The sequence below is a fragment of the Paenibacillus glacialis genome (assembly GCF_001637205.1).
Taxonomy (GTDB): Bacteria; Bacillota; Bacilli; order Paenibacillales; family Paenibacillaceae; genus Paenibacillus_AQ; species Paenibacillus_AQ glacialis.
In genome coordinates this window covers 115,343-346,028 of record NZ_LVJH01000070.1, presented here as the reverse complement: position 1 = coordinate 346,028, position 230,686 = coordinate 115,343, and the positions used below count along the sequence as shown (strand labels likewise).

Annotated in this window: 213 protein-coding genes, 3 tRNA genes, 1 other RNA gene, 4 pseudogenes, 2 CRISPR repeat arrays and 3 other annotated features (2 of these 226 cut by a window edge); of the genes and pseudogenes, 200 read left to right on the top strand and 21 right to left on the bottom strand. The window is 40.9% G+C overall.

What is annotated here, in order from left to right; genetic code table 11:
* The 11 genes from PGLA_RS24330 to PGLA_RS24290 form a co-directional block, all read left to right on the top strand.
* Positions 1–663, top strand: partial view of a potassium channel family protein gene (locus PGLA_RS24330; protein WP_342671708.1) — the 3' portion only. Its footprint begins 321 nt before the window's first position; 663 of the gene's 984 nt are visible here — the last part of the coding sequence; its start codon lies off the left edge, out of view; its stop codon occupies positions 661–663.
* A 534-nt stretch (positions 664–1,197) separates the two neighbouring features.
* Positions 1,198–2,607: direct repeats of the CRISPR family, unit length 32 nt; unit sequence GTCGCACTCTATGTGAGTGCGTGGATTGAAAT.
* 627 nt (positions 2,608–3,234) lie between these two features.
* Entirely contained in the window at positions 3,235–3,408 is a 174-nt protein-coding gene (locus tag PGLA_RS28270; protein ID WP_161487993.1) for a hypothetical protein, read from the top strand.
* Between the two features lie 117 nt (positions 3,409–3,525).
* Positions 3,526–5,961 (top strand): CRISPR-associated helicase/endonuclease Cas3, encoded by a 2,436-nt coding sequence (locus PGLA_RS24325; protein WP_068537779.1) that lies wholly within the window; start codon positions 3,526–3,528, stop codon positions 5,959–5,961.
* Between the two features lie 15 nt (positions 5,962–5,976).
* The gene (gene cas5c, locus PGLA_RS24320; protein WP_068537778.1) at positions 5,977–6,705 is read left to right on the top strand and encodes a type I-C CRISPR-associated protein Cas5c; all 729 of its coding nucleotides are present in this window, start codon (positions 5,977–5,979) and stop codon (positions 6,703–6,705) included.
* On the top strand, positions 6,702–8,705 hold the full coding sequence (gene cas8c / locus PGLA_RS24315) for a type I-C CRISPR-associated protein Cas8c/Csd1 (RefSeq protein ID WP_068537777.1): 2,004 nt from the start codon (positions 6,702–6,704) through the stop codon (positions 8,703–8,705). Before cas5c ends, cas8c begins: the two co-directional genes overlap by 4 nt.
* Complete coding sequence (gene cas7c, locus PGLA_RS24310) at positions 8,686–9,564, top strand: type I-C CRISPR-associated protein Cas7/Csd2 (protein ID WP_068537776.1); 879 nt, start codon at positions 8,686–8,688, stop codon at positions 9,562–9,564. Before cas8c ends, cas7c begins: the two co-directional genes overlap by 20 nt.
* Positions 9,551–10,210: a CRISPR-associated protein Cas4 gene (cas4, locus tag PGLA_RS24305; protein WP_068537775.1), complete on the top strand. Its 660-nt coding sequence runs from the start codon at positions 9,551–9,553 to the stop codon at positions 10,208–10,210. Before cas7c ends, cas4 begins: the two co-directional genes overlap by 14 nt.
* On the top strand, positions 10,207–11,238 hold the full coding sequence (cas1c, locus tag PGLA_RS24300; protein ID WP_068537774.1) for a type I-C CRISPR-associated endonuclease Cas1c: 1,032 nt from the start codon (positions 10,207–10,209) through the stop codon (positions 11,236–11,238). The genes cas4 and cas1c overlap by 4 nt, the downstream gene beginning before the upstream one ends.
* Before the next feature lie 10 nt (positions 11,239–11,248).
* Positions 11,249–11,539 carry a CRISPR-associated endonuclease Cas2 gene (gene cas2 / locus PGLA_RS24295; RefSeq protein ID WP_068537773.1) on the top strand — a complete coding sequence of 97 codons (291 nt, stop codon included), beginning with the start codon at positions 11,249–11,251 and terminating at the stop codon, positions 11,537–11,539.
* Between the two features lie 188 nt (positions 11,540–11,727).
* Positions 11,728–14,666: direct repeats of the CRISPR family, unit length 32 nt; unit sequence GTCGCACTCTGTACGAGTGCGTGGATTGAAAT.
* A gap of 49 nt (positions 14,667–14,715) precedes the next feature.
* Complete coding sequence (locus PGLA_RS29900; protein ID WP_425415418.1) at positions 14,716–14,994, top strand: hypothetical protein; 279 nt, start codon at positions 14,716–14,718, stop codon at positions 14,992–14,994.
* A 20-nt stretch (positions 14,995–15,014) separates the two neighbouring features.
* A complete protein-coding gene (locus tag PGLA_RS24290) occupies positions 15,015–15,548 on the top strand; it encodes a DUF3841 domain-containing protein (RefSeq protein WP_068537772.1) in 534 nt (177 codons plus the stop codon).
* A 664-nt stretch (positions 15,549–16,212) separates the two neighbouring features.
* Here PGLA_RS24290 and sstT read toward each other — a convergent pair.
* Positions 16,213–17,442 (bottom strand): serine/threonine transporter SstT, encoded by a 1,230-nt coding sequence (gene sstT, locus PGLA_RS24285; RefSeq protein ID WP_068537771.1) that lies wholly within the window; start codon positions 17,440–17,442, stop codon positions 16,213–16,215.
* Between the two features lie 431 nt (positions 17,443–17,873).
* Here sstT and PGLA_RS24280 point away from each other — a divergent pair.
* From PGLA_RS24280 to PGLA_RS24255, 6 genes and pseudogenes are all read left to right on the top strand, one after another.
* A pseudogene (locus PGLA_RS24280) lies at positions 17,874–18,071 on the top strand (RNA polymerase subunit sigma-70); the annotation flags it as partial.
* Positions 18,072–18,697: 626 nt separating this feature from the next.
* The gene (locus PGLA_RS24275) at positions 18,698–18,964 is read left to right on the top strand and encodes a CD3324 family protein (protein WP_068537769.1); all 267 of its coding nucleotides are present in this window, start codon (positions 18,698–18,700) and stop codon (positions 18,962–18,964) included.
* 155 nt (positions 18,965–19,119) lie between these two features.
* On the top strand, positions 19,120–20,166 hold the full coding sequence (locus PGLA_RS24270; RefSeq protein WP_068537768.1) for a phosphotransferase enzyme family protein: 1,047 nt from the start codon (positions 19,120–19,122) through the stop codon (positions 20,164–20,166).
* 80 nt (positions 20,167–20,246) lie between these two features.
* On the top strand, positions 20,247–20,792 hold the full coding sequence (locus PGLA_RS24265; protein ID WP_068537767.1) for a GNAT family N-acetyltransferase: 546 nt from the start codon (positions 20,247–20,249) through the stop codon (positions 20,790–20,792).
* A 1,403-nt stretch (positions 20,793–22,195) separates the two neighbouring features.
* Complete coding sequence (locus tag PGLA_RS24260) at positions 22,196–22,558, top strand: hypothetical protein (RefSeq protein WP_068537766.1); 363 nt, start codon at positions 22,196–22,198, stop codon at positions 22,556–22,558.
* A gap of 86 nt (positions 22,559–22,644) precedes the next feature.
* Entirely contained in the window at positions 22,645–23,790 is a 1,146-nt protein-coding gene (locus PGLA_RS24255) for a hypothetical protein (RefSeq protein ID WP_068537765.1), read from the top strand.
* Positions 23,791–24,059: 269 nt separating this feature from the next.
* On the opposite strand, the pseudogene PGLA_RS27720 reads toward PGLA_RS24255, so the two are convergent.
* Both PGLA_RS27720 and PGLA_RS29895 read right to left on the bottom strand, forming a co-directional pair.
* Positions 24,060–24,208, bottom strand: a pseudogene (locus tag PGLA_RS27720) (IS5/IS1182 family transposase); the annotation flags it as partial.
* A 235-nt stretch (positions 24,209–24,443) separates the two neighbouring features.
* Positions 24,444–24,587, bottom strand: a pseudogene (locus tag PGLA_RS29895) (IS4 family transposase); the annotation flags it as partial.
* 1,191 nt (positions 24,588–25,778) lie between these two features.
* Between PGLA_RS29895 and PGLA_RS24240 the strand changes: the two are divergent.
* Both PGLA_RS24240 and sigK read left to right on the top strand, forming a co-directional pair.
* On the top strand, positions 25,779–29,477 hold the full coding sequence (locus PGLA_RS24240; protein ID WP_068537762.1) for a cadherin-like beta sandwich domain-containing protein: 3,699 nt from the start codon (positions 25,779–25,781) through the stop codon (positions 29,475–29,477).
* Positions 29,478–29,886: 409 nt separating this feature from the next.
* Positions 29,887–30,588, top strand: a complete 702-nt coding sequence (sigK, locus tag PGLA_RS24235; protein WP_068537761.1) for an RNA polymerase sporulation sigma factor SigK — start codon at positions 29,887–29,889, stop codon at positions 30,586–30,588.
* A gap of 236 nt (positions 30,589–30,824) precedes the next feature.
* Here sigK and PGLA_RS24230 read toward each other — a convergent pair whose 3' ends face one another.
* Positions 30,825–31,898: a M42 family metallopeptidase gene (locus PGLA_RS24230; RefSeq protein WP_068537760.1), complete on the bottom strand. Its 1,074-nt coding sequence runs from the start codon at positions 31,896–31,898 to the stop codon at positions 30,825–30,827.
* Between the two features lie 541 nt (positions 31,899–32,439).
* Between PGLA_RS24230 and PGLA_RS24225 the strand changes: the two genes are divergently transcribed.
* The 13 genes from PGLA_RS24225 to PGLA_RS24165 all read left to right on the top strand — a co-directional run bounded on the left by PGLA_RS24225 (position 32,440) and on the right by PGLA_RS24165 (position 43,933).
* A complete protein-coding gene (locus tag PGLA_RS24225; protein WP_068537759.1) occupies positions 32,440–33,408 on the top strand; it encodes an AAA family ATPase in 969 nt (322 codons plus the stop codon).
* Entirely contained in the window at positions 33,405–34,649 is a 1,245-nt protein-coding gene (locus PGLA_RS24220) for a DUF58 domain-containing protein (RefSeq protein WP_245700291.1), read from the top strand. The genes PGLA_RS24225 and PGLA_RS24220 overlap by 4 nt, the downstream gene beginning before the upstream one ends.
* The gene (locus tag PGLA_RS24215; RefSeq protein WP_068537758.1) at positions 34,646–36,847 is read left to right on the top strand and encodes a DUF4129 domain-containing transglutaminase family protein; all 2,202 of its coding nucleotides are present in this window, start codon (positions 34,646–34,648) and stop codon (positions 36,845–36,847) included. The genes PGLA_RS24220 and PGLA_RS24215 overlap by 4 nt, the downstream gene beginning before the upstream one ends.
* Positions 36,848–36,949: 102 nt before the next feature.
* Positions 36,950–37,477: a YqeG family HAD IIIA-type phosphatase gene (locus PGLA_RS24210; RefSeq protein WP_068537757.1), complete on the top strand. Its 528-nt coding sequence runs from the start codon at positions 36,950–36,952 to the stop codon at positions 37,475–37,477.
* Positions 37,474–38,601, top strand: a complete 1,128-nt coding sequence (gene yqeH, locus PGLA_RS24205) for a ribosome biogenesis GTPase YqeH (RefSeq protein WP_068537756.1) — start codon at positions 37,474–37,476, stop codon at positions 38,599–38,601. The genes PGLA_RS24210 and yqeH overlap by 4 nt, the downstream gene beginning before the upstream one ends.
* A 32-nt stretch (positions 38,602–38,633) precedes the next feature.
* Entirely contained in the window at positions 38,634–39,500 is an 867-nt protein-coding gene (aroE, locus tag PGLA_RS24200) for a shikimate dehydrogenase (RefSeq protein ID WP_068537755.1), read from the top strand.
* Positions 39,501–39,549: 49 nt separating this feature from the next.
* A complete protein-coding gene (yhbY, locus tag PGLA_RS24195) occupies positions 39,550–39,840 on the top strand; it encodes a ribosome assembly RNA-binding protein YhbY (RefSeq protein ID WP_068537754.1) in 291 nt (96 codons plus the stop codon).
* A 16-nt stretch (positions 39,841–39,856) separates the two neighbouring features.
* Positions 39,857–40,447 carry a nicotinate-nucleotide adenylyltransferase gene (locus tag PGLA_RS24190; protein WP_068537753.1) on the top strand — a complete coding sequence of 197 codons (591 nt, stop codon included), beginning with the start codon at positions 39,857–39,859 and terminating at the stop codon, positions 40,445–40,447.
* Positions 40,431–41,009, top strand: coding sequence for a bis(5'-nucleosyl)-tetraphosphatase (symmetrical) YqeK (gene yqeK / locus PGLA_RS24185; RefSeq protein ID WP_068537752.1), 579 nt, complete (start codon positions 40,431–40,433; stop codon positions 41,007–41,009). The genes PGLA_RS24190 and yqeK overlap by 17 nt, the downstream gene beginning before the upstream one ends.
* Positions 41,006–41,362 carry a ribosome silencing factor gene (gene rsfS / locus PGLA_RS24180; protein ID WP_068537751.1) on the top strand — a complete coding sequence of 119 codons (357 nt, stop codon included), beginning with the start codon at positions 41,006–41,008 and terminating at the stop codon, positions 41,360–41,362. Before yqeK ends, rsfS begins: the two co-directional genes overlap by 4 nt.
* Positions 41,359–42,267, top strand: coding sequence for a CvfB family protein (locus tag PGLA_RS24175; protein WP_068537750.1), 909 nt, complete (start codon positions 41,359–41,361; stop codon positions 42,265–42,267). The genes rsfS and PGLA_RS24175 overlap by 4 nt, the downstream gene beginning before the upstream one ends.
* 45 nt (positions 42,268–42,312) lie before the next feature.
* On the top strand, positions 42,313–43,083 hold the full coding sequence (locus tag PGLA_RS24170; protein ID WP_068537749.1) for a class I SAM-dependent DNA methyltransferase: 771 nt from the start codon (positions 42,313–42,315) through the stop codon (positions 43,081–43,083).
* Between the two features lie 130 nt (positions 43,084–43,213).
* Positions 43,214–43,933 carry a 3-ketoacyl-ACP reductase gene (locus PGLA_RS24165; RefSeq protein WP_068537748.1) on the top strand — a complete coding sequence of 240 codons (720 nt, stop codon included), beginning with the start codon at positions 43,214–43,216 and terminating at the stop codon, positions 43,931–43,933.
* A gap of 107 nt (positions 43,934–44,040) precedes the next feature.
* Here PGLA_RS24165 and PGLA_RS24160 read toward each other — a convergent pair whose 3' ends face one another.
* A complete protein-coding gene (locus tag PGLA_RS24160; protein WP_068537747.1) occupies positions 44,041–44,199 on the bottom strand; it encodes an asparagine synthase in 159 nt (52 codons plus the stop codon).
* A 171-nt stretch (positions 44,200–44,370) separates the two neighbouring features.
* Positions 44,371–44,637: a binding site (T-box leader), on the top strand.
* An 88-nt stretch (positions 44,638–44,725) separates the two neighbouring features.
* On the opposite strand from PGLA_RS24160, the gene leuS reads away from it, so the two are divergent.
* The gene (leuS, locus tag PGLA_RS24155; protein ID WP_068537746.1) at positions 44,726–47,167 is read left to right on the top strand and encodes a leucine--tRNA ligase; all 2,442 of its coding nucleotides are present in this window, start codon (positions 44,726–44,728) and stop codon (positions 47,165–47,167) included.
* Here the strand turns inward: leuS and comER are convergent.
* Complete coding sequence (gene comER, locus PGLA_RS24150; protein WP_068537745.1) at positions 47,160–47,987, bottom strand: late competence protein ComER; 828 nt, start codon at positions 47,985–47,987, stop codon at positions 47,160–47,162. The genes leuS and comER overlap by 8 nt on opposite strands.
* A 186-nt stretch (positions 47,988–48,173) precedes the next feature.
* On the opposite strand from comER, the gene PGLA_RS24145 reads away from it, so the two are divergent.
* The 6 genes from PGLA_RS24145 to holA all read left to right on the top strand — a co-directional run bounded on the left by PGLA_RS24145 (position 48,174) and on the right by holA (position 55,254).
* Complete coding sequence (locus tag PGLA_RS24145) at positions 48,174–48,698, top strand: ComEA family DNA-binding protein (RefSeq protein WP_068537744.1); 525 nt, start codon at positions 48,174–48,176, stop codon at positions 48,696–48,698.
* A 46-nt stretch (positions 48,699–48,744) separates the two neighbouring features.
* Positions 48,745–49,260, top strand: coding sequence for a deoxycytidylate deaminase (locus PGLA_RS24140; RefSeq protein ID WP_068537743.1), 516 nt, complete (start codon positions 48,745–48,747; stop codon positions 49,258–49,260).
* 123 nt (positions 49,261–49,383) lie between these two features.
* Positions 49,384–51,921, top strand: coding sequence for a DNA internalization-related competence protein ComEC/Rec2 (locus tag PGLA_RS24135; protein ID WP_245700289.1), 2,538 nt, complete (start codon positions 49,384–49,386; stop codon positions 51,919–51,921).
* A 251-nt stretch (positions 51,922–52,172) separates the two neighbouring features.
* Positions 52,173–52,721 (top strand): RNA polymerase sigma factor, encoded by a 549-nt coding sequence (locus tag PGLA_RS24130; RefSeq protein WP_068537742.1) that lies wholly within the window; start codon positions 52,173–52,175, stop codon positions 52,719–52,721.
* A complete protein-coding gene (locus PGLA_RS24125) occupies positions 52,718–53,929 on the top strand; it encodes an anti-sigma factor family protein (RefSeq protein WP_068537741.1) in 1,212 nt (403 codons plus the stop codon). The genes PGLA_RS24130 and PGLA_RS24125 overlap by 4 nt, the downstream gene beginning before the upstream one ends.
* Before the next feature lie 305 nt (positions 53,930–54,234).
* Positions 54,235–55,254: a DNA polymerase III subunit delta gene (holA, locus tag PGLA_RS24120; protein ID WP_068537740.1), complete on the top strand. Its 1,020-nt coding sequence runs from the start codon at positions 54,235–54,237 to the stop codon at positions 55,252–55,254.
* 75 nt (positions 55,255–55,329) lie between these two features.
* Here holA and rpsT read toward each other — a convergent pair whose 3' ends face one another.
* Positions 55,330–55,602, bottom strand: coding sequence for a 30S ribosomal protein S20 (gene rpsT / locus PGLA_RS24115; protein ID WP_068537739.1), 273 nt, complete (start codon positions 55,600–55,602; stop codon positions 55,330–55,332).
* A 159-nt stretch (positions 55,603–55,761) separates the two neighbouring features.
* Here rpsT and gpr point away from each other — a divergent pair, with 159 nt between their 5' ends.
* From gpr to PGLA_RS24030, 17 genes are all read left to right on the top strand, one after another.
* Positions 55,762–56,763 carry a GPR endopeptidase gene (gene gpr / locus PGLA_RS24110; protein WP_068537738.1) on the top strand — a complete coding sequence of 334 codons (1,002 nt, stop codon included), beginning with the start codon at positions 55,762–55,764 and terminating at the stop codon, positions 56,761–56,763.
* A gap of 125 nt (positions 56,764–56,888) precedes the next feature.
* Positions 56,889–58,148: a stage II sporulation protein P gene (locus tag PGLA_RS24105; protein ID WP_068537737.1), complete on the top strand. Its 1,260-nt coding sequence runs from the start codon at positions 56,889–56,891 to the stop codon at positions 58,146–58,148.
* 35 nt (positions 58,149–58,183) lie between these two features.
* Positions 58,184–58,615, top strand: a complete 432-nt coding sequence (locus PGLA_RS24100) for a hypothetical protein (RefSeq protein ID WP_068537736.1) — start codon at positions 58,184–58,186, stop codon at positions 58,613–58,615.
* Between the two features lie 110 nt (positions 58,616–58,725).
* On the top strand, positions 58,726–60,540 hold the full coding sequence (gene lepA / locus PGLA_RS24095; RefSeq protein WP_068537735.1) for a translation elongation factor 4: 1,815 nt from the start codon (positions 58,726–58,728) through the stop codon (positions 60,538–60,540).
* Positions 60,541–60,666: 126 nt separating this feature from the next.
* Positions 60,667–61,863 carry a radical SAM family heme chaperone HemW gene (hemW, locus tag PGLA_RS24090; RefSeq protein WP_068537734.1) on the top strand — a complete coding sequence of 399 codons (1,197 nt, stop codon included), beginning with the start codon at positions 60,667–60,669 and terminating at the stop codon, positions 61,861–61,863.
* 73 nt (positions 61,864–61,936) lie between these two features.
* The gene (locus tag PGLA_RS24085) at positions 61,937–62,398 is read left to right on the top strand and encodes an N-acetyltransferase (RefSeq protein ID WP_068537733.1); all 462 of its coding nucleotides are present in this window, start codon (positions 61,937–61,939) and stop codon (positions 62,396–62,398) included.
* 108 nt (positions 62,399–62,506) lie between these two features.
* Positions 62,507–63,538, top strand: a complete 1,032-nt coding sequence (gene hrcA / locus PGLA_RS24080) for a heat-inducible transcriptional repressor HrcA (protein WP_068537732.1) — start codon at positions 62,507–62,509, stop codon at positions 63,536–63,538.
* A gap of 14 nt (positions 63,539–63,552) precedes the next feature.
* Positions 63,553–65,106 (top strand): TCP-1/cpn60 chaperonin family protein, encoded by a 1,554-nt coding sequence (locus PGLA_RS24075; protein WP_068537731.1) that lies wholly within the window; start codon positions 63,553–63,555, stop codon positions 65,104–65,106.
* Between the two features lie 87 nt (positions 65,107–65,193).
* The gene (grpE, locus tag PGLA_RS24070; RefSeq protein ID WP_068537730.1) at positions 65,194–65,757 is read left to right on the top strand and encodes a nucleotide exchange factor GrpE; all 564 of its coding nucleotides are present in this window, start codon (positions 65,194–65,196) and stop codon (positions 65,755–65,757) included.
* A gap of 75 nt (positions 65,758–65,832) precedes the next feature.
* A complete protein-coding gene (gene dnaK, locus PGLA_RS24065; protein ID WP_068537729.1) occupies positions 65,833–67,671 on the top strand; it encodes a molecular chaperone DnaK in 1,839 nt (612 codons plus the stop codon).
* A gap of 140 nt (positions 67,672–67,811) precedes the next feature.
* Positions 67,812–68,927, top strand: coding sequence for a molecular chaperone DnaJ (gene dnaJ / locus PGLA_RS24060; protein ID WP_068537728.1), 1,116 nt, complete (start codon positions 67,812–67,814; stop codon positions 68,925–68,927).
* A 167-nt stretch (positions 68,928–69,094) separates the two neighbouring features.
* On the top strand, positions 69,095–69,376 hold the full coding sequence (locus PGLA_RS24055) for a hypothetical protein (protein WP_068537727.1): 282 nt from the start codon (positions 69,095–69,097) through the stop codon (positions 69,374–69,376).
* A 30-nt stretch (positions 69,377–69,406) separates the two neighbouring features.
* On the top strand, positions 69,407–69,598 hold the full coding sequence (locus PGLA_RS24050) for a YfhD family protein (RefSeq protein ID WP_068537969.1): 192 nt from the start codon (positions 69,407–69,409) through the stop codon (positions 69,596–69,598).
* Positions 69,599–69,769: 171 nt separating this feature from the next.
* Positions 69,770–70,741, top strand: a complete 972-nt coding sequence (prmA, locus tag PGLA_RS24045; protein ID WP_068537726.1) for a 50S ribosomal protein L11 methyltransferase — start codon at positions 69,770–69,772, stop codon at positions 70,739–70,741.
* 2 nt (positions 70,742–70,743) lie between these two features.
* Positions 70,744–71,427, top strand: coding sequence for a site-2 protease family protein (locus PGLA_RS24040; protein WP_068537725.1), 684 nt, complete (start codon positions 70,744–70,746; stop codon positions 71,425–71,427).
* 29 nt (positions 71,428–71,456) lie between these two features.
* Positions 71,457–72,221 carry an RsmE family RNA methyltransferase gene (locus PGLA_RS24035; protein ID WP_068537724.1) on the top strand — a complete coding sequence of 255 codons (765 nt, stop codon included), beginning with the start codon at positions 71,457–71,459 and terminating at the stop codon, positions 72,219–72,221.
* A gap of 136 nt (positions 72,222–72,357) precedes the next feature.
* A complete protein-coding gene (locus PGLA_RS24030) occupies positions 72,358–72,789 on the top strand; it encodes an NUDIX hydrolase (RefSeq protein WP_068537723.1) in 432 nt (143 codons plus the stop codon).
* Positions 72,790–72,874: 85 nt separating this feature from the next.
* Here the strand turns inward: PGLA_RS24030 and PGLA_RS24025 are convergent, their stop codons facing one another.
* Positions 72,875–73,849, bottom strand: coding sequence for a Na/Pi cotransporter family protein (locus tag PGLA_RS24025; RefSeq protein ID WP_068537722.1), 975 nt, complete (start codon positions 73,847–73,849; stop codon positions 72,875–72,877).
* A gap of 134 nt (positions 73,850–73,983) precedes the next feature.
* Here PGLA_RS24025 and PGLA_RS24020 point away from each other — a divergent pair, with 134 nt between their 5' ends.
* Complete coding sequence (locus PGLA_RS24020; protein WP_068537721.1) at positions 73,984–75,357, top strand: class I SAM-dependent rRNA methyltransferase; 1,374 nt, start codon at positions 73,984–73,986, stop codon at positions 75,355–75,357.
* 737 nt (positions 75,358–76,094) lie between these two features.
* Here PGLA_RS24020 and PGLA_RS29265 read toward each other — a convergent pair.
* On the bottom strand, positions 76,095–76,457 hold the full coding sequence (locus PGLA_RS29265; RefSeq protein WP_068537719.1) for a peptidase dimerization domain-containing protein: 363 nt from the start codon (positions 76,455–76,457) through the stop codon (positions 76,095–76,097).
* A 559-nt stretch (positions 76,458–77,016) separates the two neighbouring features.
* Between PGLA_RS29265 and PGLA_RS24005 the strand changes: the two genes are divergently transcribed.
* The 41 genes from PGLA_RS24005 (at position 77,017) to PGLA_RS23810 (ending at position 124,287) form a co-directional block, all read left to right on the top strand.
* Positions 77,017–77,190, top strand: coding sequence for a lysine biosynthesis protein LysW (locus tag PGLA_RS24005; protein ID WP_068537718.1), 174 nt, complete (start codon positions 77,017–77,019; stop codon positions 77,188–77,190).
* Positions 77,191–77,202: 12 nt separating this feature from the next.
* Positions 77,203–78,096: an ATP-grasp domain-containing protein gene (locus tag PGLA_RS24000; protein WP_068537717.1), complete on the top strand. Its 894-nt coding sequence runs from the start codon at positions 77,203–77,205 to the stop codon at positions 78,094–78,096.
* Between the two features lie 13 nt (positions 78,097–78,109).
* On the top strand, positions 78,110–78,766 hold the full coding sequence (locus tag PGLA_RS23995) for a degT/DnrJ/EryC1/StrS aminotransferase (RefSeq protein ID WP_068537716.1): 657 nt from the start codon (positions 78,110–78,112) through the stop codon (positions 78,764–78,766).
* Positions 78,756–80,078: a DegT/DnrJ/EryC1/StrS aminotransferase family protein gene (locus PGLA_RS23990; protein ID WP_068537715.1), complete on the top strand. Its 1,323-nt coding sequence runs from the start codon at positions 78,756–78,758 to the stop codon at positions 80,076–80,078. The genes PGLA_RS23995 and PGLA_RS23990 overlap by 11 nt, the downstream gene beginning before the upstream one ends.
* Positions 80,075–81,136 (top strand): N-acetyl-gamma-glutamyl-phosphate reductase, encoded by a 1,062-nt coding sequence (argC, locus tag PGLA_RS23985; RefSeq protein ID WP_068537714.1) that lies wholly within the window; start codon positions 80,075–80,077, stop codon positions 81,134–81,136. Before PGLA_RS23990 ends, argC begins: the two co-directional genes overlap by 4 nt.
* Positions 81,136–82,977, top strand: a complete 1,842-nt coding sequence (locus PGLA_RS23980; protein ID WP_068537713.1) for a M20/M25/M40 family metallo-hydrolase — start codon at positions 81,136–81,138, stop codon at positions 82,975–82,977. The genes argC and PGLA_RS23980 overlap by 1 nt, the downstream gene beginning before the upstream one ends.
* Positions 82,970–83,785, top strand: coding sequence for a 1-deoxy-D-xylulose-5-phosphate synthase N-terminal domain-containing protein (locus tag PGLA_RS23975; RefSeq protein WP_245700288.1), 816 nt, complete (start codon positions 82,970–82,972; stop codon positions 83,783–83,785). Before PGLA_RS23980 ends, PGLA_RS23975 begins: the two co-directional genes overlap by 8 nt.
* Positions 83,782–84,711 carry a transketolase family protein gene (locus PGLA_RS23970; protein WP_068537712.1) on the top strand — a complete coding sequence of 310 codons (930 nt, stop codon included), beginning with the start codon at positions 83,782–83,784 and terminating at the stop codon, positions 84,709–84,711. Before PGLA_RS23975 ends, PGLA_RS23970 begins: the two co-directional genes overlap by 4 nt.
* Complete coding sequence (locus PGLA_RS23965; protein WP_068537711.1) at positions 84,701–85,918, top strand: MFS transporter; 1,218 nt, start codon at positions 84,701–84,703, stop codon at positions 85,916–85,918. The genes PGLA_RS23970 and PGLA_RS23965 overlap by 11 nt, the downstream gene beginning before the upstream one ends.
* Positions 85,919–85,935: 17 nt before the next feature.
* The gene (locus tag PGLA_RS23960; RefSeq protein WP_068537710.1) at positions 85,936–87,174 is read left to right on the top strand and encodes an ATP-grasp domain-containing protein; all 1,239 of its coding nucleotides are present in this window, start codon (positions 85,936–85,938) and stop codon (positions 87,172–87,174) included.
* A gap of 14 nt (positions 87,175–87,188) precedes the next feature.
* The gene (locus PGLA_RS23955; RefSeq protein WP_068537709.1) at positions 87,189–87,731 is read left to right on the top strand and encodes a flavodoxin family protein; all 543 of its coding nucleotides are present in this window, start codon (positions 87,189–87,191) and stop codon (positions 87,729–87,731) included.
* Between the two features lie 477 nt (positions 87,732–88,208).
* On the top strand, positions 88,209–91,733 hold the full coding sequence (gene addB / locus PGLA_RS23950; RefSeq protein WP_068537708.1) for a helicase-exonuclease AddAB subunit AddB: 3,525 nt from the start codon (positions 88,209–88,211) through the stop codon (positions 91,731–91,733).
* 5 nt (positions 91,734–91,738) lie between these two features.
* Positions 91,739–95,779, top strand: a complete 4,041-nt coding sequence (gene addA / locus PGLA_RS23945) for a helicase-exonuclease AddAB subunit AddA (RefSeq protein ID WP_068537967.1) — start codon at positions 91,739–91,741, stop codon at positions 95,777–95,779.
* Between the two features lie 43 nt (positions 95,780–95,822).
* Complete coding sequence (locus PGLA_RS23940) at positions 95,823–97,004, top strand: exonuclease SbcCD subunit D (RefSeq protein WP_068537707.1); 1,182 nt, start codon at positions 95,823–95,825, stop codon at positions 97,002–97,004.
* A complete protein-coding gene (locus PGLA_RS23935) occupies positions 97,001–100,423 on the top strand; it encodes an AAA family ATPase (protein WP_068537706.1) in 3,423 nt (1,140 codons plus the stop codon). Before PGLA_RS23940 ends, PGLA_RS23935 begins: the two co-directional genes overlap by 4 nt.
* Before the next feature lie 285 nt (positions 100,424–100,708).
* Complete coding sequence (locus PGLA_RS23930; RefSeq protein ID WP_245700286.1) at positions 100,709–101,149, top strand: hypothetical protein; 441 nt, start codon at positions 100,709–100,711, stop codon at positions 101,147–101,149.
* A 250-nt stretch (positions 101,150–101,399) separates the two neighbouring features.
* Complete coding sequence (locus PGLA_RS23925) at positions 101,400–101,759, top strand: histidine triad nucleotide-binding protein (protein ID WP_068537704.1); 360 nt, start codon at positions 101,400–101,402, stop codon at positions 101,757–101,759.
* A 141-nt stretch (positions 101,760–101,900) separates the two neighbouring features.
* Positions 101,901–102,074, top strand: coding sequence for a 30S ribosomal protein S21 (gene rpsU / locus PGLA_RS23920; RefSeq protein ID WP_036657994.1), 174 nt, complete (start codon positions 101,901–101,903; stop codon positions 102,072–102,074).
* Between the two features lie 15 nt (positions 102,075–102,089).
* The gene (locus PGLA_RS23915; RefSeq protein ID WP_068537703.1) at positions 102,090–102,533 is read left to right on the top strand and encodes a GatB/YqeY domain-containing protein; all 444 of its coding nucleotides are present in this window, start codon (positions 102,090–102,092) and stop codon (positions 102,531–102,533) included.
* 147 nt (positions 102,534–102,680) lie between these two features.
* On the top strand, positions 102,681–104,057 hold the full coding sequence (locus PGLA_RS23910) for an NfeD family protein (protein ID WP_068537702.1): 1,377 nt from the start codon (positions 102,681–102,683) through the stop codon (positions 104,055–104,057).
* Between the two features lie 25 nt (positions 104,058–104,082).
* A complete protein-coding gene (gene floA / locus PGLA_RS23905) occupies positions 104,083–105,096 on the top strand; it encodes a flotillin-like protein FloA (RefSeq protein WP_425415417.1) in 1,014 nt (337 codons plus the stop codon).
* A gap of 22 nt (positions 105,097–105,118) precedes the next feature.
* Positions 105,119–105,583, top strand: coding sequence for a hypothetical protein (locus PGLA_RS23900; protein WP_068537700.1), 465 nt, complete (start codon positions 105,119–105,121; stop codon positions 105,581–105,583).
* Between the two features lie 323 nt (positions 105,584–105,906).
* Positions 105,907–106,200, top strand: a complete 294-nt coding sequence (gene yqfC / locus PGLA_RS23895) for a sporulation protein YqfC (protein ID WP_068537699.1) — start codon at positions 105,907–105,909, stop codon at positions 106,198–106,200.
* Positions 106,197–107,390: a sporulation protein YqfD gene (gene yqfD / locus PGLA_RS23890; RefSeq protein WP_068537698.1), complete on the top strand. Its 1,194-nt coding sequence runs from the start codon at positions 106,197–106,199 to the stop codon at positions 107,388–107,390. The genes yqfC and yqfD overlap by 4 nt, the downstream gene beginning before the upstream one ends.
* A gap of 6 nt (positions 107,391–107,396) precedes the next feature.
* Positions 107,397–108,368 (top strand): PhoH family protein, encoded by a 972-nt coding sequence (locus PGLA_RS23885; RefSeq protein WP_068537697.1) that lies wholly within the window; start codon positions 107,397–107,399, stop codon positions 108,366–108,368.
* Between the two features lie 14 nt (positions 108,369–108,382).
* Positions 108,383–110,626: an HD family phosphohydrolase gene (locus tag PGLA_RS23880; RefSeq protein WP_068537696.1), complete on the top strand. Its 2,244-nt coding sequence runs from the start codon at positions 108,383–108,385 to the stop codon at positions 110,624–110,626.
* Positions 110,627–110,648: 22 nt separating this feature from the next.
* Positions 110,649–111,146 (top strand): rRNA maturation RNase YbeY, encoded by a 498-nt coding sequence (gene ybeY, locus PGLA_RS23875; protein WP_068537695.1) that lies wholly within the window; start codon positions 110,649–110,651, stop codon positions 111,144–111,146.
* Positions 111,146–111,514: a diacylglycerol kinase family protein gene (locus PGLA_RS23870; protein WP_068537694.1), complete on the top strand. Its 369-nt coding sequence runs from the start codon at positions 111,146–111,148 to the stop codon at positions 111,512–111,514. Before ybeY ends, PGLA_RS23870 begins: the two co-directional genes overlap by 1 nt.
* 232 nt (positions 111,515–111,746) lie before the next feature.
* On the top strand, positions 111,747–112,160 hold the full coding sequence (locus PGLA_RS23865; RefSeq protein ID WP_068537693.1) for a cytidine deaminase: 414 nt from the start codon (positions 111,747–111,749) through the stop codon (positions 112,158–112,160).
* Between the two features lie 74 nt (positions 112,161–112,234).
* On the top strand, positions 112,235–113,131 hold the full coding sequence (gene era / locus PGLA_RS23860) for a GTPase Era (RefSeq protein WP_068537692.1): 897 nt from the start codon (positions 112,235–112,237) through the stop codon (positions 113,129–113,131).
* A gap of 104 nt (positions 113,132–113,235) precedes the next feature.
* Positions 113,236–113,385 carry a YqzL family protein gene (locus PGLA_RS27205; RefSeq protein ID WP_084411466.1) on the top strand — a complete coding sequence of 50 codons (150 nt, stop codon included), beginning with the start codon at positions 113,236–113,238 and terminating at the stop codon, positions 113,383–113,385.
* A 33-nt stretch (positions 113,386–113,418) separates the two neighbouring features.
* Complete coding sequence (recO, locus tag PGLA_RS23855; protein WP_068537691.1) at positions 113,419–114,174, top strand: DNA repair protein RecO; 756 nt, start codon at positions 113,419–113,421, stop codon at positions 114,172–114,174.
* Between the two features lie 47 nt (positions 114,175–114,221).
* Positions 114,222–114,415: a binding site (T-box leader), on the top strand.
* A gap of 95 nt (positions 114,416–114,510) precedes the next feature.
* Positions 114,511–115,389, top strand: coding sequence for a glycine--tRNA ligase subunit alpha (gene glyQ, locus PGLA_RS23850; protein ID WP_068537690.1), 879 nt, complete (start codon positions 114,511–114,513; stop codon positions 115,387–115,389).
* A gap of 1 nt (position 115,390) precedes the next feature.
* Complete coding sequence (glyS, locus tag PGLA_RS23845; RefSeq protein ID WP_068537689.1) at positions 115,391–117,466, top strand: glycine--tRNA ligase subunit beta; 2,076 nt, start codon at positions 115,391–115,393, stop codon at positions 117,464–117,466.
* 174 nt (positions 117,467–117,640) lie between these two features.
* The gene (locus tag PGLA_RS23840; protein WP_068537688.1) at positions 117,641–118,105 is read left to right on the top strand and encodes a YaiI/YqxD family protein; all 465 of its coding nucleotides are present in this window, start codon (positions 117,641–117,643) and stop codon (positions 118,103–118,105) included.
* A 42-nt stretch (positions 118,106–118,147) separates the two neighbouring features.
* Positions 118,148–119,968, top strand: coding sequence for a DNA primase (gene dnaG, locus PGLA_RS23835; protein WP_068537687.1), 1,821 nt, complete (start codon positions 118,148–118,150; stop codon positions 119,966–119,968).
* Positions 119,969–120,014: 46 nt separating this feature from the next.
* Positions 120,015–121,151, top strand: coding sequence for an RNA polymerase sigma factor RpoD (rpoD, locus tag PGLA_RS23830; protein ID WP_068537686.1), 1,137 nt, complete (start codon positions 120,015–120,017; stop codon positions 121,149–121,151).
* A 280-nt stretch (positions 121,152–121,431) separates the two neighbouring features.
* Entirely contained in the window at positions 121,432–122,205 is a 774-nt protein-coding gene (locus PGLA_RS23825; RefSeq protein ID WP_068537685.1) for a tRNA (adenine(22)-N(1))-methyltransferase, read from the top strand.
* Positions 122,181–123,296, top strand: coding sequence for a Nif3-like dinuclear metal center hexameric protein (locus tag PGLA_RS23820; protein WP_068537684.1), 1,116 nt, complete (start codon positions 122,181–122,183; stop codon positions 123,294–123,296). The genes PGLA_RS23825 and PGLA_RS23820 overlap by 25 nt, the downstream gene beginning before the upstream one ends.
* A 94-nt stretch (positions 123,297–123,390) precedes the next feature.
* Positions 123,391–123,802, top strand: an RNA gene (gene rnpB, locus PGLA_RS23815) — RNase P RNA component class A.
* A 206-nt stretch (positions 123,803–124,008) separates the two neighbouring features.
* Positions 124,009–124,287 carry a hypothetical protein gene (locus PGLA_RS23810; protein ID WP_068537683.1) on the top strand — a complete coding sequence of 93 codons (279 nt, stop codon included), beginning with the start codon at positions 124,009–124,011 and terminating at the stop codon, positions 124,285–124,287.
* A 71-nt stretch (positions 124,288–124,358) separates the two neighbouring features.
* On the opposite strand, the gene PGLA_RS23805 is transcribed toward PGLA_RS23810, so the two are convergent.
* Entirely contained in the window at positions 124,359–126,254 is a 1,896-nt protein-coding gene (locus PGLA_RS23805; protein ID WP_068537682.1) for a S8 family peptidase, read from the bottom strand.
* Between the two features lie 230 nt (positions 126,255–126,484).
* Between PGLA_RS23805 and PGLA_RS23800 the strand changes: the two genes are divergently transcribed.
* From PGLA_RS23800 to thiI, 6 genes are all read left to right on the top strand, one after another.
* Entirely contained in the window at positions 126,485–126,994 is a 510-nt protein-coding gene (locus tag PGLA_RS23800; RefSeq protein ID WP_068537681.1) for a YpuI family protein, read from the top strand.
* A 120-nt stretch (positions 126,995–127,114) separates the two neighbouring features.
* Positions 127,115–127,429: a DUF1540 domain-containing protein gene (locus tag PGLA_RS23795; protein ID WP_342671707.1), complete on the top strand. Its 315-nt coding sequence runs from the start codon at positions 127,115–127,117 to the stop codon at positions 127,427–127,429.
* A gap of 43 nt (positions 127,430–127,472) precedes the next feature.
* Entirely contained in the window at positions 127,473–127,886 is a 414-nt protein-coding gene (locus PGLA_RS23790) for a hypothetical protein (protein WP_068537680.1), read from the top strand.
* A gap of 166 nt (positions 127,887–128,052) precedes the next feature.
* Positions 128,053–128,763, top strand: coding sequence for a lytic transglycosylase domain-containing protein (locus PGLA_RS23785; protein WP_068537965.1), 711 nt, complete (start codon positions 128,053–128,055; stop codon positions 128,761–128,763).
* 132 nt (positions 128,764–128,895) lie between these two features.
* Positions 128,896–130,056 carry a cysteine desulfurase family protein gene (locus tag PGLA_RS23780; protein WP_068537679.1) on the top strand — a complete coding sequence of 387 codons (1,161 nt, stop codon included), beginning with the start codon at positions 128,896–128,898 and terminating at the stop codon, positions 130,054–130,056.
* Positions 130,056–131,282: a tRNA uracil 4-sulfurtransferase ThiI gene (thiI, locus tag PGLA_RS23775; RefSeq protein ID WP_068537964.1), complete on the top strand. Its 1,227-nt coding sequence runs from the start codon at positions 130,056–130,058 to the stop codon at positions 131,280–131,282. Before PGLA_RS23780 ends, thiI begins: the two co-directional genes overlap by 1 nt.
* 135 nt (positions 131,283–131,417) lie before the next feature.
* Here the strand turns inward: thiI and PGLA_RS23770 are convergent, their stop codons facing one another.
* Positions 131,418–132,110 carry a TerC family protein gene (locus PGLA_RS23770; RefSeq protein WP_068537678.1) on the bottom strand — a complete coding sequence of 231 codons (693 nt, stop codon included), beginning with the start codon at positions 132,108–132,110 and terminating at the stop codon, positions 131,418–131,420.
* A 128-nt stretch (positions 132,111–132,238) separates the two neighbouring features.
* Here PGLA_RS23770 and PGLA_RS23765 point away from each other — a divergent pair, with 128 nt between their 5' ends.
* The 6 genes from PGLA_RS23765 (at position 132,239) to PGLA_RS23740 (ending at position 137,604) form a co-directional block, all read left to right on the top strand.
* Positions 132,239–132,904, top strand: coding sequence for a TerC family protein (locus PGLA_RS23765; RefSeq protein WP_068537677.1), 666 nt, complete (start codon positions 132,239–132,241; stop codon positions 132,902–132,904).
* Between the two features lie 181 nt (positions 132,905–133,085).
* Positions 133,086–133,583 (top strand): hypothetical protein, encoded by a 498-nt coding sequence (locus PGLA_RS23760; RefSeq protein WP_068537676.1) that lies wholly within the window; start codon positions 133,086–133,088, stop codon positions 133,581–133,583.
* Positions 133,584–133,753: 170 nt separating this feature from the next.
* The gene (gene typA, locus PGLA_RS23755) at positions 133,754–135,589 is read left to right on the top strand and encodes a translational GTPase TypA (protein ID WP_068537675.1); all 1,836 of its coding nucleotides are present in this window, start codon (positions 133,754–133,756) and stop codon (positions 135,587–135,589) included.
* 41 nt (positions 135,590–135,630) lie between these two features.
* Complete coding sequence (locus PGLA_RS23750) at positions 135,631–135,921, top strand: YlaH-like family protein (protein ID WP_068537674.1); 291 nt, start codon at positions 135,631–135,633, stop codon at positions 135,919–135,921.
* 68 nt (positions 135,922–135,989) lie between these two features.
* Positions 135,990–137,075 (top strand): LCP family protein, encoded by a 1,086-nt coding sequence (locus PGLA_RS23745; protein WP_068537673.1) that lies wholly within the window; start codon positions 135,990–135,992, stop codon positions 137,073–137,075.
* Between the two features lie 76 nt (positions 137,076–137,151).
* The gene (locus tag PGLA_RS23740) at positions 137,152–137,604 is read left to right on the top strand and encodes a pyridoxamine 5'-phosphate oxidase family protein (RefSeq protein ID WP_068537672.1); all 453 of its coding nucleotides are present in this window, start codon (positions 137,152–137,154) and stop codon (positions 137,602–137,604) included.
* Between the two features lie 24 nt (positions 137,605–137,628).
* Here the strand turns inward: PGLA_RS23740 and PGLA_RS23735 are convergent, their stop codons facing one another.
* Positions 137,629–138,147 (bottom strand): YhcN/YlaJ family sporulation lipoprotein, encoded by a 519-nt coding sequence (locus PGLA_RS23735; protein WP_342671711.1) that lies wholly within the window; start codon positions 138,145–138,147, stop codon positions 137,629–137,631.
* A gap of 146 nt (positions 138,148–138,293) precedes the next feature.
* Between PGLA_RS23735 and PGLA_RS23730 the strand changes: the two genes are divergently transcribed.
* Together PGLA_RS23730 and PGLA_RS23725 are read left to right on the top strand one after the other, a co-directional pair.
* Complete coding sequence (locus tag PGLA_RS23730) at positions 138,294–139,625, top strand: PhoH family protein (protein ID WP_068537670.1); 1,332 nt, start codon at positions 138,294–138,296, stop codon at positions 139,623–139,625.
* A gap of 248 nt (positions 139,626–139,873) precedes the next feature.
* Entirely contained in the window at positions 139,874–141,121 is a 1,248-nt protein-coding gene (locus PGLA_RS23725) for an extracellular solute-binding protein (RefSeq protein WP_068537669.1), read from the top strand.
* A 19-nt stretch (positions 141,122–141,140) separates the two neighbouring features.
* Here PGLA_RS23725 and PGLA_RS23720 read toward each other — a convergent pair whose 3' ends face one another.
* Together PGLA_RS23720 and PGLA_RS23715 are read right to left on the bottom strand one after the other, a co-directional pair.
* Positions 141,141–142,238 (bottom strand): coiled-coil domain-containing protein, encoded by a 1,098-nt coding sequence (locus PGLA_RS23720; protein ID WP_245700285.1) that lies wholly within the window; start codon positions 142,236–142,238, stop codon positions 141,141–141,143.
* A gap of 177 nt (positions 142,239–142,415) precedes the next feature.
* Positions 142,416–142,652, bottom strand: coding sequence for a DUF2626 family protein (locus PGLA_RS23715; RefSeq protein ID WP_068537668.1), 237 nt, complete (start codon positions 142,650–142,652; stop codon positions 142,416–142,418).
* Between the two features lie 335 nt (positions 142,653–142,987).
* Between PGLA_RS23715 and PGLA_RS23710 the strand changes: the two genes are divergently transcribed.
* From PGLA_RS23710 to PGLA_RS23525, 38 genes are all read left to right on the top strand, one after another.
* Positions 142,988–143,638 carry an RsfA family transcriptional regulator gene (locus PGLA_RS23710; RefSeq protein ID WP_068537667.1) on the top strand — a complete coding sequence of 217 codons (651 nt, stop codon included), beginning with the start codon at positions 142,988–142,990 and terminating at the stop codon, positions 143,636–143,638.
* A 105-nt stretch (positions 143,639–143,743) separates the two neighbouring features.
* Positions 143,744–144,844 (top strand): ketopantoate reductase family protein, encoded by a 1,101-nt coding sequence (locus PGLA_RS23705; protein WP_211269618.1) that lies wholly within the window; start codon positions 143,744–143,746, stop codon positions 144,842–144,844.
* Positions 144,845–144,848: 4 nt separating this feature from the next.
* A complete protein-coding gene (locus tag PGLA_RS23700; RefSeq protein WP_068537666.1) occupies positions 144,849–145,235 on the top strand; it encodes a DUF3397 domain-containing protein in 387 nt (128 codons plus the stop codon).
* A gap of 157 nt (positions 145,236–145,392) precedes the next feature.
* Positions 145,393–147,060, top strand: a complete 1,668-nt coding sequence (locus PGLA_RS23695) for a peptide ABC transporter substrate-binding protein (RefSeq protein WP_068537665.1) — start codon at positions 145,393–145,395, stop codon at positions 147,058–147,060.
* Positions 147,061–147,253: 193 nt separating this feature from the next.
* Positions 147,254–148,186: an ABC transporter permease gene (locus tag PGLA_RS23690; RefSeq protein ID WP_068537664.1), complete on the top strand. Its 933-nt coding sequence runs from the start codon at positions 147,254–147,256 to the stop codon at positions 148,184–148,186.
* Positions 148,187–148,189: 3 nt separating this feature from the next.
* Positions 148,190–149,140, top strand: coding sequence for an ABC transporter permease (locus PGLA_RS23685; RefSeq protein WP_068537663.1), 951 nt, complete (start codon positions 148,190–148,192; stop codon positions 149,138–149,140).
* 11 nt (positions 149,141–149,151) lie between these two features.
* Positions 149,152–150,147, top strand: coding sequence for an ABC transporter ATP-binding protein (locus PGLA_RS23680; protein WP_068537662.1), 996 nt, complete (start codon positions 149,152–149,154; stop codon positions 150,145–150,147).
* A complete protein-coding gene (locus tag PGLA_RS23675) occupies positions 150,144–151,079 on the top strand; it encodes an ABC transporter ATP-binding protein (protein WP_068537661.1) in 936 nt (311 codons plus the stop codon). Before PGLA_RS23680 ends, PGLA_RS23675 begins: the two co-directional genes overlap by 4 nt.
* A gap of 281 nt (positions 151,080–151,360) precedes the next feature.
* Entirely contained in the window at positions 151,361–152,995 is a 1,635-nt protein-coding gene (bshC, locus tag PGLA_RS23670) for a bacillithiol biosynthesis cysteine-adding enzyme BshC (protein WP_068537660.1), read from the top strand.
* Between the two features lie 23 nt (positions 152,996–153,018).
* A complete protein-coding gene (locus PGLA_RS23665) occupies positions 153,019–154,287 on the top strand; it encodes an adenosylhomocysteinase (RefSeq protein ID WP_068537659.1) in 1,269 nt (422 codons plus the stop codon).
* Positions 154,288–154,476: 189 nt separating this feature from the next.
* A complete protein-coding gene (gene mraZ, locus PGLA_RS23660; RefSeq protein WP_068537658.1) occupies positions 154,477–154,914 on the top strand; it encodes a division/cell wall cluster transcriptional repressor MraZ in 438 nt (145 codons plus the stop codon).
* Positions 154,915–154,933: 19 nt separating this feature from the next.
* Positions 154,934–155,884, top strand: coding sequence for a 16S rRNA (cytosine(1402)-N(4))-methyltransferase RsmH (rsmH, locus tag PGLA_RS23655; protein ID WP_068537657.1), 951 nt, complete (start codon positions 154,934–154,936; stop codon positions 155,882–155,884).
* Between the two features lie 52 nt (positions 155,885–155,936).
* The gene (locus tag PGLA_RS23650) at positions 155,937–156,362 is read left to right on the top strand and encodes a hypothetical protein (RefSeq protein ID WP_068537656.1); all 426 of its coding nucleotides are present in this window, start codon (positions 155,937–155,939) and stop codon (positions 156,360–156,362) included.
* A 19-nt stretch (positions 156,363–156,381) separates the two neighbouring features.
* On the top strand, positions 156,382–158,631 hold the full coding sequence (locus tag PGLA_RS23645) for a penicillin-binding transpeptidase domain-containing protein (RefSeq protein ID WP_068537655.1): 2,250 nt from the start codon (positions 156,382–156,384) through the stop codon (positions 158,629–158,631).
* A gap of 90 nt (positions 158,632–158,721) precedes the next feature.
* Positions 158,722–160,677, top strand: coding sequence for a stage V sporulation protein D (locus PGLA_RS23640; protein ID WP_068537654.1), 1,956 nt, complete (start codon positions 158,722–158,724; stop codon positions 160,675–160,677).
* Positions 160,678–160,731: 54 nt separating this feature from the next.
* Positions 160,732–162,216, top strand: coding sequence for a UDP-N-acetylmuramoyl-L-alanyl-D-glutamate--2,6-diaminopimelate ligase (locus tag PGLA_RS23635; protein ID WP_068537653.1), 1,485 nt, complete (start codon positions 160,732–160,734; stop codon positions 162,214–162,216).
* Between the two features lie 2 nt (positions 162,217–162,218).
* A complete protein-coding gene (locus PGLA_RS23630) occupies positions 162,219–163,610 on the top strand; it encodes a UDP-N-acetylmuramoyl-tripeptide--D-alanyl-D-alanine ligase (RefSeq protein WP_342671710.1) in 1,392 nt (463 codons plus the stop codon).
* A 29-nt stretch (positions 163,611–163,639) separates the two neighbouring features.
* On the top strand, positions 163,640–164,605 hold the full coding sequence (mraY, locus tag PGLA_RS23625) for a phospho-N-acetylmuramoyl-pentapeptide-transferase (RefSeq protein ID WP_068537651.1): 966 nt from the start codon (positions 163,640–163,642) through the stop codon (positions 164,603–164,605).
* 2 nt (positions 164,606–164,607) lie between these two features.
* Complete coding sequence (gene murD, locus PGLA_RS23620; RefSeq protein ID WP_068537650.1) at positions 164,608–166,029, top strand: UDP-N-acetylmuramoyl-L-alanine--D-glutamate ligase; 1,422 nt, start codon at positions 164,608–164,610, stop codon at positions 166,027–166,029.
* A gap of 52 nt (positions 166,030–166,081) precedes the next feature.
* Complete coding sequence (gene spoVE, locus PGLA_RS23615) at positions 166,082–167,179, top strand: stage V sporulation protein E (RefSeq protein ID WP_068537649.1); 1,098 nt, start codon at positions 166,082–166,084, stop codon at positions 167,177–167,179.
* Positions 167,169–167,312, top strand: coding sequence for a hypothetical protein (locus PGLA_RS28265; RefSeq protein WP_161487991.1), 144 nt, complete (start codon positions 167,169–167,171; stop codon positions 167,310–167,312). Before spoVE ends, PGLA_RS28265 begins: the two co-directional genes overlap by 11 nt.
* Before the next feature lie 164 nt (positions 167,313–167,476).
* Positions 167,477–168,382 (top strand): UDP-N-acetylmuramate dehydrogenase, encoded by a 906-nt coding sequence (murB, locus tag PGLA_RS23610; RefSeq protein ID WP_068537648.1) that lies wholly within the window; start codon positions 167,477–167,479, stop codon positions 168,380–168,382.
* A 16-nt stretch (positions 168,383–168,398) separates the two neighbouring features.
* The gene (murA, locus tag PGLA_RS23605; protein WP_068537647.1) at positions 168,399–169,682 is read left to right on the top strand and encodes a UDP-N-acetylglucosamine 1-carboxyvinyltransferase; all 1,284 of its coding nucleotides are present in this window, start codon (positions 168,399–168,401) and stop codon (positions 169,680–169,682) included.
* Between the two features lie 59 nt (positions 169,683–169,741).
* Positions 169,742–170,515, top strand: coding sequence for a cell division protein FtsQ/DivIB (locus PGLA_RS23600; protein ID WP_068537646.1), 774 nt, complete (start codon positions 169,742–169,744; stop codon positions 170,513–170,515).
* 193 nt (positions 170,516–170,708) lie between these two features.
* Entirely contained in the window at positions 170,709–171,977 is a 1,269-nt protein-coding gene (gene ftsA / locus PGLA_RS23595) for a cell division protein FtsA (protein ID WP_068537645.1), read from the top strand.
* Positions 171,978–172,035: 58 nt separating this feature from the next.
* The gene (gene ftsZ, locus PGLA_RS23590) at positions 172,036–173,151 is read left to right on the top strand and encodes a cell division protein FtsZ (protein WP_068537644.1); all 1,116 of its coding nucleotides are present in this window, start codon (positions 172,036–172,038) and stop codon (positions 173,149–173,151) included.
* A 281-nt stretch (positions 173,152–173,432) separates the two neighbouring features.
* On the top strand, positions 173,433–174,410 hold the full coding sequence (gene spoIIGA, locus PGLA_RS23585; RefSeq protein ID WP_068537643.1) for a sigma-E processing peptidase SpoIIGA: 978 nt from the start codon (positions 173,433–173,435) through the stop codon (positions 174,408–174,410).
* Between the two features lie 188 nt (positions 174,411–174,598).
* Positions 174,599–175,321 (top strand): RNA polymerase sporulation sigma factor SigE, encoded by a 723-nt coding sequence (gene sigE, locus PGLA_RS23580; RefSeq protein ID WP_068537961.1) that lies wholly within the window; start codon positions 174,599–174,601, stop codon positions 175,319–175,321.
* Between the two features lie 170 nt (positions 175,322–175,491).
* Entirely contained in the window at positions 175,492–176,274 is a 783-nt protein-coding gene (sigG, locus tag PGLA_RS23575) for an RNA polymerase sporulation sigma factor SigG (protein WP_068537642.1), read from the top strand.
* A 237-nt stretch (positions 176,275–176,511) separates the two neighbouring features.
* Positions 176,512–176,850 (top strand): YlmC/YmxH family sporulation protein, encoded by a 339-nt coding sequence (locus tag PGLA_RS23570; RefSeq protein ID WP_068537641.1) that lies wholly within the window; start codon positions 176,512–176,514, stop codon positions 176,848–176,850.
* Between the two features lie 158 nt (positions 176,851–177,008).
* The gene (gene pgeF / locus PGLA_RS23565) at positions 177,009–177,803 is read left to right on the top strand and encodes a peptidoglycan editing factor PgeF (protein WP_245700335.1); all 795 of its coding nucleotides are present in this window, start codon (positions 177,009–177,011) and stop codon (positions 177,801–177,803) included.
* 10 nt (positions 177,804–177,813) lie between these two features.
* On the top strand, positions 177,814–178,503 hold the full coding sequence (locus PGLA_RS23560) for a YggS family pyridoxal phosphate-dependent enzyme (RefSeq protein ID WP_068537639.1): 690 nt from the start codon (positions 177,814–177,816) through the stop codon (positions 178,501–178,503).
* A gap of 2 nt (positions 178,504–178,505) precedes the next feature.
* A complete protein-coding gene (locus PGLA_RS23555) occupies positions 178,506–178,949 on the top strand; it encodes a cell division protein SepF (protein ID WP_068537638.1) in 444 nt (147 codons plus the stop codon).
* Between the two features lie 34 nt (positions 178,950–178,983).
* Positions 178,984–179,226: a YggT family protein gene (locus tag PGLA_RS23550; protein WP_145939667.1), complete on the top strand. Its 243-nt coding sequence runs from the start codon at positions 178,984–178,986 to the stop codon at positions 179,224–179,226.
* Between the two features lie 8 nt (positions 179,227–179,234).
* Positions 179,235–180,017, top strand: a complete 783-nt coding sequence (locus PGLA_RS23545; protein WP_068537636.1) for a YlmH family RNA-binding protein — start codon at positions 179,235–179,237, stop codon at positions 180,015–180,017.
* A gap of 100 nt (positions 180,018–180,117) precedes the next feature.
* A complete protein-coding gene (locus tag PGLA_RS23540; protein ID WP_068537635.1) occupies positions 180,118–180,603 on the top strand; it encodes a DivIVA domain-containing protein in 486 nt (161 codons plus the stop codon).
* Positions 180,604–180,666: 63 nt separating this feature from the next.
* Positions 180,667–180,936: a binding site (T-box leader), on the top strand.
* A gap of 861 nt (positions 180,937–181,797) precedes the next feature.
* Positions 181,798–184,887: an isoleucine--tRNA ligase gene (gene ileS / locus PGLA_RS23530; protein ID WP_068537633.1), complete on the top strand. Its 3,090-nt coding sequence runs from the start codon at positions 181,798–181,800 to the stop codon at positions 184,885–184,887.
* Between the two features lie 138 nt (positions 184,888–185,025).
* Positions 185,026–185,349, top strand: a complete 324-nt coding sequence (locus PGLA_RS23525; protein ID WP_245700284.1) for a DUF5665 domain-containing protein — start codon at positions 185,026–185,028, stop codon at positions 185,347–185,349.
* 44 nt (positions 185,350–185,393) lie between these two features.
* Here the strand turns inward: PGLA_RS23525 and PGLA_RS23520 are convergent, their stop codons facing one another.
* Complete coding sequence (locus PGLA_RS23520) at positions 185,394–186,122, bottom strand: TraR/DksA C4-type zinc finger protein (protein ID WP_068537632.1); 729 nt, start codon at positions 186,120–186,122, stop codon at positions 185,394–185,396.
* 238 nt (positions 186,123–186,360) lie between these two features.
* Between PGLA_RS23520 and lspA the strand changes: the two genes are divergently transcribed.
* From lspA to PGLA_RS23460, 13 genes are all read left to right on the top strand, one after another.
* On the top strand, positions 186,361–186,852 hold the full coding sequence (gene lspA, locus PGLA_RS23515) for a signal peptidase II (protein ID WP_068537631.1): 492 nt from the start codon (positions 186,361–186,363) through the stop codon (positions 186,850–186,852).
* Positions 186,849–187,808 (top strand): RluA family pseudouridine synthase, encoded by a 960-nt coding sequence (locus PGLA_RS23510; protein WP_068537630.1) that lies wholly within the window; start codon positions 186,849–186,851, stop codon positions 187,806–187,808. Before lspA ends, PGLA_RS23510 begins: the two co-directional genes overlap by 4 nt.
* A 95-nt stretch (positions 187,809–187,903) precedes the next feature.
* Complete coding sequence (locus PGLA_RS23505; protein WP_068537629.1) at positions 187,904–189,157, top strand: LL-diaminopimelate aminotransferase; 1,254 nt, start codon at positions 187,904–187,906, stop codon at positions 189,155–189,157.
* A gap of 307 nt (positions 189,158–189,464) precedes the next feature.
* Entirely contained in the window at positions 189,465–190,049 is a 585-nt protein-coding gene (gene pyrR / locus PGLA_RS23500; protein ID WP_068537628.1) for a bifunctional pyr operon transcriptional regulator/uracil phosphoribosyltransferase PyrR, read from the top strand.
* Positions 190,046–190,957, top strand: a complete 912-nt coding sequence (locus PGLA_RS23495; RefSeq protein WP_068537627.1) for an aspartate carbamoyltransferase catalytic subunit — start codon at positions 190,046–190,048, stop codon at positions 190,955–190,957. Before pyrR ends, PGLA_RS23495 begins: the two co-directional genes overlap by 4 nt.
* Positions 190,958–191,061: 104 nt before the next feature.
* Positions 191,062–192,351, top strand: a complete 1,290-nt coding sequence (locus PGLA_RS23490) for a dihydroorotase (RefSeq protein WP_211269617.1) — start codon at positions 191,062–191,064, stop codon at positions 192,349–192,351.
* Positions 192,352–192,448: 97 nt separating this feature from the next.
* The gene (carA, locus tag PGLA_RS23485) at positions 192,449–193,588 is read left to right on the top strand and encodes a glutamine-hydrolyzing carbamoyl-phosphate synthase small subunit (RefSeq protein ID WP_068537626.1); all 1,140 of its coding nucleotides are present in this window, start codon (positions 192,449–192,451) and stop codon (positions 193,586–193,588) included.
* Positions 193,581–196,799, top strand: coding sequence for a carbamoyl-phosphate synthase large subunit (gene carB / locus PGLA_RS23480; RefSeq protein WP_068537625.1), 3,219 nt, complete (start codon positions 193,581–193,583; stop codon positions 196,797–196,799). The genes carA and carB overlap by 8 nt, the downstream gene beginning before the upstream one ends.
* Positions 196,800–196,817: 18 nt before the next feature.
* A complete protein-coding gene (gene pyrF, locus PGLA_RS23475) occupies positions 196,818–197,558 on the top strand; it encodes an orotidine-5'-phosphate decarboxylase (protein ID WP_068537624.1) in 741 nt (246 codons plus the stop codon).
* On the top strand, positions 197,551–198,192 hold the full coding sequence (pyrE, locus tag PGLA_RS23470) for an orotate phosphoribosyltransferase (RefSeq protein ID WP_068537623.1): 642 nt from the start codon (positions 197,551–197,553) through the stop codon (positions 198,190–198,192). The genes pyrF and pyrE overlap by 8 nt, the downstream gene beginning before the upstream one ends.
* Positions 198,193–198,350: 158 nt before the next feature.
* Entirely contained in the window at positions 198,351–198,515 is a 165-nt protein-coding gene (locus PGLA_RS28445) for a hypothetical protein (protein ID WP_169810209.1), read from the top strand.
* A gap of 73 nt (positions 198,516–198,588) precedes the next feature.
* Positions 198,589–198,665: transfer RNA gene (locus tag PGLA_RS23465), tRNA-Met, on the top strand.
* 41 nt (positions 198,666–198,706) lie between these two features.
* Positions 198,707–198,780: transfer RNA gene (locus tag PGLA_RS23460), tRNA-Ile, on the top strand.
* Positions 198,781–198,964: 184 nt separating this feature from the next.
* On the opposite strand, the gene PGLA_RS23455 is transcribed toward PGLA_RS23460, so the two are convergent.
* Positions 198,965–199,732 (bottom strand): hypothetical protein, encoded by a 768-nt coding sequence (locus PGLA_RS23455; RefSeq protein WP_068537622.1) that lies wholly within the window; start codon positions 199,730–199,732, stop codon positions 198,965–198,967.
* 206 nt (positions 199,733–199,938) lie between these two features.
* Here PGLA_RS23455 and PGLA_RS23450 point away from each other — a divergent pair, with 206 nt between their 5' ends.
* The 11 genes from PGLA_RS23450 to PGLA_RS29890 all read left to right on the top strand — a co-directional run bounded on the left by PGLA_RS23450 (position 199,939) and on the right by PGLA_RS29890 (position 209,131).
* Entirely contained in the window at positions 199,939–200,958 is a 1,020-nt protein-coding gene (locus PGLA_RS23450; RefSeq protein ID WP_068537621.1) for a LacI family DNA-binding transcriptional regulator, read from the top strand.
* A 167-nt stretch (positions 200,959–201,125) separates the two neighbouring features.
* A complete protein-coding gene (locus PGLA_RS23445; protein ID WP_068537958.1) occupies positions 201,126–202,049 on the top strand; it encodes an ABC transporter permease in 924 nt (307 codons plus the stop codon).
* A 15-nt stretch (positions 202,050–202,064) separates the two neighbouring features.
* Positions 202,065–202,952 (top strand): carbohydrate ABC transporter permease, encoded by an 888-nt coding sequence (locus tag PGLA_RS23440; RefSeq protein WP_084411461.1) that lies wholly within the window; start codon positions 202,065–202,067, stop codon positions 202,950–202,952.
* 198 nt (positions 202,953–203,150) lie between these two features.
* Positions 203,151–204,791, top strand: a complete 1,641-nt coding sequence (locus PGLA_RS23435) for a type 2 periplasmic-binding domain-containing protein (protein ID WP_068537620.1) — start codon at positions 203,151–203,153, stop codon at positions 204,789–204,791.
* Between the two features lie 108 nt (positions 204,792–204,899).
* Positions 204,900–206,270 (top strand): glycoside hydrolase family 30 protein, encoded by a 1,371-nt coding sequence (locus PGLA_RS23430; protein ID WP_068537619.1) that lies wholly within the window; start codon positions 204,900–204,902, stop codon positions 206,268–206,270.
* A gap of 195 nt (positions 206,271–206,465) precedes the next feature.
* A tRNA-Leu gene (locus PGLA_RS23425) sits at positions 206,466–206,551 on the top strand.
* A 94-nt stretch (positions 206,552–206,645) separates the two neighbouring features.
* Entirely contained in the window at positions 206,646–207,314 is a 669-nt protein-coding gene (gene ung, locus PGLA_RS23420) for a uracil-DNA glycosylase (protein WP_068537618.1), read from the top strand.
* A 317-nt stretch (positions 207,315–207,631) separates the two neighbouring features.
* On the top strand, positions 207,632–208,027 hold the full coding sequence (locus PGLA_RS23415; RefSeq protein ID WP_145939666.1) for a NucA/NucB deoxyribonuclease domain-containing protein: 396 nt from the start codon (positions 207,632–207,634) through the stop codon (positions 208,025–208,027).
* A gap of 97 nt (positions 208,028–208,124) precedes the next feature.
* Entirely contained in the window at positions 208,125–208,220 is a 96-nt protein-coding gene (locus PGLA_RS27200) for a sporulation protein YjcZ (protein ID WP_084411459.1), read from the top strand.
* Between the two features lie 407 nt (positions 208,221–208,627).
* Positions 208,628–208,735 (top strand): YjcZ family sporulation protein, encoded by a 108-nt coding sequence (locus tag PGLA_RS28680; RefSeq protein ID WP_211269616.1) that lies wholly within the window; start codon positions 208,628–208,630, stop codon positions 208,733–208,735.
* Positions 208,736–208,948: 213 nt separating this feature from the next.
* On the top strand, positions 208,949–209,131 hold the full coding sequence (locus PGLA_RS29890; RefSeq protein ID WP_068537617.1) for a hypothetical protein: 183 nt from the start codon (positions 208,949–208,951) through the stop codon (positions 209,129–209,131).
* A gap of 538 nt (positions 209,132–209,669) precedes the next feature.
* On the opposite strand, the gene PGLA_RS27195 is transcribed toward PGLA_RS29890, so the two are convergent.
* A complete protein-coding gene (locus PGLA_RS27195) occupies positions 209,670–209,846 on the bottom strand; it encodes a YjfB family protein (protein ID WP_084411457.1) in 177 nt (58 codons plus the stop codon).
* Positions 209,847–210,172: 326 nt separating this feature from the next.
* Between PGLA_RS27195 and PGLA_RS23405 the strand changes: the two genes are divergently transcribed.
* Positions 210,173–211,105 carry a stalk domain-containing protein gene (locus tag PGLA_RS23405; RefSeq protein ID WP_068537616.1) on the top strand — a complete coding sequence of 311 codons (933 nt, stop codon included), beginning with the start codon at positions 210,173–210,175 and terminating at the stop codon, positions 211,103–211,105.
* A 517-nt stretch (positions 211,106–211,622) separates the two neighbouring features.
* Here PGLA_RS23405 and PGLA_RS29490 read toward each other — a convergent pair.
* On the bottom strand, positions 211,623–211,754 hold the full coding sequence (locus PGLA_RS29490; RefSeq protein WP_281197454.1) for a hypothetical protein: 132 nt from the start codon (positions 211,752–211,754) through the stop codon (positions 211,623–211,625).
* 518 nt (positions 211,755–212,272) lie between these two features.
* On the opposite strand from PGLA_RS29490, the gene PGLA_RS23400 reads away from it, so the two are divergent.
* From PGLA_RS23400 to PGLA_RS23375, 9 genes are all read left to right on the top strand, one after another.
* The gene (locus PGLA_RS23400) at positions 212,273–213,190 is read left to right on the top strand and encodes a DUF7916 family protein (protein WP_068537615.1); all 918 of its coding nucleotides are present in this window, start codon (positions 212,273–212,275) and stop codon (positions 213,188–213,190) included.
* A 249-nt stretch (positions 213,191–213,439) separates the two neighbouring features.
* Positions 213,440–213,619 (top strand): hypothetical protein, encoded by a 180-nt coding sequence (locus tag PGLA_RS23395; RefSeq protein ID WP_068537614.1) that lies wholly within the window; start codon positions 213,440–213,442, stop codon positions 213,617–213,619.
* A gap of 564 nt (positions 213,620–214,183) precedes the next feature.
* Complete coding sequence (locus PGLA_RS23390) at positions 214,184–215,338, top strand: hypothetical protein (protein WP_068537613.1); 1,155 nt, start codon at positions 214,184–214,186, stop codon at positions 215,336–215,338.
* Positions 215,339–215,508: 170 nt separating this feature from the next.
* Positions 215,509–215,631 (top strand): hypothetical protein, encoded by a 123-nt coding sequence (locus PGLA_RS29485; protein ID WP_281197468.1) that lies wholly within the window; start codon positions 215,509–215,511, stop codon positions 215,629–215,631.
* Positions 215,576–215,905: a helix-turn-helix domain-containing protein gene (locus PGLA_RS29260; protein WP_245700332.1), complete on the top strand. Its 330-nt coding sequence runs from the start codon at positions 215,576–215,578 to the stop codon at positions 215,903–215,905. The genes PGLA_RS29485 and PGLA_RS29260 overlap by 56 nt, the downstream gene beginning before the upstream one ends.
* Entirely contained in the window at positions 215,902–216,222 is a 321-nt protein-coding gene (locus tag PGLA_RS27700; protein WP_161487990.1) for an IS3 family transposase, read from the top strand. The genes PGLA_RS29260 and PGLA_RS27700 overlap by 4 nt, the downstream gene beginning before the upstream one ends.
* Before the next feature lie 275 nt (positions 216,223–216,497).
* Entirely contained in the window at positions 216,498–216,593 is a 96-nt protein-coding gene (locus tag PGLA_RS29885) for an IS3 family transposase (RefSeq protein ID WP_145939664.1), read from the top strand.
* Positions 216,594–217,005: 412 nt separating this feature from the next.
* Positions 217,006–217,119 (top strand): sporulation protein YjcZ, encoded by a 114-nt coding sequence (locus PGLA_RS27690; protein ID WP_145939656.1) that lies wholly within the window; start codon positions 217,006–217,008, stop codon positions 217,117–217,119.
* Positions 217,120–217,692: 573 nt separating this feature from the next.
* Positions 217,693–218,034 (top strand): hypothetical protein, encoded by a 342-nt coding sequence (locus PGLA_RS23375; RefSeq protein ID WP_161487989.1) that lies wholly within the window; start codon positions 217,693–217,695, stop codon positions 218,032–218,034.
* Between the two features lie 338 nt (positions 218,035–218,372).
* On the opposite strand, the gene PGLA_RS23370 is transcribed toward PGLA_RS23375, so the two are convergent.
* The gene (locus PGLA_RS23370) at positions 218,373–219,617 is read right to left on the bottom strand and encodes a tyrosine-type recombinase/integrase (protein ID WP_068537611.1); all 1,245 of its coding nucleotides are present in this window, start codon (positions 219,615–219,617) and stop codon (positions 218,373–218,375) included.
* Positions 219,618–219,689: 72 nt separating this feature from the next.
* On the opposite strand from PGLA_RS23370, the pseudogene PGLA_RS23365 reads away from it, so the two are divergent.
* The 4 genes and pseudogenes from PGLA_RS23365 to PGLA_RS29255 all read left to right on the top strand — a co-directional run.
* Positions 219,690–220,586 (top strand): annotated as a pseudogene (locus PGLA_RS23365) (helicase-related protein); the annotation flags it as partial.
* A gap of 4 nt (positions 220,587–220,590) precedes the next feature.
* On the top strand, positions 220,591–220,839 hold the full coding sequence (locus PGLA_RS23360) for a DUF3310 domain-containing protein (RefSeq protein ID WP_068537610.1): 249 nt from the start codon (positions 220,591–220,593) through the stop codon (positions 220,837–220,839).
* Complete coding sequence (locus tag PGLA_RS29480) at positions 220,817–220,939, top strand: hypothetical protein (RefSeq protein WP_281197453.1); 123 nt, start codon at positions 220,817–220,819, stop codon at positions 220,937–220,939. Before PGLA_RS23360 ends, PGLA_RS29480 begins: the two co-directional genes overlap by 23 nt.
* Before the next feature lie 144 nt (positions 220,940–221,083).
* A complete protein-coding gene (locus PGLA_RS29255) occupies positions 221,084–221,329 on the top strand; it encodes an HTH domain-containing protein (protein ID WP_245700283.1) in 246 nt (81 codons plus the stop codon).
* A 158-nt stretch (positions 221,330–221,487) separates the two neighbouring features.
* Here the strand turns inward: PGLA_RS29255 and PGLA_RS23350 are convergent, their stop codons facing one another.
* Entirely contained in the window at positions 221,488–222,120 is a 633-nt protein-coding gene (locus PGLA_RS23350; RefSeq protein WP_068537609.1) for a hypothetical protein, read from the bottom strand.
* 358 nt (positions 222,121–222,478) lie between these two features.
* On the opposite strand from PGLA_RS23350, the gene PGLA_RS23345 reads away from it, so the two are divergent.
* From PGLA_RS23345 to PGLA_RS23315, 10 genes are all read left to right on the top strand, one after another.
* Entirely contained in the window at positions 222,479–223,318 is an 840-nt protein-coding gene (locus PGLA_RS23345) for a hypothetical protein (RefSeq protein ID WP_068537608.1), read from the top strand.
* Positions 223,319–223,378: 60 nt separating this feature from the next.
* Positions 223,379–223,531 carry a hypothetical protein gene (locus PGLA_RS28260; RefSeq protein ID WP_161487988.1) on the top strand — a complete coding sequence of 51 codons (153 nt, stop codon included), beginning with the start codon at positions 223,379–223,381 and terminating at the stop codon, positions 223,529–223,531.
* Positions 223,532–223,845: 314 nt separating this feature from the next.
* Positions 223,846–224,007, top strand: a complete 162-nt coding sequence (locus PGLA_RS29880; RefSeq protein WP_425415416.1) for an XkdQ/YqbQ family protein — start codon at positions 223,846–223,848, stop codon at positions 224,005–224,007.
* Positions 224,004–224,345: a DUF2577 domain-containing protein gene (locus tag PGLA_RS23340; protein ID WP_342671706.1), complete on the top strand. Its 342-nt coding sequence runs from the start codon at positions 224,004–224,006 to the stop codon at positions 224,343–224,345. The genes PGLA_RS29880 and PGLA_RS23340 overlap by 4 nt, the downstream gene beginning before the upstream one ends.
* Positions 224,342–224,755 (top strand): DUF2634 domain-containing protein, encoded by a 414-nt coding sequence (locus tag PGLA_RS23335; protein ID WP_068537606.1) that lies wholly within the window; start codon positions 224,342–224,344, stop codon positions 224,753–224,755. The genes PGLA_RS23340 and PGLA_RS23335 overlap by 4 nt, the downstream gene beginning before the upstream one ends.
* Positions 224,748–225,224, top strand: a complete 477-nt coding sequence (locus PGLA_RS29630) for a baseplate J/gp47 family protein (RefSeq protein ID WP_342671705.1) — start codon at positions 224,748–224,750, stop codon at positions 225,222–225,224. Before PGLA_RS23335 ends, PGLA_RS29630 begins: the two co-directional genes overlap by 8 nt.
* The gene (locus tag PGLA_RS29625; protein ID WP_342671709.1) at positions 225,164–225,805 is read left to right on the top strand and encodes a baseplate J/gp47 family protein; all 642 of its coding nucleotides are present in this window, start codon (positions 225,164–225,166) and stop codon (positions 225,803–225,805) included. The genes PGLA_RS29630 and PGLA_RS29625 overlap by 61 nt, the downstream gene beginning before the upstream one ends.
* On the top strand, positions 225,802–226,356 hold the full coding sequence (locus PGLA_RS23325) for a putative phage tail protein (protein ID WP_068537605.1): 555 nt from the start codon (positions 225,802–225,804) through the stop codon (positions 226,354–226,356). The genes PGLA_RS29625 and PGLA_RS23325 overlap by 4 nt, the downstream gene beginning before the upstream one ends.
* Positions 226,349–227,260, top strand: a complete 912-nt coding sequence (locus tag PGLA_RS28675) for a tail fiber protein (protein ID WP_068537604.1) — start codon at positions 226,349–226,351, stop codon at positions 227,258–227,260. Before PGLA_RS23325 ends, PGLA_RS28675 begins: the two co-directional genes overlap by 8 nt.
* A 103-nt stretch (positions 227,261–227,363) precedes the next feature.
* Positions 227,364–228,416 (top strand): hypothetical protein, encoded by a 1,053-nt coding sequence (locus PGLA_RS23315; RefSeq protein WP_068537603.1) that lies wholly within the window; start codon positions 227,364–227,366, stop codon positions 228,414–228,416.
* 58 nt (positions 228,417–228,474) lie between these two features.
* Here PGLA_RS23315 and PGLA_RS23310 read toward each other — a convergent pair whose 3' ends face one another.
* Complete coding sequence (locus tag PGLA_RS23310; protein ID WP_281197461.1) at positions 228,475–229,545, bottom strand: acyltransferase family protein; 1,071 nt, start codon at positions 229,543–229,545, stop codon at positions 228,475–228,477.
* Between the two features lie 232 nt (positions 229,546–229,777).
* On the opposite strand from PGLA_RS23310, the gene PGLA_RS23305 reads away from it, so the two are divergent.
* Both PGLA_RS23305 and PGLA_RS29475 read left to right on the top strand, forming a co-directional pair.
* Entirely contained in the window at positions 229,778–230,194 is a 417-nt protein-coding gene (locus PGLA_RS23305; protein WP_211269615.1) for a phage holin family protein, read from the top strand.
* Positions 230,181–230,686 carry the 5' portion of a M23 family metallopeptidase gene (locus tag PGLA_RS29475; RefSeq protein ID WP_068537601.1) on the top strand. It continues 100 nt past the right edge of the window, so 506 of the gene's 606 nt are visible here — the first part of the coding sequence; it begins with the start codon at positions 230,181–230,183; its stop codon lies beyond the right edge, outside the window. The genes PGLA_RS23305 and PGLA_RS29475 overlap by 14 nt, the downstream gene beginning before the upstream one ends.

Genomic DNA, 230,686 nt, shown 5'->3' with positions numbered 1-230,686 from the left:
ATACTAATTAATTGGAGTAAGAAAGCACAGGCAGCCGTGGATGAGATTCTATGTTATTCACCGAAGTGTCATATCATCATCATTGATGAGATGGGAAACCATCCGTTGGAGCATATGGAACAGGTTCATTTTATAAGCGGCGATCCATCCAGTGATGAGATTCTTCTTAAGGCTAATATTACGGGGGCTAAGGCTGCGATTGTGTTCGGTGACACACGCATTGATGAAGCGTCGCTGATCGACGGTAAATCGCTACTGATCGCCTCTAGTATTGAGCGCATTGCAGCACAAGTACATACGACTGTAGAAATTATGCAGGAGAAGAACATTCAGAACTTTCGGTACGTTCATGTGAACGAATTCGTGCTGTCACATGATGCTATCTCAAGATTAGCCGTACGATCTGCGCTGCAGGAGGGGAATTCTGAGGTTATTACGCAACTGCTGAGTCGTCAGTATGGTGATGATATTTATGAAATCCCGCTTAATCGTATGTGGAAGACGTATGGAGAGGCTTTTCAGGACCTGCTTCGTCAGGGAGCTACGCTATTGTCCGACCGCAGTGACCTTAGCATCAACCGTAAGCTTGACCAGCCAATCCCTGAGGGTGCAAGGTTGTATATTGTATCGGATGAAGAGACATATAAGCGGATTAAGGGATAGGGTGTTGGGGATTTGATAAATCTGGGTTTATCATCTTTTGTAATATGTACTCAAGTTACCTGACGATGTAACCAGAGGTCTATCACTTATATCTGTGTCTTTGAACTGCTGACACTCATTATACGGTTTGTCCTAAAAACGACTTCAGGATTTAAAACGGGTTACGGGTATGCGAATTGATGATAGCATTTCTTTATAACCCAATTTATCTACGATTCGATTCACATCTTCTTCGTTAAGACGTGTTCGAATCAGGCTTGTAAACGTTTTGTTTTAAAAAAATCACAATTTAAATTACCTTATTTTGGTTGATTCGCAGGTGTGATATACTAGGAAACAATGATAAACATAAGGTGAAATATTTAGTGCGAACCGGAAGCGCACATGAAATCCCTAGGAGGTTCGCACCTAAAAAATTTGGAAAATATCTATAGTTTGGTAAATATTTGCTTTATAAGCGAAGAAAGAAGTGTAGATTTATATATTTTCACTATAAAACCGTTGAAAATTCACTTTTCACATTACTTTTTCGCAGTCGCACTCTATGTGAGTGCGTGGATTGAAATTTCAGAACGATAACCAGACGTGATGCGGATCTCGTCGCACTCTATGTGAGTGCGTGGATTGAAATCCCTGACTCTTGATAGTTGTAGCTCGGTGTTTCGTCGCACTCTATGTGAGTGCGTGGATTGAAATTTCGTCGGTTAACGATAACGAACATGCGCGTTTGGTCGCACTCTATGTGAGTGCGTGGATTGAAATTCTAAGCGACAAATAAATAAAAAAAACTATGATCGTCGCACTCTATGTGAGTGCGTGGATTGAAATTCCACTTGCTGTACTATAAATAAGTGGGTTTCTTGTCGCACTCTATGTGAGTGCGTGGATTGAAATCTCGCTCTCTCAGGCGGAACGTATCAGCTCGCTCCGTCGCACTCTATGTGAGTGCGTGGATTGAAATATTTCCCGGCAAATCCGGGGCGAAAGATGGATCAGTCGCACTCTATGTGAGTGCGTGGATTGAAATTTGGGAAAGGCTTTTGCATGAACTGCTTAACCAAGGTCGCACTCTATGTGAGTGCGTGGATTGAAATTTCTTATTATTGTTTATATATCGATGCTGTTGTTGTCGCACTCTATGTGAGTGCGTGGATTGAAATCACATTGGAATGCTATTCAACAACGCGATAGATTGTCGCACTCTATGTGAGTGCGTGGATTGAAATTTAACGGAGTCACCTACGAATCCTGCGGTTGCCGTCGCACTCTATGTGAGTGCGTGGATTGAAATTTTCAGCAAGAGATAAAGCAGAAAAGTAAGCAAGTCGCACTCTATGTGAGTGCGTGGATTGAAATTATTTTGAAGACTTACTATAGAGGGGTGCGTTTGTCGCACTCTATGTGAGTGCGTGGATTGAAATTGTGCTTGCATTGCATCATTCATTAGCTCTTGCCGTCGCACTCTATGTGAGTGCGTGGATTGAAATGTGTATCTTTTCCCCTCTTTTTCACGAACATATTGTCGCACTCTATGTGAGTGCGTGGATTGAAATTATTTTGAAGACTTACTATAGAGGGGTGCGTTTGTCGCACTCTATGTGAGTGCGTGGATTGAAATTGTGCTTGCATTGCATCATTCATTAGCTCTTGCCGTCGCACTCTATGTGAGTGCGTGGATTGAAATTGATAATTCCAAGTTGTGCGGTTTTTGTAGAAAAGTCGCACTCTATGTGAGTGCGTGGATTGAAATTTGATTTAGAAACCACAACCAATATTGAAGCGGGTCGCACTCTATGTGAGTGCGTGGATTGAAATTTTTCAACACTCGAAACATTAGCCATTTATTCGGTCGCACTCTATGTGAGTGCGTGGATTGAAATTATCATTTTTTATGTAAATGAAGTTGGAATAAGTCGCACTCTACGTGAGTGCGTGGATTGAAATTCAAGGTTCGGCATTGATGGAGCAAATGTTAGCGTCGCACTCTACGTGAGAGTTCGTGGATTGAAATCAACCAAGGTGCAAGGAATGGTCGATGATGTTAAAGTCGCACTCTGTATGAGTGCCTGAATTGAAATATTAATGATACAATGTATTATGTCTCACAACTTTTGTCGCACTCCTTGCGAGTGCGTGGATTGAAAATATGTACTATTTAAATATGAAGAGAAAAAAGGTTTTCTTTTACTTTTTAAGTAAAAGAGGACCTTTTTTGATGTTATAAATAGATTTATTTCCCAATTCAACCAGTATATAGTATATATAATGGCTTAATAAAATATTTAAATAGAACATAGAAATAAATATTTGTTTAGATCAAAACAGGTCGTTCCTCCATCGTTTGCAAATACACGAACGTTGGCCAACTTCTTAATACTCTTAGCAAGTTCAGAATTCGCTAAACTGAGCATGAAGTTCAAGGGAATAAACGCTGGGCCGTCTAAACTATTATGCGTAAGCTCTTGTAGTCATAGAGGTAATCCTTTAAACAAACAGATACTAGAACTATTATAAATCAGTGGACATGTAATGGGAGAATGTTACAATTATATTGGAAGGTTGTGTCGATCCATGAAAGCTAAGCAAGTCAGACAGAATGTAACTCAAAATATTAGGGTAGGTAATGAACAGATTTCTGCCGTAGAGGTCAAGAAATTCAAATCCAGAATTAAAGAACTTGAAGAGGAAAATTGTGCCTTAATAAAAGTTGTGACCATAATCGCCAAAGACCTGAAGACCAATTAAGATAAAAAACAAAAAAATCCGGATCGATCTATCACGAATAAGATGTTGTTTATGGAGTGCTTAAAATTAGGAAGTAACTGCTGCGTTTGTGTCGACAATGGATAAGGAGATGTATTCATGATTGCACATATGAGAAAGACGGATTATAAAGAACAAACGGTACAAGAACATTTAGAATCGGTCTCAGCTATTGCGAAGGAATTCGGCAAGAAGGTGAACGTTCAATCCATGGCGGAGCTTGCTGGTTATTTACATGACATGGGAAAGAATACGAAAGCGTTCAGTACATATATTGAAAATGCTGTGAAAAAGCTAGGAGCACCTTCTGTAAAAATTGATCATTCGTCGGCAGGGGCGAAGTATTTATATGAACGATATTATATTGATTCTCCCAAAAAGCTAAGCGAGAGTATATCCAATATTGTGATCGAAATGGTAGGGATGGTTATTCTCTCACATCATTCGGGATTGCAGAACTTTTTGCAGACGGATGGGAGTCAATCTGATTTCTTTAGAAGGGTATGTAGGGAAGACCTCCCTCATTACGAGGAAGTATGCACAACATTCTTAAGCGTTCCAGGCAATCAAGCGAGGGTTGAAGAACTCTATCAGGCTTCATTGAAGGAAATGAAAACCTATCTATTGCAACTTCAACAACTATCGAAGCAATGGCAGCGGAAAAGTCACATCTCTAAGCTTGTCTATCATAGTATATTGATGAAGTATATCTTTAGTTGTCTTATTGATGCGGATCGTACAGATTCTCGTCGGTTTGATGAAGAGGATAGATCGGATTTATATCCATCGAATCAGTTGTTTTTTAAAGAGAGTTATGATCATTTGATAGATCAATTACAAGAATGGGCAGCAGGTCCAGAAGCGTCACATCCGATCAACCAACTACGTGTAGCAATGTCAGAACAATGTGACCGTTTAGCAGAAGAACCTTCATCGATTCGTCAATTATCGATTCCAACAGGTGGTGGGAAGACGTTTGCAAGCTTGCGATATGCGTTGAAGCACGCGCATTTAGAAGCTAAGGACCGGATCATCTATGTCGTCCCATACACAACAATATTAGAACAAAATGCGGATGCCGTTCGGAAGATTATTAAGAACAAAGATATGGTCTTGGAACATCATGCGAATGTCATTGATGATGCGGCAGGTGATGACGAACTAGATTATTATCAAAAGCCTTCACTAAAACAAATACAATTAGCACGAGATAATTGGGATCACCCGATTATTTTTACGACGATGGTACAATTTTTAGATACATTCTATGGTAAGGGAACTCGCAAAGCGCGCAGGTTACATAATCTAACGAATGCGATTGTCATCTTTGACGAAGTGCAATCTGTACCTATCAAGCATATCCCTTTATTTAATAGCGCTGTGAACTTTCTACATTACTTTGGTAAGAGCAGTATTATCCTGTGCACAGCAACGCAGCCATCGCTTACGGAAACAGCATATCCACTACTGATGAATGCAGATGCTGAAATGGTGAGGGATTTACCCAATGTTGTGAAAGCGTTTCAACGAGTATCAATCAAAAGTAAAGTATCCAAGCAAGGTTGGAATGCAAACGAAATTAGCAACTTTGCGTTAGATGAATTAGAAGATAAGCAATCATTACTTATTATTTTAAATACGAAAAAGGCAGTTCTAAATGTGTATCATGAGTTGGAGAAATCATCAGGATACAGCGTATATCATTTAAGTACATCGATGTGTCCGCAGCATCGTAAGGATATTCTAAAAGAAGTAAAGAAGAAGCTTAAGTCAGGCGATGAGAAAGTGATCTGCGTAAGTACGCAACTCATTGAGGCAGGGGTAGATATTAGTTTTGAATGTGTGATCCGCTCATTGGCGGGATTAGATTCAATCGCCCAAGCGGCAGGTCGGTGTAACCGCAATGGTGAATACGCCAAAGGAACGGTATATATTATACGTGCGCAAGATGAAGCGTTATCGAGATTACCTGAAATTGCACTTGGTCAAAAGGTGACCGAAGAAGATGTCCTAACTCGAAGTGAATTAGCTGAAGATCTGCTTAGTCCGGCAGCGATTCAGACTTATTTTGACTTCTATTTAACGAAGGCAGCGCGAGAAATCCGAATGTCAGATTCCAAGCTTAATATTCCTTTAATTGAATTGATTGATCATAGTCAGAAGTATTCCGACGCTGTACCACAGGGATGCCGGAAGACGTCAGTGCGATCGATGTATAAGACGCTTGAATCTCGTTTCGAAGTGATTGAAGCCCCGACGACAGGGATATTAGTTCCATATCATGATGAAGGCCGGAAATTAATAGCAGACTTGAATGAGGAGATCCGTGATTACGATCAATTGAATCTGTTATTAAAAAAGGCTCAGTTATATAGTGTCAATGTGTATAGTCATACGCTACGTCAGTTAGTTAAAGAGGATTTGATATTTCCACTTCATACGAAAGGGGTATATGCACTTCAGGATGGCGGCTATCACAAAGAATTCGGTCTGTCCCTTACTGGAGAAGGAGAACAGTGTCAATCTATCTATTGAAGGAGGTGAGAAAACATGCGAAATAGTATTGATTTTATTGTCCATGGTAAATACGCTCTATTTACAGATCCTGTTACCAAAATTGGCGGCGAAAAGTTCACATATCAAATTCCAACATATCAAGCGCTGAAAGGGATTGTTGAATCCATATACTGGAAGCCTACTATAATTTGGTATATAGATGAAGTCAGAGTCATGAATGCAATACAAACGGAAGTGAAGGGCTTACGGCCGACGAAACATCATGAATCATCCAATGAGCTAGCTTATTATACTTATTTACGCAACCCATCCTATCAAGTTCGCGCTCACTTTGAGTTCAATGAGCATCGTCCTGACCTTGAACATGATCGCAATGAGAATAAACATCATAACGTCGCGAAGCGTTCAGTTGAGCGTGGGGGACGGCGGGATATTTATCTTGGAAGTCGAGAGTGCCAAGGTTATGTTGAAGCTTGTGAATTCCAAAGCGGTAAGAGTGACTACGATGAATATGGGGAGATTAATTTCGGCTCCATGTTCCATGGATTTAACTACCCGGATGAGACTGGAAGAAATGAATTAGAAGCACGGATCTGTATTCCTGTGATGAAGAACGGTATTATCCAATTCGATAGACCCGAAGATTGTCTTACTGTGCGTTCCATTAAAGAGCAGGAGCTAAAAGCATTCATGCTAGGTACGAATCTGAAGTCTGTGGAGGAAGAGTATTCCGAAATGTTCCAAGGGGAGGTGAATAAATGAGCTGGATGAAGCGCTTGTATGATGTGTACGACAATAATGTTAAGCAAGTGGGAGAGTTTAAATCACGGGGCGAAGGCCAACGTTTCACTTTACTGCCAATCTCTCATGTGACTCAAAGTGCACAAATTGAAGTGACATTAGATCGTGATGGTAACTTTTTCCAAGCAGAGGTTGTACCAAAAGAGGAAGCACGAACTATTGTACCAGCAACGCTAAATTCTGCTAATCGTGCTGGAGCGAAGGTAGCGGGACACTTTATACATGATAAATTGTTTTATGTAGCAGCAGATTATATGAAGTATGGTGGGGCACAGAAACGTGCAGATAATTACCCACAATATATCGGCCAGATGGAAGATTGGGCAACGAGCGAATTCAGTCATCCCAAGGTTGAACTAATATACAACTACGTTAAGAAAGGCAATGTTATCCGCGATCTTGTGGAATCGAAGGTGTTATTTGTAGATGAGAATGGCAAGTTAATCGAAAAATGGACAAGCAGCAATGCTACGAAATATGGGATAGAGAAACCCGATATTTATAAAGTCGTAACTGGGGATAGCAGCGAGTCACTTGTACGCTTTAATCTGTTAAGAGAACATTCGACTGATCTTCCTGTATGGGAAGATAAAGAACTCTTTCAAATATTTCAGAACTACCTTGCTCATACAATGGACGGAACTGCGGCCAAAGGTCTCTGTTATATTAGCGGTGAGATTGCAACATTAGCAGAACAGCATGGATCACGCCTGCGTAATGCGGGTGATATGTCCAAGTTAATCTCTTCTAATGATGACAAAGGATTTACATATCGCGGCCGTTTCGACAAACCTAGTCAAGCTGTGCAGATCGGATATGATGTATCACAAAAAGCGCATAGTGCATTAAGATGGCTCATTCAACGGCAGGGATACCGCGCGGATACGCGAAATTTTGTTACATTTGGAGTTAAAAATCCTGCGGTAGTTCAACCTTTCCAGGGGACATTGGATATATTAAAGAATTCGAATGAATCAGACGCATTAGACGAATTGGAGCTCGAACTGGAACGTGAACTGTCATCTAACGATGAGACTGAAAGAGACTATACGAATCTTGTCATTGCAGAACAAGTGCAACAAGCATTCCAAGGAATGAAACACAACTTTTTAATCGAAGGCGTTGACCATATCATTGTAATGGCTGTTGATGCTGCGACAACTGGAAGATTGGCTATCGTCTATTACCAAGAGCTGGATAGTGCGTTATTTCTAGATGAATTATCTCATTGGCATCGTACGTGCAAGTGGTATCAGATTTATTATGATGCGGATAACAAAAAAGTAGTAGATTACGTCGGAACACCTTCAACTTATCATATTGTTGAGTCAGTCTACGGTGACAGAGCAGATCCTAGAATAAAAAAGGAATTGTTTACGCGTTTACTACCTTGCATCGTTGACCATGCGGCGATACCAAAAGATATCGTAAGAGCGATTTTTAACCGAGTGAAGAATCCGCTGAGCTTTAAGGATGACTTATTAAGCCGGACAGGTGAATGGCAAAGAACATTGAATATTGCTTGTGCATTGATCCGCAAACAATATGAAAAGGAGGAAATCAATATGACGTTAGAAATTGACAATCCGTCGCGCGACTATTTATTCGGAAGATTGCTTGGTGTGGCCGAAGTGTTAGAACGTAAAGAACTTAACCGTCGAGGTGAAAAACGGGCAACCAATGCGACGCGCTATTTTAACGCATTCTCACAGCGTCCTGCTCGCACATGGATGACGATTCGTAAACAACTTCATCCTTATCAAGTCCGTCGAGGAGAGAATATATCATATTATAATAAGTTGATTCGAGAGATTGAAGACCGTATCTCAGTTGAATATATGAATAATGAAGCGTTAGGTCCGTTGTTCTTACTCGGATACAGTAGCCAAGTGAAGGATATGGGTAATTACACAAATAAAGAACAGAAAGAGGAGAATATTGATGACAACAATTCAGAATAAAATTGACTTCGCTATTGTATTTACAGTGGATAAAGCTAATCCCAACGGAGATCCATTGAATGGTAATCGTCCGCGTCAAGATTATGATGGACATGGAGAGGTATCCGATGTCGCGATTAAGAGGAAACTCCGCAATCGTTTACAAGATGCAGGGGAAGCTATCTTAGTACAGTCAGATGAACGTCGTGCGGATGGATATCGTAGTATTTATGACCGTGTGTCAGGCAATGAAGATGTAGCGCCGTATTTTGCGAAGAATAATAAAGCAGCGAATAAAGAGGAATTAGTTGAAATGTTTGCTAGTAAGGCATGGTATGATGTCCGCGCATTCGGACAAGTGTTTGCTTTTAAAGGAACGGATGTTTCAGTAGGAGTACGAGGACCTGTTTCTATTCATGCAGCAACAAGTGTTAGTCCTGTTGAAATTACGAGTATGCAAATTACTAAGAGTGTTAACTCTACGACGAATGAGAAGGACCCAAGTAAGAAGACATCTGACACCATGGGGATGAAGCATCGTGTTGATTTCGGAGTATATCTTTTCTGCGGTAGTATCAATCCACAATTAGCTGAGAGAACGGGATTCTCAGATGAGGATAGCGAGAAGTTGAAACAAGCATTTATTACATTGTTCGCAAATGATTCTTCATCAGCAAGACCAGACGGTAGTATGGAGGTAAATAAAGTGTTCTGGTGGGAACACAATTCGAAATTAGGTCAATTTTCATCGGCCAAAGTACATCGTTCAATTAAAATAAAGTTAAATGATGGCGATAAAATTCCAAATTCGATAGATGACTATACGATCACAGTTGAGAATCTAGAGGGTTTACCTGTGAAAGAATATGACGGACTATGATGCATCTGAGTTTCTCTTATTGTCAGGGATTCAGCATTTCCAGTTTTGCGAAAGACAATGGGCACTAATCCATATTGAACAAGAATGGGAAGAGAATGTTCTAACGGTTGAAGGGAGCCATCTACATGAGAAAGCGGATGACCCTTTTATTAGAGAAAAGCGAAAAGATGTATTATACGTGCGCGGGCTACCCGTGCACTCTTCTAAATTGGGACTTACAGGGATTTGTGATGTCGTTGAATTTCATAGAGACCCCAATGGCGTACCTTTACAAAATGAAGAAGGATCATACTTGCCAGTACCTGTTGAATATAAAAGAGGTCGACCGAAAAAAGATCAATCAGACATTTCGCAGCTCGTGGCGCAGGCGATATGTTTAGAAGATATGCTTTATTGCACGGTCCCTCGAGGGGAACTCTTTTATCATGAAACTCGGCGCCGGGTAGAAGTAGAAATAACAGAAGATTTGAAAAATGATGTGAGAAGAACAGCTCAACGTATGCACGAATATTATCAAAGACGGCATACACCTCGTGTGAAAACAGGAGAACACTGCCAAAGTTGTTCATTACGTCATATTTGTTTACCAGAGTTACTAACCAAAGAATCTGTCGCACGTTATATGAAAAGGATGTTGGCAGAATGAAAAGGCTGTTAAATACGATATATATTACAACACCAGATGCTTACCTTGCTTTGAAAGGTGAGAACATTGCTATCATGAAAGATGATGAAACGCTTGGACGAGTACCACTACATAATTTGGAAGCCATTTGTACATTTGGACATCAAGGGGCTAGTCCTGCTCTTATGGCTGCTTGTGTAGAGAAGAATATCGCAATCGTATTTCTAACGAGTAGTGGTAGATTTCGTGCAAGAGTCATTGGACCGTCTAACGGAAATGTCGTGTTAAGGAAAACACAATATAGAATTTCAGATAATGAAGAGAAGAGTGCACATATTGCCAGGCATTTTCTAGTTGGAAAGTTGTACAATGCGAAATGGACTTTGGAGCGAATGACAAGAGATCATGCTCTACGAATTGATGTTGAGAAATTCAAAAGCGTGTCTGCGCATTTGACAGAGTCAATGAAACAACTAATGACTATTGAGGATTTGGAAGTGTTGCGAGGGATAGAAGGGAATGCTGCAAGTGCTTATTTTTCTTTAATGGACGATATGATTCTGCAACAGAAGAAAGATTTTTTCTTCAAAGGTAGAAATCGAAGACCCCCATTGGATAACGTGAATGCATTATTGTCATTTGCCTATTCATTACTATCTTCTGAGGTTGGAGCCGCATTGGAAGGCGTTGGATTAGACGCTTATGTTGGTTTTCTACATCGAGACCGTCCAGGTAGAATGTCACTTGCACTTGATATGATGGAAGAATTGAGAAGTGTTTATGCAGACAGATTCGTTCTATCATTAATTAATTTGAAGCAAGTACAAGCATCTGATTTCCTTAAGAAAGAAAGTGGTGCCGTACTTATGACGGACGATGCACGTAAAAAAATATTACAACTGTGGAAAGAGAAAAAGGAAGAGAAGATTACACACCCATTTTTAAAGGAAAAAATATCTTGGGGACTTGTCCCGCACGCACAAGCACTACTTTTAGCTCGATTTATTAGAGGAGATATTGATGCATACCCACCATTTCTGTGGAAGTAGGTGAACGGTAATTCTAGTATTGATTACGTATGATGTCAGCACGATGTCCGATGGTGGAACAAGAAGACTGAGGGTAGTCGCAAAAAAATGTGAAGACTTTGGTGTACGCGTACAAAATTCAGTCTTTGAATGTATTGTTGACTCAGCACAATTAAAAAAGTTAGAAATAGAATTAGCAGAATTAATTAATCCAGCTGTCGATAGTTTAAGGTTTTATGTACTGGGTAACAACCATAAACATAAGGTCAAACATATCGGCGCCAAGTCGAGTTTAGACGTTGAAGGGCCCCTAATTTTCTAGTGCGAACCCGAAGCACACATGAATTCCCTGGGAGGTTCGCACCAGAAAAGACTAAATAATAGCCTTTATTTGGATATTATTGGATTTACAAGCGAGGAAAAAAGGATGGATACGGATGGATACGGATGGATACGTTGATTTTCACTATAAAAACGGTGAAAATCTACTTTTTTCATTACTTTTTCGCTGTCGCACTCTGTACGAGTGCGTGGATTGAAATTACTGATCCAAAGATAGTCATTACGTATACAGTCGTCGCACTCTGTACGAGTGCGTGGATTGAAATTCGTCTTCCGCTAACTCCGCAACAACCTCTCCGGTCGCACTCTGTACGAGTGCGTGGATTGAAATAATTATATCTACGTTGGCTAATGCTGTTATCGCAAGTCGCACTCTGTACGAGTGCGTGGATTGAAATCGGATCAATGCGTGGGCGTGGCAAACTTTCACCTGTCGCACTCTGTACGAGTGCGTGGATTGAAATAGCAATTAACATGCTAATGCCCCTTTGCCATTTTTGTCGCACTCTGTACGAGTGCGTGGATTGAAATCGATCATCTGCGCTCCTGCATAGGTTTACTTGACGTCGCACTCTGTACGAGTGCGTGGATTGAAATACAAGCAACGCCATTACCGTCTCGATCTAGCTTGTCGCACTCTGTACGAGTGCGTGGATTGAAATAAAGACATGGACCCAGAAAACCCGCATGAGCTTACAGTCGCACTCTGTACGAGTGCGTGGATTGAAATGAATCCGTCATGGACGAATCCGCCTGTATCATCGTCGCACTCTGTACGAGTGCGTGGATTGAAATGTATTACGAAGTATTCGATTAGCCTGGTTACGGGTCGCACTCTGTACGAGTGCGTGGATTGAAATCATTTACCCATGCTCGATACGTAGCAACTACGCGTCGCACTCTGTACGAGTGCGTGGATTGAAATCTCTAACTCAACATCAGGATACAACATTTTCATCGTCGCACTCTGTACGAGTGCGTGGATTGAAATATTTCCATGCGTTTGAGCCCTCAGAGTAGGTACAATGTCGCACTCTGTACGAGTGCGTGGATTGAAATTAATTCTCCCTTTCCTAAACACTCTAATTCATCTGTCGCACTCTGTACGAGTGCGTGGATTGAAATTCCAATTGTTACAAGCGATGATTTGAATAATCGTGGTCGCACTCTGTACGAGTGCGTGGATTGAAATTGTACCTGTTCAAGCGTCAACGCCATATTTATTGTCGCACTCTGTACGAGTGCGTGGATTGAAATTGTAAACCCCCATTTCAGCAGTTCGACGCTCTAGTCGCACTCTGTACGAGTGCGTGGATTGAAATTTGATCTTTAAACTTATAAGCAGTAACACCCAATGTCGCACTCTGTACGAGTGCGTGGATTGAAATTCTGTTAACAGCATCAAAAGCATCCAAAGGTACACGTCGCACTCTGTACGAGTGCGTGGATTGAAATATTAGTGCTTCAGGTGTTAATTCTTCGTTTGGAGTCGCACTCTGTACGAGTGCGTGGATTGAAATATCAGATAACAGATAAATAACATTTCGATATAAGTCGCACTCTGTACGAGTGCGTGGATTGAAATAACTTCCACTCTCAGTAACTCAGTTGCCAATATGTCGCACTCTGTACGAGTGCGTGGATTGAAATCATGGTGCCGTTATCCCCCTTGCGACTGCATAAGTCGCACTCTGTACGAGTGCGTGGATTGAAATTTCAAACGGTCAATGAACTCATCCCACGTTAAGTGTCGCACTCTGTACGAGTGCGTGGATTGAAATGTATATTCCGTGGTAACTTCCGCCTGTCCATCGTGTCGCACTCTGTACGAGTGCGTGGATTGAAATCGTTAACAACTGTTCCTTTGTTCTGTCCGGTAGTGGTCGCACTCTGTACGAGTGCGTGGATTGAAATAAGATCGCAGCAAAGGCGGATGTGTACGGACGCGGTCGCACTCTGTACGAGTGCGTGGATTGAAATCTAGTAAAATTTCCTTATTAAACATCGGGTACCGGTCGCACTCTGTACGAGTGCGTGGATTGAAATAATATAGTTTCAATTGCTTTTTCAAAGGGTTTCGTCGCACTCTGTACGAGTGCGTGGATTGAAATTGAATATGGAGCAATCACCGAATATTTAGTTTCCAGTCGCACTCTGTACGAGTGCGTGGATTGAAATCAGTTATATCAGGTCAAAAATTACCTATCCTTGTGTCGCACTCTGTACGAGTGCGTGGATTGAAATCGGCAAATCCACAAGGAAATCAAAGACCGTTGGCGTCGCACTCTGTACGAGTGCGTGGATTGAAATACTTGTGTTAATCGGATTAGAAGTTGTGAAACCTTCGTCGCACTCTGTACGAGTGCGTGGATTGAAATTATTATGCTGCTTATAAACCATATGAAGGTCCTAAGTCGCACTCTGTACGAGTGCGTGGATTGAAATTGATTTAATATTTCCGTATAGTATCAGTTCTCCGTCGCACTCTGTACGAGTGCGTGGATTGAAATTTTCCATGGATGTTTACAGATGACAGCAGTATGAGTCGCACTCTGTACGAGTGCGTGGATTGAAATACTCATCGCTTGTACACTCTGTAACTGTGTCATGGTCGCACTCTGTACGAGTGCGTGGATTGAAATCTACAATTGGTGCTATGGGAGAGATGAGAGTTAGAGTCGCACTCTGTACGAGTGCGTGGATTGAAATCCCTCAAATGCTAAAGCAGTCGGATAATCAAATTTGTCGCACTCTGTACGAGTGCGTGGATTGAAATCATAAGCGCGTTCAACACTACTCTCAATAATTCGTCGCACTCTGTACGAGTGCGTGGATTGAAATTTTAGACGATTGTTATTATGAAACTGAAAAGACTGTCGCACTCTGTACGAGTGCGTGGATTGAAATACATAGTGAGTTAATACTTCTTGTTCACGTGGCGGTCGCACTCTGTACGAGTGCGTGGATTGAAATCGTAGGTGCTCTATCTGCTTTCGGTGGTGGCGGAGTCGCACTCTGTACGAGTGCGTGGATTGAAATTTCCGGAGGCTCGTATTCCATCATAGGGAGATCGTCGTCGCACTCTGTACGAGTGCGTGGATTGAAATCAAAAGTTCAGGAAACAGTTGAAGATATAGAATCGTCGCACTCTGTCGAGTGCGTGGATTGAAATACATAGATGAGATTGAGTTCACCGGATCGTTTGCGTCGCACTCTGTACGAGTGCGTGGATTGAAATTTCAAGATGACCATGAATTGAAGGATCTTAAAGCGTCGCACTCTGTACGAGTGCGTGGATTGAAATATGAATGGAGCCCTCAGGTAACTTTACTGAGTCTGTCGCACTCTATACGAGTGCGTGGACCGAAATGCTTACGAAATGTGGAACGAGGTTATATGAAGAATTTGTTTGAACTAACGTTTAAGAAAATCTGAGTTGGGTTAGGGGTACACAAATGGGGATATATTGGTCACTACAGACAGAAGAGGTATGGGATCAAGCAAAAGAACTTGGGTTTTTAATTGGTCAAGAAGAATATGCGATGTATCCTAATGAGTACTTATGGATGATAGATCAAATGAAAAAGCGCATAGATGGCTACGAGGGTGAACACCCCATTTGGTTATGGATTAAGAAACCTGATATGCGTTCGACAAGTCATTTTCCAAGTCATACAAATTGTGTGAGATTGACTTTTGAACTTAATAACAAGCATGTCTTAGTTTCAGATTTTGAATCTTGGCATATGGTTCTTAATGATTCATTTTATGCTAATAATGAAAAGGAATATGATGACTTTCATTCAGGACTTTTAAATATTACAAAAGAAGAGAGCTGGAAAAGGATTTTTGATCTCAGTCGTTTACGGGATGTTGAGTGGGATGGAAAAGGTGATTGGTTGCAAGGTGTAACAGGAAAGATTGATATATGTAAAGTGAATAAGGTTGAATATTTTGTGAGTCGAAAACAGGCAGAATATATGTTGTGAAACGGTGAGGTTGATCCTATCCCGTTCAATTTAGAAAAATCATAACAGATGTATTTCATTCTTTTAAGTTTCTTCTTCGGAAAGGCCTTTATATTTCCCGTACATGCACAGATAGGCATCCGCCCTCATAGAATAAAATTACCGTTAACGCATGTGAACACGAACCGACGTCAGGATGATGCTCGGTTTGTTTGTATTGGGAGGGGGACGAGCATCGAAAAATATGAGCAGGAGGACGGTTTCTACCCCGAGGTTTATTTGACAGCGGCTCTGTAATGGGTATAAGGAGAGTATCGGCTAAGACTGCCACGGGTGCACTGCAAAACCAGGAGAATGATACTGTAGAAAGGAAATGGGTATATATTCTTGTTCTCCGACAAACATAGATGTCAGAGGACAAGAACATAGAGATGTGTGTAACAGATTTCTGAGAAAGAAAATGAATGCGGTTATATATCATGAATGTCTTAGGGAATGAACAGTACTGCTGGATTCCCTAAGGCTTTAGTGTACTTTTCAATAAGCTTCTCTATATAAGATGTTCAAATAGTTTGCCTAATCGGTCAATGCTTGCAGACTAAAATAAACATACAGAAATTTTCAGAGCTACCGGAAGCATAAGGCAAACAGGAAGTGGATTATCCTGCATTTTATCAATATTTTTCTAGATATTAATCATAAATTCCTTGCCTTCCTTACGTTTTTTTGAATATTCAGCTGTTGCTGTAAAAAGTAAGTCAGAGGATGAATTAAGAGCTGTTTCAAACGAGTCCTGCAAAACACCGATTATGAATCCAACACCAACGACCTGAATAGCAATTTCATTCGGAATGCCGAATATACTGCATGCTAGAGGAATCAGTAAGAGCGACCCGCCGGCAACACCTGAGGCGCCTGCAGCAGCTACAGCGGATAGGATGCTAAGAATAAGTGCCGTACCAAAATCCACTTCAATGCCAACCGTATGAACAGCAGCGAGAGTCAAGACAGAAATCGTAACCGCTGCACCCGCCATATTAATCGTAGCACCTAATGGGATGGACACCGAATACGTATCCTTATCCAGCCCCAGTTTTTCACATATTCTCATGTTGACTGGAATGTTTGCAGCTGAGCTACGTGTGAAGAATGCGGTAATCCCACTTTCCTTCAGGCAATAAAAAACAAGTGGGTAAGGATTTCTGCGAATATTTATATATACGATCAATGGATTAATAACAAGCGCCATAAATAGCATACATCCAACAAGAACAAGAAGCAGTTTACCATAAGTGAGCAAGGATGAAAGTCCATTTGCTGTAATGGTATCAAAAACTAGTCCCATGATGCCTAATGGTGCCAAGCTAATTACCCATTTGACGATTTGTGAAACGGCATCTGAAAAATTAGAAAGCATATCTTTTGTGCTATCATTGGCATTTCTTAAAACAATGCCCAGAAGGATAGCCCATGTTAGGATACCGATATAGTTGGCATTCATTAGGGCATTTACTGGGTTGTCGACAACCTGAAATAGCACAGTCTTAAGTACTTCTACAATCCCTTCAGGTGGAGTTAGGTCGTTGACACCCGTCACAAGTGACAAGCTTACCGGAAATATAAAACTTGCAATAACGGCTATTAGCCCCGCTAAAAATGTACTTAAACCATACAGAGCAAGAATCGTTTTCATATTCGTTTGGTGGCCTTTTTTATGTTTGGAGATGGCTGACATCACTAAGAGTAAGACCAATACAGGCGCAACCGCCTTTAATGAGGATACAAACAAGGAACCGAAAATGGTGATCCCTGTTGCATTAGGAATTGATAAAGCCAAGACTATACCAGCTATAATACCCACAAGTATTCGTTGTACCAGGCTGACTTGGTTCCACTTGAGTATGAATGTTTTCAATTATTTTCCTCCGGTTTCAATATGGAAATATAACTAAGCCCAGCCACTATACTTTATTGAGGCAAGTTAATATTTAGAGTTAGTTTATCACGAATATTGTCGGTTGTGTACGATTGTAAAAGGATGGTAGTCTTATTTCGCACTGGAGATAAGAATTGTGTTGTCGACGATTGTTCAACAACTCATGTATTGTATAAGTAACAGTTCCCATCCGCACCTCCTTACAATGTGTCCCAAGATGGGGCTTTTTTATTTGGCTTCAGCTCCGTGTTCTTTCAGGGATTCCTTTCCTTTTGAATTTCTCCAAGATTACTTTCAGTGCTGGGAAGGCCTTTATATTTCCCGTACATGCACAGATAGGCATCCGCCCTCATAGAATAAAAATGACCGTTAACGTAGTAGGTTGTTGTATTCAGTAGGAGGTGTCATCTTTGTCTGGACTGATCAGTATGATTGCTTTATTTATCAAGGAACTCTCGCTTCTGGTATCTTACGTCAAGAACAATGCATTTCCTCAGCCGCTATCCGAGAAAGATGAGAGCAAGTACTTAAAGTTGATGGCCGAAGGAGACGGCTACGCGCGAAATATGCTTATTGAACATAACCTGCGACTCGTGGCGCATATCGTCAACACATTGTGAACACGAACCGATGTCATGAATAGGTGAGGTTTGTGCGGTAAGGATGGGACGAGCAATCGAGCCATCTGTAGATTTCTGATCCATTCAAATCTTTCTCCCGTAAATATATAGGAGTATCTACTGTGAAATTGCTATAGCATCTTCCATAAATAATTTGGTTGAGATGAATCCTACTGTTGGGTTTATAACCTATATAGTGAAGATTAATCGGGGTGAAGCGTATCACAAATAGTGGTAAAGCAGAGAGTGGAAGTAATGGTGAACTTAAAAAATGAATAGTTATGTAATATAAAACCAACAGGAAAAGCTAAGTTAGGTGTTGTAAATATTTATAGATCTGAGTATCGTACAAGCTAGCTAAACAGTAATTTCTCTACTGTGAAGGATATCCGATACCCAGATCGATGTTATATTGTATGAAACAATATTTACGAGGAGGGCCAATATGACAAAGTTTAAGATAAGCTCTATGCAAAGTCTACACTATAAACAACGGCGGTTGTTTGTATAGAGCTAGCAATAAGTTACCGCCTTAATTACTTGCATAGCGATATTGTTTATACTATAGACTTTGCTACCTTAAGATTTTCACTAATTTAAGGAGTAGAGCTATCATGAAATATGTAAACGCTGATATTATTTTTCCAGAAGAATTAGTAAAGGAAATACAGAAGTATATACATGGTGGAATGGTATATATCCCTAAGGCTGAAGGATTACGTAAGAAATGGGGCGAAAATTCAGGTAACAGAAAATATTACAGCCATAGAAACGATGAGATTCGTCATGAATTTTCTGTGGGTGCAACTATTGATCAACTATCAGATCAATTCTATCTTTCTTGCGATAGTATCAAAAAAATCGTTTATTCAAAAAAATAGATTATGGAAAGTCACATTGGAATAAATTCTGATGTGACTTTTTTATGCAATATATAATTTCTAGTTGTTTATTATATATTTCTAGAATCTTGCTACTAGTATAATTATTTGTATAACCGGTTTTTGGTTCGATATTAGTGTTTAGGGGGTAAAGTATGAATGAATTTTTTCGAAATGATACGGATGAAAATAGGCAGTCTTTGCTAGTTAGAGCGAGGAAAGTCGCTTTATCGGCATTACAACAGTATGACTTGGAATGGGAACGCATTCAATTTATCCAACTATCGGACACGATAACGTATAAAATTGAGACAAGAACGGCGGAATGTTATTTGCTTCGTATTCATTCCGATCGATTGAGTAAAGAGGAAATCCGTTCAGAACTCGCTTTTCTCCGAGCACTAAATAAGTCGGATGATCTAAATGTACCAGAAGGGTTGGCAAACTGTAATGGCTCCTATGTATTGGAGATCAATACTGAAGAGGGATATCGACGCCCCTATGTCACGATGATGAGGTGGATAGAAGGAGGGCATGCAAGCGGGGAATTTACGGACAGCTGTGCATATAATATGGGCGCAATGATGGGGAAACTCCATGAAGTAGCTGCATGTTTCGTGCCACCTTCTGATTTTGTTCGACCCATATGGGGAGCAGCCAGTTTTAGACGTGCGATGGCTAAGTTGGAACGGTATTATGCACGGTTTTTATCGAGTGAGACATGGAAGGTGTATCAGGCTGCAGCTGAGAAGATTTTATCCGAGCTCGCTACAATGCATCCGAACGCCCATAACTACGGACTCATTCATGCGGATTTACATACTGGCAACATCGTATTTAAAGATGATCAGCACAATCCGATAGATTTCGGAAGGTGTGGTTCCGGCTATTTTCTCTACGATATGGCTGGCACGCTATTAGAGCTTTATCCTAAGCATCGATGGATGTTTATCAAAGGCTATGAGAGTGTAAGAAAGCTGGAAACGGACTATGTTCGGTATTTGGAATGTTTCTTTGTCATGTTCATGATCGAGAATTACTGCCATCATGCTTCTGATCCAAGAGAAACATCCAGTTTAATCGATGAACAACAGTACGCCCTAGCGTATATAAGGGAATATTTAAATGATACCCCATTTCTATTCGATGTAATCGAACCTGTGGAAATTGATACATCAACTATAATAGATATGAGGAATTAATATCGGGATTTTCATAGGAGATAGATTACTACAAAGTAATAATTTTTCGCAGAATCAAACTTATAGAGGAGCTGCCTATTATGACAATTGAAGTAAGATTAACTAATAAAAATGAAGCTTACATTATTAAAAATATGTACCCACTATACCTTTACGACTTGTCGGGACACTATGGACTTATTCCAGGACACATCCCAAACAACCATGGAATATTTGAGGATAGTGATAGTTACAAAACATTACAAGATCAATACGATGTCCAAAACATATGGTGGGAGAAACAAAAATATCTTTTTCCGTATCTAATCTTAGTAGATGACATACCTGCAGGCTTTGCACTTATTGCTACTCCACCTCATTGCTCGCAAGGCATTGACTTTTTTGTGAATGACTTTTTTCTCATGCAGCCGTTCAGAGGTAACGGGGTTGCAGAATATGCTATAACGAGAGTGTTCGAGAGGTTTACAGGTAAATGGGAACTATTTACGAACCCCTCAGAGAGAAATGCGATTGGACAAAAGTTTTGGCGCAAGACAGTATCTAATTATACAAAAGGAAATTATGAGGAAGTGCTCGGATTAACAATCGATGGTAATAAGTTGATATTCAGATTCTCTAATACTTGAGCTTTAGCAATGAGTACGAGAGGAGAAACGTACCATAAATAGTGGAAAAGCGGAGTGTGGAGCTGGTAGTGAGTTTGAATGAAATAGATAGATAATAGAGGTTATAAGATGGAAAGAATAGAAAAGTTCCGGGGAATAATCATTATGAGATAGATCTATTTAACAGCAATCTACATGTATTTGCTAATCCGGACAATTATCAATCGTTTGATTCGAGACCCTTTGAGATGCCAATAACAACTTAAGAATTCCACGTAATCTATATATGAGTTATAAGTCAGATGCGCATGTTGGCATTGGAACCTGTATCGGTACAACTACGGTGTGGATAAAGAACTTGGATTTTTAATTGGTCAAGAAAAGTATGCGATGTATCCTAATGAGTACTTATGGATGATAGATAAAATGAAAAAGCGATTATGTAACTATAAGGGTGAATATCCCATTGGTTCTTAATGATCATTTAATGCGGATAATGAAAAGGAATATGATGAATTCCACTCAGGACTTCTAAATGTTACAAAAGAAGAGAGTTGGAAAAGGATTTTCAATTTCAGCCGTTCGCGTGATGTTGATTGGAGCGGAGATGGTGATTGGTTGCAAGGTGTAACAGATAAGATTGATATACGTAAAGTGAAAAGGTTGTAAGTCGAAAACAGGCAAGTTATATGCTATGAAATGTGATTTTATAATGAATATTGAAAGTGAGCAGAGAAAAAATGAGAACGGATATGGAAGAGATAAGGAAAGAAGTTGTACGAATGAGGATTCAAGAAGGACAATACATAATCCTAAAACAAAACCGCAATTATTATTTAACAATATGTATTTTTTTCCTTTTTAAATTTCCCTCCGATCAACACTATTAAGTCCATAATAGTATGAACTCTTTTTCCGCTGTATACCGTAATAGGGTAATACCATAACTGACTATTCAGTGACAACTTTTTTCTTTATCCCGTACATACACAGATAGGCGCACACCTACATAGAATAAAATGACCGTTAAAGTAGTAGGTTGTTGTATTCAGTAGGAGGTGTCATCTTTATCTGGACTGATCAGTATGATTGCTTTATTTATCAAGGAACTTCTTCCCGGAAGAACTTGCCTAGCGATCGGGTTACAACTCGATAGACATATTATAATTAATGAAAATGAACTTGCAAAGCTGGTTTTGATTCCTTTTGGTAGTTGATCGAGTACTGTTGTTACTTTATCATAGAGAAGGAACCACTTCTATGTGGCAGTGTAGACTTCGATACTTTCACTTTACCAGACGAAGAGGTGTTTTTTTTATTTTCGTCAAGCAAACAATTCAAATGCTCTCAAACCTAAGTGGAGAGTGCAGTTAATCTGATTTTGAAGCTGCGAAAGTTGAATTATAATAAATGAGGTGGAGTATATGAATCTAATTAAAATTCTGGTTTTATCGGTGCTTATTATGACAATCGGCTGCTCAAGTACGAGTAAGCAAGACGTGTTTGATTATTTATCTTCCGACTCTAGCGATAGGTACAGAATCCACTTATTTTATGAAGAAACGACTCAATTAGATAATAAGCTACTTGTATATTGGAATTCAAAGCAAGAGCTATTGGAACTCATCCAAGGCATTCAGCTATTCGATGTTGAGGTTAAGAAAAACAAGGAAATGGCGAACGCGATGGAACTCGACGACTTTCCTTGTTTTATAATTTTGAATGACAAAGAGGTTGTTTTGAAAACAAAAGACCTAGTGGATATTGAGCATTTCTTCAAAAACTAGCCCCGTAGTCCTATGTCAATAATTTAAAAATATGTTTATAATTGGAAATAAGAGATCTCTTAAAATTTCTTTTTCCGGAGGTTATTATGAAGAAGTGTTACTTATTTGGTTTAATTCTTACATTGATGATATCGACATTTTCTTTATCTCACGTTGCGAATGCCTCTTCAGAACTGCCTAAACAGCTCGATTTTACAAATGTATACGAGTTTGAAGCAAGCACTTACGGTTCGTTAGCCGCGTATGACAACGTTAGTTTTTCGTTTGAAGAGTCTCAAAAAACTACGCTCAAAGTGAATTCAAGCACCCTTGCCATTAATGAGAATCTTGAATATGTATTAAAGAAAAGCAAAGACGAAGCCGTTACTCTGGTAAGAGGATCAAAGATGATCGATGACAAAACCTTGTTGTCCTTCAACATGGTCTTCGACGACATTTCGAATGCCAATGGCAATATAACGATTACTAAAGAAGTAATCGATCCGGTAACAAAGCAGAAGGATTACGTGGAAAAAAATATTCGTTTCGTAAACGGCGTTGATTCCGCTCAAGAAATCGTCGCCAATATCTCGGAGAATAGAAATAGTATATCCGATAACAATATCGCTCCGATGGCTTCCATCGACTATCCTACGAATATCAACTATAAATATGGAAATAAGTTTTATGCTGGCTATTTCATGAATCAAAGCCACATCGTTGGCAATGGCGGTTCCAATCCTATGCAAATTAAAATAAAGCCAGTTGGAGGAGCATATTCATATACCGATGCTACAGGAGCTACGGGAAGCTTAAAGGGAGATATTTCTGGTGTCACAAAGATAAATTTCCGTTTTGAGCGAACTTCAGGAGTAGGCGTACTGACTTACCCGATATTAAAAGAAAGCCCTTCGAGGACCTTTGATATTGACCTAACGTATTCGTTCCCAGGCGGAATAGGGATCGGTAAAACTTTGCAGATTCCTGTTAGCGGCTCTAATTCAGCAACGGATGGAAACCTGGCAAGATGGGACCTTAACGACATATACTTAGATATGGAGAAAAACGGAAGCTCGGTTGATGCATTTTATCTATATGGGGAAACAAGAGGCAACGGAAGCGGACAAGTTACGGTTTCTCAAGGCGCGTCTGTTACTTTAGGAGCCGTTTATGTTTTCGGAAATAAGCCGGCAGCCATCGTAAACATTAAGGAAGACATCCCCTTTACGAATAAAACGATTACGGTGAAATAGTATGACCAGCAGCACAACGCTATAAGAAGCGCCCTTAGAATCGACATTGGAAGTGGCATAAATCGAATCGGAAGGATGAAAAGTGCCTCATCCAGTGCTCTCATATTGTCGAAAAACCCCGTCTTTTCAAGAGAAGCCATTGAAGAACTAACGCATTTCTCGGGGCAACTAAAATAGGACGAAACAAGAGACGACTCTTACCCCATAATTGGAAAAATGGGGTAAGAGTCGTCTATTCGCTACCTAAACAAGCCTATACCACTGGCTTTTTACTTCATCAGCTTCAATATTTTCTTCATGTTAACAGCAAAGATCGCCATCGCGCCCTGTAACGCCATTCCAACAAGACCCGAGGATGACGCTACTTCATACCATGTCTGTGTTTGAACTCGCTGTTCTTCGCTTCAATCTTGAACCTTCATTTTTCCTTCAACCAGTATTGGTAAAGTTAATGCATCTCTAATTTTCAATGTTATCCTTCAGTTTTCTCCTCAATGATGATATAAGTCGTTTGGTTATATCCCCTAAGCACACAGAATTAACGATTCTGACGCTCCCGCGTGGGCTACATCCATCTCTAAGTTTACACACAATAATTATCACCTTTCCTTATGATATTCAAGTCTTTTTTCTTGAATTATAAATATTATCACTCAACTTTCGCAGCGTAAATCTTTAAACAAACCCCTGAAATAGCTGGATAAACCAGAGATCCAATCCTGTAGTTGACAATAAACAGACGCTTTGTTCTTTTTCGTCTTTGCTTTGGCCATTTCGAGAAATAAAACCATAAGTTCGGTGGAAAGTAGAAATATAAATAGTAATGCGTCACGTTCAAGGTGATCAGTATTATATGTGACCAACGTGTGTAAGAAACGAAGTACTTCATGACGAGATAAGATTCTCCTCGGTTTTTTAGTCGGTTTGTAATCACTTAGCACGAATTGTATCTCTCTAGTTACGTTTTTGAAATTATGATTTATATATATAGGAAAAACTTGAGCAATGCATGTGTATTTGTAGATAACCAAGAATATCCTCGATCCATATTTTTAAATAGATAATAGTCTAGTACTTTATAATCTAGGGGTTTATATGCAATAATCTCTTCTGTTATTGGATGAATCACTTTATATATTTTCGATAAATCAACATTATCAGTGGAACACCCTAATTCATATGATAAAAAATCTTTGAATTCTATTAAAGCTTTTACATAAGATATCCTAGTTCAAGTTTAATTCTAATGAGTCCTCAACAAATATTAAAGGTAATAATGGATGAAAATCAACTAAATATTAAATTTACTAATCGTATAACTCTAGAGGATACACACATGGTCTCAGGATTCAAGAAATTGTGCGATATTCTGCTCCCATTAAAAACAGAAAGTAATTTGATAAGGATTTTACCTTACGTGTTGTTCTCAGTTAATCATATCGATTTATATGAATTTAAACAGATTAATTTCAGGTATTTAAGAGAGATAAAATATGAGGATTATTCTAATGAGACTTGCAGGATATTGCTTTGTCTTTACGATCATATAATCAATAATAACAATCCTCAAATAGAAGAAATGATAATTTCTCGTTACTTGGAAAGAGGCTTATGAAATCGTAGTAACAAATTGAATTTAACTTTAGCTAAAAAAATTCTTATCCACATAACATAGGATGACATAAATTTCGCTCTATAGTGATACGGAGAACCGTATCACAAATAGGGCGAAAAAATCGGTGTCAGGGAGAAGCTATAGGATAAAGACAAGGATCATTGACCAATTTTCATCGTCAGTACCTCCTGCCACTGTTCAAATAAAGGAATGACTAAAAGTAAACAACGGGGCTGCTGTAAGTGGTCTGGTTGTTTGCTGTTTTTTTGACATTTTTTTGCACTATTCTAACATATTCCATATTACCTATGTTAATATATGTACGATGTGTAAACTGGGAAATAAATAATCATTTGGGGGGGGGACAAGGAGAATGGCAAAGATGAATAAGAAAGTAACGACGATCCTACTAGTGATGCTAGTAGTGCTAAGTGGACTACCTGGATTGTTCGCGACAGATGAAGGTAAGGCATATGCGGCAGTGAGCTTTGCTGGAGGAACGGGACTTGAAGGTGATCCCTTTCGGATTGCAACCGCAGGCCAGCTCAATGAGGTCAGAAATGATATGGCAAGCGGCACCTATTATATACTGACTAATGATATTGATTTAAGTAGCTATAGAAGTAACGACGAAGGGAAAGGTTGGACTCCGATCGGAGTCGTCAACAATTCCTTTAAGGGAACCTTTAATGGGAATGGAAAGACGATTAGTAACTTGTATATTAATAGACCTACTGCAGATTATCAGGCATTATTTGGATTTATAGAGAGAACAGCATCGATAAGTGACGTGAATCTAATTAATGTAAATGTTACAGGAGGATCCTATACAGCTAGTCTAGTCGGTCAGAATCTAGGAGGTACTGTGAACGAAGTTTCCGCTTCTGGTGAAGTTTATGGTATTTCATATATCGGAGGATTGGTTGGTGTAAACGACTCTGGTAAGATTGAAAATAGTAACACTAATGTCATAGTAACCGGCACTGGAAATACTATAGGCGGTTTGATTGGGCATGCTTATCAGAAAGGGACAGTTAATAATAACTACGCTGTCGGTATTGTAACAGGGAAATTGCAAGTAGGTGGTCTGATCGGAGCAGGTTATAATAATGTTTCAATAAATAAAAACTACGCTGTCGGCGATGTGTCCGGGGATAGGTATATAGGCGGTCTGATCGGTCAATCTGGGAGTAATACTTCATTAGCTAGAAACTATGCTACAGGCAACGTGACTGGGAAAAATCAGGTAGGAGGATTAATTGGAAATAGTACTGATGGTACTCCAACTGATAATAGTGATGATGAAGTTGTTACAAACAGTTTCGCACTAGGAAATGTTACTGGTGACAGCTTTGTAGGTGGCTTGATCGGATTCAATGATAAAACAGTGAGTAATATGAATTATGCGACAGGTAAAGTAACTGGCAACATGTTTATAGGTGGATTGATTGGTTATATATCGGGTGGCTTAACCACAAGCAATGGTTTCTACAATAAGGAGACAACAGGTCAATCTGATACTGGTAAGGGCGATTCAAAAACAACCATAGAGATGCAGCGAGTAGGAACATATACGAACTGGACCTTTACCGAGCCGAGTGTTTGGACGATAGATTCCGCTCATAATAATGGCTATCCTTACTTGAGTGGATTGCCTATCCCTGAGAATATGGTCTATTCGGGAAATGGAAGTACGGGTGGAACACCTCCAATCGGTAAACTTTATACGCAAAATCAAGTCATAATTGTAGACGATAAACCAGGAGATTTAGTCAAGACAGGTTACACTTTTACTGGATGGAATACGAAAGCAGACGGTAGTGGTAATCCGTATCTACCAGGACAATCATATACGATAAGTGCGGACACAACATTCTATGCGCAGTGGTTGGGTAACCCTCCTGCCCTAACAGCAGATACGACGAACAATGATAATAGAAGTCCGATTGAGATCATGTTCACGGATGATGGAACATGGGGCGCTGCGATCACGGAAGTAAAGAATGCGGGTATCTCAGTGTCGGGAGCAACTTACACCGTCAGCAATGGGAAGATCACGATCAATGCTGGCTTTCTGGCAGTAGGTACCCATACGATCACAGTAATGGCACAAGGCTATGAAACTGCATCGGTACAACAGACGATTGTACCAAGCTCGAGCTTGAGCGGCTTGAGTGTAAGTAGTGGTGCGCTGAATCAGGTATTTGCTGAGACAACAACAAGCTATACGCAGAGTGTAGCGAACAATGTTACGAGCCTTACGGTCACGCCAACCGTGGCAGATCCAATGGCAACCGTGGAAGTATCTGCTAATGGAGTGACAGGCACGGACATTCAGCTCAACGTAGGGGCGAATACCATTACAGTGACTGTAACGGCGTCGAATGGCTCGACGAAAGTATACACAATCATTGTCACAAGAATTAGCAATAATGCGCTGCTTGCTAGCTTGACTGTAGATCAAGGCACGTTATCACCGACATTTACGTCAGAGAATCCGACTTATACGGTGGATCTGCCGAACATAGCTTCAAGTCTCAATCTTAACGTAACTATAATGGACACAAATCAAACCATTTCGGTGGTGGGAGCCGATCAAATCTCTGTAACTAACAGTGTGTATGTCTTTAGTGCAACTAATTTGATAGTAGGGCCTAACCCTATTGAGTTGGTGGTAATCGCGGAAGATGGGACACGCAATCCGTACCATATTACTGTGAATCGTGCAGCAAACAGTAACGCTGACTTGGGCAGCTTGACGGTATCGAGCGGTACGTTAAGTCCCGCATTTGAATCCGGGATCGTGTCTTACACTTCTAGTGTGGACAATAGTGTATCTAGTCTAATTGTCACGGCTAGTACGCATGACAGTAACGCCACGATGACTGTAAATGGAAAATCTGTAGTTAGTGGTCAAGCGAGTGGAGCTATTAGTCTGAATGTAGGAAATAACCCGATTACTATCGTAGTCACAGCACAGAATGGTACATCGAAGACGTATACTGTAACGGTGACGCGAGCAGCAAATTCAAGTACTCCATCTACTGGCGGCGGTGGTACTGGCGGTGGCAGTGGTTCATCAACACCTACGGATAGCAAATTAAAGCTTCCAGCAGGTAAATCAGGCAAGGTTAGCTTGGGAGATGAAGTTACGGTTTCTATTCCAGAAGGTGCGACAGACAAAGAGCTGATTCTAACGATAAGCAAATGGTTAGATACGCAAAATCTTGTAACGAATAAACAAGTTCTAGCAACTTCGATCTACGAGATTCTGAAGAACTTCCCGGAAAACTTCAAAAAACCGGTTACGCTGACCTTCAAGTTCGATCAAGCAAACGTGAAGAAAGATCAGAGACCAGCGGTATTCTATTATGATGAAGTGAAGAAGGTATGGGTAGAAGTCACGGGCGGTAGGATCAATGGAAATCGGATTAGCGTAGAGGTCGATCACTTCAAGAAGTATGCGGTATTTGTGGTAGATTCAACAGATGTTGTACTCGTACCTGAAAAACCAACGGAGCCCGACACAGAAGTTAAATTTAGCGATATCGCGGGACATTGGGCACAGGCAAGTATTAAGCAAGCCGTAAACAGCGGTATTGTCAAAGGTTATGCCAATGGCACATTTAAGCCGAACAATACGGTCACTCGCGCAGAATTCGCAGTTATGCTGATGAATGCATTGAAGCCGCAAGGTAATGGAGCGGAGCTTACTTTCACGGATAAAGCGGAGATTGGAACATGGGCGCAGAAAGCAGTCGCGCAAGGGGTACAAGTAGGTATTATTAACGGTTATTCGAACGGCACCTTCGGTCCGAATGCAGAAGTCACACGCGCTGAGATGGCAGTGATGATCGCGATTGCCTTGGGTCAATCTGTCGGAACTAATGCCTCAACTGGTTTCGCAGATGACAAGGACATACCGGCTTGGGCGAAAGGCAGTATTGCTTACGTGAAGCAAGCAGGTATTGTGAACGGAAAAGGCGATAATAGGTTCGTCCCTCAAGACTCTGCAACAAGAGCTGAGGCGGTAACGGTTCTGCTGAATATGTTGGCACAAAAGAACAAGTAAAAGGACGCATTAAAGGATTACAGATACAGCCCCATTGATTGGGGCTCTTCTGTTTGCGTTCTAGCAAATGTATGCTCTCTTTAGTTTCTCGACAAAAATAAATAAATCTTGCATCGCTCAAATTCTCGGAGGCTTTACACAACAGGGGTTTGGGCTTTTTCGTGCGAGTTTCTATTGTTATTCTTTTATTGGTCTCTTTATAATTTCAAGACTCCCTTATCAAGTTCGGACCTTCAAAGTCTCATATCATGAGATTCATCATCCAAAGGATTCAGCTTTTAGAACCGTATTACAAGTGAGGTGTAAGATACATATTTACCCTGTACATGCACAGATAGGCTTACGCCCTCATAGAATAAAAATGACCGTTAACGTAGTAGGTTGTTGTATTCAGTAGGAGGTGTCATCTTTGTCTGGACTGATCAGTATGATTGCTTTATTTATCAAGGAACTCACGCTTCTGGTATCTTACGTCAAGAACAATGCATTTCCCCAACCTCTATCCGAGAAAGATGAGAGCAAGTACTTAAAGTTAATGGCCGAAGGAGACGGCTACGCGCGAAATATGCTTATTGAACATAACCTGCGACTCGTGGCGCATATCGTCAAGAAGTTTGACAACACAGGTGAAGATCTCGAAGATCTGATCTCCATTGGTACGATTGGCCTAATCAAAGCCATTGAAAGTTTTCAAACGGGTAAAGGAACGAAATTAGCAACATTTGCGGCTCGATGTATAGAAAACGAAATTCTGATGCATCTTCGTTCTCTCAAAAAAACACGTAAAGACGTATCTCTCCACGATCCGATTGGTACGGATAAAGAAGGAAACGAAATAACTTTGATTGATATTCTAGGTAGTGAAGCAGACGACGTGGCAGACCTGGTTCAACTGAAGATTGAGAAGAGTAAAATCTATCGTAACCTGGATATATTGGACCCACGCGAACAGGAAGTCATTAAAGGTCGATTCGGACTGGAGCATGGCGGAGAGGAACGCACACAACGGGAGATTGCGAAGGAACTTGGGATTAGTCGCAGTTATGTGTCACGTATTGAGAAGCGAGCATTGATGAAGCTGTATCATGAGTTTTATAAGGCGAAACGATAAATAAACTTACGATGCCATGCCGTTTGGGTGGAAATGCGAAGCGGATTTTTTTGCAGGGTTAGGAAGACACAGATAAAGAAGGTAATGAAATTAAGCTGATGGATATGAAGTGAGTCGAATCATAGGGTGTAATGTAAAAGCCTGCTTAAATATTTATCAAAAAACCGCCGAAAGCTCTCAGCTCTCGGCGGTTAACACTATCTATATGCTCTTGTTCGCTTAATTTAATCCAGCTCTTAACTCCGTTCAATAATCGTATTCAACGTCGTACGATCCATACCCTTCACTAAAGTGATCAGCAGTTCCTTAGCCGCTTCATAATCATCTGTATGTATGATGGAAGACGATGTATGGATGTAGCGGGAACAGATTCCAATCACGGTAGAAGGAACACCGATGCCACTAAGATGGACTTGGCCAGCATCTGTGCCACCTGGTGAGACAAAATATTGGTATTTAATCTTATGCGTATCTGCTGTATCTTGCACATATTCCACAAGTCCACGATGGGTAAGCATAGAAGGGTCGAATATACGTAACAGCGCACCATTTCCGATATGTCCGAAGGATTGTTTGTCACCTGTCATATCATTGGCTGCACTGGCATCTAGAGCAAAGAAAATGTCAGGTTGGATGAGGTTCGCTGACGTGCGAGCGCCACGTAAACCCAACTCTTCTTGTACCGTTGCACCGATGTACAAGGTATTCGGAAGTTTCTCTTTGTGTAGTGCTTCTAAACATTCAATGGCGAGACCCACACCATAGCGGTTATCCCATGCTTTAGCCATGATTTTCTTACGATTGGCAAGCGGTGTGAAATCACAGATAGGAACGATCTGTTGCCCAATATGAATACCGAAGGATTCTGCCTCTGCTTGATCATCTGCACCAATATCAAGATACATCGATTTGATATCAACGGGTTTACTACGTAGTGCTTCATCTAGAAGATGGGGTGGAGTGGAACCAACTACTCCGATAATAGGACCGTTGTCTGTCATAATCTGAAGACGTTGTGAAAGTACAGCCTGGCTCCACCAACCCCCAAGTGGTTGGAAACGAATCATACCAGCAGGTGTAATGCCAGTTACCATAAACCCAACCTCGTCAAAGTGTCCTGCTACCATCACTTTAGGGCCGTTCTCGTCTCCGCGAAGAACACCAAAGAGACTTCCAAGTCGATCTTGCACAAATTCTTCCGTATATGACGACATGGCATCTTTGACCCATGCCCGCAATTCTCGTTCAAATCCTGATGCAGCTGGAAACTCTGTAAGGGTGCGGAACAAATCCATCGTCTTTTGATTCATTGAAGGCAAACTCCTTTTCGTGGATGGTTATGACGGAATATTAAGCCTGACATACGACTTCATGAATTCCTCATAACAACTCATAGTGTATTTTTCATCGTATTAAGTATGAACTTTGTCTTATAGATTGTCTATAAGAGAAACGACATGCACATATATAGGTAGAAAAGAATAACATGTGAATGGGTGAATGTTCCGTAATGGCAAAAGAAAGGGGCACATATCATGAATTTGACGTTGAAAAAACGTATTGTGATTTATGTGTTGTTTATCTTGTTGATCATCATATTGCTGTATCTCTTTTAATTTTGAACTAACATAAGGAGTTGTCTTGTGAACGTCTTCGTGTTCTTTGAAGACGTTCATTTGTTTATTTGTATTTGTAGCTATTCAGTTCATCTCCGTCTATTAAGATCGATTGTTATTTATTTCAAATTGTATGAAAATTAACGTCCAATTTAGGGAGTATGCCCAATATACTTAGAACTATTCATCATGTACAATGTAATAAATGTAAATAAACAGGAGGATTTGATAACTAATGCCCATTCGTAAAGAGTCCACCCAAATCATATCAGCTCTTCGTTCTAATCTGGAATCATGCATATTAGGTAAGTCTTTAGAGATACAACTGCTGCTAACGTCGCTTTTTGCTGGTGGTCATGTTCTTATTGAAGATGTACCAGGTACAGGTAAGACGCAGCTGGTTAAGGCGCTTGCGAAGTCTATTAGTGGAGATTATCGTCGTATTCAATGTAATCCTGATATTCTACCAAGTGATATTACAGGAGTATCTATATTTCACCCACGTGATCAACAATTTTATTTCCGCCCGGGTCCTGTGATGACCAATATATTGCTAGTTGATGAAATTAATCGCGCAACGACCAAATCTCAATCAGCACTACTTGAAGTGATGGAAGAAAGGAATGTTACGGTAGATGGAGAAACACATGATCTACCCCACCCCTTTATGTTGATTGCTACCCAGAACCCGATTGATTTTGAAGGTACGTATAGTCTACCAGAAGCTCAACTTGATCGATTTATGATGAAGATTAATCTCGGATACCCAGATGCTTCTACAGAGAAGCAATTGTTGCTGGATCATCAGGTAGGGCAACCCGTGGATCGATTGGAACCTGTTACCCATATGGAGGACATTGCTACAATTCAGAAAGAGATTCGAAATGTACATATAAATGAAGTTGTTGTTGATTATATGCTTGAATTAATTCGAAGAACCCGTGAGCATCAGGCGGTACTATTAGGTGCTAGCCCGCGAGCATCTTTATCTTGTATGATGGCGTGCAAAGCATATGCGTTTCTACAAGGCAGAGATTACGTACTTCCCGATGATGTTAAGAATCTGGCTCCTTATATCTTATCTCACCGGATCTTGCTCAGATCAGAATCACGTCTTGAAAGCGTTCACGTGGAATCTATTCTAGAGAGCATCATCCGAGACGTCAATGTACCGGTTACGATGATGATGGGCGATAAAAGATGAGTTCTATCCTGAAATCCATTGGAAGGGGACTACGTAGACCTAGAGTTCGAGGAGTTCTTGCTGTATGGGGAATCAGTCTACTGTATTTATTATTTCAAGGTGGAAAGACATCCTCCATGCTGTTCGCCATGAGTAGCGCACTCATGGTTTACTTACTCCTAGTTGGATACAGTGGGGTAAGCAGAGCAGTGGGTAAGCGGCAACTTACATTGATTAATGAACGATTTGATTTGCTGCATGCCGGTGAGCAGATGGATGTGAAGCTTAACATTATTATTCCTGGGTTTCTTCCATTACCTTATATTATCATTCGAGAAGTATTGAGAAAACATAATGGTCAGCAATGGTCTTTTGAAGAAAGTGTTATGCCAAGCTTTCGTGGGCAAGCCCAGCTTGTGTTTAAGACGCCGCCATTGGAACGTGGTAGATACCATTTCATCGATACTGAATGTATAAGTGAGGATATCCTTGGACTATTGGACCATAAAGGATTGCTTCATGCTCCAGGGCAATTTCGAGTTATGCCACGTACTGTCTTTATCCCATATTGGCAGATGTTTGATCGTAATTCTCGTCTTGTTGGGCCTCAGACGGCGTTGTCTTCTTCTCGTAGGGAAACGACTCAGATTAATGGTGTACGTGATTATGTATACGGGGACCGCCTAACGAGAATTCATTGGAATGCGACAGCGAGGACGGGCACTTGGAAGTCCAAAGAATTCGAGCATGAATCTGTTCCCAAAACGATGATCATACTGGATGCTATCGCAAAGCACTATAGTTCGGAAGAACAGTTCGAGCTTGCCGTTTCGGTCGTAGCTTCTTTATTGCAATATAGGAACCGTGACCGAATAGGAATTGGATTGTGTACTCTTGGAAGTCGAAACCATGTTATTGCTCCATCGGAGAGCGCATTAGAGCGGCAGAAGATGTTACATCATCTGGTTGATATGGATGCTGATGGTGAGGGTACATTACTTCCAAAGTTAGAATCGAGTATTCGTCTTTTCCCGAAAGGTGCATATTGTATTCTAGTTAGTCCCACAAGCGGGTCATCTGTGATGGAGCTGATTCGGTGGGCAGATATTCGTGGGATGAGTCCTAGCCATCTGCATATTCTTAATGCAAAGGGGGATGCCTCGAAAGATTGGGTCTCTCAAATGAGAGCGCGTGGTATTCATGGGTATGCAGTTTCCAGACTAGAGGATTTACCTACGGTGATAGGGAGGGGATATGCATGACCAAACGTAAATTTTTCTTCAAATATGATTGGTTAAGCGCTCTCTCTTTTATATGGATCTGGATCGTTACCCAGCAGTGGTTGTCTTACACCGAACCGGTATGGTTCAAAGAAACAACTTCATTAGTAGGGAGAACCGTTATTATCATAGTCATCATTGAGGTTTTGCTCCCATTCAAGAGGATTTACCGTATTCTTCTCGAATGTGGGATAATCTTTCTGATGCTTCGGTATACACTTATTGAATATGATGTATATAACCCAAGTGGCGATGGAATAGAGTACTATATCAGCGGATTACATCCTTATATTTGGTTTGCAATCAGTGCAGCGATAATTTGTCTATGTCTAGCTAAGTTGCTAACGAATCAGAAACGGATCTTTGTATTCATGGGACTTAACATTGTTGCAATTGCTATCCTGGATTCTTTCTCATCGACGATTCTTTGGGATGAAGCCGCATGGATGGTGCTGGCTATGATGGGCTGGTTGGTGACGCATCATTTTCAACGCTTCCAAAAAAAATATCCTGAAGGTTGGAGAAATCTACTCGATTACCCATTTGAGATGATCGTTCATATTGTATTGCTGTTCTCGGTGATCTTTCTACTTGGCATCAACATGCCTAAAATTCCCCCAATATTGAAGGACCCTTACTCTGCATTGACAGGACAGAATGAATCTTTAGGTGATAGAGAAAAACAGGCTTCGGTAGAAACATTCGATGCACAACCGTCCTTGTCAGGCTACAGTAATGACGATAATAAGTTGGGCGGTGCATTTGAATTCGATTATTCGATGGTGATGACTGTTCATTCACCTAAACGAAATTATTGGCGTGGAGAGACAAGAAGGCTTTATTCCGGTACGGGCTGGGAGAACGAATCCAGTGAGACAAATACTTTTGATGATGTTGTGGTCGGTGAAGAGTTGGAACGAGCTTCTGATTCTATGTTACAGACGGAGAAAGTTCAACAAACGATAACGATCCAAAATGATAGTAACTTTCCAGTATTATTTGGTGCCTATGCGATTTCCTCTGTGCAGACGATTGACGGAGAGAAGGATATGCGTGGTATTCAGTGGAAGGGATCACAAGCAGAACTTCATTGGAATACTACGAATAAGGAATCACAATATCCGAAATCCTATACGATAACTTCCGAAGTTCCTGTCGTTCCCGTAGAAGAGTTAAGAAAGAAATCGTTCGATGATCTATATGGGGATTCCAATGAAAAGGATTACTTGCAGATACCAGATGGTTTCCCTGAACGCGTAAAAGAACTTGCTGCTGATGTGACAGAGTCAGCGATCACACCATATGAAAAGATAACGTTATTACAAACATACTTACAAACGAACTTTAAATATACGAACACGCCAAATGTATCGCTCAAAAAAAGTGACGATTTCGTAGATAGCTTTTTATTTGAAATTCGAGAAGGGTATTGTAATTATTTCTCAACTTCTATGGTTATGATGACAAGATCTCTTGGCATTCCAGCTCGCTGGGTCAAAGGATATGCTCCAGGTATCCAGCCTCAATTGGATGAATTTCGTATGATGCGATCAGGACAGATGGATCCTGGTTCATACAGGGTGACTAATGCTGATGCTCACTCATGGGTGGAAGTTTATTTCGGTCCTTATGGATGGGTTCCAATCGAAGCAACTCCAGGATTTAATATGCCTCTCATTACTGGATTAGATAGCTTGGATAAGCAAGAAATAGATCAGCAAGAGGATGAAGAGGGACTCAATAAAGATTCACAACAATCGAACAATTGGGGAATAAATTCATGGTGGTTCAAAGGGTTAATTGTAGTAGCCATTACTGTACTACTCTCGTGGATAAGTTATATTGGGTGGCGTTCAGGTGATTCTTTCCACTTCTTAATACGTCGAATTCGAATGGGGAAAAAACTATCTCCAGATGAGAAAGTGGTCATTGAGACAGAACGTTGGCTATTGATTGTGCACAAACATGGGTTGACACGTGGGAGTCATGAGACGCTACGTGAGTCCGTTATGAAGTGGCAGGTTAGTAATCCAAACTTAGAGCCATCTTTAAGTTCTCTGCTACAACTTTTCGAAAAAGCGAGGTATAGTCCTGAGGCTATTGCGAGTGATGAATGGCGTACGGTTCAGAAGGTTACGGAACAACTTAAAGTCTCTCTAAGAGCGAAAAATAAAAGATAACGATACCTTCGTCCTTTTTGCCTATGCAAAAGGGGCGGTTTCTTTTGTAATAACTCATGATATTATGGTATAGTTTGTCGTATGAAACTGAGGTGACTTGACTTGTTTGAAATGTTGCTGCCTAAAGTACGGGTGAATACAGTATTTGATATCGATTTGGAAGATCTATATGCACGGGGATACCGAGGGATTATTACGGATTTGGACAATACGCTTGTAGGTGCCAAAGCACCACTTGCCTATCCGGAATTGATCGCTTGGTTTGAACTTGTGAAAAAGACTGGTTTTCAACTGATCATTGTATCCAACAATCATCTGAAGCGAGTATCAGATTTTGCTACTCCCTTGGACATTCAATATGTACATGAAGCCCGTAAACCTTCCCTTAAGTCGTTTAATAAGGCATTGAAGATGATGGGACTTTCAAATACAGAGACGATTATGGTAGGCGACCAAATGCTGACTGATGTGTTAGGTGGTAATCGGCTTGGGTTACTTACAGTATTAGTACTGCCCATCTCGGTTGAGGACGAAGGATGGGGAACAAGAATCAATCGGAGAGTGGAGCGCATAGCGCTTAAGAGTCTTCGAAAAAAGGGACTATGGCTTGAGGAGGAAAACAAAGAATGAAAGAATCAATTGGCGAGCAAGAAGCCATGAACTGCAGCGGGTGTGGTATTACACTACAAACCGACCAAACAGATTTACCGGGATATGTCCCAGCTAAGGCGCTAGAACAAGAGCAGATTATTTGTCAGCGTTGTTTCCGTATTAAGAATTACAATGAATCATCGTCCGTTACGGTGGATCAAGATGAATTCTTGAAGCTGTTGAGCCAAATTGGCAATAAGAATGCACTTGTTATTCATATTGTTGATTTGTTCGATTTCCAGGGAAGTATGATCTCCGGATTACAACGTTTTGTAGGGAATAATCCTGTTATCCTTGTGGTGAACAAGATTGACCTTCTACCGAAAGTAACGAACTGGAACAAAATTAAGAACTGGGTTCAACAACAAAGCAAAGAAGAAGGTCTTAAAACGGAAGAAATCGTACTAGTTAGTGCCAAGAAGAACCAAGGCTTTGAGCGTTTGCTTGAGACGATAGCTACTTACCGTGGAGATCGAGATGTATATGTTGTTGGTGCAACGAATGTAGGTAAATCAACGTTAGTAAATCGTCTCATCCGCGATTACAGTGACCTTGAACAAGAACTTACGACTTCTCGTTATCCAGGAACTACACTAGACATGGTTAATATACCTCTTGATGATGGCCGCTATATTATTGATACACCGGGTATTGTATACCCTTGGCGTTTCAGTGAGCTTGTGAGCCGTGGAGATCTTGGAGCAACGATGCCAGAACATCCGCTTAAACCAATGGTTTATCAGCTGAATGAAGGTCAGACGTTATTCTTCGGTGCTTTGGCTCGGTTTGATTTCATACAAGGTGAACGCCAATCGTTCACATGTTTCCTTAGCCCAAAGGTGGGGATTCATCGTACGAAGTTAGAACGTGCAGACTCACTGTATGCAGAACATGCAGGTGTGATGCTCATGCCTCCTAACCAAGATAATTTAGCGAAACTTCCTGAATGGACGAGACATGAATTCAGTCTTAAAAAAGGATCTCGTTCGGATGTGTTTATCTCAGGTTTGGGTTGGGTCAAAATCAACAGCGATGAAGGTGCATTAATAGCAATTCATGCCCCACGTGGTGTGAAAGTTCTAACTAGGCCTTCTTTGATATAGACTAGTCGACAGAAAGCGGGTGAAATAGGAATATGTTATGGAGAGAATTACCTTCACAACCTAATAAGACGATGCTTCTCGCGGTGATCGGAGATCCTATCGTTCATTCTAAATCCCCAGTTATGCATAACGCCGCTTTAGCCGCACTTGGTATCGAGGGAGAATATTTCCCTCTCCATGTTAGTCGTGAGGATCTAGGTAGCGCGATCTCTCGGATCAGAGAGCTTGGATTCAGAGGGATTAATGTGACCATTCCACATAAAGTAGATGTAATGGCTTATGTAGATCGAATAGATGATTCTGCCTCTCGGATTGGTGCAGTGAATACGATATTGAATGAGAACGGTATTCTTACTGGCTACAACACGGATGGGATTGGTTACGTCCGTTCATTGAAAGATGAGACCCAGGTTGATTTGCGTGGTAAATCTATTATGGTCTTAGGAGCAGGTGGAGCCGCTCGTGGCATCATTTATGCACTTGCGCAAGAAGAACCGAAGACCATTGTAATCGCTAATCGGACCGAGGACAAAGCCATTCAAATGGCAGAGGAATGGAAGTCACTGGTGAATATTTCTGCGATCACCATGGACAAAATCGAAGGAATTCTGCCAGACATAGATGTTGTGATAAATACAACGTCCATTGGGATGCATCCTAAGACTTCTCAAAGCGTTATCGATCCAGAAATGATTCCACCTGGAATCATCGTTAGCGATTTGATTTATAACCCATTAACGACTGAACTTCTGAAGAAGAGCCATGAAAGAGGATGCACCATACATGGCGGTCTTGGCATGTTTATCAATCAAGGCGCATATGCCCTTGAATATTGGACGGGTATGCCTGCACCAATTGAGACGATGCGAACTGCGGTCTTGAAGAGTCTTCAGGACTGAATTGTAAGTAAAAGATTAATTAATTGAATTGAAGGAGTTTGGATATTACATGTTAACTGGAAAACAGAAACGTTATTTACGTTCATTAGCACATCATTTAGATCCCGTATTCCAAGTCGGTAAGAATGGAACGAATGATCATTTGATTCGTCATATCGAAGAAGCTATTGAGAAGAGAGAACTGATGAAAATTACAGTTCTTAACACATGTCTTGAAGATCGGAATGAAATCGGAGCAGAGTTGGCTAAACAATCTGGTGCGGAATTAGTTCAGGTTATCGGAAAAGTAATCGTATTGTATAAAGAATCAAAAGATAATAAACAAATTCAACTGCCTTAAGTAGGGAGGATTCAGCTTGAAGATAGGTATCATGGGTGGGACCTTTGATCCACTTCATATCGGACACTTGCTCGCAGCGGAATCTGCAAGAGATTCTTATCAGTTGGATGAAGTCTGGTTCATGCCAAGTCACATTCCTCCTCATAAAGATAAGGCTGGAGCGACGGGTGAACAACGGCTAAAGATGGTAGCCGAGGCCATAAAGGACCATGCTTCTTTTCGGACGCTGGATATAGAGGTGAGAAGAGGTGGCGTTTCCTACACCATAGACACGATCGAAGAGCTTCATGAGATGTATCCAGGATTTGACTTCTATTTTATCATTGGAGCAGATATGGTTAATTATTTACCTAACTGGGATCGAATTGAAGATTTATCGGAGATGATAACGTTTATAGGTGTAGGTCGCCCAGGTTCACCTTTGGATCTGTTGGCACTTCCGTCCTATCTACAGCGTAGCGTACTACTGGCTGACATGCCACTCGTGGACATTTCCTCTTCTGAGATAAGAGAAAAGGCAGAGATGGGACATTCCATCCGTTATATGGTGCCTGAACGTGTGTATGAATATATAATAAGGAGCGGGTTATATGAAATTCAGCCGTGATGAACTTATTAAAGTCGTATCAACTCAGATGCCTGATAAACGTTGGCAGCACACACAAGGGGTTATGGAGACGGCAGTAAAGCTGGCAGAACAATATGGAGCAGACCCTGTAAAAGCAGATTTAGCTGCCATTTTGCATGATGTGGCTAAATACTGGCCGATAGAGACGTTGAGAACGATCATATCGGACAATCAGTTATCTGACGATTTGTTGTCATACAATAAGCAACTTTGGCATGCTGAAGTAGGTGCTTTTGTAGCAAGTCATGAATATGGAATTGATGACTTGGAAATTTTGGATGCTATTCGCTATCATACAGCTGGTAGGATTGGCATGACGTTACTGGACAAAGTGGTGTGTCTGGCTGACTATATCGAGCCGGGAAGAGACTTTCCTGGTGTGAATAATATTCGGGAACTAGCCAACCATAGTCTAGAAGGAGGCCTAGTAGCGGGATTGGATTCTACAATCAGTTTACTAGTGTCACGTAGGCAAATTATTTACCCTTTAACGGTATTAGCACGTAATGATTTAATTAAGCAAATGGAGGCGAATTCATGAGTCAAAAGTATATTGGACCTGAACAATTGTTGGATTTAGCAGTAACTGGAGCGCAAGATAGAAAGGCAATGGACATCGTTGCATTGGATTTAAGAGGGGTATCATTGGTTGCCGATTATTTTGTGATTTGTCATGGTAACTCTGATGTACAAGTACAAGCTATTGCTACTGAAATTCGTAAGCAAGCTATGGAAGCAGGTACTAACATTCGTGGGATCGAAGGAATGAATTCCGCACGTTGGGTATTGATGGATCTAGGAGATGTTATTGTTCATGTCTTCCACCGCGATGAACGTGAATTCTATAACCTTGAGAAATTATGGTCTGATGCTAAGGTAGTGGAATTGGTATGAGCTTAGTTGCGGGTACAGTTGTTTCATTAGAAGTGGCCCGTGAGGTGTCTCCATATGGTTTTTTTCTATATGGAGATGATTTCGATGTGTTACTTCATTACACGGAGATTACTGAAGAAATCAAACCTGGCGATATATTAGAGGTATTTATATTCTTTGATACAGAAGGCCGATTAGCTGCTACGATGAAAAAACCGTATTTGACACTGGGTGGACTAGCCAAGCTTGTTGTGGCAGATATTAACCCACGGCTCGGTTGCTTTCTCGAAATGGGACTTGGACGTCAGTTATTGCTTCCAATACGAGAATTACCTGAGATTAACGAACTACACCCTCGTGTAGGTGATTCTGTATTTGTCACTATGGAGCATGATAAACAGGGCCGATTGCTTGCTAAGCTTGCTGGAGAGTATGAGTTGGAAACATTGACCTTTGCTGCGCCTTCTTCATGGATGAATCAATGGGTGAGCGCAACTGTGTACAAATCACTTCAAATGGGCACGTTCGTGCTTGTAGATGGTGGAGTGGTTGGATTCGGGGTTATTGGTCTAATTCATTCAACGGAACGTCCTCGGATGCTTCGTCTTGGCGAAGAAGTGAAGGTACGGATTAGTCATATACGTGAAGATGGAAGAGTCAACCTGTCCATGGCACCTCTGAAAGAGGTTGGCAGGGATTTGGATGCTGAGAACTTGTTAGCATTCCTCAAGGAACGTCCAGGTGGAGGCATGCCCTATTCTGATGCAACACCGCCAGACATCATTAAAGAGCGATTCGGTATTAGTAAATCAGCATTCAAACGGGCTATAGGTAAGTTATTGAAAGAAGGCCTGATTACGCAAAAAGAAAATTGGACGTACCTAGTGAATCCGGATTCTACTCCGAATGAAGATGTACAGTCTTAATCCTATACTGGGTTCATAGTATTCCAAAGAAAGGGAGGTGCCATGATGTCATCCTACCGGAAATTTGCATACGTCTATGATGAATTAATGGAAGATATGCCATACCCTGATTGGATACGTTTCGCCCGAACGGCTTGGGAGAAACATGGTATGCCTCTTACTGTAGCAGAGCTGGGTTGTGGGACAGGTAGTATCACTATACCACTAGTTAATTCTGGATTTGAAGTTACGGGCATTGACCTTTCATCGGATATGTTGTCTGTTGCGCGTGGTAAAATGGAAGGAACTCCGCAAGGTTATCGTCTTCAACGTGAAGGAAGTATACGGTGGGTACAACAAGATATGACGGCGTGGGAGTTGCCAGAACCGGTGGATTCTGTTATATCTTTTTGTGACTGTATTAATTATCTAGTTGAAGAATCGGATGTTATATCTATGTTCGCGCGTACATACGAGGGTTTGAAGCCAGGTGGAACTTTTCTCTTTGATGTGCACCATCCCAATACGATGAAACGTTATAATGATGAACAGCCATTTGTGCTGGATGAACGTTCCGTTTCTTATATTTGGACTTGTGATCTAGATGAGAGTCGTTGCGAGATTGAACATCACTTACGTATTTTTGTGCGTGATGAGCATGGTGGAGATCAGTATCGACGTTTCGAAGAGATTCATAATCAACGTGCGTACGACCCTGAATGGATGAAGGTGGAACTCGTAAAGGCTGGATTCCGTGATATTAAAGTCTATGCAGACTTTGAATGGGTCGAAGCAGATGACGATGCCCAGCGGCTCTTTTATGTGGCCATTAAATAGTTGTGTCTGTTTGAAGTGAAGCCCTTGGATTCTCAGGGCTTTTTTTTGATTACTACATCGTATTTGACATATACTTGAGAAGAGAGTTTTCTATAGTGACGATGATTATAACATTTAGGAGTGGATGACAATGGAATTTAAGAATAGTACAGCTATCATTACGGGTGCAGGAAAAGGGATCGGACTAGCCATAGCAACTTCGCTTGCTAAGGAAGGTGTGAACTTGGGGCTGATCGCTAGAACAACTTCAGATTTAGAAGCACTTCGTACCTCTTTAACTGAAGCCTATGGCGTTAAAGTTAGCATTGCGACAGCGGATGTTTCTGTGAAGAGTGAAGTGGACAATGCTGTAGAACTATTAAAGGAGCAATTGGGTTCCATTGATATTTTGATAAATAATGCTGGGTTTGCAGAGTTCGGAACATTAGTAGATATGGATTCTGATGTGTGGGAGCAAATGATTCAGGTTAACTTGATGGGAACATATTACGTGACTCGTGCAGTACTTCCTACAATGATCGAACAAAATAGTGGAAACATTATAAATATCGCATCAACTGCAGGGGAGAAGGGATTCGCAACAGGCTCCGCTTATTGTGCTTCTAAGTTTGCGGTATTAGGCCTGACTGAATCTGTACTGCAGGAAGTTCGTAAATTTAACATTCGAGTTATGGCCTTAACCCCAAGTACGGTCAACACGGATTTAGCTAAGAATGCTGGCTTGAAAATAGGCGATGAGGATCGTATGATGCAACCTGAGGACGTGGCTGAGATAGCATTAGCAACCTTGAGACTTCCACAGCGTGTTTTTGTGAAAACGGCTGGTCTATGGACGACGAATCCGCAATAACGAAATATTAAACAAGCCTTGGATCCTTTGATCCAAGGCTTGTTTTTGCTGGCTTTGAATAGGATACATAAGATATTATCATATGCTCCTATTTGTCTTTCCAATGCTCAACGATGTTCTACAAGGTCAATACTTCCAAGAATGATGTGTGCTAGACCGAAACCTAATACGCCATACGCGGCAAGCTTATACTTGCTACCAAGCAGTGCAGCACCCGAAGCGGATACGACAGTTCCAAGAACAGCGGGAATTATTCCCTCACGCATATGAACACTCTCCCTTAGATAGTTTGGAAAGACGAATATTAGTGTTTGTTTTTATAGAATGTTTTATACATCATGAATTGTCAGGGCCCTTCTAATTCATCACAAGAAATCGGGTCATTTGTTGACTTATCCTCCTTGATTCTGTATAATATGGTTCATCAAAATGCATATTTTTAAACGTTGATGAGGAGTATTAATTTCGAGAAATTACTCAGAGAGCCGGTGGTTGCTGTAAGCCGGTTGATAGACCGAAACGAACTCGCCTCGGAGTCATGATATGAATATGGAAGAGCTTAACGGCGCTATAATGGTCGTCAAATTTCTATATATAAAGTATCATCGTTTTGCCCGCGTTAAGGGTTCAAAGTGAGTGGGAGACAAAGAATGTATTCCGCTAACTAGGGTGGTACCACGGGAATCTAACCTCTCGTCCCTAGCGATCATACGCTACGGATGAAGAGGTTTTTTTGATGATTAAATCAGTACATACTATACCGCGCACGATTGCGAAGGAGGACACAAGGTCATGAGTGAACAACAGCCACAGGGCCAGGGTTATCAGGCACAAGCCATTGAACCGAAATGGCAGCAATATTGGGAAGAACATGCGACATTTAAAACAGGGGAAGATCCAGCGAAGCCTAAGTTCTACGCTTTGGATATGTTTCCATACCCATCGGGTGCAGGTCTTCATGTAGGGCACCCTGAAGGTTATACAGCAACGGATATTGTTTCTCGATACAAGCGTATGCGTGGTTACAATGTTCTTCACCCTATGGGTTGGGATGCTTTCGGTCTACCAGCGGAGCAACATGCTATAGATACAGGAGAACATCCAAAGGGATTTACAGTTCAGAATATTAATAATTTCCGCCGTCAGATTAAATCTCTAGGTTTCTCATATGATTGGGATAGAGAGATTAGTACGACGGATCCTGAATATTACAAATGGACACAATGGATCTTTATCCAATTGTATAATAAGGGACTTGCTTATGTCGCTGAAGTGCCAGTCAATTGGTGTGAAGCATTGGGTACAGTACTTGCAAATGAAGAAGTTATTAATGGGTTGAGTGAGCGCGGTAATCATCCAGTCGTTCGTAAACCAATGAGACAGTGGATGCTGAAGATCACCGAATATGCGGATCGATTGTTGGATGATCTAGAGGAATTGGATTGGTCTGAGGGCATTAAAGATATGCAACGTAACTGGATTGGTAAATCCAAAGGCGCTGAAGTGAATTTCGAGATTCAAGGCCACGAGGATCAACTTGTGGTATTCACAACGAGACCAGATACGTTGTTTGGTGCAAGTTACTGTGTTCTTGCTCCAGAGCAAGAGTTAGTCGCTCGTATTACGACAGAAGAGCAAAAGGCAGCTGTCGAAGCTTATAAGATTCAAGCTTCACACAAAAGCGATCTAGAACGTACCGATTTGGCTAAAGACAAAACAGGGGTGTTTACAGGGGCGTATGCGATTAATCCTGTGAATGGTGCTACAATGCCAATCTGGATTGCAGATTATGTTCTTGCTGGATATGGAACAGGAGCGATCATGGCCGTACCGGGACATGATTCACGTGATTGGGAATTTGCCAAACAGTTTGGACTAGAAATCATTGAAGTGGTTAAAGGCGGTAATATTGAAGAAGAGGCTTACAGCGGAGATGGAGAGCATGTGAACTCTGATTGGCTTAATGGTCTACAGAACGTAGAGGCTATCGCGAAAATGATCGCTTGGCTAGAAGAGAATGGTAAAGGTCAAGGCAAGATCACATATCGTCTGCGCGACTGGTTATTTAGCCGCCAAAGATATTGGGGAGAGCCTATTCCAATCTTACATTTAGAAGATGGCACAATGAAGACTGTACCAGAAGATCAGTTACCGCTTGTCCTACCAGACGTTGATCAAATCAAGCCATCAGGTACGGGAGAATCACCACTTGCGAACGTCCTTGAATGGGTAGAAACGATCGATCCTGAGACAGGCATGAAGGCTCGTCGTGAGACCAATACGATGCCTCAATGGGCAGGAAGTTGCTGGTATTACCTTCGCTTTATTGATCCGCACAATGATAAAGAGTTATGTTCCAAGGATAAGCAACAACAGTGGCTTCCTGTGGACCTTTATATCGGTGGAGCAGAACATGCTGTACTTCACTTGTTATATGCACGGTTCTGGCATAAGGTGCTGTATGATTTGGGAATAGTGGACACGAAAGAACCATTCCATAAACTGGTGAACCAAGGAATGATTCTGGGTACGAATAATGAGAAAATGAGTAAATCCCGTGGGAATGTCGTTAACCCAGATGAAATCGTTGAAAGTCATGGGGCGGATACACTTCGAGTCTATGAAATGTTCATGGGGCCATTAGAAGCGACTAAACCGTGGAATATTAGCGGCGTAGAGGGAAGCCACCGTTTCCTTTCCCGTGTATGGCGTCTATTTATCAATGACGAAGGCAATCTCAATAGTAAAATCGTTGATGGTGATGGTAGCGATGAGTTTAAACGGACATGGCATAAGAGCATCAAAAAAGTAACCGAAGATTTGGATAACCTACGGTTTAATACAGCGATAAGTCAATTGATGATCTTTGTTAATGAAGCTTACAAGACGGATGAATTGCCACGTCGTGCCCTAGAGGACTTCGCACAACTTCTGTCCCCAATGGCACCGCACATTTCAGAGGAATTGTGGCAGCGCCTTGGACATGAAGACAGCATCACATATGAACAATGGCCAACATATGACGAGTCTTGGACAGTGGATTCAGAGATTGAAATTGTCGTGCAAGTGAATGGCAAAATTGTAGAGCGCACCTTGATCGCGAAAGATACGAATCAAGAGGCCATGCAAGCACATAGTCTAGCTCTTTCTAGTGTTGAGGAAGCTATTGCAGGCAAAACGATTCGTAAAATCATTGCTGTACCAGGTAAATTGGTCAACATTGTTGTCAGTTAATATCACCTAATAATTCATTAAGCTTCTCCACATCTTCAACATACTTGTTGTGGGTTGTAGTGATTAGATTGTGAAAAACGCCATCTAGGCTCTGGTTTAATTGAGATAAAGCTTGTGCTGTAATGCCGCCAGGCACGGCTACCAGTTCTTGAAGCTGTAGTGGTGTTAGCCCACCTTGGGTTAATAGTGTGCCAGTGCCAAGCATCATCTCGCTTGCAAGACAGGTAATTTCCTCGCGGGAGATACCTGTCATCTCTACAGCAGCCTCGATCCATTTTATTAAGAAGAAACTCATAAACGCAGGGCCGCAGCTAGTAAAGTCAGAGTTGATGCGCGCCTGCGTTTCTTTTATTTCTATGGGTTTGCTGATGAAAGAGAGTAGATCATGCAGAAGTTGCTTTTCTTTCTCTTGGATTCGGCTACCATACATAACTAATGAAGCGCCACTTCCAACCTTATGCGTTACGCTTGGAATGATCTTTGCAATTTTACAAGATAGATTATTTTCCAAGTGATGCAGTTGAACAGGACTCGTAATTGACACGAGGAGTTGGTCAGATCGAACATGATCTTTAATTTCTTCTATTATTGTGGTGAATTGAAGTGGTTTAACGCAGACGAATAGAATATCACAGTGTGTTACGGTTTCGATATTGTTCTGGGATATATTTAGGCCTTCATGACGTTCTGAGAGTAACAGAAGCTTCTCTTTGGAACGGTTACTTATATACAACTGTTGAGGCTGTATTGCTCCAAAATATATGAATGCATCTAATAAGAGGCTTCCCATACTACCGGTTCCAATCAGTCCTATCTTCATGTGGATATTTCCTCCTTTCATAATTACGGTAATGACATAACCCTTCTTCTTAAGATATGCATTAGAACCATTGCTTCATGACGAATTTACTGAATAGAACTAGTTATTTTATTTATTTGTCTTTCAAATGATGCAGTCGAGATGTTGAATTTTCTTTCGATTCCAATGTGATAGGGGTTTGATGAGATGAAACGCAAGTGGATAGGTATTATGGTTGCACTCGTAGGTAGTGGAGGTATTTTATTATCTGGTATAGGAGAAAAAGGAGATATCGAAGGTTGGGAACCTTTGAACTTACAAGTAGCGCAAGCTTTAGGAGAAAGTGAAAAGACTACTGTAGTAAAACAGGAAGCGCAAGCGCCAGCGTCAGAGGTATCAAAGAACAAAGGATTGAGTTCAGACACTCATTCGAAGCCATCTGAGATGACAACCAAAGAGAATAGCGCTAATTCTTCCATTTCTGATCATAAAACAGGGACGTCGGTACCAAAGGATACGGCATCAGATGTTGCGAATATCCACAAAATAAATGTGAACACCGCTGATGTCAAGGGACTAATGGAGCTTCCAGGCATTGGAGAGAAGAAGGCTCAGGCCATAGTAGATTATCGGAATCTGAAGGGACCTTTTCGAAAAATTTCCGATCTTAATGAAGTTAAAGGGATTGGAACGAAAATGATGGAGAAAATTGCTCCTAATGTAGAACTATAGGATAATAAGGAATAAAGAAATAGAAATATAGAGGGGAGAGTTTACGATGACAGATACGCGAAAAGATTGGGATACGTATTTCATGGACATTGCATATATGGTATCTACTCGTTCTCGTTGTTCTCGTCGACATGTAGGAGCGGTGCTTGTCCAAGGTAAGAAACTACTCGGAACAGCTTATAATGGCGCCCCGATGGGGATGCCAGATTGTTCAGAAGCCGGTTGTATGATCTCAGAGGAAGTATCTTTGGTCCATATCGATGGCGAACAACAGATGCTTAAGAAGCAACGTTGCATTCGTACCATCCATGCTGAACAGAACTTATTGCTTTTTACAGACCGTATTGATCGAGAAGGTAGTACGGTATATGTATCAGATGAACCTTGTTGGACATGTGCCAATATGTTGGCTAACAGCGGAATTGTCGAAATTGTATTTCACAGGTCCTATCCTAAAGATACGGACAAGGTAACTCAGATGATGAACAGTAAAGGGATTGTATTTCGTCAACTAGCATCGTATGAACCGCCTACAGACACACTAACGACCGTATCGAACTAGATATATAAACAATATATTGTGATTGATTAGAGGAGGAACCTCTTTTGCGAGTATAGCCGCAGAAGAGGTTCTTTTATTTATCATAGAAAAGGGATGTGATGATGGATGGAAGGTAGACCCTTGTTGTTATTTACCTTATTTTGGATTGTTGGAAGTAGCGCAGCAAGTCTATATTCAGGCATGACATTAGGTTCGTTATGGACTTTGGTTTCAATTGTGCTTGTAGTCTCTATAATTATATTAAGATTGAAATGGAAAATGATAGTTATGGTATGGATCGCACTCACGGTATCCGGTGGATACTGGGAGTGGCACGATCATTCTAACGTGTCCTCGATACCTCAGGCTGTGAATCAGGACATTTCTAAACTTTCTGGCATGCCCATCAATGCAGTGGGTGTGATTGTAACATCGGTGGAAGTGGATGGGGATCGAGCGGATATGAACGTAGAGCTGTCCGGGATGAATTCATCTGAGGTATCGGAGACCATACGTGTACAAGTGAAACTTCAAACGAAGGAGCAACAACAAGAGGTGAAAGAATGGCAACGTGGTGATGACATCAAGATGAGTGGTACCCTTGAAATGCCAGCAACTGCTCGTAATTTTGATGGTTTCGACTATCAAAAGTATTTGCGTACGAAAGAAATACACTGGATTATGAAGGTGAAAGGATTACAAAACACGGAGGTGACATCTCCTTCTTCATGGGGCATCATATCGTTATTTCGTGTAAATGATGCGTTAAGGGCGAAGATGGCATCTAAGCTGAATGAGTTGTTCCAAGAACCCCATGCTGGGTTTATGAAGGGTCTGATTATAGGGATGCAAGATGATGTAGACCCAGTGACATATAATCAATTCTCTCAACTAGGATTAACACATATTTTGGCTGTATCTGGTACCCATGTAGCTGTATATGTCGCGTGTTTAATGATCCTGTTATCGTTATTTAGGTTCTCTCGTGAGACGATCCTTACGATCGTTATTCTTCTAGTGCCCTGCTACGTTCTACTAACGGGGTTTAGCCCCTCTGTCGTTCGTTCTGGTATAATGAGTATGATTACGCTTTATGCAGCAAGACGTGGGTTATTGAAAGATGGACTTCACATTATTAGTGCCGCTGCGCTTATGATGTTGATATGGAATCCTTATTTATTATTGAATGTAAGTTTTCAGCTTTCCTTTATCGTTACGTTAGGTCTTATTATATATGTACCTCTCGCTATGCCTTTACTGAGTAAAGTGCCCCGTAAATTCGCTGGTGCATTAGGTGTGACGGTCATAGCTCAACTGGCCTCATTTCCATTAACTATCTATTACTTCAATCAATTCTCATTGTTATCTATCTTCGCTAATCTACTGCTTGTCCCACTTATTTCCTTCCTGGTTATGCCACTTGGAATGGTTTCCTTAGCAATAGGGTCGATGTGGATGCCTGCTGGCAGATGTCTGGCGTGGGTTGTGGAATGGCTCGATAACGCTACGTTTGCGGTGGTAGAATGGATGAATATCCATCCAGCCTTCTTAACGATATGGCCATCACCTTCTATATTGTGGATTTTTTGTTATTATATTTTATTGTATGTGCTACTGAGGTTGGGGAAATTGTGGGTACATCATGTTCAACCACTGCCAATATCAGTTGATGATACGATTCCACTAGAAGGCGTACTCCGTTTGAAAGAGCAAGGTCATGAAGAGCGATCGAAAAAACTAACTTGGAAACAGTTCATTGTACTACCGCTGATGCTCTCATTCATGGTCTTATTGTATGTGGGATATCAACCACCGTCCTTGAAGGGGGCGGGGCTGGTGCAGTTTCTGGATGTTGGCCAAGGAGACAGTATTCTAATTACAACACCTGAAGGCAACAATATCCTCGTAGACGGCGGGGGGACGCTAAATTTCAGCAAGCAATCTGACGAATGGAAGACCCGTAGTGATCCTTTTGAAGTAGGAGCTAAAGTTGTAGTGCCCTTGTTGAAAAAACGTGGGGTTCATCACCTTGATGCTGTGGTGCTAACGCACGGAGATCAGGATCATATTGGCGGATTACAGGCAGTATTGAACCAGATTCCTGTGAAAGCCATTTTATTTAACGGAACATTAACTAGAACGCCTACTTTTGAGAAATTATTATCAACCGCTCTCGCAAAAGATATCCCAATCTATGCTGTTCATCAATCGATGAAGATGCAACCTGATCCATATACGAGTATGCTATTCTTATCTCCTGAAATGACACAAGAAGAGCAGGCAGAGTTGCCTGTAGTTAAGGAACAGAATCATTCTTCCCTGGTATTCATACTTGAAATGAATGGGGTACGCGTATTATTAACAGGAGATATGGATGTAGCAAGCGAGGATAACATCTTAGAAGACGCAACTAATTCAACGATAGGATCTCAGGGTATAGATATAATAAAGATTGCTCACCATGGCAGTAAAACATCAACTTCTAGTGAATGGCTTACCCATTTGAAAGCTTCAGCTGCTGTTATATCTGTAGGGGTTAATAACTCCTATGGACATCCGAATCCTGATGTGGTTGATCGTATCCTAGATCAGGGCTTAAGTATATTTCGAACGGACCGGGATGGAGAAATTCAAATGAAACTTCATCATAAAGAGGTATGGGTCAGGAATAAACTTAAATAGGTAAGGTGGGGGGTTGAACTTCACCTCGTACTCTTGTAAGATTTCCATAGAGAGTCTTTCGTAATGAATAATTATAGTGTACCTTCATCATCAATCTCCACTTATTATGGGGGTTGAGTTTTTTGTGATTAGATGACATGTACTTTAGTTACATAATCTTATGAAATATATTTTTTTAAAAAGTGATTACAATTTGCAACAATTTGCTGGTCTTACACGTCAGTAAGATTGCAGGGAGAGGGGGATCCTTTGTGGTAGAGCTCGGACTCATTAGAGCGGCTCAATCGGGCGATCGCGACGCTTTAATTACCCTATTACGAGATATTGAACAACATGTATATCGTACGGCCTATTATATCCTGAACAACGAACAAGATGCGCTAGATGCAGCTCAGGAATCTTTGATCCGTATTTATACCCGAATCGACTCCTATGAGGAAAAAGCGAAGTTTAAGACATGGGTACAACGGATCGTGACAAATATATGTATTGATAAATTTCGTCGTAATAAACCAACGGTATCTATGGATGAACATGAGTTTGTGTTTCCAGATAAACAAGATGTTGAACAACTTGTGCTGTCTTCTTACATGGCAGAGGATATTCAGGAAGCTATTAATCAACTGCCAGAACATCATAGAACCGTTATTGTATTAAGGTATATACAGGATTTCTCCTACAACGAAATCGCTGATTGCTTGAACCTTCCACTGAATACGGTTAAATCATATCTATTTAGGGCAAGACAGCAATTACAGAGTATGCTTCAAGAGTACCAGAAAGGAGGTGTATCAGGATGAAATGTCCAGAGGTGATTGAATGGATGCACCGTTATTTGGATAACGATCTTAATGAAGAGAATACGACTCAGATGATGGAACATATTGCTCATTGTCCACAATGTGCGGAATCCTTCCGTATGCTCAAGTCATTAGCTCATGAATTAGAGGAACTTCCTCTTGTGGTACCTAAATATAGCTTGGTTGATGCTATTATGCCCCAGCTTGATGCAATAGATCGTGCACGGCTTGAAAAGTGTGCTTCTAAAGAGCGCTCACCTGAGGAAATGGTTCCGATGTCTCCTGTAATTGTCCCTAAGAGACGATTGTTCACAGGTATGGCAGCAAGAACGATGATCGGGGCTGTTGCAGCTATGGGAATCTTAGGCGTAGCTATCTATAATTATTCTCCGCAAGAGCTCTCGGATGCGCAGATACATGAACAAGCTATTGCAGAAGTAGAAACGATGCCCTCTACGGAGCAGAAGTCTGTTGATAATACCACTGGTAATAATACAGGTATTTCGATGGCTTCTTCTGATACGACTCAGCAGGATGATCTTGTTTCTGACTCAGCGGTTAGTCCGAATAAGGAACCAATCACGCCAGATCCAAAACAAGAAGATGAAATCAGTGTTCTCTCAGAACCGGATAAAGCATCAGACTCATCTGCTGGGTCTAAGGGTCCGGATCCAAGTTCTACGAAGGTAGCGGATACACCGAAGGCGTCCAAAGGGAAAGAGGATACGCCACAACCATCTAAGGATGTAGCGGATAAATCTAGCGCCCAAGATAAGTCTAGTGCTCAAGATAAATCAAGGAAGATAGAACCGGATCAAGGGCAAGATGCAGATCGTAAGATGGAAGCTGATACGCCAAAGGATCCGAAAATTAGCGAACCAAGGGAAGGGATAACGATTGACCCTACTCCTTCTCAAGAGGACGTTATGAATGATAATAAGGTATTCAGTTTGGCGGCACTCGAGTCGTGGAATTCACCAAATGGTAAAGTATCAGCAGTTCTGGAAGATAAGAAGCTGGTTATATACCAATTATCCTTAGATGGCGCAATTGAAAAGACGGTTATTCAAAGTATTGATCTAGTCGGTACTTGGGTATTGGGCGAATGGTCTGCAGACAGTAAGGTGTTTACGTATCAAACATCTCAAGATGGAAAAGTGTCTAGTTACACTTATTCTAATGATACGGCACCTGTTATTGCCCCGTAAAATTTCTTCATTCGTTGAAGCACCGTTTATGAAACTGAAGAATATGTTATATTGCGGTACAGTCAGCAGTTGCACTTGAATATTCAGCCATCAATATAAATGTGGAAGCCCTATTCGTTATGGCCACTGACAGGAAAGTTTCTAGAGCTTTTTGTTGTCGGTGTTTATATAGATGTGCTGGAACAGAAGGAACCTTGAGTGAGAGCTCGAGGTTCCTTTGTTATGGTTTGAAAGTCATTTTTTTGGTAGAATCATTAAAGGGCATTCAAGGGGTTATGCGTAGTAGTAAAAGAGAGGGAGATACCATGGATATCAAAACAGCAACGAAAGCTATCAAACATGGAGATGTTTCTCCTGTATATCTGCTTTATGGATTGGAGAAGTATCAAATAAAAAAGTTTACTTCCTTGTTAGAGGAGCAATTGCTTCAAAAGGAAGATCGTGATTTCGCCATTGTAAATTATGATCTGGCGGATACGCCACTTCAGGTTGTCATTGAGGAAGCGGAGACAGTACCTTTTATGGTGCCACGAAAGTTAATCTTTGTCCGAGATGCCTCTGTTTTCACAGCGGGTAAAGAGGGTGGTAAGATTGAACATCGTATTGAAGCACTTTTGGAATATCTGAAGAATCCTGCTGAATACAGCATCCTTATATTTCTCGTATATAATGAGAAGTTAGATGAACGGAAGAAAGTAGTTAAGGCGCTGAAAGCTGCCGGGGTTGTTCTTGCATTTGCTCCATTAGGGGGAGAGGAATTATTAGGCTGGGTGACTAAGGAGACGAAGCAGAGAGGCTGTGTATTAGCACCAGGGACAGCTGAGGCTCTCATTAGAAACGCAGGAACACAACTTCAGACATTAACAGCAGAACTGGATAAGCTTTGTTTATATGCTGGAGAGGGTGGAACGATCGATCTCGATACCGTGGAGCAGTTAGTAGCCCGCAGTACGGAACAAAATGTCTTTGCACTTGTTGAGAATATTGCCAATCTGAGGTTGGAACAAGCACTGGGTATTTTTTATGAGCTTCTTAAGCAACGTGAAGAACCGATTAAGATAGCAGCGCTCATTACAAGACAATTTCGCATTATTTTACAGGTGAAGGAATTGGCTGGTCAAAGTTATTCACAGCAACAAATTGCTTCACAGCTTGGACTTCATCCTTATGCAGTCAAAATAGCAGGTGAGCAAGCACGAAAGTTCAAATCAGGAGATTTAAGGGGAATATTGAATAGGCTTGCGGATTTAGATTTCCAAATGAAGACGGGGCGAATCGAAAAGGTACTTGGATTAGAGTTATTCTTATTACGACTACAAAATTAATAATACATGCTAAAAAGTCCTGATCAGCTAACTTGCTGTTCAGGACTTCTGCTTTTGTCGTATGAATAGCGCAACTTATGCTTGAGCATTAAGGGCGTTAAGTTTTTTCGCCAAGCGAGATTTCTTACGAGCAGCTGCATTCTTGTGGATCAAACCTTTAGTTACAGCCTTATCCAATTTCTTGGAAGCCAATTGAATGGTAGTATTAGCAGCTTCAACTTCGTTATTTGCCAGCGCGTTGTCAGCAGCTTTAACAGCTGTACGAAGCGCGGATTTTTGGGAAGCGTTGAGCGCATGACGTTTGTCGTTCGTTTTAACGCGTTTGATTGCGGATTTAATATTTGGCATTGCATTCACCTCCTGAAAGACATTCGATAGATCGAAATGATTCACAACTTAAAATAGTTTAGCATGGAGCACTATAAAAAGCAATACCAAAAAGGGTTTGAATAAACATCTCCTTTCTCTCGCACACTAGTATAAGAAGAAGAAGGAGGGTAAATACGGATGACTTTAGATTTGCAAAATTATAATGTTCGTACAGATCTTGCTGTAGATGCTAAGGAAATGGCTGAAAAAAGATACAACGCACCTATTTCAGGTGTAGATGAAGAAATTACGGAGTCAGACGGGATTAAAATCACTCGATTAAATGTGCATAACGATGAAGGGTCGAGGTTAATTGGTCGAGTGAAGGGTCATTATGTGACGCTGGAAGTTCCGGGGCTTCGTGATGGAGATACCGGACTACAAGGAAGAGTCGCTGAAGCTCTGGCCCGCGAATTCGAAGACTTTCTAACGCTGATTGGAATTGGTAAGACTAAATCTGTTTTGGTCGTTGGTCTGGGGAACTGGAATGTAACTCCTGATTCACTAGGCCCACTCGTTGTTGAGAATATATTAGTCACACGTCATTATTTTGAATTGGTACCAGATCAGGTTGCCCCTGGATACCGACAATTAAGCGCAATTGCCCCAGGAGTACTAGGGGTAACGGGTATCGAATCCAGTGAAATTGTACAGGGCATTATAGATCGCACAAAGCCTGATCTAATTATTGCTGTGGATGCACTTGCCTCCAGATCCCTAGAACGGGTAAATACGACGATACAGATTGCTGATATAGGTATCCATCCTGGGTCAGGAATAGGTAATAAACGTCGCGGATTAACGAAGGAAGTATTAGGTGTGCCTTGTATTGCTATTGGGGTACCTACAGTTTGTTACGCGTCAACCATTGTGAATAACGCTATCGACATGATGAAGAAACATTTGGATAAGGAAACCAACCAAACCAAAGAAATTATTGGAATGTTGGATGATATGCCTGAACAGGAGCGTCTAGGCTTAGTTAAAGAAGTGCTAGAACCTCTCGGACATGACTTGATTGTGACACCTAAGGAAATAGATAAGTTTATTGAAGATATGGCGAACATCGTTGCCACAGGGTTAAATGCAGCATTGCATGAGGCCGTTGATACAACCAATGTAGGTGATTATACACATTAATGATTGTATATACGAAAAGAAGTTCCGAATCTATCGGAATTTCTTTTTTTTTTGTGTATATGGTTCTAGTGAATCTCTAAAGTTCATAGATTTGAAGTATAAGAGATTACAGGAGGACATTAGACATGGAACGTAAATGGTTTCAAATTTGGAATATACACAAATGGAGAGCTAAATGGCTGTCTATTCTAACGATGGGACGCACCTTTTTACTACTGAGTATAAGTTCGATGGTATTCTTCGTTCTCCTTGGGGTTGGTGGGATAGCGGAGAACAAATTAAATTCTTCACCTGTGCAATCTATGAAGGGTTTTGCTTCATCGCTTTCTAGTGAATTTTTTGGAGATATGCTGGGAATGGAAATTCCTCATCTAAGTAAAGGGCAAACATCTTCTACGTTATCTGGCGAGAAAATGACCACATTTGTGTTCCAACTACTTACTAGTGTGAATCCTAAGGATCCTAAAAGTCTGTTGGCACGGGAATTACCCGGCATGGATGCCTTTGACCCTGTTCTACTTCGGAGCGCTTCTGGGAATAAAGATATGGAAGCACCTGAAGATTACCATCCCGACTCAGCTAAGGTTGTAGCCAATGCGAAATCACAAGAAAACGAAGTCGTCATTCCAGAACCTGTTACTAGGCCTGATATTGTTAAGGATCCATTGGATAAAGGTCCAACAAAGGATACGCCAGTGGATAGCAATAGTGAGGTGCTAATCTATCATTCTCACGCTCGTGAAGCTTTCAATCCATTAGTAGGGACGGTTAGCACTAACCCAACCTCTTCATCACCCTCCCAAAATATTATGCAGGTTGGAAGTTTTATCGTTAATGAATTGAAGTCAAAAGGTGTTGCAGCAATACATCTAAAAGATGACTTTCCCTCTTATATAAAAGATTACAGTTATAAGTTTTCGTATAAATATTCTCGTCAATCTGTTAAATCCGCACTTGCGCAAAACACTAAATTAACTTATTTGCTCGATATTCACCGTGATTCTCAGCGTCATAAGACAACCACTACTGAGATTAATGGCATTAGTTATGCACAACTGTATTTCATCATTGGTCATGAGAACAAAAATTGGCGGCAAAATGAAGCTTATGCTAATTCTATAAATAAAATCATAGAAAAATCATATCCGGGAATATCAAGAGGTATTTGGGGGAAAACAGCAGAGCAAGGTAACGGTGAATATAATCAGTCGCTCTCACCTAATAGTATCGTGATTGAGATTGGTGGGATTGATAATACGAAGGAAGAACTTCAGCGAACGTCTCGTGTTTTGGCAGATGCTGTATCTGACGTGTATTTCGCTGATCAGAAGGCAAAGAAAGCGAGTACCGTGACATCTGAAACAAAAACCAAAAATGGCGGCTAAAGCATAGGGTTGATCACAAAAGGAGGAAACCGTTGATGACTCGTTTCACTAAAAAAATGTGGATTATTATCATTTGGGCAGGGTTAGGACTACTTATTGGAATACAGTTAGCAAGTCCTAGCCGGTCTTCTTCGATCCAACCAAATATAGCTAAGGCGACCACGACAAGGCCAGTACAGGAAATCACGGTACCCTTACCACAGATCGTTCCAAACGCCCAAACAGCTGGATCTTATACGATTACAGTTCAGGCGAATCCTACTCCTGCTCAGAATGAGGATACTTCTGAACAGCAACAAGTGGAAGTGCCAGACTATTCAGATAAAACACCTCAGCAGATTTTAATACCAGAGACATCAAAGCCCACAGTGGATGTACTAGCAGATAAAACGGCCAATTTACTACAAAAAGCGTCTCAAGAGAGCATTCAATTCGTAGTATCTTTATTCAGTTCAGCAACGCAATGAGCATGGATAGCTTCTCCAATTTTTGCTGAAATGTGTATGGGATTGCCGCTCTTACCTACAACTGTTATAATGAGGTGATTGATACATCAGGCTGTTTGTGGGGGTAAGGCATGACGGACGTATTTGAAAGACAAAAGAAAATTCGTAATTTTAGTATCATTGCACATATAGACCATGGTAAATCTACTTTGGCTGACCGTATTCTTGAGTATACGGGTGCACTGACTTCTCGAGAAATGCAAGAGCAAGTGTTGGATAAGATGGACCTCGAGCGTGAGCGTGGGATTACGATTAAGTTGCAAGCTGTTAACTTAAAGTATCTTGCTGACGATGGAGAAGAGTATATTCTGAATTTAATTGATACACCGGGACACGTGGATTTCACGTATGAGGTATCTCGAAGTCTTGCAGCTTGCGAAGGCGCATTACTTGTCGTGGATGCTGCTCAGGGTATCGAAGCTCAGACGCTCGCTAACGTGTACTTAGCACTGGAAAACAACTTGGAGATTTTACCTGTTATTAACAAGATCGATCTACCAAGTGCGGATCCAGAACGTGTAAGGCAGGAGATTGAAGATGTTATTGGGTTGGATGCAAGCGATGCTGTACTAGCTTCAGCGAAAGCTGGAATAGGGATTAAGGAAATCTTGGAGCAAGTTGTAAAACAAGTTCCATCTCCTACAGGAAATCCGGACGAACCACTTAAAGCTTTGATCTTTGACTCTCACTATGACCCTTACAAAGGCGTAATTGTGTATATTCGAGTTGTAGATGGAAGCATTAAAGCAGGGTCCAAAATTAAGATGATGGCAACAGATAAAACATTTGAAGTCATTGAGGTCGGTGCCTTCATGCCTAGCATGACCATCGTGGATGAACTCAAAGTTGGAGATGTTGGATTTATTGTTGCCGGAATTAAGCACGTTGGGGATACACGAGTAGGGGACACAGTGACCAATGCGAAGAACCCGACACCAGAAGCGTTACCTGGTTATCGGTCAATCAATCCAATGGTATATTGTGGACTATATCCGATTGAGACCTCAGAATATGTAGATTTACGGGAAGCGTTAGAGAAGCTACAGCTAAATGATGCATCTCTAACTTTTGAACCGGAATCTTCTAGTGCGCTTGGTTTTGGATTCCGTTGTGGATTCTTAGGGTTACTTCATATGGAGATTATTCAGGAGCGGATTGAGCGTGAATTCAATATTCCACTCATCACCACTGCACCAAGTGTTATCTACCGGATCGCGATGACGAATGGGGATATTATTACGATTGATAACCCATCTAATTATCCTGAGATCGGCAAGATCGACCATGTAGAAGAGCCTTACGTTAAAGCATCTATTATCGTACCCAATGATTTTGTAGGTATGGTTATGGAGCTGTGTCAGAACAAACGTGGAGAGTTTATAAACATGGAGTATCTAGACGATAAGCGTGTAACGATCATTTATGATGTTCCGCTATCAGAAATTGTTTATGATTTCTTTGATAAGTTGAAGTCCGGTACGAAGGGTTATGCATCGTTTGACTATGTTATATCTGGATACCGTACATCTAATCTTGTTAAAATGGACATCTTGCTTAACAATGAACAAGTGGATGCTCTTTCTTTCATCGTACACCGTGATCGCTCTTTCAATCGTGGTCGTACCATTTGTGAGAAATTACGTGAGATTATTCCACGTCAGATGTTTGAAGTGCCTATTCAAGCAACAGTAGGCACGAAAGTAGTTGCACGTGAAACGGTAAAGGCGATGCGTAAGAACGTGTTGGCTAAATGTTACGGTGGAGATATATCTCGTAAGCGGAAGCTTCTTGAGAAACAAAAAGAAGGTAAGAAGCGCATGAAGCAGGTCGGAAGCGTTGAAGTTCCGCAGGAAGCATTTATGGCGGTACTGAAAATCGACGACTAAGTAAGCAAGTTTTGGATGGAATTAGAGCAATCTAATCACAGGGGAGCCGCTGCGGCTCCCCTTTTCTAACAATATAAGATAATTTAAGCTTTTATGAATGAATTTTAATGAGTGAAGGGGATTATTATGGCTGAACGCAAGCATCACAAGCAAAATGGACATCTGGGAAGCCGTAAGCCTCAAGCGGTTTATTTGCACATTCCTTTTTGCACAAACAAGTGCTTTTACTGTGACTTTAATTCATATGTGTTGAAAGATCAGCCGGTAATGGATTATTTGGTTGCCTTAGATCGTGAAATGGAACTTACGGTTGAACAGACTCCACCGGGACAGATCAAGAGTATATTTGTCGGCGGTGGTACGCCAACGGTTCTGAAACCCGATGAAATGGCGTATTTCTTGAAGTCGGTCCGTACGCATTTCCCTGATTGGTCTGACGATATTGAATTCTCGATGGAAGCTAACCCGGGAACAACGGATTTGGAGAAGCTAACGGTCATGAGAGAAGGCGGTGTGAATCGTGTCAGCTTCGGGGTACAAGCATTTCAGAATGATCTACTTTCAGGGATCGGAAGAATTCATAACACAGATGATGTCTATAAAAGCTTAGAGAATGCTCGCAAAGCGGGATTTGATAATATGTCGATTGACCTGATGTTCGGACTACCGAACCAGACGCTTGAGATGCTATCGGAGAGCGTGACGAAGGCATTGGAGCTTAATCTTAACCATTACTCCATTTACAGCTTGAAAGTAGAGGAGAATACGCTCTTCCATACGATGTATCAGAAGAATCAATTACCTTTGCCACATGAAGACGATGAGCTTCAGATGTATCTTCTGTTGATGGATCGGATGAAACAAGCAGGTTATAACCAATATGAGATTAGTAATTTTTCTAAACCTGGCTTTGAAAGTCGTCATAATATGACGTATTGGTTGAATGAGGATTACTACGGTCTTGGTGCAGGTGCACATGGTTACGTGGGGCGTCAGCGCCATATGAATATCAAAGGTGTTAACCCCTATGTGGAGGGTGTGAAACAAGGGCTCCCACGCTTAGATAGCTTCCCTATTTCGAAAGAAGAAGCAATGGAAGATTTCTTGATGGTTGGACTACGTGTTATGCAAGGTGTATCCAAAGCCCATTTTGAAGAGCAATTTGAAGATCAGATGGATGTTGTGTTTGCGTCGCAGTTGGATAAAATGTTGAATGCAGGTCTTCTTGAGACAACACCTGAGGGGTATCGGTTAAGTCAAAAGGGCATATTGTTTGGAAATGATGTATTTGCTGAATTTATAGGATCAATCGTGACAAATTAACGTCTTGAACTTTTATGCGTGCTGTTGTATATTTATTCATATTGATTGGCAGCATGTGTAAGGGGGAAGAGGTATGGCGGTATTATGCAGAAGAGCAGTTCCGGAAGATGTGGAACATCTTTTTACAATGATTGAGGGCTATGCAAAGAGGGGAATCATGCTCCCACGTTCTGTCAAGGTATTGGAACAACAACTGGATCAATTTGTTGTAGCAGAAATCTTAGGCGAAGTCATCGGATGCGGTTCATTATGCCGACTTGGGAATGATTTAGTGGAGATTCGTTCTTTAGGTATATTAGAAGATTATAAAGGCCAAGGAATTGGTTCTATGCTGGTAGATGCATTAATTGAGGAAGCTAGACAACAGAACATTCCTAAAGTGATGGCCTTAACATATGAAGTTTCTTTTTTTGTGAAGAATGGATTTGAAGTCGTAGAGAAAGAAATTTTCCCGGAAAAGGTGTGGACTGACTGCGTCTTTTGTAGTAAACAACATTGTTGTGATGAGATAGCTGTACTTAAGATACTGAACTGACTTGACAACAATTAGGTCAGTTTGGTATTTTTGTATTAGCAGTTAGCACTCATTGCTTGCGAGTGCTAACGAAGGTGAAAATTAGATTGCTGCGAGGAGGAGAAAGAGTTGTTAACCGAACGCCAAAGAATGATACTGAATGTTATTGTTGACGATTATATCCGTTCTGCCGAACCTGTCGGTTCTCGCAGCATTTCCAAGAGACCTGATGTTGGGTATAGCCCAGCTACTATCCGTAATGAAATGGCTGATTTAGAAGAATTGGGGTTTCTTGAACAACCCCATACTTCCGCAGGAAGAATACCTTCACATAAGGGCTATCGTTATTACGTTGATCATATAACTCCTTGGAATTCTATCGCACCAGCTGAACTAAACACGATTCGAACTTTTTTTGCAGAAAAACTGAATGTTATGGAGCAAGTCATCCAACAATCAGCTATGATTCTTTCTCATATGACGAACTACACATCCATTTTACTTGGACCAGAAGTGTTTCATACGTCTTTGCGCCATTTTCAGTTGCTCCCTCTTAATGAGACGACAGCCGTGGCGATTATTGTAACAAGCACAGGACAAGTAGAGAATAAGACCGTAGCTATTCCCCCGGGAGTATCTGTTTCGGAGATGGAGAAAGTGGTGAATTTGCTTAATAGCAAATTGGTCAATGTCCCACTTTTCAAGTTGAAGTCTCGTTTGTATTCCGAAGTTGCTCAAGAGTTAGAGAGATATACCTCCCATTACGAGGAATTGCTCATCGTCTTGGATTCTGTACTGGATAGTGAACATGATCACCAAGTGTATTTAAGTGGTACAACGAATATGCTCACGCAACCCGAATTTAAAGATGTTGATAAAGTCAAAGATATTCTCGATTTGCTTGGAGAAACCCCTACACTCATGAAGATGATGACACCAACCGCTGGAGAAAGTGGGATTCAGGTAAGAATAGGTACAGAGAATGATCACAAGGCTTTCGCTAACTGTAGCTTGATTACGGCTACCTATTCTCTAGAAGGAGAATCCCTAGGTACGATTGGTATATTAGGACCTACACGGATGGAATATGCCAGAGTCATGAGTATTATGGAGATTATTTCGAAAGATTTGACAACGTTATTATCACATTGGTACAAATAGGGAGTGAGAAATAAATGAGCCAGGGACAGCAACCCGTTCGTGAAGGTGAGGAGCGCTACGCAACCTTACTTAACAACAGCAATGCGGTCCGCGCTATCACTTCCGCGGTCGAAGGTACACTTGGTCCTAAGGGACTCGATGTTATGCTTGTTGGTACCAGAGGAGAAGTAATCATTACCAATGATGGCGTCACTATTTTGGACAGAATAGACGTAAGTCACCCTGCTGCAAGCTTACTTATTCAAGTGGCTAGATCTCAGCAACGAAAAGTAGGAGACGGTACAACTTCAGCAACGGTACTCGCGGGAGCGCTGGTACAAGAAGGTGTTGCTCAGATTGTAAAGGGAGTTCCCGCTTCCAAAGTCGTCTCAGGCATGCAGGAGGGAATTGAATTCGCAATAGAGTCGATGGAGCGTCGAACTAGAATGATTACGGGACTCAAGGATCCTTTGTTGGAGAAGACAGCCTATGTTGCTGGACGAGAACGAAGAGATATCGTGAAGTTAGTCATGGAAGCCGCTTTAAAGGTAGGCATGGAGAGACTCAAGGATCCTACATTTAACTTGGCGGATTGTGTGATTGCGATTGAGAAAGCTAACAACGAAGTATTCGAAGGTTTGTTATTGCGCCAAAAACCAATGCATGTACTTGGGAATATAGTGCTTATGGATATTCGGGTATTCGTACTTCAAGATGCGCTAGAGCCAGAATCTTTAGATGAAGAAATATTAACAACGGAAGCTGGGTTTGCCCGCTATATGGAATTAAGGGAGCAGTTCGGCAGAGAGTTAATGAACTTATCTCATCTAGGTGTGGGTGTGATCTTGCTGGAACGTGGGATTCATCCTGATGCCGAACAGTTTTGTCTGGATCATGGTATACTTGTCGTTCAGCGCATTAGTCGTATGGATCTAAGCCGAGTATGCGAGATGACGGGTGCGGTTCCTGTACGACGTACCGCTTTACATAAGGATCCAGAACAACTGCAACGTATATTAGGAAGCTCACCACGGGTTGCATATGATGACGAGCTTGAGCGTGTCCGTATGCAAGCGCAAGAGGGTAGTCAAGAACCGTTCGTTACGATAGTTGTTGGTGCAAGTACGGCTGAAATTGTGGGTGAATCAGCACGGATCGCAGGAGATGCGGCATCTGCTTTGCAAGCTGCCGTATCCGGAGGCGTGCTGCCTGGTGGAGGCACTACGGAGTTGGCAGTTTCCTATGAATTGGAGCGCCACCGGGAAATAGTAACAGGTATGGAAGCCTACGGTGTTGCTGCGGTAGCAGCTGCTCTTAGAAAGCCGATGTCCCAAATTTTGTTGAATGCGGGTTATAATCCACTTGAGAAATTAGAGGAAGCCCGTGCCGCTCAAATTGCTGAGAATAGCGACAGTATGGGGATCGATTGCGATACCGGACTTGTTATCGATTATGAGCTTGCAGGAATTATTGACCCAGCTCTCGTGAAGTCCCATGGATTGAAAGCTGCTGGTGAAGTCGCTACAGCGGTGCTTCGTATTCATAATGTGATTAAGATGAGGGAAGAGGATGGACGGTTAAATGATTAGCAATACCGTTATCCTCATTGAACTCATATAACATAATCAAAAATGTAATGATTTCATTTTAAAGTTTCTTAAGGAGGTGAAGACATCATGAAAGAAGAATATCAGGACATAAACACGGTTCCGGAAGATACAAATGCGGAAATCGTTGAAGAAGTAAATGAGGAACAATCAACGTCTTCGCTTGAACAAGAACCGGTATCTATAGCTGAGATGGAGCGCCTACAAGCACTCGCAGATGAGAATCAACTACGTGTTCTACGTACTCAAGCGGATTTCGATAACTATCGCAAGCGCACACAGAAAGAGAAGGAAGAATTTGCTAAATACGCATCTACGAAGTTGATCACTGAGCTTTTGCCAATCGTGGATAACTTTGAACGAGCGTTTAGCGCGGTTGTTGAAGATCATCTTAATGAGTCTTTCTCAAAAGGGATGAATATGATTTATCGCCAACTAGAAGGTGTACTACAAGCTGAAGGTTTAGTTGCTATGGAAAGTGTGGGTCAGACATTTAACCCAGAATTTCATCAGGCAATTATGCAAGTTGAGAGTGAAGAATACCCAGAAGGTACCGTTGTTGAAGAAGTTCAAAAGGGCTATATGTTGAAGGATAAAGTACTTCGTCCCGCAATGGTAAAGGTAAGTCAATAGTTGTTGGATTAGGATTATTTAATAAGTGATAAATGAAATTCAAAATGATGACCATATTGAAGGAGGAATTTTAGAATGAGTAAAGTAATTGGGATTGACTTAGGTACAACGAACTCATGTGTTGCAGTTATGGAAGGCGGCGAAGCCGTAGTAATTCCGAATCCAGAAGGTGCACGTACAACACCATCCGTTGTAGGATTTAAGAAAGATGGGGAACGTATTGTTGGTGAAACAGCGAAACGTCAATCGATCACTAACCCTGACCGTACAATTATGTCGATCAAACGTCATATCGGTACAAATCACAAAGAACAAATCGATGGTAAAGATTATACTGCACAAGAGATTTCAGCAATCATTCTTCAAAAGCTAAAATCAGATGCAGAAGCATATCTAGGACAGACTGTTACTCAAGCTGTTATCACAGTTCCAGCTTACTTCAACGATAGTCAGCGTCAAGCAACGAAAGATGCTGGTAAAATCGCTGGTCTAGAAGTTCTGCGTATTGTCAATGAGCCTACAGCTGCAGCACTTGCATATGGTATGGAAAAGACAGAAGACCACACGATTCTCGTGTATGACCTTGGTGGCGGTACGTTTGACGTATCGATTCTTGAACTAGGCGATGGTTTCTTTGAAGTAAAAGCGACAAGTGGAGATAACCGTCTTGGTGGAGATGATTTTGACCAACTTGTTATTGATCACCTAGTAAGTGAATTCAAAAAAGATCAAGGTATTGATCTAAGTAAAGATAAAGCTGCTGTACAACGTTTGAAAGATGCTGCAGAAAAAGCGAAAAAGGAATTGTCTGGTGTATTAACTACAACGATCTCCTTGCCGTTTATTACTGTAGTTGACGGCGTGCCACAGCATTTAGAGATTAACCTAACTCGTGCTAAATTCGATGAATTGACAGCTTCCTTGGTTGAGCGTACGCTTGGACCAACACGTCAAGCGCTTAGTGATGCTGGTATGACAGCTAACGATATTGATAAAATCGTTCTTGTGGGCGGATCTACACGTATTCCTGCTGTTCAAGATGCGATTAAGAAATTGACAGGTAAAGACCCTCATAAGGGTGTTAACCCGGATGAAGTTGTTGCTCTTGGTGCGGCTGTTCAAGCAGGCGTATTGACAGGTGACGTGAAGGACGTAGTTCTTCTTGACGTAACACCATTGTCTCTTGGTATTGAAACTGCTGGTGGTGTATTTACGAAGATGATCGAACGTAATACTACGATCCCTACAAGTAAATCCCAAGTATTCTCTACTTATGCAGATAATCAACCAAGTGTTGAGATTCATGTTCTACAAGGTGAGCGCCAAATGGCTGCCGGCAACAAAACCCTTGGACGCTTTATGCTAGGAGATATTCCTCCAGCACAACGTGGTGTTCCACAAATTGAAGTATCATTTGATATTGATGCTAACGGTATTGTTAACGTATCTGCTACGGATAAAGGTACAAATAAAACTCAGAAGATTACGATCACATCTTCAAGCGGATTGAGCGATGAGGAAGTTGATCGTATGATGAAAGATGCTGAAGAGCATGCGGAAGAAGATCGTCTACGTAAAGAGTTGATTGAAGCGAAGAACAATGCGGATCAACTTGTATACTCCACGGACAAAGTGATTAAGGATCTAGGCGAGAAGATCGATGCATCTGAAATCGAAAAAGCTGAAGCAGCGAAAGAAAAAGTGAAATCAGCTCTAGAAACAGATAACATCGAAGATATTAACAAAGCGACTGAAGAATTGACTGAAATCGTTCAACAATTGTCTATGAAGTTGTATGAGCAAGCTGCTGAGGCAGAGCAAGGTGCCGAAGGTGAAGCAACTGGCGGAGCTAAGAAGGATAATGTTGTTGATGCAGATTACGAAGTTGTTGACGAAGATAAGAAACAAGAGTAACCTATAGAAAGTTTCCTTCATAAGTTGTGGGAGGAAAAGGGGAAGGTCAAAGCCGGGTCATCCCGTGCTTTGGCTTTCCCTTTGTTACAATGATATAGTAAACTATTTATATGATAAATTAGATGGTATGGGGTGGAAGAGTGGCTGAAAAGCGCGATTATTACGAAGTACTGGGCGTTAGCAAAAGCGCACCAGATGAAGAAATTAAGAAGGCCTATCGCAAACTTGCACGACAATATCATCCAGATGTGAATAAGGCCGATGATGCAGAAACGAAGTTTAAAGAAGTTAAAGAAGCCTATGATGTTCTAAGTGATGGTCAGAAGAGAGCCGGATATGATCAATATGGACATGTTGATCCTAACCAAGGTGGATTCTCTGGCGGCGGTGGCGACTTCGGTGGTATGGGTGATATATTCGATATGTTCTTCGGTGGTGGCGGACGACGTGATCCGAATGCGCCACAACGTGGGAACGATCTACAGTATACGATGACGATCGAGTTCAAAGAGGCTGTATTTGGCAAAGAAAGTGATATTACTATTCCACGTACAGAGAATTGTGATACATGTCATGGATCAGGTGCTAAAGCGGGCACGAAACCTCAGACTTGTCACGTGTGTCATGGTAGTGGACAAGAAGAAGTCGTGCAGAATACACCATTTGGGCGTATGGTGAATCGTCGTACTTGTTCGACATGTAGTGGTAACGGTAAAATTATTAAGGAACGTTGTACAACTTGCCAAGGACAAGGTAAAGTTAAAAAACAACGAAAAATTCACGTTAAGATCCCTGCTGGTGTAGATGATGGGGCACAACTACGCATGACAGGTGAAGGTGAAGGTGGAGTACGTGGTGGTCCATCAGGGGATCTATATATTGTTATTCGTGTGAAATCGCATGATTTCTTCGAACGTGAAGGGGACGATATTTATTGCGAGATCCCGCTGACGTTTGCTCAAGCTGCTTTGGGTGATGAGGTTGAAATTCCGACATTAACGGAAAAAGTGAAACTCAAGATTCCAGCAGGTACTCAGACGGGTACATTCTTCCGTCTAAGAGGCAAAGGTGTTCCACGTCTTCGTGGTATCGGTCAAGGGGATCAGCATGTAAAAGTGGTGATTGTTACACCGAGTAATCTAAGTGATGAGCAGAAAGATTTGCTTCGGCAAATTGCTTCTTTAGATGGAGAAAAGACACATGAACATGAGCAATCTTTTTTTGATCGTGTGAAGAAGGCTTTCCGCGGAGACTGATCCTTTGTTGATATATCATATTTGTGTATAGAAATCGAAAGCTTAGCCGTTATGGCTAAGCTTTTTTTTGCATTTGTTAACACGCATAATTAGAAGAATGGAGCGGTAACCTACTGGTATGTTCTTGATACAATAAACTGAATTAAAAAGTGTAGGTGGAATAGAAGATGGGTGAAAGAAATATTCTTGCGTATTTTAAAAGTCCTGAAGAAGCAGATCGTGTTTCACGAAAGCTGGAGTCGTTACGTGTTGTTGACATGTCTATTAATCGGTTTAATGCGTTCCAGGGGGGTGAACTTAACGATACCATGCATGCGATTACAAGCGACATGAGTGATGGAGGTCATGGTGCGACGAGTGGATTTGATATTTTACTTAGTGTTGTAATAGAGAACAATTCATTCGACCAAGCGATGCGTATCGTCGAAGAAGCTGGAGGAATAGTGTAGTAAAATTTGAGGAAGGATGGTTGAATGAAAATGACTGAATATACGCATGAGAAGAATGTTAAATTAACAAAGACTGAGAAGGTTATTGAACTCATGTCTATGAAACAAGAAGATGTGGAATTCTCGGCACTCGAAGCGGATCAGGAAGACGTTGAAGCAGTAAGACGAAGCGAAGCGGCAGATGGGCGACAATTAAAAAGGATGAATCGTGATGAAAAATAGCTCCCTCACTTGGATCATGAATTCATAAAGGCATGAATGAATTAGAATAAAGCTATGTCGTCTATATATGGATGACATAGCTGTTTAATTTTATAGTTTAAATTTTGTACACAGAACTCTTTGTATAGTACAATGGTACTTATGCAAAGGGACGAGGGGGATATTTACATAATGTTATGGCATGAGTTTACGATACATACCACAGAAGAATCAGTTGAAATGATTTCTAATTTCTTGCATGAGGCAGGAGCAGGTGGAGTATCCATTGAAGAATCAGGAACGCTAAATAAAGTACGCGACACGAAATATGGTGAGCTGTATGATGCGCCATTAAATGATATTCCAGAAGGTCAGGCTGTCATTAAAGGCTATTTCTCTGTAGAGACAGAGATGGACTCGATTATAGTTACGCTGAAACAACGAATTGAGGAGCTTAGTCAGTATGATATTGATACTGGTGACGTTTGTTACGAGAACAAGATCGTCAATGAAGATGATTGGGCGGATGCATGGAAGCAATATTTCAAGCCACTCCGAGTATCTAAAACCCTAACGATTAAGCCAACATGGGAAGAGTATACTCCTGAATCCGAAGAAGAGAAGCTTATTCATTTGGATCCAGGGATGGCTTTTGGTACGGGTGCACATCCGACTACCTCTCTCTGTCTACGGACACTAGAGAATGTGATTAAGGGTGGCGAAGAGATTATCGATGTGGGAACTGGATCGGGTATATTGGCTATCGGTTCCATTCTACTTGGTGCTAAGCATGTCTTAGCTCTTGATTTGGACCCTGTCGCGGTACATAGTGCGCAGGAGAATACGGCTTTGAATGGCATGCAAGATAGTATTACGGTTAAAGAGAGTGATCTTCTTTCGGTTTTCAAGCACCAATCAGAAGGCGTGAATTTAGGCGTGAGCGTCCCTGTGAATATGGTCGTTGCGAATATTTTAGCCGAGATTATTTTATTATTGATTGATGATGTATACCAGGTGCTAGAGCCTGATGGGATTTTCATTACGTCCGGTATTTATAAGAATAAAGAACATGTGGTTCAAGAGGCTCTTAAACTTGCCAATTTTGAAATTATCGATGTGAATCGTGAAGAAGAATGGATTGCCTTTGTGGCTAGAAAGAGGTAAGTATGGAGTTTTTAAATAAAATATTGATTTATCCGATCGACAAAATGCCATTTTTCTTAATTGCTATCGTATTAGCTTTTACGGTACATGAGTTCTCGCATGCCTATTTCGCGAATAAATTCGGTGACCCAACGGCTAAGTTATTAGGGCGAGTCACCTTGAATCCTGCTGTCCATTTTGATTTGTTTGGTATTATATTGTTGGTTATTGCTGGATTTGGTTGGGCTAGACCTGTTCCTGTGAACCGTGAGAATTTCGATCGTCCACGGCTTATGGGTGTCATTGTCTCTATTGCAGGGCCACTTAGTAATTTTGTACTCGGTGTATTGGGTTCGTTGATTTATGCAGGTCTTGTACAATTCGGTGTCCTAGAATCCATTACGAATTTGAAATTAGCTGAAGCGACAGCGACTTTGTTTTATTTTATTATCATTATGAACTTTTTCTTGTTTTTATTTAATCTCATCCCTTTGCCTCCTTTGGATGGTTACCGCGTGCTCGAAGACGTTGCACCACGTGAAGTTAGAGGTAAACTTCAGCAGTTTGAACAGTGGTCTATGTTAATCTTTTTATTGATCCTGTTTATTCCAGGACTTCAAGCATATACGATTACACCATTGTATAAAGCGGCTATGACGATGTATGTGGAATTTATAAATATGTTTATGGTGATGTTTGGAGCTTAATTACTGTAAGGATAGGATGTGTTTAAGCGATGCAACGATATTTTGTGTCTGTGGAACAGTTCAAGGAAAATACAGTTGAGATTACTGGGGACGATGCTAGACACATTACGAAAGTGATGCGCGGTAAGGTAGGAGATAAGATTATTGTAAGTGATGGTCTATCACGCGAAGCGGTAGTTGAATTAGAGTTACTAGAGCAAGATATAGTCTCAGCTAATATCGTTGAACATCTCGACATGTTACAAGAAGCCCAAGTGAAAGTTACGGTTGCACAGAGCCTTCCCAAAGGGGATAAAATGGAGACGGTTATTCAGAAGTGCACTGAAATCGGAGCTGTATCTTTTGTTCCATTTCTCTCAGAACGGACCATTGTTCAGTATGATTCGAAGAAAGAAGAGAAACGTCTAGATCGGTGGCGTAAGATTTGTAAAGAAGCTGCTGAGCAAAGTCACCGCAATATTGTTCCGACAGTGGAGCCTTCAATGACGTGGTCACAGCTTATGAAGTCTTTTGCAGGATATGATGCTGTGTATTTTTGTTACGAGAAGGAGCATGGGTTACAATTACGTGATGCTCTGACTCCTTTTGTCCAGAGTGTAACAACGGGTAGCGCACCTAAAGTACTTCTCGTGGTTGGACCAGAAGGTGGATTTAGTGAAGGTGAATGCCGTAAAGCTGAGGAAGCAGGCGCTATAAGTGTAGGATTAGGACGTCGAATTCTTCGTTGTGAGACTGCCGGTATGGTTGCCCTTTCTTGTATATTATACGATTTTGGTGAAATGGGAGGAGTTTGAGTAAACTCCATTAGATATCATTTTAAATGTCACGTTGTTGCGAAAATATGGACAAGGATTTCATTTCCAGATTGAAGGAAATGAAATCCTTGTTGTTATTATTTATAATAATATGGAATATTGGGGGTCATCATATATGGCACGCAAAGAGATCTCAGCAGGTGGCGTCGTGTACATGAAAAAGCAAGAGGATCTTCGGATTCAGCTTATACTGGACCGTTATGGCAAGGTATCCTTAGCTAAGGGTAAAATGGAACCGGGAGAGACGATCGAAGAGACCGCTCTTCGTGAAATTGAAGAGGAGACGGGTATACTAGGAGAGGTGATCTCCCCAGTAGATATTATTGCGTACACGTATCAGAACCCTGTTCATGGTGAAGTTAATAAAGAAGTCCACTACTATCTGGTGGAAGCCAAGGGTGGTCATCTGAAGCCGCAAGTTGAAGAGATCAATGAAGTGTCATGGTATGATTCTCAGGAGGCTTGGAGTCGTCAGCAAAAGAGTGGTTATCGTAATAATGATACTATTCTTAGGAAGGCTCTTTTGCTATTAGGCGTTAATGTTTAATGGATAGATAGATTGAACGAAAGTTTGCGCTCACCAGTTCAATCATTTCTAAAGAAAATCATGAATATGAGCGTTCGTCTTTAGTTCAATCACGATGATCTATTCTTCTCCATAGAGGAAGATAACATATAGGAAGTGCTATGAGTGAACTTAGAATGTTAAATATCGTCTGAAAATGGGCAATTTGACTACCTAAATCACTGGATAGCCAAGCGGATACATGATGTAACTGTTGAATAAAGGGCATAAACAAAGCTGCACCGCCGACATTCAATACGACATGAGTCCAAGCGACAAATTTGCCTGAGGGAGTACTACCTGCTGCTGCAATAACCGCAGTAAAACAGGTGCCTATATTAGAGCCAAGAACGATAGCAATACCAACCTCTACTGGAAGGGCTCCGGAACTGGCGAGGCCCATCGCTAGGCCGATGACTGCTGCGCTACTGTGGATGAGAGCGGTTAGGCATGCTCCAGCGACTACTCCCCAGAGGACATTCTGAGAGGCACGTTCGATGAACCATGTGAAGACACCATAGGTATCTAATGTGGGTCCAATCGATTGCATCACACGAATACCGAACATGACCAGTGCAAATCCTGCTACTGCAAGAGATATGTATTGAATGGGCTCGAAGAGATGCTTGAAGCGATGAAGCTTCCATGAATGACGATCATTAGCGATCACAGCAGTGCCCCATATCGTTATGGCAAGGAGTAGCAAAGGGGTAGCGATCTGCCCTATCTGTAAACCGATTAATTCGGTCGTAAGACAGGTGCCGATGTTGCTTCCAAGAATAATGCCGATTGTTCTGGCGTAGGTCAGCAAATCGGCATTAACGAGACCCATTGTGATAACGGTAACAGCCGTACTACTCTGTAGAATCGCAGTAATGACTGTGCTGAACAACATGCCCTTGAGAGGGGTTGCGGTTGCTTTTCTTAGAAAGGAAGTTAAGAAGGGTCCCGCCCATCGAGCCAAGGCAATCTCCATGACTTTCATACCAAATAGAAAAATGGCAAGCCCGTATATAATGGGGAAAATAACAGATTGGAACATGGGATGAGTCTCCTTTAGTGATTCTTGTCCTATGATTTACTTATATGTTCAAGGCTGTACAGCCATGACAAACATGACAGAACCTGTGGTGACAACGAGTGTTCATACAGGTAAATATTAGGGAGTGAAGTATAGTGGCATCCGTTATTCTACATCGCAGTCAGAAGAAAAGATTAGAACAAGGACATCCTTGGGTATACAAAAGTGAAATTGCAACGGTAGAAGGGGAACCTGAAGCAGGTCAATTAGTGAACATTCTTAATCATCAGAAACGTTATCTCGGAACAGGGTATTACAATCCTGCTTCACAGATCACGGTAAGAGTTGTTTCCTACAAACCGTTGGAGTCGATGGACAAAGCTTTCTTTGTTGAGCGATTCCAGAACACCCTACAGCACCGAGAACGGTTCACTAAGGGGGAAACGGCCTATCGATTAGTCTACGGTGAGGCAGATTTCTTACCAGGTCTAATTGTAGATCGATTCGATGATATACTCGTTATCCAGCTGTTAACTCTTGGCATGGACGTGTGCCGTAATGACATTGTAGAGGCATTGGTACAAGTCATACAGCCACAGGGAATCTATGAACGCAGCGATGTATCTGTACGTGAATTAGAGGGCTTGGAACAAGTGAAGGGTCCATTGTATGGAGAGTGTCCACGCCATGTAACCGTTCGTGAGAATGGCTTAGCGATTAAAGTGGATATCGTTGAAGGACAGAAGACTGGCTATTTCTTTGATCAACGTGAGAACCGTGCTTCGATTGAGCCTTTAATGACAGGTTGGGGTGGAAGAAGTGGTATCAGCTTGCAGGAAGTTGAACAAGATGGAATCACGAAGGAACTACCTGTGAATAAGAGTGGCAGTGTTGTTACATTCCCTTACTGGGATGGAGCTACGGTGCTAGAATGCTTCTCACATACAGGTAGCTTCACACTGCACGCTTGTAAATATGGAGCTAAGAAAGTAACTTGTCTGGACATTTCTCAGCATGCCATTGAGAGTGCTCAGGAGAATGTGGATTTAAACGGATTCACAGACCGTGTAGAGTTCGTCGTGGATGATGCTTTCCAATATCTTCGCACACAGGTTAAAGGTGTCGAGGAGCGGGAGAAACGGTCTACTACGGGTACAGGTAAGAACAAAGTGGATACGTCCAAACCGATGACTCCGGGTGTGGGTCGTACATGGGATGTTGTTATTCTTGATCCTCCAGCATTCGCCAAAACGAAGAGTGCAGTTCCAGGGGCGTGTCGCGGTTATAAGGACATTAATCTACATGGAATGAAACTAGTCAATGAAGGTGGATTCCTCGTAACAGCAAGCTGCTCTTACCATATGCGTCCTGATATTTTTCTAGAGACGATCCAGGATGCAGCATTAGATGCAGGTAAAATCCTTCGTCTAATCGAGTGGCGCGCGGCGGGTAAAGACCATCCACAGATTCTTGGTGTGGACGAAGGACATTATCTTAAATTCGCTATCTTTGAAGTGCGTAGTAGATAATGTGAATCACATATGATTCATTTAGGAATAAACGTTGTTATCGAAAAAAGCATCCTTTTCTCAATTTATATGAGAGAAGAATGCTTTTTTTGTTGCAGCATTACATGAGAATCCATCAAGATAGTAATGGATAATTCTTAAGGAAGTGAATATTTATTCTTTGATATCCCATTTGTTTACGTTATTAAATTGACCGACATTGGCGGGTTTACCTGCGATGATGTCCTTAGAAACCGCTTGTAAACGTTTCTCAGAATAGATGGCGAGAGCAGGAAGTTCCTCATGTAGTATTGCTTGGAGCTGTTTGTATCAAGGCGCTTCGCAGGTTCGGTTTCAATTTCACCCTGAGCAATGAGTGCATCCACCTGTGATTTTATGATATTTAAGGAAATTATTTTCGTTATTACTTTATAAGCTTTTCCTTTTGTCGACTGCAGAAATTCCGCTTTTGCTTGCTCGAGAACTTCCTTTCCATCAACTAGTAGTTCATATGCCGAAAGCGCGATAATCTTTGAGGCATGAAGCATACCCGTAAAGCCAATGGGGGAGCCAAATGAAGCAGTAGCTTGCCATGTATGTAATGGAATGCCGACAGCTGAGCAGGTTGTTCCGATCTGTCCAAGGGGAGCTATCCATGAGACATCACCAAAATCTGATGATCCCCCGACACTCCGACCCAGCGTTTTAAAGCTAATGAATTCAGTAGGTAGCAGCGAGTTTTCGTTGATACAATTGGGCTAGCATTTTCTGAGAGGCTTCTCGTGATGCTGGATCGAGTGTTTGAACCAGAGCTTCTGCAAAGGCTTGGTCTTCCTCCGTAAATTGGAGAGGGCCAACGTCTTCCTTTGCTTGAACATAAGCTGATTTAGGGTATTGTTCACGTTAAGATCGTAGGCACCAGCTTTGATTTCAAAACTTACTTCCGTTTCTGTCATTAGCGCTGCACCATTGGCAATTTTGATCACGCGTTCCAATACCTCATCGACTTGAACCCGATTCGCTCCTCGTAAGAAATACCAAGTACTTGCTTTATCCGGCGCGATATTAGGTGCAATACCTCCATTCGTAATGGTGTAGTGAATGCGAGTACTATCTATCACATGCTCCCGCAAATAATTAGCACTGCAACACCAGCTGTTCCCAGGAGATTATGTCCACATCCATGACCAGGGCCATTTGTTTGGATTTCTTCCTTCAGGGTTCCTACAGTTTGGGATAAACCAGGAAGAGCATCATATTAGCCTAATATTCAAATAATGTATCTGTGAACAGTGGGGATAATATAGCATATTAATTTTTCGCCGTATATTACCATTAAATAGAAATATTCTATTCAAAAAGAGGGATACTCTATGGTAATGCTTACAACCTTGATGGGATGCTACAGTCTGGATATTGCAAATTCGTTATTATATTTACAAAACAAAAATGATGGCGGAAACATAGAGTTGTTCTATATCAAGATAGAAGAGACTTATTGAACTCTAATTGACTGAAATGGAAAATATATGATAATTTTAAAACAAATTTTAATCCCCATTTGTCTGATGGAAGTATGGAGATGATTAGAATTTAAGAAAAATGCGGTTGAATACTGCATCAATACCCATTATTCATGTGGGTATAATAATAATTTAAATTTGAAAGGTGGAAAAAGAAATGAGTAGCTTAAGTTGTCTTGTGTGCAAGTCTGATTTTAGCGTAGAAGAGGATGCAACAACGGGGGAGATCGTGGAATGCTCCTCATGTGGTCAAGAACATGAAGTGCATGCCGTGCACAATTTAATAACTATAGCTCTCGCTCCAGAAATTGAGGAAACCTGGGGTGAGTAAAGGAGTTGGATTATGAGTAGACATACTGACGTACTAATCTGCGTAACCAAACTACGTGAGGAAGAAAAAAGGATATCTGATTTACTTAAAGAGGATGGTTTGAACGTTGAGATTAATCTTGATTCCATGGACTTACCCTTGGAATCAGATAGATCTGAGCAAGTTGGATTAGCGCTCATAAGGTGTCTTTCTCAAAAACAGGCCTTGAGTCGATCAACCCTGCTGGAATTAGCTGGTGTTGAAACGGTCAATTCAGTTAAGGCGATTACGATTTGTACGAATAAAATTTACCAATCTATTGTATTTCATAAAGCCAGTATCCCTCAGCCCAGATTTAAGGTTGCCTTTACATCATCCAATATAACAGCATCGTTTGATGACTTTAATGATGGGTTTGTGATCAAACCTGCGAGCTCTTCTTGGGGACGAGGAATTGCTAGAATTGTCGGAAAAGATAGCTTGGACACATGGATTGCAGCAAGGGAATCTTTGGATCCTACGCAACAATCCTTCCCTGTACTGGTTCAAGAGTTTGTTGATAAGGGGGATTTCGATATCCGGGTCGTGATTGTGGGAAATAAGCCAATTGTGGCTTTCCGCAGAGTGTCGATCGACAACTGGAAAACGAATACTCATCTGGGTGCTGAAATTGAAACGATGGATATTAATCCTGAGATTCGATTTATATGTAAGCAACTGATTGATATTTTGGGAGAAGGTATTTATGGATTAGATTTATTTTATGATTTCAAGAATAACTGTTATCTCGTATGCGAAATTAATCAAAATCCTGAGTTCGCCAAATCTTGGAAAGTCCATGATGTCGATGTTGCGGATCATATTGCACAGTATTTAAAACAAAAAATAACGCTAAAAAGTAAAATTGCTCAAACAATAAATGGATAATGGAGGAGGAACAATGACAGATTCCGTAATAAGTAAACAAAATTACTTCTCGCTTTCATTCGTATTATCTAGAGTTCTTAATTCAGGTGTCATTATGAGTATTGAAAAGAATGAGAATGAATTAAAAGGGCTGGAGAAGAGCATTGGCAAGATTACCAAGGATAAACATGTAGCCTTATTCAATAGCTATACAGGTGCCGTGCATGGTGCGTTATGGGGACAGAATATTGTTCATGGTTCATCTACTCGACTGGAAGAAGCAAGTGACCAAGAACGCAAATTTCTGAATTGGTTAGGAGTTAATCTATCGTCTGATCCAGATGTTGAGCAAGGGTTCACAGCCATTTCAGTGAATTGGGAGAATCTCAATGACTTGGAAGCAGTGGTCTTATCTAAGACCACTGCCACTCAAGATCAAGCTCTTGTATTAGATTTTACGGATCTTGGATTTGGACCTTGTGCAGCTTTAGCTGTGAACGATGTCTCTGTATGGAAGAAAGCGGAGAGATTAAAGATTTTTGGTGCTTTTGATCTGAAAACGATGTGGACGCAAGAAGAAAGTGATTCTGAAATTGAGCCAGCCATTCAGTTTAACTATCGACTAAGCCCCCTAGTGGGGGCATGTGTGAAATTAACACTCTTAAGGAGGAACCGCGGGAATGAAGACTGACTTTATACAAAAGCTGTTGGAGCTACCAACAGATGATTGGATAGGTGAAGAGCTGGCTTATGAGGGTGGCCCTGCTGTCATCCCTGAGGATGTAAGAAAAACAAATTTCCCAATCATCACGAAGGAAGACGTCATGCAGATGTTAATCTCGATCCAGCAGGACCCAGATCTTGTGATCGATGAATTTACGGAGAAGTATCGTCAGTATGTGGGGGCCAACTATGCGATATCTACAGCAAGTGGTACTTCTAGTCTTCACCTTGCTTTAGTAGGAGTGGGCGTGCAACCAGGCGATGAGGTTATTCTGCCAGCATTCACGTTTATTGCTACGGCACAGGCTGTTGTAGCTGCCAAAGCGATTCCGATATTTGTGGATATTGATCCACAAACCTATTGCTTGGATCCTGCTAAAGTAGAGAAGGCGATCACAAGTAAAACGAAAGTGATTATGCCCGTCCATGTGCATGGCTTGCCAGCGGATCTTTCGAAATTAAGTGAAATAGTTAAGAAATATTCTTTACGTTTGGTTGAAGATGCTTCACATGCGCATTCAGCTTCGATTGATCATCAAATATGTGGTTCCATCGGTGATGGGGCTGGTCAAAGTTTAATGGCAGATAAGAACTTCCCCGTTGGAGGAGAAGGTGGCATAGCCTTTTTCAAGGAGCGGGAAGATTATGAGAGAGCTTTGGCTTTCCTTGAGGATTCGGGTATTGATTATAGAATGTCTTGGATAGCAGCAGCATTTGGAATCAGTCAGTTGGAGCGTCTCCCGTATTATGATGCTATTCGAGCGAGAAATGCAGGATATCTCACGAAGGTGCTGTCGGAGACAAAGCTCTTTAGAGGTCCGATTGTACCAGAGGGTTCCAAGCACAGCTATAACATGTACAGAATCAAGATATCGCCTGAAAACTTAGGGTTAGAGGATTTTCCTGATTATAAAGTAAAGGATGCGATCCAAGAACTGGCGATGAGCGAAGGTGTATTTGCAAGAGAATGGCAAAATGTTCCGATCCCAGGGCATCTTCCTTTTAAGAATAAGATTGGCTTTGGAAACGGCTATCCATTTACATTGTCAGAGCGCGTTGATTTAGGTTATGACATTAATAACTTCCCGGAAACGCTGAATATGTTGCGGTCTACTTTAACGATATGCAGAGAATTAAGATCACCCATTGAATATGAAAGAATTCAAGCGTATGCCTTAGTATTCCAAAAAATCGATGCTAATCCGGACATCATTCGTCAAATCGTAGAAAGAAACACGAGTGGTTCAGTCTTGTATGAAAGGGATGCTAGATTAGGATGAGTACATCTGAATATGGTGTGAAACGAGTTGCTATCCTAGGTGGGACTGGGTTTACTGGTGCAGAAATATACAGGCTGTTAAGTAAACATCCCTTATTCAAGGTGGAGTTTGTCTCTTCGGAATCGAAAGCTGGAAGTCCAGTAGATAAACACTTTATGGCGGCTAGACATGGGAAGAAATCGAATGCGCTCAAATTCAGTAAAATTGCTGATTTGAATAGTAACTATGACATTATATTTTCTTGTCTTCCAACGGGGGTGTTACCCCAATTTATTAATCAGCTATCCTTGCATGCGGATTATATTTTTAATGTTAGCGGAGATTACAGAGTTACGGATCTAGATCTCTTACAAAAACATTATCCGGAAACGCTAAAGCATGAATTCGTGGGCTCAAGCTATTACTATATTCCTGAGTTTAGTGAAATTGATCACCAGGTGAAGGTTGTAAATCTTCCTGGTTGTATGGCTGTGGCAACAATCTATACGATATATCCACTATTAGCGCATGACTTAATCGAGAATCGTATCGTATCCGATGCTAAAACAGGTTCTAGTGGAGGTGGGAAAACGACGACGGAGCATCATGCTGAGCGTACGAATAATTTCCGAGCACATAAAGTACATGGGCATAGACATAAACCTGAGATCGAATTTGCTTTCAAGACGTATTTTCAAAAAGAAATTGATCTGCAGTTCTCTACGTATAGTCTTGATCTGCCAAGAGGCATCATGGTTACGTCATATTCGGTTCTTAAAGAAGGTGTTTCGGAGATTGATGTGAAAAAGGCCTTTTATAGGACGTATTCATCCACACCGTTCATTCATTATTTCAATTCCAATACGGGACACAATTCTAATCCTATGATCAAAACCGTAGCGGGAACGAATTACGGGGAAGTGGGTGTGTATATCGACGGGAAGAACTGTGTATCTATCGCGAGTATAGATAATTTAATCAAAGGTGCGGGAGGACAAGCGATTCAGGCTGCAAATCTCTATATGGGATTCCCAGAGGAGACAGGACTGCAATCTGAATTGGAAGGGGCATGGCCTTAATGGATCACTTATATGTAATTAAGTTAGGAAGCAGTACCCTTGTGAATCATCCGGAAATATTTGAGGAGATTACTGCGATTGTACACAGAGGTGGCAATGTACTGTTAGTAGCAGGAGGCGCTGAAGGGATTAGACAGAAATATAGCCAAATTGATCGAGAAATACCTTTTCTTACGTTGGTTAGTGGGGATGAGGTACGATACTGTTCTCCTGAAGAAATGCCCTTCATCCGAGCTGCGTACGATGAATTTATTATTCCAATCGTCAATGAAAATTTGAGGAAACATAGGCTTAACGTATTCTCGCAATCGGGTGGAGAGAATGACATTGTCTTTGGTGCAAAAGCTAAACCTCTCAAAGTATTAAAAAACAATAAACCTGTCATTGTCAGAGATTCATTATTTGGTAACTTCACAGGATGTAATGTGGAATTCTTGAAAGCTACATTAGCTACATTTGATGTCGTATGTTTGACAGCTCCCATCATAGATAAAGAACTTGGCGAGTTCATTAATATTGATGCTGACGTGCTGGCAGCTCATCTAGCGATCGAGTTAGAAGCTCAACATCTGAGATTTGTGACGAGTACTTACGGAATACTTACGGACGTAGAAGATGAAAGATCAACCCTCTCGGATGTTTACTTAGGTGATGAAATCCATTCGATTAAAGGAAGAATGAAACAAAAGGTACGGGCCGCGAATTTAGCTATTCAACAAGGGATTTGCGATGTATGTATTACTGGACCTCATACGTTAGAGGGTTCAGGTAAAACTTGGTTTTGGAATATGGAAAAAGAGCTCAATGATATGGACTTATTGAATAAAGTTGTGCGTATCCCCTCGATATCTCAAGGTGAACATGAACTTGCACACTATTTGTTGGATAACATTCAATATCCAGGCGTTACGGGTCGGATTGATGAAGTCGGTAACATCGTTTTTCAAAAAGGAAATGGACCTAACAAACTGTTGCTTCTCGGCCACTTGGACACGGTTCCGCATATTTGGAAAGTTGAAAGTGACAGCCAAGGAATTACAGGTAGAGGTGTAGTAGACGCCAAAGGATGTTTCGTGAATTTCGTTCATATGTTGAGAGATGCTGAGGTACCTTCGAACGGATCTTTACTGGTCATTGGCGCCGTAGAAGAAGAAATATCCTCTTCTAAAGGAGCCCATTACATTAAAGATCATTACAGCGCTGATGCTGTGATTATTGGTGAACCCAGCGGGGAAGGTAGTTTAACATTGGGCTACTATGGACTCTATAAATTGGAGATTATCATTAGTCGGCCACAAGAACATACAGCAGCGAAGGATGCGCTGAGTGTCATCGATCAATTACATGTGGTTGTCGAGGAGATACGTTCGAGGGTGCGAACCATTGACCCGCAATGCTTATCGTCACTCATTGATATCGAACACAGCAATGCCAAAGGAATACTCACAGTAAACGGAATATTGAATTTTAGAATTTCACCTCCTGCTGGAAAGGAGTACGCATCGAAGATTGAATTAGAATTCGGTGAAGACGTGATTGTGAAGGTCTTACGAGCTACGCCTGGGTTTGCTAATCCACGTAATGGTGCTTTGGTCAAAGCGTTTATTCGTAGCTTCGCTAAGGAAGAGAAATCTATTCATTATATAAAAAAACGAGGAACCAGTGATATGAACACACTGGCGACCACATGGGATGCCACACCAATGGTGGCATATGGTCCTGGAGATTCTAGCTTGGATCATACGAATCATGAATATTTGCATATTAAAGAGGTGGAAGCCACCAGAACCATTCTTAAAGAAGCGGTTGGAGAATGGTTTAGGCTGAAAGGGAGTGAATAATATAGATACCGTATATGAGCCTACTCCGCAGTCAGAGCACTTAAATAACCTGCTTGCAATCACTAAAGAAGCAAGGAAACTGATTATAGATATGGCAGCGTCTGAGACGGGTTGCCATATTGGTGGAAGTCTATCTGTCATAGATCTTCTTATAGGTGTGTATTCCAAGTATGTACAAGATGAGAACACCAGGATTGTTCTTAGTAAAGGTCATACAGCTGCGGCGTTGTATGCAACACTTTATCTTTATGGGCTCATTGAAGATAACCCTGCGGAATCATATGGCCAAAAAGGCTCCTTATTTACGGGTCATCCCAATCATAAACTGCCCCATATTCCCTTCTCCACAGGGAGCTTAGGGCATGGTATTCCTTATGCGGCAGGTTGGGCATTAGGGCAGAAAGTGAAGAACTTAGATGGGCTGGGTATCGTGTTAGGTGGCGATGGCGAGCTACAAGAAGGTCTGTGTTGGGAAACGGCCCAAATTATTCAGGCCAAATCGATCTCTAATTTTATTTATATCGTAGATTGTAACGGTGGCCAGAATGATGGATATGTTAGCGACATATCTCCAATTCATAACCTAAGACAACGATTCGAAGCATTTGGATTCCATGTGGAAGAAATAGACGGACATAATATGGAACAAATTTTGGCAGCCCTAGCGCTCAACCGTGAGAAACCTTTAGCATTGCTCGCGACAACAATTAAGGGCAAGGGAGTTGCAGCTATAGAGGGTAATCCTGATTCTCATTATGCCAAAATCCCAGAGAGAGTCGCGAGTAAATGGAAGAGGAGTTTGTTATGAGCATATCTGGAAGGGAATCATATAAGGATGAACTGACAAAGTTAGCGTTTGAGAATGAAAGAATTATTTGTATTGAAGCCGATTTAGGAGGGAAGAAACATCCGTTTGAACAAAGTCATCCTGATCGGTTTTTTAACTTAGGGATAGCGGAGCTTGCTAGTATTGATATAGCGGCGGGTCTGGCCGAAGCAGGTTTTATTCCGTTTTTTTCAACGTTTTCTTCATTCGCTGCGCTAAGAGCTGCGGAAAGTATAAAGTTAGCCATGGGGTATATGGAGAAGAATATGAAGATAGTCGCTGCTTATGGGGGTGTTTCAGGAGGGTGGTTTGGAACCACGCATCATTGTTTAGAAGACATCGCGATTATCCAAACATTCCAGAATATCCGAATTGCCTGTCCCCATGGGGAGATAGAGACTAGACAAGTGATTCGGGAAGCTGCGCAGTCACAAGAACCCTATTATATTCGTCTCGCTCGTAATGCTGTTTATGACAGTCTTGATCGAGCGGAAGAGAGCAGCTGTAGAGAGTTGCTAATTGAAGGTGCAGAACGTGCCAATGCCAAGCTCTGCTTGATATCTGTTGGGGAAGAAGCGACCGAGTTATGTAAAACAATTCTGCAAGAGAATGATTCGGTTGTGCATGCACATGTATGTTATGTCGATCTGAAGAGCTTGAAGAGCTATATCGATGAGTTAAAGCAAATATCGGATACGTTTCTTGTTGTTGAAGAACATCGAGCTACAGGAAGCTCAGCTTCTGCATTAGCTTTATTAATGCCTGAGTGTAAAGTCTACTCTCATGATTGTGGTGAGAAGTGGCCTATGTATGGTGGTACACATCAGGATGTACTAGATTACTTAGGGTTTGGACTTGCGCATCTTCAACAGCAAATACATTTCATAGGGGGTACTGATGGTTTTTAGCGTTCTAAAACCAAGAAATTTCCGTCATTTTTTCTTATCTGACATCATTTCTGGATTCGGAGTAGGCATGAGCACCATTGGAGCGAACTGGTTTCTACTGGATCAGACCGGTTCTATACAACTAATTGGGTTCATGCTCTCTTTAAATGTGATTGCAGGTTTAGTTATTTCCCCCTTTGTTGGCACGTTGACAGATAAATTTAATCGCAAAAAGATTATTTTATGGACTAATTTATTTCGTACCTTAGGCATAGCTGCGGTAATTGGTCTCTTTTTGATATTTGGATTTCTTACGGAGTATCTTTACGTGTTTACGATTATTAACGGCATGAGTTGGTCCATTTATATGTCAGCATCGAGAAGTTTAGTTCAAGAGCTTCTTACAGAGAAGGAATTAATCAATGGTAATTCTTTAGTTGAGATCAGCTTACAGGTTGGGATGTTTATGGCGGGTGCAGCTTCAGGCATATTGTATAAATATTTTGGATTCGAACTTATTCTAGCGATTAATGCCATCGCGTTTATTGTAAGTAGCTTGTTCTTATACAGAGTTCATTACGATCCAATTGTGATCGAGAATAAAGAGGAGACCTTTTATGCTAACTTCAAAGACGGAATTAGCTACTTAAAGGAGAGACCCTACATTTTCTGGATCGGAGTTGTAGCGATCGTCCCATTAATTTCTACGATGATTTATAACGTCGTTCTTCCGGGCTATGTAAATAACTCTGTTGGTGGTGATTCTGTTGTGTTCGGATTATCCGACATGTTTTATGGCATCGGAGGACTTATATCTGGGTTTATTGCAGCACCATTTGCTAAGAAAATAACGAAACAAGGAACAATTGCACTCTTTTTCCTACTATCCATTAGTACGTTAATTTCTTTGGCATTTAACCAATATATATTTGTCTTATATATAGGAAGTGTATTCATTGGCCTAACGAATTCTTCATTAAGAATCTTAATGAATACGACGATTATGGAGACAGTATCTAAGTCTTATATGGGAAGAGCTTTATCGGTGTGGATGGCGATTTCGCTTCTATTGCAGACGGTTTTCGCTACAGGTCTAGGTGTATTGATAGAACGTTACTCTGCGGGCGTAGGTTTTATTTGTATGAGTGTTCTTATGTTATTAGGGTTTGCGTTGTATCAATTGTTAGGAAGTAAAGTGAAAGCCACGAATACTAACGTAACCATTTAATGAAGTGGAGGGACGAGATGAATAGTAAAAAGAAGATAGTCGCTTTTGTCGAACCGAGTTTTTATGGGGTAAGTTTTGTTAGAGCAGCATATGAGCAGGGTTTCCAGATCATTTCTATCGTTTCTTCTCCTGAAAATCCTGTGAAGTACGGGTATGAGGGAATTTATCATGATCTGATTATTGCAGATATTCGAGATGAAGACTCGTTATATGAAGCCATTACAAATTCCGAATATCATCATAAACTCGACGCATTAATTCCGGCAACAGATTATGCTTCACATCTTACGGCAAAGGTGGCAGAACGATTAGGTCTTAAAGGGGTTCCTTATGAAGCAGCACTCAAATCAAGGAATAAAGATTTAGCCAGAGAAGCTTATGCGGAACATGATGTTCCTAGTGCAAAGTTTAAGAAAGTTAAAACCTTTGAAGAAGCTGCCTTAGCAGCCGGGCAGATTGGATATCCAGTTGTATTGAAGCCAACCAATGCCTCGAGTAGTCAAAAGGTGTTCTTTATCCATAGTTCAGGTGAGCTGGAACAAGCTATGGCTGATATCGTTGATTTCAAAGAAACCTATATGAATTTTAAAGTCCGAGAGGAGTATTTAATAGAAGAGTACCTAGATGGGCAGGAGTTTAGTGTAGAGCTCTTTCTACAAGATGGGGATCCGATATTTGCTGCCGTTACAGAAAAGACAACTTCACCTCTGCCCTACTTTGTGGAGATTGTTCATACGTTACCGACTTCTGTTTACTCCGAGAGACAAGAAGATATCGTGAATACGGCTGTCAGTGCTCTGAGGGCTATAGGACTCATCAATGGTCCCAGTCATGTGGAAGTTAAGCTCACAGACAAAGGGCCACGAATTATTGAAGTGAATGGCAGACCTGGTGGAGATAATATCTCCTCTGATTTATTAATTCAAGCCTTAGGGTTTGATATCTTCAAAGCTACCGTTCATTATTATTTGGATCTTCCTATCGACATTCATACACATCAGAACAGAGCCGCCTCTGTTGCATATTTGACTGCTGTTAAAGATGGAACGGTATCGACTATTCGAGGGCTTGAACATATCGCAGATAATGAGAATGTCATTCGTTCGCATATTTCGGTTCAATCAGGTGATAGAATCGTTGTTCCTAAGAGTTCGGACGATCGATTGGGTTATGTCATTACGATTGGAAATACCCCAACAGAAGCCAGAGAAGCAGCGTTAGGATTAATACGAAATATTGAACTTATTTATACTTAAGGAGGCTGATCGCTTTGGGAATTGTTGTTCTTTATGGAAGCTCTCGGAGAAATGGAAATACAGACAAACTGGCTGATTTATTGGTGGAGGGCTTGAATGCAGATAAAATATATTTGTCGGACTATCATCTTCAACCCATAACGGACTATCGTCATACTGAACTTGGAGCATACCCGGACGATGATTATCATGAACTGATTGACAGAGTATTGGAGCAGGATACGATCGTGTTTGCGACACCAATCTACTGGTATGGCATATCGGGTGTTTTGAAAACCTTTATTGACCGTTGGTCTCAATCATTACGTGAAGATAGGGATCATTTTTTATCGAAAATGTCTGCCAAAAGAGCATATGTTATCGCTGTTGGGGATGATGAGCCTCAATTGAAAGGACTCCCTCTTATTCAACAATTTCAATATATCTTCGATTTCACTCGTACTCAGTTTGACGGTTATATTATCGGTGAAGGAAATAAACCGGGTTCGATTCTAGAGGATACAACTGCTCTTTCTAGTGTTGATGAATTAAGGAAAAGAATCATTCTTAACGATTAATCGTATCTATGTCACTTATAAATAATCCACCAAGGATGCACTTGGTGGATTATTTGTGTTTGAATTTACGATATGGTTGAGTCGATCTACCGTGTTTCATCAGCATTATACTTCATATGCAACAATAGATTTTCTCATCTTTATATGGCGGAAGATTCTATACAGTCACGAAGGAGTCTTCATCAAGATGGATATAATCTATCAGTTTAGGCACAAGGCTGAGTATGTTATAGTATATAGTAGCAGTAGGATCCGTTTTAATTGTAACTTCATGGAAATGTACCTCGCATATTGGTATTTTTGGTCGTTAGGATACTTCCATTTTACTATTTAATGCATCGGTGCATTTTTGTTTTTTCTATATAAAAATCCTTCTACGAAGATCGTGGAAGGTAGTTTGGATAGTTCAAGGAGACCCTTGTTCCCATCCGTTAAAGTGAATGCGAATAGGCTATTACAAAATAAAGGAGGCATCCCATGTCGGTTCATTTTCTCTTAGGACGTTCGGGAAGCGGTAAAACCACGAATATTATGCAAGACATCTCTACACGACTGAGTAGAGAACCTCGAGGTAAACCTATGATTCTACTTGTGCCTGAACAAGGCTCATTTCAAGCGGAACACGAATTGGTTACATCAGGTCCTATAAACGGGATTGCACGGGCACAGGTACTTAGTTTCCAGCGTCTAGCCTATCGGGTTATGCAAGAGACAGGTGGGTCGGCACGTGTAGGTATTAGTGAAGAAGGAAAAAGAATGTTGCTCTACAAAATCATTCAGAGGCGTAAAGAAGAGTTGAAGTTATTTGGTCCATCTGGCGATCAAATGGGTTTCGTGGGTCGTCTTAGCAAACTCTATACGGAGATGAAACGCTATTGTATTGATGCTACGCATGTAGAGGAACAACTCTCGCGTATGCACTCTAATGGAGCAGGAACTCCGATTTTACGAGATAAACTAGGAGATATTCTGACGCTCTATCGTGATTTCGAGCAAGAATTATCGCCTTTATATATGGATAATGAAGATCATCTCATGACATTAGCGGAAGCTATTCCGAATTCTTCTTATGTGAAAGGTGCGGACATCTGGATTGATGGTTTTCATGGATTCACACCACAAGAATTTATCGTGTTACAGCAATTGATATCCTATGCTTCTTCTGTAACGATAGCACTTACGCTCGACAAGGCATTTGAGTCAGGGATGTTACCTCATGAATTGGATTTATTCCATCCATCTGCGACCACCTATGTGAAGTTAAAAGGAATGATTACAGAATTAGATATAGACTCAACAGACACCTTACTGAGACCGGACATTCTACCAAGATTCAAAGATAGTCCACAACTAGCTCATCTCGAACAAGGGTATGATCGTCGAATTCCTTGGCGCGATGAATCTGTAGACCCCGAAAATACGTATCATCATGGCGTCTCTATTCATGTTGCAGTAAACCGTCGGGCAGAGCTGGAGGGCGCATTACGTGAAATGCTTCGTCTCGTTCGTGAGGAAGGGGCTAGATATCGGGATATAGCTATATTTGTACGGCAATTAGGAGATTATGAGTCTATTCTAGGACCGCTTTGTCGGGATTATGGCGTGCCTTTCTTTCTTGATCAGAAGCGAAGCGAGTTACATCATCCATTAGTGGAGTTTATTCGATCTTCCCTAGATATCGTGAATCGTCGATGGAAATATGAAGACGTATTTCGCTGTATCAAGACAGACCTACTTCTCCCGTTAGATGGTTCACTAGACCGTACGGATATGGATCGGCTAGAGAATTACGTATTAGCGTGCGGAATTCAAGGGTACCGTTGGACAGATGGCCGCCCATGGCGAGCGATTCCTAGTCTTTCTCTTGAAAGTGATAGCGTGGATCGACAGAAGAACGGTGAGCAGTTACTTGAATTGATGGAACGCTGTCGTGCGGTGGTAAGTGGTCCATTGTTTTCTTTTGAGAAAAGATTAAAGGCAGGAAAAACAGCTCGTGATTTATGTACAGCAGTATATCTTCTATTAGAGGACGCGGGTGTCCCACAGAAACTGGATGCCATGAGCCATGAGGCTTTGGAGTCTGGTCAACCAGAAGAGGCACGAGAACACCGTCAATTATGGGGTGCTATTCTAGATTTACTTGATCAAATTGTGGAGTTAATGGGTGAAGAGAACATTGGTGTTGAACTATTTACTGGGATACTAGAAACAGGGCTAACGGAAATGAAGTTGTCTTTAGTGCCGCCTTCTATCGATCAAATATTAATTGGAAATATGGACCGCACGCGCACAAGTGGTGTGAAATATACGTTCCTGCTAGGGTTCAATGATGGTGTCGTTCCTGCTGTGATTCAGGAAGATGGTGTACTAACGGAAACGGAACGTATGTTATTAACAGATACAGGTATGGAGCTTGCTCCAAGTATCTCGCGTAAGTTGTTAGATGAGAGGTTTCTTATCTACAATGCGTTAACTTCAGCCAGTCGACATGTATGGATTTCTTACGCGTCAGCCGATGAAGAAGGCAAAGTTCTCTTACCTTCAGAAGTGATTCGGCATGTGAAGAAAATGTATCCATTATGCAAGGAACAACCACTATTAGGGCAACCACAACGAGAGCAACAACTCAAAGAACAACAAGATTTTGTAAGCAATCCACAGCAGACGTTAAGTCATTTGATTGTACAGCTACGTAAGTGGAAACATGGCATCGATATTCCTGATTTTTGGTGGGGTATTTATAATTGGTATTTACAACAAGCGGAGTGGCGTGAACCTCTGTCTATGTTACTGCGTTCTTTGTTCTATGTTAACGATACACTACCTTTGGAAACGGGTACGAGCCGCAGGTTATATGGCTCTAAGGTGCGAACCAGTGTGTCACGAATGGAGAAATTTGTGGCTTGTCCATTCTCACACTTTGCTTCGCATGGCCTTAAGCTGAAGGAACGCCAGATGTATCGGTTAAAGGCACCTGATATTGGTCAATTGTTCCACTCAGCGCTAAGTGATATGGCTACACAATTACAGAATCGAAGTGTTAGCTGGGGAAGCTTAACGGCTGATGAATGCCGGCAGGAAGCAAGCATTGCAGTGGATCGCTTAACACCACTGTTACAAGGAGAAATCCTACTTAGCTCTAAACGTTATGCTTATATTTCAAGGAAATTGAAGAACATTGTCGGAAGAGCTTCTATCATTCTTGGTGAACATGCAAGAAGAGGCAACTTTGAGCCAATTGGTTTAGAACTTGATTTTGGACCAGGGAAGACGTTACCTCCCTTAATCTTTCCACTACCGAATGGTTCAGTCATGGAAGTTATAGGTCGAATTGACCGGGTAGATATGGCACAGGGAGCACAAGGCATGATGCTGAGGGTTATTGACTATAAATCCAGTCAGAATGATCTGAAATTACATGAGGTCTATTACGGATTGTCGCTTCAACTTTTAACCTATTTGGATGTGTTGTTAACGTATTCGGAGGAGTGGTTGGGAGCGGCAGCAATACCCGCTGGGACGCTATATTTCCATGTTCATGATCCATTGTTGCAATCTGCGAATGGCATGAATGCGGAGCAAGCGGCGGATGAACTACTCAAACGATTCAAAATGAAGGGTCTATTGCTGTCGAACCGTGAGGTGATTGCGCAGATGGACACTTCCTTAGATAAGGGTTATTCATCCATTCTGCCTGTTGCTGTTAAGTCCGATGGGAGTTTCTACAGCAGTGCAGCAGTGGCAACTTCTGAACAATGGGATAGTCTATTATCTTCGGTACGGAGCAATATTGTGAATATAGGAACACGGATTACGGAAGGTGATGTCAAGATTGAACCTTATCGGATTCAGCATGAGACAGCCTGTACGTTCTGTTCCTATAAACCAGTCTGTCATTTCGATGAGAATGTTGAAGGTAATAATTATCATATCATGGGTAAACCGAACAAATCACAAGTATGGGACATGCTGTCAAAGACTCAAGGAGGAGATACACCGTGATCGAAATGGTTAAGCCGGAAGGTAGTATGTGGAGTGATGATCAGTGGAAGGCGATTTCGCTTAGCGGTGATCATATTCTTGTGGCAGCCGCAGCAGGTTCAGGGAAGACAGCCGTGTTGGTTGAACGAATCATACGCAAAATTATGAATGAGGAACAAGGATTTAGTGTAGATCGATTACTTGTCGCTACATTTACGAAGGCAGCGGCAGCTGAAATGCGCCAGCGGATTCGTGAGGCATTGGATAAGGAGCTTGAGAAGGAGCCTGATAACGCTCATTTGCGTCGGCAGCTTGCATTATTAGGGAAAGCATCGATTACAACACTTCATTCGTTCTGTATGGAAGTTATTCGTCGTTATTATCAATGGATTCCTCTGAATCCGGGGTTCCGAATCCTGAATGAGAATGAAGCTGAATTGTTACGACAGGAAATTCTGGAGGAGTTATTTGAAGAAAAGTACGGCGAGGCGGAAGAAGGAGGGATCTTTCTGCGACTTGCTGATTGGTTCAGCGGTGAACGTAGTGACGATGCTTTGTATCTTCTTGTGCAGAAGTTGTATGATTTCTCGCGCAGTCACTCTTGGCCAGATGAATGGTTGCGTCAAATGGCGTCACATTTCTCCGTTTCGGATCCTTCAGAATTAGATGATAGTCCTTGGGTGAAAAGTATTGTGAAGGATGCTAAGTTGTCTATGGCTGGGGCGGCAGGATTGTTACATCAAGCCATTTCTATAGCTATGTTACCCGGTGGACCTTCGCCGTATGTAGATAATTTACGAGATGATCTGGAAATGGTTGAATCCTTGAAGGAATGCCTTGAGGATTTCCCTTGGAATGCTCTTTATGATGCCTTCCAAACGGTCTCATTTGGTAAATTGAAAAGTTGCCGTAAGGATGAGACGGATCCTGATTTACAAGAACGTGTTAAAGAACTAAGAGATAGCGTCAAGAAAATATTGAATGATCTTAAAAGTACGTTGTTCGGGCGTCCAGCAGAAACATTCCTGTCTGAGCTTCATGAGGTAGCTCCAGTGATGACAGAGTTATCTGAGGTTGTCATTCTCTTTAGTCAGCGTTATCAGGAACTGAAGCGGGCTAGGGGTCTCGTGGACTTCAGTGATTTGGAGCACTACTGCTTGCAGATTCTGAGACATCCTGACTCGTCCGTCGATCAACTCCTTCCATCTGACGCCGCTATTGAATATAGAAAGCACTTTGATGAAGTGTTATTGGATGAATATCAAGATACCAATAGTGTTCAGGAGGATATCGTAAATCTGATCTCTAGGGAACAGCCAGGGAATCGCTTTATGGTAGGTGACGTCAAGCAAAGTATTTATCGATTTCGACTTGCAGACCCAGGTCTTTTTCTAGATAAGTACGATAGATACGGCGTGGAGGACAACGAAGGTGTAGTTATCGATCTTGCTCGTAACTTTCGTAGTAGACATCAGGTATTGGATGCGGTCAATGTGCTCTTCCGGCAAATGATGGATGAGACTGTAGCAGAAATAACCTATAATGAGCGGGCGGAATTAGTATACGGTGCGTCATTTCCCGGTACGCAAGAGGGTGAGAAAGATCCTGCTTATACTCCAGAACTTCTACTAATTGATCGTGGGAATGGTGGGAAATCAGGAGAAGCCGAGGATTCTGAGGGAGAAGAGAATCCCCTTTTAAAAGAGGGCGAGTGGGTTGAGATGGAGACCGCTCAATTAGAGGCGAGGGCTATTGCAGCTAAGATCAAGGAGATGACAGGGGAAACCGGAGATCCTATGTTCATTTACGATAAGTCATTAAAAATGATGCGTCCTGTGGGCCATGGTGATATCGTGATTCTTCTTCGATCTGCTTATATTTGGGGACCTCTGATTATGGAGGAGTTGCGGCAACAAGGCATTTCGGCTGATGGAGAACAGAATCAAGGTTATTTCCAGGCGACAGAAGTTGCAATTATGTTATCACTACTGCAAGTGATAGATAATCCTCAACAAGATATTCCACTAGCGAGCGTACTTCGTTCACCTATTGTTGGTTTAACGGAGGAAGAATTAGCGCAAATCCGATTGTGTGCTAGTGGTCCTTTTTATGAAGCTGTGATAGCAGCTGCGGGTACGGAGAAGAGCCCTAACCGATTTACGCAAGGGGATACGCAAGAGTTGATTCATAGCGTGAATGAAGAATTAGCTGCGACGTTAGAAGTTTCTATGATCATGAACGAAGCGCGAACTCAACCGGCGGACAATAACACGATTACGAATACGGATGAGATTTCTTCTGACTTACGGTTAAAAATGCAGAATTTTCTAATAAAATTAGAAGGTTGGCGCAAAGAGGCGCGTCGAGGCAGTCTAGGGGACCTCATATGGCACATATACGCTGAGACTGGTTATATGGACTGGGTAGGAGGACTGCCTGGTGGAGGGCAACGTCAGGGCAATTTGACAGCTCTTTACGATAGGGCTGTACAGTATGAACAGACGACAGCGTCTCGTGGATTATTTCGTTTCTTAACGTTTATTGCGAGACTTCGTGATCATGGTTCTGATCTAGGCAGTGCAGGAAGATCAGACAAGCAAGATAACGCAGTCAGAATTATGACGATTCATAAGAGTAAAGGGTTGGAATTCCCAGTCGTCTTCTTAGCAGGAATCGGAAAAACGTTCAATCAACAGGATTTGAATTCACCATTTCTGATGCACAAAGATTTGGGGTTTGGACCGAAGTTCGTTGATCAAGAGATGCGGGTAAGTTATCCAACCTTGCCTAATCTTGCGATACGTCGCAGATCGCAGCAAGAACTGCTTGCAGAGGAAATGCGGGTGCTGTACGTAGGGTTAACACGTCCCAAAGAGAAATTGATCCTTGTGGGTACGCTTAAGGATCTTACTAAAAAAATATCATCATGGACACAAGTACAAAGTCATCAACCCTATATGCTACCCGATTATGTGTTATCGAGGGGTCGCAGTTATTTGGATTGGATTGGACCGGCACTGATCCGTCATCCCGATGCAGGATTATTGAGGGAGATTGGTGGGGTAACTTCACCACCTGCTCCTGTATTGAATGGGGATCCTTCATCTTGGATGGTGTCGGTTCTTTCAGTGGATGAACTTTCACAAGGTTTAATTGCGGGTACCGATGGAGATCAAGAGGTTTCTCAGAATCGTGAATTGAAGTTACAAGCTATGTTGAATAGAGAAGCCGTACCGTTGTCAGCAGTGGAGAATAACGAGGTAACAGCGGCAGCTGATTTAATGAATATAGAGAATAAGCTTGGATGGAAGTATCCATATGCTATTTCTACTACACTCTCAGCTAAAACGTCCGTAACTGAGATGAAGAAGTTGCTCTCCTTACAGGAGCTTCCGTCTTTGGATTGGGTAGAAGAGAAGAAAGTACAACACCAACAAGATTCTACGTTGCAGCTTCGACGTCCTAAATTTATGGAAGAGAAGAGTATGAGTCCAACAGAACGCGGAACGGTTTATCACACACTTATGCAACATATTCCTCTTCGTGGAGAACCTGTGAATAGGAACATGGTACAAGAAACAGTCATCCGACTTGTTGAGTTGCAGATCCTGACGAAGGAACAGGGCGACATGATTGGTTTAGATGAAGTGGTAGCTATGTATGACAGTGAAATGGGAACAAGATTATTGTCTGCAACATGGGTAGAGCGGGAGTTACCTTTTAGTTACGCTCTCTCTGCAACAGAAGCTCATCAAGGTCTGAGTTTTGTAAAGAATCTAGCTCATAGTGATGAACAGGAATCATTAATAACAACAAGAGAGTTGGATAATGAAACGGTATTAATTCAAGGGGTAGTAGATTGTATTTTCAGAGACAATGGCAAGTTGGTTCTTCTGGATTACAAGACGGATCGCGTGCTGGAACAACGTGGTGGAGTCGATGCTCTAGTAGAACAATACCGTTTCCAGCTAGAGCTCTATGGTAAAGCACTAGAAGACATCATGGGTGAGCCTGTGAGTGAGAAGTGGTTGTATTTCTTCGATGGATCACATTTGGTTCAGATATAATTCGAAGATCGATCTATGCAAGAACAGAGAGGGGAGAAATCATATGCGAATATTGCATACGAGCGATTGGCATTTCGGACGGACATTGGAAGGCCGCAGTCGGTTGAAAGAGCAGGAGGACTTTGTTGACGAACTGGTACGTATGGCAGATGATCAGCAGGCAGATCTCATATTAATGGCTGGAGATGTGTATGATTCTGTCAATCCTCCTGCTATGGCAGAACAGCTCTTCTATGAGGCTTGCGCAAGGTTAGGCGATGGAGGAAGACCATTGGTTGTGATAGCGGGCAATCATGATCAGCCTGAGCGGGTGGCTTCTGTATCGCCGTTGGTGACTCGACAGGGTATTACGCTCGTGGGGCTTCCTGCGGCCAATGCTGTGACGATCCATACGCCTCGTACAGGGGAAATCGCCAAAATTGCTGCACTCCCTTACCCATCTGAAGCCCGACTTAATGAATTGCTAGTATCAGAGGGAAATGAAGACGATCTGCGTCAAGCTTACAGCGCTCGTGTCGGTAAATTAATGAGTATGTTGGCTCGTGAATTTACACCGAAGTCGATCAATTTGGCGATGAGCCATATTTATGTATTAGGTGGTGTGGAGACGGATTCTGAGCGCCCTATTCAGGTTGGGGGCGCTTATACCGTCGATCCATCAGCTCTATCTGTAGGTGCACAGTATACGGCGCTAGGTCATCTTCATAGACCGCAGGCTGTAAAGGGGGATGGAATGATCCGTTATAGTGGATCTCCTCTTGCATACAGCTTCTCAGAAGCGGGACAAGCTAAATCGGTAGCGATGCTAGACATATCACCCGGAGGACAGCCTGTTCTTGAAGAATTATTTCTATCCTGTGGGCGACCACTCGTTCGTTGGAAAGCTAAGGGTGGTCTTGAAGAAGTCAATCGTTGGCTGGATGAGGGACTTGATGATCGTGCATTTATTGATTTGGAAGTATCTTTGACCGAGGCGTTATCTCTTGCCGAAATTCAGAGACTCCGAAAGAGCCGCGAAGGATTAATTCATATTCGGCCGATATATCCAGACATGGACGTGGTGGAGATGGAAATCGAGCGTTCGCGCATGCCTTTACATGAAATTTTCCGTAAGTTCTATCAGCGACAGACGGGGGGAGCAGTACCCGATGATGGATTGGTACAATTGTTCCTTGAACTTGTTGAAGAGAATGGGTCCGTTCAGGAAGAAGGGGATGCACAATGAAGCCAATCACTCTCAAACTTGCTGGGCTACAGAGCTATCGCGAAGCGCAACAGATTGATTTCAACGACCTTACACAGATGGGTCTGTTTGGTATATTTGGCCCTACGGGTAGTGGGAAGTCCACCTTACTTGACGCGATAACGCTCGCGTTGTATGGCAAAGTGGAGCGGGCCGTCAACGGTACACAAGGCATTATGAATCATTCGGAAGATTCGTTGTTTGTATCTTTCACTTTTGAATTGAATTCTTCCGAAGGGCCACAACAATACCGTGTAGAGCGGCGCTTTAAGAGAACCAATGAGTTATCTATAAGTAATACCATTAGCCGATTCATTGAGGTTACGCCAGACGGCGATCAAGTGATGGCGGACAAATTGGCAGATGTTACTCGCTGTGTAGAAGACAAGATCGGACTCAAAATGGATGACTTCACACGGGCTGTCGTTCTTCCTCAAGGGAAATTTGCTGAATTCTTGTCCTTGAAGGGGAGTGAGAGACGGCAAATGTTGCAACGTCTTTTTCATCTAGAGCAATATGGTGATCAACTGGCGCTGAAGCTAAGCCGTCGCGTGAAGGAGAATGAAGCAGTTCTTCAGAATATTGAGGCAGAGCAGCAAGGGCTGGGCAATGCAGGCAATGAGGCTTTAGAAGATGCTAAGAAGCAGCTGATTGAAGCTATTGCTGAAGCCGAGGCTTCTCGGAGCAGATTGGAAGAAATTACAGTGCAAGCAGCGCAGTTGTCCAAAGTGTGGGAATGGCAAATTGAACGCAGCCGAAGACAAGAACAATTTGTACAACTTGGATTTTTGGAAAATGAAATTCAGATGCTTGAAGATAAGCTCTCTAAGGCAAGTGTTGCACAACATCTAATGCCGTTGCTTACTCAAATGCAGGAAAGTAAGCAAGAGCATGTGGAACGTGAGGCGAAGTCTGTATTATTGAATAAATCATCACAAGAAGCAGAGCAATCATCGCTTCTTGCAAGTAACGCGGATGATGCCACACAGCTCATATTATCCACGGAAGAACCGAAGCTGCTGGTTAGGCAGGAACAGTTGGAGCAAGCGTGTAAGCTTCAACAGGAACGAGATTATCTGCGTAGCGAGTGTGATGAACTTGAGAAGAAGAGAGCGGACGTTGTGATCACGCAGTCTGACCTAAATGGAAAGCTACTGAAAGAGAAGGAGCTACTTAGTAAGGGGCAAACAAGACAGGCGGAATTACAGGAAAGCTTAAAACCATTAGAGACCAGATCCCAAGATCGGGAGTACATTCAAAAAGCATTGCAGCGCAAACAACATGTTCAGTCTATGGAGGAGCAGCAGGAAAGCGTAGCTCTAGAATTTTCGAAACAGGAGAAAATAGTCGCTGAAATAAATGCCAAGTTAACTAGCTCTGAGCGAGATTTAAAGATGAACGAGGAGAATCATAAATCCTTCTTGGTACAGCTTTCTTCCCATATGTCTGGATTAATTGTTCAGGAAGCTACTGTAGGTCAAGCGGTTCTTAGACTGGCTTACGAAGAGGAGCGCTTACGTAAAGAACTCAAGAGTTCGGAGATTCATGCTCTATCGCTGACTTTAGCAACACAATTACAGGCAGGAAATCCATGCCCTGTGTGTGGCTCGGAACATCATCCTATCCCGGCAGGGGCTGCTGAAAGCTCCGATGATATTATGATCCAGACTGCGCACATGGATAAGATACGTCTTATTCAGTCACAACTTCAAGAACATCGGCTAACGTTTCGCCAACTTATAAATGAGAGTCGAACGTTAATAGATCAATCTGGAATAACGCATCCTGAACAAGATGATTCCCATGTAGCTGTGGCACAGGAACAGTTCGAAATGGGCGAAGAATCTTCGATTCAATTCTCTGACGTATACTGGACAGAAATAATCGAACAGTTGGAAGAGGCATCTCTAAACCTTACGAAGATGACTACAAACCTACGACAAGAAGCGGCAGAAATGAAGCAGAAGCAAGACATACTTCAACAACAACATATGAAATATACGGCAGAAGCAGAAGCGTTGAAGAGTGTTCACATGGACTCAAAGGCTAAGCTTGATCGATTATCATCTGAATTATTGAAGTTGCACAAAGCATGGGAGATAGAGTTCCCGGAACTTCCTATGATTGAACTCGATGAGAGATTCCAACTCATGCAGAAGAAAGATACGGAAGCTGAGACGATTAGAGAGCGTCTTGAGATTAGTGTTCCCTTTCTAGAGAGTAAATTGTTAGCTGTTAAGTCCCTAGAACAACAAATTGGGGATTTAGAGAAGGCTCTTATCCAATGGAATACAATGTGGCATGCTAAAAGCGAATTGCTGAAAGAGAAAGTGGAACGTCTCTTGTCTTCTGTAGGTGAGGGTTCAGCGGAAATATTACTTGAGGAATGTATTGCGCAGCTTCACCGCTTAAGAGTTACAGCGTTACAAGCTAAGAATGCTCGACGTACAGCTGAGGACATGAAGAATGAAGCCATAAGAGCGGCTGTTATAGCACAGCAGGCCGTAGAGTCGGCCGCAGATCACAAAAGAATAGCAACAAGTCGTTGGGAGCAGATGTTGGAAGCCTCATCTTTATCGACTGCGGATGAAGTTGTTGCTTGTTGTTTACAACGTGAAGAAGAGCTTAAATTCACAGACAAAGTGCGGAAGCATCGTGAGAATGAGCGAGAAGTTACGTTGCAGCTTGCGCATGTCGAAGACAAGCTTTCAGGAAACTCAATCAGCGAAGAAGAGTGGCACATGTGCAGGGCTCGCTTGGAAGAATATCGAAAGAGTGATGAAGCAGCAATCCAATTGAAGGCTAGAGCCGAACGTGATCTAGAAGTTGTAGCACAGCGGCACGCAAGATGGGCAGAGTTGGAGGGTACACGTGTAGAACGTCAGGCTAAGGGAGAGCAACTCTCTAAGCTGCAATCTTGTTTACGAGGCAACGCCTTTGTGGAATATATCGCGGAAGAGCAGTTAATGCAGGTCAGTCAGGCTGCCTCTCAACGCCTTCTATTTCTTACTAGACAACGTTATGCACTAGAAGTGGATTCAGGCGGGGGCTTCGTGATTCGCGACGACGCGAACGGAGGAACACGTAGACCTGTATCCACCTTATCAGGGGGAGAAACATTCCTTACATCCTTATCTTTAGCACTTGCCTTATCGGCCCAAATTCAACTTCGTGGTCAATATCCTTTACAATTCTTTTTCTTGGATGAGGGATTCGGGACACTAGATCCAGAACTACTTGAGATGGTCATTACTTCATTGGAACGCCTTCATAGCGATCATCTATCCGTCGGTATCATTAGCCATGTGCCTGAGCTTCGAGCACGATTACCTCGTAAACTAATTGTAATGCCAGCAGAGCATGCTGGAGGGGGATCTCGCCTAGTTATGGAAAATATGTAGAGTTAAATAGTAGTTGTGATGTCTGTCACAGTAACAGCTACAAGCTGTTGTTATAATACAGTTAATAACCGACATCGCTTTGGGAAGTACCTCGGCGGACTTATGGAAGGGAGATTGATTTCCCTGTCATAAGTCCGTACGTCAAGCAGCTTTTTGCAAGCTGACTGGGTGCTTCCTCTTTTTTTTGTTTTTTTTGACGTCATTAGGTTTATTAATCAGTATCCATTCGCCCAGACCTGAATATGATGATAGTAGATCATGAAGTATTTAGGAGGACTAGAACAGATGGAAAAAGTTGAAGCTAAGCAAATATGTCATCACCACATGCATCGCTACGTGCGAGTGGTTCTTGCAGATGGAAGAGTTTTTGATGGTTTTGTAGAGAATGTGGACGATGACCACCTACATTTAGCTGTACCGGTTGGTCATGAGATGTATTGTGATCATATGGAGAATGCTAGTTTTCCGAATGAGAATAATATGGCTCCTATTGGAGGGTGTGGTTGTCACTCACATCTACAGCCGACACCGTATGGAACAACGCAAAGTTATGGCACTCAGTCTTGCGAATCTCCCGGTGGATACCCAGGTGTAGATGTACGTGCTTTCGTTCCAGGATATTATCCTCCTGGGTTTGGCTACAATCCATATGGAAGACGACGTTTTAATCGTTTGATTTTACCGTTGTTTCTATTGACTGCGCTATCTGTTCTGCCATTTTATTAATACACAAATTACTGTATAAAGGGGCAACCCATATGGTCGAATTGGTGACCTGAGGGATAGGTCCCTTTTCCTTCGTTCATAGGAATCGATCTCATTAAGACTGTCCTCTACCTGACAACCCTCTACTTATTATTCCTTAATGCATGAATTAAATTATAGTTAATCATTTAAAATTAGGGGACATTGGACGAGCCTATCTTATATCCAGTATGATGAAATAAATAAAAAGTAAAGTTGAGGAGGAAAATTAGTGGATTGTTTATTTTGCAAAATTGTAGAAGGAAGTATCCCTAGTAAGAAGGTGTTCGAGAATGAGAATATTGTGGCATTTCATGACATACAGCCTGCAGCTCCCATACATGTGTTAATCATTCCCAAAGAACATATTGCTTCCATGAATGATGTTACTCCTAAAAATCTTCCTATCATTGCTGAGATTCATCAGGTAGCGCAGAAGATTGCGGTAGATTTGGGAATTGCTGAATCAGGCTATAGACTCATAAATAACTGTGGTCGTGACGGTGAACAAACGGTGCACCATATACATTATCACCTACTTGGAGGGGCCAAATTAGGAGCTCTAACTGGCTATTCTAACTCGCATCAGTAATGGTGTGGAAAAAAGTATATTGTATCAGATTACGAAAAAAATAGCTGTAAGGTTGACACCTTATTTCACTATCACCTATAATAAAAGTTGATGAACCGTGTTAATACTCTTGGACGGTCTGGTCGGAGGGAGGGAAAACTGGTGTCTGAAACGAAAGTTCGTAAAAATGAGACAATCGATGCTGCACTTCGTCGCTTTAAACGTTCCATCGCTAAAGATGGCGTCTTGGCTGAGGTGAAAAAACGTAAACATTATGAAAAGCCAAGCGTTAAGAAAAAGCTGAAGTCTGAGGCTGCTCGTAAGAGAAAGTTTTAAGGGGAGCTAACAACTATGAATCTTAGCGAGCGATTGAACGAAGACATGAAACAAGCAATGAAGAGTCGCGATAAATTCAAACTCTCCACTATTAGAATGATTCGTTCGACAATCATGAATCTTGAAATAGATTTGAAAAGAACTTTGGATGATTCCGAGGTGCTTGATATCCTAGGTCGTGAAATCAAACAGCGCAAAGATGCCCTCCAAGAATTTGAAAAAGCAGGACGCGATGATCTATCCGCTAATGCAAAAGCAGAAATCGAGATAGTCGGCCAGTATCTTCCCGCTCAGCTTACTGAAGAAGAAATTAAAGTCATTGTACAGCAGACCATCCATGAAACCGGTGCTTCTTCGAAAGCCGAAATGGGGAAATTAATGAGTGCCCTTATGCCTAAGGTAAAAGGACTCGCTGACGGCAAACTTGTTAACCAAGTAGTTCAACAATTTCTGCAATAAACAATAACAGAGACATCCCTTGATTTTTGAGGGATGTTTTTTATTTTTATGAAACTTCACAAGGAATTGAACGTAGTAAGAGTCATGCGTTAGGTACATAATATAGACTTGTTTTGGTTATGAATATGACAGAAAGGAGGAAGAGATATGACGAATATCAAAAAGAAATGTTCGTTTTTTGTCTTGAGTTTACTTGTAATGCTATTAATTCTTCCTGTGTTAGGTAATACAGAAAAAGCTTTTGCAACGTCTGTATCTCCGACAGAGTCCAAATCAGGAACGGTGTATGTTATTCCTGTTGACCAAGATATTGAAAGAGGTCTTCAGAAGTTTATGGAGCGTGGATTTAAAGAAGCTAAAGAAATGAATGCATCCCTCATCGTGTTAGAAATAAACACACCTGGTGGAAGAATAGATACAGCACATAATATTGTTGACATCATTCGAAGTAGTGAAATTCCTACAGTCGCATACATACGTGGTGATGCTGCTTCGGCAGGAAGCTATATCGCCTTAAATGCGGATAAAATTGCTATGGCACCTGGTAGTATGATTGGTGCAGCAGCGCTAGTTGATGGAATCACAGGTAATCCTATTGAGGATCCTAAGCTAGTGTCCTATTGGAAGTCACTTATGTCTAGTGCAGCTGAGGTTAGCAAACGTAATCCGAAGATTGCTCAAGGTATGACAGATGTGAACATGGTTGTTGAAATGCCTGAGATTAAGGACACGAAGAAGAAAGGCGAGATCATCTCACTGACTAGCGAACAGGCAATGAAAGTTGGGTACGCAGATACGATTGCCGAGACAACGGATGAGGTTGTTAATTGGATGGGTTACTCGACGGACGATATGTTTCGTGTGGAACAGTCTGGTGCTGAGAAACTCTCTGAGTTCTTGACTAACCGGATTGTGATGACTTTACTTCTCTTTATGGGAATCGCCGGGGTGATTATAGAATTAATTGTTCCGGGATTTGGAGTTCCAGGTATTCTAGGGGTAATAGGATTCGCTCTTTATTTCTTTGGTAACTCTGTTGCAGGATTTGCGGGATCTGAGACGTGGATTCTCTTTATCATTGGGATAGTCATGATGATTCTTGAATTGTTCGTTCCAAGCTTCGGGATACTAGGTTTGCTTGGGTCAGCAAGTCTTATTGTTGGCGTAGTGCGTGCGGCTTATAGTACTTCACATGTTGCATTATCTTTAGGAATTGCAAGTGTGTCCGCTCTAGCAGTGATAATAATTGTAGCGGTTGTATTCAAAAAGCGTGGCATATGGAATCGATTTATATTGAATGACACGCTAACCACAGAAAAGGGCTTTATCCCTTCTGCAAGTAAAGAGGATTTACTTGGTAAGAATGGGGTTAGTGTTACACCACTACGTCCTGCGGGAACCGTATTAATTGATGGAGAGCGTTATGATGTAGTTACAGATGGAGAATTTATCGGAAACAACATGACTATTCATGTTGTGAAGGTAGAGGGATCTCGTATTGTTGTTAAACCGATCGTTGATTAGTACTAAACAAATATAAATATGGAGGATGAATAAAATTATGGTGGATACGTCATTAATTCCTATTTTGTTGATTGCTGTTGTGGCAATCATTGTGTTAAGTGTGTTTTTTAGCTTCTTCCCAGTTATGCTATGGATCGCGGCCCTGTCATCGGGGGTTCGTATTAGTATTATTACTTTAGTTGCGATGAGACTGCGTCGAGTAACGCCTAGTCGAATCGTTAATCCTATGATTAAGGCTACTAAGGCTGGTCTAGGACTTGATATTAACCAATTGGAAAGTCATTATCTCGCTGGTGGTAACGTAGACCGCGTAGTTAATGCACTGATTGCCGCACAACGCGCGAATATTCCATTGGAATTCGAACGTGCAGCTGCAATTGATCTTGCTGGTCGTGATGTATTACAGGCTGTACAGATGAGTGTTAACCCTCGTGTCATCGAGACTCCAATTGTTGCTGCAGTTGCGAAGAACGGGATTGAAGTAAAAGTTAAAGCTCGTGTTACCGTACGCGCGAATATCGATCGTTTGGTCGGTGGTGCTGGTGAAGAGACGATCATTGCTCGTGTCGGGGAAGGTATTGTAACGACTGTTGGTTCAAGTGATTCTCATAAAGATGTATTAGAGAACCCGGATATGATCTCCCGTACAGTACTTTCCAAGGGATTAGATGCTGGAACAGCGTTTGAAATCTTGTCAATTGATATCGCGGATATTGATGTAGGTAAGAATATTGGTGCATATCTTCAAACAGAACAAGCAGAGGCAGACAAGAGAATTGCTCAAGCGAAGGCTGAAGAACGTCGCGCAATGGCTGTAGCTCAAGAACAAGAAATGAAGGCTCGTGTCATTGAGATGAGAGCGAAGGTTGTGGAAGCTGAATCGGACGTTCCTCTTGCAATGGCAGAAGCACTTCGTTCTGGACGTCTTGGGGTAATGGATTATATGAACATTAAGAATATCGAGTCAGATACTCAGATGAGAGGATCTATCGGTAAAACGGGAGACGGCGGAGATAGTTCTAACACTCCCAAAAAATAATATGTAGGGAATGATGTGTCCCATGGATTATATTTGGCTTGTGATCGTCGCTTTAGGTGTTATTTCATCATTAATTAACAAAGGGAAAACAAAGTCAAAGGATAACCCTAGCAGCATGCCGACGTTTGGTGGGAATGGAGAGCGGTCATTACAACCTAGACCTATTACTAGCGAAAGTGATGACACTAATCGGAATTTCTCTCCTTCTCCAGATTACGAAACGGGTGAAGGTGTCTCTCAAATGTGGAATGATACAATGCAAGAACGAAATTATGATATGCAACAAGATATTGATCGTGTCACAGCTGCCTTTGATGATATTTCAGGTCCTCCTTCCAAAGAGTGGAATGCTTATGATAATTCTGATGAAGAGTTAAGGCAATCGGAATCATCCAGAGGAACAAATCAAGTAGTGAATGGTGTCATTTGGTCAGAGATATTAGGACCTCCGCGTGCCAAACGCCCATATAATAACCGTCAATCTTAGAATGGTTTAAATATAACGAAGAACAACAATCCCCGGCCATTTACCCAAGGTCGGGTTTTTGTTGTGTTGTTATGATTGGAACAAGCACCTAGGCCTTCTAGTGTCGTACTCTTGTCTTTAAGGAAACAATCAAGGTCATTCTATGGTTGGTGTTGCTAAAGGCTTAGAACGGCCTCTGTGCACTCTTTAAAGATGAATCGATCTATGAAGTGCGTTTTGTTTTTCGATTGAGCTGAATGTAGGTATATTCATTAGCAATTGCTTTCATAAAAGTGATGTTCCCCGCATATGGTTTAGAGTACAGGAAGGGGGAAGACCTTCGTATGACCCGGATCAGTCGCAAACTTCGAAATTGGACATATGAGAAACTAGATTTGCCTCAGGATATTGTATTTAATCTACCGCGGTTAACTTTGATCGGTAACAAAGAGCTTCTCATCGAGAATCATAATGGGGTGATTCATTTCTCGCCGGAAAAACTGATTCTTTCGCTTAGTCAGGGATCTCTTGAGATAGAGGGAGCGGAACTAATGATTCGGTCTATTTTACCTAGAGAAGTGATGATAGAGGGAACTGTTAGGAATATAAAATACATAGAAACGGAGGAGAGTCATTGAAAATCCCAACATTAGTCTATTGGCGTGGATACGTCGGAATCACAGTTAGGAATGGACATCTGGAATCATTTATAAATGATTTAACCCAGATGGGTATTCCAGTGTGGGATGTTAAACCGTCCGCATCACAGTCTGCAGAGATGAAGGTGTTATTGTCTGATTTCTATGCTCTCCGCCCTCTTTTAAAGCGGACAGGCTGCCGTGTACATGTAAATACACGGATAGGTTTTCCCTTTCAAATGACGAAGTTAAAGAAACGTCGATTTTTTGCCATTGGCATGATGGCTTTTTTTGCAATACTATTCCTCTTATCATCTCTTATATGGGATGTGAAAGTGGTAGGGAACGTTAAGATTGCAACTGATGATGTACTCGTTGTAGCTAAGAAAGAGGGGATATACCCCTTTCAATGGATATTTCGATTGAATCATTTGGACGAGCTTTCATTGCAGTTGAATAGGAAGTTGCCTGGTACAGCTTGGGTGGGAGTAGATCGCAAAGGGACTACAATTACGATTCAAGTTGTGGAATCTTCTTTACCAGAGACGAAGCCCTTGCTCAGTCCAAGGCATTTAATTAGCAGAACAGATGCGGTTGTGACAAGTATTTATGCAGAGCAGGGTCTTCCTTTGGTTGCCAAGAACAGCCGTGTTAAGAAGGGGCAAATCTTGATCTCGGGATTGTTAGGCGATACAGAAAACTCTCAATCTGTCGTTGCTAAAGGTGAAGTGAAGGGACTAGTGTGGCGTGAGTATAATATTGAAGTGCCTACCGTTCAAAAACATAAAGTATATACAGGAGAAATTAAAAACAAAAGTTATCTTGTCCTAGGTAATCTGGGGGTACAATTATGGGGTTACGGTAAGGTTCCATACGCTAAATATGATGTCGTGACGGAACAGGATCCTCTCACTTGGCGATCAACAAAGTTACCGATGGGTTGGATGACGGAACATGTGATGGAAACGGAAGAGAGAAGCGAAGTGATTACGATAGAAGAAGCCAAAAAACTAGGAATAGAAGGAGCAATCCGTGATATTATAGCGAAATACGGTATTGATTCAACCATCATTAGCCGAAAAATTTTGCATGAGAAGAAAGAGAATGGTAAAGTTTATATGAAAGTGCTTTTTGAAGTTGAAGAAAAAATTGCTGAAGAATTACCAATAGCGTACAACCAAGGAGACTGAGGCTATTTGTCAGAGAATACACACAGTATAAAGGTGTCATTTCAGAGTGCAGGAGAAGGACTAGCTATATTTGGTCCACAGGATATTTTTCTTAAGATGATCGAGGAGCAAATTCCCGCAAAGATTGATTCGCGTGAAGCCGAGATCACTATACGTGGTGGGGACCGTGAGGTTCAAATGCTTCAACAGTTGTTTGATGTGCTATTACAATTGGTACGCAACGGATACGTCTTAACGGAACGCGATGTGATGTATGCAATAGATTTAGCAAAGGACTTTAGAGCAGATCAGTTATTAGATTTGTTTAAGGGTGAAATAACTACTACCTTTCGTGGAAAGCCGATACGCGTCAAAACGATTGGTCAAAAGCATTACGTCACAACGATTAAGAAACGAGATATCGTGTTTGCGATCGGTCCTGCTGGGACAGGGAAGACATACTTAGCTGTTGTATTAGCGGTTGCTGCACTAAAAGAAGGATCTGTTAAGAAAATTGTTCTGACTCGACCCGCTGTGGAAGCCGGAGAGAATCTCGGATTCCTACCAGGTGACTTGCAAGAAAAAGTAGACCCATATCTCCGTCCATTATACGATGCCTTGTTCGACGTGATGGGACCGGATCAGACTGCGAAAGCATTAGAACGAGGACTTATTGAAATTGCCCCGCTAGCATATATGCGTGGCCGAACACTTGAGGATGCATTTATTATTCTAGATGAAGCTCAGAATACAACGCCAGAACAAATGAAAATGTTCTTGACTCGACTCGGATTCGGCTCCAAGATGGTCATTACAGGTGATGTTACACAGATTGACCTTCCAAGAGGCAAAAAGTCAGGTTTGGTAGAAGCCAATGCCATATTAAGCTCGATTGCTGAGATTGGTTTTGTGTATTTCTCAGAGCAAGATGTTGTACGTCATTCATTGGTACAAAAAATTATAGTTGCCTACGATCGAGCTGCAGAAAATCAAGGCTAGAGAGGATTAACTCTATGGACTCGAAAGAAACGTCATCAGGCAAGTCATTCTCATATAAGAATGTCAGCTACAAGTATAGCGTGTTAACGCGCTATACTCTGTTTTTATTTGTAGTTGTGTTGTTCTATGTTTCTCTTGCACCGAAGGTATTACCCGAACGTTATGATATACGACGAGGTTCATACAGCGAGAAAGAAATAACGGCACCTGGACAAATTCCCAATAGCAAGGCAACGTTAAAAGCACAAGAGAAAGCAGCTGAACAAGTACAGCCTGTCTACAGTATTATTTCACTCCGAAATGATTTGTTAGTTGTTCAGATACTTGATCGCATTGATCGACTTAATCAAGATGATCAAGTATCCAATCAGGATAAGGTTTCAATTTATCGTCAGGAAATTCCTCAGAGAGCTCAGGAATTCGTGCAGAATTTCGTGAATAGTAGCCGAAGTTCAGGAGCATACTCCGATAATCTGATGGATGAAATGCTACGAGTGATTAACCAACAGACATATCGTATTCCTGAGGAAACGTTTATTAAGATACCTAGACTTACAAGTGAAGATATTCAGGCTATGAAGCCCGTGGCTCGGGATATTGTTGCGAAATTGAGTAATGATCAGATCATGGATGCTCAAACAGTTCGAGCTAAAGTGGCAGAAGCCGTCAGTACAAGCTCTCTTAGTCAGCGGACACTTCGAGAAGTTGTGCAAGAAATTGCACGATTGACGCTTACAGCGAATAAATTTTACGATGAGGAAACAACAAAGGAAGCCAAAGTTCAGGCACGAGAGGATACAGATACCGTTTTTATTAAGCAAGGGGATATTCTCGTAAGTAAGGGTCAATTTATCACCGAAGAATTATATGCCTTTTTAGATGATAACAAGCTTCTGAAGAACGAGGTTAATTATTGGCCACAACTAGGTCTTCTCATGTTATCTTGTTTGTTGGCATTTGGACTGCATATGTTTATTCGTCAATCGAGTGCGAGTAAATATAAATACAATAATTCACAGTTGTTGATGCTTGTCCTTATTTTTGTTATTACGGTACTCTCTATGAATATGGTAAGTATAGTGCAGACTAGTGTACATCCTTATATAGGTTACATAGCTCCTGTAGCGCTTGGTGCAATATTAGTGTCGTTGCTTATGGATGTTTCATTGGCCTTCTTTTGCGCTATGATATTTAGTATATTGTCTAGTGTGATATTAAATGTTAATCAAGGACAAATTTTTGATTTTCACTTCGGGTTCTTTACGATGATTGTTTCATATGTTGCTATTTCTGCTATTCATAAAGCTAGCCAGCGGTCAACCTTACTCAAGGGTGGAATTATGGTAAGTCTGTTCGGATCGATTGCTGTATTTATGTTGATCTTGCTTGACGGCAAAGAATGGAGCCAGATACAAACGTTATATACCCTTGCCTTTGCATTTGCAGGAGGGCTATTAACAGCAGTTCTTGTTATAGGACTCATGCCATTTTTTGAAGCCACGTTTGGGATATTGTCTGCATTGAAGCTAGTTGAATTGTCTAGTCCTAATCATCCTCTACTTCGTAAGTTACTTACAGAGACACCGGGAACTTATCATCATAGTGTTATGGTGGGGAATCTTTCGGAAGCTGCTGCCGAGGCCATTGGAGCGAATGGATTGTTATGTAGAGTAGGTTCATATTATCATGATATCGGTAAAACGAAACGACCAAGTTATTTCATTGAGAATCAGAACCATATGGAGAATCCGCATGATTCTCTGGATCCGTTGCTTAGTAAATCGATTATCATTGCTCATGCTAGAGATGGTGTGGAGCTATTGAAAGACTATAAGTTGCCGAAGCTCATTAGGGATATTGCTGAGCAACATCACGGAACAACATTTTTACATTTCTTTTATCACAAAGCATTGAAAAAAGCCGAGGAACAGGGCGTGGAGCCTGATTTCACCGAGCTTGACTTCCGCTACCCAGGTCCAAAGGCACAGTCTAAAGAAGCTGCTGTTGTAGGAATTGCAGATAGCGTAGAGGCTGCGGTACGTTCCTTGCGGAATCCTACGGTAGAACAAGTGGAGACCATGATTGAGAAAATAATAAAAAATCGTATGGATGATCATCAATTCAATGAGTGTGACCTCACGATGAAGGAATTAGATATTATCAGTAAAACCTTGAAAGAAAGTGTGATGGGCATATTTCACTCTAGAATTGAATATCCAGAAGAAATAAAGAAGACGACGAAGATGGTCGGCGAGTGATAACAGAAAGGGTGTTTAACATATGAGTCTACAACTGGCTTGGAGTAATGAGCAGTCGGAGTACGAAATCAATGATTCTTTAATAACTTTGCTTGAATCTGCGCTTCAAAAGGCTGGAGAGGCTGAGGGTGTGATCGATGGGGAGGTTGCATTAACCTTTGTGAATGATGAGCAGATTCATGAATTGAATAGGGATTATCGTGGTATCGATCGACCAACCGATGTACTTTCTTTCGCTATGAACGATTCATTAGATGATGAACTTGCAATTGTCTATGAATTGGAAGGAGGAGCGGAAATGGAAGAACTCCCTGATGTGTTAGGTGATATTATCATTTCTGTTTCCCGAGCGAAATTACAAAGTGAAGAATTTGGTCATTCGTTGGAGCGAGAAATTGGATTCTTGTTCGTTCATGGATTCCTGCATTTGCTTGGTTACGATCATCAAGACAAAGCTTCTGAAGATGAAATGATGGGTAAACAAGAGGCTGTTCTCGTTCAAGTGGGGTTGATTCGATAATGGGTAAGAAATCCTTCTTTTCCTCTTTTGGTTTTGCGGCGGAAGGAATCAGATACGCCATGACTACTCAGAGAAACATGAAGGTGCATGGGCTGGCGGCCTTGATCGTTATAGTGGCCGCTGCTGTATTACAGGTATCGACCATGCGATGGCTATTTCTGCTTCTGGCTATTACCTTAGTATTAACAGCAGAGATGTTTAACACGGCCTTGGAGGCTGTTGTAGACCTTGTATCAAGTGATATTCACCCTTTGGCTAAGATAGCCAAGGATACTGCCGCAGGAGCTGTGCTTCTTACTGCGGCTTTTGCAGTGGTTGTAGGAATTGTGGTCTTCTACAGACCCCTTGTGGAGCTATTTGGGGGATAAAATATAGTAATGATCAAAAACTAAGCATGTGCATTCGAAGCAAGTTTTTTTACGAAGTGTAACAAGATGAAATGCTACAAAAAGACTTTAAGTACATGCTTCCGAAGCGAGTTTTTTACGGAGTATATCAAGTTGTGTTGCTACAAAAAAACTTTTAAGTACATGCTTCCGATGCGAGTTTTTTCGAAGCAAATTCAAGTAGTAACGCTCAAAATCTTTTAGGAGGTCTCATATGGACTCAACAACGTTGTTGAAAGAAGCTATTAAAGCACGAGAAAAAGCATATATTCCATACTCACATTTTGGTGTAGGTGCTGCGCTGTTAGATAGCGAAGGACAAGTACATCATGGATGTAATATTGAGAATGCTGCCTATGGTCCTACAAACTGTGCTGAACGGACAGCGATGTTTCGTGCGATTGCAGATGGTCATCAGGCGCGTAGTTTTAAAGCGATAGCAGTTGTCGCAGACACCGAGGGACCCGTTGCTCCTTGTGGTGTTTGTCGTCAAGTGATGGTGGAACTATGTGATCTGGACATGCTAGTTATTCTAGGTAATCTAAAAGGTGAAATCCGTGAAACGACCGTGCGTGAGTTATTACCGGATTCCTTTGGACCATCAGATCTAGATAAAGTACAGAAATAGTAATGTTATCGAACCATTAAAGAAATAAGATATAAGGTATATGAGGAACATTTTCTAGGAGGAAAACAAATAAAATGGCAAAATTTAAATCAGGCTTCGTAGGGATCGTCGGAAGACCAAATGTGGGTAAATCAACATTGATGAATCAAGTGATTGGGCAGAAAATTGCGATCATGTCGGACAAGCCGCAGACTACCCGTAACAAAATTCATGGTGTATACACAACAGAACATAACCAAATCGTATTTCTAGATACACCTGGTATTCACAAACGCCAATCTAAACTTGGTGATTTCATGAACCAGACGGCTCTTAATACATTAGGTGAAGTAGAGGCAGTATTGTTCCTTGTAGATGCAGCTGAAGGAATGGGTGGCGGTGATCGCTACATTGTAGAGCAGCTTCAGAATGTCCGAACACCGATTATTCTCGTGTTGAATAAAATTGACCGTATTGAGCCGCAAGCATTATTGCCTCTTATTGAGGGATATCGTAAGTTATACGACTTTGCAGAGATCATTCCGGTATCTGCTAAAAACGGAAATAACGTGAATACCTTATTAAAGGAATTGGATAAGTATTTGCCAGAGGGACCACAGTATTATCCTGCAGATCAGATTACGGATCACCCAGAACAATTCGTTTGTGCGGAATTGATTCGTGAGAAAATACTCCATTTGACGAGAGAAGAGATCCCACATTCTATAGCAGTAATGATCGAAGATATGAAAGTTCAGGACAATGGCGTGGTGCAAATATCTGCTGTTATTTTTGTTGAGAGAAGTTCACAGAAGGGCATTATCATCGGTAAGCAAGGTGCAATGTTGAAGGAAATTGGACAGCTAGCACGTCATGATATACAGAACTTATTGGGTTCCAAAATTTTCTTGGAAATTTGGGTCAAAGTTAAAAAAGATTGGCGCAATCAGGATCGGGTTCTTCGTGATTTAGGGTTTCACCGCGGAAGCTAACGCTAATTTTAGGTTGGTAGGAATTGCAACACATATTACCTCGTACAACGCACATCCTAAATTTGAAGATGCAGACGCATTTCCAAAGGAAAGGATGAATACGTATGCGAGATTTTTCGTGGAAGTATTTTGCGATGACTGGAGATGTCGATGCTTATTTGTTATTTAAAGAAGCAGCCGGATCTCCAGATCAGGTGTTGTTTGCAACAGATCCAGTGGTGGAAGAGATGGTTGATTATGAAGAGAACGAATGAGTGGTTGCTCCGTGAATGGTTGGGGGAAGAGGCATGCTTTACAGGGTGGAAGGGATTGTCATCCGCAGCATGGACTACGGTGAAGGGAACAAAATCATTACGCTTTGCACCGAAAATGCGGGGAAAATAGGAGTACTCGTTCGAGGAGCTAAGAAAGTGAAGAGCCGACATGCCGCCTTGACGCAACTGTTTACGTTAGGAGAATATGTTTTTTTTCGAAACGGTACTGGATTAGGTACACTGAATGCAGGCGAAATTACGATGTCTCATTATCGTTTGCGTGGAGATCTTTATATGGCAGCTTATGCATCCTATGCTTGTGAGCTACTTGATCGTATTCTTTTAGATGAGGAGACAGGTAGCTTCTGGTTTCAACAATTAAAGGCTTGTCTCGGTGAACTGGAAGAAGGGAAAGACCCTGGAATTATACTCAATGTATATGAAATGAAAATGCTACAGACCGCGGGTTATGCCCCAAAGTTGGATGTCTGTATCTCATGTGGGGAGCCACGAAGTGAAGAAGAGTTACTGATAAGTCCTCGCCTTGGCGGAGTATTGTGTAAGTATTGTCGTCATCTTGATCCTCAAGCTTTGACAATTACACCTCGCGCGTTAAAATTATTACGTTTATTTGAAAGGCTTGACCTAAGAAAACTTGGGAATATCGATGTGAAGGAAGAAACTAAGCTGGAGTTAAAAAAAGTCATGAGATCCTTTATAGATATGCAATTAGGTGTAAATCTAAAATCGAGAAATTTCCTGGATCAGATGGATAAATATGAAATTTGACGAACGGGACAATATCCATTAGTATATTATAAGATTATATTTAATTGTAACATGCATTGATCGAGATAGTAGCGATTTAGATTCTATTAGCGAGTTGGGAATGGTGAGAGCCCAATGGAGAGAAATCGTGAAAAGGCACTCGGGAGCATGAATGAATGATAAAAGTGGATTGTGCTTTAGCTTCAAGCGTAAGCATGATCAAGTAGGGTGGAACCGCGGGATACAAGCTCTCGTCCCTATGTCTGTTCAGCAGGCGTAGAAGACGAGGGCTTTTTGCTGTTCGGACAGAAATGTGAATGAAATGAACCTAGAAAAAGGAAAAGGAGCGAAGCTATTATGAATTTTCAACAGATGATTCTTACACTACAGCAGTTCTGGGCAGATCAAAACTGTATTATTGTCCAGCCGTATGATACGGAAAAAGGTGCAGGTACCATGAATCCAATGACCTATCTGCATTCGATTGGTCCTGAGCCGTGGAATGTGGCATATGTAGAGCCTTCCCGACGTCCAAGCGATGGACGTTATGGAGAGAATCCTAATCGGCTTTACCAGCATCACCAATTCCAGGTTATTCTTAAACCTTCACCTGATAATATTCAGGAAATTTATTTGGAGAGCTTAAAGCGTCTCGGGATTGATCCTTTACAGCATGATATTCGATTCGTTGAAGACAACTGGGAAGCACCAACGCTAGGTGCATGGGGCCTTGGTTGGGAAGTATGGCTTGACGGTATGGAAGTTACGCAATTCACGTACTTCCAACAAGTTGGAGGAATTGATGCAAGTCCTGTCGCTGTTGAAATAACATACGGTATGGAGCGTCTCGCGTCTTATATTCAGGATAAAGAAAATGTATTTGATCTTGAATGGGTAAATGGGATTACATATGGAGATGTGTTTCATCAAGCGGAAGTTGAACATTCCAAATACACATTTGAAGTGTCTGATGTGAAGATGTTGTTTACATTATTTAACATGTATGAAGAGGAAGCTAATAAAGCGATGGAGCAAAATTTAGTGTTTCCTGCGTATGACTACGTATTAAAATGTTCACACACCTTTAACTTACTTGATGCTCGTGGAGCTATCAGCGTAACTGAACGGACGGGTTACATTATTCGCGTAAGAAATTTGGCGCGACAAATAGCTGCCTCTTATTTGGGAGAACGCGAGAAATTGGGCTTCCCGCTTTGTAAGAAAGGAGATGTTTAACGTGGCTAAAGACTTATTGTTTGAGATTGGTTTGGAAGAAGTTCCTGCCCGATTTATACGTACAGCTGTGGAACAGTTGGAAGAGCGTATGGTTAAATGGTTGGAGCAATCTAGAATCTCACATGGACAAGTGCATGCTTATGCAACACCACGTCGTTTGGCGGTACTTGTGGAAGGTGTAGCAGAGAAGCAAGAAGATATTGAGGAAGAAGTAAAAGGGCCATCACGTAAAATTGCTCAGGACGCCAGTGGTGCTTGGAGTAAAGCTGCTTTAGGCTTTGCTCGCAGTCAAGGTGTTGAGCCTGAACAATTTACCTTCCAAGAGTTAAATGGCGTTGAATATATATATGCAACTAAGAGCAGTTTAGGAGTAGAGACTTCAAGCATTCTGTCTGAAGCCTTGTTAAGCATCCTTTCTTCGATGACGTTTCCTAAGAATATGCGTTGGGGCGCTCATGAATTTAAATTTGTCCGTCCGATTCGCTGGCTTATAGCTCTATTTGGAACGGATGTTATAGACCTTGAAATTACAGGTGTGAAATCGGGTAATGTGACACGTGGTCATCGATTCTTAGGAGAAGAAGCAGTCGTTACGGAACCTTCCGCATATTTGGATGTGCTTCGAAGCCAGTCTGTTATTGCTTGTCTGAATGAACGCAAAGACATGATTGTGGAACAGATCAAGGCTCTTGCAGAAGAGAAGCAATGGAAAATTGCAGTTAAAGAGGATCTGCTTGAAGAAGTGTTGTTTCTTGTTGAGACACCAACGGTATTATTTGGAACCTTTGACCCTGCCTTTTTAGAAATCCCACAAGATGTATTGATTACTTCTATGAGGGAGCACCAACGTTATTTCCCAGTATTAAATGACCAAGATCAATTACTACCGTTCTTCGTTACTGTACGTAATGGCGATAGTACTTCATTGGATGTTATTGCTAAAGGGAATGAGAAGGTGCTACGCGCTCGTCTGTCAGATGCGAAATTTTTCTACGAAGAGGATCAGAAACTTCATATTAAGGATGCCTTGTTGAAACTTGAGAATATCGTTTTCCATGAAGAATTGGGATCGATTGCTGACAAAGTTCGTAGAACATGTCGTATTGCAGATGGTCTATCTTCCGCTTTACAGCTTTCTCAGGAAGATACAAATGCCGTATCCCGTGCTGCTGAAATTTGTAAGTTCGATCTTGTGACTCAAATGGTCTATGAATTCCCTGAATTACAAGGTGTGATGGGTGAGGACTATGCACGTAGAGCGGGTGAGAAAGAGGAAGTAGCTAAGGCTGTATTCCAACATTATCAACCACGTTTTGCTGGAGATAATACCCCTGATTCAATCGTTGGTTCACTTGTTAGTATTGCTGACAAAATCGATACGATTATCGGCTGTTTCTCCATAGGTATAATTCCAACGGGGTCTCAAGATCCTTATGCTCTTCGCCGTCAAGCACAGGGTATTGTTCAAATTATGCTTGGACAAAAGCTACCGATTTCATTGTCAGAGCTACTGAACATAGCGCTTGATGTTCATGAAAGTCTTCGCAAAATGAAACTTTCTGCTGCTGAAGTACGTACAACTATAGTTGAGTTCTTTGGTCTTCGAGTTAAAAAAATTCTTTCGGAGAACTTACGTTATGATGTCGTTGATGCGGTGATCACAGCAGATTTCGATGATATTGCCTCCGTAGTCTCACGTGGTGGAGCCTTGATGGACGCTGTAACTAACCAAGAAGACTTCAAAACGACGGTCGAATCCTTTAACCGTGTTAGTAATCTTGGTGGAAAAGCGGAACAATTTGTTATAGATGAAGCTCTTCTTCAAGAACAAGGGGAGAAGGAACTTTATAAAGCATGGCAATCTATCCTTGAGGGATATCATAATGCATTGGGTCAACGAGATGGACATAAAGCGTTGGAATGGCTAGGACAGATTCGTAACGCCATTACTGAATTTTTCGATTCAGTAATGGTTATGGCAGAAGATGAGCAAGTTAGAAATAATCGATTAGCACTATTAGCTGCGATCGATAAAGATTTAAAATCATTCGCAGACTTTACGAAACTTGTGTGGTAATAAAATCGTATACGGAAACCATCAAAGTTCATCATTTGATGGTTCCCATATATATCTGAATTAAGATTTCCCATAAGTTGTTAAGACTGATTAAGAAGGATTTTAGCTAGGTCAGAGCGTATATACTACTTAAGAACTTAATTTTGGGTGAAATAGGTGATATTTCTGGCTACAATGGCAAAGTTTCACATTGTTGTCGACGGGGATGCTTGCCCCGTAAAGCATGAAATAGCTGTCACTGCACGTCAATTTTCAGTTCCTGTCCTCATGGTATCTTCTTACGATCATCTAATTCGTGAAGAAGAAGGTGTGACTGCTGTACAGGTTGACCGTAGTGATCAAAGTGCTGATCTATACATTGCAAACCATATTACTCGAGGTGATATCGTAATCACACAGGATTATGGGTTGGCTGCATTGGCATTAGCGAAAGGTTGTTATGTTATCTCTTTTAGAGGCAAGCATTATGGGGATAATGATATTGAATTGATGTTGGATCGTAGACATCATCAGGCTAAAGCGAGAAGAATGGGTAAGCATTCCAAAGGGCCCAAACCAATCACAGCGGATGATAAAATATTTTTTCAACACAATTTGACAATAATTTTGCAGGATTTGCAGGAGAATGTTCAGTTATAGCGAATTATATTTACGTGCTATAAAGAGATGAAGGTGGTAAAGATGAGTGCTGGGCAAGGTAATATTCCGGAAAAAGTAATCGATTCCGTGTTAGAGCACAATGATATCGTCGATACGGTAAGTAAGTACGTTCATCTCGCCAAGCAAGGAAAGTATATGAAGGGCCTCTGTCCGTTTCATTCGGAGAAGACCCCATCATTTACTGTGACACCAGAGAAACAGATTTTCTACTGTTATGGATGCGGTAAAGGTGGAAACTCAATCAAGTTTATGATGGAGATCGAAACGTTATCTTTTCCTGAAGCTGTGAAACTGATGGCGGAAGAAAGTCATATCGAGATGCCAGAAATACAGGGTGGAGCAGTAACGTCATCCAATCCTGAGAGAGAAAGACTTTTACAAGCTTATGAATGGACATCCAAATTTTTTCATTATTTGCTGAAGAACACAGAACATGGTAAGCCTGCTATGGATTACTTACGTGCACGAGGATTCAGTGACAAAATGATTGATCAGTTTCAAATTGGCTATGCACCTGAGTCATGGAATACGTTGGTGCAGTTTTTGACGAAACGATCATTCGATTTAGAAGAAATGGAAAAAGGAGGACTATTGTCCACTCGAAGTGATGGTACTGGTTTTATTGATCGGTTTCGTGATCGAGTTATGTTTCCGATTTGCGATAGAACGGGTAGGATTATTGCCTTTGGTGGCAGAGTACTTGGGGATGCACAACCGAAATACATGAATTCGCCTGAAAGTAAACTATTTAACAAAAGTCGGACGTTGTACAACTTGCATCAAGCGAAGAGTTCCATTCGAAAGCTGCGTCAAATTGTGCTGTTTGAAGGATATGGAGATACGATTGCGGCTTGGGAGGCAGGAGTGCACAACGGTGTCGCAACCATGGGGACTTCCTTAACTGAAAGTCATGTTTCAATGATGAAGACCATGGCAGATGAAATATTGATTTGTTTCGATGGGGACCGTGCAGGTCAGTCATCAGCTATGAAGAACATACCATTGCTTGAAAGTGCTGGGATTAGAATTAAAATCGCCATACTAAGTGATGGACTTGATCCTGATGATTTTGTACGTAAATATGGTTCGGAACGATTTATGAGTCAAATTATTGAGGGCGCCGTTTCAACTACAAAATTTAAACTTATATATCTGAAAAAAAACCATATACTCCTAGAAGAAGATGGGAAAATTTCTTATATGAAGGAAGTTCTTCCGATCATAGCGGCTCTATCATCCTCAACGGAGAGAGAAGTGTATTTGAGGGAATTATCTTCTGAACATCATCTTTCTTATGAAAGTCTTAAGCAAGATTGCAACCTGATTCGCCAGACGATGCAAAAAAATATGCCGGATGGGGATAATTTTGAAGACGGGTGGAATAATGGTAGGCATAAAAAAGGGCGGATTCCTGCTCCCACTTTACTACCCGCTTATCACACCGCTGAGCGTCGGCTACTCTCTCTGATGCTTCAAGATGCCGAAGTTGCCCAGTATGTGGGCGAACACCTCGGAGATGCTTTTAACATTGATGATCATGCAGCCATTGCTGCTTATCTATATGCATATTATGCACAGGGTAAACACCCAGATATAAGCCGTTTTATGTCATCACTACATGATGACCGATTGGAGAAGACACTTAGTTCAATCTCCATGATGGATACACCCCGAGATTGGAATGTTCAAGTTCTCGATGATTACATTAGGGAAGTTCATAAGGTTCCACAGCAAGTACATTTAGACCGTAAAAAAGAAGAGATGATGAGTGCAGAACGCTCCGGTGATTTTTTACGTGCAGCACAAATAGGTAGTGAGATTATAGCCCTAGAGAGACAATGAATGAACGTTATGGTTTGATTGTATCTAGGGAGGAGGGAGTCGAAATATGGCGAATGATCAGCGTACTGAAATAGAGACAGAGTTGACCCTTGATCAGGTTAAAGATCAACTAGTTGAGCAAGGTAAGAAAAGATCAACGTTAAATATCAAAGATATCATGGAGAAATTGTCCCCATTCGATCAAGATCCCGAACAAATGGAAGAGTTCTATGAACATTTGGCCGATTTGGAGATTGAAGTGGTCAACGAGAATGATGAAGAGGTAAATACTCTTCGGTCCAATGATGACTCCGAAGAACATAATGGGGACGAGATGAGTTCCTTTAATGACGACTTGTCATTACCACCAGGGATTAAGATTAATGATCCTGTACGTATGTATCTTAAGGAAATTGGACGTGTACAATTATTATCAGCAGATGATGAAATTCAGTTAGCCAAACGTATTGAGAATGGCGATGAAGAGGCTAAAAGACGCCTTGCAGAAGCAAATTTACGTCTTGTAGTCAGCATTGCAAAACGGTATGTTGGACGAGGAATGCTGTTTCTTGATCTGATTCAAGAGGGCAACATGGGTTTGATCAAGGCCGTAGAGAAATTTGATCATGGAAAAGGATTTAAATTTAGTACGTACGCTACATGGTGGATACGTCAGGCTATCACCCGTGCCATCGCGGACCAAGCGCGAACAATTCGGATTCCAGTTCATATGGTGGAGACCATTAATAAGCTGATAAGGGTATCTCGTCAATTGCTTCAAGAATTAGGGCGTGAACCATCACCAGAGGAAATTGCAGCGGAGATGGAATTAAGTGTTGAAAAAGTTCGGGAGATTATGAAAATCGCTCAAGAACCAGTATCCCTTGAAACACCGATCGGGGAAGAAGATGACTCACATCTAGGAGATTTTATAGAAGATCAGGAAGCGTTGGCACCTGCAGATGCAGCAGCGTATGAGCTTCTCAAAGAGCAGTTGGAAGATGTACTGGATACGCTAACCGAACGGGAAGAAAATGTATTACGTCTACGTTTCGGTCTTGATGATGGACGTACGAGAACACTTGAAGAGGTTGGTAAAGTGTTTGGAGTAACCCGTGAACGGATTCGCCAGATTGAAGCTAAGGCGCTTCGTAAATTGCGTCATCCAAGCCGTAGTAAAAGGCTTAAGGATTTTCTGGAATAAAGCGTATAATTGGACCTTCTGCAGCTCATTAGCTCAGAGGTCTTTTTTTTGAAAATAATAAGGAAGTATAAGTTTCACTTAAGATGGGTATCCGTTTCTTCTTGATAAGAAGATTTCTTGTATTTGGAATTTTTTCCTTGATTTGTTGTATTGGTTTATATTTTAGCTCTTTTTCTTAGCTATTGCAAATCATCATGGTAGCTTTTTTATTAGGTAATTGTTATGTAAATACTTGCAATGTTATTCTTTTTACGAAAAAAATGGATTGTGTAGGTGGCTTATGAAATTATCAAAAAGATTACAATATATTATGGAACAGATCCCAGTTGGAAGTACATTTGCTGATATTGGCTCAGATCATGCTATGTTGCCTGTAGCAGCTATTAAAGCGGGTAAGGCGCTAAGCGCAGTGGCTGGGGAAGTTAATCCCGGTCCCCGCGATGCTGCGTCAAAGCAGGTGGCTACAGCCGGTCTAGGAGATAAGATTTCCGTAAGGCTTGGTGATGGTCTAGATGTTATCTCTCCTGGTGAGGTCGATGTTATTACAATCGCCGGCATGGGAGGAGGGCTAATTTCAAGTATATTGGACCAGGGGATAGATAAGCTCCAAGGTGTAAAGAAACTTGTATTACAACCCAATGTAGGAGAAGAGCTCGTGCGTCGTTGGTTATTAGACAAACACTGGGTGTTAACATCTGAGCATATCATGGAAGAGGATCGTAAAGTATATGAAATACTAACGGCTGTTCCTGAAAATAGTGGTGTGGTAGCGTTCATAAGTGACGATGTTTATAAAGAATATTTACTCGATAGTAATAATGGACCTGTGAAAATAACAAAAGAAATCGCTGTACGGATGGGGCCTTGGTTGTTGCAAGAAAAGAATTCGATCTTTACTACCAAATGGATATCGGAGATCGACAAGTTGGAACGAATATTGAAATCGCTCGCTACGTCTACTTTGCAATCGGCAGAGACTAAATATGAAGAAATAGCACAAGAAATTCTACAGATTAAGGAGGTTCTATCATGTTCGCCAAAGGACAGACTGTAATACAATATATGGAACAGCTAGCTCCTAAACATGTAGCCATGCCTGACGATCGTATTGGACTCCAGTTGGGAACCTTACAGAAGGACATTCACAATGTTCTCATTGCGTTAGATATTAATGATGAAGTTGTAGAAGAAGCAATACAATTAAATGTTGATTTAATCATTGCGCATCATGCGATTATATTTCGCCCATTGAAACAACTTCAGACCGACACTCCAATGGGTAGACTTTATGAGAAGTTAATCAAACATGATATTGCTGTTTACATCAGCCACACCAATCTCGACGTCACAGAAGGTGGGATGAACGATTGGATGGCTGAAGCACTTGGCATAGAGAATGGCTCCCCGATTGAAGATCTTCATACGGAGCAATTATCTAAGTTGGTTGTCTTTGTACCTAAGAGTCATCATCAACAAGTTCTAGATGCAATTCTAGGAGCAGGTGCGGGTTATATAGGTGATTACAGCCACTGTAGCTTTAATATTGAAGGATATGGAACTTTCATGCCCCATGAAGGAAGTAGTCCTTTTATTGGCAAGGAAGGAAAGCTAGAGAAAGTTGAAGAAATACGGATTGAGACCATTGTGCCTCAGGGAATACAGAGAAAAGTAGTACAGGCTATGCTGAAAGCCCATCCCTATGAAGAAGTAGCCTACGATCTGTATGCTATGAATCTAAAAGGGAGAACCTTAGGATTAGGTCGTGTAGGTAAATTAAATACACCCATGTTACTTGAGGAATTCGTGCAGGTTGTTAAACAGAATCTACAGGTAGACCATGTCAGGGTAGTAGGTGACCTGAAACGTCCTATACGTAAAGCTGCTGTACTTGGTGGCTCCGGAAGTAGATATGTATCTCCATCTATATTCCGTGGAGCTGATGTGATTGTTACTGGAGATATTGACTATCATACGGCACAGGATGCTTTAATGGCAGGCATCGCTATTATTGATCCAGGCCATAATGCGGAGAAAATAATGAAATCAAAAGTGGCTGAATGGATGAGAGAGAAGCTTCAAGCTGCTAAGGTTGAGACGGAAATATATGTTTCCAAAGTGAATACAGAACCATTCCAATTCATGTAGTATATAAGGTTACATGTTGAAAGCTGTAACTCTCGAAAGTTACTGGGGGTTGATTTCTCGCTCGACACATTGTATACTATTAAGTGTTGTCCCGAAAGTTTGACAGACAATCGCTGGTGATGCTTAAGGCATCACGAGAGGAAAGTCCGGGCTCCATAGGGCAGGGTGCTGGATAACGTCCAGTCAGCGCGAGTTGAAGGATAGTGCCACAGAAATGGACCGCCGATGGCTGCTAGCAAGCGGCACAGGTAAGGATGGAACCGAGGTGTAAGAGACCCCGAGGAACGCTGGTGACTTCGTTCCTGGTAAACCCCACTTGGAGCAAGACCTAATGGAACGCAGCTTCTCTGCAAGGAGAGCAGCCTTAGCCCGAGGCGCGTTTAGGTTGGTCGCTGGAGCCGCTCAGTAATGTTCGGCCTAGATAGATGATTGTCGTTTGGAGTGGGAGGGTTGTTCCCGTATGAACCACAATAGACACAGAACCCGGCTTAAGGCAAACTTTCAGAACTACAACAACTTAATCTAATTAATATATGTGATGTATCATAATTTAAAAAGGTGATGTTCTATCGGTTAATTACCGAGGGGCATCACCTTTTTTTCGTTATAGAAGGCCTATTTCAGTTAAGTGTGACTTAGGATAGTCAATCGTACAGACCAGAATTAGACGTTTATAATACATTATATTAAAACACGAGAGGAGCAAATGAATATGAGTCATTGTTCTGGTTTTCAATGTCCTGCAGTAGAACCGATAATTTGTGATCCCATTGTCGTTGTACGAGATCATTATTTTACGCAAGTAGTTCCTGTAATCCACACGATTCAAGTGGTCAATAGACGTCATTGTATTCCTGTTGAGAGACATATATATAATACTGTAACAGTAGATGAAGGAATCGAAGAAAGAGTAGGCGTTTCTGGACGAAAAGAGAAAAAACAAAATGTTACCGTTTCGAAAGCAAAAACAAAAAACAAAGTCAAGAAATAAAGAATTATCAAAAACAAAAACAATCCGTATGAGTATTCGCACGGATTGTTTTTTTATAAAGGAATTAGTAATTACTTTGATGATTGTTTTCTCTGAATAACTGATTGCATTAGATTTTGTACATGCTGTGGCCAGAATTGAAGTGGAGAAGATCCGTTACCTGCAGCATTAAGAGCTTTGTAAATATCGACTTGTCCATAACCGAAATACTTATCTCTACCCGCATCCCCTAAATCCACAACACTTTCACGCATCAAAGTCATGACTTCTTCATTATTTAGATTTGGATTTCTGGACCTGATGAGCCCTGCTAGCGCAGCAACATGGGGACTAGCCATTGAAGTTCCAGAAAGCGCGGCATATTCATTATTTAGATAGGTACTTGCTATACTTTCACCTGGTGCTACAACATCAACATAATCTCCATAGTTAGAGAATGAAGCTCGCTTCATATTCGAATCAGTGGCTGACACGGAGAATACTTCGGGATAAGCAGCAGGATATCCTGGTCGCTCTGTATTATCATTACCTGTAGCAGCCACGATGACAACATCTCGGTTATAAGCGTATTTTATAGCATCATGCAGGAATTCAGAGTCAGCATAATTCCCTAGGCTCATGTTGATGACTTTAGCTCCATGATCAGTCGCCCATATAACCCCTTCTGCTACGGAATAGGTTGTACCAGCTCCAGAACTGTCAAGTGCTTTAATCGGCATGACTTTATTGTACCAACTAATACCTGCTACACCTTCATTATTGTTGACTACAGCACCTATAATGCCAGCAACATGCGTGCCATGGCCTACATCGTCTTTAGGTTGAGCGGAAGGATCAACGACGTTATATCCATCAATAAGGTTGCCTTTCAAGTCAGGATGCTTCAAGTCGACACCTGTGTCCACGACTGCAATAATCACATCTTTGCTCCCCTTGGTTAATTCCCACCCTTTGTTCGTCTTAATTGCGGGTAGATTCCATTGATATTTGGAGAACAGCAGATCATTTGGAATGTTAGGTGTAACGGAAGTGTTCTTGTCTTTAGTTAAATCATCATTGGTTAAATATAGATAGTGAGGTTCCACATAATTGGGATGATATTTATTCATGAAAAAAGTCTTGAGTTGTGAATAGTTCATATGATCAGCATGAAATACGTATGCATAACCCATTTTGCGAATCCAATTACTTTTAATCTCTTTGGAAATGGCCATCAATGTTTTATCTGACATTTCTTCACGGAAGTGTACAACAATCTCATTTTCATAATAATGACTGGCCTTTTCATTATCGTGTCCGGTCTTCACGGTAATGTCTCGAAGTGTATTCGTCTCTACAGATTCCACGCGATAGTTACCTTCTTTAGGATAAGGAATTAACCTTAAATTACGTTTCTGGTGATTGGAGACTTCATTCAAAACATGTTGACTAATTAAAGCGATAATTCCTTTGTTCCCCTGTGTTGAAGGTTCAGCCATAATGAAATATTGGGTATCCTTCACTTTGAATGATGGTGATTCATAGGAACGATGATTCCGTAATTGGTTTGTAGCTAATTTTTGATATGTGTTAAAATCTTTGTTATTGTTCGTGTCCCATGATAAGTTTTTTGCTTGGTATGCGCTAGAATGTTGTTTAGAGAAATCAATCCATGTCAGCAACTGAATATGATGATGATCCTTTTGCAATTGTTGGATATACTGATTAATCTGCTGTTTGCTCGACGAATTGAATTGGTCTGCCATGTTAGAAAGATGCTCTTTCGCATCTGCTCGAGTCAAATGATCTGTGGACGAAATATCATGATTCATTATTGTTTGTTTCAAGTGCTCTTCTTGTTGAGGATTAGCTACCGGAGTTCTCGAAATTTGCTTGGAACTCGTATTAGAATTCGGTATCAACATCAAGGTTGTTATCATTGCTACAGCTACTAACACTCCTGAACCTAACCATATTTTGCGGGACATATCAATACCTCCTATAGCGATCTAAAGCTTTTCTTTATCGTTAGGAAGTAGCTGTGTTTTTATTCGTCATGTGAGGGTTGAAATGATCTAACTTGAGTAATAGATTTAAGGCAGAAAAGTATACCGCTTCAAAGTAATATATGGTAGGATAATACAAGTGAAATCTATAGTATAAGGTATAAAAACCTTTAACTATTGACGTAGGTACAATTAAGGGGGAGCTAACGATCATGTCAGCAGCCAATATTCAAAAATTGTGTGAATCCACAAGAGAAAAATTAAAATTTGGTATTGAAAGAACAGAGATATTTCTGAATGAGTATGCGCTGCCGCAATTGACAACAGAGCAATTCGATGAAGAAATGGTTCAATTTTACAAAGGATTTTTGTCCGAACTGCGCCACTTACTTGTCTTCTCTGAAGTGTCTTATGAGAAATTAGGTGTGGTTCTGCGTCGAGCAAATTTTGATATCGAATTTGCCGAAAAGGCTCTCTACAATGTATATCATCACTGCGTCAACAATTTCTTTTACCCTAAAAATGAAAGTTATGCTGAAGACGGCCGTTACGCTTATACAGGACAAGATGCGATTCGCTTCCGTATCAAGCCTATTCAAGAAGCGCGTAACATCATTCTAAATATTACTAAAGTGTATGAAGAGTTAAGAGATGACCTTACGTATTATGAAAGTGATTATTTAACAGAGCGTCGGATGCAAAGTCAACGTAGTCATGCTTAGTTAAAACCTAAATTAATTGTATTATTAAATGCTGAATATTACATAACGGCTGAGTCGTCCTAACTAGGGACAGCTCAGCCGTTTTAATTTGTATTGAGAATAGAGAAATCATGTAGTGAAATGGATTATTCTTTGCATTATGCCATCAACTTACATCTTCATATTCGCATATCAGTACACGGTGTCGGAGACAATGAAGAAGAGGTGATCTTAATGATAAATGAGCCCAAGACATTAGTTAAGTGTAGCGTAAGCAATTGTCACTTTTGGGGAGAAGCGAATTTATGTCAAGCTGAGAAGATTGTGATTGAAATCGATGCTCATGCAAGTCGGAATTTGAATGAAGAATTTGGAGAAGAGCATTTTAATGACCATAAGGATAAGGCTCGAACGTCCGCTGCGACATGTTGTTTAACATTTAGACCACGGTCGTAGGGGGAGGTACATGTCTTTTCAAACGAAATAGGAGGTGTTGTAATTGGGAAGAAATAAACAAGGCTCAGATAAGAATCATGGTCATTCCGAGAATGAAAGTATTCGTAAAGAAAGAATACTTCATGCAAAACGTGTTGATTATCCACGTCTGAATCACGATCATAATGAAGAGTTTGGAGAAGAATATGCAGCAGAAATCGCTCCAGCCCCTTCCGGTATCTCTAATGATGATGATGCGGATATAATGGAGTCAAGAACAGGGCAAATGGCCGGATATGTGGGGCTGGCATTTGGTGTTATATCTTTGTTCATGTGGTCTATCGTCCTTGGTCCCGTTGCGGCGATTATTGGATATTATGCCTTTTCACAAGGAAACAAAGCAACCGGAGGCTGGTCGATGGCTCTTGGGATTTTAGCTACCATCAGTTATTTTGTGCTTATGCCTTTTACAAGATAGTTAATGCCTCGTACTCGAATACACATATTAAAAGTGGACTTTCTGAAGCCTCACATGAGGGTTTGGGAGTTCGCTTTTTTAATGAAGTTAAAGAGAAGGTAGCGTATGTCCCATTCCCATGATAAAATGGAAGAAGCACATTATGATGGAAGTTGGGATAATGATCATGCAGATAGACTCGGTAACTGCTAAACAACTTATAAGTCTACAAGAAAATGCTACGATACAGGATAAAAATGACCTTATACAGAGCATACTTAATACAAATACTGGTGGATCCGAGTTTGATGTATTGTTGAACCAGATGATGACCACGTCTGAAGTGTCAGCGCCAGATAGCGGGGCACCATTGAATCCTGGTGTTTCATGGAGTGACGGGCTGTTATGGCAGCAACTTGGAGCTGTGAGTATGGATGATACGACGATCACTGAAACGAAGACCAAATCAGGGGAATCGTTACCTACAACTTATAATGATCTGATTCAACAAGCGAGTCGTAAATATGGCATATCTGAATCGTTAATTAAAGCCGTCATTGATACAGAATCATCCTTTAATCCACAAGTGGTATCCTCAGCTGGAGCCAAAGGATTAATGCAATTAATGGATGGGACGGCACAAGGTTTGGGAGTTAGGGATTCATTTGACCCAGCTGAGAATATCGATGCAGGAACAAGATATCTATCTTATCAATTAAAGCGCTTTGATGGACAAGAGAATATAGCTCTTGCCGCATATAATGCTGGACCAGGAAGAGTTCAGCGGCTTGGTGTAACGACAGATGCCGAACTAATGAATAATTTGAACTCACTCCCTTTAGAGACGAGAAAATATATAACTAAGGTTCAGGCTGCTCGTGCCAAATACGAAGTATAGAGTGACAACTACATAGTCATATACAAGGGATCACACGGGGGAGGCACCAGGGTGAAAGAGAGTAAGAGTACTTACGCCCACTCCAACGTTTGATCTTTTTGCGTTGTCGAAAAAGAAAGGTGGAAATCTTAAATGATCTACTGGGATCATGCTGCAAGTACGCCACCGTATGAAGAAGTCATACGCACCTTAACTGAGGTGATGAACAAGCATTATGGAAACCCATCTTCCATTCATCAATTGGGTGGGAATGCTGTAAAACTCATTACGCGTGCACGTGAAGTTTGCGCGAGTGCATTGCAGGTTAAATCTTCAGAAATTGTATTCACTTCGGGAGCGACTGAAGGTAATAACTTGGCAATTAAAGGTGCAGCTCTCCAATATATGGGTCGTGGGAAGCATTTGATCACGACGACGGTTGAGCATGCTTCTGTATATGAAAGTTTTCTTCAACTGCAACAGTGGGGATTCGAGGTTACTTTTCTTCCGGTTGATTCGCATGGTTGTGTTACCATAGAATCCATTACTGCATCCATAAGAAAAGATACAATATTAGTTAGTATTATGCACGTTAACAATGAGATGGGGGCTATACAGCCGATAGAAACGATCGGAACGGAGATTAAGCGCTGTAATTCACGGACTTTATTTCATGTCGATGGGGTACAAGGTTTTGGTAAGTTACCTGTGGATTTGAATAGGTGGTGTGTGGATCTATATACGCTCTCTGCTCATAAGTTTCGTGGTCCTAAGGGAACTGGGATACTATATGTTCGAGAAGGCTTGAAGTTAACACCGCTTCTAACTGGAGGATCTCAGGAATTTGGATTACGTGCAGGAACGGAAAATACGCCGCATTTTGTAGCTATGGCTAAAGCGATGCGAATGGCATCGGTACGACAAACGTCGTTTACGAAAGATGTTTCTATTCTACGAGATCGAATTCATGGAATAATTAGAGATATTCAAGGTTTACACCTTCATAGCCATGAGAGCGGTGCACCCCATATTGTGCATTTCTCTTACCCAGGGATGAAATCGGAAGTGTTGATGCATACGTTGGAATTGCAAGGGATGTTAGTATCTACTAGATCGGCTTGTTCCTCCAAACATACAAAGCCAAGCCGAGTTTTGTTGGCCATGGGCCTTAGTAATGAAGAAGCATCAAGTGGAATTCGCATTAGTCTCGGGGATAGTCATACAGAAGAAGATGTAAGCCAATTGGAGCATGCACTACGTTCCGCGGTTGAGGAGTTACGTCCGTTATTAGAAAAAGGAAGGAATGGTAGATGATGATCTATGATATGTTGCTACTACGCTTTGGAGAATTCATATTAAAAGGTAAAAATCGTAGAAGATTTGAGAATTCGGTATTTCTTCATGTGAAATCGGTTCTAGAACCTTTTCCTTTAGTGGAATTAAGGAATGAGTTCGGAAGAATCTATGTATATCTCAATGGAGAAACGGCAAATGAGCCAATACAGGCATTAAAGAAAGTATTTGGTATTGCCTCCATAAGTCCAGTTATCGTGTGTAAGTCCGAATTGGATGACATATTAGGAACAAGTTATCGTTATGTAGAAGAACTGAATTTACAAAAAAGTACTACTTTTAAAGTGAGTGCTAGACGTGTATGGAAGAAGTTTGCTCACTCCTCTCATGAAATGAACCATCATGTAGGATCCAAATTGTTGAAGAATTTTGAAATGTTAGATGTGAGTATGAAGCATCCTGAACTAGAACTGAGAGTGGAAATTAGGGAAACAGAAACCTATATTTTCTTTGAAGTTATTTCAGCTGTAGGCGGGTTCCCAAGAGGAAGTAATGGCAAAGCGATGTTACTTCTCTCTGGAGGGATTGATAGTCCAGTTGCAGCATGGTCATCTATGCGAAGAGGACTTACGACGGAATGTGTTCATTTCTATAGTTATCCTTTTACGAGTCAACTTGCTAAGGAAAAAGTAATAGATCTTGCGAAGGTGTTATCCGGATACGCAGGCGAAATAAAGCTTCACTTAGTGCCCTTTACAGAAGTACAAACTTCTTTTACGGGTCAGGGTCAGGACAAATTAATCATTACTTTAATGCGTAGGTCGATGCTACGGATTGCTGCATTGCTAGCTGAACGGGAAGGTGCATTGGCAATTGTAACCGGAGATAGTCTTGGTCAAGTGGCTAGTCAGACCTTATCAAGTATGAATGCTATTGGTCGTGCGACAGAATTACCACTTCTGAGACCTCTGATTATGATGGACAAGAATGAAATTATTTCGATTGCGAAGGATATTGGGACATATGATCTTTCTATTCAACCTTATGAAGATTGCTGTACTTTGTTTGTTCCAGATTCACCTGCGACCAAACCCAACCTACGTATTGTAGAAAGTATTGAGCGTTCCATCACCAATCTTAATGACATGATCTTGGACGCCGTGGAGCGTACCGAGACGATGGTGCTAACACCTAATGGAGACGGAAGCACAAAAGTTGATAGTCCTGTAGAAGAAGATTGGTTCTAGATACCTCTAAGTAGTAAAGAACAAAAAGGTAGATCAAGGAAATAACCTTGGTCTACCTTTTTTGTCTAGTATATGCAGATCGTACCGGTATCCTACAGAAAGATTTCAGACAGTTTTTTCGCTGTGTAGCGACACCTAAATATTTGAAGCTGTCATGTTATTACGTTTATTTGCTCTAATCTTTATGAATCCTGCAACGAGGATGCCAGTGGTGACGATAAGGATGAATACAATACGAAGAGCAGGGTAGTGTTCAAAAAATGGTTGTAATTTCTTTTCTTCAGTCATCATATTGGATGCTGTATATCCAAGTACGATGGATCCTAAATAAATAATCCATGGGAATCGTGAGATTAATTTGATAAATAGTGTACTTCCCCAGACGACAATAGGAACACTGATTAACAAACCAATAATAACTAATACAAGATTGTGATTAGCAGCTCCGGCGACAGCAATAACATTATCTATACCCATCGCAGCATCAGCGATAATAATGGTTCTAACTGCAGCCCATAATGACTGACCTGCTTTGACATCAGTGTGGGCATCATCATCAGTCATCAACTTGTACGCAATCCAGACAAGCAGAATGCCTCCAATTAACAGCAACCACGGAATATTAAGTAGCCACAATACGACGATCGTAGCGAGAATTCTGAGTACGACCGCACCAGCTGTTCCGTAAATAATAGCTTTTTTCTGAGTAGAGGGCTGCAAATTTCTAGCAGCTAAACCTATGACGATTGCGTTATCTCCTGCGAGGATGAGATCGAGAAATATGATGTTCATTAGTGAAGCGAGAAATCCGAGTACTGTTGTGTCCATTGATGTGTCACTCCTTTATATGATGTACGCATCCGATAACAAATCGGAGTCATAAATAAAAAAATATGTTATCTCTAGCATAGCTCCTCTTATTTATTCATACAAGTAATAATAGGAGGGGTTGTACCATGGAACAAATTTGGTTGTTATTAGAAATTCTTGTTATCAATTTAGTGTTGAGTGGGGATAACGCTGTCGTTATAGCATTAGCAAGTAAAGATTTGCCTCCACCACAGCGTAAAAAAACGGTATGGTGGGGAGCTCTAGGTGCTGTTGTCCTTAGAATTCTTCTAACTTTTGTTGCCTTATTGATGTTGAAAATTCCATTTCTCCAAGCCGTCGGAGGATTGATGTTGTTATGGATAGCATTCCAATTGTTATTGGAAGAGAAGAAAGAGATCAGGCTGGGTGAAACACCGACAATTTCAAAAGCGGTCCGTACCATACTTGCAGCAGACTTCATCATGAGTCTTGATAATGTACTAGCTATTGCAGGTTTAGCCAAAGGCGATTTAGCCTTAATTGTTATTGGAACTGCGTTCAGTATACCTATTGTGATCTACGGTAGTAATATTATTGTGAATTGGTTACAGCGTTATCCTATCCTTATTTATTTGGGTGCAGGGATATTAGGGTACACGGGTGGAGAGATGATGCTTCACGATGCTAGTTTCGGAGAATACATGTCAGCCCTTTTACCGATAGGTTATTCGTTATTTCCTCTTTTACTAGCTATATTTGTGATTTTAGCAGGTGGATTTAAGAAAATGTTGAACCATAAGTTACAGCATTGAAATGGTACTTATAAACTTGTTTAATATTTCTCTTAGAAACGGATATCATCCTAAACAGATGATATCCGTTTCTTTATCTATAATTATGGTTTTTTTTTCATAATTCAGATACAATAATGATGAAAAAAAGATTTCGGTGTTATACCGACCTGATGGCATTTTGGAGAAAAGAGGGTGTGAAATGACTTTCAAAAAAGATGTAAAGTTAGGACTGTTAATTATCATTGCGGGTATTGTCATTTTATTGGGGAAACTTGGGGTATTTGGTTTTCTTGGTCGTTCCCTCTGGCCATTGGCTATATTAATTCCTGGTTTACTCTTGCATGCACTTTATTTCAGTCGTCGTGGGCAGTCGATCCTTCTTATTCCGGGCGGGATATTAACGGTGTGGGGATTACTCTTTGGTATATGTAACATTTGGGGCTGGGGTTTGATGTCTCATTTGTGGCCTGCGTTGATCTTGGGTATAGCCGTTGGACTATATGAGTATTATATATATGAGAGTCCGCGATCTAGTATGGCTTTATGGGTATCCATTATTCTTGGATTACTTTCAATTGTTTTAATCCTGTTAAGTCTGATGCAAACAGGGGTATTATATCTTGTATCGATTCTTCTGATCGCTGTAGGATTATGGCTGATCCTGAGAAGAAAGTCTTCAACTAAAAGTAAATGGTAATAATTTATGTATAAATATGATTCATTTTCAAGAAAAAAACTTGATTATTTCAGAAAAATCATTATAATTTAAAGATATGTTGAAGCGTCGGCATTATCGCCTGGCGCTTCTTTTGTGAGACACGTTGTATAGAATAGAGACTTGAGAATGAAGGGATATGGATATAAACCATGCAATCAAGAGAACAGATCCGCAATATTGCGATTATAGCCCACGTTGACCACGGTAAAACGACACTAGTCGATCAATTACTGCAGCAATCGGGGATTTTCCGTGAGAATGAACAAGTACAAGAAAGAGCTATGGATTCCAATGATTTGGAACGTGAACGCGGAATTACCATACTAGCTAAAAATACGGCAATTACGTACAAAGATTTCACGATCAACATTATGGATACACCTGGTCACGCCGACTTTGGTGGAGAAGTAGAACGTATTATGAAAATGGTTGATGGTGTATTGTTGGTAGTTGATGCGTATGAAGGTTGTATGCCACAGACTAAATTCGTATTGCGTAAAGCACTCGAATCTAATCTAACTCCAATCGTTGTTGTCAATAAAATTGACCGTCCAGCAGCTCGTCCATCGGAAGTTATTGACGAAGTTTTGGACTTGTTCATAGAGCTAGGAGCAAATGATGAGCAGTTGAACTTCCCAGTAGTATATGCTTCTGCGTTGAACGGTACTTCAAGTATGGTTGCAGAGAAGCAAGACGAAACAATGCTTGCTTTGTATGAAACAATCCTTGATCATATTCCAGCACCAACTGAGAAAATTGATGAGCCTCTTCAATTCTTGGTAACGTTGATGGATTATAACGAATATATGGGTCGTATTGCGATCGGTCGTGTTAACCGTGGTATCATTCGCACAGGACAATCCGTAACAGTTATTATGCGTGATGGAAAGAGTAAAACGGCTCGCATTGAGAAATTGTTCGGCTTCCAAGGTTTGAAACGTATTGAAATTGAAGAAGCAGGAGCAGGAGATATCGTTGCAATTGCTGGTATTAAAGATATTAATATCGGTGAAACCATTGCAGATCCGAACAATCCTGAAGCATTGCCTGTATTGAAAATTGATGAGCCTACACTACAAATGACTTTCCTTGTGAACAACAGTCCATTTGCTGGTCGCGAAGGTAAATTTGTTACTTCTCGTAAACTACGTGAGCGTCTTTATAAAGAGTTGGAAACAGATGTTAGTTTAAGAGTAGATGATACTGATACACCAGAAGCATTCATCGTTTCAGGTCGTGGTGAACTTCACCTTACGATTCTGATTGAGAACATGCGTCGTGAAGGATTTGAATTACAGGTTTCGAAACCAAACGTTATCGTTAGAGAAATTGACGGAGTGAAGAGTGAGCCGATTGAACATCTAATGATTGATATTCCTGAAGAAAGTATGGGAGCAGTTATGGAAAGTCTTGGTCAACGTAAAGCAGAAATGACCAATATGTTCAATAATTCAGGTAACGTACGTTTGGAATTCCTTATTCCAGCTCGTGGTCTCATCGGTTACCGTACGCATTTCCTTACTCTAACTCGTGGATATGGTGTTATGAACCATAGTTTTGATAGTTATGGTCCGCTCGTATCTGGTCAAGTTGGTGGACGTAGTAAAGGTGTATTGGTTTCTAGTGAGAACGGAAGCTCTACATTATATGCTATGATCGGTATAGAAGATCGTGGTACGCTATTCGTAGAACCAGGTACTGAGATTTATGAAGGTATGATCGTTGGTGAGCACACTCGTGATAATGATATTGTCGTTAACGTATGTAAAGAAAAAGCTGTGAATAACATTCGTTCTGCGAATAAAGAAGAAACAGTGAAAATGAAAACTCCAATCATCTTCTCTATGGAACAAGCTTTGGAATACTTGAATGACGATGAATTATGTGAGATTACTCCTAAATCAATTCGTATGCGTAAAAAGCTATTGAATAAGAGTGAACGCGAACGTGCGGAGAAAAACCGCAAAATGGCAGCTCAAAATTAATATTTAAGTTAAATGCCCCATTATGAAGGGAGTGAACTTACATGCAGGTATGGTTTGCAGAACATCCGCTTGTTGCTTATATTGTCATCTTTGTATTGATCACGTATGTTTACAACAAAGTATTTCGTGTACATCAGAAATTACCCTTGTTGAAGGAGATCATTTTGTACATTTTGATGGCAATGGGTTCCGGTATGCTTCTCATTTTTCAACATGATAAGTTACCGATCATTCAATGTCTGTTAGTGGCCGTTGGATTGATGCTCCTGGTACGTATTCGCTATTTTGTAGAGGGTAGGCAGAAGAAGAATGCTGATACCTCTTCGAAATAAGTGTGAATATTACCCCTTAATGGGGTAATTTTTTTTAACTAATAATAATGATGAAAAAGGTGTTCAACATGAGTCCTAGTAATTCTCATCTTCCTCCCAGAAATCGTGGTGGAGCAGTCAAACAACCGAGATTGCCACAGAAGAAGAAAAAGAAGAAAAGTTTTTTGAAATCTTTTTTGAAATTATTATTAATTGTCATTATTTTGAGTTTTTTAAGTGTTGCTGGATATTTAGGTTGGGTTGCTTACAAGTTAGATAACACCATTCTTGACACGGGTATTGATACCCCGGTTGCGCCTGAAGCTTCTGCCAAAGTAAAACCTGTTACGATGCTTCTTCTAGGAACAGATTACCGTCCTAAGACAGGTACTCATCTGACAGATGTTATGATGGTAGCTACCTTTAATCCTGATACGAAATCAGCCACGGTCGTTTCAATTCCGAGGGATACCCGAATTGATTTGGATGGTTATAAGGTGAGGAAGGCTAACGCTTATTATCCTAATTTTCTAGATGCAGAGAAGAAGTCTGGTATTACTGCTCCGAATGAAATGAAGCAGATGTTTACTAAATACTTGGATATTCCGATTGATTACGTTACGGTTATTAATTTCCAAGGTTTCAGCGACGTTGTTGATGCTCTGGGTGGTGTGGACGTAAATATCAGCATGGATATGTGTTATAAGGATAAGGCAGATGGGACTGATATTAATCTGAAGAAGGGCCCGTCTGAACTGAATGGTGAAGATGCACTAGGTTATGTCAGATATCGTCATTCTGGTCCTGGGTGTAAACCTAGAACGAAGGAATCTGACGATTTCAGTCGAAACCAGCGACAAAACGAAGTTCTTCATTCGTTAATTGATCAGATGCAAACGTTCAGTGGTGCGACTAAGATTGGTAGTGTGCTTGATGCTGTGAGTGATAATTTGGAGACAGATATTGAAAAAGCTCAACTAAAAAACATCATTGCGACCTATTGGAATATATCTAAAGATAATGTGAAATTCGTTCCTGTGACTGGAGAATGGAAGAGCCCTTACGTCCATATTAATGATGACGAATTGGACAAAGCCAAACAAGCACTTAAGGATGAGCTTGCAGGTAAGTCTGTTCAAACATTGGATCAGAGCACTAACGACACAAATCCGTAAATTTGGATGCAATTTTTATCCTGTGCTATAATATAATAGATTATAATGAATTGAAGCGTATAGGAGGTCTGGTTCTATGTCCGGAACCGTCACACAAATGACAGAGACTTTATTAGCGCAATTGAAGTCTGAAACATTTGTTTTGCTGAGCACCGTTGATGCAGAAACTGGAGGACCTACGTCCAGTGCTATTTCTTGGGTATATGCGTTGAATGCCTCCACATTACGAATTGCGATTGATCATCGCTCTCGGTTAGTCGAGAACATAAAGAGTAATCCTCTGGTGACCATCACTGTGTTTGGGGAAGGGACGGTACATGCTATAAATGGTAGAGCTGCAATAGCGTTAGATCCGTTACCTAACATTCCTTTTAAATTATGCTGTTTCGACATCAGTATAGAAGCAGTGCGAAATGCATTGTTTTATGGTGCACAGCTCTCTTCTGCCCCTCAATACATTAAAACCTATGACCAGCGTGCTTCAGAGAAGCTGGACGGACAAGTATTTTCTGCCATGCAAAAAGCCTAGTGAGCAATCACTAGGCTATTTTTATTATTTTTTGGTATGTGTCGATGGGTGAGTGGTCTTAGTGGATTTAGTTGTGGGCGTATTTTGTTGAGTTTTGACATCTTCAGGCAGTTGAGGGACAATTCGTCCCATAATATCGGCCATTTCTGAAGCGAAGCCAGAAACAGGGCGTCCCTCTCGAATGTGATTGCCAATTTCAGCAATACGATTAGACAGATCCATATCAGCGGTTACCAACGAATTCAAACCTCGAGGATCATGTGAAAGTGCTTCAGCGACCGAAAATTTAATCGTACCAACACGTGATCGGGTTAGATTACCTTCTACGTCGATACCAACAACAGCTGTGTTACCTATTACGACACAATGTGCCTTTTTTACGCCAGGTACTCTTTCTGCTAATGCTTCCAAATGACTTTTGACGGATTGGTCTTTTACACCCGTATTTGCATTAGATTTAATAGATAGATTGTTCTTGTTGTGATTCTGAGGAGAGGGTGATGCATTCTTAGTAGCAGTGCCACAACCTGCCAATAAAGACATGGTTAACAAAAAGCATAGACATAATCGCATATGTCATCCGTCCTTTCACGGAAATAGTCATTGCTGAATCTTTAATACGTACCCTTATATTGTCCTGGACGGACAAATTTATGTATCCATAATAAATGCGCTTTGGAGGGGTTACGATGAAGAAGATTTACGTATTAGATACTAATGTGCTGCTACATGATCCCAATTCAATCTTTACTTTCGAAGAACATGACGTTATTATTCCGGCCGTTGTTCTGGAAGAGATTGATTCCAAAAAGCGTAATGCAGATGAAATTGGACGCAACGCACGTACGGTATCGAGGCTACTCGATGGACTTAGAGAGCATGGACACTTGCATAGTGGTGTGAATTTGCAAAATGGCGGAAGACTGAAGGTAGAACTTAATCATCGTAGTTTTCTTAAGGTACAAGAGATGTTTGGTGAAATAAACAATGATAACCGAATTCTGGCCGTTGCACTTAACTATCAATTGGAAGAAGAAGAGAAAACAGACCCATCCTCCGTGGTAATTGTTAGTAAGGATGTGTTAGTTCGTGTCAAAGCGGATGTGTTGGGATTAATTGCAGAGGATTATCTCACTGATCGAACTGCGAGTGTAAGCGAACTTTATACGGGCTACTTAAACATCAAAGTTCATCCATCGATCATCGATGAATTTTATAGCTATCGTTTCTTGCCCATCAACGCGCTTCAGTTAACCTACCCACTGTATTCTCATGAATTTGTGATTCTAAAAGATGAAATGGGCAGTGGTAAATCGGCACTTCTTAAAGTGAACGCTGAATGCACTAGGCTTGAACCGCTCTATTTGAGCAATGAACCGGTATGGGGACTAAGTGCCCGTAATGCTCAACAACGTATGGCTTTAGAATTACTACTGAATGATAACATTCCATTAGTAACCATTACAGGAAAGGCTGGTACAGGCAAAACGCTAGTTGCTTTAGCGGCCGGCCTTTCTAAAGTGGAGGATGAACATAAATATAAAAAGCTACTCATTGCTCGTCCAGTTGTCCCAATGGGTAAAGATATCGGTTATCTTCCAGGTGAGAAGGAGGAGAAGCTAAGACCATGGATGCAGCCGATCTATGATAATTTAGAATTTTTATTCGAAACGAAACGTTCGGGTGATATTGATAAAATATTGATGGGGTTAGGTAGTATTCAAGTGGAGGCACTAACTTATATTAGAGGTCGATCTATACCCGCCCAATTTATCATTATAGACGAAGCGCAAAACCTTTCTAGACATGAAGTTAAGACCATTGTTTCCCGTGCTGGTGAGGGAAGTAAAGTAATATTAATGGGCGACCCTGAACAGATTGATCATCCCTATCTAGATGCATCTAGTAACGGTTTAAGTTATCTTGTGGAACGGTTCAAGGAAGAGAAGATAAGTGGTCATATTACGTTAGAAAAGGGAGAACGTTCTAAGTTAGCTCAACTCGCTGCAGATTTATTATAGTGTATATTTCCCGAGAAATAAGCTAGTCCTTTTTCTAAATGAATGATCTAAAAGGAACTGTCCTAAAGGTGCTGATATTGACCTGAGGGATCGGTTCTTTTTATATATTTCAACGCTAAACGTCGCTATGCCGTCAAAGGACGGCACAGATGTTTATGTTTGGTAAAAATATATAATAAAGGTAGGACAAAGGCGGCACATGTTTGCTAAAATAAGGGCATGTGGTTTAGAGAGAGGACGAGCGGCTAATGAAACGGAAGAATTACTGGATACTGTTTGCTATTCTACTGCTATCCCTAACGGGCTTGTCTCCAAGTCTTGATTTCACACACAGGAATTCGAATTATAATAATAATACCCCAAGTCCTCAATCATTAGATTCACAAAATCAAGAAACAAATGATCGACCTATTACAATCTCAGTACAATTGAGTATAAATGACTTCTATAAGCTTGATTTAATGAATAAACGGTTTGTTCAAGAAACAGGGATTCAAGCTCAACTTTCTAATATCCCTAATGATAGCGCTTACAGTGAAGTTTCTAAATCCTTGGCCATAGGAGAAAGCCCCGATGTAATTTTAATGGAGGGTGAATGGGTAAAGACCTTCGCTACCAAGGGTTACTTATTGCCTGTTGAGTCTTATCGTAAAAGCACTCCTGGAAGCAATGTATTACGTTCGCTACTTGCTACAGTAGAATGGAATGGTTATCAGTGGGCCACACCATTTGATATGAATCCCTATGTGTTAGTATGGCAATCTAAGGCTTTAACTGAGATGGGATTGACGGCGTCGCCAAGCAAGAGTGAAGAATGGGTTAATTTGCTGAAAAAACATATGGAAAAGAAGGGGAAGCTATTGCTTGGTATTGAATCTGAGCAACCCTATGCGCTAGCTACTTTGATCGGTGGGATGGGAGGGAATATCTTGCAACCGGAAGATCAACACTTAGGATGGATTGAACAGGCACTCCCGTATATGTATCTTGTGAGTAACGACAATAAGCAGCAAGCGCTACAATCCTTTAGAAATGGCGAGATGATAATGTACCTTTCTCCCTACTCAGAAACTGCGTCTTTGAATGATGGATTATGGGTTGACTTTCCGGAACATTTCTATAGTGAATCGCCATCCTTTTTACGAAGTCGATCATTTGGCGTATCTTCTCAGTCTTCCATGATAGAGCAGTCCTCAGAATGGATTGCGTATATGACATCGTATTCTAATCAACAGGAATGGTTGAACGCGACAAAACGATTGCCCTCTTTGAGTGCAATTTACGAGACTCCTATTACTGATTCCTTTGATATACCATTCCGGCTAGAGTTATTACATGAGCTAAATAGAGGGGAAATAGATGCAGAGCAATTAACAATCAAGACTCTGATTGAACTGTCTGGTCATGTAAAGCAACTGCTCACAGGTGAAATTAAGGTTAGTCAATTTAAAGAGGCCATGTTAGCTAAAGGAACGAAAAAGCAAAAAAATGGATAATAACTAATTTTTTCTTTAGCTACATAGACAACTTCAATGTGATGTGTAAAAGGTTTTCCGATATTTTCACATCTGTTGCTTTGACAAAAGATATGAGTTTTTGTGGATAAAAGCCAAGATCGAATTCTTCTTCAAGTGCACGAGATGTCGTATCAGGTAGTTGTAAGTTGTTAAATATTAATTTGGAAACATGAAACATAATCCCATTTTGGGGATCGTTAACAATGCTATATTTGCCTTCTATTCTTATGGCAAGCGCCCCGCTTTGTCCTGAAGCAGAGATGACACCATCGTCGAAATGAAAGGCAAATTCATTAAATAGATTATCTTTGGAACGGAGAAATGTATTTAATTGATTTTCAGTAATATTAATGGTGTAGATTGAACCTTTAGCTTGGATGATACCTTTTGTATTCTGAGCAAATTCAGGTAAATCCTTCATAGCCAAAGAAAGGGCTCTGAAATGACGCTTAACCTCGTACAATCCTACATTTTCCCAATATAAAGTGAATTCATTCATCATTTGTTGCATAGCCTCTGGATTACTACTTGTTTCTAAACTTCCTTCTACTGAATTCTGAAGAACGAGCACTCGTTCCCGCTGTTTAATGAGATTGTTCTTCATTTCCTCTAGCTCAGTAGCATTTCGGGCTATTTTTTTTTGCGTGATCTGTAAATTTGCATATTCGGACTGGTATGTATTTAGAACATCTTTATCGTTATTCATGATGAGTTCGTAATAGCCATAGATCATGAGGAGTCCACTTATATTTTTGACAGAAAGCAAAGCTGAGTATAGAAAATCTCTTTCACCCATGTAATACGAACGGACAATTTCCCCTGCTCGCTCTTGTTTGTCTTTGATTTGATTACGTTTTTGAAGAAGGTCTAATTCTAATTGTTCCTGCTCATGCTCCATCTCGATTTGTCGCTTACTGATGCGCTCTATTTCACTGTCTATTTCCACAATGGATAGACTTTTCTCAAGTAGTTGGCGAGTGTCTTCGTCAAATGGAATCAAAGGATCTGCATAGATCCTTCCATTAGGATGGATTGTTGAGTAAAGCAGTAAAGTGAGTAGCATGCACAAAATGAAGTGGCATTTTGTTCCTTTCAAGAGTGTTCCCCTCCCTTGTGTATTTGTAACTATATGTATATGTCAATCATTTTAGTTATTATAACTTGTATTTTAACAGAGTCTAGTGTTTATAAGTTCAAAACTCGTCAAAAAAACGACCCTTCAGTCCGTGAATAGGATCAAAGGGTCGTTCTATGGAGTAACTTACAATAAGAATTAGACTGGCATATCCATTACAAATACGGTCCAATAACTAAATCCTGTAAAAGTTACAATCATGTAGGCCCAAAATAGAAGCACATAAGTTCTTTCTGTGAATTTTAGATAGCCCAATATGACAAAGAAAGCGGTTTGAAGAAAAAACAATAAAGCCATTTCGACCAAACCACCGGCAAACGCCATAAGTCCGATTGCTAACGTGAAAAAACCTAGAACTCGAAACATACGTCCCACAAATCATATCCCCTTCCATATGTACGCTCAACCTTATATATGCTCCATTATAGCGGTTTCGGAAATATGTGTAAATGATGAAACGCAAAAAAAATCAAATATTGTGACTATTGTTATAGAAAAATTTGTATAACATTTGATTAATCTGAAAGGATTCTTGTTGCTTGTGTATGACTGTTCAATAAATTGGATATACAAAATAGTATCAAATAGATTCTATGAACTCTATGAGAGGCATAGAAATGAATTAAGCAGCTTTTATACCTCATGCATTGCCGGATAAATCTGGTTAAGAAGATGGTTATTTTAGGACGTTGTTAGGAGGGTTTGGTTGCATGACAGCCGTAAGACAGGACGCATGGAGTGTAGATGATGATCTTATTTTGGCAGAAGTAACTTTGCGCCATATTCGCGATGGCGGTACGCAGTTGTCTGCATTTGAAGAAGTTGGTGAAAAAATCGGGAGAACTTCAGCAGCATGTGGATTTCGATGGAACAGTTGTGTTCGTAAAAAGTATGATGAAGCGATTAGTATTGCTAAAGCGCAGCGTCAGAAGCGTAGCTACTACAAGAAGCAACCTTCCGTAGTGGGATTACAGGTTGCAAGCTTAATGAAAGTGGAAGAGGACAGTAATTACTATAAGGTTGAAGGAATAAGTGAAGAATCACTATCTATGGAAGCGGTTATTCGCTTTCTAAGGCAGTGGAAAGGAACTGTTCAGGAAAATAGCAGACAGTTAAAAATGCTTGAGAAGGAACTTCGTGAGAAGGATGAGGAAGTAGAACACCTGCGACTCATTAATGAGAGATTGTCTAAACAAGTAAATGAGGTTCAGACGGATTATCGCGTTGTGAATGATGACTACAAGGCATTGATTCAGATCATGGATCGTGCACGACGTTTGGCCTTTTTGAATGAAGAAGAGGAAGAAAGTAAGTCGAGATTTAAAATGGATGCCAATGGGAATCTCGAACGTATCGATTAACTATATAGATTGAACTAAAGACGAAACCCCATATTCACGATCTTCTTTAGAAATGATTGAACTAGTGAGCGCAGACTTTAGTTCAATCTATCGTAGTAATCCTTGTTGTACAAAATACCCCGTACAGAGACGTCAATGACACTCTCTGTACGGGGTATTTTGCATTTCTTTGCTAATGTTATAATAGATGAAATGCGAACTGATCACGGGATGGAGATGGACAAGCTGAGAATTGATATTATAGGTGGAGGTTCATTAGGTCTATTGTATGGAGGGAAATTAGCATTTGCAGGGAACAAGGTTCGTATTTGGTGCCGAAGTACAGAACAGGTTCTTTCCTTAAGTACGGAAGGTCTACATGTGACAAGTAAAGAGAATTCGAAAACGTCTGAAGTTAGTCCTAGCATAATAGAAGCTGATATATTGGATAATTTCACGAAGCGCTGGGAGTATAATCCTGCGGAATGGATATTTCTTATGACGAAGCAAAAAGACGTAGCGGAGATAGGATCACAACTACTTGCAAAGATGGACGATAATGTTTTGAAGGGAACCAAAGGATTAGTTTGTTTCCAAAATGGAACAGGCCATATTCAGCTTTTGGACTCGTTATTGCCTAAATGGCATATTTATTCAGCGATCACAACAGAAGGAGCAAAGAGGTTATCCTACAACGAGGTGTTCCATGCAGGTCGAGGTGTAACAACGATCGGTGAAATAACACATAGGGAATCTCAGATGGGGAATAATTCAAGGAAAAGTGAGAATTGTTTGGTACATGAGTTTGAAAAAGCAGGATTTGTCAGTGATTTGTCGAATGAAATTGTTAACCATATTTATCGCAAATTATTAATTAACGCATGTATAAATCCATTAACTGCTCTATGGAGAATTCCTAATGGAGAATTGATGGCGACACAAGCAAGAGTGGATATGATGAGGAATCTTTTCTTAGAAGGAACTAAAGTATATGATGCTTGCGGAATCTATTGGGATCATAATTTGTGGGATCAAATTGTTAGCATATGCCTATCAACTTCAGCTAATACCTCATCTATGCTAAAGGATGTTCTTGAAGGTATTCCTACGGAAGTGAATTGGATTAATGGGAGTATCGTGACCATGGCTGAAGAGAAAGGGATAGTCGCTAATTATCACAAGTCCATGATTGAATTAATAAAAGGAATTAGTACAAAGGAGGAGTGAAACGTTGGACCTACTACGTAATTCTTTTATCGTATTTAGCATTCTTCCATTTTTTCCATTCTTTTTAGTGTTTTTTATTTATCGCAAGTGGAAGAATGATAAACGTAATGCTTTGTTGGTAGCTATGGATGTTACTACCTTGTTTCTGATTGTGTCTGTATCTGCATTTTTTAATAACATATTCAATTTGAAATTTGGGTTTTATCTTATTTTGTTATTCCTTTTAATTGCCGTAGGGCTGATCGGTGGAGCACAGAATCGATTAAAGGGGAAAGTAGATGTAACAAGAATGCTTCGAGCAGTTTGGAGAATGACGTTCGTAATTATGACATGTAGCTATATATTATTTACAATAATTGGATTAATTAGATACATATTTAAATCGATGTGAAGGTTATGCTACATAATTTGATGAAAATTATGGAAAATATGATTTCTTTTCAGAAAAATTCATCATTTCCTGAATTGTTATATAGATTTTTTTGACCACTGGTTGTATAATCAATAACTATACTCAATCGCCACACACAACAAGGGGGAAACATCAGGTGAACAAGAAACGCTTGCTAAGTATGCTTGCACTTATCTTGATTGTTAGTACTGTACTCGCAGCTTGCGGCAGTAACAACAACAGAGAAGGTGGAGCATCAAACGGCGCTGGAAAACCAGCAAAAGCAAAGGAACAAGTACTTCATATTAACATGAGTGCTGAACCACCAACATTTGACCCAGGACTAGCTCAAGATAGTCAAGCTAACACAGCTCTAAAATTAATGTATGAAGGCTTAGTGCGTTTGGATGATACTGGAAAAGAAGTTCCAGCAGCAGCTGAATCGTGGGAAATATCTCCAGATGGATTGCAATATATTTTCAAACTTCGTAAAGATGCTGTATGGAGTAATGGTGATCCTGTAACTGCCAATGATTTCGTATTTGCTTGGCAACGTGTTCTTGATCCTACTACAACACCAGCTCCTCCTTATGCTTACCAATTAGGGTACATTAAGAATGCGAATGCTTACAACGCTAAAGAAATCACTGATTTCTCCCAAGTTGGAATAAAGGCTACAGATGACCACACTTTAGAAGTGACATTAGAAAACCCAACTCCTTATTTCTTGGGTCTAACTTCCTTCTATACGTATTTCCCAGTACACGCTTCTGTTAAGAATAATGCGGCTTGGGCGACAGACTATAAGTCTATGATCACTAATGGTGCATTTAATTTAACAAATTGGACGACTGGTCAAAAACTTGAATACACTAAAAATGATAAATATTGGGACAAAGATAATATTAAATTGAGCAAAATTGAATCATCCTTGGTAACAAGTGGTGCTGCGGAGCTTTCAAGTTATAAGAGTGGACAACTTGACTATGCTGGTGCACCGAACGGTGAGATTCCTTCTGATTCAATCCCTACTATGAAGAAGAATCTACCAAATGAATTCGCTGTCAAAGGGATTGCTAGTACTTACTTCTATGAATTTAACGTAACGGCTAAACCGTTTGATAATGTTAAAATTCGTAAAGCGTTTTCAATGGCTATTAGCCGTCAAGACCTTGTAGACAAAGTAACATTGGGTGGACAAATTCCTGCATTTGGTTTCGTTGCACCAGGAATTAAAGGTGTTAAAGATGAGTTCCGTACCGAGTATAAAGATAATTTCTTCCAAGAAAACTATGAAGAAGCTAAGAAGTTGCTTGCTGAAGGTATGGCTGAAGAAGGATACACAACACTTCCAGAAGTAACTTTGATTTATAACTCCAGTGAAAGCCATAAGAAAGTTGCATTGGCTATAGCTGATATGTGGAAAAACAACCTAGGCGTAGAAGTTAAGACGGAGAATCTTGAGTGGGGTGTCTTCCTTGAGAATCGTCAGAACTTGAATTACCAAATTGCTCGTGCTGGTTGGACTGCTGACTTCAATGATCCTATGAGCTTCGTTGATATGTGGAAAACAGGTGCCGGTAACAATGATTCTGGCTTTAGCAATGCTGAATATGACCAATTGGTTAAAGATGCTATGACATCACAAGATAATGCTGTTCGTATGGAGAAAATGGCAGCAGCAGAAAAAATCTTGATTCAAGACGAACAAGTTCTTATGCCGTTGTATTACTACACCAATGTATCGCTAACTAAGGGAAATGTAAAAGGCATTTCCGTTAATTATAGCGGTGCAATCGACTTTTCACGCGCCTACATCGAGTAGTGTAACATTTAGAGTTAAGTAGTTAATTCGGGATGTATATGTGGGAGCCCCATATATATCCCGATTTTTTTATCTTGTCATGAAGTATCCAAGGATTTCATTATTATGAAATTATAGTGATTAGATTAAAACCTTGTTTTATATTAAAATTATTTTCGTGTTCTCTAGGACTTGATATGGAGGTGTGAATGGAATGGTACGTTATGTTGCCAATAAGTTTTTCTATATGTTGCTTTCTCTACTAATATTGATATCTGCAACATTCTTTCTTATGAAAGCCATTCCGGGTGATCCTTTTCAGGCTGAGAAGAAGGTGTCAGCTGAAATGAAAGCTCGTCTAATGGAACAATATGGGTTGGACAAACCGTTGTATGTACAGTACTTCAAGTACCTGGGTGACATCACTACAGGTGATTTTGGGATATCAATGAAGAAATTGAATCAGGATGTTAGTAAAATTATTTCGGATACGTTTCAAACATCACTGAAGCTCGGCCTGGTAGCCATTGTGATCGCTGTAGTGGTCGGGGTTCTACTGGGTATGCTTGCGGCACTTTATCATCGAAAGTTGATCGATAATGTCGCCATGATATTAGCGGTACTTGGTATGGCTGTACCCAGCTTTGTATTCGCTTCCCTGCTCCAGTACTATTTAGCTGAAAAAGCGGGCTGGTTTAATGTTATAGGATTTGATAAGCCATTAGACTATGTCCTTCCTGTGATTGCATTATCAGCACAACCGATTGCATTTATTGCTCGTCTTACAAGATCGAGTATGTTAGAGGTATTGCATGCCGACTATATCAAAACAGCGAAAGCTAAAGGTCTTAATTGGTTTACGATTATGTTCAAGCATGTTATCCGTAACGGGATTCTACCTGTTGTGACCTATGTAGGTCCTATGACTGCTAACATTATCACGGGGTCTGTTGTTATTGAGCAAATCTTTGGTATTGGTGGTATAGGTAAAGTGTTCGTTGAATCGATCACGAACCGTGATTATACGTTGATCATGGGGGTTACTATTTTTTATGGTGTAATTCTGATGGTGGCGAGATTCATTACTGATATTGCCTACGTTATGATTGACCCACGTATTAAATTATCCGGTGGAAAGGAGGGCTAACTGTTGGCTAATAATCAGACAAAGACATCTCAAGACCATGTTATATTGACGTCTGAAGACTTTCGCAAAATTGGTACCGATGAGAAACAATCAGAGGTAATCCAAAGAGAAAGCTTGTCAGCATGGAGAGACGCTTGGCAAAGACTTTGTGAGAACAAAATTGCCATGACTGCTCTTATTATATTGGCCCTTATCATTGTTGCATCTATTTTTGGACCAATGATTTCTGATTTTAACCACTATACCAATGATTATGCGAATACGAATCAAGCGCCTTCCTCTATTCACTGGTTTGGTACGGATGAATTGGGTCGTGATATGTTTGTTCGTACATGGATGGGTGCTAGAATCTCGCTTACGGTCGGCTTAGCTGCTGCCCTGATTGATCTTATCATCGGAGTGATATATGGCGGAACGATGGGGTTTTTCGGTGGTCGCGTAGATGAGATCATGAATAAATTCTCTGAAATTCTATATTCTATCCCTTATTTACTAGTCACTATTCTATTGTTGGTTGTACTTGAACCAAGTCTAGGGACGATTATTCTAGCGTTGACGATTACAGGATGGATTAATATGTCTTGGATCGTACGCGGTGAGATGATTCAACTTAAAAATCGTGAGTTCGTGCTAGCTTCTCGTTCAATGGGTGCTGGTAACGCTCGTCTAATATTCCGTCATCTTCTTCCTAATGCGGTTGGGCCGATCATCGTCACGCTGACGTTATCCGTTCCAAGTGCTATTTTCTCAGAAGCCTTCTTAAGTTTCTTGGGTCTTGGTGTACAAGCACCCGTTGCTTCTCTAGGTTCGATGATCAGTGATGCTCTTACGGGATGGATGTACTATCCTTGGCGGATGTTGTTCCCAGCTGTTCTGATCAGTCTGATTATGCTTTGCTTTAATATTTTCGGTGATGGTCTTCGTGACGCGCTGGATCCCAAATTAAAGAAATAGGAGGTGGAACTATGGAGCCGATTTTACATGTAAAGGATTTACACGTATCATTTCACGTAAAAGGTGGAGAAGTTCAGGCTGTTCGCGGAATGAACTTTGAGATTGGTGAGGGTGAGACGGTAGCAATCGTCGGAGAATCTGGTAGTGGTAAAAGTGTTACCGCTCAGACGATCATGCGCCTGATTCCATCGCCGCCTTCACGCATTAAACAAGGGGAAATTATCTTCAAGGGTGAAAACCTATTGAATAAAACGAATAAACAAATGGAAGCCATTCGTGGTAAAGATATTGGTATGATATTTCAAGATCCTATGTCTTCCTTGAATCCTACGATCAAAGTGGGAAAACAAATTACGGAAGTTATGATTAAGCATCAAAAAATGTCTAAGAGCGAAGCTAAGGTGCAAGGGATTGAGATGTTGAAACTTGTGGGTATCAAAAATGCGGAAGCGCGGTTTGATCAATATCCACATGAATTCTCTGGTGGTATGCGTCAACGTGTCATGATCGCGATTGCGCTAGCTTGTCGTCCTGCACTTCTGATTGCGGATGAGCCTACAACAGCTTTGGATGTTACGATTCAGGCTCAAATCCTGGATGTTATGAAAGAAATGCAACAACGTTTAGGAACGTCGATTATTCTCATTACACATGACCTTGGGGTAGTAGCTGGGATGTGTGACAAGGTAATCGTAATGTATGCCGGTGAAGTCGTAGAGACTGGAACAGTCATGGAAATATTCAAAAACCCTCAACATCCGTACACGAAGGGGCTTTTGCGTTCCATGCCTCGCCTAGATCAGAAGAAAGACGAACCATTAATACCGATTATGGGAACGCCTCCAGATCTCATTAAACCACCACTAGGTTGTTCATTCTGTGCCCGTTGTGATGAGGCAATGAAGATTTGTGAAAGTGTTAGACCAGATGAGACTGTATTTAGTGAGTCACATATGGCACGTTGTTGGAATCTGCATCCTATGGCTCGGGAGGGTGAATCATCATGAGTCAACCATTAATTCAAGTCAATGGCTTGAAGAAGTATTTCGATGTAGGTAAGGGGAAAATATTGAAGGCTGTTGATGACATTAGTTTCTCCATTCGTGAAGGTGAAACGTTAGGTATGGTAGGAGAGTCTGGTTGTGGTAAATCTACTGCAGGCCGTACGATTCTTCGACTTTATGAACCGACAGCAGGTAGCGTTAATTTTGGTGGGACAGATATTTATAAACTTCCACCTAACAAAATGAAAGCTATGCGTCGCGATATGCAGATGATATTTCAAGATCCGTATGCTTCCCTTAACCCACGTTTTACGGTCTCTGATATTATTGGTGAAGCATTCGATATACACAAGTTAACGGATAGCCGTAAAGAACGTAAGATGAAGATCGAGGAATTACTGGATATGGTTGGTCTAAACTCCGATCATGCTACTCGTTATCCACATGAATTTTCCGGTGGTCAGCGTCAGCGTATCGGAATTGCTCGTGCTCTTGCTGTTAATCCGAAGTTTATTATATGTGATGAACCTATCTCTGCGCTCGACGTATCGATTCAGGCACAGGTTGTAAATCTGCTTAAGGATTTACAGGATCGCTTGGGCCTGACGTATTTATTTATTGCTCATGATCTATCCATGGTTAAACATATTAGTGATCGTGTAGCTGTTATGTATCTTGGGAAAATGGTTGAATTGGCTGAGAGTGATGAATTGTACAATAACCCTATTCATCCTTATACCAAGTCTCTACTATCAGCTATTCCGATTGCTGATCCAGAGATTGAGGCAAATAAGAAACGGATCATCATGCCAGACGAGCTTGATGGACCTATCCATTCTGCTAACGGATCAAGCGGAGGAAGTAAATTCAATTTGTCAGAATCCAAATTAGTTGAAGTATCTAAAGGACATTGGGTTGCAACACCCTATGCTTGATTGATAGTACAATGGGAATGTTTATGCCGCCGGGGGAACCGGCGGTTTTTTTTACCTTTGTAAGTGAGACAAAGGGTTCTGAAGTTTCTTTGACTGAAAGCTTCATATTAGTTACAATCAAGAAAGAATTTTAGATATTATTGAAATATAATAAAGTATAGGTTTCATCTTATACTTCATCTTTATATTTCTTAGTGAAACGGATACCGTCCTTATAAGGAGGGCTATGCCGTTTCTATTTGATGAATTTGTTTATAGTGCAAGAATAGGAGGTATACCCGATGAAAGTTGTTGCTGAGCCATTACAAAGTGGTTCATCTCTGGCATATGATTATATTCATGATTATGAGAAAGTTACTTCCCTGTACGGTGAAGATTACCATCGCGATCAGACATGGATGGATCGAATGCAGTGGTTGGATGATACAGAAGACAGACGGGTAAACCGCCATGCCTTGGTAGAGATATTGAAAGGTTATAATGAGAAATTCAATTCTCATGATGCAGTACATACCTCCCTTTATATGTTGGAGAAGCCTGGTACACTTGTTGTAACGGGTGGACAGCAAAGTGGATTGTTTACGGGGTCAATGCTAGTTATATACAAAGCAATCACGATTATACAAGCAGCGAAAGAAGCGGAGAAACGCTTGAAAAGACCTGTAGTACCTGTATTCTGGATTGCAGGTGAAGATCATGACTGGGATGAGGTGAATCATACTTATCTCCTCTCAGGGGATACACAACAGGTATCTAAGATTAAGATGGATAAGTATTCATCACAGCGTTCATCTGTAAGTTATAGTGCTATATCATCTGCAGAGTGGGATCAAGCTATAAAATCTCTGTCAGATACCTTGCCAGATAGTGATGTGAAATCTGATATTATCACTCAGATTCAACGAGCGATCCATACATCCGATAATTTAAGCGATGCTTTTGCTACGTTATTGGGAGACATGTTTGGAAAATACGGATTGGTGCTATTGGATTCAGCAGATATCAGATTACGTAAGCTAGAATCTCCAATTTTCAAGTCAATGATTGAGCGTAATGATGAATTAGGGCGGTCTTATCGTGCTTCGGCTGATCAGATTACTTCACTAGGGTATGAATTACAGGCAGATGTAGCGGATGAAGGTGCTAATTTATTTTACCTTCATGAAGGTAATAGACTCCTTTTAGTGAAACAAGACGGTAAATTTATGGACCGTAAACGTTTGGTATCATTTACTAAAGAACAACTGTTGGATATGTTGGAGATTCATCCAGAACGATTCAGTAATAATGTACTGACTCGTCCGATTATGCAGGACTCGTTGCTTCCAGTTGTTGCATGCGTGTTAGGCCAAGGGGAACTTGCTTATTGGGCCATTACACGACAAGCATTTGAAATCATGGATCAGAAGATGCCTATATTGTTACCTAGGATGTCGTTTACTCTTCTTGAGGATACTCAACAGAAATATATGAAGAAATACGGACTTTCTTTTCAAGATGTCCAGTATCGCTTGCAAGAGCGTCGAGAACAATGGTTGTCCAATCAAGACTCTTTACAGATCGATCAGTTGTTCGTGGAGACACGGAAGGCTTTTGAACAAATGTATGATCCATTAATTGAGCAACTTAGCAGCTTAGAAAAGGGATTATATACCTTGGGAGAGAATAATAAAATAAAGATTATTGATCAGATCTCTTTCCTAGAACGTAAAGCTAAGGATGCACTTGAACAACAACATGAAGCTACACTTCGTCAATGGGATCGAATTGGTACGTTATTGTTTCCGATGGGTAAACCTCAGGAGAGAGTGTTTAATGTATATCATTACTTGAATCGGTATGGTCTATCTTTGATCGAAGATATACTAGAGAATACAGGTGACTATTCAGAAGAGCATCGTGTTATTTTATTGTAGGTTCACATATAAGGAGGATTACAATGAATTCTAAGTCTATTGAGAACAGTATCGTAAGAGATATGAAGTTAGCTCCTGAAGGGCACCTGAAGATTGATTGGGTGGAAGCCCATATGCCTGTGTTAAATCGGATACGTGCACAATTTGAAGCGGAACAACCGTTTAAAGGATTAAAAGTGGCGATCTCGCTTCATCTAGAAGCAAAAACGGCTTATTTGGCTAAAGTGGTAATGGCCGGTGGAGCAGAAGTTACCATTGCAGGGAGTAATCCGCTTTCTACACAGGATGATGTGTGTGCTGCATTGGTGGAAGATGGCGTTACCGTATTGGCGAAGCATAATCCAGAACCTGAGGAATATAAAGAGATGTTGATTCGGTTACTAGAGACGAAACCTGATCTTATTATTGATGATGGTGGCGACCTTGTAACGATTCTACATACAGAACGTCCGGATCTACTCGTCAACATTCGTGGGGGCGCTGAAGAAACAACGACTGGGATTATTCGCCTGAAGGCAATGGAGAAAGATCAAATATTGAAGTTGCCTATGGTTGCTGTAAATGATGCATATTGTAAACATCTATTTGATAACCGTTATGGTACGGGTCAATCGGTATTTGATGCAATCAATCGGACAACGAACTTGGTTGTAGCAGGTAAAAATGTCGTAGTTGTAGGATATGGCTGGTGTGGTAAAGGGGTTGCGATGCGCGCTAAAGGATTGGGCGCGAACGTAATCGTTACTGAGGTGAATCCTATTCGTGCTGTTGAGGCGCATATGGATGGATTCCAAGTGATGCCTATGCTTGAAGCTGCGAAGCTTGGAGACTTCTTTATAACGGTGACTGGAAATAAATATGTTATAACAGGGGAACATTATGATGTGATGAAAGATGGAGCTATTCTTTCAAATGCGGGGCATTTCGATGTCGAAGTGAACAAACCTGAACTTCTTATTCGTTCGAGTTCCGTTCGAACTGTACGTAAGAATATTGAAGAATATCAATTTAAAGATGGCCGCAAAATGTATCTAATCGCTGAAGGGCGTCTCGTGAATTTAGGTGCAGGGGATGGACATCCAGCAGAAATTATGGATATGACGTTCGCATTACAGGCGATGTCTCTGAAATATGTGAATGATAATTATGAGAAATTAGGCAAACAAGTTCTTAACGTACCGTATGAGATTGATGAACAAGTGGCAAGATTTAAGCTTGAAAGTCTAGGTATTGCACTAGATTCATTAAGTGAAGAGCAAGTAGCTTATTTGGATAGTTGGAATGTGCACTAAATATATTATTAGGAAAATGAAGCAAGCCTCCTGAAGTATTAGGGGGCTTTTTTTTTGATCCATTTCCTATAACAAGAAAAAAACGTTCATATGAAAGAAGGACTTTGATTTCTAATGGCGAATCTAGTATTGTTAAGTGGTGGAAAGTGGTGCAAAGTGGGGAATTTAGGTTAAGGAGTGAATGGACCAATGTTTATGGGGGAATATCAGCATAGCATTGATGATAAGGGACGAATGATTATCCCTGTCAAATTCCGTGAACTTCTGGGCACTTCATTTATTGTTACCCGCGGCTTAGACCATTGTCTCTTTGCTTACCCAAGAGAAGAATGGGCACTGTTAGAACAGAAACTTAAATCACTTCCATTGATGAAATCAGATGCACGTGCTTTCACACGATTTTTTTTCTCAGGGGCTACCGAATGCGAATGGGATAAACAGGGTAGGGTAAACTTACCGGGTAATCTAAGAGAGTATGCTAAATTAGATAAAGAGTGTGTTGTGCTCGGTGTATCGAACCGTATGGAAATTTGGAGTAAACCTATTTGGAATGAATATTACAACCAGTCCGAAGAAGCGTTTAATGACATTGCTGAGAAATTAGTCGATTTTAACTTTGATTTATAATAGTCTGGAGGGTTGCATATTGTTTCATCACATCACGGTACTTAAAGAAGAAGCCACAGAAGGACTTCGCATAAAAAGAGACGGCATTTATGTCGATTGTACGTTGGGGGGCGCGGGACACAGCTCCCTAATCGCATCTAAACTTGGAGAATATGGTAGATTAATTGGCTTGGACCAGGATGACTGGGCACTTGAGGCTGCGAAAGAAAAGTTAGCCCCTTACAGTGATCGAATATCTTTAGTGAAAACAAACTTTCGTTATTTAGAAGAGGCTTTGAAGGAACTCTCTGTCCCTCAGAAGGATGGAATTCCTCAAGTCGATGGTATCTTGTTCGATCTCGGTGTCTCGTCACCACAGTTTGACGAGGGCGAGAGAGGATTTAGTTACAACCATGATGCTCCATTAGATATGCGGATGGATCAATCAGCAGAGTTGACGGCTGATACGATCATTAATACATGGTCTGAAAAAGATATTGCTAGGGTGTTATTCCAATATGGAGAAGAGAAGTTCTCACGTCGTATTGCTAAGTTAATTGTAGAACGTCGAGAGAAACAGCGTATCGGAACAACAGGTGAACTTGTAGAGATTATTAAAGACGGTATTCCGGCTGCGGCGCGAAGAACTGGGGGACATCCTGCGAAACGAAGCTTTCAAGCACTACGGATTGCAGTTAATGATGAACTTGGTGCTTTCGAAGATGGGTTACATCAAGCTGTTCGCTGTTTGGCCCCTGGAGGAAGAATATCGGTTATTACCTTCCACTCGTTAGAAGACCGTATTTGCAAGCAAATATTTAGTAGTTATGTTCCTAAATGTACTTGCCCATCAGATTTTCCAATGTGTGTATGTGGAAATAAGGGGCAACTAAAACTGGTGAATCGTAAACCGATGATTCCTAGTGAAATAGAACTTGAAGAGAACTCGCGTTCAAGATCGGCTAAGCTTCGAGTCGTAGAAAAATTGTAATGAAATTGGTCACATATTAATAAGCAGGGATGCTCAAGAAGGGAAGTAAGAAATGGCTTATACGCGTGGGAATTTAGCAGTAAAACCAAAACCAGCCGAACGGGTTTCTCCTGGATATCGGGAACAGACTAAAGTTGTTACACGCCGAACATTCATTCCGATGAAGGAAAAAATGCTGTATTTGTTAACGGTCTTAGTATGTGTAGCTGTTGCAAGCCTTGTGATTTGGCGATACGCACAGATCTATGATCTTAATAAACAGAGTCAAGAAATGAATTCTGTTATTAGAAAAAACAAGTTGGAAATATCTAAATTGGAACTTAAGAAACAAACCCTTAAGGAAACTATTGTTGAAACGGCGATTAAAGAAGGTTATGTCTTACCGCTAGAGCAGAGTATCATTCATGTACCCCGTGTTGCAGTTTCTACCGAAGTTCCTAAAGCTGAAACACCGGAATTAGATACGAAACAAAAATAGTGGATGTGAGGGTTGTCTGATGGTAAAAAGAATAAAGTTACGAACGTTGCTTATAGGAGGATTTATAACCCTCCTCTTTGCTATTTTAATAACTAGAGTCTTCTTCATCCAAGTGGTTAATGGTGACTTCTGGCATGCTGAGGCTGTGGAAAAGTGGACCAAACAGGATAAAATTACGGCCACACGAGGCACGATTACGGACCGAAAAGGTGAAGCGCTCGCGATTGATGCGCCTGCTTATACCGTGACGGTGAATCCCAAGGTGATTCATGAGAATGGAATCGAAGATGAAGTAGTTGCAGGGTTACAGCGAATTCTCGGGAAAAATGAAGCTGACTTGCGTAAATTGGTTACAGCGAAGGACAGTAAATTGGTTGAACCGAATAATAAGGATGGCTACTGGACTAGTCGGGAAATCCGTACAGAAGGTCTTAAGATCAGTCAAGAAAAGAAAGAAAAAGTGGATGCCTTAGTTACAGAAATAAAGACCGAGCTAAAGAAGGACAAGAAAAAAGTAGCCGACGCGGGTATTGGATTGCTTAAAGAACAGAAACGATACTACCCCAATAACAACTTAGCTGCGCATATTATAGGTTATGTAGATCGTGATGGTAAAGAGATATCAGGCCTCGAAGCATCTCTTGACAAGGAACTCAGAGGGACAAACGGATCTATTAATTACCAAAGTGATGGGCAGTTAGACAAGTTACCGAATGCAAAAGAGGTGTATGTGCCTGCTGTCAATGGTACAAACTTCAAGCTGACGATTGATAATACGATACAGTATTATATTGAGGATGCCATGAAAGAGGCCTATGCCAAATATAATCCAATCAGTATGACGGTGATCGCAGCAGATCCCAATACGATGGAAATTCTAGGTATGGCGAATATGCCTACATTTAATCCGAACTCATATTGGGAAACGCCAGAACCGGAAAATTTCATAAATCATGCTGTTAAGTCGTTGTATGAACCGGGATCTACATTTAAAATAGTTACTTTGGCAGGGGCTCTAGAAGAGAAACTTATTAAACCAACAGATACCTATTTATCTGGAGGCATTAGAGTAAAGGGCACCAAGACAGTGCTTCATGATAAGAAGCATGCAGGTTGGGGTACTATTTCATACTTAGAGGGTGTAAAACGTTCGAGTAACGTTGCATTTGTTAAGATGGGCTTCGAAATGCTAGGTAAAGAACGACTGCTAAATTACATTAATAATTTCGGATTCGGGCAGAAAACAGATATCGATATGCCAGGTGAAGCTTCCTGGGCGATTAATTTGCCAGGTAATGTAGAAGTTGCAACGGCATCTTATGGGCATGGCGTCAACGTTACACCCATACAGCAGATTACGGCCATTGCCGCTATTGCGAATGGAGGAAAGCTGCTTAAGCCACATATCATTAAAGAAAAATATGATCCCAATACTGGAGTCACTGAAGTGACTGATCAAGATGTGGTTCGTCAGGTCATATCCCCTGCAGCTGCTAAAGAAACGGGAAATTATTTGGAGCAGGTCGTCGCTGACCAAAAGTTAGGAACTGGACGAAATGCTTACATTGATGGATATCGAGTAGCAGGTAAAACAGGTACTGCCGTTAAACCTATTAATGGTAAATATGATTATGACAAGTCAGTTGTTTCCTTTGTTGGTTATGCTCCAGTGAATGATCCTAAAATTGCTGTGATTGTCATTATAGATGAGCCAACCGACGCGAATGCAGGTGGGGGATCAGCGGCTGCTCCTGTATTCAAAAAAATTGTATCTCAATCGCTTCAGTATATGAATGTCCCTAAAGTGTTTTCAGCTGATTCAGGAAATGATGCTCAAAATTCTAAGAAGAGTAGTAATCCGGTTACGGTTAAATCTAAAGCACCGGAATTGGTAGGGAAGACGATTGAATCAGCAAGAAAAGAATTGTTGAATACAGGTATTGCTTACGAGACTTTAGGAACAGGTAATAAGGTGATTAGACAATACCCAGCTAAAGGTTCTATCATGAATGCAGGGCAACGGGTATATCTGCTATCCGAAGAGAGTAAGACGATGGCAATCCCTGATTTGAAGGGTGAATCTCTACTTGATGCATTACAGGTATTGACGCTGATGGAATTGACCGTTAACGTAGAAGGCGAAGGTTATGTCACCGAACAGAAAGTGGTCGAAGATCAAGGTAAGCGTAATGTACAATTAACTCTGAAACCACATGATGCAGTGGTGGATGAGATTGTTAAAGAAGATGATAATAAGGAAAAAGAGTAGCGTATAGAGCTTGTTCTAAGCCCTAGTTGTCCTGAATATTGATGATATAACACGTATCATGAGATCAGGATTACTAGGGAGGCTATTGCGATGAAAGTTTCAAATGTGACGCTGAGACGGAGGCTACTGTGGAGCTTGCTGCTCTTTTGCGTGCTGTTTGTAGCATTAATGGTTAGATTGGCTTATGTTCAACTCGGACAAGGTAAAGAGTTATCTGAGAGAGCAGAGGATTTGTGGCGAAGACAACTTCCGTTTACGGCCAAAAGAGGAGAGATCCTTGATCGTAACGGAACCGCCTTAGCTTTCAATATCAGTTCACCTACGGTATGGGCGATACCCGTTCAGGTGAAGGAACCGGAAAAGGCGGCTATGGCATTATCACCTCTGATTGGTATGAGCCAAGAGAAAATTCTGGAGAAACTCAAGAAAAAGAAATCCATGAATGTAAAACTACAACCCGGTGGACGTAAGATCACGATGGAGCTCGCTCAGAAAATCCGTGATTTGAAGCTGCCGGGTATCATTGTTGCAGAGGACAATAAAAGGTATTATCCTTATGGTGATTTGGCCGCTCATATTCTCGGATTCACAGGGATTGATAATCAGGGAATAACGGGTATTGAACAGAAATATGATGATAGGTTAAAAGGATTCGATGGAAACATATCTTATTTATCTGATGCAGGTGGAAGGCTTATGCCCGGTTCCTCGGAGAAATACGCGGAGCCAAGGGATGGTCTAAGTCTTGAACTTACCATAGATAAGTCGATACAGTCCATTATGGAGCGTGAACTTGACCAAGCTATGGTAAAGTTTCAAGCTAGAGGTGCCTGGTCAATTGCCATGAATCCCAAAACGGGCGAAATTCTCGCTATGGCTAGCAGACCTGGATATGAGCCAGCACTTTATAAGGAGTATCCAGCGGAAGTCTATAACCGCAACTTGCCCATATGGATGACTTATGAGCCAGGGTCTACTTTTAAAATCATTACGCTTGCTGCTGCTTTAGAGGAGAAGAAAGTGGACTTGAATCGTGACACGTTCTTTGATCCAGGATATGTTAAAGTGGGCGGAGCTAAGCTGAGATGCTGGAAGAAGGGCGGCCATGGCAGTGAGACTTTTCTTGAAGTTGTGGAGAACTCCTGCAACCCTGGATTTGTGGAATTAGGTCAAAGACTTGGAAAAGAAACACTTTTCAAATATATACGCAATTTCGGGTTCGGTTCCAAAACAGGGATTGATTTGAATGGAGAAGAGAATGGGATACTGTTCAAATTAGCTAATGTCGGAACCGTAGAACTAGCGACTACATCATTTGGTCAAGGGGTCTCGGTTACGCCTATACAACAAGTAGCAGCAGTATCGGCCGCGATCAATGGCGGTAATTTATACAAACCGTTTGTTTCAAAGGCTTGGATCAACTCAGAAACGAATATGATTGTGGAAGAAACGAAACCAGAGCTAATAAGACGGGTTATCTCCGAAGAGACGTCCCGTAAAGTTAGAGAAGCATTAGAAAGTGTCGTGGCTAAAGGGACAGGGCGCCCAGCATTTATCGATGGCTACCGTGTTGGAGGAAAGACAGGGACAGCCCAAATTGTAGTTAATGGTCGTTATTCGGCAACAGAACATATTGTGTCATTTATCGGTTTTGCACCAGCAGATGATCCTCAGATTGTCGTATATACAGCTGTGGATAACCCAAAAGGCGTGCAATTTGGGGGTGTAGTTGCAGCACCTATTGTACAAAATATACTAGAAGATGCGCTCCATTATATGAAAGTGCCACAGCGTAAAGATCAGATAACGAAAGAATACAAATATGGTGAGACCAAGATTGTCACCGTACCTGATCTAGTCGGGGCATCCGTTCAAGATTTGTATGAAGATCTCAATATGAATTTCATGCTCTCTAAATCAGGAAGTGGTACAACAGTGGTAAGTCAGGCTCCTAAGCCGGGCAGTAGGGTGGACCAGGGAGCAACCATACGTATTTATATGGGTAGCGCTGAGACCGGTACGGGAGTTGGAGATAAGGCACCGTAAGGTGCCTAACATTCGTCAAATATGATGATAATTGAAATAAGTGAGGGATTATAGATGAGACTTAATGAATTGGCTTCAACATTAACAATCAAACACATCATTGGTAGTGTAGATATTAGAGTTTCTGGCATACAGACGGATTCCCGCAAGGTAACCGAGGGGGATTTATTCATTTGTTTGCCAGGTCACACAGTTGACGGACACAACTATGCTCAGCAAGCGATGGAAAAAGGGACTGCGGCACTTGTTGTTGACCGGCAATTGGATATCGACCTACCACAAATTATCGTTAAGGATTGTCGCTATGCTATGGCTGTGCTTGCAGATGCATTCTTCGGATCACCTAGCAAACAGATGAAAGTGATTGGCATCACAGGCACGAACGGTAAAACAACAACGGCTTATCTGATTGAGAAAATTATGAATGATCATAACGTGAAAACGGGGCTTATCGGCACGATTCAGATGCGTTATGGAGGCCGTACATTCCCCATGTCAGGTACAACACCTGAAGCGTTAGAATTACAGCGTTCGCTACATGATATGGCAGCGAGTGGTACTCGCTGTTGCGTGATGGAAGTATCCTCTCATGCTTTGGAACAAGGACGGGTGAAAGGCACTGATTTCCGTACGGCTGTTTTTACGAATCTCACACAGGATCATTTGGATTACCACAATACGATGGATGAGTATCGTGCAGCGAAAGGATTGTTCTTTTCTCGCATGGGGAACGCTTTCCAAAGTATTCAAGATAAACGGAAGTTTGTTGTACTGAATGCAGATGATCCTGCGTCGGCGTACTTTAAAAATATAACATCAGCGGAAGTCGTTACGTATGGTTTAGAGGAAGGTGTTGATGTGCGTGCAACCGAGATATCAATTAGCGCACAAGGCACAGATTTCCATGTGGATTCTTTCAAAGGAAGCACGGATATAAAGCTAAAAATGGTCGGCAAATTTAACGTGTACAATGCGTTGGGAGCGATAACAGCTACTTTATTAGAAGGTGTTCCGCTTGATGAAATTAAACGTAGCCTTGAATCCTTAAGCGGTGTTGATGGCCGTGTTGAATCCGTGGATGCTGGACAGCCGTTTGCTGTTATTGTTGATTATGCACATACACCAGATGGACTTGAGAACGTACTCAAGACGGTGGATGAATTCGCTGTAGGCCGTGTATTAACGGTATTCGGTTGTGGTGGTGACCGCGACAAGACGAAACGCCCAATCATGGGGAAAATTGCAGCGAAGTATAGTGATGTTGTATTTGTAACGTCGGATAATCCTCGAACAGAAGATCCTGAATCCATATTGAAAGATATCGAGCAAGGACTTATCGAAGATCAAGTACCTCAAGAGAAATATCAGTTGATCGTAGATCGACGGGGAGCAATTCAAAAAGCTATTGATATGGCAAGCCCTGAAGATGTAGTATTGATTGCGGGGAAAGGTCATGAGACCTACCAATTAATCGGACAGACGACTCATGATTTCGATGATCGTATCGTCGCAAAAGAAGCGATAAGGGGTATACAATAGTGATAAAAAAAACGTTGGGTGAAATTGCTGAAATGTGTGGTGGAACGATCAGTCATGAAGAGGATCGTAATAAGGTCATACAGGGAGTTATCACAGACTCTCGCCACATTGTGGCGGGATGTTTATTTGTGCCGATCGTAGGTGAGCGATATGATGGCCATGATTTTGCGCTTAAGGGACTATTGAGTGGGGCAGGCGCTACATTGTGGCAAAGTGACCGAGGCGTATGTCCAGAAGGAAGTGTCATTGAAGTCGAAGACACACTAGTGGCTTTACAATTACTTGCTAAAGCATACTTGAAAGAAGTAGGGTGTAAAGTTGTTGGAATTACAGGAAGCAACGGTAAAACAACGACGAAAGATATGGTGTATGCACTCCTAGATACAACTTATAAAGTTCACAAGACTGAGGGTAACTTTAACAATCACATCGGTCTTCCACTTACCATTCTAAGAATGGATTCGGATGTAGATATTGTGGTATTAGAGATGGGTATGAGTGGACGAGAAGAGATCGAGATCTTATCATCTATAGCACAACCAGACGTTGCACTTATCACGAATATTGGAGAATCTCATCTCCTACAATTGGGGTCGCGCAAAGAAATTGCGAGAGCTAAGCTAGAAATTGTCAGTGGATTGAAATCAGGTGGTTTTCTTATTTATAACGGTGATGAGCCACTTATTCCAGAGGTGCTTGCTGAATCGCAAACTGTGAAACCAGCAGAATTACACACAAGTACGTTTGGCTTGGATTCAAATAACGATGATTACCCAACGGGTATGATGTTCCATGCAAAAGGCATTATTTTCACATCGCTTGTTCATAAGGATCTTGGAATAGATTTACCTCTATTTGGTCGCCACAATGTGGTTAACTGTTTAGCAGCACTTACAGTTGCACGTTTTTTTAATATAAGTGAAGAGAGCATCAAAGAGGGTTTATCTCATCTACAGTTGACAGGAATGCGCATTGAGCATGTTGTCTCTCCTAGAGGTTTAACCTTACTTAATGATGCCTATAATGCAAGTCCAACATCAATGAAGGCTGCTATCGATGTACTCGAAAGTATGAAAGGGTATCGACGGAAGATCGCAGTGCTCGGGGACATGCTGGAGCTTGGATCGCAAGAGAAAGAATATCATGCTGAAATCGGAAGTTACGTTACGTCTGACAAAATAAATATGCTGTATACATACGGACCGTTGTCCTCTTATATAGCTGAAGCTGCACGGGTGAATCTCCCTGAGGCTGATGTACATGCTTTTACAGATAAAGCTGCACTAATTAAACATCTTGTAGAACAAATTCACCCTAAAGATATTGTGCTGGTAAAAGCCTCACGTGGGATGAAGCTAGAAGAAGTAGTAAATGCTCTTATAGAGAAGTGTTAGCAAATCTGACAAACTGAAGGGGTGAAACTATGGACATTAAATTATTATTACTAACAATCGGTGTATCCTTTATTTTGGCTGTGATTGCTGCACCTATACTCATTCCTTTGTTGCGCCGTATGAAGTTTGGACAACAGATAAGGCATGATGGACCCGAAAGCCATTTAGCAAAAGCGGGCACACCCACGATGGGTGGCATTGTTATTTTATTGGCGTTTACTTTATCTTTTTTGAAGTTTTCCATTGTAAATACTGATTTTTATGTACTGCTTGTTGCAACACTTGGATTTGGGTTGATTGGTTTTCTTGACGATTATATTAAAATCGTATTCAAACGCTCACTTGGTTTGACATCTCGTCAGAAGTTAATTGGACAGTTGCTATTCTCTGGAATTATATGCTATTTACTCTTTCAAAATGGGCACGACACATCGATAACTATACCAGGTACCTCATGGGGCTTTGACTGGGGTGGTTGGTTTTATTACCCATTCATCGTCTTTATGCTTCTTGCGATTAGTAATGCTGTAAACTTTACGGATGGGCTAGACGGATTGTTATCTGGCGTGAGCGCCATTGCTTTTGGAGCTTTTGCGTTAGTGGCCATGCAAGCAACGTCTCTTCCAGCAGCTTTTTGTGCAGCAGCAATGATCGGTGCGGTATTAGGTTTCTTAGTGTTCAATGCACATCCTGCCAAAGTATTTATGGGAGATACAGGATCACTTGGGATCGGAGGAGCTATCGGTGCGATTGCGATAGTCACCAAGAGTGAACTGCTATTCCTTATCATTGGAGGGGTATTTGTTATAGAAATGCTCTCAGTGGTTCTACAAATAGGATCATTTAAACTAAGAGGTAAACGGATTTTCAAAATGAGCCCTATTCATCATCACTTTGAGCTTTCAGGTTGGTCGGAATGGCGGGTTGTTATCACATTTTGGGCTGTGGGCCTCGTACTAGCAGGTCTCGGAATTTATATTAACAAGGGGTTGTAATTATGAATCATCCAGACACATACAGAGATAAGCAAGTTGTTGTACTCGGACTTGCAAAGAGTGGTGTGGAAGTCGCTAAAGTTCTCCATAAGATGGGGGCTTTAGTCACCGTTAATGATAAAAAAGAGAAAGATCAGTGTCCCGAAGCTTCTGAACTAGAGGTTTTGGGAATTTCTGTTATTTGCGGTTCTCATCCAAGTGATCTCATCCATACTGACATTGCTTTGGTTGTGAAGAATCCGGGTATTCCCTATTCTGTTCCTCCTTTAGTTAAGGCGATGGAACTTGGGATTGACATCGTTACGGAAGTGGAGGTCGCTTACCATCTTTCTGAGGCTCCTATGATTGGAATAACAGGTTCTAATGGTAAGACGACAACGACGACATGGGTTGGTAACATCCTTCGTAACGCAGGAATGTCTTCTATCGTAGCAGGTAACATAGGGACGCCTCTATGTGCGGCTATAGCAGGGGCTAACGAGGATGATTGGATGGTAGTTGAGCTGAGTAGCTTTCAACTGAAAGGAACGCAACAGTTCCGACCGCGTATTGGATGTCTGCTTAACGTTGCGGAGACGCACTTGGATTATCATGGAGGGATGGAGGATTATGTTTCTTCCAAGGTAAACATGTTCGTGAACCAAAGAGAAGATGATATCGCGATCCTCAATTGGGATGATCCTTATTGCCGTAGTCTAGTACCTCACATGAAAGGGCGTATTCTACCTTTTTCTATGAGCGAAGAGTTGGTAGAGGGGATATATGTCAGCCCTCCTTATATTGCAAGCATCGAGGATTCATTGATGCGTTCCGTTGTATATCGTGACGCTGAAGGAATCATTCATGACATCATCCCTGTAGAAGATATTGGTCTCCCAGGGCGTTTCAACGTAGAAAATGCACTTGCTGCGTGTGCAATCGCTATCGCTGCAGGAGTGTCAATAGATCAACTTTCAACGCCACTCTCTGCTTTCCGAGGCGTGGAGCATCGTCTTGAATATGTTAAGGAGACAAACGGCGTCTCTTATTACAACAATTCCAAAGCAACAAATTCGAAAGCGACTACGATGGCTCTTACATCATTTAAGAACCCAATCGTATTAATAGCGGGTGGATTAGATCGTGGTTCTGACTACATGGAACTGTTAACTGTATTTGGAGAAAGAGTGAAAGCGGTTATAGTACTCGGAGAAACGAAAGAAAAAATTGCGAAAGTCGCTGAACTCGCTGGATTAAAGGACATTTCCATCGTCGATACTGTAGAGGACTCCGCCACAACACTGATCACCGCCGTGAAAGAAGCAGCGAGGATTGCTGAGCAGGGAGATGTTGTTCTACTATCTCCAGCTTGTGCAAGCTGGGATATGTTTGCTTCTTATGAGGAACGTGGACGCATTTTTAAAGAGGCGGTGCATAATCTTTAAGTAGGGGGGATGTGGATAAGCCCCTACTTTCTCTAACACGAGGTGGCTTTTCATGAATAAAACACGCCAAAGCCCAGATCTATGGCTCCTACTATGTATTCTTGGTCTGCTTGCAATTGGAATTATTATGGTACAGAGCGCAGGTTCTGTCCTTGGGTTCCATAATTATGGAGATTCTTATTATTTTGTTAAGCGCCAGGCTTTATTCGCTGGCTTAGGTCTTGCGGCGATGTTTGTTACAGCGAACCTTGATTATCGATTTTGGTTGAAATATGCCAAAGTGGGCCTAGTGATCTGTTTCATTCTACTCATTATGGTGCTTATTCCTGGGATTGGTAATGTAAGAGGGGGAGCGCGTAGTTGGCTTGGTATTAGTTCATTCGGCATTCAACCATCAGAGTTTATGAAGCTTGGAATGATACTATTTCTTGCGAAATGGTTGAGTCAGGAGAATTACAATATCACTTCTTTTACTAAAGGGCTACTCCCCCCGCTTGGGTTAATCGGTACTGCTTTTGCACTTGTTATGTTGCAGCCTGACTTGGGAACGGGAAGTGTTATGTTTGGGGCATCACTTATGATCGTATTTACAGCTGGTGCGCGTATGAAGCATCTTGGAATGCTAGGTCTTGTTGGTATAGTAGGATTTGCCGGACTTATTCTTGCGGCACCGTATAGGCTCAAACGGATCACAGCTTTCCTTGATCCATGGTCAGACCCTCTAGGGGCTGGATATCAGATTATACAATCTCTGTATGCTATTGGGCCGGGTGGGCTTGGTGGCTTAGGACTAGGCATGAGTCGCCAGAAATACAGTTATGTGCCGGAACCACAAACAGATTTTATTTTTTCGATTTTGGCTGAAGAACTTGGATTTATTGGTGGCATGATCGTATTACTATTATTTCTGATTCTAGTATGGCGTGGTATGCGTGTTGCGATGACAATCTCGGATAGCTTTGGAAGTTTACTTGCTGTCGGTATTGTTGGAATGGTTGCCATTCAAGTGATCGTTAATATTGGTGTCGTGATCGGAATGATGCCCGTAACAGGGATTACTCTCCCATTGATTAGTTATGGTGGATCTTCATTAACTCTGATGCTCACAGCGCTAGGTATACTGCTTAATATATCTCGTTTTGCGAGGTGAACATGATGCGAGTCGTATTATCGGGAATTTGAATATTCATAAAGCGATGTCGGCTTCGTCTGGCAGGTTGGGTAAACCGGATCCTGCGAAAGTTGTGGTCGAGAAGATGCGACGTCAGTCTGGAGTACTTTAAAAGAGAACGGTGATTGTCACACACCTATATAGGATTACATAAGATACCTTATAATCGTGATAATCGCCCACGGACACGGCAACAATCGTTACCAGACACCAAATGTTCTCCTGAATTCATTGAGAAATGTCATATTTTCCGTTTGATGGTAAGGAGGGATTTCATTGCAGCAATGGACATCGCTATTAATGAAGACTGACGTCGGGGAAGTACACCTGAATGAGCCTATGACAAAACATACAACATGGAGAATCGGGGGCCCTGTCGACGCCTTCATTGTTCCTGAAACGAGAGAACAACTGCAAGAACTTATTACGTTACTCCATCATCATGGAATTCCATGGATACAGATTGGTCGCGGATCCAATATGCTTGTTTCAGATAAGGGGGTTCGTGGAGCCGTCATCAAGCTGGGTTCAGCATTGGAATATGCTAACTTTCAGGAGGAAACTGTAACTGCAGGTGGTGGTTGCTCATTTGTGAAATTGAGTTTCCTAGCAGGCAGGCATGGATTAACGGGTTTAGAGTTTGCAGGAGGGATTCCCGGTTCTGTTGGTGGAGCCGTATATATGAACGCTGGAGCCCATGGGTCTGATGTGTCACGCATAATCAAGTCCGCTGAGATTGTACTGGAAACAGGAGAATTGGTGTCATATGCTGTTGGGGAAATGGCCTTTGCCTATCGTCACTCTGTTCTGCACGAGCGAAAGGGAATTGTAGTTGAAGCTACATTCGAGCTTAAGTTTGGAGAACGTAGAGAAATAGCGGCCGCTTTAGCATCGTACAAAGATCGCCGTCGGCGTACTCAACCACTACAGATGCCCTGTGCTGGCAGTGTGTTCCGTAATCCGATTGGAGATTACGCCGCAAGGCTTATCGAGGCTGCGGGACTTAAGGGTTATCGAATCGGTGGTGCAGAGGTTTCATTGCAGCATGCCAATTTCATTGTGAATACCGGGCAAGCGACAGCAGAGGACGTGCTCACCCTTATGCACGAAATTCAGAAACGGATCGATTCTGAGTATGGTGTCTCTTTGGTACCAGAAGTGTTTATAGTAGGTGAGCGGTAAACTCGGAGGTGATACATTGGACAAATTGGTGATTGAGGGAGGCAAAACCCTATCAGGAACCGTGCGTATCCATGGATCCAAAAATGCCGCACTGCCAATTCTAGCTGCATGTTTGCTGGCTGATGGTATAGTTCATTTGCATAATGTCCCTCGGCTATTGGATATTGAAGTTATGATGAACATCCTGAATCGGCTAGGGTGCCAAACACAGCATGAGCAAGAAATGGTCATTGTGGATACGTCGACCGCCAATTCGTTTCATGTACCGGAAGACTTAATGAAACAGATGCGATCATCTATTTTTCTAATGGGACCTTTACTTGCTAGGTTTGGGGAAGTGACGATTTATCAGCCTGGAGGATGTGCGATCGGAGAACGAAAGATTGATCTTCATTTAAAAGGGTTAAGAGCATTGGGTGCAGTCATTGAAGAACAAGATCAGCAGATTCTTTGTAAGGCTCGTAAGTTAGTGGGAGCAGATATTCAATTGGATTTCCCTAGTGTAGGTGCTACGGAGAATATAATGATGGCAGCGGCAATGGCTGAAGGGACTACAGTCATTACAAATGCGGCTAGAGAACCTGAAATACAGGACCTTCAGAACTTCCTGAACCAAATGGGAGCAAGTATAATTGGAGCCGGAACGGATACAATCACGATTCAGGGTGTAAAGAAGCTGAATCCGTGCACATATGAAATCATTCCAGATCGTATTGTAGCGGGAACCGTTATGATTGCTGCAGCTGCAACACGTGGCAATGTGACGTTAACACATTGTAATCCTACACATCTAACTTCATTAATTCATGTCCTTAAGCGCGCTGGTGTTCAAATAGGTGTGTGCAATGATATAATGAGCGTAAGCTGTATGGGTCGCCCCAAAGCAGTAGAGAGGATTGTTACTTCACCATATCCTTCATTTCCAACGGATCTGCAATCCCAGGTCATGGTACTGTTAACTTTATCTGATGGTTTTAGTGTGATGAAGGAGACGGTATTTGAAGGAAGATTCAAACATGTCGATGAGTTAACTGTCATGGGTGCTGATATTTCTATAGATCTCAACTATGCTTTTATACGTGGTGTTCAAAGACTGTATGGAGCAACGGTTGAGGCTACGGATTTGAGAGCAGGAGCTGCATTAGTCATTGCCGGATTGGCAGCACAAGGTAAGACTATTGTGGAGCAGGTGCACCATATTGACCGGGGATATGATCATATTGAACGATTATTCCAGAAACTTGGAGCTGATATTCACAGACATTCTCCGGTGTCCAAACATTTAGATTTGGCCAACTAAGGTCCTGCTTATCCCCTCTTTTAGAAGAGGGGATAAGAGGCATTTTATGGAGAGTTGATATGTCAAAGACATCTATACCAGTTCTTAAATCTAATAAACCAAGAAAAATGAAAACCAGTCGTAAAATTATGTTTATTCTCATGTTATTCTGTTTAGTTCTGCTTGCTGTACTTTTTTTTAGATCTCCGATAAGCAGAATTTCTGAAATTCAATTTCAAGGGAATGTATTCGCTAAGAAAGAGCAGTTACTTCAAGCAGGAGACTTCAAGGTAGGTGATCAATTCTTTGGGGTTTCGGCAACGACTTTGGAGAAAAGATTATTGGACGTGAAATCAGTTCAGAACGTAACGGTGGACAAGCAGTTCCCGGGTGTTATACAGATACAGATTCAAGAGTATATAACGGTTGCCTATGAGTTAGGACAAGAGGGATCCCTCATGGCTATTTTATCGAATGGAGTAATGGTTCCCGTAAATACGAGTGGTATCGCTGTTGAGAAGCCAATATTAACACAATGGGATTCAGCAGATCCTTATAAAGTGGAACTCAGTCAAGCTCTTGGTGCGATCCCTAATCAATTGACTTCGGATATATCAGAGATCATGCCATCTCCTACGGTTTCCTTTCCAGATCGTATTAAATTGTACACGCGCTCTAAATTTGAAGTGATTACTGCCGTATCCCTACTTAAAGATAAAGTAGAATATCTCAATCAAGTGATAGAGACAGAAGAACCGGGACTGATTACAATGCTCGAGGCCGATTCATACGTCCCATTCTTAAGCGTAGAGAATGAGTCTGAGAATGTGGGTGGGACTACTAATAATGAATGAAAAATGCTACAATTAGTTTTATGGACAAGTCTTTTTGTATACTCTTCTTATAATATTTATAATTAGATAGCTGACAATATTTGATATGCAAAAAAAATGTAGAAAAAAGAGGGAAAAAGGAAGCCGTGTTGAATATTTATAGAGAACGTCTATCCAATTTGCTTTTCATTTTGAAAAACAGGAGGTGCCACGGTTGAGCAACAATGACATCATTGTTAGTTTGGACATCGGTACATCCAAAGTTCGTGCTATTATTGGGGAAGTAAATAATGGAACCTTTAATATTATTGGAGTTGGATCTGCCGACTCAGAAGGAATTCGAAAAGGTGCAATTGTAGATATTGACCAGACCGTACAATCAATCCGTAGTGCAGTAGATCATGCGGAACGTATGGTTGGTATTCAAATATCTGAAGTATATGTCGGCATATCCGGGAATCATATTGGACTTCAAACAAGCCATGGAGTTGTGGCTGTATCGAACGAGGATCGGGAAATTGGAGAAGAGGACATCGAACGCGTGCTCAAAGCTGCGGAAGTTGTTGCTTTGCCTCCTGACCGGGAAATTATTGATGTCGTCGCTAAGCAATACGTTGTGGATGGTCTTGAAGGAATTCAAGATCCACGAGGTATGATTGGCGTTCGTTTAGAAGTGGAAGCAATCATTATTACTGGGGCAAAACCGGCCATACATAATCTTTTACGTTGTGTAGAGAAATCGGGCCTGAAGATCAAAGATCTAGTTCTAATGTCTTTGGGAGCAGGTCAAATGTCTTTATCTAAAGATGAGAAGACTATGGGTTCTGTACTTGTTGATATCGGTGCTGGAACAACAAGCATTGCTGTCTTTGAAGCTGGAACTATGGTGGCGACTTCAACTCTACCTATTGGTGGGGAGTATGTAACCAATGATATTGCCTATGGATTACGGACGTTAACGGATCAAGCTGAAAAGGTCAAGTTAAAATACGGATGTGCTTTAGTAGATGACGCTGCTTCAGACGTTATTTTCAAAGTAACTCGAATCGGGAGTAACGTTGAAAAGGAATTCAGTCAACAAGATTTGGCTGCTATTGTCGAGCCTCGGATTCAAGAAATATTCCATCTCCTTCATCAAGAAGTGAAACGGTTAGGCTACAGCGAACTTCCTGGAGGTTACATACTAACCGGAGGAACAGTTTCAATGCCTGGCGTGTTGCAGGTTGCTCAGACTGAGCTTGCCGCTTCTGTACGGATTGCAGTGCCGGATTATATAGGGGTCAGAGATCCAGGGTTTACTAGTGGTGTTGGTGTTCTTCACAACGTCATACGTAATATTCGTGGACGCAATAACACAGTTTCCAATACTAAAAAACAACCAAACCGGAACAACAAAGCGAATAATCCTTCCGCTAATCAAGGGAAGACACCTAAAACGGGGTTGGTAGAGCGCTTAAAAAACATGTTTAGTGAATTTATATAAGGTGTTCATATAACTGTGAACGTGCCATCGATGTACAACGAGGGGGAGATGGAATAATATGTTGGAATTTGACTTTGAAATGGAGAGCATAGCTCAGATTAAAGTGATTGGTGTTGGTGGTGGTGGTAGTAATGCTGTCAACCGAATGATTGAGAATGGCGTGCAAGGCGTAGAGTTTATTACAGTAAACACGGATGCCCAAGCATTGCATATGGCTAAATCAGAACACAAGTTACAGATCGGTGATAAGTTAACAAGGGGTCTTGGCGCGGGTGCTAACCCTGAGGTTGGTAAGAAAGCAGCCGAAGAATCTAGAGATCTGATCTCGAACACGCTGAAGGGCGCGGATATGGTTTTTGTCACTGCAGGAATGGGTGGCGGAACAGGTACTGGTGCTGCTCCTGTTATTGCTGAGATAGCTAGAGAGTGTGGAGCGTTGACAATAGGGGTTGTTACTCGTCCATTTACATTTGAAGGTCGGAAACGTTTCTCCCATGCTGAGATAGGGATTGAAGCTCTGAAAGAAAAAGTAGATACATTGATTGTCATTCCTAATGATCGTCTATTGGAAATTGTTGATAAAAAGACACCGATGTTAGAAGCATTCAGAGAAGCTGATAATGTTCTTCGTCAAGCGGTACAGGGGATATCAGACCTTATTGCTGTTCCAGGTCTAATCAATCTTGACTTTGCAGACGTGAAGACAATTATGACGGAGCGTGGTTCGGCATTAATGGGTATTGGTATAGCGTCAGGTGAGAACCGTGCCGCTGAGGCAGCTCGTAAGGCTATTATGAGCCCATTACTAGAAACTTCTATCGAGGGAGCTCGTGGTGTCATTATGAATATTACGGGTGGTTCAAATCTATCTCTATATGAAGTGAACGAAGCAGCGGAAATCGTTAACTCAGCTTCAGATCCAGATGTGAATATGATATTTGGTGCCATTATAGATGAGGATTTGAAAGACGATATTAAAGTCACTGTTATTGCTACTGGATTTGAGCACAAACAAGCAGCACCACACGTTCAAATTCGCAAACCAGGAACAGTAGAGACTGAGCCTGTTGAGAATCGTAATAATAACTTGCGTCCATTTGGTAATCAGCCAAGTAATGATCAACTTGATATTCCTACATTTTTGCGAAATAGAACACGCAACAACAACGAGTAATTTATACATTATCTATCATGACATATGAAAGGTCCGTTTTCTTTTTAAAGAAATCGGACTTTTTTTGTTTTCTTTCTATTCTTCCACGTTAGAATTTAGAATCCTTGTTCCATGAAATCACCTCTATCGACAAAAAAAAACCGCAATCGCTTCCAGGTTTAGACAGACTTTGGAAGTTAGTTTTTCTATACTAAACACATCTCCCAAAGGTCAAAAGGAATAGATTTGAAAAAGAGTGGCTTTTCTTCTTCTAAGATTTAAAGCTCAGGCAGGTGAGAGTAATGGTTGTCTATATCGATCTTATTTTTATTACTAATCTGCTTATTGATGGGACTCTCTTGTGGTTGACTAGTTGGATGCGTAAATTAAAAGTGCCTTGGTGGCGAATTTCTCTATCAGCCTTGTTAGGTGCCCTTTATGTCATCATGATGTTCGTACCCGAGCTTACGTTTATGTATACCTTTCTCATAAAATTCGGGCTTTCATTGATAATGTTGTGGATCGCCTTCGGATTTGGGAGTCTTCAACACTATATGAGGAATATGGGGGCATTTTATATTATTAATTTTGCCGCTGCTGGTGGGATTATTGGCATTCATTATCTACTGCAAAACTCAGGTGATCTCTGGAGCGGAATTTGGTATACGACATCGGGGGGGCTGTCATTCGAACTGAAAATTGGCTTTTGGTTTATGTTCATCGTGTTTATTATCGTTATGTTATGGTTTAAAATTGTTCAATCTTCGAAACGTAAATTGGATAACAGAGCTGTGTATTTTGCGGAAGTGAAAGTGAATATTGGTAGCGAACAAGTGAAGTGTACGGGACTATTAGATACGGGTAATCAGTTGTGTGATCCTCTAACACGAATACCGGTTATGGTCATGGAGGCCTCTTTATGGGGAGATCATTTGCCTGCCTCATGGAGGGATAAACTTGCTGAAGGAGATGCGGACAAACTGGTCATGGAGCTTGAAGAAGGATCAACATTTGCTTGGCAAGACCGTCTGAGGTTAGTTCCATATCGGGGAGTGAACCGAGGCGCAGCGTTTATGTTAGCTTTAAAACCAGATTCTGTTGAAATCTGTATGGACGGTAAAATAAGCATTACGACAAGAGTATTAGTTGGACTTGATGGGGGTACTCTTTCCTCCGAAAAGGCATATAGGGCAATCATTCACCCAGACTTGATTCATGACGGGAATCCAACTACAAATGTTATCACTCAGGTAACAACTCCAATCCCTCCCGTTAGCTAATATACTAGTAAAATTCAAGATTATGATTGCCAAAGATAGTTTCTTATGGAAGCTCAAAGATGCTTACGATGCTAGTTGCCTACAGAAAACCGAGTGACGCTAACGAAGATAGTTTTCTTACAGAAAACTTAAAGAAGATGCTTACGAAGAACGTTTTCTTACAGAAAACTCTTAGGAGGAAAGAATTCATGTTAGTAAAATGGAAATTAGTGGTACAAATTCAATATTATCGTGCACTCTTCTTATTTGGACTTAAAAGTGAGGAAATATATTACATAGGTGGGAGTGAGGCACTTCCCCCACCGCTAACACGAGAGGAAGAAGAGTACTTACTGCAAAGGCTTTCCACGGGTGATTCAGCTATCCGAGCGATGTTAATTGAACGGAATTTGAGATTAGTCGTATACATCGCTCGAAAGTTTGAGAATACAGGCATCAACATTGAAGATTTGGTATCCATTGGAGCGATCGGTCTGATTAAGGCAGTCAATACATTTGATCCTGAGAAAAAAATTAAATTAGCTACATATGCTTCACGTTGTATTGAGAATGAAATACTGATGTATTTGCGTCGGAATAATAAAATCCGTAGTGAGGTGTCATTTGATGAACCTTTGAATATTGATTGGGACGGGAATGAACTTTTACTATCTGATGTCTTAGGTACGGAGAATGATACAATTTATCGCAATATTGAGGAGCAAGTGGACCGGAAATTATTGCATAAAGCACTTGATAAATTAACAGAACGAGAGCGTACCATAATGGAACTTCGATTCGGTCTACAGGATGGTGAAGAAAAGACACAAAAAGATGTAGCAGATATGCTGGGAATTTCACAGTCCTATATATCTCGATTGGAGAAGAGAATTATTAAACGTCTCCGTAAGGAATTTAATAAGATGGTGTAGTGGATAGATTGAACTAAAGATTGCACTCTCAAGTTCCTTCATCTCTAAAGAGAATCATGAATATGGTGGTTCGTCTTAAATTCAATCTATATAGATTAATCAATTAGGAATAAATTGAGCCTCTGGGGAGATAATGTACATTAATGTTTCTCCTTGGGAGGTAAATCATCATGACCCGAAACAAAGTTGAAATCTGTGGGGTAGATACTGCCAAACTTCCGGTACTAACGAATGTGGAAATGCGGGAGTTGTTTCATGCCCTTCAGCAAAATAATGAACGTTCAGCTAGGGAAAAATTAGTGAACGGTAATCTAAGATTAGTACTGAGTGTGATTCAACGGTTTAACAATCGGGGGGAATTTGTCGACGATTTGTTTCAGGTAGGCTGTATCGGACTAATGAAGGCTATTGATAATTTTGACTTATCACAAAATGTAAAATTCTCGACGTATGCGGTCCCAATGATTATTGGGGAAATTCGACGGTATTTGCGGGATAACAATCCTATAAGAGTATCACGATCTTTACGTGACATAGCATATAAAGCACTTCAAGTCCGGGACTCCTTAACGAATCAAAATTGTAGAGAACCCACTATTTTTGAAATTTCTGCGGCACTTAATGTTCCTAAGGAAGATGTCGTATTCGCATTGGATGCCATTCAAGATCCTGTGTCGTTATTCGAACCGATTTACCATGATGGCGGCGACCCTATTTATGTGATGGATCAGATTAGTGATGATAAGAACAAAGATGTCTCGTGGATTGAAGAAATTGCATTAAGAGAAGCAATGCACAGATTAGGACAACGTGAAAAGATGATCCTCTCCATGCGCTTTTTCGAAGGCAAAACTCAGATGGAGGTTGCTGACGAGATTGGCATCTCACAAGCTCAAGTATCTAGGTTGGAGAAATCAGCTATTCAGCAAATGCAGAAACATGTCAAATCTTAAATGAATGTTCAGGATACATGTAGAAACGGCTATGCCTCCTTCTTTAAAGACGTACCCCCGTTTCAACGGAATATAAGAAATAGAGTATCACGTGAAACATGTACTTTCTTATATTTTTTAAAAGTACAAAAAGCGATCCCTTTGGGGTCGTTTTTTTGTTACTTATAATAAAAAAGACATTTCGCCCAGACTCCACATATATTAAATATATAACTATATTTCTGAAGGTGTGAAGCTATGATTCCAGAAAAGAAAATGGTGGGGATGATGATGAAAATCTCCGATTTTCAAACCAAAGATGTTATTAACATTGTGGACGGTAAACGATTGGGCCAAATCAGTGATTTAGAACTTGATCTTCGGCAAGGCCGAATTGAGGCGATCGTCGTTCCTAGCTATAGTAGATTTATGGGGCTATTCGGTGGTCGTAGTGATCTTATTATTCCTTGGCAAAATATTGTAAAGATAGGGTCTGATGTCGTTTTAGTGAAAATGGAGGAAATGAAGGCTTTGGAACAAGAAAAGGATATGGATAGAACGGATCGATTGGATCGAGCTGATCGCCGATCGTATTAAGAGGGTTTATCTAAAGTTTTCAGTAGGAAAACTGACTTCGAAAGCATAGTCTTTGGTTTTCAGTAGGAAAACTAAAAATATGGTACACTGGAACAGAGGTGAATTGAATGGAACCATTTGTAGTGAATAATCGTAGAGATGAGGATCCGGCTTTGTTTATGCTGGAACCTTGGACCTCTTTCGATAAAATAACCGTAGGATTTACAGGACGACATGGAGGAACTAGTAAATCTCCATATGAGAGTCTGAACTGCGCTTTTCATGTTGACGATGACCCAGGTGATGTAATAATTAATCGCCATAGAATAGTTGAGACATTAAGTTTCCCTTATCAAGCATGGACGTGTGGTGAACAGGTTCATAGTAATCATGTGGAAATCGTTCATCTTGAAGATAAAGGTCGCGGTAACCTCGATCGATCATCTGCATTTCAGAATACGGATGGGTTGCTCACGAATGTCCCAGGTGTACTCTTAACTTCTTTTTATGCGGATTGCGTGCCGTTATATTTCTATGATCCCTTTAAACAAGTCGTTGGGCTTGCTCATGCGGGCTGGAAAGGGACAGTATCAAGAATAGCCTCAACCATGGTAGATAAGATGGCCCAAGAGTATGGTAGCCATGCTCATGACATACGAGCTGCTATTGGACCTTCGATTGGGTCATGCTGTTATGAAGTAGACGATAAGGTGATGTTATCGGTATATGATTTAGAAAAAGAAGTCATGGGTAGTAATAAGTATTCAGCGTCGTGGTATCTGAATAAAACAGACGGAAAAAGTATGCTAAACTTGAAAGAAATGAATCGACAGATTATGATGAAAGCAGGAATAATGCCGAGTCATATCGAATGTACAACATATTGTACAAGTTGCCGCAATGATTTGTTCTTCTCTTATCGTAAAGATGGAGGAACTACAGGACGTATGGCTAGTTGGTTAGGCTTAAAGTGAGGTGGTTTTTTTGACATTGAAAGATCGAATTAACGACGTAGAAATGCGCATAAATGATGCTTGCATAAGAAGTGGAAGATCCAGAGAAGATGTACATGTGGTTGCTGTTACTAAGTATGTCTCATTGGAGATGACAGCTGAAGTTCTGAATCAAGGGCTCATTCATGTGGGTGAGAATCGATGGCAGAACGCTGAAGAGAAGTGGAATACATTAGGTAATCAAGGCGTCTGGCATTTCATCGGACATCTTCAGACGAACAAGGTGAAGGATATCATCGATAAGTTTCAATATATCCACTCTCTGGATCGTCTTTCGCTAGCTCAAACACTAGAGAGTAAAGCGAAATCCTTGGGATTAGTAGTGCAGGTGTTTGTCCAAGTTAATATCTCAGGCGAAGATACCAAATATGGTTTATCACCTGAGAAAGTGGCTTCTTTTCTTGAAGAGATTAAGCAATTATCTCATATTAAAGTCGTTGGCTTGATGACTATGGCTCCATTTGAGGGGCATCCTGAAGATACACGGCCGATATTCCGAGCTTTAAGGGAATTGAGAGATGAGCTTAACCGTCAGTCCCTTACACACGAACCTATCACAGAATTGTCAATGGGGATGTCGAACGATTTCGAAGTCGCGATTGAAGAAGGATCTACTTGGGTACGTTTAGGATCTATTCTAGTAGGGAAAGAGGAGGGTTAAAGATGGGTGTTATGAATCGTTTTATGAACTTTATGGGCTTGCAAGAGGAAGAAGAGATAACCGAGCGTGAGCCCCTTGCAGCGGATGAAGAGGAATTCACGACAACGAATCCAGAACCACGTAAGAATCAAAGAAGTAATGTCGTTAGCATTCACTCACAGAAAAATGTTAAAGTAGTATTAGCTGAGCCACGTTCATATGATGAAGCTCAGGAGATTGCAGATCATTTGCGTTCTCATCGTACAGTTGTGATGAATTTGCAACGTGTCCGGAATGATCAAGCCTTACGTATAATCGATTTTGTCAGTGGAACGGTGTATGCTTTAAGTGGAAGTATTTCAAAAATTGGTGGTAACATATTTCTATGCACCCCAGATACAGTCGAAATCCAAGGGAATATCTCGGAGATTTTAGCTGAAGAACTAGAATATAACAGAATGAGGTGAGCCCCCTTTGGCACAGGTTGATCGGATTATTACAATGCTTTTCGAAATTTACTTTTATATGATTGTAATTTATGTATTGATGTCATGGCTTCCAAACTTACGTGAGAATTTCATAGGTGAGCTATTGACTAAGTTGGTTGAACCGTATTTATCTGTGTTCCGCCGATTTATTCCACCGATTATGGGAATGCTTGATATTTCTCCAATTATTGCGTTGTTCGTATTGCAATTTGTCCAAAGTGGATTGAAATTCATTGTCTTCAAGATATTCTTCTAGGGGTAACTATGCGATTGGATATACTAGATCATTTTCACCCAGATGAACGGGAGTTTGTGGACAGAGCTTGGGAATGGGTCGTTAATGCTGGCGAATATCATGAAGTGAAACTGACAGATTTTCTGGATCCTAGGCAATCTTTTATACTGCAAACATTAGTTAATCGACATCCTGATGTACATATTCGATTAAGTGGTGGTTATGCTGAAGCTGAAAGATGCCGTGCAATTGTCGCCCCCGATTATCGTGATCTAGACAACGAAGATATGGGGATGGCTGTACTAAGTATCTACTCAGGTGATCAGAAATTTCTTCAACTCGATCATGGTGATTATATGGGTGCCATTCTTAATTTGGGTATTAAGCGGAGTAAGATAGGTGACATCCATGTGTTGGAGGATGGTTGCCATACGGTCGTAGGAGAAGATATTGCATCATACCTTCATATGCAACTTAATCAAGTGCACCGTGTTCATGTACAGAGTGAGGTTTTACCGCTAGAATCATTGCGGACAAGTAAAGTCTCACTTGAAACCATGGACCTTACGGTCGCTTCTTTGCGTCTTGATGGTATTTGTGCAGATGTGTACCGACTTAGTCGTAGTAAAATTTTAGTGCCGATTAAAGCTGGACGATGCCGGGTTAATTGGAAAGCAGAAGAGAATCCCTCCTCGGCTTTAAAAGAAGGAGATGTCGTTTCTCTTCAAACCTTTGGGCGGTTCAAGGTTCTAGAGACTGGAGAAATGACGAAAAAAGGACGTTACCGTGTAAAAATCGGAAAATTTCTGTGAATACATTGCAGGAAGTCAGTACTTCTTGTCGAATTGAGTTATCCAAGGTCAATTAATGGATTCAATTTTTTGAACCGAAATTTTCAGGAGGTGCACATCCATGCCATTAACACCATTGGACATACATAACAAAGAATTTGCCCGCAGAATTCGCGGTTATGATGAAGATGAAGTGAATGAATTCTTGGATCAAGTGATAAAGGACTATGAGGGTGTCATTCGGGAAAACAAAGAATTACAGAACCAAATGTTTACTCTTCAAGAACGATTAGATCATTTCATAAATATTGAAGATTCTCTTTCCAAGACAATTATTGTAGCCCAAGAAGCTGCAGATGATGTGAAAACTAATGCTAAGAAAGAATCACAATTAATCATTAAAGAATCCGAAAAGAATGCGGATCGGATTATCAATGAAGCGTTATCTAAATCACGGAAAATTTCGATGGAAATTGAAGAATTGAAAAAGCAGGCATCTATTTATCGGACCCGTTTCCGTAGTCTCGTTGAAGCTCAATTGGAGTTACTTAGCATGGATGGATGGGAAACATTGGAGAGCCGTGAAGAAGCAAAGGAAGTCTATTAGGCCTTACTCGGGTTGACTTTTTCTGCGAAAGAAGCTATAACTAAAGTCATAATCTGATTTTTACTGAATTTGATGATGGGATAAGTACCATAAGGAACTGTTCTTCAGAGAGTTGGCATTATGCTGAAAGCCAATGTACAGACCTTTAGCGGAAGATCCTCCCGGAGAAGTGAAGCTGAAACGTCCTTGACGCGTGTAAGCTAAACCGGTCTGCCGAACGTTATATCGGCTCCATGTTTTTAAGATCAGCATGGACTTGAGATGTCGCTTATGAAGTGTTTTATTTATGAGCGGAATTAGGGTGGTAACGCGAGCTAAAGTCTCGTCCCTTTGGGGATGGGGCTTTTTTTGTGCGCACTAATCCCCCTAAATCCCCCTTGATAAGGGGGACCCCAGAGGGCCTGCCCTCTGGACTCCTGAAAGTTTGGTGGAGGGAGTTAGCGTGCGGAGGGGAGTTAGGCTATTGGTGGGAACGGTTCTTCCTCGACTCTCTTCGGGGTTATCTCGGTCACCTTCCATGCGAAGGGTGCCTAGCCGGCTTCGCTCCTCGTTATGCACTGACGAATGTGAGGGAATGCGATGCTCGTGAGTTACTTTGCGGGTGAGTGGAAGTCCCAGCCTCGACTCCCCTAACGGGGACATCTTCGGGGTCTTCCACCACGGCGGGGTAGTTAGGCTTGAGGCAGGTCTACAGACGAATGAGGGACTGCGACGCTCGTGAGTTACTTTGAGGGTTGTGGAAGTCCCGACCTCGACTCCCCTAACGGGGACATCTTCGGGGTCTTCCACCACGGCGGGGAGTTGGGCTTGGCGCAGGTCAACGGACGAATGAGGGATTGCGACGTTCTTGAGTTACTTTGTGGGTGAGTAGAAGTCCCGACCTCGACTCCCCTATGGGGTCGTCCTCGGGGTCTTCCAACGTGGCGGGGTAGCTGGGCTTGGTGCAGGTCAAAGGACGAATGAGGTCATGCTACGAATTTGGTAGCTCTAACAAGAAGCGTGCCTTATACTTTGCGAAGGCAAAGTATAAGGAGAAAAGCGAGGATACGCTCCCAAATGAACTAGATACAGCCTATGTAGGTATCACGACGAAATTTTGGGTGTCCAGAGGGCGTGCCCTCGGAATCCCCCTTACAAAGGGGGACTTAGGGGGATGGCTCCTCGGCCCTCACATATTGAAAGGAATGATCATTGATGAATAGAGTAGATGTCAAAGAAAAAGCTCGCGCTAGAGAGCAGCGTATTCTGAAGAAATGGAAAGATGAGAATACGCTTAGTAAAACTATGGTGAATCGTGAAGATAAACCGAATTTTGTGTTTTATGAGGGACCACCAACTGCGAATGGTAAGCCGCATATCGGTCACGTCCTTGGACGGGTAATCAAGGATTTCATCGGTCGCTACCAGACGATGAAAGGATATCATGTCGTACGTAAAGCGGGCTGGGATACACATGGTCTTCCGGTAGAGTTAGGGGTACAGAAGCAACTAGGAATCTCACATAAGCAAGAGATCGAAGAATATGGCGTGGAAGCTTTTATCAAGAAGTGTAAGGAAAGTGTGTTTGTCTACGAACAGCAGTGGCGTGATCTTACTGAAGCTATTGGTTATTGGACAGATCTCGATAATCCATACATCACATTAGATAATAAATACATTGAGAGTGTGTGGAACATTCTTGCTACTGTGCATGACAAGGAGCTTCTATATCGTGGGCACCGCGTTAGTCCATATTGTCCAGATTGCCAAACAACGCTCAGTTCTCATGAAGTAGCACAAGGTTATAAGGATGTTAAGGATCTGAGTGCTACAGCTAAGTTTAAGTTGCATGACAGCGGTGAATATGTTCTAGCTTGGACAACAACACCTTGGACATTACCTGCACACGTAGCACTTGCTGTGAATCCAGATATCGAATATGCACGTGTGAAGCAGGAAGATGGCGTATACATCGTTGCTAAGAAATTAGTGGAAGATGTAATCAATGGTGAGCATGAGGTTATTGGTACGCTGAAAGGTTCGGATTTGGTTGGTAAGACTTACGATCCTCCGTTTAATTATGTTCAAGTAGAGAAATCCAATGTGGTTGTTGGTGCGAAATATGTAACGGATTCTAGTGGTACGGGTATCGTTCATATGGCTGCAGCTCATGGTGAAGATGACTATAGAGTATGTAAAGAGAATGACATCACTTTTGTGAATGTCGTTAATTTACAAGGTTGTTACGTCGATGAAGTCACTGATTTAGCTGGACGTTTTGTTAAAGACTGTGATGTGGATATTATCAAAATGCTATCCGAGAGTGGCAGACTATACAGCAAACAGAAATATGAACATAGTTATCCGTTCTGCTGGAGATGTGATACTCCGCTACTGTATTATGCAATGGATAGTTGGTTTATTAAGACAACAGCCATCAAGGATCAATTGATTGCTAATAATAATGAAGTAGAGTGGTTCCCTGGTCATATACGTGAAGGGCGTTTCGGTAAATTCCTAGAGGATCTAGTGGATTGGAACATTAGCCGTGATCGTTATTGGGGGACACCGTTAAATATCTGGGTATGTGAAGAAACGGGAGAACAGTTCGCACCTCACAGTATTGCAGAGCTTAGAGCTCGTGCTATCGGGGATGTACCTGAGAACCTGGAACTGCATAAACCATATGTAGATGACGTTAAAGTTCGTAGTTCATGCGGTAAATACATCATGACTCGTACACCTGAAGTGATCGATGTGTGGTTTGATAGTGGTTCCATGCCGTTTGCGCAACAACATTATCCTTTCGAGAATCAAGAAACGTTCGAAGCGCAGTATCCTGCTGATATGATCTGTGAAGGAATTGATCAGACTCGTGGATGGTTCTACAGTCTATTGGCCGTCTCTACAATGCTGACTGGGAAAGCTCCGTATAAAGCTGTTATGGCGACAGGACACGTTCTTGATGAGCAAGGACAGAAGATGTCTAAGTCCAAGGGGAATGTTATTGATCCATGGGAGATCATTGAAGAGTATGGAACGGATGCGTTCCGTTGGGCACTGCTGTCTGATAGTGCACCTTGGAATAGCAAACGTTTCTCCAAAGGTATCGTAGGTGAAGCGAAGTCTAAGATGGTTGATACGCTAGTGAATACACATGCTTTCCTAACTCTTTATGCAGGAATTGACGGTTATAATCCGGCTGAGCATCCGTTCCAACCTTCGAATCACAAGCTTGATCGTTGGATTGTATCTCGCTTGAACAGCGTGATCAAAACAGTCGATAAAGGACTTGCTGTAAATGATTTCTTGAATGCTGCGAAGGCTATTGAAGATTATATCGATGAGCTTAGTAACTGGTATATTCGCCGTTCACGTGATCGCTTCTGGGGAAGTGGTCTTACCGAAGATAAGCTTGATGCATACCGTACATTGACAGAAGTCTTGATCACAACGGCTAAGCTTATTGCTCCATTCACACCGATGTTGGCTGAAGATATTTACTTGAATCTTAGTGGTGGAGAAAGTGTTCATCTAGATGATTATCCGCAAGCAAATGAATCACTCATTGATGAGTCATTAGAACAAGATATGGAGACTGCACGTCGCGTTGTAGAACTTGCACGTAATGTTCGTAATGAGACGGGTATTAAGACACGTCAGCCATTGTCTGAATTGATCGTGTCCATTGATCGTAATTTTGATCTACCTGGATATGAAGATATTATTAAAGAAGAAATCAACGTCAAGAATATCCACACACAGAGCGATGATAGTGGATTGGTTAACTTCACACTGAAGCTTAATTTGAAGGTTGGCGGTAAGAAATACGGTAAGAATGTAGGCTTCTTACAGAACTTCTTTAAGGAAATGACTTCCGAAGAAACGCGTAAAGCCGTGGAAAGTGGCATTCTTAATGTTGTGTCCCCTGAGGGAGAAGAGTTGCAAATTACTCCAGATGAATTGTTGATCGACAAACATGCTAAATCTGGGTTCGCCTCTGCTTCAGGCTATGGGATTACAGTGGCACTAAATACTGAAATTACGCCTGAATTGGAACAAGAAGGCTGGGTTCGTGAGGTTGTCCGCGCAGTCCAAGATTATCGTAAGAAACTTGATCTTCCGATTGAGAAACGTATTGTCTTGACGCTAGATGTTACGGATGAATTAAAAGCTGCAATTACAGCTTTTGATCACGTACTACGTGAAAATGTGTTGGTTAATGAAGTATTGTATGGTTCTAAGGAAGCGATGGAACAAATTGAAATCGCAGGGAATCCTGTAGGGATCCATATTGCAGGTTAATACGATGGATTTTGGAACATAATAGTAATAATTAAAGAAGAAACGAGCCTTAAGCCCAATACTCGGGATGATTTATCCCGAACAGGCTAGGGCTCGTTTCTTCTTAGTTAAGAGCGAGTTCCAAAAGGAGAAGAAGATATGGAGCAAGGGAATAACGATTCTACTGTGCAGAAAGACTTCTCAGAAGAGACGCACACACTGCTGGTCAAGGTGGCACAGAGCCTAGAGGAATCGCGAATTCAAGAATACACGCAATTGTTACATCGACCTTGGCGTTTAATTTGGCTTAATGTACTATCCGGTACTGCACGCGGCGTAGGAATTGCCGTGGGCTTTACTTTTTTTGCGGCTACGATTCTTTATTTCTTACAACTTCTTGGGGCATTGAATTTACCCATCATAGGAGATTACATTGCAGATATTGTGCGTATCGTGCAACGTCAGCTGGAGTTAGATTATTAAATGTCTTATGATGCATTAAAATCTACTCTATGATGATCTCATGATTACATTGTTGGGTCATCTTCAAGGGAGTTAACGCCTTCCCCTTTTTCCATATAAGCGAAATAGTGGCGATTACGTATAATTCCTATGGGATTTCCTTCAATATCTGAGGCTAGAAAGCTTTCTAGGGGTTCAACACACCCTTCTATTTCTTCATCTGCCTCAATGGCCATTTCATTATAGCTTTCGATATTATTCCCTTCAGCCATAGCAGGAGAATTAGATGTACCCCATCGTTCTAGGGTTTGCCAGGTATCTTCTCCATCGAATCCATTCTGATCGTCACGTTCATCCAAGCTGGTTCGTCCAAATGGAGGCATGAGGAGCTCTTCTTCTACAGGGCGATCATTGGATACGACCTGTCTTGGAGAATGATCTTTACAGAAACCCGTTTCTGGAACAGCTTCTAGACGATCATAGGGAATAACTTGATGACAAATGCTACAGCGACCATAAGTTCCATTGTCTATCCGAGCTAGAGAGGTCTCAATTCTCTCCAATTGCAAGGCATCATGCTCCAGAAGCGAGATATCCATCTCACGGTAATAAAGTTCGGTTGCTACGTCAGCTGGATGGTTGTCAATATTAGACAGTTCTCCGGTTGAATCGCGCATTGCATCTTCAAGACCATAATGATCATTGTCTTTGGTACGTTGTATAAGGTCTTCTCGTTCAAGCTCCAACTGACGACGTAGATGATTGATTTGGGAAGGTGATAGTGATTGTGTCATTTTGAGGCTCCTTTCTGGTACTAAGGGAGAATCACATTTTACTCTCTTACTATAGAGTGTGCGCATTATCGTTTTTTTACATAAGGGAAATGTTCTCGGCTTTGGCCCTTTATGGACGATTTTGGACCGCCTGTGCTACAATGGACGAGTCTATAATACGTAGTTTTACCATTCACTTACCATTCTCTAATGATAAAGTGATCTGGTGGAAATCATAAGAATGGAGTGACATGTTGCTGTGATATACTACATAATTGCGTTCGTTGCTTTTTTGGTGGATCAAGGAACTAAATATTTGATTGCCAGCCGGATGGAATTGACTGAACAAATACCGGTGATTGGCAATTTTTTTCTGATAACATCACATCGGAATCGCGGTGCAGCTTTCGGTATTCTTGAGGATCAACGATGGTTCTTTATTATCGTTACGACGATTGTAGTTATCGGGATCATTTGGTATTTACAGAAAGTGATGAAAACGAACAATAAATTGTTACCACTAGCACTTAGTTTAGTACTTGGTGGAGCAATCGGGAATTTTATTGATCGTATTTTGACCGGTGAAGTCGTAGATTTCCTGCAATTCAATTTCGGAAGTTATCAATTCCCGATTTTTAATGTTGCGGATTCTTGCATCGTTATTGGTGTAGGGCTTATAATTTTGGATTCATTGCTTGATATGAAAAGAAACCCAGTTAATCCGAAAACGGAAGGAAATGAAGAAACATGAATGACATCGAGACTCACGGAGATGAACTTTTTAATACAGATTTAGAAACGCGAGAGTGGACCGTTGAAGAGGATTTTGCTAAAGAGCGAATTGATAAATATATAACCGAGGTATGGGAAGAAGAGGTCTCTCGTTCACAGGTCCAACTGTGGATTACAGGTGAACACGTTAAGGTGAATGGCAATACGGTGAAGGCAAATTATAAGCTATCTGTGGGTGATAAAGTTGAGGTCGTTGTTCCTGAACTAGTATCGGTTGAGATTGTGGCTGATAACATTCCACTTGAGGTTGTTTATGAAGATCACGATCTTATCGTAATAAATAAGCCAAGAGGGATGGTGGTGCATCCAGCGCCTGGTCATTCTTCAGGGACGCTCGTTAATGCTCTGATGTACCATTGTAAAGATCTATCAGGTATTAATGGCGAATTACGTCCAGGCATTGTACATCGCATCGATAAAGATACTTCTGGACTGATTATGGCTGCGAAGAATGATAAAGCACATGCTTCTCTTGCAGCACAGCTGAAAGAGCATACCGTGACTCGACGTTATATTGCACTCGTTCATGGTAGTATCAGTCATGATCAAGGAACTGTAGATGCGCCTATTGGACGTGATACGGTTGATCGTAAAATGTACACGGTTAAGGAGAAGAACAGTAAGCATGCCGTAACTCATTTTACAGTGAAGGAACGTCTTGGAGATTATACACTTCTCGAACTACAACTTGAGACAGGACGGACACATCAGATCCGTGTGCATATGAAGTTTATAGGCCATCCACTGGTTGGTGATCCTATTTATGGTCGTAATAAAGGAGTCAAACTAAAAGGCCAGGCGCTTCATGCTGCTGTATTAGGCTTCATACATCCATCAAGTGGGGAGTATATGGAGTTCAGTGCTGGCATTCCGGAAGAATTGGAAGAGTTGCTTGCAAGCCTGCGTAGCCGCTAAAAGTACAAATGATCAGTTCAATAGTCCATGGCATAAAGCTATGGATTTCTTCATATTTAGGAGAGAGATTACCTACTATAGGAGATGAACTAAATATGAGTATAAATCAATATCAAGAAACGTATATTCAATCGAATTTTGCTGAGCGCATCGGTGGAGCAAACTACGGTAAAGACACAGCTATATATAAATTTGAGAAGATTAAGCGGGCTAAGGTAGCTGCTCAGAAGGATTTTCCTGAGATCGAGTTAATTGATATGGGTGTGGGAGAACCAGACGAAATGGCGGACGCTGGAATTGTGGCCAAGCTAGCTGAAGAAGCTGCTAAACCTGAGAACAGAGGTTATGCGGACAATGGCATTGTTGCATTCAAAGAAGCAGCAGCGAAATATTTGAAAGAAGTATTCCGTGTTGATGGAATTGATCCTGTTAATGAAATTGTCCATTCAATTGGTTCCAAACCTGCACTTGCGATGTTACCATCTTGTTTTATCAATCCTGGGGATATCACGATAATGACGGTACCTGGGTACCCAGTGCTCGGTACGCATACTAAGTATTTGGGTGGAGAAGTATACACTGTTGAGTTGAAAAAGGAGAATCAATTCTTACCAAATCTAAATGATATCCCTGAAGATATTGCCCGTCGTGCGAAGTTGCTGTATCTGAATTACCCGAATAATCCAACGGGTGCTAGCGCAACGGTGGAATTCTTTACTCAAGTGGTAGCGTGGGCGAAGAAATTCGATGTCGTAGTTGTTCATGACGCACCTTATGCAGCCTTAACTTATGATGGCTTGAAGCCACTAAGTTTCTTGTCTATCCCAGGTGCTAAGGATGTTGGTATAGAACTACACTCATTGTCTAAATCATATAACATGACAGGATGGCGTATTGGGTTTGTGGCTGGGAACCCATTGATTGTAAAAGCATTCAGTGATGTGAAGGACAACAATGACTCGGGTCAGTTCATTGCGATCCAAAAGGCAGCAGTATACGCTTTGTCTCATCCGGCAATTACAGAAGAAATTGCTCTTAAGTATTCCCGTCGTCATAACTTATTGGTAGATGCTCTGAATGAACTGGGTTTCACGGCAGAGAAACCAAAAGGATCTTTTTTCCTTTACGTTGAGGCTCCAAAAGGAGTTAAAGGAGGTCAACGATTTGCATCGGGCGAAGATTTCTCTCAATTCCTCATTCGTGAGAAGTTGATTTCAACGGTTCCATGGGATGATGCAGGTCATTTCGTTCGTTTCTCAGTAACGTTCATTGCGAAGGGTGAAGAACAAGAGAAACTTGTTATTAGTGAAATTAAACGCCGATTGAGTGATGTTGAATTTGAATTTTAAAAGAAAGGTACTTGCCTCTGGCAGGTACCTTTTTCCATGTCGCTCAGAGTTGACATCATGATGTCGTTCTGTCATAATCCTTGTAGAAGAATAGCACCTTTAATTCAGTCCCGTGAGACTGGCAAGGTTACGTGAACCGAGGTTCACCGCATGACACTCGTCTGTTTTGGTACGAGTTGTGATGTGGCGCCTCTCATTCAATCGAATGGTCGATTGAATGACTAGTAAACTCCTTGCCTATGGGCAAGGAGTTTTTTGTTATGTCGCCGAAGATTATGAGAAAATTCCTTAAGAGGAGCAATGAATAATGATTAAAGAAGTGCACGTTATTATGGATGAGACAGCTATACGTAGGGCATTGAGCAGAATCGCACATGAGATTCTGGAGAAGAACAAAGGGATTGAAGACTGTATCCTAATCGGAATTCGCAGGCGTGGTGTTTACCTGGCTCAGCGAATAGCGGAACGAATTAAGGAAATTGAAGGAACTCCAATCATTTGTGGCGAGTTGGATGTAACCGCCTATCGCGATGATCGCTTAGAAGATCGTACCCTTGTTTTGGAAGACGGAGATCTTGCTGTGAATCAATTGAAAAACAGCTTGGGAAATGTAAGTATACATGATAAAAAAATTATTTTGTTCGATGATGTACTTTATACGGGCCGCACGATTCGTGCAGCGATGGACGCCCTGATGGATTGCGGACGGCCTCGAATGATTCAGCTGGCGGTGCTAGCAGATCGAGGGCATCGAGAGTTGCCTATACGACCGGACTATATAGGAAAGAATGTACCTACTTCAAATCATGAAAAGATTCATGTAGCACTGATGGAGTTAGATGGTAAAGATGAGGTCACCATCTCGCAATCCAGAGAGGAGAGAAATTCATGACGACAGCAATCAACTTGAAAGATCGTAGCCTACTTGGCTTAAAAGACATAAGTCGAAATGAAATTGAGTCGATTCTAGATAGAGCAGCATACTGGGAAGCGCAGACTGAGAAAGTTATCCCAATTCTAAGTTCGCAGTTTGTCGCTAATATGTTTTTTGAGAATAGTACAAGAACAAGATTCTCATTTGAAATGGCTGAGAAACGACTGGGAGCCGAGGTGCTGAATTTTGCAGCAGCAGCTTCTAGTGTAGAGAAGGGCGAGTCCATCTACGATACGGTGAGAACACTTGAATCGATGGGTATTGATGCAGGGGTCATTCGAATGAAGCCAGATGGAATACTACAGAATTTAGCGGAGACCATCAAGGTTCCATTGATTAATGCAGGGGATGGCAATAATGAGCACCCTACGCAAGCTCTACTTGATTTGTATACGATGCGGAAGAAATTTGGAGAACTAAGGGGTTTGAAGGTATCCATTATCGGAGATATACGACATAGTCGTGTTGCACGTTCGAACTTGTGGGCATTACAGAAATTTGGAGCTCAGGTCAGCTTCTGTGCACCTGAAAGTATGGCAGCTCCAGAACTTGAACAACATGCTCCTTATATATCAATGGATGAGGCGCTACAGTCTGATGTCGTTATGATGTTACGTGTTCAGTTGGAACGTCATGCAACTGGGATACTGAAATCAGGGAATGAGTACAGAGAACAGTATGGTTTGACAGAGGCAAGGGCGTCCAAGTTATCCAAGAATACGATGATTATGCATCCAGCACCTGTTAACCGAAATGTGGAGATTGATGACGCTGTTGTAGAAAGTGCTCAGTCCTTTATCTTCTCACAAATGAGTAATGGCGTACCTATTAGAATGGCAGTTATGGAACGTGCATTAAGAAAGTAAGACAAATAGACATAAGTACATTTATTAATAATTATACACAAATATGAATTTTTATTATACAATAGATTGAAGCCAACGTGCTCAATCAACGAGCGGAGGGTATCATGTTAACGATTATTGCAAATGCGAGTGTACTTGATAAGCAGGGGAAGCTGGAGAAAAAACATATTCTACTTGAGAACGGTACTATCAAATCACTAGTGGATGGTCATGTAGACCTTACGGATATTCAACAAGAAGCCTCAGAAGTCGTCGATGCAGATGGTAAGTTAGTCACGCCAGGTTTTATAGATATGCATGTGCATTTGCGTGAACCAGGCTATGAGCATAAAGAAACGATCGAAAGTGGAAGTCGTTCAGCGGCAAAAGGTGGATTCACAACGATTGCATGCATGCCAAACACAAGACCGATAACCGACAGTCCTGATGTCATTAAGCTAATTCTTGAGAAGGCAAGTGAGGCAGGGCTGGTTAAGGTCTTACCTTATGCAGCGATTACCAAGAATGAGCTTGGACGTGAACTAACGGATTTCGCAGCTTTGAAAGAAGCGGGAGCTATTGGTTTCACAGATGATGGAGTGGGTGTCCAGAACGCACAAATGATGAAGGATGCTATGAAGATAGCTGCCGACCTTCAGATGCCAGTTATTGCTCACTGTGAAGATAATTCATTAGTCGTTGGAGCATGTGTTGCAGAAGGCGAATTTGCTACAAAACATGGCTTAAAAGGTATTCCGAATGAATCAGAAGCGATTCATGTCGGCCGTGACATTCTGCTAGCTGAAGCAACAGGTGTTCATTATCATGTTTGCCATGTGAGTACAGAACAATCCGTTCGGCTGATTCGTCAAGCGAAGGAAATTGGTATTCGTGTGACTGCAGAAGTATGTCCACATCACCTAGTTCTATCAGAACAAGATATTCCGGGTCTCGACGCGAACTGGAAAATGAATCCACCACTTCGTTCGAAACGTGATGTGGAAGCTTGTATCGAAGGTTTGCTTGACGGGACGCTTGATATCATCGTTACGGATCATGCCCCACATAGCGCTGAAGAGAAAGCCAAAGGAATGGAACTCGCTCCGTTTGGGATTGTTGGATTCGAGACAGCATTTCCACTACTCTATACTAAATTCGTAGAAACAGGCTTGTGGGACTTATCTATGCTCGTACAGCGTATGACTGCTGATCCAGCTAAAGTGTTCGGTCTAAATACTGGGAACCTTGAAGTAGGAAGCCCAGCGGATCTTACAATGATCGATTTGGAAACTGAGAAAGTAGTCAATCCAGAGGATTTCCTAACAAAAGGGCGTAATACTCCTTTTACAAGATGGAAGCTAAAAGGATGGCCAGTTAAGACTTGGGTGGACGGAAACGTTGTTTGGTCAGAGTAAGAGTGAGCAGGTATGCTGTACCAAGTAATAATTGATTACTTCATAATGGATAAAACAAATATAGAGCATGAGTACATGACAGAGGGAGTGGAAGAGAATGCGGGCAAGATTGTTATTGGAGAACGGCACCTTGTTTACAGGGTTGGCATTTGGTGCTGATGGGGAATCAACAGGTGAGGTCGTATTTAATACAGGAATTACAGGATATCAAGAGGTATTATCTGATCCATCCTACTGCGGACAAATTGTAACGATGACTCAACCATTGATCGGTAACTACGGAATTACACGTGATGATTTTGAATCGGTTGCACCATTTATACATGGATTTGTTGTTCGTCGTCATGAACCAGTACCAAGTAACTGGCGTGCGGAGTACAGTCTTGATCAGCTATTGAAAGAACATGGCATCGTTGGAATTAGTGAGATCGACACACGTATGTTAACTCGCATTATTCGCCACCATGGAACGATGAAGGGGATTCTAACGACTTCTGCTGCTTCTGTAGAAGAGTTACAAGAGAGATTAGTAGGTAGCGAAATGATGAGAGATCAGGTTGCTCGCACTTCTACGAAATACACTTATAATAGTCCTGGTTCGAAGGAACGGATCGTACTTGTAGATTTCGGCGCGAAGAGTGGAATTCTGCGTGAACTTTCTAATCGTGGATGTGATGTTGTTGTTGTACCACAAGATACAACGGCTGAACAAATCCGTCACTTACGTCCAGATGGCATTCTGCTGTCAAATGGCCCTGGGGACCCGAAAGATGTACCAGACGCAGTAACTATGGTGTCAGAATTGCTCGGGGAGTATCCGATGTTCGGTATTTGCCTTGGACATCAACTGTTCGCTTTAGCATGTGGTGCGGATTCAGAGAGACTGAAATTCGGACACCGTGGTGGTAACCATCCAGTGAAAGAATTAGCAACCAATCGTTGCTATATTACATCTCAGAATCATGGATACACAGTAAATGAGGATTCCATCCTCAATACAGAGTTAGAAGTAACGCATATCAACAACAATGATAAAACCATTGAAGGTTTGAAACATAAGAACTACCCAGCATTCTCAGTACAGTACCATCCAGAAGCAGCACCTGGACCTCAGGATAGCAGCTACTTATTCGATCAATTTCTACAAATGATTGCGGATCACAAAATCAAACACCCTGCTAAACCGCGTCAAGCCGAATTAGCCGCAGCTGTGAAAGGAGCTCTACAAAATGCCTAAAAATACTGAACTAAAGAAAATACTTGTTATCGGATCCGGTCCTATTGTTATCGGTCAAGCAGCTGAATTTGACTATGCAGGTACACAAGCATGTCAGGCTTTGAAAGAGGAAGGCATTGAGGTCATCCTTATTAACAGTAACCCTGCAACGATCATGACGGATACGAATATCGCAGATAAAGTATATATTGAACCGATCACTTTGGAGTTCGTTACACAAATCATTCGTCAGGAACGTCCAGATGGGCTGCTTCCAACGTTAGGCGGACAGACGGGTCTGAACATGGCTGTTGAACTTGCTCGTGCAGGAATTCTTGAGCAGGAGAATGTGAAACTGCTTGGAACACAACTTGAATCCATCGAAAAAGCGGAAGACCGTGATCTATTCAGAGAATTAATGCGTGAACTTGAACAACCAGTTCCAGAAAGCGATATTGTAACATCATTAGAAGGAGCGCTCGCGTTCGCTAGTGAAGTTGGTTATCCTCTGATTGTACGTCCGGCTTATACACTTGGAGGAACGGGCGGAGGAATCTGTGCAACAGAAGAGGAACTTCGTGAGACTGTTGTATCCGGTATTCGTTATAGTCCGATTGGTCAATGTCTTATTGAGAAGAGTATTGCTGGACTCAAGGAAGTTGAGTACGAAGTCATGCGTGATGCGAACGACAATTGTATCGTCGTGTGTAATATGGAGAACTTTGATCCTGTAGGCGTACATACAGGTGACAGTATCGTAGTTGCACCTAGCCAGACGTTATCCGATCGGGAATATCAAATGCTTAGATCAGCTTCTCTCAAAATAATCCGTGCATTGAATATTGAAGGTGGATGTAACGTGCAATATGCACTGGACCCACAAAGCTATCAATATTATGTCATTGAAGTGAATCCTCGTGTGAGTCGTTCATCAGCACTTGCTTCCAAAGCAACAGGGTATCCTATTGCCAAGATGGCAGCAAAAATCGCTATGGGTTACACCCTAGATGAAATTACGAATCCCGTTACTGGACAAACATATGCTTGTTTCGAACCAGCATTGGATTACATCGTAAGTAAAATTCCTCGCTGGCCTTTTGATAAATTCATTCATGCTAACCGTAAGTTAGGAACGCAAATGAAGGCAACTGGAGAAGTTATGGCTATTGGTCGCACCTTTGAAGAATCCATGCACAAGGCCATTCGTTCATTAGAGATTGGTGTTCACCGTTTTGAACTTAAAGGGGCAGAACTATTAACGGAAGAAGTTCTTAATGAGCGTCTTGTGAAACCGGATGATGAGCGTATCTTTTTGATTGCTGAGACTTTCCGTCGCGGATATACACTACAACAAATCCAAGATCTTACCCAAGTTGACTGGTGGTTCCTTGATAAACTTGAGGGTATCATTAAATTCGAGACTCTTATTCAAGAAGAAGAAACACTTTCTTATGAGATGTTGTATCAAGCGAAGAGACTAGGGTTTACGGATAGATCCATTGCGGAAATTCGCAAACAGAATGTCTTAACAACCAGCCATACGTCTGAAGCAGAAGTACGTGAATTCAGATTAAATCATAATCTTCGTCCAGTGTACAAAATGGTTGACACGTGCGCAGCGGAATTTGAAGCTGTAACTCCATACTATTACTCGACTTATGAGACCGAGAATGAAGTTATTCAAACTTCGAAAGAGAAGATCCTTGTTTTAGGATCCGGTCCAATTCGAATCGGACAGGGAATTGAGTTCGACTATTCGACTGTTCATGCGGTATGGGCTATTCAGAAGGCTGGATATGAGGCTGTTATCATTAATAATAACCCAGAGACAGTATCCACTGACTTTAGTATATCGGATCGTTTGTACTTCGAACCTCTATTCTTCGAGGATGTTATGAATGTTATTGAACAGGAAAAACCAGTTGGTGTTATCGTTCAATTCGGTGGTCAGACGGCTATTAACTTAGCAGCTCCTCTAAGTGCACAAGGTGTTAATATCTTGGGTACGAGTTTAGAGAGCATTGATGAAGCGGAAGATCGTAAGAAGTTCGAAGCGCTACTATCGCGTCTGAACATTCCACAACCAAATGGTAAAACAGTTACTTCTGTTGGTGAAGCGGTAGAGACTGCTCAAAAAATTGGTTATCCGGTACTAGTGCGCCCTTCTTATGTCTTAGGTGGACGTGCGATGGAAATTGTATACTCGGATGATGAGTTACTTAACTATATGGAATATGCTGTGCAGATCAATCCGGAACATCCAGTACTGATTGATAGCTATATGCTTGGTAAAGAAGTGGAAGTAGACGCAATATGTGACGGTGAAACAGTTATTATCCCTGGTATCATGGAACATATTGAACGCGCTGGTGTTCACTCAGGGGATTCTATCGCAGTGTATCCACCGCAACATTTAGCAGATCATCTTAAAGAGAAAATTGTTAACATCACCATTAAGGTAGCTAAAGAGCTTAAGACAATCGGTCTAGTGAATATTCAGTTCGTTATCTACAAAGACGAAGTCTATGTCATTGAAGTTAACCCACGTTCATCACGCACAGTTCCTTTCTTGAGTAAAGTAACAACGATCCCGATGGCAAACCTAGCGATGCAAGCCATTCTAGGTAAGAAGCTGAAAGAGCTTGGTTATCAAGAGGGTTTATGGCCTGAAAGTAAATATGTATCTGTTAAAGTACCGGTATTCTCCTTTGCCAAACTACGTAGTGTAGATACGACGCTTGGACCTGAGATGAAATCAACAGGTGAAGTTATGGGCCGTGATCTTCAATATGCTAAGGCGCTATTCAAAGGATTGATCGGAGCGGGTATGAAAATACCTTCAACGGGTGCGATCATTGCAACGGTCGCTGATAAAGACAAAGCCGAAGCGGTAGAGCTTCTAACTGGATTTAAGCGATTAGGTTATAAAATATATGCAACGGGTGGAACGGCTGAGGCTCTGAATGAAGCGGGACTTGATGTAACAACCGTTCAAAAGTTAAGTGATGGAACACCGAATATCCTTGACCTGATTCGTAACGGAGAAGCACAGTTTGTATTTAACACGCTTACCAAGGGTAAAATGCCACAACGTGATGGATTCAGAATTCGCCGTGAAGCTGTAGAGAACGGTATCGTATGTATGACGTCACTCGACACGGTAAGAGCGTTACTCATCATGTTAGACACTATTAACTTCTCATCCCAAGCGATGCCGGCTTTTATTGAGTAAGTAGGGGGAATAGAGAATATGAATACAGAATACAAGAACATGGCAGGTCGTCTGATCGTGGCACTGGATTATCCAGATGCCACTCAGGCATCCGCCTTAGTGGAACAATTACAAGGAATACCTTGCTATATGAAGGTCGGGATGCAGCTCTTTTATGCTGCAGGCCCGGACTTTATGCGGAATCTAAAGGCTAGAGGGTACTCTGTCTTCTTAGATTTGAAAATGCATGATATCCCCAACACTGTAAAAGGTGGAGCAGAGAGTATTACCCGTCTGGGTGTGGATATGTTTAATGTTCATGCTGCAGGTGGAACACAAATGATGCAGGCAGCTTATGAAGGTATGAATAATGCTTTAGCTAGTGATCCTTCATTATCGAAGCCTATTATCATTGCCGTTACACAATTAACAAGTACAACTCAGTCCGTATTAAATGAACAAATTGGTGTGGAAGGTAACATTGAAGACGCGGTAGTCAGATATGCGAACTTAGCTGCTTCAGCCGGTCTTGATGGTGTGGTGGCCTCAGCGCATGAAGTTCCATCCATTGGTAAAGCATGTGGTAGGGACTTTATAACTGTAACGCCAGGTATTCGTCCTGCGGGCAGTCATTTAGGAGACCAAGCTAGAGTATTGACACCTGGAGAAGCGATAGAACAGGGCAGTCACTATATTGTCGTGGGACGTCCGATTACTTCAGCTAGTAATCCTCGTGAAGCGGCAGAACAAATCATTAAGGAGATGATGAACGTTGAGTAAATTGACAGAAATTCCAGGAGCAATTGCGAGTTATTTGCTACAGATTGAAGCGGTAGCTTTAAGCCCGAAACAACCTTTTACATGGACATCGGGTATAAAGTCACCAATTTACTGTGACAATCGCTTAACGATGTCATATCCAGAAGTTCGAGAATATATCGCGGAGTCATTTGCAGCTGTTATTCGTGAGTCTTATCCAGATGCTGAGGTCATTGCTGGAACAGCAACAGCTGGGATTCCACATGCAGCGTGGGTAGCTCAGAAGCTAAATCTGCCTATGGCATATATTCGTGACAAGGCTAAGGGACATGGTAAGCAGAATCAGATCGAGGGTCTGATCAAGTCTGGTCAGAAAGTCGTTGTCATTGAGGATTTGATCTCCACTGGAGGAAGTTCACTGAAGGCAGCATTAGCTGTTAAGGAAGCAGGGGGACAACCTCTAGCTGTTCTTGCGATATTTAGCTATCAGTTGGACAAGGCGGTTAATGCATTTGCAGAGGCTGGTATTCCGCTTCAGAGCTTGTCTAATTATGGCGTTTTGATGGAAGTGGCTTTAGAGCAAGGGAAGATTGAATCAGATGACGTACAATCATTGAAGGCGTGGAGAGAAGATCCTTCATCCTTCGGAATTTAATGTATTATAGCTATTAATTGTATGAGGACTTGCCAACTCTTATGTGAGGGCAGTCCTTTTTCTGTTTTCTAGTTGTGATAGAAGTTGTATGCTTCAAGATGAAGTAGGTAATAATACCTTCGTCAACATCTATAACTCATAGGAGAGAGGGATTAGGAATGAAGTGGGTGTATTTCGGTAAACTTTATAGAACAGAATTTCAAGCGGGCAGTCTTGTCAAAAGATTAGAGCAGGATGGATGGATTTATGGTTATAATGACCCTCATTCAGTAGAAATTTTTCGTTCCCGTAAAGGGCGATATGGCGTCCGATTTATTCTTTGAATAAAAATTCTTGACGTAAGGGTAGAAAGTGTTGTATATTATATCTTGTCGCTGTTAAAAAAAATATTACTGACGCGGGGTGGAGCAGCCCGGTAGCTCGTCGGGCTCATAACCCGAAGGCCGCAGGTTCAAATCCTGCCCCCGCAACCAATTAAACTGCCATTATTTTAATGTGGTTTACATAATATTTAGGGCCCTTAGCTCAGTTGGTTAGAGCGGTCGGCTCATAACCGATTGGTCGGGGGTTCGAGTCCCTCAGGGCCCACTTTTTTGAAAAAAATCCTTGTCTATCAAGGATTTTTTTGTTTGTCTAAATGTGAAGAATAGTTGAATGTAATAGAATTGATTCCCTAGTTGCTTTTATAGTGATGGAGGTAAAATGATAGAGAAAATGAGGGACCTTTATTAAGGTTCCTCATTTTTTATCGTTGTGCCAACCTATTTCTTTCTTACGATTTAGGGATAGGAGCTCCGTAGATTGCAAACCACTGATTCTGTAGCGACCATTCGTTGTTCTGGTATTTTAAAACATTCTGTACATAACCAAACCGATCAGCATGATATAGCCCGCTCACGCCTTGGAATGCCATTAACTCATAAACGCCGTCTTGGTCAAAATCAACCGGATATAAGCCGCTGAGTGGGTCTACCCAACCCTCAGTAGGCGCCTTCAACGTTCCGTCAGGGTTATAGATTCCATTTAAGTAGTCCTTGCCACGTGAAGTGATGTCCAGTGTATATACTTGTTCTGTATTGCTATTCGTCAGTTGCAGTCGATAACCATCTAGATAGGATACTTTATACTTCCAATAGTCGTTATATACTTCTGAGCTGAATAGTAGCCGAGGTTTTCCTTGAACAAAACTATACAAATAATCAAACGTAATGGCTCCTGAGCCGCCGCTGTCGATCGTCAATAATATATCTACAGTTCCATTCCCAGTAAAGTCTCCAAGAAACAGACGTGGGTTATATCCAGAGTTCTCGTGGGGCTTAATTTGATACAATTGTGAGGTAGCACCATCTTTAATAGCAATGGATATCCCAGTAATATAAGGACTGTTAGGATCTTGTTTATACCCCGTTAGCCATATTTGATCAGGGACATGGTCTCCAGTAACATCCGCACTTACATGCTCGATAATAAGTTCTTTGTTGACTGTAGTCTCTGAGCTTCTTGTGTAATTTGGGAGGGTAACATACGTGTGTGAGTTCATGAAATCTACTCCTTCAGATAGGTCTTTACCCATATTTTATGATCAGATGGTTAAAGACGTGTGCAATAATAAATAACTTGATGAAATCATCGAGTTATTTTGGAAATGTATAAGCAAAACGCAAAATTCGTAAAAGTATTGTATTAAAAACGTTTTTATGTTATTTTTAGTTTATGAAAACGTATTCATGAAAAGGATTAGCTAATATGGGGAAAATAACAATTAAAGATGTGGCCAGAGAAGCAGGAGTCTCTATTTCTACGGTTTCCAACGCGTTAAATAACGTAGATGTATTGAATCCGGTGACAAAATCACATGTACTTAAGGTTGCGAAACAATTAAATTACGTTCCAAATTTGAACGGAAAGCAGTTAAGATCTGGGAAAACCAAAATGCTAGGCTTTTTTACTACAAGTGTATCGGGTCCTTATTTTTATAAGCTGGTTGAATCCATGTCTCGTGAGTGTGATCGCTTAGGTTATGGACTGAATGTATTTATTACAAAAGATAGACATGTCATTATGAGTAATATTCTAGGTCGACGTGTAGATGGCGCCATTATATACGAAGAGCTGAGAATAGATGAAGAAGACATTACCGCGATGGAGAAGGAGAAGATTAAGGCTGTCTTTCTGGATAGGGTCCTTCAGAATGAAACCATGGGGAGTGTGATCTTTGATTCTTATGTAGCCGGTTACGAAGCCACCAAATATTTAATCAGTCTGGGACATAAGAAAATTGCCTACATATCTGGTGTGGATACGATGTTTGACAGTGTGGAGCGCAAAGAAGGATACCTAGCTGCATTGCGCCAGTATCAGCTTCCAACGAGTGAAGATTATATTTTGCAAGGTTATTTTGAGGAAGAGGGCACCTATAACGCTGTAAAATCTTTTATTCACTTACATCCTGACAAATTACCGGATGCTTTTTTAGCTGGAAATGATGTGAGTGCGATTGGATGTATCCAAGCTTTGAAAAAGCATGGCTATGAAGTTCCGTTGGACATTAGCGTTATGGGATTTGACGATATTGATATCGCTCAGTATTTTTCACCGCCATTAACGACTGTGAGAAATCAGATTGCCAGACAGGGTAGTCTAGCCGTTAATCACTTGGTTCATATGATTCAAAAGAAAGAACTAGGGAGTGCCCAAAAATTGGCCTGTGAGCTTGTAGTGAGAGGTTCGAGTCATGTGAAAATCGATCGGAATGATCATATCTAAATAATGTATACGATCATTTTCGAGATTTTTTATAATCTTGATTTAGGGAGGTTTTTTTTCACAAAAATAAAAACGTTTTTATTTTTTGTGCATTCAGATGATGATTTGGAGAGGAGAAGGAGAACGTGGATAAATTAGCCGTAGTACCGTTAAACGGGAAAAAGCCTATGAGGCAAAGGATCAGAGAATTCGTAGTTGATTATAAGAGACAATGGGAGATTCAGTCCATGGTCATACCGGGAATTATTTTTATGATTATTTTTTGTTTCATTCCTATTTACGGATTATCGATTGCTTTCAAAAATTACACCGTGATTGATACGTTGGACTCCGCTCCTTGGGTTGGTTTGGATAATTTCAGAATTATTTTATCAGACAAATATTTTTGGGATGCTGTAGTGAATACCTTAGGGATCAGCTTTCTGAAATTAGGAATTGGATTTATTATTCCAATTATATTAGCGATCATGATTTACGAGTTAAACGGAGGACGCTTCAAGAAATTTGTACAAACGATCTCTTATTTACCACATTTTTTGTCATGGATCGTGTTGGGCGGTATGTTGATTACCTGGTTCTCGACATCAGGATTGTTTAACGAACTTCTGATCAATCTAGGACTGATTTCGAAGCCACATAATATTTTGTTGGATGCAGGGAAATATTGGTGGATTGCAACATTGTCCGATATTTGGAAAGAAGTCGGTTGGGGAACTATTTTATATCTAGCCATCATGTCCAAAATCGATCCTACGTATTATGAGGCTGCTAAAATTGATGGAGCAAGTCGGCTCAGACAAATTTGGAATATTACCATTCCCAACATGAAGACGATTATCAGTTTAAATTTGATTCTTACTGTAAGCGGTTTATTAGGGTCTAATCTGGATCAAACCTTAGTATTGATGAATTCTCAAAACAGGGTCAGAGCAGAAGTCATTAATTCCTATGTGTACCGTATGGGGATGACACAAGGTGACTTTTCTTATGCTACTGCCGTTGGGTTAGGAGTCTCCATTGTTTCGGTCATTCTGCTGGTTACTACCAATAAAATATCCAATAAATTAAATGATAATCAATCAGTCCTATAGAAGGAGGCATTTGCCGTGAATCGAATGGTGGCTAAAGAAGATCTCGATAGTCGAATCTTTAATACCATAAATATCATCTTGCTGTTTATCTTTACGGTAATTATTGTTGTTCCTTTATGGAATGTTATCATCTCCTCATTTAGCTCAGGCAAGTCACTGGCAGAAGGCGGATTCATATTTTGGCCTAAGGAGTTTTCTCTCGAAAATTACCGCGCTGTGTTTCAGGACGAGAGTATTTTGCAGTCATTCTTTATTTCGATTTCCAAAACCTTTATTGGAGTCGTTACCCATGTGTTTTTCTGCGCCATGGTTGGTTATGGGTTGAGCAAAAGATACATACGTGGACGTAAGCTATATGTTGCAATGGGAGTCATTACCATGTTTTTCTCAGGTGGAATGATTCCGACTTATCTCTTGATCAAATCTTTGGGTCTATTAGATAGTTTTTGGGTTTATATTATTCCTGCCCTATACAGCTTTTATGATGTTATTATCCTAATGAATTTCTTCAGAAATGTCCCGGATTCACTTGAAGAGTCAGCCAAAATAGATGGTGCAGGTGATTGGCGTGTATTCCTAAAGATATTTATACCTCTTTCCATGCCGGCTATGGCCACCATCGCATTATTTAACGGGGTTGGGCAATGGAATGATTTTATGACAACCAAATTATATATCACTGACCAAGCCCTCTACCCGTTGCAGATGAAGTTGTATGAAATTATCGTACAGTCTCAAACGCAATCTATGCAAAATATCGGGGGATCAGCAATTATCGAAACGACGACTAAAGGGGTTCAACTAGCAACAATTGTCATAACAACTTTGCCGATTGTTGTAATTTATCCAATACTTCAGAGGTACTTTATCTCAGGCATGATGCTGGGGGCGGTGAAAGAGTAGGCGTTAGTTACAAAGTGACCTGAGAAGGTGATATAGGATTAGTATTTATGAAAGCGTTTTATTAATTTCGAAGCTAGTTATGTACGAAGTATTACATGAAGTATATGCTACAAAACTAAGTTTTTGCTTTCGAAGCGAGTTTTGTAACGAAGTATTACATGAAGCATATGCTACAAAACTTTTAAGGGGGAAAATAAAATGAATAAATCATTTGGGAAAAAAGGGCTCAAACTTTGTACTGCGCTGATGGCTGCTGTATTGGTAATTTCAGGATGTAGTTCAGGTGGTGATAAAAAAAGCTCGAGCGTGGATAACTTGAGCTCTGTTGAAGGTCGCTATACGGTAGATGCGGAAACGCCGGCTTGGAAACTGGATAAAAAGGAAGAGACAACAGAACTTACATGGTATGTGAATGCGGATTGGTGGAACACCGATTTTGGCAAGGACCTCGTTACAAAGAAAATTAAAGAGGATTTAAACATAAATATTAAATTCCTTAAAGGGGACGACACGAAATTAAATACCATATTTGCCGGTGGCGATATGCCGGATTTATTGACTATATTTGATTCCAACTCTCCAGTGGTACAAAAAGCGGCTAATTGGGCGCTGCCGTTAAATGATCTTGCTGAGAAATATGATCCATATTTTAATAAAGTTGCAGCTAAAGATACGATGAACTGGTTCCAGTTAGCAGATGGAAAGACCTATGGATATCCTAACTATTCTAATACTCAAAGTGATTTTGATAGCGGAAACATTCCTGCTAAAACGGCATTTGTCATCCGTAAGGATGTGTACGAAGGAATAGGAAAACCCACCATTGGAACTCCAGAAGAGTTCAAGAGTGCAATGGAGCAAATCAAGAAGCAGTTTCCTGATATGATTCCTTTTGGTTTTAACTCTATCGGTAAAGGAACAGGTTCTTTGGGTGATGTACTTCAGGACTTTATCGGGGTGCCGTTGGAAACAGAAAATGGCGAATTTTATAACAGAAATCTGGATGAAGATTATCTAGCTTGGTTGAAAACGTTAAATGAAGTCTATAGAAATGGACATATCAGTGATGACAGTTTTGCCGATGATGGTACGGCATTTGAGGAAAAACTGAAATCAGGTAAATATGCTACCCTGATGCTCGATGGAACCCCTCAACAAAGTGGTAATTTGCAAATCTACCTTACTGAAAATCCTGGTAAGGAATATATCGCTATCGACGGACCACAAAGCACAGTCGGAAATAAGCCAACATTGAATCAGTCAGGTATTACGGGTTGGATGATCAGCTTCATTACGAAAGATACCAAGGACCCTGCCAAAGCTATTCAACTATATACTTATTTATTAAGTGAAGAAGGACAAAAGTTGATGAATTACGGAATTGAAGGAGAAACCTATAAAGTAAACGATAGCGGTATGATTGAACTGTTACCTGCCATGAAAGATCTTCAATTAAATAATGCGGATAAATTTAAAAAGGATTACCGTATGGGAGAATTTATGTTCTTCGGACATGACCGTGATAAAGCTTTGAGTGGTGATGCATTCGCGGATTCTATTAAACAAATGCAAGAATGGGGTAAAGGGAAGTTGAAACCACACTTTATTATAGAGAACATTAATCCAGCCCAAGGAACACCAGAAGCACGCGGTTTAACCGCAATTGATACGACTTGGAATACAACTTTAGTAAGTATGATTCGTGCCAAGGACGATGCAGGATTTAATAATGCCTTAGCCACATATAAATCATTTTTGGATGATAATAGTTGGGATAAGATCATTAAAATCCGCTCTGAAAAGATGAAACTTAATAAAGAAAAATTAGGATTGAAATAAGCAACGCTATGAGGGTCCTTTTTTAGGGCCTTTTTTCAAAACAAAAGATACTTGCGTCTATCAATGTCAACAAATCATCTAAATATCGCAAAAGTGGAGGGAAACAACATGCCAGAACTAATGATTTATCAGTCTAAGGGAGAAGGTGAATTGTTTGTAGAACAATTTCTACAACAACTGACGCCGATTGCTTCAGATGAGGTGACTACAACGGTAACCATTGATGCGAATCAAACCTTTCAAGAGATGGACGGATTTGGTGCATCCTTTACGGATTCGTCCGCTTATTTGATTAACCAAGTACTCGATAATGAACAGAGAACGGATTTAATGAGCAAACTGTTTGATCCGGAAGATGGAATAGGACTTTCTGTATTAAGAAATCCAATGGGCGCATCAGATTATGCTAGAGACCTTTATAGCTATGACGATTTACCTGAACATGAAACCGATATGGAATTAACACAGTTTACGATTTCCCATGATGAAGAGGATATTATTCCTTTATTACAAAAGGCTTTGGAATTGAATCCTGAAATTAAACTGATGGCTTCACCTTGGAGTGCGCCCGGTTGGATGAAGACAAGCGGATCGATGATTGCTGGAGAATTGAAAAAAGAATATTACCAGGCTTATGCGGATTATTTTGTTCGATACATTCAAGCGTATGCAAGCCATGGGCTAGTTACTCATGCTGTAACACCGCAAAATGAACCTCTTTTTGAACCAATGCACTATCCAAGTATGTTAATGCTAGCCGAGCCTCAAAGCGATTTCATTAGAAACTATCTAAAGCCTAATTTCGTTAGAAACAATATTGATACTAAAATCTTATGCTATGACCACAACTGGGATCGTCCAGATTACCCACTAACCGTACTGGAAGGAGCCCAAGAAGAGGTAGACGGTGTTGCATGGCACTGGTATGGTGGAAATGCGACAGCACAAACGGAGGTTCATCAGGTGTTTTCCAATAAAGAAGTGCATTTTACAGAAGGCTCTGGTGGAGAATGGATCCCCCCTTTTGAACAGGCATTTTCGAATGTGATTAGAACGGGGATTGATATTCTCCGAAATTATAGTAAATCGTTTGTTCTATGGAACATGGCATTAGATGAGCATAACGGGCCAACGGTACCTGGATTTGGTCAAAGTACTTGCCGAGGTATTGTACAGATCAATCAGCAAACCAAAGAACTTACTTATACGCTCGACTACTATGCGTTGGCTCATTTCAGCAAATTTATCCGTCCCAAAGCTGTACGTATTGACTCGACCTCAAGCCAAGATCTAATTCGTTCAGTTGCTTTTAGGAATACAGATCAATCGATTGCGATAGTTCTGTTCAATGATGCTGAGAAAGCTGAGAATGTTGCTGTGAATTTGCAGGGTACAGATATGTTAACTTTCCGCTTAGAGTCAAAAAGTGCTTTATCCATTAAAATAAATAACAATATATCGGATATTTCAGTAAGTTAAGTTTTGTTAATGGAAGGGAGCGAGCTGTCGATAAGGCTTCGGCAGCTTTTTTTGAAAAAAAGCTTGACTCTATGCTTATACCTGCGTATAATCAATCAGGCAGGACTTTAGAGGCTGCACTGGACGTTTAAATTAATTGAGCGAAAAGTTATGCGAGGTATAACCGTATCTTACGGTCTATAATCGCGGTATTATGCCGGGGTGGCGGAACAGGCAGACGCACAGGACTTAAAATCCTGCGGTAGGTGACTACCGTACGGGTTCGACCCCCGTCCTCGGCATCATGATTAATATGCAAGAAGAAAATAAGCCGGCTCCGAAATCTGGAGTCGGTTTATTTTTGCGATTAAATAGAAATGGAAAGGGTTGAATCAGATGTTCGGTAATGATTGGGATGAAGTGTTGAAAGATGAAATGAGTAGACCTTATTTTCTAGAGTTACAACAAAGGATAATAAATGAATATGAGCAATATACTATATTTCCTCCTAAGGAATGTGTATACGAAGCACTCAAGCTCACATCATATACAGCAACGAAAGCTGTAATATTAGGCCAGGACCCCTACCATGGTTCGGGACAGGCTCATGGATTGAGCTTCTCGGTTATGCCGGATGTACGCATCCCACCTTCTCTAAGGAATATTCACAAAGAGTTACAGGCAGATCTGCTTGTAGATATCCCGAATCACGGTTCTTTAGAACATTGGGGTAAAGAAGGTGTTCTTATGCTAAATACGGTACTCACAGTTCAGGAGGCTCAGCCTGCCTCACACGAGGGACTGGGATGGGAACAATTCACGGACACCATCATACAGAAATTAAATGAACGTGACAATCCGCTGGTGTTTATTCTATGGGGAAGTCATGCACAGAAGAAAACGTCGCTTATAGATATGAGTAAACATAAGGTCGTTCAATCAAGTCATCCAAGCCCGTTAGCGGCGTATCGTGGATTTCTTGGGAGTAAGCCATTCTCACAAACAAATGCTTACTTAGAATCAACAGGTGTGCAGCCGATTAATTGGACTATTCCTGACTTGTAGAGATTATTCGATTCGTTCATGAACTTCAATCCTAGATATCCTCAATTTTATCAGAGAGAAATAATCCATATATAGGAGCAAGGATGATACGAGAAAATGGCGGATGGGCATTCATCTAGTTATTGAGAGTCTATGCCTAACAATAACCTTCAATTCCACGTGTATAGTGGTATTGGAGGTTTTTCTCTTTTTTCAATAGCAAGATTACGCAAAATATGATATATTTCAACACTACAGAAATGGCTTTTAACATAGGGGGAGAATTTAGGTTGAAAAAGCTAAAACGATCTATACTTAGTCTTGTTCTGGTAGTAGTAATGGCATTAGGGGCGTATTATTTCGACATCGACATATCGAGCAAGTCTGATCAAGTTGAACCTAGCACAGAGGCCGATTATTCGTTAGTGTTCCCTGCGGATCGTTACCCAGAGACCGGAGCTCATATTCAAGATGCGATTAGAAGTGGACACTCTGCTATTTGTACGATTGATCGATCCGGAGCAGAAGATAACCGTAGTGAATCCTTAAAGGGAGTTCCGACGAAAAAGGGATTCGACCGGGATGAGTGGCCGATGGCCATGTGTGCCGAAGGCGGGGCTAATGCGGATATCGAATACATAAGTCCGAAAGACAACAGGGGAGCAGGAAGCTGGGTTGGGAATCAGCTTGAAGATTATTCAGATGGAAGTCGAGTTGAATTCATATTTCAATAACAATAAGATGATGATTTCATTTCTTTGCCAAAGAGCCCTTGCCATAATCAATTCCAAACATAAGCTACTGTATAATCCAGAAAAGGAGGAATTGCATATGGGAGGTTTTGTTGGAGGACTTGGAACATCAACAGCTGCAATTTTAGTATTGTTTATCTTATTGGTTATTATTACTAAAACATTTATTCTTTAAGGGATACATTTTTATAGTTAGCTAGCAATACAGGCTACCTGAGTATAAGGGCTAGCCTGTTTTTTTATGTTTGTGTTTATGTAGGAAAGGAATATCCTCCTCTTGAACGTACTCTTGTGTCCTTTTGTATGGAGGAATGAACTAGATCATCAGATAAGACGGTATACTCGATTTTATTCAAGGATTTGGGTTTCTCTCAACGAATATCCTTAAGTGTTCATTGATAACATTTCCTCTGTTAAAGCCATGGTTTGGTTAATATTAATATATATCACTTTAGGGTATTTTAATTTTTTGAAGATGATGTTAATGAAATCTAACGTGGAATTTTTGTTACCAACAAGCCCGTGCCTTATTCCGCATTGTACATAAGATAGTATGTACCTTATAAAAAGGAGGCGTTAAACATGGGTGAAGTTGTAGGTGGATATGGCGGTGGAGTGTTCAACAACACAGGTGCAATTTTAGTCTTGTTTATTTTGTTGGTTATCATTACTAAAGCTTTATGGATTTAATGTAAGCTATTATTATCCTTTCCTTTATGAGGGCTCTACAGATTGGTAGTAGAGTCCTTTTTAAATCTGCTTGCTTTAAGACCTCGGGGATTTAACCTATATCAACAGCAGGATACAGTAATCAAGAAGTTTATATTTCTTTACCAGATAGCCCATCCCATTTTGAGTATTAAACATAGACTACGGTGTAGACAAATAAAGGAGGAATTAATCATGGGTGAAGTATTGGGAGGATATGGTTGTGGAAATAACATTGGACCAAACGTTGGACCAAATGTTGGACCAATCGCTGGAGGTTGTTGTCCAGTCGGAGGATTTGGTTTAGGTGGATCTACAGGCGCGATTCTAGTATTGTTTATATTGTTAGTAATCATCACTAAAGCACTATGGGTGTAATTGTAGGAAAAATTGATATCTAAGGGGCTCTGCCAATGGCAGATCTCCTTTTTAGGGTTTGAAATCCCCATTGTTTTCTGTAAGTACTGATTATGGTTTAGAGCTGCTCGATTGTAGGATTACTCAGTTTGATGATCTGTTGTAGTAGTAATTGATGTCGTCCCGACTTTAGATTGTTCCTCATCGGTCAAAAATTCATGTCGGATTAGCTTTCTCACCCATGACACTTGTTTCTTTAATCTGCTATAGATTTGATGCCTTCATGTGAGCTGTAGCAGGTATGTACATCTTTAGGAAACATATTGATGTGTTTTGACTTTTATCATTACCGCTATGTGTATTTATCCCCGAACGTTCATGTAACTTCCATGACTGGCGCCCAAGGAGGGAAGGTGGAAATCCACTAAATCAGAGAGTAACTTACTTTATTGAACTGAGATTATCTTTAATCTATAGATGTAAAAAAGCTGTAAATTATACTTTGAAATATAGACGTACAAAAAGAGTAGAGAGGCAGAATGCCTCTCCAAACGACGTACTAGGCTTTGATGTCGATAGCGCCGCCTAAATTTGGTTGAACGCTCTGCTCCATCATTTTAACTAAAGCTTGAACATCTCCACCAGCTTGTTCTTTTGACATATTGAGAACTGAGATACCAACGGCTTGTTTTAAGTTGCTTTGAGCCATAACCATTGAAAGTGCAGCAATGTCCAAGGTTTCTTCCTCCTAGTAAATTAAATTATGTACATTAATATTATCGGTAAAATGTTAATGAAAGATAATAGAGATAGTTGAAGGGATAGAGGCATATAAATATGAATCACATTGTCTTAATTCCGGAGGAAGGAAAGTCTAACGACTCATGATCAGGGCTGAAATATCAATAGAAGACTAAGATTGACAGAGGCACTTTTCAAAGGGTGATTTTCAATTAGTATCTCGTTATTGCTCTTGGATCACAACCCTTTCGGTTTACGGATTCTATATACCTATTAATCTTAGAATGGTATGATTAGGAAAATTTATTATTGGGGGTACAAATGAAGAAGTTTATATTTAGTATTATTGGGGTTTTAATAGTGTGTAGTATTGTCTTTAACGGAGTGGTATCAGCAGAACAAACCAAGTCTTCAGTATTAAAAGGCAGTGGTGTTATTATCAAAAATACGACCTTAATACCTGCAGCAGAATTTATGAAAGAAATCGGAGGACAGTTAGTAATCAATGAAAAGAAAGAAATTACATTAAGTTATTTAAATACGAATGTTCAGATACAGGTCAATTCTAAATATGCAAACATTAATAATGTTAAGACATTTTTTAATATACCTTCTCAAATTATCGATGGCAAATTAATGATACCTTTACAACTGGTGAAGAGTGCTTTTCAGTTAGGGGTTTCCGTAAACTACGGTACTACATATTTGGGTGGGCAATACTTAGAATCTATCGTTGTTAATACGGATAAAGTAAGTGTAACGATTATGATTAATGATATTTATGAGAGGTTCCAGGATTTAATAGTAGGTAGGGCATGGCTATGGACTACTAATGTATATGTTGAAGATTTATCAGGAAATCCTATATATGATGGTATAGACAATTTAGTAGAGGTAGACGTAACAGCTGTGAAAAGAAATGAGGATTCAGATTACATAAACGTTTATTTGATCCATAAGGGAAGAAATCTTGTAGCAATAATCAAAGATGACGGTTCCAAAATAAGTTTTTTTGTGGATAGTCCTTTTAAACGATTTAAATACTCTCAGAAGCATTGGAATGAAATTAAGAAAACGATTGTAAGTATTGGTATGACCGAAGAAATGGTGTATTTATCATGGGGAGTGTATACACGTCAAACAAGTGATACTTATTCATGGGGAACAACTTCTATGTGGGTATATGAAAATGATAGTGGATCAGACGATTATCTTTTTTTTACCAATGGTGTGTTGACAAATATGTCAGAGTAAATATAAACATATTTCTTCAAGCCTAAGCCTACCTTCGGGTGGGTTTTTCTATGCCTAAAAATCCTTATAGTATAAAGGAGCAACTAAAATATGCTTACGGCATTAGGAAACGTGTTCGTATGTGACCACAATTAAATAAAAAGGGACTGAGTATACCAATCCCTATTGTTGTAAGTCTTGATTGTCTGTACTGGATTTGAATTAATGACCCTACGCTGTAAATAAATGGACTGTATCTTCTGTTGTTATTGCTACATTTTGAGATTGTATCGTGTTCTCTCTAGTAGAAGAACTCCTAGGAATGGTTACCTGTGCGGTTAGGATATAAGTTACAGGACCCACAAACAAGCGGATAGTCCACATGTGAAACGGGAGTAACAACAGTGTTTTCAAAAGAGGTACCTTCAATTTCGTTGAAAGCAGAGAGGATCCCCGTGCCAACCACAACAGCATTTCTGTAGATTCTGTAAGTTAATGTACTATTAACAGCCGAACTGGCCCCAATCGTTGCGTTCAGTCAGGCAGCATCATTCACATTATCAAGCGTTAATTGAATGGTTGCCAGTGTCGTCTCTCCTACAACAGTAGCAATGGGAATTGAAAAGGAACCGGCTGTATTAGAAGTCAACGTAAACGATGCAAAATTCATTATCTGTTTCTAATCTTAGTTTTCAACTCATTTTCTAATTTCAGTTCTTTATAATAGTAGGGATTGACGGGGCTTTTGCGTAAGTTATATAGCACATTTTAATATCGGTGGTTGTACTTAGGAGACAAACAAGGATCATGATATTTCCCATACAGTTCGTTCACTTTCGTTCTCTTGCTTACTTCATCATCATCCTCAACAGTGGGAAATGGTAGAAGGACCTATCAGGAAAAATGCAACAGTTCATAACGATTGATGAAGCGTTGGGAGGAGATAAGCCAGCCGGATGCTGAAAAATGAAATCCTTATGTACGGTGAATGAAAATCATGAACAAGGGTAAATGTTTTATTACTGAGCCACCTATCTCTATTGACAATTTTTACAAATGAACTTATAATTCAATTCAATTACATATCTTAAGTATACAGCGTGTTACCATTGAATGGGCAATAGCTGAGAAGGATATCCTTTTCTGCTATTGCCTATTTTATTCCCAAAAATTATTGGAGGTATTATCATGACAAAACGTATATTAGACTGTAACGCTTCAGATTTTATAGAAATGAAAAAGATAGATATATTAGATTCTATTGTTGCTAGTGAAGGTAGAGTCTTAGTATCGGAAATCATTGGACTGTATAATCCTACACTGCATGCCATTAGTAATGCGGAACTTGCGGCAGCCTTTGGTGCAGATATTTTACTGTTAAATATGTTCGATGTTTATGAGCCTATATTTAATGGAATTCCAAATGTTGAGAAACCAAATGTAATTAAAGAGATTAAAAGATTGACTGGAAGGTTGATAGGGGTTAATTTAGAGCCGGTAGATAATGAACAAGAGATTATAGGTGAATTTACAGCGATATCACAGGGTAGGCTTGCTACTACTGATACGGCTAAGACTGCTTATGAACTAGGAGCAGATATGATTATTTTAACTGGTAATCCAGGCACGGGAGTTTCTAATAAGGCTATTACAAGTTCCTTGAAAGGGATAGATGCCATTTTGGGAGATAAAATAATTCTAGTTGCGGGCAAAATGCATGCATCTGGATCACTCAAGGAAGCGGGAGAAAATATTATCACCAAAGCTGATATCAAGGAATTTGTTGAAGCAGGTGCCAATATTATATTAATACCTGCACCAGGAACAGTTCCAGGTATTACGATGGAATACATTAAAGAGCTAGTTACATACGCACATAGTCTTGGAGCTTTAACCCTGACCGCCATAGGCACCTCTCAAGAAGATGCTGACTCTGACACGATAAAACAAATCGCCCTCATGTGCAAAATGACCGGAACAGATATGCATCACATTGGCGATGCTGGGTATAAAACGGCTAATCCTGAGAATATTATGGATTATAGCATTGCTATTAGAGGGAAAAGGCACACTTATATTAGAATGGCCCGATCCATTAATAGATAAGTTGCAATATTTTGAAAAACGGCGCAAACGCTAAAAGGTGTGAGTTTTTAGTTAATACTAACCTCACTATAATCTCCCTTTAAGGTTCATCGCATAATATAAAGGCATCCCCTATAATTATATAGAAAGGGTCCTGCTAGATTTAGCTAGCAGGACCTTTTTACGTTTAGTGAAAACAGTGAGACCATCCAGGACACCTTGTTTATGGATCAGAAACGGTTGGAAGACCATTAGAGCAGGGCTTTATCGATGATCAGCGATCGCCAGTCCGAGAAGAAGAAAGACGATATGGATGGATTGGCAACTGACCTTCCCCTCATACCTCACGTTCACTTTCGTTCTCTTGCTTGCTTACTTAACCGTCATCCTCAACAGTGGGAAATGGTAGAAGGACCTATCAGGAAAAATTCAATAGGTCATGACGATTGATGAAGCATTGGGAGGAGATAAGCCAGCCAGATGCTGAAAAATGAAATCCTTATGTACGGTAATGGAAAATAATGGATTGTAAGTAAATATCTTAAGACTGGAAAGATTGGTGTGGATCCTAACGAAATGCTGTTGGAATTTGCTTTGGGGAAGTAAAAGAAGGAGAAAGAATAAAAACTCATTCTCCTTACTCGGTCACTTTATTCCATAAATGTCGTCCGGACCATGCATAACGCTATGAGGCTGAAAATTATCGATTACGTTGTAACAATAAGTATTCGCTGATACTTGAAGTTTTTTTGCGGAATACCACCTTAAATCCAATAAGCAATTTAAGGCATTAATAAGCAAAGCGATCAACTACTGCAAAACTTATAGAGAGAGTATAAATACCTCGGAAATGGATAATAACACAAGGTCAGTTACTAATTATTGGTATATCCCTTTGCGAAGTGAAAAATGTTATACTGTCCACTTGACAGCGGGGAGCCTCAATGAGCAAAGTCTGTCGGAAAGCAAGTAAATCTCATCCTAAGAATTGTGACATTGGAAAAGGAGTGTAAGATGAAAAAACTTTTAAAAGTAATTCTAATTGTACTATTGGTATATGTAGGGATTATGTTGGTTAGCATAATTTTGAATAAAAATTATCATACGAAGTTTGAGTCGTTAAATGAAACGGATCAGAGCATGTTAATGGAGTTATCAGCTATATATATTAATTTTGAACAATCCAGTGACAAGCTTTGGAATGAAGATTATCATTTTGAAAAAAAACCGTTAATTCTTATTCGTAGCAATAAATCGAATGGATTCATACGGAAAGAAGCTTTTGCAATTAATGTAAAGCAAATCGAAAATAGTATATTTGCAAAGGAAATAGAAGTTCCTAATCATCTCCATTTACCTAAGGTATATCGGTTAAATCATTTTGATTTAAAAACCATTTCTACGTGGGCTCCTGGGAATTTCGGGACACTAAATATTAATAACACAGAAATATTTCACTTGAAATATTACCCTAAAATGTTTAGTGATCCAGATTTATATTTTGATTTTTCTTCTTTTTTATTACATGAGTCTTTTCATGCTTATAAACAAAAAAAATGGACATATGACGCAAATGATGCAGAGTACATTCCTGATTATCCTATAAATAAAGAAAACTATGCGTTAATGGGATTGGAATTCAAACTATTAGATAAGGCAATGATGAATAATGATTATGAAACGATTAAACAAGTTTTATATGATTGGACCTTAGTACGTAATTATCGTTATAAAAAATGGCCACAATTAATTGGTGAAACAAAAACAGAAGCGATAGAAGGTTCAGCGCGATACTTAGAATATCGTTATAGTCAATTAACTGGCGGAAATCTTATGGTGCTTGCAAAAAAAGAGGAGCCTTATCACGTCACTTTTATACAAGCATTCGATTTTATTGCCAATGGACAAGCAGAGTCTCCAAGGTTCTTAGAGAGAAGTATGCGGTATGAGACTGGCTCAGCTCTTGAATTAATTATGGATAAAGCAAATATTCCATGGAAAGAAGCTATTGAAGATAGTTCAACTAAACCAGGAAAAACACAATATGAAATATTAAACACATACTTTAAAATAAATGATGTTTCTGTAATTGAAAATAAAATTAAAGAAATTAAAGAAAACTATGATTATGAAACACTTTTAAAACAAGGAGAAAAAATAGTGAGATAAGTAGTGAGCTAGAGCAGGGAAATATGATTACTCGCTAGAGCGGATGTCTGCTTCATTGAATCAATCAACAACAATGAAAAGATCACAGAGGCATATGAAGTGAACCCCTTAGAATAGACATTGGAAAAACCCTCAGGTTTAGCCGATGAAATTCTAGGGGGTGCATTTTTATGGCAATCAAAGGACAAAGGTTCAAATCTTACTCGGATGAAATTAAGAAAGAAGCTATTCGGCTGCATGTGGAGGAAAGATGGACGTATCGTAGAATTACAGGGCATTTTGAGATTCAATAAAGATCGAGTTAAGAAATGGATGAGGAAATATCGTGAACTAGGTGAATTTGGACTGCTAGATCAGAGGGGCCGCCGCGAAGAATATATCGATCAGGACAGACATGTCCAAAAGCTAAAACGGGAGAATGAGATGTTAAAAAAGTGTTTGGAAATCTGGATGCAAGAGGTGATATTCTCAAGTATTCAGCCATTAAGGAAGCATCCGAGAAATACAGTATTACCGAACTTTGTAAACTCTTTGGTGTCTCCAGAAGTGGATATTACACCTTCTTGAAGCGGAAGAATGGTGATCGAAATGCAGAGGATAAGGCTCTCATCAAGAAGGTATACGAACACTACAATGGTGTCTATGGCTATCGCCAGCTCCAACTAGTCATGCTTCAAGATCATAAGGTTTGGATGAATCATAAAAAGGTGTTAAGACTCATGCTGCAAGTCATAGGAATTCGATCACAGATCCGTCGTAAACATCGTTGTAACTACGTCTCTTATACAGGAAATCAGGTAGCAAAGAATATATTAAAACGAGATTTCAAGGCAGATGCACCGAACAAAAAATGGGTCACGGATGTGACACAATATCGTGTATGAAACACTTGGATCTATCTCTCGGCTATTAAGGAATGAGATTGTGGCTTACCATATGAGCCGGAGAAACGATAATGAGCTCGTCCATAGCGATCAAGGGTTCCAGTACACGCGTCCTACGCTTTTCACGACATGCTGCCAAAGGTTGGTGCCCAAATCAGCATGTCTCGCCGGGGCAATTGTTATGACAATGCCTCGATGGAGAGCTTCCTCTCGCATCTCAAAACGGAAGGACACTACCTATATCACATTAGAATTTAGACGAGGCACAAAGGAAAATTGAAGAATTCATTCGTTTTTATAATCAAGATCGGCCTCAAAGAAATCTGAAAAAGCTAACGCCGGTTGAGTACCGACATCAGCTTTTAACTTAGGGTCTTTTTCGAATGTCTATAATTTGGGGTCTTGACCATAATCACTGGCGGGGCCTTAGTGCGTTAATGGTACATGTTGATAACTCTATCTCATAAATAATAAATACCCACTCAACAGGACGCGAAGGCGTTTAGCTGAATGGGTATTATGAGGGGGAGATGCCCCTCAATTGCATAGTAGCACAGTATTAAATATCTTAACATGAAACATTTCCCAATAGTGAAAATCATATCCCACTAGCCTAATTGGTCGGTGGGGTATTTTTTTGTTCAGGTAAGGAAACTTTTCCGCAGCAACAAAAATCACCACAGAGCATATTTCAAGGCTGAATCTTCCTTACCATTAAACCCAATCTCCATTTAATATTTATCCATATAGTAAGGTGTACTCTAATTAAAAGGAGGAATTACATTGGGTGAAGTTGTTGGTGGATTTGGCGGATGTTGCGGTGTTGGTGGAAGTACAGCAGCAATATTAGTATTGTTCATTTTGCTGGTTATTATCACTAAAACGTTCTGTATCTAAATTAATACGCAGTAAATAGTAGTAAATTAACAGATTGTCTCAAATGTATTATATTAGTCCTAACATATACGGAAGCATCGTTATGCAATCCGAAAACATCGGTAAAAATACCTCACTAACCTTAATTGGTCGGCGGGGTATTTTTATTTGGGTAAGGAAACTTTTCCAGAGCAGATGATAATCTTCATTTACATGATGTCCCAAATGAATATTGATGTTGCTTTATATGTAAGCACCGAACCTTGCCATAATACGACGGGACACGATAGTGCGAAGGAGAGACCCACCGAGGCATAAGCCAAAGTGGTCTTCTTTGATTTCTATATAATTAAGAATCTAGAAATAGATGAATAGTAGAATAATATATAGAGAACAGAGCTTTTATCTACTTCTAACCTCAATATAATCTCCCTTTAAGGTTCATTACCTACTATAAAGGTACCTCTTATTTATATGGTAAGGCCCCACAGGACAAACACTGGCGGGGCCTTAGTGTGTTAACGAAACATAGTTATAACCCTCGAAACATCATCTGCAAAAGGCACCCACGTAGGACCTTCTTTCGTTCTGATCTTGGCACGGTTAGAGGCTGTGAATGCTTCTGCCACTCTGGTTAATTATCTCTCCATTGTGGAGTATACAGGGCTTTCTAAATATCGTATATATCAGTTTCTTGGGATTAATCCGGAGTACGGTGGAATTCCTTGTTTTAGAATTGGAAGTACGGTGTTGTCCAAGCGGGAAGAGTTTCTAGTTTGGTGGGACGAACAAATCAAATATGGTACAAGAGTTTATGAAAGTCATGATCCATACAATCTAGGATTTAAAAAACCTGATAAACTCAGAATACTAATGAATAGAGGATATTTAGTAAATTTAGTAAGTCAAATAAAAGATGATGTTACAGAGTTATAGCTTTCTCTGTGTCATCATCTTTTATGTTTATTTACATACTTTCACATATGTTCTCAAATTTTTTAGCGTCAACAGGTCAATTCACAATATGTGCAGTGTCTCATAAAAAGCAGAAAAACCCTTGATACACAAGGGTTTTTAGCAATGATCTGTGTAGGATTCGAACCTACGACCCCTACCCTGTCAAAGTGAAGTATTAGCCCTTGTGTAAACGAGTGAACCTATAAAAACCTTGGTACAAATGGATTCTTGGGATGTAACCTCGAATGAGAATTAGCGATAAATAGGGTGGAAAAATGAATCTCGTCCCCAATCCGTCCCCAACTCGTCCCCAAGAATTATTTTATGGAGGACTTATTTGTGGTGTTCAATTGAAGGTTTTGCGGGGAGAATTTGTTGAACTTTTCAGCAGTATCACGGCTGAGTTTTTTAGTGACGTGAGCATAGATGTCTGATGTGGTTTGTTCACGGGCATGGCCTAATTGTTTTTGGATAGCTTTCATAGATGCTCCAGCTTCAATAAGTAATGTAGCGCAGCTATGCCTCAGGTCATGGAACCTTATCTTTTTCAGACCACGTCTTTCTGTGAATCGGCTCCACCATCTGTAAGGATATGAATGGTAATAGGGTTTCCCGAATCCCCCATGAAAGACATACTCGCGTTCTTCACCTTTCCAGATATTCAGTTCTTTGGCTTCCCACATCTCCTTCATCCATTCTTTACGATGAATTTTTAACTCTTCCATGTACCAGTCCGGAAGAGTGACTGTCCGTTTCGAACTCTTGTTTTTTGGACCTTTCTCAATCGCCTTACCTTTCTCAGTTAAGGATATGCTATTAACTACATCCATCGTGCCGTTATTTAAATCGATATCTTTCCACTCTAAACCGACCAGTTCGCCGCGGCGGAAACCTCCGATCATGGCCCCAAGAATTAATAGCCTCCACTTTCGTGGCTCATCATATAGGGCAGCAATAATCACTTTCGCTTCATCCTCGTCGTAGTACGCACTCTCTGTCTGTACAACTTTAGGTCGCTTGACTCCAATTATCGGATTGGCTTTGATAAACTGCCATTCGGTTGCTCTTTGTAAGATGTTTTTCAGTATCCGATAAATATATTGAATTGTACCTGGGGAAAGCGGCTTGTCCTTTCCGTCTTTACGTGCTTCTGGTTTTGAGAGATCATTAATAAAAGTAACTAGGTGTATCGTTTTGATGACACCTAATTCTTTGTGACCTAGTTTATCTTTGAGATGTGACGCATAGTAGGTCTGATAAGTTTTGTAGGATAAAGGGGATAGATTATCCGTATTGGCCGCATATTTCGGCTTCCATTCATTTTCAAAAAAATGATCCAGAGTCATCTTCTGTGGCTTAATGTATTCTCCAGACTCCACTTCTTTTTTAAAGGTGTGCAGCTCACCATCCAGGTATTCTTGTAGCTTTTTGGTTGTTCGCAATAGTGCTTTGTCATCAATCTTAATTGTCTTTGTCTGTTTATCGCGTACACCAGAATCTCCGGCCTCAACAATGAGTCGCCAACTGTTCGGACCTCTTTTTTCTATACTCCCACTTGCCATTTTTCTTCCTCCCTACAAACGCATGTTCTATTTTTATGTATAGTAAACCGCCTTGCAGCGGTGGAAGCGCTAGGAACCCCAGCACCCAATGGATTACTGGATCTATGGGCCCCGATCTATCTGTTAGATCAGGGTGAAAGGCTTGGCAAGACAATCACTGGTTATCGAGATCGGTATTTTACTGCAGGATCGAAGAGTGGCCATGTTGTTTACGAGTGGAAGGAAAAGCAAGAAGCTGAACAACGGATATAAGAGGTTATCAGCGATATTGCAGTAAGTATGAAAGCTGATGATTGGTTGGATATGCCTGATCGGATTGATCGGGTAGTACCTGTAATGTTGGATGAGAAGTCTAGGGACCAGTATAAATAGTTAGAAAAGGATTTGCTTCTCCCCTTCCTAGATGGGGATGTTGTAGCAAATACCGCGGCGATGTTATCCAACAAGTTACTGCAGATGGCAAATGGAGCTGTGTATGACGAAGATCGAGGAGTCAAGCATATCCATGATGCCAAGCTGGACGCACTGGAGGATATCATCGAAGCTGCTAACGGTCATCCGGTTTTAGTATTCTACAGCTACAAGCACGACCTAGAGCGTATCCAGCAAAGGTTTAAGCAAGCCCAAACCTTGCGTAAAGGGGCAAACGGTAATCAGGACATCGCAGATTGGAACGCAGGAGAGATTTCACTTTTAGCCGTTCATCCTGCTTCTGCAGGTCATGGACTCAATTTGCAAGATGGTGGGAATGTAATTGTCTGGTTCGGTCTTAACTGGAGCTTGGAACTCTATCAACAAGCTAATGCCAGACTTCACCGACAAGGGCAAAAACGAAGCGTGATCATCCACCACTTAATCACTGAAGGTACCATGGATGAGGACGTGATAGCCGCACTTGAAGGTAAAGCGGCCGGACAAGATGCTTTGATGGCAGCCGTAAAAGCGAGAATTGAAAATATTGAGGAGTGAGCATATGACGAAGGTAGTTGATAACGTAAACCATCCACCCCATTACACCGCAGGCGGTGTTGAGTGTATTGATGCGATAGAGGCGGCGACCACTGATCTGACAGGAGCAGAGGCTTACAACACAGGAGCAGCTATCAAATACCTATGGCGCTGGAAGATGAAAAACGGCGTTGAGGACTTACAGAAAGCACGTTGGTATATCGAACGCTTAATCGAGGGGGAAAAGACGAATGAATCAAACACAAATTGCTGAGATTGCTGCACGAGTTGCCATAGAACATCTTGAAAAAGAAAAGCTAAAACAAGTTAAGGCTAAGCAGGATTGGCGCCTTAGAAATACCAAACTATTGTAAAAAAACTACAGAGGTTTCGTTGCACGTAGCGAGGATCTGAAAGAAGAGATATCTTTACTAGATAAGACTGAAGCAGTTGATGATATATATGACGAAGACTTTGCTGTCGCGGCAATAAAGAGAAGCAAGAAGCGCACACTGGCAATGGTACGATTTTTACAAAGAATGCTTGAAGTATATAAGGGGATGTGCGAACAGTCAGGACAGCCAGAAGACCTAAGGCTATACCAAATCATTCATGCGATGTACATTTCGGATGAAAAATTAACTGCTGAAAGTTTGGCCGAAGGGCATAAAATTGATACTCGTACGGTGTACAAGGACATCAATTGTTCCGTTAAAGCCTTGACGGTATTGATTTTTGGCGTTGATGGGATCCGATTCGAGTAAGTTCGAAGTCAGGGCAAAAAGAGGGCATTTTTTGTTCAGTCTACACGTGATACTATGATATTGTGCAAGAATTGAAAGAGTGCAGTTTGCAAGGCTTTTATGCCGTTTAGCTGCTGCACTCTTTCGGGAGTGGCATTTTTATTAGCCGTTGTAAAAGCCTAATAGCGTTTAAGTCTCTTTCTTCTGCCGTTTCGTATAAGTGTGATCCGACTTTGTGTGCCATTGTTGTTGGTAGGCATTAATGATTGTGGTTGTTCATTATTTTTAATACTCAAAGCTTTTTCTATCACGATAAGATGTTTGTTTATTGGTTCCTGAACGAAGACCTTATCAGTGTAATCAAGAAGAACAACAAGAACTATCGCAACTATGATGATAATAGTAAATCCTAATACCCCCACTAACTGGTTTGGAGGTACCATGTTAGCAAATAAAGCGAAGGATGCAATGAGTAAGGAAAAAAGTGGAATTATGTTGACTGTCAAATAATTCACTAAATGTGCATGTCCATTTTGAAATTGTGATTTTAATCGTATTTCGAAAACGAGATCTGAGAGTGAACGTTTATCAAATTCTACAACATAGTATTCTAAAGATGATCGGGATTCTTCTGATAATTGATAGGCTTTATTTAATACAGGTGAAGATGGGACAGGAGATTGTTTATAAATTTTATATGGTTTTGTTAGCATTTTTCGAACCCAAAATAATCTTGAGAACAATGGGTAGCAGGCTGCCACTGAAAATAATAAAGCCAGTACAGCACATGCAATTGGTACGATTGAACTCATTACCTTTTCACCTCGAAGTAATATCATAGTTAATGATATAAACGTTTGGAGATATAAAAGGTTCCATGATTATCTATAAGGAGTTGATAGTAATTGGATTGACGGCAAGCAAAAAACATTTGTCCAAGAATACCTGATTGACCTCAAGGAGCACTGCATTTGGTTTGAGATCAGATACAGGGCTAAGAATGTGGTTAAGATCAGCGCAAATAATATTATGATCTAATGGTATGTGCAGGTTCGAATCCTGTAGAGGTCTTATGGACGGCTTTTTGTTTTTTTTAAAACATTAAATAAGGAGGAAATACCAACATAATGTCGAAAATCCTCATAAATGAACAGTTTATGGGAGGTAGTAATGAAAAAGTCATGTACGTTAACATTATTAATTTTTAGTATTGTATTTTTGTTTTTAAGTATTAGTAATGCCGAGGCTGCCACAGAGGCCGAAAAAACGCAATTAAATAATAATTTAGTTAAAATCGAAAGCGCTGATTATTATCGTCAATTGTATGAGGACCAGAAGGATTACAACGAAAAAATACTCAATACAATTTATTGGGCTCTTGGAGGTTTAGCGACGGCAATTGCTACTGTAGTTGGTCTTAACGTATTTAGTAGCCAACGAACTAATAAGGTGGGTATGGAGGCAATAAAACAAGAAATTCTAAAAAATAATGAAGAAGCCACCAATCAATCTATTTCAGAAATGAAAGAAAGATTTGATAATCTGAAGGAACAAATTTTTAATGAGATTATAAAAAAGATAGATGAAAAAAACGAGATATTTCAAGCGAAAACAGAAATTTTGCAAGCTATGATAAAAGACTTAGATGCTAAATTTCAAGCTCAATATAGAGTGATGGAATTAGAGGTTGAAGAGAAAGAAAACAGCTTAAGAAAGGAAATGAAGCACATCAAAGTTGATACGTTTGAGAATACATCATTAATCCATAGTATTAAGGGAGTGCCTGAAAACCAAGTTTTCTTTCTTTGTCAAGCTATTGATCAAGCATTAGAGATAGAGAGATATCCTGAGTCTTTACTTAACGAACTTATAAATACTTTGTCTAATATGCAAAAAATCACCCATTTTACAAGTACTAGAATATCATCAATCTCTAAAAAAATCCCTGATAATTACGATCACTTTAAGAGTAGGTTAGATCAAGTGATAAAAGAAATTAAAGTTGATTAACTTAAAATAAGTCGCCAATAGGCGGCTTTTATTTTTAATTTGAGAGAGGATGTGATAGATGTGAGTACGTCTCAAACAATTGTAATCCCTAAAGGGACGAACTGTAAGATTGATGCAGAAGTAGCCGGAGTCACAATTAAAGGTCCGGCAGTAATAGTGGTTTTAGAAAACACAGAAGCGCTGGATTCAGAGGTATGTACCAGCGCTTCTTAGAATAAATAGTGTGAGAGGCTAAATGACCAATTTATGAACCCACTCCCAAACGTTTTCAGGTAGCCAACCGACATAACCGGTAGTGATCCTTACGATGAAGAATGTATCATTGCTGTCTATATGTGGCTGGATTCTTGCTTGTACCTCTTGTGCAGAATTTGCCCAAACGACCCAAGTAGAATCCAGTACATGGCACCAAGATCCGAAACTCTGGATTGCTTTGTAAAGACCGTCGTAGTCTTGTCCGGATTTATTCAAGTCATAACCTATCAAATACACTGAAAGAATCGAGAAACTAGATCAATGAAGGATCAATGAAGATTGAAGCTATCGGAGATTTGAGGTTAAGAGCTGGAATATACGTAAATGTTTATATTGAACGTTTTGGCATCAACAAGTTTTTTCTAGTGGACGAATGTTCACATAAAAATATCGAATCTAATCACACGATGTCATTGGAATTGAGGTTGGTATGATGCTGGAAGTTATCAAGCAAGCAGCATTAGAGGTGTTCAAGAATAGTAACCCAACAGCTGTAATGTTTGGAACGGTTTTATCAATAAGCCCTTTAGAAATTAGTGTGGATCAGCGCCTAATTTTGACAGAGGCTTTTTTAATTGTTCCCGAATCAATGGGACGCTTTGAGATAGATTTAAAACACGTCCATGCAGTCATTGGCCTATCTGATACCGATGAATCATTACTAAATAAGATAGTGATCAGGAAAGGGTTGGAGAGTGGTGATAAAGTGATCCTGCTGCGTGTACAGGGTGGTCAACAATTCGTAGTGATGGACAAGGTAGTGAGTGGATGATCCCACATAGCGATTTCGAAATGTCGGATGAAGAATTAGAACCGGTTGCCCTACCGAGTAGGACATATAAGCTTGATCTAGTTAACAAAAGGATCAGCAGTCAAACGATTGACGGACTGGATGCAATCAAACAAGTTGTGTTCAAGATTCTTTCAACTACTCGTTTTGAGCATCTCATTTACAGTAACGACTTTGGTAGTGAGGTGGATCTATCTGCCAGCCGTGGACGCTCTGTATTTGAATCTGAGGTGGAACGATGGGTGAAGGAAGCATTAACCCAAGATGATCGAATCGTGGCTGTAACAGGCTTTAAATTCGCCTATGAACTTGATAACGCATTGGTTCATTTTACGGTCGAATCAGAATTCGGACGATATCAAGAAACAAAGGAGCTGGGGAACGGTGTATGAGGACCAAACCTTTGAAAACATATTAGAACGAATGTTAGACAGAGTACCTGACGGTATAGACAAAAGGGAAGGAAGTATTATCTATGATGCCTTAGCTCCTGCTGCTGTAGAACTAGCACAAGCCTATATTGAGCTAGATATAAATTCCAGTCTTCGGTTCCCAGATACAGCTACAGGTGAATATTTAGATCGGGCTATCGCGTGGTCAGGTGTCGCACGGAAGAAATCTAGTAAGGCGCAATTAAGAGGTTTGTTTTACAACGCCAGTAATACGTTATTAGATATCCCTGTTGGTAGCCGATTCTCACTGGGGGAGCTGAATTACAAGACAATCGGCAAACTCTCATTAGGAAACTACCGACTAGAGTGTGAAACCGAGGATCAGAAGGTAATCGTCATTTTGGTGCAATTATCCCGATTGATTACATTAACGATCTTGGGCGTGGGGAAATTACTGAACTACTTGTAGCAGGGCAAGATACCGAAACAGATGAGTCGCTCTATGAATACTACCAAGAAAGAATCTCACGTCCAATTACGTCGGGCAATAGGTACCAGTATGAGTTATGGGCTAGGGAGATACCAGGAGTAGGAAGGGCGAGGGCGTTTCAAATTTGGAATGGTGAGGGCACCGTGAAGGTGGTCATATTAGATAATGATATGCGCACTCCTGCTTTCGCTATCGTCAGCGCAGTTCAGAAATATATTGACCCTAATCAGGATGGGATGGGCGAAGGCGCTGCACTCATCGGGGTTAAGGTATCAATCGTGGGAGCCTCAGAGGTTCCGATTAACGTATCAGTTACCGTTGTTCTTGCTGCTGGAGCTAGTATTGCACAAGTTAAAGAGCAGTTAGAAACTGGTGCTAAGGAATATCTGAAAGATTTGGCTTTTAATGATCCGCTAATGAGGTACACACGTATTCAAAGCATCATCTTAGGGATACCTCCAGTTATCGACTATTCGAATTTGCTTGTAAACGGAGGAACGCAAAATATTCAGATTCCAATGGATTCCGTTGCAGTCTTGGGCACGGTGAACGTGTCATGACAGCCGTTGAGAGATTAAGGGAACACTTACCTGATTACTATGATGAAATCGTAGAAATGGATGTTCTGACAGCCACAGAAGGTGTGGAGTTTGATAGGCTGTATTCGGACATCGAAACACTCTTGAATGAATCGTATCCCGAGACATCAACTATGTTCCTAGGTCGCTATGAAAGGGATTTACAAATCGTAGTTGATAAGACAAAGCCAGCAGATCAAAGACGGTCCGTAATTATATCTAAGATGCGTGGTAGTGGTAAGGTGTCTGGTTCTATGATCAAGAATGTTGCTCAAGCCTATGATGGCGGAACGGTTAATGTAGCCGTGGATATGCCTCATTATACGATCGTTATTACGTTCATTGATTCCTTGGGTATTCCCCCTAACATAGACGATCTAAAACAAGCATTAGAGGATATCAAACCCGCACACATGGCACTTGAATATAAATTCCGCTTTCTATTAATACGTGAAATACACAACGTGATGACACTTAACCAAATACAACAGATTACATTATCAAATTTTTCAGGAGGTGAAGCTATTGCCTAGTAATACACCAAATTTAGGATTGCTAAAAAAGGACCCGGTAATAGACAGTAATGACACATTTAATATCAAAACTATGCTCAATGACAACTGGGATAAGATCGATGGCGCTATAGGAGAATTACGGGAAGATGTTCAAGATATTGTTATTCCTGATGCATCACTAACAGTTAAAGGAATCACACAACTGAACAGCGCTGTGAATAGCGCGTCAGAGACAGAGGCAGCTACACCCAAGGCTCTTAAGACTGTAAATGACTCTCTTACTACGCATAAGGCGGAAACAGTGAAACAAACAACAGTTGATATTATTTTCTATGTAGCAACTACGGGTAACGATACAACAGGAGATGGGACCAGCGGAAACCCCTTTAAAACCATACAATTTGCCATAAATAAATTACCTAAATTTATTGCTAATAGGATAATTATTAATGTAATCGCAGGTAACTACGCTGAGGACATATCATTTGTAGGGTTCAGCGGTCGATCAGGATTGGAGCTAAATGGTCCGAATTGTAAAATAAATAGTTTGAATATTTATGATAATTCAATAACCATTAGTGTGACATCATTTGAAGTAATTTCTAGCGTAGATGGCATGCCTGCATTTGTTTATATGAACTCTAAGAGAATTAATTTAGTATCCTTAAAAATGGTGAGTATATCTCCTTATGGTGTCCTGGTTAATAGCAGTAACGCGGTTCAAATATCGAATTGCCAAATTTCGAATAAAACAACTTCTGCAATAAGCATTCAGTATTTAAGTGTCTGTTTCAGTGAAGAAAACAGCGGGACAGGAAACTCAATTGCACTGCAATGTACAACTGCAAGTACAATTGGTAAATCTGGGAGTCAGCCAAGCGGAACGACGGCCGAAGAAGTAGCATGGGGGGGGGCGCAATAAGATAGTAATGTTATTAATAAATTAAAAAATCTGTCAACACAACAAGGATAAAAAACCAATCCATGCTAATTTAGTTACTAATAATTCAAAGGAGAGTAAAATTATGAATAAATTTATTAAGCTTTTAATGGTAGTGATTCTTACAAGTGTTATCTCACCTTTCTCCCTTTACCCATCCTCGGTATTTGCCGATAATAAGATTATCTATTCTACAGATCTATTCAATGATGGGGATTTTGACGATTATTTTGATTTGATAGCTCTGAAATCTTTAGAAGGTATTGATTCCACTATCATACTCGATGGTAATGAACAAATAACAACAAGAGGTGGAGCATCGGCTATTGAAAACCTGGATATTATAACAGGCGAAACAACAAAATATACACTTGGATTAAATGAGAATTCTTATTTCTACAAAGATAGAGGATGGAAATCACACAGTTTTTTACAGAGAAACATCCAAAATATAATAAGCGAAATTCAACAAGCGCCAGAGAAAACTACAATTGTTACAGTGGGAAGCCTACGGGATATTTCAGCCGCGTATAATAGAGAGCCAAACTTGTTTAGGGAAAAAGTATCTAAAATATATATATTTGCAGGCGATTACAAGGGGACATATAAAGAACACAACGTTGAATTGGATGAGTTGGCCTACTTAAATGTTATGAACTCGGGGCTTTCTATCTTTTGGATACCTTGTTTTGAAGAGGGACTATGGACATATGGGGATAATAGTTCTTATTTTACAGTAAAGCATAGTGAACTATTTACTAATTCAGAATCACCGTTGTTTAAATGGTTTCTTTACAGGTTTATTAAAGAAACCATTCCATTCGAAAGTTTTTTGAATAATGAATATAACGGGACGTTATTTTTAGAGGATATGCGCAACTTGTGGGTTGCTCCTTTGCTCAGCATACTAGATGGTGGTTGGGATTCGTATATAGACAAATATAACTTAGAGAATAACACCGCGTTATCATCACCAATAACTTTTGAACCGGTAACCGCCAAGTTCTTGAAAGAGGGCAAGGTTGATTACACTCAAGGGAACAAAATCATGAAACTTAAAATTGTGGATAGAGACGAATACGTTTCCTTAAGTAAATATATTATTAAGGAGATGATTAAAAGGGTCGAAGGAATGTAGTAATTGAAAATTCTTGGTACACCAAAAACTATTAAATTTGAGGTGTTTTGAATACTAATTATTTTAAATACTTCCCTCTCATTTTTAAGAATGGTTTCTCGATTGTATTATACGTAATAAATGAAATGATGATGGTAATTGGTATAACAATGATTAATGAAGTCAGTATTGCGTTTTTAAAGGGACTAGTACTAAAGGTGAAAAATAAACCCTTATTAATTAAAGCTTGAATGACAATAGAATGAATTAGGTACATTGAGAACGATAATTCACCAAGCTTTGATACTAATCTAGATAAGTAGCTTGAATAGTGATTGAAAATCAAAATATATGAAATCAAGAAAAATGCCCACATTAAACCTTCAATTGAAGGCCAAATAATTTTCCAAGAAGAAACTGATACCCATCCACCTAGTTTGTTGAAAACTAGTAAAGTCAACAGCATAGTAATTACACTAGGAATGAATGCAATTTTAAACAACTTTTCCCCTTTGGGTTTTAAATTTTTGTAGTAATTTGCTGCAAGCATGCCAAGGATGAATTGATCAATTCTCCCAATCATATTCCAATATGATAGATCTCTCAAATTGGCATCATAGAAATATGCAGAGAATCTAAATAATAAAGCTAATAGAACTATTGCTAGTATTTTTTTCCTATCTGTTTCCATTGTCTTTAAAAGAAAGGGGAATATCAAATAAAATTGGAATTCAACAGAAATAGCCCAGAACATTGAAGAATATGGACCAAGATTTAAAGAGTTAGGCATATTTGCAAAACCGAAAACAGTCTGAAGAAACGAACTGAATGAGAAATTTTGAGGGTATACACTTAAACCAACAATAATAAGAAAAATAAATAAGGGATAAATGCGTAATAAACGATTTCTGACAAATCCTATGTAATCTATTTTTTTTCCTATTGATCCGTAAGTGAAAATAAAACCACTTAACACCATAAAAAGTGCAACAGCAGTGTGCCCCTCAATTATAAGTGTATTAAGTGGATTATTGGAATAGATCCAATGATCAAACTCAAAGGGCTTATTATAAAGGATTATGTAAGAAAAGTTATTGAGCGAATGGTATAAAATAATTAGTAATGCCGCGTATGCACGGATGTGGTCTATTGCTGGTAAATACTTAATATTTGTACTTTTAATTAGTACTACCTCCCCTTTAAGACTAAAGTTTATTATAACAACAGATGAAGAATTTAGTAAATTAGAAAATAGGTGAGGAAAAAACGTTAATTCGCATTAGGACGATTATACACAGCATCAACAGCACCCATCGAGGTGTTTTTATTTTGCCCTCATAACTATGGGGGCTATTTGTATTTCAAAAAGGGAGATGGTAAGCATGGAAAGATTGGATTTAACGTTAAAGTGGGGTATAGCATTATTTGGGACTATAGGGACTTATTTTTTTGGAGGTTGGACAGAACTGATTTCGTTTTTCTTACTTGCGATTGTGATCGATTACGGCACAGGTCTTGCAGCATCGATTAAGGAGGGCAAGGGGCTTAGTAGTAAAGTTGGATTTTGGGGATTAGCAAAAAAAGGGCTTATGATGCTTGTGGTTATATTGGCTCATAGATTAGATGTTTTGTTTGGCTCTGATGTAATTATGATCGGGGCCATTTATTTTTATTTGGCGAATGAACTTATATCCATAACGGAGAATTACGGACGTTTGGGGCTGCCATTACCGAAACAGATCAAAGATGTCATAGCTATTTTAAAAAAAAGGGGAGCGATCAATCATGAATCCATTTGAATCTTATAGATTAACAAGTCCTTTCGGTATGCGTATGCATCCAGTGTATAAAGTACCAAAGTTTCACAAGGGCGTTGATCTTGTAACGACACCCTCCACAGGTCCGTTGTATGCATTTGTTGCTGGTGAAGTTATCCACGCTAAAGAGAGTGCAAAAGGTTCAGGATTCGGAGGCTACGGCATCGTAGTAGCGATCAAGGACGAGAAAGGCTATCTACACTGTTACGCCCATCTATCAGCTGCATCGATAAAGGTTGGGGATAAGGTAAAGAGAGGTCAAAAGGTGGGGCTTCAAGGTAGTACTGGAGTTTCAACAGGCGCACATCTTCATTATGAGATCCGCAAGGCTTGCTCACCATCATATGGCTATACGGCAACAGAATCTGGTGTAGTAGAGCCTACGAAGTATTTGCAAGACTATTATTCCAAAGAGGAGATATCAAGAGTGGACAAAAAAGACGCAAATGCAATCATTGATAATTATCTTAAGCC

Bases quoted from the DNA above. Each gene is read 5' to 3' on its own strand.
- PGLA_RS28270 (WP_161487993.1), top strand. From the start codon at position 3,235: ATGAAAGCTAAGCAAGTCAGACAGAATGTAACTCAAAATATTAGGGTA.
- PGLA_RS24325 (WP_068537779.1), top strand. From the start codon at position 3,526: ATGATTGCACATATGAGAAAGACGGATTATAAAGAACAAACGGTACAA.
- cas5c (WP_068537778.1), top strand. From the start codon at position 5,977: ATGCGAAATAGTATTGATTTTATTGTCCATGGTAAATACGCTCTATTT.
- cas8c (WP_068537777.1), top strand. From the start codon at position 6,702: ATGAGCTGGATGAAGCGCTTGTATGATGTGTACGACAATAATGTTAAG.
- cas7c (WP_068537776.1), top strand. From the start codon at position 8,686: ATGACAACAATTCAGAATAAAATTGACTTCGCTATTGTATTTACAGTG.
- cas4 (WP_068537775.1), top strand. From the start codon at position 9,551: ATGACGGACTATGATGCATCTGAGTTTCTCTTATTGTCAGGGATTCAG.
- cas1c (WP_068537774.1), top strand. From the start codon at position 10,207: ATGAAAAGGCTGTTAAATACGATATATATTACAACACCAGATGCTTAC.
- PGLA_RS24290 (WP_068537772.1), top strand. From the start codon at position 15,015: ATGGGGATATATTGGTCACTACAGACAGAAGAGGTATGGGATCAAGCA.
- PGLA_RS24275 (WP_068537769.1), top strand. From the start codon at position 18,698: ATGAAATATGTAAACGCTGATATTATTTTTCCAGAAGAATTAGTAAAG.
- PGLA_RS24270 (WP_068537768.1), top strand. From the start codon at position 19,120: ATGAATGAATTTTTTCGAAATGATACGGATGAAAATAGGCAGTCTTTG.
- PGLA_RS24265 (WP_068537767.1), top strand. From the start codon at position 20,247: ATGACAATTGAAGTAAGATTAACTAATAAAAATGAAGCTTACATTATT.
- PGLA_RS24260 (WP_068537766.1), top strand. From the start codon at position 22,196: ATGAATCTAATTAAAATTCTGGTTTTATCGGTGCTTATTATGACAATC.
- PGLA_RS24255 (WP_068537765.1), top strand. From the start codon at position 22,645: ATGAAGAAGTGTTACTTATTTGGTTTAATTCTTACATTGATGATATCG.
- PGLA_RS24240 (WP_068537762.1), top strand. From the start codon at position 25,779: ATGGCAAAGATGAATAAGAAAGTAACGACGATCCTACTAGTGATGCTA.
- PGLA_RS24230 (WP_068537760.1), bottom strand. From the start codon at position 31,898: ATGAATCAAAAGACGATGGATTTGTTCCGCACCCTTACAGAGTTTCCA.
- PGLA_RS24225 (WP_068537759.1), top strand. From the start codon at position 32,440: ATGCCCATTCGTAAAGAGTCCACCCAAATCATATCAGCTCTTCGTTCT.
- PGLA_RS24220 (WP_245700291.1), top strand. From the start codon at position 33,405: ATGAGTTCTATCCTGAAATCCATTGGAAGGGGACTACGTAGACCTAGA.
- PGLA_RS24215 (WP_068537758.1), top strand. From the start codon at position 34,646: ATGACCAAACGTAAATTTTTCTTCAAATATGATTGGTTAAGCGCTCTC.
- yqeH (WP_068537756.1), top strand. From the start codon at position 37,474: ATGAAAGAATCAATTGGCGAGCAAGAAGCCATGAACTGCAGCGGGTGT.
- aroE (WP_068537755.1), top strand. From the start codon at position 38,634: ATGTTATGGAGAGAATTACCTTCACAACCTAATAAGACGATGCTTCTC.
- yhbY (WP_068537754.1), top strand. From the start codon at position 39,550: ATGTTAACTGGAAAACAGAAACGTTATTTACGTTCATTAGCACATCAT.
- yqeK (WP_068537752.1), top strand. From the start codon at position 40,431: ATGAAATTCAGCCGTGATGAACTTATTAAAGTCGTATCAACTCAGATG.
- rsfS (WP_068537751.1), top strand. From the start codon at position 41,006: ATGAGTCAAAAGTATATTGGACCTGAACAATTGTTGGATTTAGCAGTA.
- PGLA_RS24175 (WP_068537750.1), top strand. From the start codon at position 41,359: ATGAGCTTAGTTGCGGGTACAGTTGTTTCATTAGAAGTGGCCCGTGAG.
- PGLA_RS24170 (WP_068537749.1), top strand. From the start codon at position 42,313: ATGTCATCCTACCGGAAATTTGCATACGTCTATGATGAATTAATGGAA.
- PGLA_RS24165 (WP_068537748.1), top strand. From the start codon at position 43,214: ATGGAATTTAAGAATAGTACAGCTATCATTACGGGTGCAGGAAAAGGG.
- PGLA_RS24160 (WP_068537747.1), bottom strand. From the start codon at position 44,199: ATGCGTGAGGGAATAATTCCCGCTGTTCTTGGAACTGTCGTATCCGCT.
- leuS (WP_068537746.1), top strand. From the start codon at position 44,726: ATGAGTGAACAACAGCCACAGGGCCAGGGTTATCAGGCACAAGCCATT.
- comER (WP_068537745.1), bottom strand. From the start codon at position 47,987: ATGAAGATAGGACTGATTGGAACCGGTAGTATGGGAAGCCTCTTATTA.
- PGLA_RS24145 (WP_068537744.1), top strand. From the start codon at position 48,174: ATGAAACGCAAGTGGATAGGTATTATGGTTGCACTCGTAGGTAGTGGA.
- PGLA_RS24140 (WP_068537743.1), top strand. From the start codon at position 48,745: ATGACAGATACGCGAAAAGATTGGGATACGTATTTCATGGACATTGCA.
- PGLA_RS24125 (WP_068537741.1), top strand. From the start codon at position 52,718: ATGAAATGTCCAGAGGTGATTGAATGGATGCACCGTTATTTGGATAAC.
- holA (WP_068537740.1), top strand. From the start codon at position 54,235: ATGGATATCAAAACAGCAACGAAAGCTATCAAACATGGAGATGTTTCT.
- rpsT (WP_068537739.1), bottom strand. From the start codon at position 55,602: ATGCCAAATATTAAATCCGCAATCAAACGCGTTAAAACGAACGACAAA.
- gpr (WP_068537738.1), top strand. From the start codon at position 55,762: ATGACTTTAGATTTGCAAAATTATAATGTTCGTACAGATCTTGCTGTA.
- PGLA_RS24105 (WP_068537737.1), top strand. From the start codon at position 56,889: ATGGAACGTAAATGGTTTCAAATTTGGAATATACACAAATGGAGAGCT.
- PGLA_RS24100 (WP_068537736.1), top strand. From the start codon at position 58,184: ATGACTCGTTTCACTAAAAAAATGTGGATTATTATCATTTGGGCAGGG.
- lepA (WP_068537735.1), top strand. From the start codon at position 58,726: ATGACGGACGTATTTGAAAGACAAAAGAAAATTCGTAATTTTAGTATC.
- hemW (WP_068537734.1), top strand. From the start codon at position 60,667: ATGGCTGAACGCAAGCATCACAAGCAAAATGGACATCTGGGAAGCCGT.
- PGLA_RS24085 (WP_068537733.1), top strand. From the start codon at position 61,937: ATGGCGGTATTATGCAGAAGAGCAGTTCCGGAAGATGTGGAACATCTT.
- PGLA_RS24075 (WP_068537731.1), top strand. From the start codon at position 63,553: ATGAGCCAGGGACAGCAACCCGTTCGTGAAGGTGAGGAGCGCTACGCA.
- grpE (WP_068537730.1), top strand. From the start codon at position 65,194: ATGAAAGAAGAATATCAGGACATAAACACGGTTCCGGAAGATACAAAT.
- dnaK (WP_068537729.1), top strand. From the start codon at position 65,833: ATGAGTAAAGTAATTGGGATTGACTTAGGTACAACGAACTCATGTGTT.
- PGLA_RS24055 (WP_068537727.1), top strand. From the start codon at position 69,095: ATGGGTGAAAGAAATATTCTTGCGTATTTTAAAAGTCCTGAAGAAGCA.
- PGLA_RS24050 (WP_068537969.1), top strand. From the start codon at position 69,407: ATGACTGAATATACGCATGAGAAGAATGTTAAATTAACAAAGACTGAG.
- prmA (WP_068537726.1), top strand. From the start codon at position 69,770: ATGTTATGGCATGAGTTTACGATACATACCACAGAAGAATCAGTTGAA.
- PGLA_RS24040 (WP_068537725.1), top strand. From the start codon at position 70,744: ATGGAGTTTTTAAATAAAATATTGATTTATCCGATCGACAAAATGCCA.
- PGLA_RS24035 (WP_068537724.1), top strand. From the start codon at position 71,457: ATGCAACGATATTTTGTGTCTGTGGAACAGTTCAAGGAAAATACAGTT.
- PGLA_RS24030 (WP_068537723.1), top strand. From the start codon at position 72,358: ATGGCACGCAAAGAGATCTCAGCAGGTGGCGTCGTGTACATGAAAAAG.
- PGLA_RS24025 (WP_068537722.1), bottom strand. From the start codon at position 73,849: ATGTTCCAATCTGTTATTTTCCCCATTATATACGGGCTTGCCATTTTT.
- PGLA_RS24005 (WP_068537718.1), top strand. From the start codon at position 77,017: ATGAGTAGCTTAAGTTGTCTTGTGTGCAAGTCTGATTTTAGCGTAGAA.
- PGLA_RS24000 (WP_068537717.1), top strand. From the start codon at position 77,203: ATGAGTAGACATACTGACGTACTAATCTGCGTAACCAAACTACGTGAG.
- PGLA_RS23995 (WP_068537716.1), top strand. From the start codon at position 78,110: ATGACAGATTCCGTAATAAGTAAACAAAATTACTTCTCGCTTTCATTC.
- PGLA_RS23990 (WP_068537715.1), top strand. From the start codon at position 78,756: ATGAAGACTGACTTTATACAAAAGCTGTTGGAGCTACCAACAGATGAT.
- argC (WP_068537714.1), top strand. From the start codon at position 80,075: ATGAGTACATCTGAATATGGTGTGAAACGAGTTGCTATCCTAGGTGGG.
- PGLA_RS23980 (WP_068537713.1), top strand. From the start codon at position 81,136: ATGGATCACTTATATGTAATTAAGTTAGGAAGCAGTACCCTTGTGAAT.
- PGLA_RS23970 (WP_068537712.1), top strand. From the start codon at position 83,782: ATGAGCATATCTGGAAGGGAATCATATAAGGATGAACTGACAAAGTTA.
- PGLA_RS23965 (WP_068537711.1), top strand. From the start codon at position 84,701: ATGGTTTTTAGCGTTCTAAAACCAAGAAATTTCCGTCATTTTTTCTTA.
- PGLA_RS23960 (WP_068537710.1), top strand. From the start codon at position 85,936: ATGAATAGTAAAAAGAAGATAGTCGCTTTTGTCGAACCGAGTTTTTAT.
- addB (WP_068537708.1), top strand. From the start codon at position 88,209: ATGTCGGTTCATTTTCTCTTAGGACGTTCGGGAAGCGGTAAAACCACG.
- addA (WP_068537967.1), top strand. From the start codon at position 91,739: ATGGTTAAGCCGGAAGGTAGTATGTGGAGTGATGATCAGTGGAAGGCG.
- PGLA_RS23940 (WP_068537707.1), top strand. From the start codon at position 95,823: ATGCGAATATTGCATACGAGCGATTGGCATTTCGGACGGACATTGGAA.
- PGLA_RS23935 (WP_068537706.1), top strand. From the start codon at position 97,001: ATGAAGCCAATCACTCTCAAACTTGCTGGGCTACAGAGCTATCGCGAA.
- PGLA_RS23930 (WP_245700286.1), top strand. From the start codon at position 100,709: ATGGAAAAAGTTGAAGCTAAGCAAATATGTCATCACCACATGCATCGC.
- PGLA_RS23915 (WP_068537703.1), top strand. From the start codon at position 102,090: ATGAATCTTAGCGAGCGATTGAACGAAGACATGAAACAAGCAATGAAG.
- PGLA_RS23910 (WP_068537702.1), top strand. From the start codon at position 102,681: ATGACGAATATCAAAAAGAAATGTTCGTTTTTTGTCTTGAGTTTACTT.
- floA (WP_425415417.1), top strand. From the start codon at position 104,083: ATGAATAAAATTATGGTGGATACGTCATTAATTCCTATTTTGTTGATT.
- PGLA_RS23900 (WP_068537700.1), top strand. From the start codon at position 105,119: ATGGATTATATTTGGCTTGTGATCGTCGCTTTAGGTGTTATTTCATCA.
- yqfC (WP_068537699.1), top strand. From the start codon at position 105,907: ATGACCCGGATCAGTCGCAAACTTCGAAATTGGACATATGAGAAACTA.
- PGLA_RS23880 (WP_068537696.1), top strand. From the start codon at position 108,383: ATGGACTCGAAAGAAACGTCATCAGGCAAGTCATTCTCATATAAGAAT.
- ybeY (WP_068537695.1), top strand. From the start codon at position 110,649: ATGAGTCTACAACTGGCTTGGAGTAATGAGCAGTCGGAGTACGAAATC.
- PGLA_RS23870 (WP_068537694.1), top strand. From the start codon at position 111,146: ATGGGTAAGAAATCCTTCTTTTCCTCTTTTGGTTTTGCGGCGGAAGGA.
- PGLA_RS23865 (WP_068537693.1), top strand. From the start codon at position 111,747: ATGGACTCAACAACGTTGTTGAAAGAAGCTATTAAAGCACGAGAAAAA.
- era (WP_068537692.1), top strand. From the start codon at position 112,235: ATGGCAAAATTTAAATCAGGCTTCGTAGGGATCGTCGGAAGACCAAAT.
- PGLA_RS27205 (WP_084411466.1), top strand. From the start codon at position 113,236: ATGCGAGATTTTTCGTGGAAGTATTTTGCGATGACTGGAGATGTCGAT.
- recO (WP_068537691.1), top strand. From the start codon at position 113,419: ATGCTTTACAGGGTGGAAGGGATTGTCATCCGCAGCATGGACTACGGT.
- glyQ (WP_068537690.1), top strand. From the start codon at position 114,511: ATGAATTTTCAACAGATGATTCTTACACTACAGCAGTTCTGGGCAGAT.
- PGLA_RS23840 (WP_068537688.1), top strand. From the start codon at position 117,641: ATGGCAAAGTTTCACATTGTTGTCGACGGGGATGCTTGCCCCGTAAAG.
- dnaG (WP_068537687.1), top strand. From the start codon at position 118,148: ATGAGTGCTGGGCAAGGTAATATTCCGGAAAAAGTAATCGATTCCGTG.
- rpoD (WP_068537686.1), top strand. From the start codon at position 120,015: ATGGCGAATGATCAGCGTACTGAAATAGAGACAGAGTTGACCCTTGAT.
- PGLA_RS23825 (WP_068537685.1), top strand. From the start codon at position 121,432: ATGAAATTATCAAAAAGATTACAATATATTATGGAACAGATCCCAGTT.
- PGLA_RS23820 (WP_068537684.1), top strand. From the start codon at position 122,181: ATGTTCGCCAAAGGACAGACTGTAATACAATATATGGAACAGCTAGCT.
- PGLA_RS23810 (WP_068537683.1), top strand. From the start codon at position 124,009: ATGAGTCATTGTTCTGGTTTTCAATGTCCTGCAGTAGAACCGATAATT.
- PGLA_RS23805 (WP_068537682.1), bottom strand. From the start codon at position 126,254: ATGTCCCGCAAAATATGGTTAGGTTCAGGAGTGTTAGTAGCTGTAGCA.
- PGLA_RS23800 (WP_068537681.1), top strand. From the start codon at position 126,485: ATGTCAGCAGCCAATATTCAAAAATTGTGTGAATCCACAAGAGAAAAA.
- PGLA_RS23795 (WP_342671707.1), top strand. From the start codon at position 127,115: ATGGATTATTCTTTGCATTATGCCATCAACTTACATCTTCATATTCGC.
- PGLA_RS23785 (WP_068537965.1), top strand. From the start codon at position 128,053: ATGCAGATAGACTCGGTAACTGCTAAACAACTTATAAGTCTACAAGAA.
- PGLA_RS23780 (WP_068537679.1), top strand. From the start codon at position 128,896: ATGATCTACTGGGATCATGCTGCAAGTACGCCACCGTATGAAGAAGTC.
- thiI (WP_068537964.1), top strand. From the start codon at position 130,056: ATGATCTATGATATGTTGCTACTACGCTTTGGAGAATTCATATTAAAA.
- PGLA_RS23770 (WP_068537678.1), bottom strand. From the start codon at position 132,110: ATGGACACAACAGTACTCGGATTTCTCGCTTCACTAATGAACATCATA.
- PGLA_RS23765 (WP_068537677.1), top strand. From the start codon at position 132,239: ATGGAACAAATTTGGTTGTTATTAGAAATTCTTGTTATCAATTTAGTG.
- PGLA_RS23760 (WP_068537676.1), top strand. From the start codon at position 133,086: ATGACTTTCAAAAAAGATGTAAAGTTAGGACTGTTAATTATCATTGCG.
- typA (WP_068537675.1), top strand. From the start codon at position 133,754: ATGCAATCAAGAGAACAGATCCGCAATATTGCGATTATAGCCCACGTT.
- PGLA_RS23750 (WP_068537674.1), top strand. From the start codon at position 135,631: ATGCAGGTATGGTTTGCAGAACATCCGCTTGTTGCTTATATTGTCATC.
- PGLA_RS23745 (WP_068537673.1), top strand. From the start codon at position 135,990: ATGAGTCCTAGTAATTCTCATCTTCCTCCCAGAAATCGTGGTGGAGCA.
- PGLA_RS23740 (WP_068537672.1), top strand. From the start codon at position 137,152: ATGTCCGGAACCGTCACACAAATGACAGAGACTTTATTAGCGCAATTG.
- PGLA_RS23735 (WP_342671711.1), bottom strand. From the start codon at position 138,147: ATGTCTTTATTGGCAGGTTGTGGCACTGCTACTAAGAATGCATCACCC.
- PGLA_RS23730 (WP_068537670.1), top strand. From the start codon at position 138,294: ATGAAGAAGATTTACGTATTAGATACTAATGTGCTGCTACATGATCCC.
- PGLA_RS23725 (WP_068537669.1), top strand. From the start codon at position 139,874: ATGAAACGGAAGAATTACTGGATACTGTTTGCTATTCTACTGCTATCC.
- PGLA_RS23710 (WP_068537667.1), top strand. From the start codon at position 142,988: ATGACAGCCGTAAGACAGGACGCATGGAGTGTAGATGATGATCTTATT.
- PGLA_RS23690 (WP_068537664.1), top strand. From the start codon at position 147,254: ATGGTACGTTATGTTGCCAATAAGTTTTTCTATATGTTGCTTTCTCTA.
- PGLA_RS23680 (WP_068537662.1), top strand. From the start codon at position 149,152: ATGGAGCCGATTTTACATGTAAAGGATTTACACGTATCATTTCACGTA.
- PGLA_RS23675 (WP_068537661.1), top strand. From the start codon at position 150,144: ATGAGTCAACCATTAATTCAAGTCAATGGCTTGAAGAAGTATTTCGAT.
- bshC (WP_068537660.1), top strand. From the start codon at position 151,361: ATGAAAGTTGTTGCTGAGCCATTACAAAGTGGTTCATCTCTGGCATAT.
- PGLA_RS23665 (WP_068537659.1), top strand. From the start codon at position 153,019: ATGAATTCTAAGTCTATTGAGAACAGTATCGTAAGAGATATGAAGTTA.
- mraZ (WP_068537658.1), top strand. From the start codon at position 154,477: ATGTTTATGGGGGAATATCAGCATAGCATTGATGATAAGGGACGAATG.
- PGLA_RS23650 (WP_068537656.1), top strand. From the start codon at position 155,937: ATGGCTTATACGCGTGGGAATTTAGCAGTAAAACCAAAACCAGCCGAA.
- PGLA_RS23645 (WP_068537655.1), top strand. From the start codon at position 156,382: ATGGTAAAAAGAATAAAGTTACGAACGTTGCTTATAGGAGGATTTATA.
- PGLA_RS23640 (WP_068537654.1), top strand. From the start codon at position 158,722: ATGAAAGTTTCAAATGTGACGCTGAGACGGAGGCTACTGTGGAGCTTG.
- PGLA_RS23635 (WP_068537653.1), top strand. From the start codon at position 160,732: ATGAGACTTAATGAATTGGCTTCAACATTAACAATCAAACACATCATT.
- mraY (WP_068537651.1), top strand. From the start codon at position 163,640: ATGGACATTAAATTATTATTACTAACAATCGGTGTATCCTTTATTTTG.
- murD (WP_068537650.1), top strand. From the start codon at position 164,608: ATGAATCATCCAGACACATACAGAGATAAGCAAGTTGTTGTACTCGGA.
- spoVE (WP_068537649.1), top strand. From the start codon at position 166,082: ATGAATAAAACACGCCAAAGCCCAGATCTATGGCTCCTACTATGTATT.
- PGLA_RS23600 (WP_068537646.1), top strand. From the start codon at position 169,742: ATGTCAAAGACATCTATACCAGTTCTTAAATCTAATAAACCAAGAAAA.
- ftsZ (WP_068537644.1), top strand. From the start codon at position 172,036: ATGTTGGAATTTGACTTTGAAATGGAGAGCATAGCTCAGATTAAAGTG.
- spoIIGA (WP_068537643.1), top strand. From the start codon at position 173,433: ATGGTTGTCTATATCGATCTTATTTTTATTACTAATCTGCTTATTGAT.
- sigE (WP_068537961.1), top strand. From the start codon at position 174,599: ATGTTAGTAAAATGGAAATTAGTGGTACAAATTCAATATTATCGTGCA.
- sigG (WP_068537642.1), top strand. From the start codon at position 175,492: ATGACCCGAAACAAAGTTGAAATCTGTGGGGTAGATACTGCCAAACTT.
- PGLA_RS23570 (WP_068537641.1), top strand. From the start codon at position 176,512: ATGATTCCAGAAAAGAAAATGGTGGGGATGATGATGAAAATCTCCGAT.
- pgeF (WP_245700335.1), top strand. From the start codon at position 177,009: ATGCTGGAACCTTGGACCTCTTTCGATAAAATAACCGTAGGATTTACA.
- PGLA_RS23555 (WP_068537638.1), top strand. From the start codon at position 178,506: ATGGGTGTTATGAATCGTTTTATGAACTTTATGGGCTTGCAAGAGGAA.
- PGLA_RS23550 (WP_145939667.1), top strand. From the start codon at position 178,984: ATGCTTTTCGAAATTTACTTTTATATGATTGTAATTTATGTATTGATG.
- PGLA_RS23545 (WP_068537636.1), top strand. From the start codon at position 179,235: ATGCGATTGGATATACTAGATCATTTTCACCCAGATGAACGGGAGTTT.
- PGLA_RS23540 (WP_068537635.1), top strand. From the start codon at position 180,118: ATGCCATTAACACCATTGGACATACATAACAAAGAATTTGCCCGCAGA.
- ileS (WP_068537633.1), top strand. From the start codon at position 181,798: ATGAATAGAGTAGATGTCAAAGAAAAAGCTCGCGCTAGAGAGCAGCGT.
- PGLA_RS23525 (WP_245700284.1), top strand. From the start codon at position 185,026: ATGGAGCAAGGGAATAACGATTCTACTGTGCAGAAAGACTTCTCAGAA.
- PGLA_RS23520 (WP_068537632.1), bottom strand. From the start codon at position 186,122: ATGACACAATCACTATCACCTTCCCAAATCAATCATCTACGTCGTCAG.
- PGLA_RS23510 (WP_068537630.1), top strand. From the start codon at position 186,849: ATGAATGACATCGAGACTCACGGAGATGAACTTTTTAATACAGATTTA.
- PGLA_RS23505 (WP_068537629.1), top strand. From the start codon at position 187,904: ATGAGTATAAATCAATATCAAGAAACGTATATTCAATCGAATTTTGCT.
- pyrR (WP_068537628.1), top strand. From the start codon at position 189,465: ATGATTAAAGAAGTGCACGTTATTATGGATGAGACAGCTATACGTAGG.
- PGLA_RS23495 (WP_068537627.1), top strand. From the start codon at position 190,046: ATGACGACAGCAATCAACTTGAAAGATCGTAGCCTACTTGGCTTAAAA.
- PGLA_RS23490 (WP_211269617.1), top strand. From the start codon at position 191,062: ATGTTAACGATTATTGCAAATGCGAGTGTACTTGATAAGCAGGGGAAG.
- carA (WP_068537626.1), top strand. From the start codon at position 192,449: ATGCGGGCAAGATTGTTATTGGAGAACGGCACCTTGTTTACAGGGTTG.
- carB (WP_068537625.1), top strand. From the start codon at position 193,581: ATGCCTAAAAATACTGAACTAAAGAAAATACTTGTTATCGGATCCGGT.
- pyrF (WP_068537624.1), top strand. From the start codon at position 196,818: ATGAATACAGAATACAAGAACATGGCAGGTCGTCTGATCGTGGCACTG.
- PGLA_RS28445 (WP_169810209.1), top strand. From the start codon at position 198,351: ATGAAGTGGGTGTATTTCGGTAAACTTTATAGAACAGAATTTCAAGCG.
- PGLA_RS23455 (WP_068537622.1), bottom strand. From the start codon at position 199,732: ATGAACTCACACACGTATGTTACCCTCCCAAATTACACAAGAAGCTCA.
- PGLA_RS23450 (WP_068537621.1), top strand. From the start codon at position 199,939: ATGGGGAAAATAACAATTAAAGATGTGGCCAGAGAAGCAGGAGTCTCT.
- PGLA_RS23445 (WP_068537958.1), top strand. From the start codon at position 201,126: ATGAGGCAAAGGATCAGAGAATTCGTAGTTGATTATAAGAGACAATGG.
- PGLA_RS23435 (WP_068537620.1), top strand. From the start codon at position 203,151: ATGAATAAATCATTTGGGAAAAAAGGGCTCAAACTTTGTACTGCGCTG.
- PGLA_RS23430 (WP_068537619.1), top strand. From the start codon at position 204,900: ATGCCAGAACTAATGATTTATCAGTCTAAGGGAGAAGGTGAATTGTTT.
- ung (WP_068537618.1), top strand. From the start codon at position 206,646: ATGTTCGGTAATGATTGGGATGAAGTGTTGAAAGATGAAATGAGTAGA.
- PGLA_RS23415 (WP_145939666.1), top strand. From the start codon at position 207,632: ATGGCATTAGGGGCGTATTATTTCGACATCGACATATCGAGCAAGTCT.
- PGLA_RS27200 (WP_084411459.1), top strand. From the start codon at position 208,125: ATGGGAGGTTTTGTTGGAGGACTTGGAACATCAACAGCTGCAATTTTA.
- PGLA_RS28680 (WP_211269616.1), top strand. From the start codon at position 208,628: ATGGGTGAAGTTGTAGGTGGATATGGCGGTGGAGTGTTCAACAACACA.
- PGLA_RS29890 (WP_068537617.1), top strand. From the start codon at position 208,949: ATGGGTGAAGTATTGGGAGGATATGGTTGTGGAAATAACATTGGACCA.
- PGLA_RS23405 (WP_068537616.1), top strand. From the start codon at position 210,173: ATGAAGAAGTTTATATTTAGTATTATTGGGGTTTTAATAGTGTGTAGT.
- PGLA_RS29490 (WP_281197454.1), bottom strand. From the start codon at position 211,754: ATGAATTTTGCATCGTTTACGTTGACTTCTAATACAGCCGGTTCCTTT.
- PGLA_RS23400 (WP_068537615.1), top strand. From the start codon at position 212,273: ATGACAAAACGTATATTAGACTGTAACGCTTCAGATTTTATAGAAATG.
- PGLA_RS23395 (WP_068537614.1), top strand. From the start codon at position 213,440: ATGATCAGCGATCGCCAGTCCGAGAAGAAGAAAGACGATATGGATGGA.
- PGLA_RS23390 (WP_068537613.1), top strand. From the start codon at position 214,184: ATGAAAAAACTTTTAAAAGTAATTCTAATTGTACTATTGGTATATGTA.
- PGLA_RS29485 (WP_281197468.1), top strand. From the start codon at position 215,509: ATGGCAATCAAAGGACAAAGGTTCAAATCTTACTCGGATGAAATTAAG.
- PGLA_RS29260 (WP_245700332.1), top strand. From the start codon at position 215,576: ATGTGGAGGAAAGATGGACGTATCGTAGAATTACAGGGCATTTTGAGA.
- PGLA_RS23370 (WP_068537611.1), bottom strand. From the start codon at position 219,617: ATGGCAAGTGGGAGTATAGAAAAAAGAGGTCCGAACAGTTGGCGACTC.
- PGLA_RS23360 (WP_068537610.1), top strand. From the start codon at position 220,591: ATGACGAAGGTAGTTGATAACGTAAACCATCCACCCCATTACACCGCA.
- PGLA_RS29480 (WP_281197453.1), top strand. From the start codon at position 220,817: ATGAATCAAACACAAATTGCTGAGATTGCTGCACGAGTTGCCATAGAA.
- PGLA_RS29255 (WP_245700283.1), top strand. From the start codon at position 221,084: ATGGTACGATTTTTACAAAGAATGCTTGAAGTATATAAGGGGATGTGC.
- PGLA_RS23350 (WP_068537609.1), bottom strand. From the start codon at position 222,120: ATGAGTTCAATCGTACCAATTGCATGTGCTGTACTGGCTTTATTATTT.
- PGLA_RS23345 (WP_068537608.1), top strand. From the start codon at position 222,479: ATGAAAAAGTCATGTACGTTAACATTATTAATTTTTAGTATTGTATTT.
- PGLA_RS29880 (WP_425415416.1), top strand. From the start codon at position 223,846: ATGAAGATTGAAGCTATCGGAGATTTGAGGTTAAGAGCTGGAATATAC.
- PGLA_RS23340 (WP_342671706.1), top strand. From the start codon at position 224,004: ATGATGCTGGAAGTTATCAAGCAAGCAGCATTAGAGGTGTTCAAGAAT.
- PGLA_RS23335 (WP_068537606.1), top strand. From the start codon at position 224,342: ATGATCCCACATAGCGATTTCGAAATGTCGGATGAAGAATTAGAACCG.
- PGLA_RS23325 (WP_068537605.1), top strand. From the start codon at position 225,802: ATGACAGCCGTTGAGAGATTAAGGGAACACTTACCTGATTACTATGAT.
- PGLA_RS23315 (WP_068537603.1), top strand. From the start codon at position 227,364: ATGAATAAATTTATTAAGCTTTTAATGGTAGTGATTCTTACAAGTGTT.
- PGLA_RS23305 (WP_211269615.1), top strand. From the start codon at position 229,778: ATGGAAAGATTGGATTTAACGTTAAAGTGGGGTATAGCATTATTTGGG.